Raw genomic sequence first — 197,875 nt, 5'->3', positions numbered from 1 at the left:
AGGGAACCCACTTAGTGGGCAGGCGATACGTGCGGAGGCGCGGATTGTTAAGGCTCGCGCTTACGAGCCTTAACTCGATTGAGGCTGTTGAGGTGAGATATTCACCAATCGAATACCAACCCCTTGCCCCCGCCCCGCGGCCGCTATCACAAGGTAAGCAAACAAAAATTAATTCTCTTTCGTTTCCTCTACACTCATCTTCACGTCCTCTTGCTCAGCACTCCCCATCGAAGCCTGACGCAAAGGCTGGACGCAAACCGCAATAACCGCCCCTAAACCCGCAGCAGCGACCCCATAGGACAACGCAGCTAAAGCCGGTGTCATCAAACGCGCCAGCAAACCTAATCCCAATGCGCCCAAAGACTCACCGGTAACAAACTGCACATTCCACAGACTATTAACTCGCCCCAGTAATGCGTCCGGTGTATGACTTTGAACCAAAGTATATTGCAGCAATCCGCTGATCGAACCCAGATAGCCATACAACAGCAGCCCCGGTAATGCCAGATAGAAATTATTAGTCAAACCCAGCGTTGCGATAGATAAAAATGCCGCTATAGACGCATACATCAACACCAAACCGGGACGGCGAACCTCCGCGACCCAACCGCTAGTAAAGGCTCCGATAGTCGCCCCTAACGGCACTACCGAATACATAATCCCAATCTGCGAGGCACCAACGTGATAAGTATTTTCAGCCAGCGCAGGGAACAGCACGCGAATCGCTCCGACCATGCTTACCAATGTCCCCAACAACACGACCGAGCCAACCACTTTATTGCTCAATACGAAGGAAATACCGCTGGCCAAAGCACGCAGCGGGTGTTCATGCTGCGTCACCGTCGGTTTCATCTGCGGTAAACGCAACAGCGGCAGCAGCGTCAGCATCGTACCCGCAGCCGCAATACCGTAGTTCCAACCCACTCCGCCGTAAACAATAATCAGACCGCCAATAGCCGGTGAAAGAATTGACCCCAAACGCACGGTCAGCATACTCAAACCGCCCGCCGCCGCCAGATTTTCACGTCCAACCAGCGATGGCGTAGCCGCCATTAACGCCGTCATGCCCAAAGCGCCGAAAAAACCGTCCCAAGTTGCCAGCACGTACAGCACCCACAGTGAAGGCGTGGCGGCAAAAGCGTTTATACTCAGACCAACAAAACCCAAACCGCAGGTAAAACGAGCGAATAAAATCAAACGACGTCGATCGAGACGATCGGCCAATACACCGCCCAACAGCAGACCAATAAACATGCCCAAGCCATCTAACGTGACGGCTAACCCTACCTGCAGGGTGGAGCCGGTCATCGCCTGGATTTGTACCGGCACCGCAACGGTAAGCATCCCCAAGCCTAATACCGAGATCAGGCGAGCAATAAATACCGCCCGAAAATTTGCATTGTTCTTTAACAGGCTGAAATCCAAAAGAATGGGTGACTTTGCCATGATTATCTAATCCATTAATGTCGACAGAAATGCTGCCGGACATGGCCCTATTGACCGAAAAAAGTGTATTGTCACGCGGATACTCGCAGAATTTTGCTGATGTAATCCAATAATGACTCGTGCTAACATAGCGCAAACAAATAATAATGATAATCAAAACGATAACAATAATCATTTTATTAAAGAAGAATCGTTATGTCCCTTGATAAGACACTCAACATACCCGTTGCGGCTAGCCAATCGGGCCGCTTCTCTAACGACCGTCGTCGTGTATTCGGTTTATTTCTTTGCCTCACTCTACTGCTGATTATCATGGCCTGTAGCCTGATGTTCGGTGCCAAAGCCATTCCTCTAGACGTGGTATGGCGCAGCTTGCTGGGGGAACACAGTGGGCAAGACAGTACCCTGATTTTGGAATCCCGTTTACCTCGCACGCTGATTGGCGTATTGGCCGGAGCGGCTTTGGGGCTTTCGGGCGCAATTATTCAGGCACTGACTCGCAACCCGCTGGCCGATCCTGGTATTCTCGGCGTCAATGCCGGAGCCAGTTTTGCCGTTATTATCGGCATTACCGTTTTTGGGGCTAACGCCATCAGCGGCTATATGATTTTTGCGTTTGTCGGTGCAATGCTTACCACGCTATTGGTTTATTGGGTCGGAACCTTGGGAGCCGGCGGTGTGAATCCGTTGCGCCTGACTTTATCTGGCGTCGCTATTGGCGCGGTTCTCACCGGAATTTCCTCCGGCATCTCTCTGACTCACCCCACGGTTTACGACAGCGTCCGATTCTGGCAAGCAGGCTCGCTGGATATTCGCAATATGTCAGTGGTTACCGCAGTCACGTTGCCGATCGTAGTCGGCACCTTAATCAGTCTATTGCTGGCGCGTCCGTTGAACGCCATGCATATGGGAGAAGATCTGGCGGCAGCTTTAGGTGCGCATATTGGCCGTACTCAATTCTGGTCAGTCGTTGCCGTAACTCTGCTGTGCGGCGCAGCTACCGCAGCCGTCGGCCCTATCGCCTTTGTTGGCCTGATGGTGCCGCATATCGCCCGTTGGTTGGTCGGCCCCAATCAATGCTGGATTCTGCCTTTTACGCTGGTGATGACGCCTATCTTGCTGCTGTTCTCCGATATTGTCGGCCGTTTTCTGGTTCCTGGTGAGCTGCGAGTTTCCATCGTTACCGCCTTTATCGGCGCGCCGCTGTTAATAGGATTAGTACGCCGTAACGCAAGGATGACCGCCCTGTGAAATCAATCACTCAACCTTGGATTATTGGCCACAGTGACGGCCGGATAAATCTGCGCGTGCGTCCACGCAGTTTGTTGACCTGCGCCCTGTTGCTGCTGGCCTGCCTGATATTGGGCGCGCTAGCGTTAACTTTCGGCACGCTAAAACTCTCGACCAATCAGGTGGTTAGCGCTCTGTTTGGTCAGGCCAACGGTTATATCAATACCATCGTCATTCAGTGGCGGCTACCGCGAGCGGTTATGGCGCTAATTTTCGGAGCAGCGCTAGGCATCAGCGGCGCTTTGTTCCAATCGATGATCCGCAACCCTTTGGGTAGCCCTGATATTATTGGTTTTAACTCCGGTGCTTATACTGGCGCACTGGTGGCTATTATTCTGTTCAATGGCAGCTATTTTGAGATTGCCAGCAGCGCCTTAGGCGGCGGTTTGCTTGCCGCTGCGGCAGTGTATTTACTGGCTTACCGTCAGGGAATACAAGGATTCAGGCTAATTATCGTCGGGATTGCGGTCGGTGCAATGCTGACGGCATTTAATACCTGGCTAACCATTACCGCCTCGCTGGAAGCGGCTCTCAGCGCAGCAGCCTGGGGAGCCGGTTCGCTGAACGGCATCACCTGGGCCAAAGCCGCACCTTCGAGCCTATTCATTTTATTGGCTACGATGCTGGTGGCGTTGCTTAGCCGCCGTATTCCGCTGCTAGAAATGGGTGACGATGCCGCCGGCGCCTTGGGCATTCCCGTTGAAAAAACCCGGCTCGGGCTAATGGCAATTGGGGTTATTTTGATGGCAGCGGTCACCGCCGCCGCCGGGCCAATTTCATTTATTGCCCTGGCCGCCCCACAGATTGCCCGCCGCCTGACCGGTACGCCTTCGGTCACGCTCATTCCTTCTGCTTTGATGGGAGCGTTGCTGCTGGCTGCCGCCGATTTGTGCGCCCAGCATCTGTTTTCACCTAATCAGCTACCGGTGGGCGTGGTGACCATCAGCATCGGCGGGCTGTACCTTATTTGGCTTCTAATTCGCGAGTCCCGCCGATCATGAGTAATCTGTATGCTAACCCTGTAAACACCGCCGAAAACCGCCTGCGAGCCAAAGCCGTAACCTTAGGTTACGAAGGGAAGATCATCAGTGAAAACCTGAACGTTTCTATCCCCGACGGCGAATTCACCGTCATTGTCGGTCCAAACGCCTGCGGCAAATCTACCCTACTGCGGGCGCTAAGCCGCTTACTAAAACCTCAGGCTGGCGAGGTAATTCTCGACGGGAAAAATATCGCCCGCTATGACACTAAACATGTGGCTCGCCACCTCGGGCTACTGCCGCAAACCTCACTGGCGCCGGACGGTATCACGGTCATGGATCTGGTCGCCCGAGGTCGTTATCCGCACCAAAAACTGCTCCAGCAGTGGACACAGGCGGACAAACTCGCGGTACTCGAAGCAATGCAGGCCACCGGCGTTAGCGAGCTAGCCGATCGCACGGTTGATGCACTGTCCGGCGGACAGCGTCAGCGGGTCTGGATCGCTATGGTTTTGGCGCAGCAAACACCGCTGTTGCTCTTGGATGAGCCAACCACCTATCTGGATATTGCTCATCAGATTGAATTACTGGAGTTATTCAGCGATCTGAACCGCGAACGCCAGCACACGCTGGTGGCCGTATTGCACGATCTGAACCACGCCTGCCGCTACGCCACCCATATTATTGCCATGCGCGATGGTCAGGTGGTGACAGAAGGCGCACCGCGCGAGGTCATTACCGCTGAGCTGGTGGAAAAAGTATTCGGGATGCCTTGTCTGATTATTGAAGATCCGGTTTCCCATACCCCACTGGTTATTCCCAAGGGGCGAGTGAAGAATAAAGGATAAATAGGTTCATTTGGCGCTGAAATGGCAAAGTTGGGGGCAAAATGGATTCCTATGGGAAATATATTTTTTCCCATAGGCTATTTATACAAATTTTGAGCGTATGTCGCGCATATCATTGATGGAATCCATTTAATTCATGGTAATTATCAATTAGGAAGAACCTATGCCACAGATAACATCAAGCGCCTTCAGTAGCCGACTTGCATTTTTTAACCAACTGAATAATAAACCCGAGACAGAAAGCCGCTCCAGCGGAATGGGAAAACTCTCTCAGAGTTTTACCGGCGTGCGGAATAGCGCCTCGTCTCAATTTTTTCCCCGCCCAAAAACTACCGCTGATCAAACTGACGGCTCTTTCCGTTCCAACCTAAATGTGCGCCAATCCGCTAACGGCGAAGCCCCGGCAGCCCCCATGTCCAAAAGAGTCTCTATTCTGGATGTCATGAAGCTCAAAATGGAAGCAGAAGGGCAACCATTTGACAGTTTTATCAACAAACTTAAGTCGGTAAAAGTGACAGATGCTCCGCCTCCGATTAAACGTCAGGAACTTGCACCTGCGGCTCCGATAGCGGCACCTATTGCTCCAGTGAATGTTAGCTTTCAAAACGGTGTGATTCCTCCGCCTCCGCCGCCTCCGATGTTCTCCGCGCCAGTGAAGGCCAAATATGTCCCAACAGAGATAAAGCCGGCCAGTAAGGAGGATATTGCCAATCTGGCGGCTGCGCAGTTGGCTAAAGTGGCGAAGAAATCAGAACCTAAACACCAGATGCCAGCAGATTTTATGGCAGCATTGCTCGCAAAATTGCCGAAGAAGATTGAATAACCAGTGGCTGAGAAACAACAGAAAAAAGCAGTGACTCACTGATAAATCCTCTGGTTAAAATAGTCGTTAGCTAAAGATAGAAAATATTCAGGCCAGCATATTCGCTGGCCTGATGTTTATGAGTTACGGCAGTCTGTTACGGTTAGCAGTCACGCTTATTTTCCCAAACTGCCGATGTCACTCAGCAATTGGTTTAGCAAGGGACCCAGCACTTTGAGCGTTTCCGGCGACATCATGGTGATATGGGAACAATCAAGCTCAAAAGTACGCAGATTCTTCACATACGGAGCCCAGATCTCTGCCGGTGTTTCACCTTCAGGCTGGGTTTGCGTCGCCACAAACAGCGTGGTTTCGCCGTGATAAACCGCCGTGGTAGCCGCAGATAACAGGCCAACCGAATCGTCATAGTTAGCCTGAATCTGATCGAACATTTTACGCTTTTCTTCCAGCTCATCGCCGGTAGCCGCCATAAATAGCTCACGCTCACGTTCCACTTCAGCCAATGCTTCGGCTTCAATTGGCGCATTCCAGTCCTGAGTTTCAGGCGGGTAAGTATCGAGTAAACCGAGGAATGCCACTTCCTCGCCCTGTTCCTGCAATTTTACCGCCATACCCTGAGCAATGGTGCCGCCCAATGAATAACCCATTAAATGATAAGGCCCCGTAGGCTGAATGCGGCGTAGCGTTGCCAGATGCTGTTCGCACATTTCATCCATGTTGGCGCATTCGGCGATAGCGCCGCCGGGACGCGGCGATTGCAGCCCCAGAACCGGCCATTTACCTGACAGATAACGCGGTAACTGGCTGAACTGCCAAGCAAAACCTGAAGCCGGATGCACACAGAACAATGACGCACCGGAGCCTTGTCGCAATGTCATCACTTCGCCAAAACCGATTTCATTCTGGTTTTGTGACTGTGGCTGGCTCAGCGCCGCTGCCAGACCAGCAACCGTAGAAGCAACCATTACCTGACCCACGGCTACTGGCTGTTTCAATTCACGGCGCAAATCTGCCGCTAAACGCATGGCTAACAGAGAATGGCCACCGGCAGCAAAGAAGTCGGTATCCGCGCCCACGGAATCTACCCCAAGCAGGCTGGCAAACATTTCCGCAATTCGGGTTTCCAATCCTTCAGCCGGAGCTCGCCCGCCGTTATCTGACTGGCTAGCCGGTGCTGGCAAGGCTTTGCGATCCAGCTTTCCGTTGGCGCTGAGTGGGAAGGCCTCCAGACTCACGATAACCACCGGCACCATATGAGCAGGTAAACGCTCAGTTAACGCATTACGCAGGACTTCGGTATCGACTTCCATCTGTCCGGCAGTCGGTACGATATAGCCCACCAGTTGACGGCTGTCGGCACCGGCCAGAACGCCTTCAGACCCGACCAGCGTGCGAGCTACCACCACCGCTTGCTGCACCTGCGGTAATTCCAACAGCGCAGATTCGATCTCACCCAGTTCGATGCGTTGACCGCGAATTTTCAACTGATCGTCGCTACGTCCCAGATATTCCACCTCGCCGTTAGCCAACCAACGGGCAATATCGCCAGTGCGATACATTCGCTGACCGCAATCGAAAGGATCGGCAACGAAGCGGCTGGCGGTCAGATCCGGACGCGCATAGTATCCCTGCGCCAACTGCACGCCGCACAGATAAAGATCGCCCGCCACACCCACAGGAACCGGTCGCAATAGATGATCGAGAATACGCAGCTCAGTGTTCCATACCGGTTTACCGATCGGCACACTATTGCCAGTGATCCGCGCCAGATCCGCGCCGTAAGCCGGTTGATAAGTGACGTCCACCGCGGCTTCCGTAGGCCCGTACAGATTATGTAACGGCGCAGAGAAACTTTGTTGATACAACTCTGACAGTTCGCGGGAAAGCGCTTCACCACTGCAGAATACCCGACGCAGGCTGGTGCAGGTTCGTCCCTGCCCGCTCATGGCGCTGACAAAAGCAGCCAGCATGGAAGGCACAAAATGAGCGGTTGTCACGTCGTAATCTTCCACGATCGCCCGCAGCGCTTCCGGATCGCGATGAGCCTCCGGCGGAGCCATAACCAATCTGGCTCCAGTAATCATCGGCCAGAAGAACTCCCACACCGATACGTCGAAGCTACAAGGGGTTTTCTGCAATACCACGTCATCACTGCCTAATGGATACTCATTTTGCATCCACAACAGTCGGTTAACGATGGCACCGTGAGAAACCACTACGCCTTTTGGCCGACCGGTCGATCCCGAGGTATAAATCAGATAGGCCGGATGATCGGGGGTGATAGAAGGCGCGACAAAATCCTGCGCCGCAGGCCAAGGCTGAGCTAACCGATCCAGTAATAACAACCCCCCCTGACCGGCGAAGCGCTCCGCCAGATCGCTGAGAGTTATAATTAAGCGTGGCCGGGCGTCCTGGATCATGTAAGCCAAACGATCGTCCGGATAACCGGTATCCAATGGCAAGTAAGCCGCACCGGCTTCCAGTATCGCCATCAGCGATAGACTGAGATCCACCGAGCGTGGTAAGGCGACCGCCACTCGATCGCCGGCGCGCACGCCCTGCCGCTGTAGATGAGCGGCCAACGCGGTCACTTTTTCACGAACCTGTTGATAATTTAGCTGCTGATGGATATCCAATAGCGCCAGATACAGCGGCGTTTCCTGCGCCTGCTGAACCATCAGGTCACACAGCGTCACCGCCGGTAGCGCTACGCCGGTATTATTGATTTCGGCTAGCAGGGCTTTCTCATCCGGCGTTTGCAGATCCAGCGCTGACACCGGTAATTCCGGCTGATAAACCAGATATTCCAGCAACATAACCAAACGTTGTGCCACCCGCTGTGGATCTTGTACCACATCGCGATATTCCAACTGCAACTGCAGTTTTTCCCCCGGTAGCGCCAGCAGCGCCAACGGATAGTGTGTATAGCCACGGTTATTTAGACCGGCGCAACGCAGGCCGTGGAATGCCTGTTGATGTAACTTACTGTTTTCAGGATAGTTCTCTACGACTAACAGCGTATCAAACAGCGTGTTAGCACCGGCCAGGCGCTGAATTTCCCCCAACCCGAGCCCATCATGCTCCAACAGCTGAATTTGCTGCTGTTGCAACGCGTTTAGTTGCGCGAGTAATGGCAGATTTGGCTGTAATTTAACTCTGACCGGAATGGTATTACTGAACAAACCTATATGTTGCTCAATACCTTCCACTTCCGCATAGCGGCCGGATACCGGCGAACCGAATACCACATCGTTGCGGCCACTCAGTGCGCCCAGTAAAGTCCCCCAAACCCCTTGTAACAGGGTGTTCAGCGTCAAACCTTCCCGACGCAGCAAAGCGACCAATCCCGCCGTCAGCTCGCAGCCTAACTCCACCGCCAACTCCCGAACCGGACCTGATGAGTTAGCTTCAGGGTAAAGAATCGAGGGCGTTGCGCCCAGCATCGCCTGTTGCCAGATCTGACGATCCTGCTGAAGATCTCGCTGCGTCATTTGATTGATTAGCGAACCGTAGCTAACTTTCAGTGGTGCCAACGGCAGATTGCCGTAAGCATGCAGTAGATCATGCAGCATGATCGAAGATGACCAGCCGTCACCGATCAGGTGATGAGCAACCAGGATCAATGCGTGACGATCGGCGGTATAGCGCACCAGTACCGCTTCCAATAACGGACACGGGCTGGCGGCGATCAAATCTTTCGCGAGCAAGCTACGTTCCAGATTATGGAACTCCACGGCCTGCCGATCCGCCGTCATTTCTGACAGATCCAGCACTCGCCACGGCACATTCATTTGAGTTGTATCGATCGTCGGCAGAATTTGCAGCGGCTCACTGTGCAATTCAGTGTCAAAGATCGCCGCCAACTGTGGATAGCGAACCAGCAACAGCTCCAACGCGCCGCGCAGGCGGTCAGCATCCAACGGCCCTTCCAGCTCAAAACGGCTCATTGCGTTGTAGTTATTCGCCTCACGACCTAGCTGGGCGTGGAACAGCAAACCTTGTTGCAGCGGCAATACTGGCAGCACCGCGCTGACAGCACCGTATTTCTCCGTGACCGCGGCCATTACCGTGTCTGGCAGTTTACCTTCTGCCGTCGGTTTACCCGGTGCCCTCTCGCCCATAGGCTGCAACGCCTGCGCCATTCGCGCCGGAGTGCGTTGAGAGAAAATATCTCGCGGACGCAATTGATAACCTTGCCGGCGCAGTGCCGTACCCAACGCCATAGCGGAAATACTATCGCCGCCCAGTGCGAAGAAATCATCATCCGCGCCAACCTGTTCCAACCCCAGCAGATCGGCCGTGGCCTGACAAATCAGAGTTTCTTCTGGCGTTTGCGGTGCACGGCTAATTTGCTGCACCGCGCGTTCCGGTGCAGGCAGCGCCTGACGATCGATTTTACCGTTTACCGTTAGCGGCAACTCATTTAACACCACCAACACCGCTGGCACCATATAGTCTGGCAGGGTCGCGGCAAGCTGTTCCAGTAACTGGCTGGAAAGCTGCGGATTAGCATTCAGATCCGCATCTGGTACCGAGCAATAGCCGATTAAACGGTGGGTAGCTCCAATAGCTTCGGCAATCACCACCGCCGTGCTGACCTGCGGCAATGCCACCAGCGCATTTTCCACTTCTCCTAATTCGACGCGGAAGCCACGCACTTTAATCTGGTGGTCAATACGGCCAACGAAATCAAGCTGTCCCTCCGGCGTCCAGCGCATTAAGTCGCCGCTGCGGTACATCACCTCTCCCTCACGGAAAGGATTCGCCACAAAGCGCGCCGCCGTCAGATCCGGGCGGCGCAGGTAGCCGCGCGCCAAACCGGCACCGGCGATATACAACTCACCCATCACGCCAACCGGCACTCTCTCTAACTTGTTGTTCAGCAGATACACTTCGGTATTAGCGACTGGTCGGCCAATAACTGGCTGATCGGAAACTCGCGTACTGGTTCCCAAGGTGTCAATGGTGTATTCCGATGGCCCATAATAGTTATGAACGTTTAATTCCGGATGTTGCTTAAGCAGATTCCACAGGCGCGGCGTGGCCGCTTCTCCACCGATCATAATGAAGGCCGGACGATGACGCCCGTTTTCCAGCAGACCACTGTCGATCATTTGAGAGAAGAATGACGGCGTGATATCCATTGTATCTATGGGTATCTCATCCATCATTTGCACCAATGAATAAGCGTCGCGGCGCATTTCTTCGTCGAAGATATACAGCTCACAGCCGATCATCATCCAGAACAAGGGTTCCCAGGAGGAATCGAAGGAAAACGACGCAGTGTGTCCGGCACGCATCCGGCGGCGATGCTGCCGAGCAAATTCCGCCATTGCCGGGCCGTATAAATTATCGGCATGCGCCACCAGCAGATTGAGCAGGCCGCCATGGGTGCTCATCACCCCTTTTGGTCGTCCCGTGGAGCCAGAAGTGTAAATAATATAAGCCAGATGCGCACCACTGAGCGCTTCACGCCGTTCGGCGTCAACGACAGGTTGAGTCGGTAATGCCGCACATTCGCTGCGGAAAACCTCGTCATCCAGGCTTAACGTCACAGCGAGTTGCGGCAATTGCTCACGGATGCTGTTATGAGTTAATAACAGGCAAGGACGCGCGTCATCGCACATCAATTCCAGTCGATCCAGCGGATAGTCCAGATCAAGCGGCATATAGGCCGCGCCGCTCGCCAACACCCCTAAAATAGCCACCAGAGAATCGACCGAACGTGGCAAACCTATCGCAACCACATCGTCAGCACCGACGCCGCGAGCAATCAGCGCCCGCGCCAATTGCGCTACTCTAACCGAAAGTTGCTGATAACTAAGACGATGCTCGCCGCAGGCTACCGCGCAATCCTCCGGCTGCTGGGTAACGCGAGAATGGAAAATATCCAGTACCGAAACCGCACGGGCAGGCATGGAAATCGCCGGTCCGTTGGCCCATTGAACGATAGCCGCCAGTTCCTGCGGATCGATCAATGACAGTTGCCCGATCGCCACATTTGGCTGGCGAGCGATCTGTTGGATCAAATATTGAATACGCTGAGCGTGTAAACGCAGGCTGGCCATATCGTAGCGCGCCGGATTAGCGGTTAACTCAACGCTAAGCTGACCTTCATCCAGATACAGGTTGAACTCCAAATCCTCCACCGGCCCAGAAGCCATTTGATGAGTGATCCCATCAATACCGGCAAAATTCAGCTGATATTCAAACAGTTTGAAATTAATGGTTGGGCCATACAAATCCTGCCCTGCACCAACCATTCCGAGATCGCGCCGCAGTTGATCGGCTTCGTAACGCTGGTGGCGTCGCAGCGTTTTCAGCTCTAGAGCCAGATTACGCGCGACTTCGGCCAGAGTGAGATCGTCGCGCATTTTCGCCTGTAGCGGCAGCACGTTGACCACCGGCCCCAGCGCGCCAATAGCCACAGAACCCATTCGGCGCATAAATGGAAAACCGACGGAAAGATGCTGTTGCCCGCTCATACGATACAAATAGCTCATCACCAAGGCAATCGCCATATCCGCCGCAGATAGACGCTGCGATTTTACCGCTTCAGTAATGGCCGAAAATTGGGGGATATCAGTGGAGAAGTGGTAGCGCAGCGGCAAAGGAGAGAGATTCTGTTCGCCGCTGTTTTTCCCAGAGGAAGACAGACAAACCGGCACCGGCAGCTCCGCCGCGTGCTGTAACCAGAACTCACGATCCTTAGCTTCCGCTTCCGACCCTTGATAGGCCAGATATTCGGCCACCACTTCGCTAAAAGCGGTAAACGGATTTTCACCTGCGGGCAATCCAGACACCAGCGCAGTATAGATCTCAGCTATACGTCGCGTTAATGCGGTAAAACTAAAGCCATCCACCATTAAATGATGATAACGCTGATACCACAACCAGCGCTCTTCGCCTTCAGGCCGATCTTTCGCCGGACTCACTCGGAATAACAGATGGCGATAACCCGGAACATTCGCAGATTCAGGACGATCCGCTCCCAAAAGATCCGCTTCCATCAAAACCTGAGCGGCGAGGGCGGCATCGTTTCGATCTCGCCAATCCAATATTTCCGCAGGCGCGATCTGCTTAGGATCGATGGCCTGAGGAATCCACTGTACCGGCCCGTTATCACCCGTGCCAAAGCGGGCGTGGACAATATCGGCCTCGGCCAGTCCCTGACGGAGCGCGGCTTGAAAATGTGCCACATCGAGATGACCACGGAGTTCGATATAATGCGCGACAGCGTAAGCGTTATTTTGGACCGCGATCTGATCGGCAAACCAGATACCCGGTTGAGCTGCGACCAGCGGTAATTCGCTTTCGTTCGCGGCCGAAAAAGTTAGGGTTAAAGCCTCTGACACGGCAACAATTCCTTATTTGGCAAGTATCAAGAATCCGGTTATTCCGGCGTCTGTCCATCGGTCATGCTGGGCTATCTCATTCGGCGCAGCCTGTCAGCGGTTACGCATCTACAGCGCGAAAAAACCGCCTGACAAAGCATTTTTAAGGGTTTTAGGCGCTGCTAGATGCAACATGACAAGAGATAGGTTTTTATTCCGGTTGAGCATTCATCAGGCGCTGAGGGCGCATATCCGTCCAGTTCATTTCCAGATAGCGTACGCAGGCTTCCCTTACCGCCGGACCAAATACCGGTTCCCAACCGGCGGGAATCGCAGTGATTTCAGGCCACAGGCTGTACTGGCGCTGAGCGTTGATCAGCACAAAAAAGGGAATGCTTTCATCATCAAAAGGGTTCACTTGGGCTTCATTCATCATATTAATTACTGTCATTTTTAAGATTGAGTAAATAATGCAGACCATCGATTAATCCGCCCCGCCAGCACACGGCATCATGCCCGCCAGAATAAAAGCGGCAGTTTACGCGGTGAGGGGATTGCTCTAATGCATGCTGCATTTCCTGATTAACCTGATAAATCACGTCTTCCCTGCGCCCTGCCTCCATAAAGATATCCAGTTGATGATCGGCTCCCACGCCTTGCTGAACTTGCTGAGTAAGCCAACCGGCAACTTCAGCGTTGCCGTCGGGCATCAGCGCGGAATCATCCATACACGGCCACCAAAATGAACCTGACTGACTGAGTACGCAGCCAAAGCGCTGCGGCCAATGTAGCCCAGCATACAGCGCGGCTAAGCCGCCATAACTTTGCCCTGCAACCACAGTGCGTGAGGCCAGGCCACTAAAAGGCTGATACTGCGCCACCAGCGGCAGAAGTTCGGCCTGAATCGCCAACCAGAACTCCCGATTACAAGGCAACTCTTCCCCGCGATGCTGCTGATCGATAACGTCAATCAGCACATAAACGGTGGGAGGGAGCTGGCCGCTCTCGGTTTGTCGATCCAACACGCCAAATACCGGCTGCCCCTGCGCCCAATATTGCCCATCCAGCAAAATAGCCAACGGACGATCCTGCGGTTGATCGGTTTCCCCAGTGGAATAGATCCAAATATTGCGACTATTACCGAGCAACTTACTGTTCCAGAGGATCTTATGCAGACGCGCCGGATCGACTGGCGGCGGATTGCCAGCATCGACGTCTTTCCAAGCAGGCTGCGGAAGTGAAGCGGGAAGATGTACTGCAGAGAGAGGTGTGCCACGGTTGCTGTAATGTGGTCGAATTCGATTTAGCGGGTCGCTTTCTGCCAGATCCAGTAAAGAAATCCACCAGTTACGCTGCGCCATGCGCCGCTGCTCATGGCTACCTTCCGGCAGTTGCAAACACTGGCTGGCGCTGACCGGAATCACGCTATAGCTACCGCGAAAATCAGGCTCAACCTCAGTCTGCCAATACCACACATCGGAATCACCGAGGCGCTTTAGGCATTCAGGCGTAAAACTGTGGTGGTCAGTGACACCGTTAACATCAATATAAACTCGGTTGAGGGAAGACTGCTGAGCGTTTCCCTGTGGGTCTCGCCATAAAAACGTCAGTTTTACCCGATCTGTCTCTCTAGGTTCAACCAGAGGAGTGCCCCACTGCGCGACCTGTTGCCACCATGCCTCACTGCCAGCCTGAGGATCGCTTAATAAGCTTTGGCTGTCCGGATAACTGTTCACTGCATTCACAACCTTCCCTCGCTGTTTCAACTTTCTGTATCAGTCCTGAAAACCATTAGGCAGGCTAAAGATTGATTCATATATATTTAGGGATACAAGCAAACACAAATAATATTGAGAACTATTTGTGTTTGCAATAACATAGTTGGCATTCGCTCTAATACATCAACTTAAGTTTGCTCACCCCATAGGCAAACTGGCGGCGCTTAGCACAAAAATAAAGCGGTAATACCGTCGATGTACTGATTTTGGCTGGATTGGATGGCCTTAGAGACACTGCGTTAAGGTTTGGCAGGAATGCGCGAACATACCCAGCCGAGCCTGACAATACGTAATACCGGGTGACCTTAAGCCCTGATTGCGCAAACACGCTTTTTATTTTTATTAATTGTGTTCTAGGTAAGGGATAAATCATGTTCGATCTTTCTGGCAAATTGATGCCAAGGAAACTACCGCTTCGCGTCAGCTCTACCTCTAAGACTTTACTATTTACCTCTGCACTTATTCTTATTCCGTCTCTCGGCGCTCAGGCCGAGACGAATAAAACTGCCAATGCGCCGAAAGAAGATAAATTAGTGGTGGTTGCACAGGCGGGCAGTGGGGAGGAAGATTCAGGTTTTGTAGCGACCAATAGCTCCACGGGGACGAAAACCGATACTCCACTGATTAAAACACCTCAGGCCATCTCCGTTGTTACCCGTGAGCAAATGGCGGCGCAAGATGCGACCTCAGTCGCTCAGGCATTGCGTTATACCGCTGGCGTTATCTCTGAATATCGCGGCGCTTCCAACCTGAATGACGAAGTGACTATTCGCGGTTTCGGCTCCGTTCCTCGTTTCCTCGATGGTTTGAGCTATAGCTCCATCGGCGGCGTGCGTCGCGCTGGCCAAATCGATCCCTGGATGCTGGAACGGGTTGAAGTCGTCCGTGGCCCGGCGTCGGTTTTATATGGTCAGGTTAACCCAGGCGGCCTGATTAATATGGTCAGCAAGCGCCCTACCGCTGAAAGTATCCATAAAGTACAGGCTCGCGTCGGAAATAATAAACTGGCCGAAGCGGCATTTGATTTTGGTGGCGCCCTTGATGACGAGGGGAAAGTCCTTTATCGCCTGAACGGTATCGGCCGCACTCAAGATGATGCGGTGCAATCATTTAAGCAGGAACGTTTTGCCATTGCTCCGGCAATAACTTTCTTACCAAATGAAGATACCAGCTTCACCTTATTAACCAGCTATCAAAGAGAGCCTGAAGCCGGTTCACGTAACTTCCTTCCGGCCAGAGGATTACTGACCGCGACTCAGTATGGTTATATTCCGCGTGATTTTAACGTCAGCGATCCCGCATTTGATCAATCATGGCGTGAACAAACTTCCGTCGGTTATGCTTTCGAGCATTATATTAATGACACCTTTAAATTCCGTCAGAATCTGCGTTATACCCAAATAAAGCAGCATTATAATTATCTGGTATTTTTGGATATGCAGCCTGACAACCGCACCATGAATCGCCGTGCGCAAATCGAAAGACAGCAATATGGCGAATTCTCGCTTGATAACCAATTGCAGGCAGATTTCTGGACCGGTGAATTAAACCACACGGTATTAACTGGGCTGGATTACAAACGTACCCGAATTGATAGCCAGTTCCTGATGGATCGCGGCAGCAAATACGATTTGGACTGGGTATCTCCGGTTTATGGTCTGAATATTCAGGAAAGCGCGCTGGGAGTCAGCGATGACGATCTGAATAAACTGGATCAGGTTGGCGTTTATCTGCAAGACCAAATCGAATATGGCAACTGGAATCTATTGCTGTCCGGTCGCTATGACTGGTCGCAAATGAAAGCATTAAGCCGCGTCACCAGCAAACAGACGCAGCAGGATGATAACGCCTTCACCGGTCGCGCAGCGGTGCTGTACGCCTTTGATTCCGGTATTTCACCTTACGTCAGCTATAGCACCTCCTTCGAGCCGAATACGGGTAAAGGCGCACCGGGTCACGAAGCGCTGAAACCTATTACCGCTCGTCAGGTGGAAGCCGGTATCAAATATCAACCGCCGGGTTCGCAAACCTTGCTGACTGCGGCTCTATATGATTTACGTCAGAAAAACATCAGCCAGCGCGATCAGGTGCTGAACTACGACATTCCTATCGGGGAAACTCAATCTCAAGGCTTGGAAACCGAATTAAAAAGCGCGCTAAGCGATAATATTGATGTCATCGCGTCTTATACCTACACCACGGCTAAAGTGCGCGAAACAACCCGCGTTGGCGAGCAAGGTAAAATGCCACCCACTATTCCACACCACGCTGCGGCGCTGTGGGGGATGTATACCTTTAACGAAGGCGTGCTGAGTGGTTTATCTACCGGTGCTGGCGTACGTTATATGGGCACCAGTTGGGGTGATAGAAAGAACACATTCAAAGTACCGGCGTCTACCGTGTACGACTGGATGATGCGTTACGAATTAGGTAATGCAGTTCCGACGCTGAAAGGGACCTCACTACAGGTTAACCTGAATAACATCACCGATAAGAAGTACGTGGCAACCTGTTCAACCGATTCCGCCTGCTTCTATGCTCCGGGTCGTACTGCTACCGCAACCGTCAGTTATTCCTGGTAATCGCTGCGTATACACCGCGCCTGTCTGCTGGCAGGCGCCGATTTCCTACTGCCTTCCTCTTATCTTCCATACAAACCTTAAAGAAAGGTAAATATTTCCCCACGCGTTCACTCTCCCTTCATCGCCACGACAATATAACTTTATAAAATATAATAAGTTAACCTAATAATAACTTTCCCTCTCATGTCATTTAACCTTTCTAAAATTAGGGTTTTATCTTTATACTCGCCCCATCACCCATTGAGGCAAAACTATGTCAGCGTCCGTAGGAATACCCCAGTTAATGCACCGCATACGCACCAGTACCCAGCGTATGTGCGGGCTGCTGTTGGTATTTTTCTGGCTGATACTTAATGCTCAAGTTGCGGTAGCTGGCCATCATTGCGATTTGATGCTGTCCGACAAACCGGCGGTTATTCAGCATCAGGAACATACTCGGCAGACGATGGATATGTCCCACGGTCAGGCGCAAAATGCGCTGTGTGACAAACACTGCGTGCCGGATTCGATGCAGCCAGACGGCAGCGTTATCGCGCTAGCCGCTTTACTTCCACAAACCGAACTGCGGCTCGCAGCGGTTCAAACCCATGAAGTGATACAAAAAAGCGATTGGTATTCCCCTCCCATCGCCGGACCTCCGACGGAGATCGTTTTCTGTCGTTTCAGAGAATAACTCCAGACCTTGATATCCCCTGTATGCCGTCATTCAGCGGCACCTTGCGTTTATTTATTGTCTGGAGTTAATCATGAAAATCCTTATTGCTACCCTTTTCCTCGTGTTACCTACCGCCGTTTTCTCAGCCGATCCGCATTCCCATCAGCATATGTATCAACCGGATGCATCGAGTACATCCGTAGAAACCATTTATCAGTCCCAAGGTAAAATTAAGACCTGGAGCGCCGCAGGGGTATTCATCAGTCATCAGGCCATTCCAGCTCTTAACTGGCCGCCGATGACCATGAGCTTTAGCTTACCCACAGCAGATAATCTGCAACCTTTAACGGTCGGAACAGAAGCCGATTTCAGCTTCCGCCAGACCGCGCAGGGTTACGAACTGGTTTCCATCGCTCCGCACCAATCTTAAGCAGGGTTAACATGATCAGATTCCTCTCTCATCGTTCTCCGGTGCGGCCAGCCCTTGCCTGCTCGCTCACCTTGCTGACGCTGTGCCTGCCGTTGGCGGCTCAGGCCGTCGAGATCACGCTGAATCAGGCTATCAGTTCGGCTGAACGTTATTCCGCCGAACTGTCCGCCAATCAACATCAGGTGAATGCGTTGGAAAATATGGCCAGTTCCGCCACTCAACTGCCCGATCCCAAACTCAAATTCGGAATAGAAAATCTGCCGGTCGGCGGCAATAACGGTCACCGCTTTACTCGGGAAGGCATGACCATGCAGCGTATTGGCATCATGCAAGACTATGTAAGCGGCGATAAACGCCAGCGCAAAGCCGATACCTTCAACGCGGAGGCACGCAAAACCGCGGCGGCCAGCGAAACTATTCGCGCTCGTTTGCAGAAAGATGCGGCCCAATCGTGGCTGGATTTGGCGCTCGCCGAACAAGCCGTCAGAGATGCTCAAAAACTGGTGCTGGAAAGTGAAAAACAGATTGGCGTAAAACGGGCTGGCGTTATCGGGGGAGCCAGCCCTGCCAGTAGCGTAGTGGATTCCCGGTTGACGCTGGTTGCCATGCAGGATCGCCTAACCAACGCCGAGCGAGACGTGCGTCTGGCGCAAACGCGTTTGACCCAGCTAACCGGTTTGGAAGTGACCAAAGCCAGCGGTTCACTGCCCGCTTTCACCCGCCTGCCTGCTGATGTTGCGGTTTTGCAGGCGGCGGTGCTCCAGCATCCCGAAGTATTACAGGCCAGCCGCGAAGCGGAAGTGGCAAAGGCTCGTTCGGCTCAGTCTGCCATTGCGGCAATTCCTGATATTGGCGTCGAGGTTTATTACGCCAAACGTTCTGAGGGCTATGACGATATGGCCGGGGTGATGGTTAGCGTGGATTTACCGCTGTTTCGCTCCCAAAGACAGGATAAAGACTATGCCGCCGACGTTTCCCGCACCATGGAAGCCAACGATCAGCTCACTTTACTGACGCGAGATCATCGGGCGCAGCTCGACACGCTATTGGCACAATATCAGGCCGCCCAGCAACGTTGGCAGCGTCAGAGTCAGGAAGTGCTGCCGCTGCAAAAAAAGCGGCTAGATCTGATCATTGCGCAGTATCAGGGCAATAAAAGCGATCTGTCCTCGGTGATGGATGCCCGTCGGGCGCTATTGGAAAGCGAGCTAAACACTCGCGATGCCGCTCGTGAACTGGCCGCCCTGTGGGTTGCTATTCGCTATTTAATCCCGCAGGAGACAACACGATGAAAAAGCACTTCACTTTGAGTCTGGTCGCCGTCGCTATGCTGGGCGGATTGACCGGTTACTGGTTGGGAAAACCGGCGCAACATAGCGAAATAACTTCGCCTGACACCGCAGAATCTGGCCGTAAAGTCTTATATTGGTACGATCCGATGACTCCTGGACAACGTTTTAATCAGCCAGGTAAATCTCCGTTTATGGATATGGAGCTGGTGCCCCGTTACGCCGATCAACAGGCCGATGACGGAGGCGTGATTATCAGTGCCAGACAGCAGCAAAATCTGGGCATACGCACGGAAAAGTCCCAGATGCGTAGCCTGAATTTGCGCTTAACCGCTTACGGCACGGTAGCTACCGATGAGCGCAGCGTTTCAGTTATACCGGCTCGTGCCAACGGGATCGTCGAACAGCTTTGGGTGCGAGCCAACCAGCAGCAGGTCAGCAAAAATCAGCCGTTAGCGTCTCTGTGGATACCGGAATGGAACGCCGCTCAGCAGGAATATCTGGCGATCCGCAAGTTGGGAGATAACCCGCTAACCTCCGCCGCTCGCCAGCGTTTGCAGCTGCAATTTATGCCTGATGAAATTATTCGTCAGGTAGAAAAAAGCGGTCAGCCGCAAACCCGCTATACCTTACGCGCTCCCTCCGCAGGTTACGTTAACAAGCTGGATATTCGCGCTGGGGCGCAGGTTAGCGCCACGCAATCTCTATTTGAACTGGCCAGTCTGGATCCGGTTTGGGTCGTCATTGATTACCCACAGGCTCAGGCGAGCCAGTTGCAGCTCGGTAGCGCTATTCAGGCGACCTCTGCCAGTTGGCCAGGAGAAATTTTCCATGGGAAAGTCAGTGAACTGCTGCCTAACATGGATTTAACTACTCGCACACTGAAAGCCCGTATCGTGCTGGATAACCCGCAGCAAAAATTAAAACCGGGCATGTACCTGAATCTGCAAGCAACCTCGCGGGAAGCGCTGCCACCGGTGTTGGCAATCCCGCAGGAAGCGCTGTTACTGACTGGCAGTCGCAGTCGGGTGCTGGTCAGTGAAGGAGACGGTCACTTTAAACCCGTCAACGTCACCGCCGGTCACTCTCAGGACGGGTGGGTAGAAATTAAACAGGGACTGAGTCTCGGCGAGCAAGTGGTTACCTCCGGTCAGTTCCTGATCGACTCCGAAGCCAGCTTGCAAACCGTACTTCCGCAAATGGAGGAGCCTAAATCCATCGATGGTAGCAATCCAACTAGCGCCGTCGCGCCGGATACCTATAGCGCTTCAGGCCGCGTCAATGCTATTGACGGGCAAACTATCACTTTGAGCCACGGAGCGATTCCTGCGTTGAAATGGGGGCCAATGACGATGGATTTCACTCTTCCAGAAAGCGATTTTCCTGCGAATATCCACGTCGGTGCTCAGGTGGATTTTCAATTCACGTTGGACGATAACGGCGCGCATATTCAGCACATTAACCCATCAAAATTGGCAGATAAGCAGCAAATTCATGGAGGCCACCTATGATTGCCGCCGTGATTCGTTGGTCATTACGCAACCGCTTATTGGTGCTATTGGGTGCCGTCATGATGGCCGGCTGGGGAATCTGGTCGCTACAGCAAACGCCGCTGGATGCCCTGCCGGATCTATCTGATACCCAAGTGATTATTCGCGTCAGTTATCCGGGTAAAGCGCCGCAGGTGGTGGAAGATCAGGTGACTTACCCGTTGACCACCACCATGCTATCGGTGCCGGGCGCAGAAACCGTACGTGGTTTTTCTATGTTCGGTGATTCCTACGTGTATGTGCTGTTTGCCGAAGGCACCGATCCTTACTGGGCGCGTTCTCGCGTGCTGGAATATCTCAGCCAGGTGCAATCCAGTCTGCCCGCCGAAGCCAAGGCCGCGCTGGGGCCAGATGCCACCGGCGTTGGCTGGATCTATGAATATGCGTTGATAGATAAAACCGGTAAACACAGTCTGGCGGATTTGCGAGCGTTACAGGATTGGACACTAAAATTTGAGCTGAAAACCGTTCCCAACGTCTCCGAAGTCGCCAGCGTAGGCGGTATGGTGCGCCAATATCAGGTGGTGCTCGATCCTGAACGGATGCGCGCACTGAATCTTTCCCATCAGCAAATCGCCAGCGCCATTCAGGATAGTAATCAAGAAGGCGGCGGTTCGGTATTGGAAATGGGCTCGGCGGAATACATGGTCCGCACCTCCGGCTACCTGAAAAATCTGGATGATTTTAACAACATCGTGATTACCGCCCGCGACGGCATTCCAATCCTGTTATCGGATGTCGCCAGCGTGCGAATGGGCCCTGAAATACGCCGCGGCGTGGCCGAATTAAACGGTGAAGGCGAAGTGGCTGGCGGCATTATTGTGATGCGCTACGGCAAAAATGCGTTGGAAACCATCAACGGCGTCAAAGCCAAACTGCAACAAATTCAGCAAACGCTGCCCGCAGGCGTGGAAATCGTACCGGTTTACGATCGCTCTCAGTTAATCACCCACGCCATCGATAGTCTGTCTTTCAAACTGCTGGAAGAGTTTCTGGTGGTTGCCGTGATTTGCTCGCTATTTCTCTTCCATTTCCGTTCGGCGCTGGTGGCTATTATTACCCTGCCACTGGGAATTCTCGGCGCGTTTATCGTGATGCATTATCAAGGAGTTAACGCCAACATTATGTCACTGGGAGGTATCGCTATCGCCATTGGCGCTATGGTGGATGCCGCGATCGTGATGATAGAGAACATGCACAAAGTGCTGGAACAATGGCGAAAAGATCATCCGGGGCAAAAACCCGTCGGACAGGATTACTGGCACATTTCCGAGCGGGCGGCGATTGAAGTCGGCCCGGCGCTATTTTGCAGCTTGCTCATTATCACGCTGTCATTTATTCCGGTGTTTTCATTACAGGCGCAGGAAGGCCGAATGTTCTCGCCGCTGGCCTTTACCAAAACCTACGCCATGGCGGTTTCTGCCGGTTTAGCCATCACTTTAGTACCCGTGCTGATGGGCTATTTTATTCGCGGTAACATTCCCGATGAGAATGCCAACCCAATAAATCGCTGGCTAATCGCATTATATCAGCCGGTGCTTAGCGCGGTGCTGGCTCGCCCTAAAACTACTCTGACGCTAGCCGCTGTGGCTTTGGTCGCCACGTTGTACCCGCTCAGCCGTTTAGGCAACGAATTTATGCCTGCGCTGGATGAAGGCGACCTGTTGTATATGCCATCGACTTTACCGGGTATTTCAGTGCAGGAAGCCACGCGGCTGCTACAACAAACTGACCGTCTGATCAAAACTATTCCCGAGGTCGATACGGTATTTGGCAAGGCGGGACGGGCTGAAACCGCGACCGATCCTGCGCCGTTAACCATGATCGAAACCACCATTCGTTTTAAGCCCAAAGATCAATGGCGGGCAGGTATGACGATGGACAAATTGATCGAAGAATTGGACGCCACGGTAAAAGTACCGGGGATCGCGAATCTGTGGGTGCCACCGATCCGCAATCGGCTGGATATGCTTTCCACCGGCATTAAAAGTCCCGTTGGGATCAAGGTAAACGGTAAGAATATTCAGCAAATCGAACAGGTTGCCTTACAGATCGAGCAAGTTGTGCGGCAAGTGCCTGGTGTCACTTCAGCACTTTCTGAACGTTTAGCTGGAGGCCGCTACGTAGATATCGATATCGATCGCCAGAGAGCGGCGCGCTATGGAGTTTCGGTCAAAGAGCTGCAATCTCTGGTTGCCAGCGTGATAGGCGGACAGAATATCGGTGAAACCATTGAAGGGCGGGAACGTTTCCCGATCAATCTTCGTTATCCGCGTGAGCTGCGCGATTCGCTGCAAAAACTGCGCGACCTGCCGGTATTGACCGCTGCGGGCGGGCAAATTGCTCTGTCGGAACTGGCGGATATTCGTATTAGCGAAGGCCCACCTATGCTGAAAAGTGAGAACGCCCGCCTCTCCGATTGGATCTATGTGGATCTACGTGGACGAGACCTTAAATCTGCGGTGTTGGATATGCAAAAAGCGGTGGATCAGCAGGTTAAACTACCGGAAGGACTCTCTCTCAGTTGGTCAGGTCAATTTGAATATCTGGAACGAGCCACCGCCAAGCTGCAAATTGTTCTCCCCGTCACGCTGATGATCATTTTTGTTTTGCTGTTTGTGACCTTCGGCAAAGTCAGGGATGCCGCACTGATCATGGCGACACTACCTTTCGCTCTGATCGGCGGTATTTGGCTGCTGTATGGATTGGGCTACAACTTCTCGGTTGCCGCTGCGGTGGGCTTTATTGCTCTGGCTGGCGTGGCCGCTGAATTTGGCGTCATTATGGTGCTGTATCTCAATCAGGCGGTGAAAAAGCATCAATTACCGGGGCAACCGCTGACCGCGGAACAAATGTGCGCCGCCATCCACGAAGGGGCGGTCCTGCGAGTAAGGCCAAAAGCCATGACCGTCGCCACCATTATGGCCGGATTACTGCCGATCATGTGGGGAGGCGGTGCCGGATCCGAGGTGATGCAGCGCATTGCCGCTCCGATGATCGGCGGCATGATCAGCGCGCCGTTATTATCGATGTTAGTCATTCCGGCGGTGTATTTACTGATGCATCGACGTAAAGGGTAATCTTTTTCGCGCGGGATAAAGGGGTATCCCGCGCGCGAAAGATCGCTGTTTTAACGGGTAAAGCCGACGCGGCAAAGATGGCTGTCTCCATTCAGCGTGATAGACTTAACGCCAGAAGAAATCCATAACAATCTGTATTCACTTATCTCTCCCAGAGGATTCATCATGAGCCGTGAGATTAACAAAGACACCCGTTTGTGCATGTCACTGGCCGGACGGCCGGGTAACTTCGGCACCCGATTCCATAATTTCCTGTATCAAGAACTGGACCTCAACTACATCTACAAAGCGTTTACTACCACCGATATTCAGGCGGCGGTCGGCGGTATCAGAGCCCTAGGCATTCGCGGCTGCGCAATTTCCATGCCGTTCAAAGAAGCCTGTATTCCCTTCCTGGATGAATTAGACGCTTCCGCCACTGCTATTGAGTCTGTGAATACTATCGTGAATGACGATGGCTTCCTGCGGGCGTACAACACCGACTATATCGCTATCGCCAAGCTATTGAACCAATATCAGGTGCCAACTGAAAGCACCTTCATGCTGCGAGGCAACGGCGGAATGGCCAAAGCGGTCGTTGCCGCGCTACGCGATGCCGGTTTCAAACACGGTCATATCATTGCCCGTAATGAGACCGCCGGAAAAGCGCTAGCAGAAAACTACGGCTATCAATGGCAGGCCGACGTTGGTGATTTGACCGCCGATATGGTAATCAACGTGACGCCAATTGGTATGGCCGGAGGCGCAGAAGCCGAGACGCTAGCCTTTGAACCGGCAACCATTGAACAGGCTAAGATTGTGTTTGACGTGGTGGCTCTGCCAGCAGAAACACCATTGATTCGCTACGCTCGAGAGCAGGGCAAGCAGGTGATTACCGGCGCAGAAGTGATTGCGATTCAGGCCGTTGAGCAGTTTGTTCTCTACACCGGAGTGCGTCCAACCGATGAACAGGTAGAACGTGCCGCTGCTCACGCACGCGGTTAATATGGATTTCTGACCAGAACGTTTACCTGATTTCAGACATAAAAAAGCGCAGTATCAAACCGCGCTTTTTATTTGCAACCTGTCGCTTTCGCCTACTGGGCGTTAGCCGCTTCCATTCCGACCAATCCCACTTTGAGATAACCGGCTTTCCGCAGCGAATCCATCACGTTCATCAATGTTTCGTAATCCACACTCTTATCCGCCTGGAAGAAGATTGTGGTTTCCTTATTGGACTGCGTTCGCTTATCCAGCGCCACGGCCAGCGTTTCGCGGTCAACCTGCTGCTCGCCCACGAACAGTTGGTTATCGGCTTTCACCGACAGGAACACCGGTTTCTCAGGACGCGGTTGCGGCGCGGCGGAGGACGCAGGCAGATCCACTTTGATGTCTACGGTAGCCAAAGGCGCTGCCACCATAAAGATAATCAATAGCACCAGCATGACATCAATGAAAGGCGTTACGTTGATATCGTGTAATTCGCCGCTTTCATCAGGATTTTCATTCATGTGCATTGCCATAAATCACCCCGCACGCAGTTGTTGAGCATGGCTTGATGATTTATTTTCTGCGGTGCTGCTAGCCAGATCCAGATCGCGGCTCAATAACAGCAAGGCTTGCGCGGCAACATCACCCACGTGAGCGCGGTAAGTTCCGATCAGGCGAGCAAAGATGTTATAGATAACTACCGCAGGAATCGCCGCCACCAGACCTAATGCCGTTGCCAGCAAGGCTTCGGCAATACCTGGAGCCACCACCGCCAAATTGGTGGTTTGCGAATGAGCGATGCCAATAAAGCTGTTCATGATGCCCCAAACGGTGCCGAACAAACCGACGAACGGAGAGATAGCCCCGATAGTCGCCAGGAAGCCGGTTCCTTTGCCCATCTGACGGCTCACGGCAGCCACACGACGCTCCAGGCGGAAAGAGGCGCGCTCTTTGATACCGCCATTATCAGTGGATTCTGCCGATAGCTGACGCTCGTTTTCCGCTTCGCGCAGCAACATGCCACTGATGCTTTCCGGCGCAAAATCTTCGGCCTGCGCCAAAGCGTCGCTCAGATTAGTCGCCGAGCCGAGCACAATGTGCTCATGACGCAGGCGACGACGGGCGCGGTACAATTCCATACCTTTAGAGAATAAAATAGTCCAGGTAACAACCGACGCCAGCACCAGACCAATCATCACGGCTTTCACCACTACGTCTGCATGCTGGTACATACCCCAAACGGACAAATCCATCGCCAGACCTTGTGGAGCAGCAGGCGCCGCCGGAGTCACAGATTGTAGCGCAGGAGCAGGAGCGGCATCCGGCGTTGCGACAGAGGTTAACTCCGGCTGCGGCAGCGGAGTTGAAACCGCGGCGGTGTGCTGCGTTGACGCGGGCGCCACGCCAGCGGCAACTGCACTGCTATTACCTGGGGCTGCTAATGCCGGGCCAGATAAACCTGCGATTAACAAGAGCGCCATAACGCCGCGCCCTAACTTCACTCCCCGACCCTGGTTTGCGGCGAATGATTTATGTTCCATAACTTTGCCAGCTGTTTTCACGCTGCGCCTCCACCCAATATGCATATCAATTTAAGGACGAAATCAGTGGCGGATCATATCAAACAAATGACGGATTGATAGTAATTATCATTATTATTTGAGCCAATTTTTCTATCTAAAAGATAATTAAGGCAAACTCGCCGCCCAGACCGCTGTTTTTCATCGCCAGCCTGCTTCAAACGCTGATAACACTTGGGCTAAACAAGTAACAACCATAGGGTTTTATTCACATAAAACTCACTCGCCGTCGATTTTCTTTACCAATAAACCATTACTTTCTGTGCGTTTTGCAGCATTTTTTTGTGCGTAAACCGCCTTAAACAGCGGCTCCCCCTCTTTAAACGCCATCCGGCTAAAAGCGCACTACATCAAATGTTCATCATGCTAATTTAAATAAATAACCAATCAGATAATGGCTGGCAATCAATCCAGACCGACACTAACCAAGCAAGGTGAGCGCCCGTATGTCTTCAAAAAAATTAGAAACCACGTTGATCAGCGCAGGGCGCAGTAAAAAATTCACCCTGGGATCGGTTAATCCTGTGATTCAACGCGCATCGTCGTTGGTTTTTGACAGTGTAAAAGCCAAAAAGCACGCCACGATTAACCGTGGTAAAGGCGAACTATTTTACGGTCGCCGCGGCACATTGACTCACTTCGCCTTGCAGGAAGCCATGACAGAACTGGAAGGTGGCGCGGGCTGTGTGTTATACCCTTGCGGCGCAGCGGCGATCAGCAATGCCATTCTGGCCTTCGTATCCGCGGGCGATCATGTATTGATGACCGGATCGGCCTACGAACCAGCGCAGAGTTTTTGCGATAAAATCCTGTCGCGGATGCAGGTCAGTACCAGCTATTTCGATCCACTGATCGGCAGCGCCGTGGGTAAGTTGGTTCAGCCTAATACCAAAGTGGTGTTTTTAGAGTCGCCCGGCTCTATCACTATGGAAATACAGGATATTCCCGCGATGGTGCGCGCCATTCGCGCCGTTTCACCAAAAGTGATTATCATGATGGATAACACCTGGGCGGCGGGCGTGTTATTCAAACCTCTTGATTTTGATATCGATATTTCCATTCAGTCCGGCACCAAATACCTGATCGGCCATTCTGACGCCATGCTGGGCATCGCCGTAGCCAACGCGCGCTGCTGGGAACAACTGCGGGAAGACTCATATCTCATGGGGCAAATGGTGGATGCCGACAGTGCCTATCTGGCTAGCCGCGGCCTGCGGACGTTAAGTGTGCGCCTGAAACAGCACGAAGCTAACGGTATAGACGTTGCCAACTGGCTGGCGCAGCGCCCTGAAGTGGCTCACGTTTATCATCCGGCGCTGCCAGACTGTCAAGGCCATGAATTTTATAAACGAGATTTTTCTGGCTGCAACGGGCTGTTCTCTTTTGAACTCAAGCACCGCCTGAACCAGCAACAATTTGAAAACTATCTGGACAACTTTCACCACTTCAGTATGGCATTCTCTTGGGGCGGCTTTGAGTCACTGATTCTGGCTTACCAGCCGGAAGATATTAAAGCGATACGTAAATATGAAGCTATCGCGCATCAGGGCACTTTAGTTCGTGTTCATATTGGTTTGGAGAATACTCAAGATTTAATTGAGGATCTGGCCGCCGGCTTCGCTCGTATCGCCTCAGCGCAATAAGGCCTCTACCAGTGGGAACTGCGCTAATTTGTGCGGTTTTCACCGAAGTTAGTCTCTAAACCATCAACAGAATGAATATACCCCGCTAATTTTTGGTTAATGAGGATAAGATCAATGTGGCCTGAGTCTAATACCGATACACTGTAAGGATTCACGGATTATCTTCCCCACCAATAGGCAAACAGGAAAAGAAATGGATGTGTTACGCGAAATCCTTCATGCCTTATGGCAACAGGATTTTAGTAAACTTGCCGACCCCAATGTCATTTGGGTTATCTACGGCATACTTTTTACCACTTTATTTTTAGAAAACGGCCTGCTGCCCGCTTCCTTCCTCCCCGGAGATAGCCTACTGCTGCTTGCCGGTGCCTTAATTGCCAAAGGCGTTATGGCTTTTATTCCGACGCTGATTATTCTTACCATCGCGGCCAGTTTGGGCTGCTGGCTTAGCTATGTTCAAGGTCGATGGCTCGGAGATACCAAGGTCGTCAAAAGCTGGCTACTACAATTACCAATACATTATCGCCAGCGGGCGCACCAACTGTTTGTACGCCACGGTCTGGCAGCCCTGCTCATTGGCCGTTTTCTGGCTTTCGTTCGCACCTTACTGCCTACACTAGCGGGTATTTCTGGCCTGAATAGTACCCGTTTCCAACTATTTAACTGGCTGAGCGGATTGCTCTGGGTCGGTGCAGTGGTGGGTTTGGGCTTCGCCCTGAGCCAAATCCCGTTAGTGAAACACTACGAAAATCAGGTTATGACCGCACTGATGATTCTGCCGGTAGCCTTGCTGCTGATTGGGTTGGTCGGCTCACTGATTGTGGTGTGGTGTAAGCGTAAAAGCGCCACCGAATAACGCGTTCAGACACGCTGGCTATCCGCGATTCATCGAGCCAGCGTGCCCTTGGTTTTACTAGTGACTGCGCAGTTTTGCCCGCTCGTCGCTAGGCGTATGACCAAAGTAACGTTTAAATTCTCGGCTAAACTGCGACGCACTCTCATACCCCACCCGAATAGCCGCCGTACTGGCCTTCAATCCATCGTGAATCATCAATATTCTGGCTCGGTGTAAACGATAGGTTTTCAAATATTGCAGTGGAGAAGTATTGGTTACCGCTTTGAAATTATGGTGGAAAGCCGAAATGCTCATATTCACTTCTGCCGCCAACTGCTCCACATTAAGATTTTCTGCAAATTGATTCTCAATGCGCCGTAGCGCCTTAGCTATCTGATTAAAATGACTGTGACGATTCACCAACTCCTGCAACGGAGCACCACAAGGGCCGGATAGCACATAAAACAGAATCTCGCGCACGATTTGCGGCCCTAACACTCTGGCATCCAGCGGTTTGGCCATAACGTCCAACAGGCGCTCGGTGGCACACAGCATCTCTTCCGTAAGCAATGCAGCGTTGACGCCGTTGGTATTACCTCGGGGTTTATCCAGCTCATCGTCACCAATATCCACCAGCAGATCCTGTAGCATTGGGTGATCAACCTGAATGGATAATCCGGCAAGCGGTTCTTGCGGGCTGGCAAATGTTTCACATTCAAACGGCAGCGTCACCGTCAGTAACAGATAGTTTTTCGGATCATACTGAAAGATTTTACTCCCCAGATAGCCTACTTTTTTACCTTGAAAGATGATCACAATACTGGGGGTATACATCACCGGCGTACGTGGTTGATGGGCATTGGAAAACAGCAGCTTAACCTTGGGAACCGCGGACGTCGTCAACCCGTTTCCCTGTGCCAGTTGCGCGACTTTTTGCGCCAGTTCCCGCTGAATATCGTCAATGCTCACCATACCAACCTCATATTTCATAAAAAATATATCGACACGAATTTTGCTTTATTTATCACATTTCCTACAGTGGTTTGTAGAAATAGGCAAGAAGCTGGCAGAAATGAGCATTGAGCTATATGACTAAGTTACCCACAATAGCCCTCAGAGAAATTTGCCCAATAGGTTTTTTCCGTCGCAAGGACGCAGCCTAAGGGTGGGAAGCCCACTGGCTAATTTACTGGCCATTCAAGGTTGATACTGACTATTAGCCTATTAATCAACTACAGGTTGGATTATAAAATCATGCAAAACTTTACTCTTCATACCCCGACTAAAGTCCTGTTCGGTAAAGGCCAGATTGCTGAATTGGCGAACCAAATTCCTGCCGATGCCCGCGTATTGATTACCTACGGCGGCGGTAGCGTGAAAAGCACCGGCGTGATGGATCAAGTCTATCAAGCATTGAAAAACCATCAATTCGAAGAGTTTGGTGGTATCGAGCCTAACCCAACTTATGAAACCTTGATGAAAGCCGTTGAACTGATTCGCGCCGGTGATTTCGACTTCCTGCTGGCGGTCGGCGGCGGTTCCGTTTTGGACGGCACCAAGTTCATCGCTGCGGCCGTGGCTTACCCTGAAGATCCGTGGCAGATTCTAGAAACTGCCGGTAGCAACATCACCGAAGCTATTCCTATGGGTTCTGTACTGACCCTGCCAGCTACTGGCTCTGAAGCCAATAATGGCGCGGTAGTCAGCCGCCGTAGCACCGGTGACAAACGTCATTTCTTCTCACCGCACGTTCAGCCGCTTTTTGCCATTCTGGACCCAGTGGTGACCTATACGTTGCCTAAGCGTCAGGTCGCGAATGGCGTGGTAGATGCTTTCGTACACACCATTGAGCAATATCTGACTTACCCGGTAAATGCCAAGGTACAAGACCGTTTTGCAGAAGGTTTACTGCTAACCCTGATTGAAGAAGGCCCGAAAGCGCTTGAAAATCCGAAAGATTACGACGTTCGCGCTAATATCATGTGGAGTGCCACTATGGCGCTGAACGGTCTGATCGGTGCTGGCGTACCGCAGGATTGGGCGACTCATATGCTGGGCCACGAGCTGACAGCTCTGCATGGGTTAGACCACGCACAGACTCTGGCAGTGGTGTTGCCATCTCTGCTGGAAGCGAAAAAAGAGCAGAAACGCGCCAAATTGCTGCAATACGCAGAACGCGTTTGGAATTTGCATGAAGGGACCGAAGAACAGCGTATTGATGGCGCGATTGCCGCAACCCGTCATTTCTTCGAGGCAATGGGTGTACCAACCCGTTTGTCTGAATACGGTCTGGATGGCAGCACTATTCCAAGCCTGATCAAAAAGTTGGACGAACACGGCTACCGCAGCCTGGGGGAACACGGCGATATTACGCTGGCAGATAGCCAACGTATCTACGAAGCCGCAATCTGATTTAATCATTATCGATACTATAAAGGGTAAGGAAACGTCCTTGCCCTTCTCCTTTCAAATTTACGATGGCCATAGCCTCGATTTTTTCTTCCAGCATCGATACTTACTGCTAGGCTTAAATACCATATCCGCGGTTTTCATTTAGCTGTAGTTCCTGCCCAAGGGATAGCAACAGCCCCCTTTCTGGTACTGCAACACCTTTCGCCCTATTGCATCTCGTTTATCCATGGGAGAGTCATATGTCGAACCAATCAGTTACACCCTCGACTGAATCTGATAATCACATCCAGGCTTGGGCCGCTCCTGCTGCGGGCCAGCCGTTAGAATCCTTCGTATTTGATGCCGGGCCACTGGCTGATGATGATATTGAGGTCAGCATTGATTATTGCGGGGTTTGCCACTCAGATTTATCCATGATCAACAATGACTGGGGCATCACCGCCTACCCCTTTGTCCCCGGCCATGAAGTGGTGGGAAAAATCTCTCGTATTGGCCAACATGCCAAAAACAAAGGATTAAAAATCGGTCAAGTGGTGGGCGTTGGCTGGAATCGCGGCAGTTGTATGCATTGCCATCCCTGTGTTTCCGGCGATCAGCATTTGTGCCATGAAGTTCAGCCCACGATTATTGGCCGCCACGGCGGTTTTGCCGATCGGATTCGCAGTCATTGGGCATGGGCAATTCCGCTGCCGGAAGGTGTGGATATTACCAGCGCGGGGCCGCTATTTTGCGGTGGAATCACCGTCTTCAATCCTCTGCTGCAATACGATGTTCGCCCCACACAGCGAGTGGGCGTGGTCGGTATCGGCGGGCTAGGCCATATGGCGATTCGCTTTATGAAAGCCTGGGGCTGCGAAGTGACCGCTTTTACCTCGTCTAATACCAAACATGACGAAGCGCTTTCTCTCGGCGCTCATCGCGTGGTTGCCAGCAATGACAGCAAGGCGCTGGCAAAAATTGCGAACCAGCTCGATTTTATCTTAGTGACTGCAAATGCCTCCTTGGATTGGGATGCCTATGTCAGTACGCTGGCACCTAAAGGTCGGTTGCATTTTGTCGGGGCGATCCCGGAGCCGGTTCCAGTGCATATTTTTGCTTTTATCGGGAAACAGGCTGAGCTATCGGCATCACCGACCGGCGCACCGGCTCGCTTGGCAGAAATGCTGGCGTTCTGTGCACGTCACGAAATTAAACCTCAGGTTGAGCATTTTCCCCTGAGCAAGATAAACGACGCCATTGAGCATTTACACGCGGGAAAAGCACGTTATCGCGTCGTGTTGGATATGCACGCTTAATGCATAAAATGATTAGCCTGATAATTAATAAATAATTTCGACTACGATAAATAAGAGATCGATTACTGAGTGTGCGGCTGGCTGCTTCGGCAAAACTGCCCGCAACCTTGAGGAGAAATTCATGACAAATCAACCGATTATTAAACTGCATGATGGCAGCATAATGCCCCAGCTTGGGCTAGGCGTATGGAAAGCTAGCCACGAGGACGTTCAGGCTGCGGTCACCAAAGCGCTGGAAATTGGCTATCGTTCAGTTGATACAGCGGCAATTTACAAAAATGAAGAAGGCGTAGGTTTAGCGTTGAAATCCGCCGCGATTCCTCGCGAAAAGCTGTTCATCACCACCAAACTCTGGAATGAAGATCAGGCTCATCCACAACAGGCGTTAGAAACCAGCCTGGAAAAACTCCAGTTGGATTATGTGGATCTGTATTTAATTCACTGGCCAGATCCAAAACAGAATCGCTTTGTCGCAGCTTGGCGGGAACTGATTAAGCTCAGAGAACAGGGGCTAACTCGCAGTATTGGCGTTTGTAACTTCCATATTCCACACCTGCAACGGCTGCTGGATGAAACCGGCGTCGCTCCGGTGATTAACCAGATTGAACTGCATCCTTTGCTGCAACAGCGTCAGCTTCACGCCTGGAATGCCACTCATCACATTGCCACCGAGTCCTGGAGCCCGCTGGCACAGGGCGGAGAAGGCGTATTTGAACAACCGCTGATTCATCGACTGGCGGAGAAATACAGCAAAACTCCGGCGCAAATTGTCATTCGCTGGCATCTGGATAGCGGGTTAATCGTCATTCCTAAATCCGTCACGCCGTCTCGTATCAGAGAAAACTTTGAAGTTTTTGATTTCAAACTGGAAAAAGACGAACTCAGCGAGATCGCCAAATTGGACATTGGCAATCGTCTGGGGCCAGATCCCGATAGTTTTTAAATAATGGCAGCCAAATACCGCGACAAAATTACGCGATTTTTGGTCAATCGACGAACGGTAAACTGGCATCTTGAATCGGCTTTTTAATCGGCTTTTTAATTTAGCTTTAAAAGCACGCGTGAACCTTCGAGTCAGGGATGTCACTCATCAATCCGCCAGGGATGGCGGATTGATGCATCGCATGTAAAGGTTCTGGCGCAGGTTAACGAACTTTCTGCTTAACCCGGCCCGCGTTTGTCGACTTTCCCCCAGGACGAGAGCCTGTTGAGGATGATTTGCCCTGGATATTGGCTGGCGCAGTTTTACCTGAACCTGATGACGTTTTACCTGATGATCCTTGACCCGATGGCGGGTTGCCTGATGGTTCTTTACCCGATGCTGATGGCACTTTACCCGATGTCATTTTACCTGACGTCGCTTTGCGAGACGTAACTTCGCCCGATATTGCTTTGCCTGAGTGGGCATGACCCGGCGTAACTTTAGGTGAACCACTCGGCTGACGCTGGCGTGCGATAGCGGTGTGTTTAGTCAGCGCTGGCGTATGGTGACGCAAAGATCGTCGAGCTTCCCGCTGTTCTTCTATCGTCGGCGCAGGCACCAGACACTCCCGACGCCCACCGATCAAATGTGCCATGCCCATATCTTCCAAAGCGGTACGAATCAGCGGCCAGTTGGCAGGATCGTGGTAACGCAGCAGCGCCTTATGCAAGCGACGCTGGCGATCTCCTTTTGGCACCACCACGTCTTCACTTTTGTAATCGACCTTAGACAACGGGTTTTTACCGCTGTAATACATGGTGGTCGAGTTGGCCAATGGCGACGGATAGAAGTTCTGTACCTGATCCAGACGGAATCGGTTTTTCTTCAGCCATAGCGCCAAATTAACCATATCCTCATCCCGAGTGCCGGGGTGAGCCGAGATAAAGTAAGGAATCAAATACTGCTCTTTACCCGCCTGTTTGGAATAGGTATCAAACAGTTCTTTAAAACGCTGGTAGCTGCCCATGCCCGGTTTCAGCATTTTTGACAGCGGCCCTTCTTCCGTATGCTCTGGCGCGATCTTCAGATATCCCCCCACATGATGAGAAGCCAGCTCTTTGATATAACGCGGATCTTCTACCGCCAAATCGTAACGCACTCCGGAAGCAATCAGGATCTTCTTCACCCCTTTTAGATCGCGCGCCCGACGGTACAGCGAAATAGTGGGCTGATGATTGGTATCCATATGGGTACAAATCTCAGGATAGACACAGGAAGCGCGGCGGCAAGTTTGTTCCGCACGCGGAGACTGGCAGCGCAGCATATACATATTGGCCGTTGGGCCACCAAGATCGGAGATAATACCGGTAAACCCTGGGACTTTATCGCGAATTTCTTCGATTTCGCGAATTATAGAATCTTCCGAACGACTTTGAATAATTCGGCCTTCGTGCTCGGTAATCGAGCAGAAGGAACAACCGCCGTAGCAGCCACGCATAATATTGATCGAAAAACGGATCATGTCATAAGCCGGTATTTTTGCGTCACCGTAAGACGGATGAGGAACCCGTTGATAAGGTAGAGCAAATACGCTGTCCATTTCCTCGGTGCTCAACGGAATCGCTGGCGGATTAATCCAGATATAGCGATCTCCGTGTTTTTGCATCAACGCTCGTGCGCAGCCTGGGTTGGTTTCATGGTGCAGAATCCGCGAGGTATGTGCATATAACACTTTGTCTGCTTTAACTTTTTCATAAGAAGGCAGCAAAACATAGGTTTTTTCCCACGGTTTAGGCTTGGCAGCTCGCACCGTCACCGGTTTAGCTTCCTCGGCATCTGCTTTCCCCTCCGGCGCGCAGGCTAAGTCATCACCGTAAGGATTCGGAATCGGCTCAATACGCCCCGGTTTATCCAAACGGCTAGAATCCACGCCGCTCCAGCCAGGCAAAGGCGTTTTACGAATCACTACGGTATTACGCACATCCTGAATATCAGCAATTTTCTCGCCAGCCGCCAGCCGGTGCGCCACTTCAACCAATGGCCGTTCGCCGTTGCCGTACACCAGCATGTCTGCTTTAGCATCAATAATCACCGAACGCCGCACCGTATCTGACCAGTAATCATAATGAGCGATTCGGCGCAAACTGGCCTCGATTCCGCCTAATATCACTGGCACATGCTTATAGGCTTCCTTACAGCGCTGGCTGTAAACCAAAGTGGCGCGATCCGGCCGTTTTCCACTTTCATTATTCGGCGTATAGGCATCATCGTGACGCAATTTACGATCGGCAGTATAACGGTTGATCATCGAATCCATATTGCCCGCAGTGACGCCAAAGAACAGATTTGGCTCACCCAACCGCATAAAGTCTTCTTTATTGGTCCAGTCCGGTTGAGCAATAATTCCCACGCGAAATCCCTGCGCTTCAAGCATTCTGCCCACAATCGCCATACCAAAGCTCGGATGGTCAACGTAGGCATCGCCGGTCACCACGATAATGTCGCAGCTGTCCCAGCCCAGCACGTCCATCTCCTCCCGCGACATGGGTAAAAAAGGCGCGGTGCCATAGCACTCGGCCCAATAAGGCGTGTAGGAAAATAGATCGCGTTCTGGCTGAATCAGGCTGGTACTCATGGCAATACTCTTTAATCAGGAGATGGAGAGGAGGATGCGGGTCAGGAAATCATCACAGGGCGGCGATTATACGCATTTATCCATGTAAAGAGGAAGGTTATCGGTGGTTTCTTTGATCCCCCACCGACTCGTGGAGATCGCCCAAGAAATTATCGAATAGACAAACAAATAGTTGCGGGCAATGACGTAGACCAGGCGGCGATTAACCGCCCTGTCTTGAAGAAGAAAGGATTAAATCGGAGCAGGCTGTGTCACCAATTGACCGGTAGAGCCGCGATCGGCCATTTCCAGCGTCTGGCTGTAGAACAGGAATGGGAAATGCTCGGAAGAGACCTGATTGAAATACACCAGCAGCTCTACATCGCCATCGACCCAAACCGTATCTTTCCAACCACGGTCTTCCGCCATTGCCGGAGCGCCGTTCACATTTTTCACTAGGAAAGATACGCCCTGAATATGGAAAGCCTGCGGCATATCGGCGTGCAGCGTCCAGCGTTCCCAGGTTCCCTGCTGCGCCTGTGCGTCAACCCGATTCATATCCCAAATCGCGCCGTTAATGCCCGGTAAGTTATCGCCCAAACGAAATTCACGAGAGCGTACAACGTTGCCGTCAAGAATTTGGTCGGCCAATAGTCGCATTGGCAGATTATCAGTTACCAGCGGCAGTAAACCCGTCGGCTTTAAGGTCAAAACCAGCGTGGAGATCAAGATACTGGAGGGTTCAAACAGCCCGCGCAGACGATCCATAATACCCGCAGACTCACCGGCAGTAATGGAAACCTCGCTGCCCTGCGACATATCAATCAACACTTCGCGTCGCTCACCCGGTGCCAGCGATAGCTGTTGTACAGCAACGGGCGCGGGCAGGAAACCCTGATCGCTAGCCACAACGTGGAAAGGTCGGCCATCGCTGATTTGCAGAGTATAGCGGCGGGAGTTCGAGGCGTTCAGCAAACGCAAACGCACCCATCCACGAGAAACTTCGACAAACGGACTTTGCACCCCGTTAACCAGCAAAGTATCACCGATAAAGCCGCCCTTGGCCGGCGGGTTATATTCCGGAACGCCAAAGCTGTCCAGCCGTTTGTCCTGAATAATAATCGGGAAATCATCAACGCCGTAGTGGCTAGGCAGCGGCAGTGCTTTACTCACCTCATCTTCCACCAACCACATTCCCGCCAGCCCGTTATAGACATGGGGAGCCATACGATTAGGCGTATTGGCGTGATACCAACAGGTGGCAGCGCTTTGACGGATCGGCAGCACTGGAGACCAATCTACGCCCGGTGACATCATGCGCGGCGCTCCGCCCATTAAAGTGCCGGGAACCTGTAAACCGCTGATAGTCATAGAAACCGGCTCAGACAGTCGGTTGCTGTAAATCAACTTGACATCATCGCCGCTGTACACTCTGACCGTTGGCCCCAGATAGGAGCCATTGATGCCCCACACTTCCGCCTTTTTACGGCCAGACATGAATGCCCAGTGCGCGCGCTGTAACGTTAAAAACAGCGGTTGGCCACGGCGGGATTCCAGCAATGGGGGAACCGGTAAGGGAGGTTGCTGCGTACCGCTAGCCTGTGCCCTCAATGGCAGTGAACCTGCGCATAGCGCTAAGCCCGAAGCCTGAATGAACTGGCGACGACTAAGTGACATATCTTCTCCGTGAAAAGCACTAACAAACCGTATGCAAAAGTTTTGCCCGCCGACGCCGCACGGGTATCAGCGGGCAAAACACTAACGATCAAAGTCGTTTAAAATAAAGGCATTTTTATTTTAGCGTATCCAGTAACATACTGGAGTCGCGTTATTTTTTTTCTGCTGCGTACTTAGCAACTTCAGCATCAAGCTGCTCAATTTTGGTCGCCATCAGATTACGGCAATGCTCGGCGAGTTCGCGCACTCGCTCTTTGCTGTAGCCGCTGGTATCAATAGGTGGCAGCATTTCTACTATCACCAATCCATTATTCCAACGGTTCAAATTAATATTACCATTGGTATTGGAAACACAAATCGGCACGATAGGTACGCCAGCGGCGATAGCAGCATGGAAAGCGCCAGTTTTAAACGGCAACAGACCACGACCGCGGCTACGGGTTCCTTCCGGGAACATCCAGATAGAAATATTACGTTTCTTAACTTGCTCAACCACTTGCGCAATAGTTCCGTGGGCTTTAGCGCGATTCTCGCGGTCAATCAGCAGGTTACCGGTCAGCCAATACAGTGGCCCAAACAGTGGAATCCACAGCAGGCTTTTTTTACCAACGGTTACCGTACCAGGCTGAACCACATTCGACATAGTAACCATATCGTAATTATTCTGGTGGTTAGCGATATAGATACAGTTGCCATACTCTGCAGCTTCCGCTGGAATACGTTGTTCAACGGTGATACCGAATAGTCGGGACATTCGGCCAAACAAATGTCCGAAGGTCGCAACGTGGCGGGGATTTCGTGGACTGAAAAGACAGTAAATCGAACCAAACACACACACCAATAAGCAATACAAAACCGCCAGTACTGAGCGCAAAATTAATAACATAACAACCTCTTGAAAACCTAATCGACGCTAGTATAGCGGCTGCGATAAAAAACACCGCGTAGATTCACCGCCATAATAAATTGCCATTACAGAAGGTTCAAATAATCTGGGGGAAAAGGCCAACGGCCATGGCTGCTCGATCAAAGCGGTCAACCGTTTAAATCGATGCCGATGCGGATTGCCAGCCTGAATACGACTGGCAATCCGCTCAGGGACAATAGCTACTGGTTATTTTCAGGCTGTTCAGGGCGCGCAGGCGCGTCCACTTCAACCCGGTCTATCTTCTGCAATCCACGAGGCAACGGCGAGCCTTTGCGTCCACGTTCCGCACGGAATTTCTGTAAATCTTCTGGACGCAGCGTCAGCTTGCGTTTGCCGAAGTACAGCGTCACCGAAGTCTGCGGAGGCAAGACAAACAGCCAGGCTAGCCCGTCTTCCCCTGCCGCCGCCTGCGCCGCCGGAATAGAGACGATCTTATTCCCTTTCCCTTTCGACAACTCCGGCAAATCGGCCACCGGGAACATCAGCATACGTCCAGCCATGGTGATGGAAAGCAACATATCATCCGGGCCATGAATTTCCAGCGGCGGCAACGCTTTCGCGTTTTCCGGTAGAGTAATCATGGCTTTACCCGCGCGGTTCTTAGCCACCAGATCGTTGAAAGTACAGACAAAACCGTAACCGGCGTTAGAAGCCATCAACAGTTTTTGATCGTCCGGAGCCATCAACACCTGCTCAATGGTCGCCCCCGGAGGCGGCGTTAGCTTACCGGTTAGCGGCTCACCTTGCCCACGAGCAGACGGTAGCGTCAGCGGATCCAGCGCATAGCTGCGTCCGGTGGAGTCAATAAACACCACCGGCTGATTACTCTTGCCGCGAGCAGCGGAGCGGAAGCTATCTCCCGCTTTGTAACTTAAACCGCTTGGATCGATATCATGGCCTTTGGCGCTTCGCACCCAGCCCATCTCAGACAGCACAATAGTTACCGGCTCGGAAGGCACAATATCGTGCTCGCTCATCGCCTTGGCTTCACTACGTTCGGTCAGCGGCGAACGGCGATCATCACCATAAGCGGCCGCGTCTGCCTGAATTTCTTTTTTGATCAGCGTATTCAGCTTGCGTTCAGAAGCCAGCAGCGCCTGCAATTGATCGCGCTCTTTCGCCAGTTCATCCTGCTCACCGCGAATCTTCACCTCTTCCAGCTTGGCCAGATGACGAAGTTTCAGCTCCAGAATAGCTTCGGCCTGCGTTTCGGAAATCCCGAAATGCTGCATTAGCAATGGCTTAGGCTCATCTTCGGTACGAATAATATGAATCACTTCGTCGATATTCAGGAAGGCGACTAATAAACCCTCTAAAATATGCAGACGCTTCAATACCTTATCCAGACGATAGTTCAAACGCTTACGCACGGTGTCGCGGCGGAATTCCAGCCATTCGGTCAGAATTTCCAGCAAGCCTTTCACCGACGGACGATGATCTAGACCGATCATATTCATATTGATACGGTAGCTGCGTTCCAGATCGGTTGTCGCGAAGAGGTGGTTCATTACCTGTTCGAGATCGACGCGATTGGTTCGTGGCACGATCACCAGGCGAGTCGGATTTTCATGATCCGATTCATCGCGCAAATCCTCTACCATCGGCAGCTTTTTCGCTCGCATTTGGTTGGCGATTTGTTCCAGAACCTTGGCACCGGAAACCTGATGAGGCAACGCTGTAATCACCGCGCTGCCGTCTTCTTTTTTCCATACCGCGCGCATTCGCACAGAGCCACGGCCATTCTGATAAATCTTACGGATTTCGTCTCTTGGTGTAATGATTTCCGCTTCGGTTGGGAAATCAGGGCCTTGTACGAACTCTAGCAATTCTTCCAGCGAGGTATGGGGCTTATCAATCAACGCCACTACCGCCTGAGCAATCTCCCGCACGTTATGCGGCGGAATATCCGTCGCCATACCAACGGCAATGCCGGTAGTACCGTTCAGCAGTATGTTTGGCAGGCGCGCAGGCAGCATTTTCGGCTCCTGCATGGTGCCGTCAAAGTTTGGCACCCAATCCACCGTCCCCTGCCCCAATTCACCCAGTAGCACTTCGGCATATTTGGATAAACGAGATTCGGTATAACGCATCGCTGCGAACGATTTAGGATCGTCCGGTGCCCCCCAGTTACCCTGCCCGTCCACCAGCGGATAACGGTAAGAGAACGGCTGCGCCATCAACACCATAGCTTCATAGCAGGCGCTATCGCCGTGAGGATGGTATTTACCCAGCACATCACCCACGGTACGCGCTGATTTCTTAAATTTGGCACTGTTGCTCAGACCCAGTTCGGACATGGCATACACAATGCGGCGTTGTACCGGCTTTAAACCATCGCCGATAAACGGCAACGCCCGATCCATGATGACGTACATGGAATAGTTCAAATAGGCGTTTTCAGTAAATGTGTGCAGCGGTAAGCGCTCTGCACCGTCATGAGTCAAATCACTCATTACTTAATTATCCTCAGACTCGGGCGAGAAGATCGTGGCTTACAGCCAATCATCACCGGAAGTTCATTATAGATTTCTGCTCGCGATAGTAACTCATCTGCGGGGTAACTGTCACAAATCCAAAGCAATCTACGCGGGCAAATCTGCCTATTTTCGCCGCAGGCCACGAATTTTGCTGTCTGGCGCTTTTGTCGCTAAAAGCGACAGTTAGGATGAATATCCCCGCTTTGTTGCTTCGCAGTCAAAACTGTTCTGCCTAAAAGCCTATTTTTCTATGCGAATGCAATCATTAGCATACGCTGCAATCGAGATAGGCCAGAAATAATAGTCACGCTGTATACAGCATGTTGTTTTCACTGGTTGTCTTCACGCTACCCGGAGTATGCCATGAGTAACATACTGATTATTAATGCAAAGAAAGAATTTGCCCACTCAAAAGGGGCATTGAACGATACGCTGACCAAGGTTGCGACCGAGTGTCTGCAAGAAATCGGTCATCAGGTTAAGGTCACGGTTGTTGATCAAGGCTATGATATTGAATCTGAAATTCAGAATTTCCTCTGGGCCGATACGGTTATCTATCAGATGCCGGGTTGGTGGATGGGGCCGCCTTGGATTCTGAAAAAGTATATCGACGAAATCTTTACCGAAGGTCATGGCCGTTTGTATCAAAGCGATGGTCGTAGCCGTTCGGAAAACAGCAAGAAATACGGATCTGGCGGCCTGCTTCAAGGTAAAACTTACATGCTTTCCGTGACCTGGAATGCACCGGCAGAAGCCTTTACCGATCCAAATCAGTTCTTCCACGGCGTTGGCGTGGACGGCGTTTACCTGCCCGTTCATAAAGCGAATCAATTCCTTGGCATGGAACCTCTGCCAACCTTTATGTGCAACGACGTGATTAAACAGCCGGACATCGCAGGTGATATTGCACGTTATCGCCAGCATTTATCAACGCTGTTCGCCTAAAATCCAGCCCGATTTGGAGTGGTTATGATTAGCGTTTTCGCAGAAATTCAGGTTAAACCGGGCCGCCGTCAGGCGGTACTGGATTCCTTCGCCCAACTGCTGCCGGACGTACTGGCAGAGCAAGGCTGCGGCGGGTATGTCCCCATGGTTGATGTGCCAACTCAGTTAGCCTGGCAGCGCCAAGCGCCTGATTTCATTTTTATGTGGGAACAGTGGGCCAGCGTGCAACATCTGGAACAACATCTCGCCATGCCGCATATGAAGCGGCATCAGGAACGAGTGAAAGACGATGTATTGGACGTAGTTATCAATATTATTGATCACGCCCTGCCAGCCAAAGCCTGATGTATTTATATCGATAGCTTTTATGTCAGTCGCTTGAAAGTCAATAACACCCAATAGATTACATATTGATAGATTGCATAGTGGAGCAATAAGACAAACGAACGAATCTTTAGGCACTTATTCCACTCTGTGACTGAAGTCAGTAAAAGCGATCAACATCCCAGCAGAATGAAAGCGAAAAAGTCTAATGTGTCTACCGGCTATCCGCCCTCATCGGGTAGCCGAATTTTCCAATCTACGACTATTTTTCTGCTTTGAGCCAATGGCTACCCTGCAAACGAATCTGCTCGCTCACATAATCCAGAAAACAGGTGATCCGCGCAGCCAACTGCGTATTACGATAATAAACCGCATTGATCGGTTGCCAGGCTTCCAGCGTTTGCTCCGCCAGCACCTGCACCAAGCGTCCTTCCAACTGATCTTCCCGCGTCATAAAATCGGATAACTCGACGATTCCTTGTCCATTCAGTGCCAAATGGCGCAAAGTTTCCCCACTGGATGCCGCCAAGCAAGGCGTAATCGATGAGCGACCGCCGGGCAAATAAGGTAACGCCCACTGATTCAGAAATTCCGGTTGAGTAAATCCTAATAAGCTGTGCTCAGCCAGTGCTTCTATCGTTTCTGGCGCACCGTGGCGCTGAATATATTCCGGGCTAGCCAGAATCCGCAGACGGCTGGAACCCAATAAGCGGGCATGAATCGTCGAGTCGCGCAGAGCGCCAATACGAATGGCAACATCCGTCCGCTGCTCCAGCAGATCGATATTCAGATCGTCGGTATTCAACTCCAGATCGATCTGCGGATATAACTCGCGAAAACCGCCAATCATCGGCACGATCACATGCTGCATAAAAGGCACCGCGGCGTTGACTCGCAGTCTCCCGGCTGGTTTCAGCCGTCGCAGTGCGATTTGTTCTTCGGCATCATCCACCGCGCCAATAATCTGCCGAGCGTGAGCCAAAAACAGCTCTCCTTCCTCGGTTAACTCCAGCCGACGCGTGGTACGCCGCAGCAAGGTGGTTTCCAGTTTTTGCTCCAGACGGCTCAGCGCCCGGCTAATACCCGATGTGGTTTGATTGCGTTGTTCCGCCGCCGCCGTGATCGAACCGCTGTCCACCACCGAGATAAAAGCTTGAAGTTCTTCTAAGGTGATTTTCATTATTGACATCCAGGCAAAGATTTAAGCTATTTAACCGCAAAAACTTGTAGAAATGAAGCTGCGGTTAGCGGTCATAAACGACCACGCCCGGATCTGCATGAATGCAGCCGGGCGCGGTTTAACGCAAAGATCCGCAAAAAAAGAATTACACTTCGATCTCGGCGGTATCTCCCTTCTCTTGTAGCCAATTACGGCGATCTTCGGAACGCTTCTTCGCCAGCAGCATATCCATCACCGCCATCGTCTTATCGATATCGGTATCGTCAACGGTCAGCTGCACCAAACGGCGAGTATTAGGATCGAGCGTCGTTTCACGCAGCTGTAGCGGGTTCATTTCACCCAATCCTTTAAAGCGCTGAACGTTAGGTTTACCACGTTTACGCTTCAACTGCTCCAATACGCCAGTTTTTTCTTCTTCATCAAGCGCATAGAACACTTCTTTACCCAAATCGATACGGTACAGCGGCGGCATGGCCACATAGACATGGCCACCGCGCACCAGCGAGCTGAAGTGGCGTACAAACAGCGCGCACAGCAAAGTGGCGATATGTAGACCATCAGAGTCCGCATCCGCCAGAATGCAGATCTTGCCGTAACGTAGTTGGCTCAGATCTTCGCTATCAGGATCGATACCGATCGCGACTGAAATATCATGCACTTCCTGTGAAGCCAGTACCTCATCCGAGGACACTTCCCAAGTATTCAGGATCTTACCTTTGAGCGGCATGATGGCCTGATATTCACGATCTCGCGCCTGTTTCGCCGATCCGCCTGCGGAATCACCTTCTACGAGAAACAGTTCGGTCATGCTGAGATCCTGCGAGGTACAGTCTGCCAGTTTGCCGGGTAAAGCCGGGCCGCTGGTCAGCTTTTTACGTACCACTTTTTTCGCCGCGCGCATCCGGCGCTGCGCGCTGGAAATAGCCAGCTCGGCCAGTTGCTCAGCCGCCTGAACGTTCTGGTTTAGCCACAGGCTGAAGGCATCTTTCACCACGCCAGATACATAGGCCGCGCACTGACGAGAGGACAGGCGCTCTTTGGTCTGACCGGCAAACTGCGGATCCTGCATTTTGACAGAAAGCACGTAGGCGCAGCGTTCCCAGATATCGTCGGCGGACAGCTTCACGCCGCGCGGCAAAATATTGCGGTATTCGCAGAACTCACGCATGGCGTCCAGCAAGCCTTGGCGCAGGCCATTGACGTGAGTACCGCCTTGCATGGTAGGAATCAGGTTAACGTAGCTTTCTGTCAGCAGATCGCCACCTTCCGGTAGCCATAACAGCGCCCAGTCAATAGCTTCGGTATCCCCAGCGGAAGAACCGACAAACGGCACTTCCGGCAAAGTAATCAGGCCGTTGACCGCTTCCATCAGATAATCGGTCAGGCCATCGGCATAACACCAGCGTTGTTCGGTGTTATTCACCATGTCTTTAAAGACGATTTCCACGCCCGGACACAGTACCGCTTTTGCTTTCAGCAAATGTGACAAACGGGAAACGGAGAAACGCGGGCTATCGAAAAACGATTCATCAGGCCAGAAATGCACGCTGGTGCCGGTGTTTCGCTTACCGCAAGTACCAATCACCTGCAAATCCTGCACTTTATCCCCGTTTTCAAACGCCATGCTGTAAATCTGGCCGTCCCGGCGAACCGTCACTTCCACTCGACGAGACAAGGCGTTAACCACTGAAATCCCCACGCCGTGCAAACCGCCGGAGAATTGGTAGCTCTTATTAGAGAATTTCCCCCCGGCGTGCAGACGACAGAGAATCAGCTCAATGGCCGGTACGCCTTCTTCCGGGTGAATATCCACTGGCATCCCGCGGCCATCATCAATCACTTCCAGAGACTGATCGGCGTGCAGAATCACATCAATACGGCGAGCGTGTCCGGCTAGCGCTTCATCAACACTGTTATCTATCACCTCTTGGCCGAGGTGGTTTGGGCGCGTAGTGTCGGTATACATACCTGGACGACGACGTACTGGTTCTAGACCGCTGAGTACTTCAATGGCATCAGCGTTATAGCTGGATTGAGTCATGGTTTGATTAATGTTCGGCTAAGGGTTGGAGGGCTAGCGGTGACAGCCGGGTGAGTGATTACACTCACCGCATCTGGCGGCGATAACGTCACGCTGTATCAGGCAGTCGTTAGCCCTAAAAAATTCACAATCGGTGAGAAATAGTGTTCAAAGCCTACAAAGGCATGATTTCCACCTGATTCTACCGTTTGTCGACAAGAGGTGTAATAAGCAACCGCCTGTCGATAATCGAGGATTTCGTCCCCGGTTTGTTGCAATAGCCAGAGTAAATCAGGCGATTCCAACGGATCTATTTGCATGACTTTCAGGTCATAAACGTGACGAGACTCTAACACATATTGCTGACCCGTGTAGGGGTTCTGATTTTGCCCCAGATAATCAATCAACAGCTCGAAAGGACGTACCGCCGGGTTGACTACCACCGCCGGAATGCTGAAACACTGGGAAAGCCAGGTGGCAAAATATCCACCCAGCGAGGAGCCGACAATGCCCAGATTCTGCCCGGCCTTGCTCATAATGATATCTTCCAGCATTTCCGCCGCCTCTGCCGGAAACGGCGGCAACTGCGGTACCAACATGTCAATGTGCGGATGATTTTCCTGCAGCCAGCTTTTGAACGCGGTGGCTTTCGCCGACTGCGGAGAGCTGTTGAAACCATGCAGATAAAGAAGAGTATTCATCAATAGCCGTCCGCATCCATATTGGGGTTGAACTCGTCACTGTCCAGGCGGCGTACTTCCGTTTCCAGCGTACCGCCCGGCAATAAATCGAGGTAACGCCATCCCGGCGCTACGGTATCCAGAGTAAAGTTAGTACAGTGCGGTTTGAATTGCACGCAGGTTGACGGGCTGGCCAGCAGCCGCTTGCCATACCAATCAAGATCCAATTCCTGATGAATATGTCCGCACAGCAGCGTAGTGACGCGCGGATAGCGAATCAATACATCGGCCAGCATATGAGCGTTGCGCAGACTGTGTTGATCCAACCAGGTACAACCTGACGGCATCGGATGGTGATGTAGCAAAATCAAAGTGTAGCGTTCTGGATGAGCCTGTAAGCAGCGTTCCATCCACTCTAGCTGATGTTCGCTTAATTCACCGTAAGGCACACCAAAAACCTGGCTGTCCAATAAGAGAATCTGCCAGTTATCGCCTACAAACGCCTGTTTTGATGGCGCAATATTTGCCGCGGCCAGCACATCTACCATTGCCGGCTGGAAATCATGATTTCCCGGCAACCAAAGGCATGGCGCAGACAAACGGGCAATACCCTGCGCAAAATGCTGATAAGCCGCTATAGACTGATCCTGCGCCAGATCGCCGGTCGCAACGATCAGATCGTAGGAGTACTTTTCGGCAATAATTGCATCCAATACCGCCCGATAGCTGCGTCCGGTATTGACACCCAGCAAGGTTTCATCCTCACCGGCAAAAAGGTGGGTATCTGTTATTTGTAATATTCTGACCCTGGCCCCACTCGCCATAGGCAGTTCAAACAGGCTTTCCAATTGGTATCCTTGTTTTAAGTCTGTCTAACAAACCGGAACCGCCACAGCTCCATGCGCCAAGCAATAGCGCAACCAGTCAGCAAGAAACTGGTTAATTTGATGCTTTTCGTCCCGTTGATGCAACTTTTTATTCGGATAATCATAACTTGCTTTGAACCGGGAGATCTGCTGACTGGCACACACTTCCGCTACCCTGGCATCATGGTAAAGGCGTACCGACATCGAAGGCAGCCCCCAATGGCCGACGACTGGCGCAGTCTGCACAATCTCAACCACCGTAGTGTAGCGAGTCGATTCCAAGATAGTTAATCGATAACAGATGCTATTGACCTGATAAGCCATGCTTTCATTCACTTCGTCAGTGCGCGGCGTTAAACGACGCAATTGTGCGTAATTAGTTTCGCACACCCGCATCATTTCAGGAAAATCAGGCGTATAGCGTTTAGACATTATTTTTCCCACTCTTTTCTCAGCAACTGATGGTGCAACGCCAGCCATTGTAATGCAATGACCGAAGCGGCGTTATCGATAACGCCTTCTTCCACCCAGCGGTAGGCCTGCTCGCGGCTAACCACGTGGACGCGAATATCTTCATTCTCTTCTTCCAGACCGTGAATACCGGAGGCCGTGGTGGCATCCACTTCACCGACCATAATCGATAAACGCTCGCTGGTACCACCGGGGCTGGCCAGATAACTCAATACCGGTTTACAGCGCCCAACGATGATACCTGCCTCTTCCTGCGCTTCGCGGCGGGCGACCTCTTCCACACTCTCCCCCGGCTCGATCATGCCAGCGACCATCTCCAGTAGCCAAGGAGACTCACTGGAATCAATAGCTGCGATACGCAGTTGCTCCACCAGCACCACTTCGTCCCGGACCGGATCATAAGGAAGCAAAACCGCCGCATGGCCGCGCTCAAAAATCTCCCTTTTTACCTCACCACTCATTTCACCGTTGAATAGGCGATGACGGAAGCGATACAGATTCAATGAAAAAAAACCGCTGTAAAGTGACTCACGTGCAATAATTTCCACATCATTCTTATTCAAAGTTACCGGTGACTCTTGGGGCAATGACATATACTTTTCTCCTACCTGAGTATTGTGCCGATATACTAATTTTTTATGACACTCGTTTTACTGATATAAAAAGTAAAAGTCTTCGCGAATAAAAAATGATACGCGGCGGGCTAGCTATGCTGTCTGAGTTTAAAATAGCAAGCGTGGCGGCCTTATGGGAATGGTTGGAAGAATACTGGTTTAAGTTTGTGTTAGATTTAGGTAAATAAAGGCAAGATGGCACAATCAGCCACCTTATCCCATTGGCAGACTCTGATAGAATCGGCAACAATTCGTCTATCGTCAGATACCATGGCAACATTTTGCGCACAACTGCTGCACAACAAGGAATGCAAATGAAGAAACTGCTCCCCCTTCTTATCGGACTGAGCCTTGCCGGTTTCAGTACCATGAGCCAGGCAGAGAACCTGCTGCAAGTTTATAAACAAGCGCGGGACAGCAATCCCGACTTACGTAAATCTGCCGCTGACCGTGATGCTGCATTCGAAAAAATCAATCAATCTCGCAGCCCGCTGTTACCACAGCTCGGTTTAGGCGCAGGTTATACCTATACCAACGGTTTCCGCGATAACAATGGCGTAGACAGCAATTCCACCTCAGGATCGCTGCAACTGACCCAAACCATTTTCGATATGTCAAAATGGCGCGCGCTGACCTTACAAGAAAAAGCTGCCGGTATTCAGGACGTTTCGTTCCAGACCAGCGAACAATCGTTAATCCTGACCACCGCTACCGCCTATTTCAACGTACTGAGAGCGATTGACTCTCTGTCTTACGTTCAGGCGCAGAAAGAATCGGTATACCGTCAGTTGGATCAAACCACTCAGCGTTTTAACGTCGGTCTGGATCCAATCACCGACGTACAAAACGCCCGCGCCAGCTATGACACTGTGCTGGCCGATGAAGTGACGGCGCGTAATAATCTGGATAACGCACTGGAAGTTCTGCGTCAGGTCACCGGCGTTTACTACCCGGAACTGGCCTCTCTGAACGTTGAACGTTTGAAAACCGATAAACCAGACGCAGTCAATAACCTGTTGAAAGAAGCAGAAAAACGCAACCTGGCGTTGCTGACTGCTCGCTTAAATCAGGATTTGGCTCGTGAGCAGATTAAAGCGGCCGAAACTGGCTATATGCCAACGATTGATCTGACCGCTTCTTCATCAATTACTAATACCCGTTACAGCGGTAGCGCCAGTTCGCAGCAAATCAATAATGACGCTGGTCAGAACAAAATCGGCGTGCAGCTTAGCCTGCCATTATACAGCGGCGGAGCAACCAACTCGGCGGTTAAACAGGCGCAGTTCAACTTTGTTGGCGCCAGCGAGCAGTTGGAAAGCGCACACCGTGGCGTCGTGCAGAACGTTCGTTCCTCGTTTAACAACATTTCGGCATCAATCAGCAGCATCAATGCCTACAAACAGGTTGTGATTTCAGCCCAAAGTTCATTGGATGCCATTGAAGCCGGTTATCAGGTAGGAACTCGTACCATTCTGGATGTGTTGACTGCAACCACCACGTTGTACAATGCAAAACAGCAGTTAGCCAATGCCCGTTATGACTATCTGATCAATCAGTTAAACATTAAATCTGCTCTGGGTACTCTGAATCAGAACGATTTGATGTCGCTGAACGCAGTATTGGATAAGCCGGTTCCAACTGCACCAGACGCTGTGGCGCCCGAGGGTAAACAGCAACCTGCGGGCAGCTACGCACAGACCGCGTCTCAAACTGTGCCGGTGACTCAGCCAGCGGCGGCGACAACCCGCAGTTCTGGTAATCCATTCCGCAACTGATTCTGACGTCGGCCTTTCCCCAAGGCCGACATTCTTCGGGCGTAGCATTGTATACGCCCGATTATTACTTTTCTCATGATTTCCTCCACTTTAGGGACAAGCATTTTTCATCGATGAAAAAAGAGAGCTAGCCCGCAGCATTTCGTATAGCAATGTAAAGTATGCCGCTGACCTCCCCCTGCGCTTTAATTTTATACATCTTTCCCCTATTCTTATGGCCACGCTATATGACTATAAATGGGATAAAGGGCAAAAAGCCCGGACACAGGACCAATGACGATGAAACGGACTAAAAACATCAATCAAGAGACATTCCGTAAATCCTGGCGTAACTATCGCTTAGCGCCTGTCGCGTTGGCGGTCAGTGCCGTATTTATGCTTGCCGGTTGCGAAAAAACCGATGAAACCGTCTCTCTGTACCAGAATGCAGACGACTGCTCACAGGCAAATCCATCTAAAAGCGCCGAATGCACTGCGTCTTACAATAATGCCTTGCAGGAAGCGGCTAAAACCGCGCCTAAATATGCAACGCGTGCAGACTGTGTGGCTGAATTTGGTGAGTCTCAGTGTACTCAGGCACCGGCTCAGGCCGGTATGGCTCCGACTTCAGCACCCGCAGAAGCTGGCGCAACGGCGCAGCCACAGCAGAGCGGCAGTATGTGGATGCCTCTGATGGCCGGTTACATGATGGGCCGAATGATGGGCGGCGGCGCAAGCCAACCACTGTTTACCTCTAAATCAGCAGGCAGCCCGGCTAACGGCAAATTTGTTGACGCAACCGGTAAAAACTACGGCCCTGCTACCACCGGTCGTACCATGACCGTGCCTAAAACCGCGCTGGCACCAAAACCTGCGGTAACCAACACTATCACTCGCGGTGGCTTCGGTGAATCAGTAGCCAAACAGACCTCTATGCAGCGCAGCAATGCTTCATCATCCAATTCCAGCTCGCGCAGTATGGGTGGCTAAGGTCTGATTAATGAAACGTTTACCGATTACCGAGCGTCCAGACTGGCGCGAAAAGGCGACCGAGTTTGGCTTTAAATTTCACACCATGTATGGCGAGCCGTACTGGTGTGAGGATGCCTACTACGAATTTACGCTGGCGCAGATTGAAGAGCTGGAAGATACCACGGCAGAATTGCATCAAATGTGCCTGCAGGTGGTAGAAAAGGTCATTAATAGCGATGAGCTGATGGCAAAATTCCGCATTCCTAAACATGTTTGGGATTTCGTCCGCACTTCGTGGCGCACCAACCAGCCTTCTCTCTATTCCCGCCTTGATTTAGCCTACGACGGTAAAAGTCCGGCCAAGTTACTGGAAAATAACGCAGATACGCCAACGTCACTGTATGAAGCGGCATTCTTCCAATGGCTGTGGCTGGAAGATCAGATCAACGCTGGCAATCTGAGCGGCGATGCAGATCAGTTCAACAGCCTGCAGGAAAAGCTAATCGAACGCTTTACTGAACTGCGGGAAAACCACGGTTTTAGCCTGTTGCATCTGGCCTGCTGTCAGGACACCGAAGAAGATCGCGGTACGGTGCAATATCTACAAGATTGTGCTCTTGAGGCCGGATTACCAACCGAATTCCTGTTTATGGAAGAAATCGGCCTGGGTGAAAAAGGGCAATTTACCGATCTGGATAACCAGGTTATCAGTAATTTGTTCAAGCTCTATCCATGGGAATTCATGTTCCGCGAAATGTTCTCCACCAAGCTGGAAGACGCGGGCGTTCGCTGGCTGGAACCGGCGTGGAAAAGCATTATTTCCAACAAAGCACTGCTGCCGCTGCTGTGGGAGATGTTCCCTAATCACCCAAATCTACTGCCAGCATACTTTGCCGAAGACGACCATCCGCCGCTGGATCACTATGTGACCAAGCCTTTGTTCTCACGGGAAGGTGCCAATATCCAGATCGTGGAAAATGGCAAAGAAGTGGCCCGCGTGGATGGCCCTTACGGTGAAGAAGGCATGATCGTACAGCAATTCCATCCGTTGCCACGCTTTGGCGATAGCTACACGCTGATTGGCAGCTGGTTGATCAACGATCAGCCCTGCGGTATTGGTCTGCGCGAAGATCGCGAATTGATCACGCAGGATCTGTCTCGATTCTACCCACATATTATTTTTGGCTAATCCCCAACTATGATGTGCAAAAGGGAAGGCAATCGCCTTCCCTTCTTATATTTATAAAACCACTTATATCAATCAAATCATTAGCCTAAACGAACCGACAGCATACTCAGCGATCCCATTTCGATTCCTTCGGTCGGTAGAGAAATAGCTTCTTTTCCGTCCCAGGCTCCCAAAATATACAGCAGCGGCAGGAAGTGTTCCGGAGTCGGGTTTGACAGCGCCGCGCCCTCATGATCCATAAAATGGACCAGTGGATGGTTATCCCCCTGATAATCAAGGTTATCCCTGACGTACTGTTCAAAAGATTCGGCCCACGGATAAGGGCTAGCCTCTCCCTTCCAGTTAACCATTCTCAGGTTATGAACCACGTTACCACTGGCCACAATCAGCACACCCTGCTCACGTAGCACCGCCAGCTTACGCCCTAATTCATAGTGATAAGCCGCTGGCTGGGTACCATCAACACTGAGTTGCACCACCGGAATATCGGCGTCAGGGTACATTTTAATTAACACTCCCCAAGCTCCGTGATCCAAACCCCATTCGCGGGTATCGGCCATCACTTCAGCAGGTTTCAGCAGTTGCTGAATTTGCTCTGCAAGCTCAGGCGAACCGGGAGCCGGATACTGAGTATCAAACAAAGCCTGTGGAAATCCGCCAAAATCGTGAATAGTCCGCGGTTTTCCCATTGCTGTTACCGCAGTTCCACGGGTATACCAGTGGACGGAAATAGCCAAAATCGCTTTCGGCCTAGGAATCGCCTTACCCAACGCACGCCATGCCAAGGTATGACTGTTTTCTTCCAGCACGTTCATCGGGCTACCGTGGCCGAGAAACAGTGCAGGCATACGAGAGGTGTTCATAGGAAATCCTTACAGTTAAATGAAATTATCAGGCTCTAGCTACAGGTTGGTCGCCAGACCTTGCAACTACATTACGCGCTTTCTTTTCATTGCACAGCCGGATAACCATGAAGAAGATAGTCAAGAAATTTGAATGTATAGCGAGGGAAGACAAAGCGGGAATCCACAGCGGAAACAGAAATGAAAAAACCGGGCTATTTTACCTGTTAAGGAAAATAAAACCCGGTTAACTCAGTCAGTTAAATCAGACAGCATTCAGAATGCTGCTAACCAAACTCAGCTGGCTTTCTGTGCATGAGCCAAGCGGTATTCCGCCAGGTCATCAATAGTCACTACTGGCATATCATGCTGTTTAGCAAAGGCAATCACTTCTGGCGCATGCGCCATGCTGCCATCGTCATTGGTCAATTCGCACAGTACGCCTGCGGGTTTAAAACCGGCCAGCGTTGCCAAGTCAATGGATGCTTCGGTATGACCACGACGAGTCAGTACGCCACCCGGTTGACCGCGCAGTGGGAAAACGTGGCCTGGACGGCTAAGATCCGCAGGTGCCGCGTTATCCGCAATGGCCGCACGAATGGTGGTCAAGCGGTCAGCGGCAGATACGCCCGTAGTAACGCCTTTAGCGGCTTCAATAGTCACGGTGAATGCGGTCTGGAACTGGCTGGAGTTGTTGGTCACCATCATTGGCAACTCAAGCTGCTGACGACGTTCTTCGGTGATACACAGACACACAATCCCACTGCCGTGACGAATTGTCAGAGCCATTTGTTCTACGGTCATGGTTTCTGCGGCGAAGACAAGATCGCCTTCGTTTTCGCGGTTTTCGTCGTCTAGCACCATCACACCTTTGCCATTACGCAAGGCGTCCAATGCACGCTCTACACGCTCGAAAGGCGTGCCAAAATCTGATAGAAGGGTCTGATTCATGGTAAAAAACCTCATTAAATTATGGATTACCAGAATCAGGGCGGTCTTGAGGAGTGTTCGCCAAATATACGGCAAAAATAACGCAAGCGGGCAGTATGCCCGGCAGATACCGTTACTCTCTCCCATCCGGACTATAACCGTCGGCCCCGGAATTACACCGGATCTGCTGACCTCTACGCTGAATGAAATTAACCACTCAATGTGAGCGCTCGCGGGCTTCCACAACGCGATACAAAAGTACCTAACTATGGTTTACCGCCGGTGGGGACTTTCACCCCGCCCTGAGAATAAGCGTAAAGACTATAACGCTAATGATTCGTCCGGGCAATTGGCAAAATGCAGAATTAAACCCTGGTCACAAAGGTTTATAGAATTGACGCCAGGCATTACACTATTAGGCAATCACTAAACATCAAATTAGGGAAATACCATGATTGACCCGAAAAAAATTGAACAAATCGCCCGCCAGGTGCATGAATCCATGCCGAAAGGTATCCGCGAGTTCGGGGATGACGTCGAAAAGAAAATCCGCCAGGTGCTGCAATCGCAACTGACTCGTTTGGATTTGGTTAATCGTGAAGATTTCGACGTGCAAACGCAGGTGTTACTGCGCACCCGCGAAAAACTGGCAATGTTGGAACAGCGGATGAGCGAGCTGGAAGCCAAATTTAACGCGGCGCCAGTTGCTGCGCAGGACGAAGCCGAGAAAACCGGCGAGTAATTATTTCCAGCGTTCAGCTTAAAGGGGCTAGAATGCCCCTTTTTTCGTTGATAAAAAACATCTTAATGTTAGCCGATGAGTCAGCGATCAACCGTTGATATGGTTGTTTTTGGCAAAATGAGCCAAAGTCCCGCAAACATAACCAGAGCGTATAAACTCTTCCACCCAATCATCAACAGCAATATGCAGCACAGCAGGCTGCCAATCATCGCCATCCAGCGTGAACGCCCTTTCAACAAGCGAATACCCGCCAACATACACAGCAAATAAATCAGCACGAAAATACCGTTGGCGTAGACGATCAGCATATCCAGCGGCAGAGAAAACCAATAAGTCAGCAACGTAGCAGCCAGACAGCAACCCACTACGGCGCTAAGGGCATTGACCGGCGTTTGGCCAGCGGATAAGCGAGCCAAAGGGCTTTCTGGGCGACTGACAGCCTGTGACCACACCATGCGAGCAAAACTCTGGGTATAAATATTCACACTGGCGAAGCACGCCAGATAGCCAATAATACAAGCGACCCAAAGTGCGCGCTGACCAAAAAGTTGCACCACTATGCCCGGTAGAGATGCGGCCGCGGCCTGCTCTGTGCCATAGGCATGGAAATGGAGTACGGCAACGGTACAACCCCAGTAAACCGCACCGGCCACCAACATGCCGATCAGCAAGGCGCGAGGAAAATCCCGTTTAGGATGGCGGAATTCTGTCGCCAGATGCGCAAAGGCTTCCAGACCGACAAAACACCAGAACATTACCGCTAATGCATTGAATATATTAGGAGGAGAAACATCGGTAATCGCTGGCCAGGGAATCTGAGCGGGGCTGATATCCCCCCGCCACCAAATCGCCGCAACCAGAGCGATAATCAACAGGGCAATCAGAGTTTGAATATTGGCGCTGGAACCTGCGCTACGGGTGCCCAGTAGCCAAATCACCAGTAAAGTAGCCAGTTGCACTATCAGCAAGCCGGTAGCACTCCAGCCAAAGATGGCCTGCCAGAAGCCAGCGGCAATCTGCAATGCCGCTGGTAACCCCACGGGAATCACCGATAAAAACAGCCAGCCCGCCACTTTACCCAAACGTGGGCCAAACGCCATATTGACGAAATGAGCCGCGCCACCAGCACTAGGGAAATGACGCCCCAGCGCGGCGAAGGCGATAGCAATAGGGAACACCAGGGCAATCAGCAGTGGCCACGCCCATAGGCTGTCGTCGCCCGCCAGCATGGCGGCTAACGCCGGTACAGCAAATACGCCGGTGCCCAGCAAGGACGTAGATAACAAACCAACGCCCTGCGCCAACCCCAACTCCTGCTTCAATCCACTCACCGTACCGCCTTATGCCACTGGCCATGGCGCAGCATCCTTACCCTGATTCAGCGGATTGAGTTAACCGCGCCCGTTTTTGATCGACTGAATAATATTAGTAGTGGAAACACCGTCTTCAAAGTTAAGTACCTTAACTTCACCGCCTGCGGCCCAGACTTCAGCGCTACCGGCGATATCTTCAGGCTTATAGTCTCCGCCCTTCACCAGTAAATCTGGTAGAACACCAGCAATTAAGCGCTGTGGCGTGTCTTCTTCGAAAGAAACGACCCAATCAACAGACTCCAACGCACCCAACACAATCATGCGTTGATCCAACGGGTTAACCGGACGTTTCTCTCCTTTCAGGCGTTTAGTGGACGCATCACTGTTAACCGCGACAATCAAACGATCGCCCAGTTTACGGGCGTTAGCCAGATAAGAGACATGACCTGCGTGCAGGATGTCAAAAATTCCGTTGGTCATGACGATTTTTTCACCGCGCTGACGCGCCTGAGCCACCGCAGTTTTAAGCTGTTCTTCGGTCATCACGCCAAAACCAGTACTGGCACGGCCACGGATGGCGTTTTCCAGTTCGATCGGAGAAACCGTTGAAGTACCCAGCTTGCCCACCACGACACCTGCGGCGGCGTTCGCCAGGAAGCAAGATTCTTCCAGCGTTTTACCCGCGGCCAATGCCGAAGCCAATACACCAATCACAGTGTCACCCGCGCCGGTTACATCGAACACTTCCTGCGCCTGAGTTGGTAAGTGCAGCGGCGGCTGCCCCAGTTGCAACAAGGTCATTCCCTGCTCGGAGCGCGTCACCAGCAGCGCTGACAGCTCGAAATCAGCAACCAGTTTCATACCGCGACTCACTAACTCATCTTCGGTTTTACAATGCCCTACTACCGCCTCAAATTCAGACAGATTAGGCGTCAGCAGGGTTGCACCGCGATAGCGTTCAAAATCACTGCCTTTCGGATCGATAAGCACTGGTACCTTAGCCGCACGCGCCAATTTTATCATCTGCTGAACGCTAACCAGAGCGCCTTTGGCGTAGTCAGAAAGCACCAATGCGCCAATATGAGGCAATGCCTGCTGGATACGATCAAACATAGGCTGAGGATCGACACCGTCAAATCCTTCTTCAAAATCAAGGCGGATCAACTGTTGGTTACGGGAAAGCACCCGCAGCTTGGTAATGGTAGGATGCGTTGGCAGAGACACAAAATCACAGCGCACGTTGACTTCATTCAGCTTGCTGGTCAACGCCCGCGCCGCATCATCAATGCCGGTTAAGCCAACCAACTGTGACGCGGCACCCAGGGAGGCGATATTCATAGCAACGTTAGCTGCACCACCCGGACGCTCTTCGATAGTGTCCACTTTCACCACTGGCACCGGTGCTTCCGGCGATATCCGACTGGTCGGCCCATACCAATAACGGTCCAACATCACGTCGCCAACCACCAGTACACCAGCGCGGCGAAAATCGGGCAGTGTAACTTTCATCCCATAGCTCCAAAACAGGTCATTATATTGTGGCGGATAATATCACAGGCTTTCGTTTACCAATAAAATCGGTTTTGCCTTATTACCTCAGGTAGACGAATTTCAGTACAGGCAAAGGGATTTGAATAGCGGTTTTTTCCCCTTTTGCGCAGTGCATGGCAAAAAACCGGTGTCAGAGGCAACATGCCGCAATGAAAAGGGCTATCCACTTCCCATCCACTGCCAATTTCAATTTACAGGTCAGAAAAAGGGGCGATATTCGCCCTACAGACTATTCCCAATAGATAATTAATAAAAATGATAAGAAAAGTGAAATAGTTATCCCAGCCAATGTTGCCAGCTAGCGGCCACCTGCTCTCTCTCGGCAATAAAGCAATCGGCGGCAACTTTGCTGGATAGCTCCTGTAAAGCCAGATGGTGAATCTCATCCCGCATGGTGACGTAGGCTTGGGTCAACGCCACCGCTTCCTGCTGTTCCATAATGCCGTAATTGGCCATCAGCTCGAAAATACGCACGTTATCAGACCAACGGGTTAAACGCGGCTCACCGGCGGCGTAGCGCAATACCAGATACTGGGCGATAAACTCGATATCGGTAATACCTCCCGCATCGGCTTTAATATCAAAGGTATCCCGCTGTTTACTGCCTAAGTGATTGCGCATTTTCTCACGCATTTCGCGAACTTCCTGCTGCAATGTCAGATCGTTACGCGGTTGACACAAAATACGCTGGCGAATGGCCACAAATTCCTGCTGCAGGCTTTCATCGCCATACACCATGCGTGCCCGCACCAGCGCCTGATGTTCCCAGGTCCAAGCTTCGCTTTGCTGATATTCTGCAAAGGCTTCAATGGTGCTCACCAGCATCCCTGACTCACCGGAAGGGCGTAACCGTGCATCCACTTCATATAAAATACCCGATGAAGTGCGGGTGCTAAACAGATGCATCACGCGCTGCGCCAGACGCAGATAGAACTGGCGGCCATCGATACTGCGCTCGCCGTCCGTCATCACATCTAACGGACAGTCCAGCAGGAAAACCAAGTCTAGATCAGAGCTATATCCCAGTTCCCATCCGCCCAGTTTGCCATAACCAATGACGGCAAAACCGCGCCCTTCCCGATTTTGTAAATGAGTTGGCTGGCCGTAGCGTTTGACCATTTGATTCCAGGCTTGTTGAATCACCGCGTCAATAATGGCTTCGGCAAGATAGGTTAAGTGATCGCTCACTTTCATTACCGGCAGTGCTTCAGTGATATCGCCGGCAGCAATTCGTAGCTGCTGCGCCTGTTTAAACTGACGCAACGCTTCCAGTTGTTGCTCCTCGTCATCCTCCGGCACCCGCAGTAAATACTGACGCAATTCATCACGATAAGCGCCAGGAGCAAGGGGTTGATACAGCGAATGAGGATCGAGTAATTCATCCAATAAAAGCGGGTAACGCGCAAGCTGGCTGGCCACCATCGGTGAAGCGGCGCACAGCTTAATAACGTGAGTCAGCGCTGCATGGTATTCCAGCAGCAGCTCCAGATAGGTGGTACGGGTCACAATGCTCAACAGCAGTTGAATCAGGCGGCTTAGAGCGATATCCGCATCGCGACGCGGACAAACCTCCGCCAGCAAACGCGGCATCAGTTGATCCAGCTTATCCCGACCGCGCGGCCCAATGGTGCGTTTATCCACGTCATGACGGAAAGAAGCGAGCGTGCTAAGGAAGTGTCTGCGCGCATGTTCATCTAAATGCGGAGTCAAGGGCGCCAAATCACCTTCATCCAACGCATCCTGCCACAGACTGTTATACGAAACATAGCAGGCATCTTCGCCAACATCAGGGGTATCATCGCCAATTAGATCGTCAAATACCAAACGAACGGACTGCATGTGATTGTCCAGCGTATCCGTCAGCTCCGCCCAATTCCGTTTCCCCATTCCCCACGCCAGACGCGCTTGATTCAGCCCATCACTCGGCAAAGTTTGGGTTTGTTCATCACCAATCGCCTGTAAAAGATTCTCTAAACGGCGTAAAAACAGGTAGCTGGTGCAGAGATAGTCAACCTGCCGCTGAGTGAGTAAACCCAGCTCTGATACCGCCTGTAGCGTGGGCAGCAACGCTCGTTCCTGCAAACGCGGCTCGCGGCCACCGCGAATCAATTGGAATACCTGCGTAATAAATTCGATTTCCCGAATTCCACCTGCGCCCAGTTTTATATTGTCTTTTAGGCCGCGGCGTCGTACTTCGCGGGCGATCATGCCTTTCATATTACGCAGCGATTGAATCACGCTAAAATCTATATAGCGACGGAATACGAAAGGCCGCAGAGTTCGACGCAGCTCCTGGCTATAATAATCCTCCGCACCGCCCATCAGCCGCGCCTTCACCATCGCATAACGTTCCCAATCGCGACCTTGTTCCTGATAATAGTCTTCCAGCGCGGCGAAGCTCAGCACCAGCGGGCCGCTATCGCCAAAGGGACGCAGCCGCATATCGACCCGATAGACAAAACCATCAATAGTTTGCTGATCCAACGCCTTTATCAGCCGCTGCCCTAAACGAGTAAAGAACTGCGCGTTATCCAGCTCCCGGCGGCCACCTTGGGTATGGCCATTTTCCGGATAAGAGAAAATCAGATCGATATCAGAGGAAAAGTTCAGTTCTCCGCCGCCTAGCTTTCCCATCCCTAAAATCAGCAAAGGTTGTGGAACTCCCTCGCTATTACAAGGCGTTCCCCATTCTTTGCAGCAGGTTTGATACAGCCAATCGCGGCTGGCAATAATAATGCTTTCCGCCAGCCCGCTCAGCTGTTGCAAGGTTTCTTCCGTGGTACTGGTCTGCAACGCCTGCGACCACGCAATACGCACCATCATTCGCCGCCTGAATAAGCGCAGTGCCTTCATCAGCGCGGCTTCATCCTGCACTTCGCTCAGCACCTGGCCCAGCCAATCCGGGTATCGTTGCCACTCATCCGCCTGCGGCGGCTGCTGGTGTAGCTCATCCAACCATTCGGGATGAATCAACAACATATCACTGACAAAATCACTTAGCGTCAGCACTGCAACGTCTTCTTCTGTTAACGTCCGGCTTATCGGAAGCTCATGAAAACGCTGTACAATACTTTGCGCTTGCACCTGTAATTCTGAGGAGAGTGGCAACATTTCGAATCCCTATACAAAACAGCCTGCAAAAAGCAGGCTGTTAATCAGTTAACGCGCAGCTCCGTTGAGCCAGAAAGCGGGCTGAGCCAACGCCTCTTTACGGGCGGTATCACGCCAGTGTCCCTGACGTTCAACAATAGCCTGTTGCAGACCAAACCATCCATCAATGTATGGATGCCATTCGCTCTGCGGATAGAAACCGGATAATAGCTGGAAAGAAAGAATCTGACGATTCAAGCGAGGCAACTGCGCCAGATAGCCATCGTCATCCATATGATGTGTAAAGGCTTCTTTCAAATCTGCAGCGCTGCGACTCAGCATAATATCGGCAAAACGCTTAAAGGAACCCTGTAGCTTTGACTGCCCTTTAGCATCGAGGAACGGACGCCAGCCAGCGTTAACCAGCCAAGATGTGAGCGCCAACTTACATTTAAGATAAGCGGCGCTGTAGCACAATTGTTCCGCCTCGGCATTTTTCGCCGCCAGTAAAGGTTCCAGCTCGGTCAAGAGTGCCCGCAGCTCAGTGCTGGCTTTACGTGGCACCAAACCACCAAATACCGTCATGATCTGACGAATCATCGCTAACGCTTCGATTATCATGGCTTTTGCTGATTCATCGCCACGCAGCCACAGTTCTTCATGGTATTGCCAGTGATCCAAGGCCATTTCCAGACCCGCAGACATTCCCTGCTCAACGGTAGACTTAGGCGCAGGCTGCACCACCAACAACGGACGAACTTCCCGCGCCGGATTGCCTTTTGCCAAATGGTAGCCGCGCGCAGCTTTACTCAGGCTCCCCTGACGCAGACCGCCGTTTTGCGCCAGTTCTGCCGCCAACGCCAGAAGATCCGCCTGATTCCCCTGCTTTAGCTCCAGCTCCACTTCGTGCAAAGCTTCGCTGAGATCGTTGGCTGTAACATTGCCCAGATCCAAAGCCAGTTCAATCAGGCTTTGCTGGTAAGTAACTACCCACTTTTCACGCACAAAGTCGGTCTGGAATAGTGGTTTCAGTTCAGCCTGAAGCGCGGTGACATCCCAGCCTTCCGGCCAGATTTCCACAGGAAATTGCGCCAAATCCAACTCTGGTTTATCAATAGTGACATTATATTCTGGGCGCTGATGCAAACCGCCGACCACCTTGCCACCGGTTTTTATCGTCATTTCAAATTGCCCATCACAGCCGCGAATACGTAAGCCCATATCATGCTCGCGCAGGCGACCGTCTTCGGTTTCAAAGTAGATATTGGTCAGCGTTTGTGGCGCGAAATGTTCATGTGGCCAGGACGCAATCTGGCCCGGCAAGGCAGCAATGGCTGCTGGAGTAGCGATAAATTTTAATTCTATTTCAACGGTCATAATTTCATTCACACCGATATTTGCGAGATTATGGGCATTATGCGCCATTCGCGATAATTTGCCTGTTTTACACCGCTTTTTCTGTACGAAAAGTCTCGTGCAGCAGGCGAGTCAAACCCTATTTTAACCTGATTTGCCGAGTCTGCCCTACTAGCTTGATCAGACTAATTTTAGTTTCTGAAAAACCGGCGAAAATCGCGCTAAACCCGCACTGGCATTGAGAGTAAGATAGTTCTCATTCCGGTTTATGCGTTGCGTCGGCAAACTGAACCCTCTACTATCGTTCCATAAATTCACTCATAAACGATGATCTAATGCAGAAATTACGCCTAATTTGTCTCGCAGTGCTAAGTCTAAGCATCAGTTGGGGCGCGCACGCTGAAGAAAAACGCTACATCTCCGATGAGCTAATCACCTACGTCCATAGCGGCCCCGGTAACCAATACCGCATTCTCGGCACGCTAAATGCCGGCGATGAAGTCACCCTGATCAGCGTTAACGAAGCGGCAGATTATGGCCAAATTCGCGACAGTAAAGGGCGTACCACTTGGATCCCAATGGATCAATTGAGTCAGTCGCCAAGTATGCGAGTGCGTTTACCTGATTTGGAACAACAGGTTAAAACCCTGACGGACAAACTGGCTAATATTGATAATAGCTGGAATCAGCGTACCGCTGAAATGCAGCAGAAAGTTGCGGCCAGCGACGGCGTGATTAACGCGCTGAAACAAGAAAATGCAGCGCTGAAAAACCAATTGGTTGTCGCGCAGAAGAAAGTGAACGCCGTCAACCTACAGTTGGATGACAAGCAGCGCACCATTATTCTGCAATGGTTTATGTACGGTGGCGGCGTTGCCGGTATCGGTCTGCTGCTGGGTCTGGTATTGCCGCACCTTATCCCAAGCCGTAAGAAAAATAACCGCTGGATGAATTAATCGCGGAAACTGTAGATTGAATCCTATCGGCTGCCATCAGGCGGCCGATTTTATTTGCTCGCCCCACCTCGCTATACTCTGGTCAGGCCTTAAGCCTCTTATTTCAGAATCATCGATACAATCGGTATCAGGAGAATAACAGTGAATATCTACCTGGTCGGCGGTGCCGTACGCGACAATTTATTAAATCTGCCGGTCACCGAGCGGGATTGGGTAGTGGTCGGTGCCACTCCTGAGCAGTTGCTTTCTCTAGGTTATCAGCAGGTCGGCAAGGATTTCCCGGTATTCCTTCATCCGGTCAGCCGTGAAGAATATGCTTTGGCACGTACCGAGCGAAAATCCGGTCAGGGTTACACCGGCTTTACCTGCTATGCCGCACCGGACGTCACGCTGGAAGAAGATTTACTCCGTCGGGATCTGACCATCAACGCCATTGCCCGTAGCGCGGAAGGCGAACTTTTTGATCCTTATCATGGCCAAAAGGATCTGGAAAACCGCATTTTGCGCCATGTTTCTGACGCCTTTGGCGAAGATCCACTACGCGTACTGCGAGTCGCCCGCTTTGCCGCTCGCTTTGCTCATCTGGGCTTTTCTATCGCGCCAGAGACTCAGATATTAATGCGCCAAATGGCCGACAGCGGCGAGCTTTCGGCGCTCACGCCAGAGCGCGTATGGAAAGAAACAGAAAAAGCCTTAATCAGCCAGAGTCCACAAACCTATTTTCAGGTTTTACGCGACTGCGGCGCGCTGGCTGTGCTGTTCCCGGAAATTGACGCGCTGTTTGGCGTGCCTGCTCCGGAGAAATGGCATCCAGAGATTGATACCGGTATCCATACTTTGATGACGCTGGCCATTGCCGCACAGCTTAGTCCAGACATTGATATTCGCTTCGCCGCACTGTGCCACGATTTAGGCAAGGGACTGACGCCCAAAGAATTCTGGCCGCGTCACCACGGCCATGGCCCCGCAGGTGTCAAACGGGTAGAGAAAATGTGCCAACGCCTGCGAGTACCCAATCCTATTCGGGATTTGGCAAAACTAGTGGCGGAATATCACGATTTGATTCATACCGTCGATAAATTGCGCCCGGAAACCCTACTCAAGTTGTTTGACGCCATTGACGTCTGGCGCAAACCGGAACGTTTAGAGCAAATGATTATGACCAGCGAAGCCGATGCCCGTGGACGCACCGGTTTTGAAAATAATCCTTATCCGCAGGGCGATTATCTGCGCGCGGCCTATCAGGTTGCTAATGGCGTGTCGATCAAGGAAGTGGTTGCCAGCGGCCTGCAAGGTCTGGCGATTAGGGATGAAGTCAAACGTCGCCGCCAGCAAGCGTTGGCAGACTGGAAACTGACTCTCTGCGAAACTAACCAGAACAGCGAATTTCAATAAACAGGTGTAAAAAAGCCCTGTTAAATCAGGGCTTTTTTTGGCATTTATTAACTTAAAAAGTTTACATAAATACCCAATACACTGCCGCGGCCACTACAAAACGGTAAATAGCGAAAGGCACAAACGAGATTCGCTTAATCAATGACAGGAAGGTTTTGATAGCAATCAGCGCCACCACGAATGCCGTAGCAAAACCAACGGCAAACATCGGTAAATCGCCCAAAGTCAGGAAGTGCAGGCTCTTATACAAATCCAATCCGCTGGCACCCAACATCATAGGTACGGCCAGAATAAACGAAAATTCAGATGCTGCATAACGGCTCACGCCGGTCAGCATACCGCCAGAAATGGTCGCCCCAGAGCGGGAGAAGCCCGGCCACAGAGCTAAACACTGGAAGCAGCCAATCATAAATGCCTGACGATACGTAATATCGTCCAACCCAACCGCTTTAGGGTTTTTAGGTTTCAGCCATTCCGCCGCCAGCAGCAGCAGGCCGCCGACCACCAAGGCGTACATCACACTTTGAGGCTGAAACAATGACTTTATCGCATCGTGGAATACCAGACCCAAGACGACCGCCGGAATCATGGCCAATAATATGTGCCCGAGCGTTAAATGACCGCCGGTCTGGCCATCGTTAGCCACTTTCTTACCGCCAAAGTGGATACCGATCAGGCCGAACAACCTGCGCCAGAACACCACGACCACGGCCAGAATCGAGCCTAACTGGATGATAACTTCGAAAGTTTCAGCTTTCTCACCGGTAAAGCCCAAGAGATGGCCCACGATGATCATATGTCCGGTTGATGATACTGGTAGAAACTCGGTTAAACCTTCGACCACGCCCAGAATAAATGCCACAAACAGCGAATACATATCCGTCATCTACGCTACCCATACCCAATAAGAGAAAACCACAAAAAACGGCAATGTTATAGAAAAACACTGCCGTTTAAATTCTATTAAATTGAAAACATCAACCGCCGTAATATGACCAGCTTATCAATGGATGGTTTCATTTTTATGGCACTTTGTCGCCAGAAAAATCAGCAGGTTCGCTCACCGCGTTCAATTATTACGCCGACGTTGCGAGCTTCCGCTACTGCGCCAGGTTTGCTGACCTTGATTCTCACCCAGGGAGAAGCAAAACGCTGCAATAATATTTCGGCAACTTCTTCTGCCACTCGCTCAACCAATGCAAAACGCTGGCCTTCGACGTGTTTCAAGATGGCATCGCTGATATCAGCATAGCTTAAACAATCGCTGACATCGTCACTGGCGGCCGCTTTGCGGTTATTCCATCCCATTTCGATATCGAACACTAACTTCTGTTTAATAGTCTGTTCCCAGTCATAAACACCGATGGTGGTAATCACGCTGAGTTCTTCAATAAATACGATGTCCATCACGTCATTCTCTGTTTTTGTGCCTACCGGATATCACTTCCAGCCGAATATGCGTATTATCCACTGATGTTGCGATTAAAACGACCATTATTAAACGGGGCGGCGTTATGAGTGCTATCGCGCTTGGTATGATTCTCTTCGCGTATTTGTGTGGCTCAATTTCCAGCGCGATTCTGGTGTGTCGAATCGCTAAATTACCCGATCCGCGTGAAAACGGTTCAGGGAATCCCGGAGCGACCAACGTATTACGCATCGGCGGCCGCACGGCAGCGGCGGCAGTATTAGTGTTTGATGTGATAAAAGGTATGCTGCCGGTATGGATCGCTTATCTTCTGCATGTTTCCCCTCTTTACCTTGGCATTACCGCTATCGCCGCCTGTCTGGGCCATATCTATCCGGTATTCTTTAATTTTCGCGGTGGCAAGGGCGTAGCGACGGCTTTTGGTGCTATCGCACCTATCGGCTGGGATCTCACGGGTTTAATGACAGGAACCTGGCTGCTAACAGTACTGTTGAGCGGTTACTCCTCATTAGGTGCGATTGTCAGCGCCCTGATAGCCCCGTTTTATGTCTGGTGGTTTAAACCACAGTTTACCTTCCCGGTCGCTATGCTTTCCTGCCTGATTCTGATGCGTCACCACGATAATATTCAGCGTTTATGGCGCGGTCAGGAAAGTAAAATTTGGGACAAGTTGAAGAAGAAAAGACAGAAAACCGCTGCCGAAGAAGCAGAAGAACAGGAGTTGGAAGACTGATTTAGCGCTCGTCCGCTCCCGTAACTCAGTTCTGATGACAGAGCGAGAGCGAGGCAAGCGCTGAGGATTAAAAAAGCGGAGTGAGTGGGCTAAAATCCATGAACATTTTGAATGACTGCGGCAACGCAGCCGCAGCCCTGCCTAGACTTTCGGAAGTTCAGCCAACGGCCAACGTGGCCTAACCGACACCGTCAACTCGCTATTCACACCAGTTTTCAGCCTAATCATGCCCGCATAAGCGATCATCGCGCCATTATCTGTGCAAAATTCAGGACGAGCGTAGAACACTTCGCCGCCGCGTTTTTGCATCATTTCGGCTAATTTACGACGCAATGTGGTGTTGGCGCTCACCCCACCGGCGATAACTAAACGTTTGAAGCCGGTTTGATCCAGCGCCCGTCTACATTTGATTGCTAATGTATCCACGACCGCATCTTCAAAGGCGCGAGCAATATCGGCGCGAGTCTGATCGTCATTACCGTTGGCGCGAATGGTATTGGCGGCAAAGGTTTTCAGGCCGGAAAAGCTAAAATCTAGCCCCGGACGGTCAGTCATTGGCCGAGGGAACGTGAAGCGGGAAGCATCCCCTTGTTGAGCCATACGTGACAGCATCGGCCCGCCGGGATAATCCAGACCTAACAGCTTTGCGGTTTTATCGAAAGCTTCACCAGCCGCATCATCAACGGATTCACCAAGCAGTTGGTATTCGCCAATGCCGGTCACGCTGATTAATTGCGTATGACCGCCGGAAACCAGCAAAGCGACAAACGGAAACTCTGGCGCGTTTTCTTCCAGCATAGGCGCCAACAGGTGGCCTTCCATATGATGAACCGGCACCGCAGGCACATTCCAGGCAAAAGCCAACGCGCGGCCAATGGTGGCACCAACCAGCAAAGCACCGACCAAACCCGGCCCGGCGGTATAGGCTACGCCGTCGATATCTTCCGGTTTCAGATTGGCTTCTTTTAAAGCAGCCTGAATCAGCGGTACGGTTTTTCGCACGTGATCGCGCGAGGCCAGTTCAGGAACTACGCCGCCGTAATCTGCGTGTAATTTGACCTGACTGTATAATTGGTTGGCTAACAGACCGGTTTCATCGTCATAAACTGCAATTCCGGTTTCATCGCAGGATGTTTCTATACCCAAGACTCGCATTACATTTCCCATCATTCACGTGCGGCGGACAGTTTACCACAACCGTGAGGACAGTCATGGTTTCTGCTATTGACTGTTTATTTAGTTTTTCAGAAAACATCATTTCCCTATGCAATGGCCTGATTTCTCTGCGGAAGGTCGCCAGAATGTTGTTGAGTCTCACTATAATTGAAAAAATTGTTGATTCGTTCGACCCGAACCGCTGTTTAGTATATAATCAGCGCCCGCCGCACTTCTGATAATAAAACAGTGGTCGGTCATACAGGGGCGTGCCTGTTTCAATTTGCTGTGGTGCTTTACAACGCAGCATCCATTGAAGTAAAATTCCGCACCATTTTGAGAAGGCTGGCACTTGGCCAGCAGAAACCGATTTCTATTGAGGTGAGAGGCACATGCCGGTAATTAAAGTACGTGAAAACGAGCCATTCGACGTAGCTCTTCGTCGTTTCAAACGTTCCTGCGAAAAAGCAGGTGTTTTAGCTGAAGTTCGTCGTCGTGAGTTCTATGAAAAACCGACTACCGAACGTAAACGCGCTAAAGCTTCTGCTGTAAAACGTCACGCGAAGAAATTGGCTCGCGAAAACGCACGCCGCACTCGTCTGTATTAATTCTTCGGGGGCAACCCCGCAGCGTGATTTGTTAGTTTCTAAGAACGCGCAGACCGAGTAGTTGCAACGAAGGCCGTGCTTTCCGAAAGGAATGCGCGGCTTATTCTCGTTTATGGACTAGCGAATAGGGGCTTATGGCTGGACGAATTCCGCGGGTATTTATCAATGACTTGCTGGCTAGAACCGACATCGTCGATCTTATCGATGCCCGGGTAAAGCTGAAGAAGCAAGGCAAAAATTATCACGCGTGTTGTCCGTTCCATCATGAGAAAACACCCTCATTCACCGTTAATGGCGAAAAGCAGTTTTATCACTGTTTTGGCTGTGGTGCCCACGGCAACGCGGTAGATTTTTTGATGAATTACGATCGACTGGAGTTTGTCGAAAGTATCGAAGAATTAGCTACCATGCACGGGCTGGAAGTGCCTTACGAGGCAGGAACCGGCAGCACGCAGATCGAACGTCATCAACGACAAAGTCTTTATCAATTGATGGATCAGCTTAGCGCTTTCTATCAGCAGTCACTCAATAGCCCATCAGCTAAACAGGCACGTGGTTATCTCGAACACCGCGGTTTGAGTGAAGATATTATCCACCATTTCGCCATTGGTTTTGCTCCCGCAGGTTGGGACAATGCCTTAAAACGCTTTGGTCGTGATGCCGAAAGTCGTACCGCACTGAACGATGCCGGTATGCTGGTGACTAATGATACAGGGCGAACTTACGACCGTTTCCGTGAACGCGTTATGTTCCCAATTCGCGATAAGCGCGGGCGAGTAATCGCTTTTGGTGGTCGTATTCTGGGGGACGGTGTTCCCAAATACCTCAACTCACCGGAAACAGAAATTTTTCATAAGGGTCGCCAGTTATACGGCTTGTATGAAGCACAGGTTATTCATCCCAATCCAACGCGTTTACTCGTGGTGGAGGGGTATATGGATGTGGTGGCGTTAGCGCAATTTGGCATTGATTATGCCGTTGCCTCACTTGGAACCTCAACGACGGCTGAACATATTCAGCTGCTGTTCCGCGCCACCGATCAGGTTATTTGCTGTTATGACGGCGACCGGGCTGGCCGAGATGCCGCCTGGCGGGCATTGGAAACCGCTCTGCCCTATTTGAACGATGGCCGTCAGCTACGTTTTATGTTTTTACCTGACGGAGAAGATCCCGATACGCTGGTGCGTAAAGAAGGTAAAGAGGCGTTCGAACAAAGGATGGAGCAGGCGCAGCCGCTATCAACCTTCTTGTTCGAAACTCTCATGCCGCAGGTCGATTTGAGCAGCCCCGATGGGCGAGCCAAATTAAGTACCTTGGCGCTGCCTTTAATCAGCCAGGTGCCGGGAGAAACGCTGCGGCTTTATCTGCGCCAGCAGTTAGGTAACAAATTAGGCATCCTGGATGATAGTCAGCTAGATAAGCTGATGCCTAAACAGGCTGAAAACACGAATACCTACCAACCGCCCCAGCTAAAACGCACAACCATGCGTATACTTATAGGGCTACTGGTACAAAACCCGCAACTGGCTACACTTATTCCCTCACTACAGGGAGTTGAGCAGGCGAAACTGGCTGGATTACCGCTATTTATTGAGCTGGTAAATACCTGTTTGGCTCAGCCGGGGCTGACGACAGGCCAATTGCTGGAACAGTATCGTGATAATAAATTCAGTCAACAGCTTGAAACCTTGGCAACTTGGAACCACATGATTGCTGAGGAGATGGTCGAGCCGACCTTTGTCGATACGCTGGCGAGTCTGTATGACTCAATTTTGGAACAGCGTCAGGAAACATTGATTGCCCGCGATCGAACACATGGATTAAACGCCGAAGAACGTAAAGAGCTTTGGTCTTTGAATCTTGCGTTAGCCAAGAAGAAATGAACTACCCAACGGCTTAATTGCCGATAAATGCGGGGGCGAATCCCTGCAATATGCCGCCATAGCGGGCAGCGGCGAAAAAAAAAGCCCCAAATGCTATTGTTGGCGGTTTCGCCGACCGACACCAACCCAAATACTCTGAAGTGTGGATACCGTCTTATGGAGCAAAACCCGCAGTCACAGCTGAAGCTACTTGTCACCCGTGGTAAGGAGCAAGGCTATCTGACCTATGCTGAGGTCAATGACCATCTGCCGGAAGATATCGTCGATTCCGATCAGATCGAAGACATCATCCAGATGATTAATGACATGGGTATACAGGTGCTGGAAGAAGCACCTGATGCCGATGATTTAATGCTGGCCGAAAACACCAATGATACCGACGATGATGCGGCTGAAGCTGCTGCACAGGTGTTGTCCAGTGTCGAATCCGAAATTGGTCGTACGACCGATCCGGTCCGCATGTATATGCGTGAAATGGGTACCGTTGAGCTTCTGACCCGTGAAGGCGAGATTGATATTGCCAAGCGTATCGAAGACGGTATCAATCAGGTGCAATGTTCTGTTGCAGAATATCCTGAAGCTATTACTTATCTGTTAGAGCAATACGATCGCGTTGAAGCTGGCGAAGCCCGCCTGTCCGACCTGATCACCGGCTTTGTTGACCCGAATGCCGAAGAAGATATTGCGCCAACCGCAACCCACGTAGGTTCAGAATTGTCCGCCGAAGAGATGGACGATGATGACGACGAAGATGAAGACGAAGACGACGACAGCGAAGACGATAACAGCATCGATCCGGAACTGGCGCGTCAAAAATTCAGCGACCTGCGCGAACAATACGAAAACGCACGGAAAGAAATCAAGAAAAATGGCCGTAGCCATGCCAGCGCTGCCGCTGAAATTCTGAAACTTTCTGAAGTTTTCAAACAGTTCCGCCTAGTGCCTAAGCAGTTTGACTATCTGGTCAACAACATGCGCACCATGATGGATCGCGTTCGTACTCAAGAACGTATCATCATGAAGCTGTGCGTTGAGCAGTGCAAAATGCCGAAGAAAAACTTCGTCACGCTGTTTGCCAGCAACGAAACCAGCGATACCTGGTTTGCTGCGGCTGTCGCGATGGGTAAACCATGGTCTGAAAAACTGAAAGACGTAGCGGAAGATGTCCAACGTAGCCTGCAAAAACTGCGTCAGATCGAAGAAGAAACCGGTCTGACCATCGAGCAAGTGAAAGATATCAACCGTCGTATGTCTATCGGCGAAGCGAAAGCTCGTCGTGCGAAGAAAGAAATGGTCGAGGCGAACTTGCGTCTGGTTATTTCTATCGCTAAAAAATACACCAATCGCGGCCTGCAATTCCTTGATTTAATTCAGGAAGGCAACATCGGCTTGATGAAAGCGGTAGATAAGTTTGAATACCGTCGTGGTTATAAGTTCTCGACTTATGCCACTTGGTGGATTCGTCAGGCAATTACCCGTTCCATCGCAGACCAGGCGCGCACCATCCGCATTCCGGTGCATATGATTGAGACAATTAACAAACTCAACCGTATCTCCCGTCAGATGTTGCAGGAAATGGGTCGTGAACCTACCCCGGAAGAATTAGCAGAACGTATGCTGATGCCGGAAGACAAGATCCGCAAAGTGCTGAAGATCGCGAAAGAGCCGATCTCAATGGAAACGCCAATTGGTGATGATGAAGATTCACATCTGGGCGATTTCATCGAAGATACTACGCTGGAGCTGCCGCTGGATTCTGCTACCTCAGAGAGCCTGCGTTCCGCAACTCACGACGTGTTGGCTGGCTTGACCGCTCGTGAAGCGAAAGTTCTGCGTATGCGTTTTGGTATCGATATGAACACTGATCATACTTTGGAAGAAGTTGGTAAGCAGTTCGACGTAACCCGTGAACGTATTCGTCAGATCGAAGCCAAAGCGCTGCGTAAACTGCGCCACCCAAGCCGTTCAGAAGTTCTGCGTAGCTTCCTTGACGATTAATCGTCAGCGCACTTGAGTCAAAAAACCCCGGTTAACCGGGGTTTTTATTTATCTATTATCTATTCTGCATCAACTTTCATCGGCTTTTTCGTTCAGCCGAAGATAAACCTGACGATAGGCAGCTACTAGCTCGTCCAGCGTCGCACGATTCAATCCGCTGGGATTAGGCAATACCCAAACCTCAGTATTACCGATCTTTAGCTCCTGACGCCCCCACTGCATTTTACGTACGCCAAAAGCACTGCTAAAGGCCTGCTTGCCTAAAACAGCCAGAATCCGAGGTTGGTATAGGGTTATTTTATCAATCAGTTCCTGCGCGCCCTGACGCAATTCTGCCGCAGATAACTCCGCTGCCGCTACCGTGGGCCGTTCTACCAATGCGGTAATGCCACAGTCGGTATCCAGTAGTTCTAATTCATCCTCAGGAGCCAACTGGCGTTTAGTGAACCCGGCCAAATGGATAACTTTCCAAAAGCGATTGCTCCTATTGGCAAAGTGAAAACCGCGATTGGCGCTGCTCAGCCCCGGATTAATACCGCAAAATACCACTTTCAACCGTGGCCGCAGAATATCTGTAATCATAGGCACCCCTGAATGAATGTATAAACCATCACTCATTCTATCAACAAATACAACCATCTAGATTTGCACATAAAACACGCACATAGCTCGCTAACTGTAGACCTATGGCTAAAAACTACCGTATAATCGCCGCCACATATGGCCCCTTAGCTCAGTTGGTTAGAGCACGCGACTCATAATCGCTTGGTCACTGGTTCAAGTCCAGTAGGGGCCACCAAACAAAACAAGGAGTTAGATGATAAATCGTCTGACTCCTTTTTCGTTTTATTGGAATCGGGTCAGGTAATGGGTCAGGTAAGGAATTGCCTCCCTGCCCTCTTCATCATCTCGCTGCCAGCATCCCCGGATAGTGCTTCGCCACAATATCATTCATCTTTTCTGTCAGATCGCTTCGCTTGAAAGTGATATGTGCGGTTCCCTTCTGAAAGTAACGAATGCTGAAGAACTCATCGTGGTAAACATCCTTCGAAGGGTTGTCCCGAATATGCTCCATCAATCGGGTAGTAACATCGCCACGGTTGTCAGGGATCGGTTTACCATCCAGCAGGAACAGCATTCGCTCCAGGTCGGCCAGTTGGTCCCGCCGGTAACTGTGGTTAAGCGTAAATCCCCATTGGTTGTAACTGACCAGATTGGACACAATAATTTTTTTGCCAAACCGACAAGGGTGATTCGACTTGTAATCCCATGAAAGCGACTTGAATACGTTGATCACTCCACGCTCAAAGACCTCATCTTTGCTCTGATGCAGTTGCTCAAAGGTACTGAGTATATTGGCTTCGCTAATGGTAGGGATAGTATCGCTCTCCAGGTTGCGGTACCACTGGTCACGCGCTTGAGCATCCATGATCGACAGCATTCCTGACTTTTTCATCAGGTCTTGCCATAGGTAGCGATCAAGATTGCGGGTGATCACAGGCATGGCGGTTTCTACTTTTTCCATCAGCCAGCAGCCGCAGCGGAAGTCCTGACGCATAGCCCAGTCTCTTGCTATTCCTCCACCGACGCTGTTAGTGATGACCGAGATATCTTCAAGCTGGTAAATAAGAGCTTCAATCTGCGTCAGCGCGGTGTTACGCCCGGTGACGATACGTTCAATACTGGTGGAGCAAATCACTTCGGTGTGATCGGTCAGTACATCGGGTTCAATAACCGCATTCAATGCCGTTGACATAGCTGGGTTCCTTAAAAACAAAATGCCCGCGTCATCGCAGGCAGGTATAAAGGTGGCGTGTGGTATGTGTGTTCTACGGTTTTATGTCGGGTTGGACGGTGTCGTCTGATAGACCGCTATATAGACATGGCCAAAGCTACCTAACGTATCGGCATCGCAAGTAAAACTGGCGTGCTGCACGGTGACGCAATGCTGACGACGCTGGTCGAGTTCACCGGAGCATAGGCAAGCTTCTAACTGTTTAATCAGCACAGAGAAAGCGGCATCCAGTGTTTTAAGAACATCAGGAGCAAATGTGCCGACAAAACCGGCACGGTCAGATAGAAAATGCAGGTGGTTGCCCTGTTGTACCAATCTGGCACCCAGGCGCGGTGTGATGTCTCGCTTCAAGCCCCAGATGGGAGCCGGTAGAGTAGTATCAGGTTCGAGGTTTTCCATCGTTAGTTTTCCTTAAAATGTACAATGCCAGCGGCAAAGCTGGCATGTTGGTGATTCAGCGAGAGGAGATGTCAGGCAAGGCGGCCAATGACGGGACTTCGCAGGCCCAGCGCACTACGGGCGCGTAACATATCCCCGCAGCTCAGCGTCGGGTCTTGTGCCAACAGGCTGAAACCAGGGCGATCAATGCGTACCAGGTCAAATCTCTCCACCAGTTCATTTACGGTTTCACGTACCGTGACGCCATGCTCAATCTGTTGGGCAATAGCCCGATCGTCGTGATAGGGCGTATCGTTAAGTTCCAGGCCATAACAGTGAGCCAGCAGCCAAGCGAGCAATTGCTGGTATTCAGTTCGTGCCTGATTGGCGTTACCGGTGTATTCACAGATAACCGGCACGATGGCTAAACCCAAAGTGTCAGGGTGTTGACACAGTTGCTGGTAGGCGGTGGTGATGGCTTGGCATATCCTCAGCCAGTCGTGCGATGAGACCATGTTGTGCTGGAGAAAATGGAATACACCAGGCACGGGCGATGTGCTCGTGTTCATGAGAAAGTCCTTTGAAAATAAATGAATAACGCGAGAGTGGAGCGTTGGGTGTGGGGGAGTATTACCAGTCGAACGTGGTAAAATCGGGCAACACATCACCCAGCGCATCAATATGCAGGTAAGTCAGTTGATGGCGTTTCATCAGCGTGGTGACCAGACGGCGGCAGGTTTTGGAGAGTCCCAGCCGTTTGAGTTGCAACACCGGGTGGGTCCACGCATCCAATCGCAGCAGATAGCCGGTGCCCGAAAACGAGATCCATTCCCCGTCGCTAAACTCATCCTGACAGTGGGAGATCCGGTACAGCACCGTATTGTCGTCCTCGCTGATATGGGCCGAACTGCATTGCAGACCAAAACGTAATAGAGGCATTATTGCTGTCACCGACCTCCCTCCTTTATTACACCGCGTTGCAGGTAGCGACGTTGATGATGCGCCAATACCTTTTCACGCCATTCCGAGCAGACCTCCGGGGCCATCGTCAAATAGCCTTTTGGGCAAGAATAATAGTAAGGGTGTACCGATTCATCCATCGCTTTATAGCCCCAACTCCCACCTGAACCCTGCATCAAGGTGCAGTGAATGACCGTTCTGGCGACTTTTGCCGGATCCTTCGGTGTACTCTGGACTACCGACCACAGGACATTGCCCCGCAGGGCATGTGCCAGCGTAACGTGTTGATAGTGTTCAGTGCCGTCGGTTTGGATCAGTGCTGCGATCAGTTCACGGCGAGAGCAGTGTGAAAATAGCCAGCCCATAGAGAATGTTCCTTATAAAGAGGGAGACGCACGACATCAGCGCAAGGTTGATAAATAGAATGGAAGAAAGTTGCTATCAGCCAGGTAACCAGCCGCGTTCGGCAAAGGACACGATATCCAGCCCCCCCACAACCAGGTGATCCAGTACTCTTACATCCACCAATTCCAACGCCACCTTTATCCTGTCGGTGATCTGCCGATCGGCTGGACTGGGTTCGGCCAATTGGGACGGATGATTGTGCGCCAATACGGCACTCGCCGCATTGTGCTTCATGGCAGACTTCACCAACTCACGGGGGTGAACGGTGGTACTGTTGATGGTGCCGGTAAACAACGTCTCCTGAGCCAGCAGACGGTTTTGATTGTCGAGCCACAGCACGACGAATATCTCACGTTCCAGCCCGGTCAGATGCAGGCGCAACCAGTCGCGGGTCACGCTGGTGGAGGTAAACGCCACTCCGGGTTCCCGCAACTGTTTTGCCAGCAGGTTCAGGGCGCGTCGGATGGTACGTTGTTCGCCGGGTGACATTTCAGTCACAGTTGGGGATAACGTTATCTTCATGGTGAGAGTACCTTGTTGCTCAGTCAATCAGGGAGAAAATGGCACGGCTGTCGGGGTGATGCAGTGCGTATTCCCGCAGGCGGTAGAAATGTTCGGTCATCGCCTCGCTTTCGGTACGGCAAGCGTGGTGGCTATAAGTCATTAGGCAAGCGGTAATACCGGCAGCTTCAGCACCCATTTCTGCACCATTGCCATTCATGCCGTTAAACAGTGACCACCGCTCATCGCTTTCTGGTGCCATAAAGGCTCCCCCATTGCTAAGCGTATAAAAGTGCCAGGAGCCCCCGTTGTAATCAGTACACAGGCGATCCATCCAGCCAAAGACGTGCGGCTCCAGAATGAGCCATTGCGGTATGTTGCCAAAGTGCTTTGGCCAGAAACGGAGGCGCTGGCGGTTTGGTACAACAGTGGCGGTCAGTGTGTTTGTCTGAGAGGAGGCCGTAGGCGGGGTAGAATGTGTATTCATGAAAAATATCCTTATAAATTAAATAAATAAGAAAACAAGCCCCACCGGAAAAACCGAGGGGCCTGTGCGTTGGAGAAGGGTAAGAAAAGTCAGTGAGCGCTTATGATGATGGCTCACGCGAGGTCTGGCTGGCGTAACACTACAAAGTCCTTATTCGGAGATTAAAAACGAAAGGCCATGCTTCCCGAAGGAGGCATGGCCCGTAAGATGATCGATTGGTTGCTGATAAAGAAAGTTAACCAGCGGTATTCCTGCACCCGCTAAGGTTATCCAGCTCTTTTTTCGTATTCTTAATACCGGGAGTAAAACTCCCTACTTTTTTATCATTAACATAAACATCGAACGTTGCGGCATGACCAAGGGCATCAATAAACTGGATCCAGGCGTTGTCCCCATTTCGCCAACCCAGCGAAGAGGGTAACGGAAACTGTTGGTCATCGGTCACAACCGTTATTGCAGTTTTATCATCGCGTGAATCTACGCGAGTACCGTCAGACAAGTCGATGAGTACATTATGCTGTAAGGTATTCTGCTCATCCGGGTTCATAGTGCAGTTAAGGTTAAAAACGACATTTTCCGAATTGGTGATCAGGTATTCTGTTACACCCTGACCAAAACCACTGGCCCACATATTCGGTATGGCCTGAGCGGTTGTTGCTGACACCAGAGTTGACACCATCAGCACTGCGTGAGGTAGACGCATAATTCTGTCCTTAAATCAGTAAATTGAATTTTTTGCAATCTGCATTATTTGTAATAAATCCATGTATCCCCTGATATATTCTTGTCAGACGTTAATTAACATCAGGTCAGAATGATCAGTACCAACATCACCAACCAGACCTAGAAATACGTGGGTTTCTGCCCAAGCGTTTTAGCCCGCCGCCACAGATAAAATGGGATCAGCCAGGCCAGCTTGCCAAAAGCCGCAGTATCCACCCCGGCTTAGCGAAAACATGATTTTCCTTATCTGTGCCCCCCTGAGTCGCCCAGAGAAATTATTCAGTGGGATAGCTATCAGAAGCCCGGTTCGAAGACGTTACTGGTATATTCACTCTTCTTTCGGGAAGTGGTTCAACAATTACCGGTGCGACGACACAATTCAGCGAGGCTTTGCTGTGCCACCCACTCCTGGAGCTTTCGGTCCTTTTCTGAGCGTTTAGCGGCCAGGGAGGCCTGTTGCTGTTTATTCACACAGTTATCCGGCATGACCATGACGACTTTCGCGGCTATTTGCTGTCTGACGTTTGCAATTTTAGCCTTAAGAACATCATCAGTATCGTGAACCGCTGGCCATGTGGGGTAAATAAGGTCATCAATAGCCTTATCCCGTACAGAAGACTGGCTATCTATAATGGCAAAATAGCACCCTTCACCTTTATCTTCTCCCTGATAAACCGTTTCAATATCGTTGTAGGTTTCACCGACAGGATTCAGTTTTATTTGGCGAATGGTGTGGGTTTTCTTGTCGGCTAGGAAAATGGCACCGCCGCCACGGACACGTAGCAGAAACTGTTTCGTCCACGGGTAGTTATCAATCACGCTGGCTTGATAGAGCATGTTGTGCAGCGTGTTGTCATCCATGCCATCGGCGGATTTCCAACCGTCAGCCTGCATGTATTGCCAGGCTTTGACTGTACCGACAGTGTTTCCAGCATCAGCCGGAAAAACAGCACCAAGGCAAAAACTAGCGGCCAGCACTGTAGTGGTAAGCAATTTCATCGTGATTATTCCTTCTGAGGTATAAGCCCGCCGTCAGTTGCGACAAGCAATGAATGGAAAAAGCGAAAGTGGGGTAAAGCCTGAAGAAAATCCGGGTGAGAGAGAATGTCGCGCACCGCTATATCTGGAGCGAAGCTGCCGTTGTGGAGCGTGACCGCCCGAATATCGGTCAGGGGAAAAACGGCAATCCGGGCCTGATGCTCACCCGTCAGATACCATTCTCCCTCACGCAGAACCAAGCGATAGGGAGCAAGGTCTGTGCAGCGACAACCGCTTCCCAGTAGCGTCACCTTACGGTGTTCCGATACTGCGCTCACCAGTCGTGTGAACACGCCCAAGTCTGAGGATGACACTTGGGCGACTCCCTGCCAGATAAGGCAGGGAGACTCACCAGGACCGCTCAACAGTGAAGCGACCAGATGGTTATCCATACCAGGAAACAGTGCTTCAACGCCCGACTGGCGGGCAAATGTCATCACAGCCAGCTCTCTCTGGCGGCCGCCGGACAGCAAGCGACACTGCCCCTTGCGATACTCTAGATCCAGATACATCAGCCGTTCCCGAAAGTCCCGGCGCAGGGTACGAACCGACACGCCAAATTCGGTTGCCAACGTTCGCAAATCCAGCGTTTCACCCGCCACCAGACGGCTGATAATTAACGAAAGCCTGACGGCAAGCCGGTCATGACGGCGTTCAGCCTGAGTCATGAGACAGGTTCTCCAGTGAGATAATGAGTTGAAAATAAAACAGTTATTTTAACGAGGGGCAGGGACAGGGAATGGACACAAGAAGACGTATTTTTTACTGTTGCCGAAATCAACTGTGACGGGGCTTAGAGAGAAAACATACCAAATTCGATGGCTTATAAAACGTCAGAACGGACAGGGTATGTCCCGAAGATAACGGCAGGTGCGCCAGCTCAGAAGAAAATCCAGTCCCAAACGGCACGGGCAACGGATACCACGGTCTCGCGGACTGTACGAATGACCGCTTTTAGTGGGGCGGGAATAAATGATGCCACTTCCGCAGAATCAAACACTTCGCCAACCGCATGACCAAAACCCTCACGCGCCTGCTTTTTTACCGGTTCACTGCATAACCTCCCGTGCAGTTGCGTCGCCAGAGGGCTGGTGGCACGGTCAGGCAGGCAACGCATCATGGTTTCGACCATTGACGGTAGATTCCATTCTGTCCTAGCTGAGACGACAGATACCGGATGATGCGGTGAAAATAGCTGGCGAATGGACTCCAGCCTTGCCTCAATATTCACCAACTGATGCGGTGATGGCCCATTGCCGGTGACATACCATTCATGACTGGGTTCTATTTTGTCGGCTTGGTTAACGACAAACAGTACCCGCTGCTGGTAACCCGTCATCACTCGCCGGTAGAAGCGTTCATCGACGGAGAAAGCACGATCATCAGCTTTGATGACCCACAGGATGAGATCCAGCTCAGGGAGGATACAGCGATACAGAGATTCATATTCGCTATCCCGTTGCTCACTCTCGCCTACACCGGGTAGGTCCACCAGTATAAGGTTATGGTCACCGCTGCTCAGTCGCAATCGCAGCACATCACGAGTGCAGGCGTTGACATCACTGACGGGCGTGACCTCACCCTGGAAAAGCGCATTGCAGAGCGACGATTTTCCCACGCCTGTTTTACCCATGATGCCGATGACCGGTTCGTAGTGAGTAAGATTTTGAATATGAAAAAGAATATGTTTCCCAATAGCATGTGGGAGCGACGCTAGGGGCTTTTCGATAGCCTTCAGACTTTCTGATGTGTTCATAGATATTTCTTCGCATGAAAAACAATAAATCCCGCAATCCTATAGAGGATGCGGGGGATTCATGAGGATAATATCTGCCTGAAATTTCTTATAATGTAACCAAGTTAGGGATTTAAAAATGAATGATTATTAGTAGTAATTCACAGTATTCAATGGCAATTCTGATGCATCATTTGTAGGATTTTAACACAGTGTTCGTCCGCACAGGATAAAGCTGGGCATGGAGTCATTATGGATAAACTAGATTTGACAGGAGTGCATGAGGCTAGCGCATCAGCGCTGGGTTTCTATTATCAGGCGCACTTTGCGCTGTTTTCACTAATCTCTCAGACTACAGACGATGCAGCAGTTGCTGTAGAGCGCCTTGATGATGTTGAACTCAAGGCTGGTTTTCAAATTGTTCCGAGCTGATACCTCCCAGGCCATTTCCAGCGCTTTGGTTGTCAGCCCGCTGTCCGGGTAAGTTTGATGATAATCAAATAAATTATTGGTGAGTCTAAAAAAGTGCGCATCTGCCGATGTACTGACAAGGCATGTCAGCTCTTTATGTATAATTCGCGTTAAGCATACCAAACGGTAGGACCTTATGGCTGATTCAGCACGGAGTCGCTCTGCAGAACGTTTAGTAGATATCCTGATGGAGCTACAAACTTATGGCATGGTTAGTCGCTATAGGTTAATGAAGAAATTTAATATCACTGAGCGAACGGTTTATCGCGATCTAAACATGCTCTCCTCATTTGTTGAGAGTTTAGGCTGTGGGGAATATCGATTAATTCCTTCACGCGCTCAAAATAATAACTATGATGCTCTACATAACCCGTTGGCTAAGCTGTTGGATGCCGACGCAGTTTTCCCGGACAGAGATGAGGACTTCTGGAGCAATCTGGAAAAACGTTCATTGGAGCAGCACGTTAGAGTGCAGTTTAATAGCCCCGAACATTCGGCAAAAAATGATTTGCGGAAGTATTTTAATTTATTAGAGAAAGCGATTCAGAAAAACAGCGTTTGCCATATTTTATACAAAAACAAAACGCGGATTGTTCACCCTTATAAGTTGGTTAACCAGAAAAATATCTGGTACCTGCAGGCGACAGAGAGCGGTAAGTTAAAGTCATTTTCATTAAGAAAAATTCATTGGTTGGATATAAGAAAAGAGCATTTTACTGTTGAGACTCCCACGCTTTCATTAATTGATGAGCATCGCGATCCCTGGGTTAGCGAAGAGACTTTTGAGGTCCGGGTACGTATTAACCACAGCATTGCTGACTACTTTAGCCGACGCGATTTGTTGCCTCAGCAAGAATTATTGTGTGAAGAGGATGATGGCGTGACTTTACTTTGCAAGGCGGCACATCAGAATCAAATTATTCCATTAATTTTATTCTGGTTACCTAATATAGAAATTTTGGAACCAGAATGGTTAAAAACAACGGTCATCAACATGCTGCATAACTACATCGCTGGCGATCGCGACTCAGTTCCTGTTCTGGAATGTGATGCGTAGCTGGTAACAATGACTTATTGCACAGGAGATTATTATCAATGGCATTACCTTTCATTATTCTGGGCGTCGCGGCAGCGGCAACGGCGTTTGGTGGCAAAAAAGCTTATGATGGCTACCAGAAAAAATCGGAAGCCGATGACGTATTAGATCGCGCGCAGCGTCGCTTTGATAAGCATAAAGAGAGCTTTGATAAGGCGAATGAAACAACGTCTAAAAAACTGGCTGAGTTGGGCGAGAAAGAGCTACAGATTGGTAAAAATTTCAATGAATTCAATATTATATCCATTGATCTTCTTGCTCGCATGGCAAAGGATGGGCATAAGGATCTTGAACTGACGGTGCCAAAGCACAGCATTAATAAGATCCAGAGCCTGGCGATTTCCGCCACGGAATATCTGACTACAGTCGTTGGCGCTGGGGTATCTGGCGCCGCAGCGGGTTTTGCCGTATACAGCGGCGTGATGGCGTTTGCCGCCGCTTCTACCGGGACGCCGATTGCCATGTTATCTGGCGCGGCGGCTTATAACGCCACGATGGCAGCGATTGGCGGCGGTTCCCTGGCCGCTGGCGGTTGGGGCATGGCGGGCGGTGCGATGGTGCTTGGCGGCGCGGTAGTCGCTCCGCTGATTGCTATCGCTGGCTGGGCCTACGATAGCCATGCGGAAAAAGCGCTCAATAATGCTTATCAATGCTCCCGCGAAGTGACCGCGGCGGTAGAGAAAATGGATGCGGCTGAAGCACAGTTAATGAAGGTGCAGCAGTATGTCAACAGCATTTATGAATCGATCGCCCGTATGCATACAGTCTTTGTTCAGCATTACTTTGCGCCGCTGAAAGCGATGCATGCCATCATTGTTGAACGTCATGAGAAGAATATCACCACCGAGATTTCTGAGTCGGAAGAGATCATGGCAATTATCGACAATGGATATAAATTAGCCGCCATCATGACCGACGTGATTACTACGCCGCTGTTCAAGCCGGTGACGCAGGAAAATGGCGAAGCCGTTATTGAAGATGGCGTGATCCAACTGCAGACCGACAGCAATGGCATGAACCTGCTGAACAAAGAGGCTCTGGACGAAAAACTGGCGGCATCTGCCTCTGATTTCGACGCATTTTCCTCTCGTATTTAATCGACTCGCCGGGCGAATCTGCCCGGCATTGCTATGGGCAGAGCACAATGAACACAGCCAGGTTTGACTGGGGTGAAGAGTTACATCAAACGGTGGTCAAGAGCCTGACCACCTCGTTTGGATTAGATTTTCTCTTGCTGGAGGATAAGCACGGCGGCGATGTGAACACCGTTCACAATGTGCGTCAGGGCGTGTATGCCACCGAGGCCGAGCGTCAACGCTACGAGCAGCGCGAAGAGTATGATTCGCATCACTACCATCGCCACGAAAACTACATTGCTACCAACCGGGCGGGGAAAAAGGCGCACGAAGCAAGTACGTTAACCGATACCTATACCGGAGAAACATTCTCAGCCAATGATAAAAAGAATCTCGACCATATTATTGCCGCCCATGAAATTCACAACGATCCTGGGCGTATCCTTGCCGAGTGCGATGGCGCCAATCTGGCTAATGATTCATCGAATCTTACCTTCACGAATGAGTCGCTGAATAAGGCGAAGAAAGCGAAAAAGATGGATGCCTTCGTGCAAACGCTGCAAGAACAGCATGCCGTTACTACGCAGGAAATTGCCCGCTTACGCAGTCAGCCAGTACTTTCCGAGCAAGAGCAAAAGCAGCTGAATAAACTGGAAAATAAAGCCACGGCCGATTTTGAACGTATGAAAGAGGCTGATAAAAAGGCGCGGGAAAAATACAACAGCACGATCAATCAGGAATATTACACCAGCAGCAAGTTTGCGAAGAATGTCGCCACCGCCACGTTGAACAATGCTTTTCGCATGGGAACGCGTCAGATGCTGGGGCTGGTTCTGGCTGAGACCTGGTTTGAGTTCCGGGAGCGTATTCCCGCAATGTTTGAGAAGCATCGTTATGCGTTCGATGCTGGAGACTTCCTGCAGGATGCGGTGGAGGCATTGCGCGCCGTCTGGCAGCGAGTGCAGAGCAAATTCAGCACATTCCTGACCTCCTTTAAAGACGGCGCGATCGGCGGCGTGCTGTCTAGCATCACGACGACGCTCTTCAATATATTCTTTACGACTAAGAAGATGATGGTGCGCCTGATTCGTGAGATGTGGAACAATCTGGTGCAGGCCTTCAAAGTTATGGTCTTTAACCCTGAGGGGTTAGCGCCGGGGCAGTTAGCGAAGGCGGTGAGCAAGCTGGTGACTGCTGGTGTTGCCTTGGTCGCGGGCGTGGTGGTTAACGAAGCCTTAGCGAAGATGTTCGTCTTTCCCTTTGGCCCGGAACTGGCGGCTTTCTGCGGCGCGCTGGCGACCGGTATTCTGACCCTGGTGATGAACTATTTTCTGGAACACAGCACGTTGATGAAAAAGGCCTGGGCGTTCCTGGATACGTTTAAAGATAAGTATCAGAAAGCGCTGGAGTATTATCAGCACGTTAATGCTGAACTCGATTGCTATCTACTGGAGCTTTCGGCGTTAGAGTTTGCTATTGATACGTCTGAGTTAACACACTTTACGCGTCATCTTAACGCGGTGAATAGCGAAATTGAGCGCGGTCTGCTGCTGCGCGCCGAGGTTGAGCGCCGGAATATTGATCTGCCGTTTGAGGCAGGGAATACCCGTTCCGTGTGTAGCTGGTTAAGCAAGCTATGATGCTAACGCCAGCGTTTCCTTGCCACCAGTGCGGCGCCTGTTGTCGCCACGTCGATCGCGCCAGTGAAACGCAATTTCTCGATCGCGGTGATGGTATTTGTCGGCACTATCAGATGGAGACAAAGCTGTGCGCGATTTATGAAACGCGTCCGCTGATTTGCCAAGTTGAGAAGCAGTATCAGCTTAACTACCAGCAGCTATATAGCTGGCAGGAGTTCATTACGTTGAATCGCGATGCGTGTCTGATTCTGGAGAAGCTCTAAAGCGAAAGAGGATTGGTACTCTGATGGAACATAATAATTCTTCACTAGTTGAATGGCTACCGGAGTTTTTTCAGCAATGGCCGAAAAACATTGAGTGGACCAGAGAAAAAGATAAAAAAATAAATATTGATGCAACCCAGTTAGCTGAGTTTTTCAGCGTGCTTTCTGAGCCACTGAGATTAGTGCAACATCGCTCTTTATCTTTTGATCCTTGGGAAGTAGCAGGCCTTGGGCGTAAAGAAGTTCGTAACACCGCAGTCCTTGCCTGGCTTCTTAACCCCGAAGGAACTCATGGTTTTGATAGACTACCTTTACAAGCATTCCTGCAGGCAATACGACATGACAGGAATGATATCCCAAAAGATTTCAATCACTACTGCCGGGTACGAGTCGAAACAAACCCCACAGGTGATAATACCAATCGCGTTGATATTGAGATCGATGCTGATAATTTTTTCATGCTCATCGAGGTGAAAATTGATGCCGGTGAGCAAAAAGAACAGATATCCCGTTACTGTTCGGATGCCATGCAACGAGCAGTACAGCGCCCTTGGGTCGTTGTCTTTTTAACACCTCATGGCGGTAAACCGCTAACCAGTGGATTAGAGTTCAAAGCTGAAGATGTTCCCTGCCTTTCATGGTGGCACCTCGCAGCTGCGATGGAATCTTCATTGCAATCGTCTTACAGGCAGATCGTTACTGCTAACAATGCCTCCCCCATGCGCCAAATGGCAGCTCATGCCGCGTTTTGCTTTCTTAGGCGAGCACGCAAATTTTAATCAAAGGGAATGGATATGACTCAATACAATGATGCTGAACGTCAAGCTGGCACACTCATCCTATTGGATTTAAAAATGTTTAACGAAGCCGCAGTCTTTTTTGAACAACACATCAGTCCTGCTTTCTGGAAAGGGCTCGATCAGTGCGTTGAGCGTTTTACAAAAGCGAATAATTGGGCCGGAGTCTCAAATTATGAACAACGAGAGTATCTCTGGCTTGCACACCCTGCCTGGGTTATCAAAGATGATAACTGCAAGTATTGGTTTGAAAACTACTCATCTGTGGGTAAAGGGAATGATTATGCCCTGGCCGTCATAACTGGTTCAGGAACCGAACAAGGGGAATTTGGTTTTCAATTTAAGCTGAATGCTGGCTGCTTTGGCGGAACGAAAAAACTCAATGCTTACGTCAATACCATTGTTCAGGGATACCGCGAGCAACTTGTAAATCTAGGATTTATAGATCAAGGGAAAGGCAATTTCTTCCTTCCCATCACCCTAGGTTCAAACCAGCTTGCCGAATGCTGGCGAGAATATGGCGAGTTTCCCGAAGAGCATGAAGTATTTACACCAATCAGAAATGCCCTTGAGAAGCTACTGCAATCAACAGATGTTTTTGATGCTATTTTCTTATCTGAAGCTGAACATACAGAAAATTAACTGGGCTTTAAATATCACCATCAGATGATGGCGGTAAACTGAAAAAAAATTAGGGACCTGACGATGTCTGCAAACTGGACCAAAGCTAAATTTTTCAAATGCGCCTTGCAAGTAAATCCTGCTGGGTACAGCAAGTATCGTGGGAGAGAGACTCTCAGCGAAGATGGGTACAACCAGCAGCTTCTGGACGCTTGTCTTGAGACCGGTAGCCTACTTTAACAGGCTTGTGCCAAAGTTACGGTAGCCGTGGTGGACATCTTTTGTATTTTCTTTAGCCAGATAAGCTAGACGCAAAAGGAAGTCCTCATAAACAGGGGTACGAGTTAGAGCATCGCACCTGTCGAATTTAAATGACTGATTCTTTGGGAAATTCGCTAAGGTTGCATAGTATGGATAATTAAGGCCCACAGCGCTACACCAAGCTTTCTGTATCCTCGTTGCCATATTATCTGCATTGCGATTAGTATAATTTCCCAGATATCCGTAAACGTTCCGCTTGAACAATAGCATCAAGTGATAGTGGGGATGTTCGCTTGTATTGCGCTCTCTGGCCCAGACATAAGCGGGTAACACAGGCTTTCCCGGTCTGCCCGAACGTCTGTGATCCTCTCGTAACTGGCTTTTCAGCGACTCGATGCAGCGAGTTATTGCCTGCGGATCTACCCGCTGATGACAAACAGGTGAGTCAGGATCGTCAGGTACGTGATCCTCAGCAAACCTTAGGTCTGCACGGAAAGCAAATATACGATTATGGTGTTCAAGGGTGTTACATACTACAGCAAAAGATTTACGGAGAATATAACGCTCCATAGATGATTTATATTTCTGCTCTGCTGTCTTTTCCATTAATTCAAATTCTTTCTCGGTTAATTCATAAGGTGATTTCATAATATACCATTAGCTGTATTTGCATTATTACTATCAAGTAACGGGTAGCCATTACGCTACCCATATGACAGGATGCCTACATTTAGTAGTTTTACTGAGATGTCCCCCTAACTGAACTAGGAATAATACTAGACATAATAATACATATACCGCTCTCATGAGATAGATACCGCGCCTTATTCAGGTGAGCAGAAGGTGCAATATACCTTGCTTTAGTGTTTTATTTAACCTCCTAATAATTAATAAAATTACTCTGAAGTTATTTTTATTCCAGATGACTTATACAGCAACTGGGATAACAGCAATTACAGGCTGTATTTAGGTATGAATTATTAACCGATAATTCCGCTATTCCAATTACGTTTAACTGTCGATATGCTTATATCCAGTTCTTTTGCTGTTTGTGATTGAGTCAGCCCTCTGCGTTTAGCCAGTTCGATGCTTTCACGATATTTGCTTCCCTCTCTTCTTCCTAGTGGCCTAGTGATATTTCTAGTCTTCAATGCCGAGAAATTCACCTTCCTGCATTCATTTTGTATCTTTGGAAGTAATAAAGTAAAAACATACCCATCAGAAGTCGGAGTTAGCTTCTTTTGAGGGAAGTAACAATGAATGCGTATAGCCTTTTTAGCGCATCGTATTATGTTTTCCTGGATCTCCTCTGCGTTGCTCCCTAAACTATTTAGGTCTAATACAACCAGATCGTCGCCTCTGCCCATACCTCGGTTGATAAGGATTTTCAAAGAATTCGATTTGTTGGGTGACGGTTGACTGTCAATCAGTGTCCGTTCCGAACTTATCGATAAAGTTTTGCGTACGTCTTTAATCTCCGACTTAAGATTCTGATCCTCAACTTCACCCACATTCCGGTATAGATGGTAAAAAAATCCAGACATTCTGCTTAACTCCGGTATCAGTTATTAATTATAGCTACCTTTAGGTGTCTAAAGGAGCAATTCAGTGTAATACTCTAATACATCAATTTCTTTCACCATTAATCATATCGGCAAAAGGATTAATAATGATAATGTTCCCCGTTGGTTTTGAGGAAGATGCAACGTCACCGTCTCGAATCACTGGAATCATCACCGCCTTATCGTTTATGTAAAATATCGGAATCCAACAAATATGCGGAAACAAGGTGTTTACAGAGTGCTTTTTGAGAACTCTATCTATTCCGTATTCAATTAACTCAATAGCAGGAAGTAATACAACTCTGCTAAGATCAAAAAAATTGCCTTCATACATGGTATCTTTGATCAACTGGATAGTAGCAAGCCCAGTTGCCAATCGTTTTGCATAATTCACCTTTCGATCCGTGTAAATATAAATAGCATTTTTCACCTCAGTATCTTTAATGCAGTTTCTTAACGTCTTTTTAATTTCCTCTTTTTCAAGATTACTCATTCTCTGATCTGGTAGACTGTTTTTTATATCTGTCACATCTAGAACATCTCCAGACATTAAAATATGAGACTTTCAAACATCCAGAAAAAATTCTGCATCTGTTTTTTTCGATTCTCCATCAATCAATGGAATTTGTTTTTTCAAAAACGATGGTGCAGCAGTATGCAACACTTTCGAAATAGTCGCGGAGAGTGAACACCCTGCATTTTTACTGTACTCCTTATAAGCTTCAATGGTTGATTCGTAATTAGTGGAGAAAGTGATTTTTTGTGACATAAGAGCCTCGTTGTAATATTAAGCAATGTTTCAAATTTAGTTATCCAGCCACCTTCATATTGGTCTCCATGAGTATTGGCGAAATAGCCAATAACTTGCTAAGGTTTCAGATAACATCATCGGATGCTAATCCAAAAAAGTAAGTCGCTCAGCAGCCAGCCGCAGGACTTTGCCCCAAGAGCTTTACGCAAAGGAAATTTTCCAGCTTGCTCAAGCTTCCACGCAGTGGAACGGGATACGGATGTAATGTACTGGCGCTCTTGCTCACGCACCAGACGATCTGACGTTTCGCCATAGTTCTGAAGAGTTTGCAAGCGCTGCTCTGGTGTTGGTTGAGTAAATGATGTGTTCATCTTGCCTCCTATTGTTTCGATGGAAGCATCATCTATCAGACTGTTGCGGCAGGAAAGGACCTTGGGGTGCAATAAGGTGTCATTAAGGTATCAATAACACCAATATACACCTACTTGATTGTTATTTAATGATTTTTATTTTCACTAGCCTCTTGAGTGTTTGGCTCTTGCAACCATACTGTTACTTCAATAGTATCGAATGAAACCTCTGGGCCATAGCCATAATCACGAGCTAGTTTATTGAGTTTTTCTACTATTTGAGGAGGAGTCATCTCTATATTTTTCTCCTCGCAATATATTTTAATGAGATAATATAAAGCATTTTTACGCTCTTCCCTTTCTCTCTTGATAACGTTATTTTCCAGTTCGGGTTTTTCAGACCAACGGCCAATAGTTCTTCTTGAGCTCTTTAATCCACAATGAACATTCAAATACGTACAGAGTTTACTTTTTATAATTATCTTATTACCGTTATTGTCTGAAGGCCACCATTCAGAGATCATCAAGTAAAGTGCAAAATTGATATTTGGTGGGCGATGGGATTGTGATGATTTTTTTTCACCCTCAGCAAAGGAATTTGATTGAATTATATTTTCAGTCAACTTTGGAAATTTATTTTTAACCTCACTTTCCTTAACAAAAAAAGACAACCTGTCGATATAAATAGTTTCAGAAAAAATAAGAAAATCATACTCATCGCAACCATGGACCACCACATCACCAACAGGGGACGATTTACTTCCAACTGTCTCTTTATCAGTCAGTAAATATTTTCCTCGACTTAAAGGAGCAACATTTGTTGGCTTAGCAAGCCAATAGCCTCTGGCACTCCCCCGGTACCTATATTCATAATACGCTCCCAGCTCCGGTCCAGCTCCTTCCCCAAGCTCATATCGAGCCTTAACTTTCAGATGAGCACTTAAAGGGTGTTCCGGTATAAAAATCAAGGAATTGTGGTCTGGGCTATCTTTGCTTTGGTAGGAATCACGACCATAGAGTATGTCATCTCTGGCATATTCATTTATTTGCCTCGGAATGTAACGCCTGATTGTGCATGGTGGACTATCACTACCGAAGTGAATGTAAAGGGGCAGTTTTTTGTTAAGCCACGCCCTAATGAACACATCAGCATCCACACCAAAGCGGGGGGCCATTTCCTCCAGAGTGTAAAAATCTTGCGCCATATCTTTCCCCTAAATCCATAACAGAGTAATGAGTGCGCATATTTTACACGTAACTTAATAATTCATCAGTACTTTTAGCTGGGACTGAGAATCGCGCCGCATCTGATTAATCCCCTAGGAAACCCAAGCTCCCCTTGATAACAGCCTTGCAGGCCGCCCCTATCCGAACTAGAATCAGGACTGAAACAACGAGGCTTTCCACATGACAAAAAAAACAGCACACAACCAGATCACCAAGACTCAAATCTATCGTGCCGTCGCCAGCTCAACCGCGATAGAAACCGGTGTTTCTGTACAAAAAATTGAGCAGCAACTCAAGCAAAATCAGGCACAGGCGAAAGCCGTCGGCCTCGCCCGCTAGTCTGGCAAGATATCACTCACCAGTTGCATCATGGGACTGTAGTTCCCTGATACACCTGCTTGTATTGCCTTGAAGTAAAATGCCTTGTGCTCATCCCACAGGCTGTAGTCCAGTAAGCCCTTCCCCGCCAGAACCGACAACACATCGCAAAGCAATCTCGAAAGACGCCCGTTACCTTCTCTGAATGGATGGATCAAAATAAACTCCACGTGGCATTCAGCCAGATAACTAACCAGCTCCGGGCGAGCCAGAAATTTCAGTTCACCAGATCGGGAGAGAAACTGCTTATCAAAACCAGCGATCAGCAGCGGGATCCTGTCGGCAGCAGCAAACTGGAAGCCGTCCTTCGCCAGGTTAGCGTTACGCAACCTCCCAGCCCAATCATGCACATTCCCCAGCCATTGGCGATGCCACCCACTGATGTTCTCAAAAGCCAGCGCCGCAGGCGGCTGGCCTTCGATAAATAGCTGTTCATACAACATCAGTAGCAGGCCAGACTCCAGCGCCTCCATTTCCTGCTCATCAATAATCCCTAACTTATTCGCAAGTACCGAGTCACTAGAGCCAGGCTGATAGCGCTCTTCTGCTGAATTAAGCTCATATTTTGACAAGCACTTACCTCCGCCCAAACAAGTTCACTACGTTGCTTTCTTGCTCTCTTTGATAGCTATTAACCCTATCCCCCCAGACCTCAAGCGCTCTGCGCTTTTCTGTCAGGTAATCATAACGATCATAGTGTTTCTGTAGGCATACCCACTTTAGTTCTATGCACTTTTTGAGAATTACCCTGTGATGCGATGAACACCATGTAAAACAGGAAAAAATCGACCGAGATATAATAGTGATGTCATGTACTGTTCATTCACGATTAGAATACACCGCATCACGCCGAAAAAACCGTATGGTGGGGATCGGCCCTCTGAGCAAAGGACTGATGAGCACATTGTTAAGTTTAAAGATTTTACGCAAAGCGGTTTCCAGGCTGATATTTCGCCTGCTGGCGGACAAACCTCTGCTCGCGAAGCCCCCGGGCGAAAAACTACATATTCTCCTGCTTCGCTGGGATGCAAAATTAGGCGACGCCATCGTATCTTCTTTCTTTTTTCGCGAATCGCGTAAGCTCAATGCCCGATTGACTGTACTTACGGTTAACGAGTTAGCGGAAATGCATACCAGCACCTTCGGTGTGGATGAAGTCATCATTACGCATCCGCATCCAGGGCTCGGTGAATTACACAGACTGGTGAACCTGCTAAGTAATGTCGATGTCGTTGTCCATCTAGTCGGACGACTGGAACCTGCCGAAATCATTTTTATGCGGTTACTCCGCCCGGCGAGTCTCTATTCCCTTGATGATTCGCTGCGCTGTGTGAATCGTAAAATGGGTTTCGCTGCGAACACGCTCAACATCGTGGAGCAGTACCAGTATATTCTGCAGGACCTGGGCGCGAAAGTGATCGACACTCAGTACATTGTGCCGTTGCCTGCGGAACTCCCGCCTGCGGCGCTTTCCCCTCAAATCCTATTTAATCCTTATGCCAGCCGAAAAGACAAGGGGCTATCCCCTTCCTGTGCAACAGAAGCTCTACAAGCTATCGCCGACGAGTTTCCCGGCCATTCCGTGGGCATTCTTTGCAGCCCTGCAACGCTACACAGCGCACAGCATCTGGAAAGCGCAGTTGCGCGCGATAATGTGGCGGTCTTGCGCGATGGGCTAACGCCCGAAAAGGTTGCAGGATATATTTACCGTGCCCAAGCGGTTGTGAGTGTGGATACAGCCATTGTACATATGGCTGTCGGCCTTAAGGCGAAGCTGGTGGCGATCTACCCGTTGATTGCAGGTCAACACAATCCATGGCTGCCACCTCGCTCACCTTTTACGCGGGTGATCTACAGCGTGCAACAGCCGGACACACTCCGTCGTACAGGCAAAAAAGAAATGAATGCTTTTTCGCTAACGTCATTAATGAACTCATTGCAGGATCTCTTAACTCTGCCAGCAGAAGCGAAAAACAGCATGTTGCTTAACGCCAGAATCATCCCTGGACTGGGCGTGGCGACAGGCACGCTAGCGCGACAACTGCCGTTAATCAGTGAAGAATTTCCTGAGGTTGCAGGCTGTTATGCCGGGACGATCAACCTTGAATTCAGCGTTCCTGTCGCAGTCGTGCGGCCCGATCACCGTACCGCCCCGCTGGCCTGGACACCCAGCGGACGCACCACCGAGATATTCGATCTACTGCGCATTGAACTTGAATTCAGCCATTTACCTGAATGCATCCCCGCGTGGTTATATGTTGCCCACGGCTCGCCACACCGCCGAACGCCGACCATTCACGAAGCGATCGCGCCGCGCATTAACCTCAACGGCGCCACGCACTGTCGACTCCACTTACCCGCTGAGGCTATCGTACTGGGCGAACACGGCACTCAGGCTACGGAGGTTATCAATTTGTCACTTTCATCAATCCAGTAATCCGCATCCACCTCAATATGCAAAAACAGTTTTGCCAGCAGCGAGCCGCCCGCCAAGAATTCAGCCACGGTTTCTCTCCGGGCTTCGGTACGCCGGAAATAGGTGTTGTAAAGTTTTAGAATGGCCACGTCGTTGATCAAAAATGCCCCGACGGCAATATCAGTGCGACGCATCACCTCGCAACCAGCAAAGTTGTAAAGCGGACGGTGTCCAGGATCGATGACCTCTCCGTTAATCGGGATGGCCGCATCAGCAGTCTGGGCAATGATATTTTTGATGCGCCCAGGATTACCCCAAGCGTGATTCTCGCTTACAAGCCCTATCGCTAAGGCTTGCGCAAGTATGGGGTTTCCCGGCAGGGACGCGAAAATACACTCGCTATGCCAGTGCAATTTACGGCTCAGCCCTGTCGGGAATAACTCCGCCGTCGGATCCCTGAACAGCAACGTATCCGCATCCAACCATGCCCCGCCCCAGCGATGTACAAACGCCATGCGAATGAAATCGCTTTTCGCCACAATTGCTTCAATGCCGTTTGCCAGCGTAAAGGCCAGCGGTTCAAAGGCCCAGGCTTTATTCACGATATCAGCATCGATGTGCTCGTTTACCGTTCGCGGCGTAAGCAGCAGAAAACGATCGCCTAGCGCTCTGCGCATAGAAACCAGTGCCAGAGCAACATAGGCCGGCATGGTCTGACCCGGCGCGTTTTCCCAGTAACTGACGTAATGGATAGCGTTGGAGGTCATTTCACCAGCACCTTACCTTTCGTACTCAGCAGCCCATTTTGCGTCAGATGTGCTCTGAGCATCACCAGCGATGGCGCGCATGCAGACTGAGCCAAAAACTCATTATTTAACGCTGATTTATACAGATTAAGCCAGGTCAGCACCGGCACATTTGGCAGGAAAGCCGGTAAACTATCCCGGTTGTCTTCGCCAAATAACAGACGCAACGCACGCAGAATGGGCTGATAGCCCGGCGCAGAGAGCAGTTGCGCGACGGTTTCATCCAGATGCTGCTTCACGCTCACGCTGTTCAGGCGATCCTCAACCGACGCATCAGTTAATGCCACCTGGGGATCAAGCGCCACAGGGTAAATGGCACGAAACGACCGGGCACCGTTACACAGCGATTCATACAACACTTTGTCCGCAGTTGCCCCGGTCACCAGCACGTCATCGCCAAAAATGACATGCACGCCGCTCCAGCGGTAAAAATTCTCCGCCGGGATCACATGATCCTGCACGAGATTGACCCGATCGCGCTCGGCCTGGCTGAGGCTGGCGTAATTCTCACACGGCGGCGCAATCCTGGGCAGTTTGACGTTGATAATGGTGGGCAATCCCTTATGCGCCAACGTGAGATTAATTTCCTCAACCACGATATCGTAGAGCACATTGGCCGTGGAAGGCACATTACGCCAGCCAGTGGTCATCATCACAACATTCTCCCCCTCCTCTTTGGCCTGGCAAAACAACCCTGACCATGAGGAGGTGGTGTCATCCAGTTCTGCGGCCAGGTAGTCGATAACGCACCGCGCCAGATAGCGTATCTCGCTCACTCCGCCATATTTCGCCCGGCTATAAATGCCCGCCAATGTTGTCGCGTCAGCGCCAGTGTGCATATCACAAAATGATCCAGTCGCATGCGGCGTCAGATAATGCAGCGCCGTACCGCCAAAAATCGCGACGTATTCGGACATGTCGATCAGACCGCGCGCCAGCAAATCGGTCGCGAACGCGCGAAAACCGGATTTAACATCCTGCGCATTGATCTGTGCACTGGCTTGGCGAAACATTGCCAACTGGGTTGCGAGCGGTTCGCTGTGCAACGTGTTCCACGCAAGTAAATGCGGGGTTTTTAGTCCATTCATGGTGAAGATCCTTAGCGAGACGCTGGCACAGTGTGAAATTGAAGATCATCCAGCAGAACATCAATGCGTTGACGCTGCTGATAATAGCTGATGGATTGAAGCCCTAATGGCCTGAGTGCCTCCACCAGCTCGGCGATCCCCGCTCCGGCATCGCGCGGATCGTGAGCATCGGACCCGATGGTCATTGGCACATCGTTCTCCAGTAATTTCGCCAGCAAAGCGCGGGAGGGATAAGACCATCTTCCAGTCATCTCTTTACTCGTTGTCGGATCAAGGCTGGATTTGCGCAGGCCCGAAGCATTCAACTCATAAGCGATACCGCTACGCACGAGCGGCGCAATCAGCGGTTCAAAGCGACGCAAAAACACGTCTTCCGGGATCGCGCGCAGCAGCGTGTCAGCGTGTCCAACTGCATCAAACAACTGGCTTTCCAGCAATGCTTCAAGCTGAGCAAAGTACTTATCCAGAAAGGAGGTTGCCGCTAACCGGGGCAGTTCCCAGACTTTCACCATCAACTCATCGGTAACAGCAATGTAGTGAATTGAACCGATGACAAAATCCATCGGATAGCGGGACAGTAATTGCCGGTTATAACGCTCTGTACCCGACATATAATCCAGTTCCAGACCGCGTAGCAGCGTGATCTCGCCTTTATAGGCCTGTTGCGCCTTATCAATATCGGAAAAATAGCGCTCCAGTTCCGATTCCAGTAAACGGTTTTGTGCATCCACCGGGAACGGAGCGTGATCGGTGATGGTGAGTACCGTCACACCCGCCGCAATCGAGGCACAAACAAGCTCGTCGATAGTGCCTACGGCATGTTTCGAGTAGAACGAATGGCAGTGCGAATCAATCATGCTGCCTTCCATTGTTCAAGCAGCCCGGAATGCTTCGCCATCTCTTTGACCAGCCAGTAAGGATTATTAGCGGTGGCGATGATCGTGCGAAGTTGCGGAGTGTTTTCCAGCTGCGCCAGCAGTTCGGTTAATGGCTGGGTATATAACGCGTGCGACAAGGGATTTTCCCGCACATGGGTCGCCAGATGATGCCAGTCTATCGTATCAGAATGGATATTCGCCACGCGATCGGTCTCAATACCGTACAGAAACACGTCGCCGTTGGGTTTGATCGTCACGTCGATGCCATTGAGCTGTGGCGCAAGGTTCAGGCTGCCAAAGGTAAAAGGCTTATTCACTTTGGACTCAATCGCGGCAATATATCCCTGCAAATCCAGATAACCTTCCGGCGTATCTCTTGCCGGATGTACCAGATTTTTGTAGTCGATGTTAAACGTGTCCGCACCGATCAATAATTTGTCTTCCAGCACGCTGACAGGTTTTATGCAGGCGTTAATTCCCCAAGAAGCCAGTTCATTCACAAGATATTCACGCGTGAAGTCACGATCGGTATCGATCGATCGAAATGAAAAACTGAGCGATGACGGTTTTTTGCGCTGAGCATAATCCAGGCTAAACCCATGCGTGCGCCATTTTACTTTTTCAATATGATGACTATCGGAACTGAGGCGAATATTACAAGTATCGCCATTAGCGGAGACAAGACGATTGATCTCATCAAAGATCTTTTCCATCTTCTCATGGCGAAAAAAACCGCTGGTAATAAACTCAAAGCTGTTGCCCCCGCGGGACAATGCCAGTAATTCGTAAAAGGTATTAATGTTATTGAGCGGTTCGCCTTCACCACTCACGGAAATACGTTTTACGGCCGGATCATTAATGAGCGCCGACAGGTTGTCACGTGCCTGCGTTGACAGCACCATACTCTTACCCGTTGCGTGCTTGTCCGCATACATGCAAAATGCACAGCCGATTCCACAGATCTGGGTGATATCTACATAAAGCAAATGACCATGTAATTCCATATATAATATTCCGCCATATTTTCGAAAAAAAATTCAATTTGTACCAAATTGAAATCTTTTGCAGTGTATGTTTCAAACACCAATTCTCTGCGTATATTCCCCCGGCGTCTTTGATGTTGTTAGGCAGGTTCTGGGTCCGATCCCAGCAGCACCTGCAAACGCGCATCGGCCTGCGACCTCCCGTCCTGCAACATCGCTAGCACTGCATTGTCTTCCTGCTGGTGCTGCGCGCCAAACAGATCTAACCGATCGAGCATATAGACCGTTAATACGGTACCAAGGCCGGTGACGCACCCCGTCAGCACAGCCACTAGGATAGTGATCAGCCCACCGGGCAGAATGGTAAACTGCGCGCCGAGAGTTTTGCTGAGATACTCTTCAAGCAGTACGCCACCAATGACGAATCCGCCGCTGACGGCAATCTTTAGCCCTGCATCTAGTGCTTCGGCACGGCTTGTACCCTCTGGGCGCATCAGTACGGTTTTGGCTGCGCTGAACAGCGAAAAAAACCCTTCGCGGATCATTCGCACCAGGTTGCGGGCAGTCGTGAAGAAAGTGTTTATCAGCGTTGCCATCAAGTTACTAATGATCCCGCTGATGGCCCCGTCACGAAACGCCGTTAGCACGTTGCGCCAGTTATCGAGACAGCGCTTTGCCACCCGCTCAGCACGGATTTTTAATGCCTCCCAGACATGCTCCTGGTCCACGCCATCACAAAACCCGTTATGCCAGCTACCTCGTTTGTATCCGGTGGTGACTCACCGGGACTGTGTGGACTCGTGTGGTAGCGCCCTATTATGTGAATATTTTTCATGATGGCAACAAGGGCTTGTTGTGTGGTGGATTAGGCAATTGATTGAAAAACAAACACATTATGTGATTAATAGTGATAAGGGATGAGGAAGTGGAGAAGGAATTCAATCTGAAAGAAATAGTGGTAAATCAATAATAATTAATAGGTAAAAGCATTTAAAAAGACGATGAAGAGGCTAGCCAGGGAAAAGGTCAATTTTGGGCAGGGTGAACAGTGAGTGATGAGTTTTACAGTAACTGCTAACTACTTTACTTACTGATTTAAATCTATTTTTTATTAAAGTGAACAGTAGTGAATAGTTTATATAAAAACTAAAATCTCGGTGATGGTTTTTTGGGCGATTTCACGGGGTGTTGTCCTGCCGGTGATCCAACGGGCATTGATAGCGATGTTGTGCGGTTATCAACAGAATGGCGACACATTGACGAACACCGGAGACACCATAATGAGCACCACGCTACCCAAGTACATCACCGAAAAGCTGCAAGCGCTGCGTGACGCTCGCGCCGCCCACGACAAAAACGCCCAGGAGCTAACGGAGGTCGTGACAGGTATCGCCCGATGCCATCAACAGAAGAAAGACACTGAGGTGGAAAGTCTCGAAGCGGAAAGCCAGTGGCGTACCCTGTTTCGCAAACTGCGTGGGGAAATGACCCCGGAGTTGCAAGCGCAGCACCACAGCCGGATCTCCAAGCGGGAACTGACCAAAGAGTTCGACGGCCTGATAGAAGAAATGGAGGTGGATAAAATGCATCTCCACCTCTGTTGTGGAACGACAGCCCCCAAGCTGGTTGACGCGCACCGAGAGGCTTTGAACGCCTTTGCCGAGTACGCAGCGGATGTGCTTGGGAAAGCGCTCCTGACCGCCGATGTTGTCAATGCCTGCTCCCTGGCAAAGAAAGCCTACAGTGTTTATCACGATAACCCGATGTACGTCATTGAACAGCGCATATTGGGGGGGCTGAATGCCCATGTCAGTGCAGCTATGGCGCAAAAGAATATACAGCACCCGGTGCTGAGCGAGATCGGACTGGCACAGCCCGAGGAAACAGGGGTATTGCCGGAACTGCGCACTAACTTGATCAAGCGCATGCGGATAGCGACGGAAGTGGCGGAAAAACGCAAGCGCTTCAAGGAGCGAGGGATGAAATCATGATGCGTTGTCCCTTTTGCCGCAGTGGTTCACATACCCGCACCAGCCGTTATTTAACCGAGCAGACCAAAGAAGCGTATTACCAGTGTCAGAATATCGATTGTTCCAGCACCTTTAAAACGCGGGAAAGTATTGAGCATGTTATTCAGCGGCCCTTGCCACCGGAAGCTATCCCAGCATCGCCCCCACCGGAACGCCGAACGTTAAACCGTTACGGCAACAATAATCACCTGCACTGAGTAAACCATCTCCGCATCTTTTATCAGGATGTGGTTTTTTGCTTTCCACCGCTCTCCCGAAACCAGCCTTTTTCTGGCTAGCCTGTCTCAAACTGCGCGTGCATGCATAGAGTGCATGATTTTGCATGCGTATAATGCGCGTGTTTAGCCTACCTCGCCCCAGTGCTGGCGCGGCTTCAAGCCCGCTATGCATCTGCATGAAATGCGACACATAAAGCGGACAGGCGAGGCGAGGATAGCATTGCGCGTTTATGTACCCTTGGGGTTTACCTGTTCAATTATCTCGCTAAAAGAATGATTGAAATCATTTTTGGGATGAGCTTCAGGCATGTCATCGCAAGATGGTATTTGTATTAACTCAAGATCTTCAATAATTGAAGCAAACAGTCGTTTGCCGACTATATTATATATTTGCAATCCAATGGCCATTTTCTTGGATTCATCGCAATCATCTGACGCGCTAATTTCCTTTAACTCACGAAATAGAGATTCTATTTCTGCCTCTGGGATGTTTTGCATTACCTGCATACAGAAAGGATGTATTCTTGAAGATAGAGAATCGAAACTAACATTCTTTAATATTTTAGTGATATCTTTCGAACGACGACGTGCTTGGTCCCGGTCTACTTGTCGATCTATCATATCTATCATTTTTTTTAGAATAATATTAAGACCTAAATCAACTTGTGAATGAGAATTATCGCTGCCTAACTTTAGAAATGAACTTCGCATAACAAAAAAACTTCCTAACGAAGCATAAAGTATATTTGCTACATGTATGCTAAATGCATCTATCTTAGCAACACCCATGGTTTGAGTAATAGGTTCATGAGTGCCGAATGTATTTATGAAAAAAAGACCTAAGCAGCAAATAAGCCCATTAATTACTAAATAAAACGCGCCTGGGAAACATGTCATTACCGAAATAGGCTCATCTTTATAACGTGATCCTAATTCAATAGCGCTCAACAATAACCCAATAGAAAATACATAAAGATAATCTATATTACCTTTAGGAAATTCAAATGTGAAATATTTATTAATCAATACTATTACTAAAGCAACTAGTAATATTTTACTCAATGATTTAAGAGGGGGCCACCAGCCCCACTTTTGCTTTTCATTGGGAGTTGTTGAGGATCGCATTTAGTCCATCCTTGGTTAACTTAATATTCAAATTGTCAGGGCCTACGTTATTATTTTCACCCTGAGGAGCATGTGAGTCTAAAAATAGTTTAATATAACCAGAGTTTTTTAAATTAGTAATAATAATGGCAAGGGCATTATAATTTATCCCCATGTAATTTTTTATTTCTGATATGTTGGTCGAAGACTCCAAATCGAAGGAAGTAATGCGACCAATGCATTTCAACGTTTTAGCTGAAAGATCTTGATAAAATCTTTCAGAGGACTTTGCCTCACTATCTCGCAAGGCTGTATAACTTATTGAATTTCTCTTCATGAATAACCTCTCTGTTATACAGTTACTTCTGGTGTGATGTTTATGGATATTGGCTGTAAAAGATCATACTCACTTACAATCTCATCATAGAGGTTTGTGTTCTTTCTCGTACTTAATGTTATTACTAAAGAATAGTTCAAAATTGGTAGCGAGGCCATTTCTTTACTTGTCAATGCATGCCCTTCATCGCGAGTTAAATATTTAATGTCAAGCGCGGGATCATTGATGGTAGAGGCTTGAAAAACATCATTTACCTTGTAGCATGTTTCCCATTTATGCGCATCTTTTCGTAGGTTTTGTTCATTGCCTAAAATATTTTCTTTATTGAAAAGAGTTCTAGTATTAGCTTCTAATGCCATTTTACCAGTGTCTTTATTTATTTTGAATTTTTCGCTATGCGGTCTAAAGGTTACTTCAATGCCAGCACGTGAATAGCTTACAGGATGTTTATGGTCGACCTCTGTATAAAAACACAACGTCGCCGCTAAATCTATTTTAGTTTTACTAATCTTTAATGATTCAGGGCATGGTATGGCTGCGCGGACTCCGCTGCTTTTCGTTAAGGTACCTTGATATATAACAGTGACGGTATTATCATCACAAAAAACATAATTTTCAATATTGTCTGTAATCCTTCCCCAACCGCACCCTTTTTTATCTGAAGTCGACTCGGTTGAGTGGATTAAAAGTGCTCGCAAAGTAGCAACATTCAATTTACCTAATGTCAGATTATCTAAACGGGCCGCTAGACGTGTCACCAAAGGAGCCGCAAAGCTTGTGCCAAATTTTAATTTCTCTTCATAATCGTATAAACCTATCAATCTTAATTTCTCACCTTTAGGTTCATCATCTCCTCCGAAAAATAGCGCGTCTGGTTTAACATAGCCAGGGCGACGACCCGGCCCAACGCTACTGTAATTTGCCCTTTCCCAAATATTAGCGTTTGAGTTTGCCGCTCCAATACTTAAACCATTTAACATATCAGCAGGGGGTTGAATTCGGGCAAGATCATAATCTTGAGGCGAGTCTTTCAAGATTCCTCCCGTATTTCCTGCTGCAATTACAAGAAGGATAGAGCCATCACCTGCTATTTTATCAAGAGTAGACGTCCATAGATTTGGTTCATCATCAGGAGCTGGTACTTCTGGACCAAGACTAATATTGGCAATTTTATAATTTTTATTCTCAAGTACAGAACAAATCCTATCTAAAACATCAACAAGACCTATGTCATCTTCATCTTCTTCACAATAAACTTTATAATGGTCTACATTGATGACATCATGATTATCAGAGGATAGTTCATCAATTGTCCCATACATAATTGCTGATGTGACTAATTCGCCATGTGTGAATATATCAGAGTCACTATCACTACTTCCTGTGAGATCGAAGTATCTTAAGGAAGGAGATGTGAGTTTATCATAGAATAAACCACCATCAAATACGGCAACACTAGTATTACCTAAATCTTTTAATTCGCTATTTTTATGAGTTATTTGGTTTTTTAGGTTTTCATGAGCATTTAAACTCTTATCTCCATCTTGAAAAGATGAATTGAAAAGGTTTATTTTAGGAGCAATTCTTACAACGCGAACAAAAGAGAAATTAGCTAAATCAAGTATTTTTCGGTTGTCAATTTTAACGAAGCAAAAGGCTAAGTCACCTACATATCTAATTTTATCTTTAGATATAGTACCATTTAAAATACTAATGTACTTAATGAAGTCATTTATTTTCTTTGTGTCGCTATTTTTTAAGTGTAAAACTACTTCATAGGTATGAATTCCACTTTCAGCGTGTTTTTTAACTTTTTGTTCGCTGCTGAAAAGAGTAAGGTCTTCAATCTTTCCGATATCAATACTGGATTGTTCACTAATGGTGTTCTTCTCAATATCAGATAACAAACGTTCGAAGGATGTTTTTTTACCTGCCAAATAGTATACAGAAGTCGATACTGGACGTTGTTCTTGTTCTTTATTGACTGCTGATTGTGGTTTTACAAAAACTTCTTTGCTGCCTAAACTTTTTAGTGAATAGTCTTTTAATAAAGAGGTTGGATAGTAGCTTTTAGCTAAAAAGCTCGGGTGGAGTGTTACAGCAGTGACAATCTCATCGTCTGGTGTTGCTTCTTTTGGCAATTTTTCTGCAACCTTAAGAGTCTCAGAAACTTTTTTTGAGACGCGGCGGGATGAAACCGAGTAAGGATAAGGTCTTGGCTCATCGCCAATCGGCCTGCCTCTGTAAACATTGTCAAAAGCATATTTTTCACCGTTACCTAACACTACTTTTTTCATATGATATCCTTATTTACGTTGAGGATTACTCAGCCAAGGCTTTTTTAATTGTTGGCCGTGAGATATTTAATAATTCCGATACTTTTCTTTGCGAAAGTTTTGCGTTAACTAAAAGTTTAGCAATTACTTTCTTATCTTCGAATGGCAATGCTGAGTCATTTTTTGTTGAGTTAATGATTAGTTGATAAGCGAGATCTTTACCGTCAAGAATCGCAATTTTCTTGGACTTTGTTATTTCATTTTTTATTTCACTGTATGACATTCCAGCGAATAAAAAATGAAGGTCAGCGATTCTTTGTTCTTTTGTAATCTGAAGTAAATATTTTTTCACCTGTTCAATATCTGGGTTTTTAAAATCAAGTTTTAACTCAAATCTTCTCCAGACAGCCGGATCTAATAACTCTGGATGATTTGTTGCTGCTATAAGAATTGACGTGCTAGGCCAAGAATCAATAAGTTGAAGCAAGACAGTTAAGAGCCTTTTCAATTCACCAACGTCATGCTCATCAGCTCTTTTTTTAGCAATTGCATCAAATTCATCTAACAAGAGTATACATGGTGTATTTGCAGCATCTTCAAAAACGCTTTTAATATTATGTCCAGTTTTACCTAATAAACTACTCATAATAGAAGCTAAATCAACAATTCTCAAAGGAATATTCATTTTTTTAGCGAGCCATTTTGCAGTCAAGGTCTTACCAACGCCGGGAGGTCCGTTAAATAAAATAGTCTTTATTGGACTTAAACCATGTATTTGTAATTTCTTTGAGTTTTCATGCTCTTTTATAATCTGATGAATTTTGCTTTCGTTTTCATGAGAAAGTACTAACTCATTAATCGATGTGTCAGTATCCTGATTTGCCAAAAATAAGCTATTACCATTTACTGGTTTCAATGGATGCGGGTTGACTCTTTCGGCGGCTACACGAAGTGAACCAGATACTAATTTTTTTAAGGATTTACTTGATTCTGGGTCAGAACTGAGCATCTCATTGCTGAGTAAGTTAGTGATGATTTTTACTTGCTCAAGTTTCCCAGCCAATGAGGCTTCAACTAAGCGAACTAACAGTTTACCATTCATTAAATCACCAACCATCTGTTTTGTAAGTAATTAATATCAGTGTGGTATATTATACATTTTTTATCTCTAAAAGCTTACCATTTTTTCCTACAATTTTTTTTTATAAAAGTCAATTGAAGAAGGGCGATGATTGTGCCAATAGCCTGGCCACAGGCACATAAGTCACAACTAGAAAGGGGGGTATCAGTAGATTTCATTAAAAAAGGATAACTTGCTTAGATGGGGTCAAAATGGTGGTCTATACTTTTTTTTAAAAAAAATAATTCAATTATATTAGTATTTTATGTTTTTTTTCGAGTCCGGCCTTCGAACTCGCTGATGCGCCTGCCAAGCACTGACATCGGATACGGTAACGACCTCTTTTGCTGCGGATGGAATGAGATCGCTTGTCTGCTGCTGACGCTGCTGGTTCAGGCGCAATAAAAGTGTTTTTCTGTCCATAAAAACCTCCCTTAATACGCGCCTGCACGCTGGCTAAATGCCTCACGAAGCACCACCATTAGCGCAGTAGCCTCAGTTTCCTGAATCCCTAACTCTAATGCCTGTTTGAGCGCTGTATGGATATCAGGCGGGTTGGCAATAAGACGACTAATTGTTGTTTGTAATACAAAAGAAAGATGCCCGCTCATCATCCCCAGGCAGCAGGTTTCGATATCGCTGCGCACATCAGACGGCGCGATGCCCTGCTCTTTAGCACAAGCAAAGGCAACAGCCAGCATTGCCTCACAACGTTTTTCAAAACGCTGAACTTCATCCATTTTTTTGAGGACCTGAGCGGCATACTCTTCCGTCGTCTGCTGCTGTCCGGATATCACCCCCCTGCTCAAAAGCCATATTGCGCTCACGCCTTACGCTAGCCGCAGTAGACAGCCCTACCATGCGAAACATGTTTGCCACCCAGCTATCAGCATCTTTCTCATCCTGCCAGCGATGATACTCCCACCAAACTTTATTGGCTTCCGCCGTAGCATGAATCCGTTGGCGAAGTAGTGCTACCTGAACCACGGCAGGGATCGTAACGCGAAACGCTGGTCCCGCCAGATCTAAGGCGGTCCATAGCCCAGTAATCACCCAGCCAATCGGCCCCAGGAAAGAAGCAGCCCCTCGCGCAGCCACAAACGAGGCTGCGGACATCACCACCGTCCGTCCGAGCAGTTGGCTGGCAAAGACGTTGGCAATTAGCGACGCCAAGAGCAAGCTTGAGAAGCGGTTAGACTGCAACTGAGTCATTAATTTCGCTTCTGGGAAAAACATCGTACTGCCCAGAGTGAGATCCATTCTCGCAAGCAGATTTTTGCGTTGAGCTTCATCCATATCGGACCAAGCCTTGCGAGTAATAGCCGCCAGCACTGCCAGTTCGATACGATCAACGCCCCAGTCCTTCTCATACGTCGCGTCAAGCTTACCTCCGCCCAAACAAGTTCACAACGTTGTTTTCCTGCTGTCGCTGATAGTTGTTGATCCGATCTTCCCAGATCTCAAGCGCCCTACGCTTTTCAGTCAGGTAATCATAACGATCATAGTGTTTCGAGCTGACGTCATTCAACGCGTGATTCTGGATACGGTCGCGGATCTCTTTGCTGATCCCCGCTTCTCCCATCAGCGTTTTACAGGTGCGACGTAAATCTCGCGCCGTGAAAACTTTAAGCTCAGGATTAAAGGCCCGAAAATACATAATGGAACGCGCCAGGCTATCAGTGCGTACCGGTCGTTCACCGTTGGTCGAAAGCGGGAAAATATAGGCACTGTTACTTTCCTTAGTCAGGTCTTTCACTGCGGCTAATTCCTGTAGCGCCGATTCAGTCAGCGGGATCAGATGCTCACGTTTGTTTTTCGATACATCGGCAATGACCAGGAGCGTCTTTTGCTGCCAGTCAATCGCGCTCCACTGGCTGGCGATCATTTCAAACGGGCGCTGTCCACCAACATAAGTGCAAAAACGGATTAAGTGCTGCATCAAGGGACCCACTCCTGTTGCCTCTGAGAAATGTTCCATGACAAAACGCAGCTCCTCCAGTGTTAACCAAGTATCTCCGACTTTTTCCGCCGCTGATTGCTTCGGGATAGCCGATACTGGGTTAACCTCAAGACCAAACGTAATCCCCACGCTGGTATTCATCGGATCGTTATCGGCTTTCAGGCCGTAGTTAAATGCCGCCATCAGATAAGAACGAACTCGGTTTGCATGGACAACGGCATCACGCTGGATAATGCCTGAGAGGATGGTTTTGATCTGCAGAGGTGTCACGTCCTTCGCTTTGGTATCACGAGGAATAACGGTGTAGCACTCTCGCTCCATGCGCTTCAATACATCAGCCCACGTCCGCTTGTTGTCGAGCTTCATCTTATTGACGTAACCGTGAACCAGTTCTTTAAACGATCCCTGCGAACGATGAAGCTGCATGATGTGCTGCTCGGCCAGGCGTTGTTGCTCAAGTTCTTGTTGCGGCTCTTTTCCTTCAATAAGCCAGGCACCATACTTTTTCGCCAGCTCATTGGCCGTCACCAGTTTCATCTCAGGCCAGATGCCCAACTGGATGAACTTCTCTTTCTTTCCTTTCTCAACGTAATAACGGAAATAAAAAACCTTACTGCCTGAAGGCTGAACCTTAACACCAAGCCTGCCGGTGCCACGTTGAGCGCTGTTGCTCCACACGTAGTACGCCGTGCTTTTTGTCTTCAATCCACGTATAGCAGTCTCGGTAAGATTAGCGGCCATAAATCTACCTTTATAAGGATGAGCATTACCTGACCCGATGCCAATTTCGGGTCAGGTAACGGGTCAGGTAAGGATGATACAATGAGGATATCAGGCAACCAAACAGAAACAAAATTAACATCATAACTGATTGATTATAGACAATTAAAAATACAAGTAGAGCCAAATACGAACATTTCAAAACATGCCGATTTTATGACTCATAATCGCTTGGTCACTGGTTCAAGTCCAGTAGGGGCCACCAAATTTTAGCTGTTAAATCAGTATATTAAGCCACTTCTTCGAGAGTGGCTTTTTTGTTTTAGGGGATTTTTTTGTTTTTGGGGCTAATGCCCCCAAAGTGCCGCCAGCCACCAGATCTGCGGTTCGCGACGACAGTTTGGTGCTTTACCTATTAACCGGCTTTACCTATTTACCTATTTACCTATTTTATCGGCTTAACCGGCGATCTCTGGTTTTTACAATTTAGTCTTGCAGGCCTATCTCTCGTTACGAACCTTCTGCGCGGTAGCACTTCTCATACAGTTTGCCCTGGACGTAATACCAGAGTTCGTTATCCGAAATAACTTGTATTGCCTCCGGCTGCCCGCTCCCCAACACATGGTAATAAATGCTGCCGTCTTCTTTCTTGGCATAGAAAATTTCGTGTCCCGGACGCTGTAGCGATAACAGGTTGGCGTCCCTCGTCATCTCAAGGTGCTCAACCTTGCTGTCAAACATCTGATTTTCGCATACATAATCACTGGCCGATGCCTGGAAAACACATAACGACATCGCAGCCATACCCAACTTCCACAACATTATATTTCTCCCTAACACGGATAGGCTTCCTGAGATAAAAGCTATCACAATGATAAAAAATAATAACCTAAACGAAAGCTTTAATATAAATACCTACATTTAATAATACATCTTGCTTATATCTCATCTGCCAAACACCCTTAAATCAGATTTTTTCCCATTTTTTGTCCTATATTTATACGTGATATTAACCTGTGCAATGGAGCCCTGTGTTTGGGAGATAATATGAAAAAGAAAATCTTGGTTGTTGTCACCAGCGTTGAGAAATACCCTACTCTTGAGCGCGCAACCGGCCTGTGGCTTGGTGAAGCAGTGCATTTTGTGAAAAAACTGCAGAATGCTGGCTATGAAATTGACTATGTCAGCCCCAAAGGCGGCTACACGCCAATTGACCCCCACAGCCTGAGCATGGCAGATAAAACCGATTGGGAGTGGTATCAAAACAAGGACTTTATGAATAAGCTCGGCGCAACGCTGAAGCCAGAAGAAATTAAACCGGAAGATTATGACGTTATTTATTATGCCGGCGGCCACGGCGTCGTGTGGGACTTCCCGGATAATAAGCCGCTGCAAGAGATCAGCCGTAAAATATATGAAAATGGCGGCATTGTCTCGTCAGTATGTCACGGTGCCGTTGGCCTGCTGAATATTAAACTGTCAGACGGTTCTCTGCTGATTAAAGATAAAACCGTCACCGGCTTCAGTAATGAAGAAGAAAAGCTGGCTGAGCTGGATAAATATGTCCCGTATTTGACCGAAACTGAAATGGTTAAACGCGGCGCTCAGTACCAAAAAGCAGACAAAGCATGGGACGCTTTCGCCGTAGCTGATCGTCGGGTGATTACCGGTCAGAATCCAGCCTCTGGCGGTGCGGTTGCCGACGAAGTGCTGAAAGCTCTCGGCAAATAAGTACAACTCGTGCGGTTTGATCCGCCGTGATAATAAGCCACTCTCTGCGAGTGGCTTATGAGTTTCTATCCGCTATATCATTGCCTCAATATCATCAATTCTGGCTCATCTTAATGAAATCTGAAGCCTTAAAAACCCGCTTACGCGGGCTTATGAATAATGACATCACTTTGGATAATTAACTTTTGCAGTCGTTAATCCGTACATCGTTTTTATAGATACAGTTTGAAACCAGTTTGCCTTCTTCATTCCAGACCTGCGAAGCGCCCTCCTGTTTACCAGCAACATAATTTGTCACCATCTCTTTTTTACCATCCGCATACCAGCGTTTTACGGCACCGTTCAATTCACCGTCTTTATAAGGTTTTTCTTCTTTCAACTGGCCGTTGGAATGCCACTGTTTCAGAACGCCAACCTCTTTATGATCGTTATCCCACTGCCATTGCAGGGTTTGCACGCCCTCTTCATTCCATTGACCCAGGCTACGCTGCGCGCCTTTAACGTAAAAGTCTTTGCTTTCAACCTTACCATTTGGGTAATAGCTGATAGACCAACCTTCCAGCTTGCCGTCTGCGAATACCTGTTCATTACGTAAGGTGCCATCTTCGTAATAGCTTTTCGTCGGCCCATGCGGCTGCCCTTTTACATAGGGGTTGCTGCTGCGCACTTTTCCATTCGGGTAATATTCCAGATTAGTGCCGTCAAAAACGCCGCCCCGATAACTAAATTTGGCGGATAACTTACCCTTTTCGTCATAGCTCTCATCAATACCATCAACCGGTTTATCATTATGGAAAGTGCTGGATGTCGCCTTGCGCCCGTTCTCATGATAAAGAGTGGTTAAACCCTCACGTAAGCCATTGGCGTCTAAGCTGCTGTCTACGCTGACTTTGCCATTGCTGAAGTAGGTTTTATAGGGATGAACCATTTTGCCGGAAGCAAAATCTTCCGCATCAATATAACCTTCAACGTGTAGTTTGCCGGTGTTGACGTCGTAGACTTCCATTTTCCAGGCCTTCAGCTTTTGGTCATAAGGCATTGGCATTTTTTGTACGTACTGAGCGTCAGCTTCTCTTACCGGCTCCAGTTCTTCACTCAGATAAAGCATGCCTTTAGTAACCGCTTTAGGAGCAAACTCTGGGCAAGTTTGAGCATTGCAATCGTCAGCGCCGTGTACCATGGCTACGCTGCCCTGACAGTCAGCCAGAAACATCAGCATTGGAGTTTGATCGTCCATCAACGCTTTGAGCTTGCCCGCAACTGAGCCAAACTCTTTGGCTGGCGCGCCGATAGACTCCGGCGTGATGTAGGCAATATTGTTTCCGCAGGCGTGCTTGGAAGACAGCGTTAACCGCAGCGCCGGGCCGCTGTAATCCATACTTGCCGGTAATTTTGCGTTGGCCTCCATGCCAACAATAATCGCAGGATGGTGAGTTTCCAAACGCGCAGCCGCTGGCCACATTAATGCGATGCTCAGTGCCGAACCCACGCAAAGATTCCAGTGTTTCATTGACTTTCAGTTCCCTCTAAGGTGCCGTTTACGGCTAATTTAAGTGCCAAGCTGCTGGCATATCGAACGCAATGTCCGAGTTACTCTCAGCAGCGCTATACAGGCTGCTAATTTTTATAGTGCTATTCTATTCGTTGGCGATATTCATATAACCAGTCAATTCCAGATAACCAAAGAATAGAGCGCAATAATGTGAATTATTTATGATTACGATGCAGAAACGCACGAATGACCAACGTGCCGTGCACCGTGAGCATGCTCAGCACGATTAGTGCCAGCCAGAACGCACCTATTACCTGCCAGGGATGTTCCTCGGGCTGCACCAATACCACAGGAATAGCGTCTTTTGATAAGCCGGTAGCGCCAATAAAGGACACATGATGCTCACCGGCGCTGCTTGCCTGCGAACGGAAAAAAGCCAGAGTGGGCAGCCATCCCCCCACTTTCTCAGGTGGTTGCACCAACAGGTCTTCCCGATTCAATCCCACAATTTTTACCGCATGTTCACTGGGAACAAAGGACGCGACCTGTTTACGCAGCACCGGACGTATATAAATCCCCATGGCATCCGCGCTTTGATCCAACATTTCGACTTTATGATTACTGGGGAATGCCGCAGGCTGCTCAAACGCCCCCAACTCTGACATTGCCAGTAGGTCATACCAATCGTCTGATTCCGTGCCGTAAGCGTCGTTAATGCTGATTCTCAGGCGATCTTTCATATAGTTACAATCAACGTTGGTACAAGCAGTGTTAATCATTGCCAACGCCTGAGGAATATTTGCCAAAAAACCATAATGGGTATCATCAACATAGAATTCACCGGTCGCCAGACGCGCCACGGTCTCATCCAACGGAATGATCGGTAACGGGTGCGGAGCATCCCAAATCAGGCGGCTACAGTCTGCATAGACTTCGCGATACGGCTTTTGTGAGCGAGTTTCGTCGGTGACGTTAATGGTTTCAGGTAAAATCATTTCACAGCGCGCTGTCCCTTCCACCGTAACCCGCTCTCCCGGCGGCAACTGAGCGTCCCGTAAAGCCGTAGAAGAAGTAAAATGAACCGGTTCGCTACCTGCAAGTTGATGATAACCCAGGGCAATCCGAGCTAAAGGCGCCCGCCATTCGTTCCACGCCACGCCCAGTACCAGCAACGCCACAATCATGATGGAAACATGATGGCGCCAGAACCTTGGCCTAACGTTATTCATTCCCTGATCGATAGCCCGACCATTGAAACGTAGAACGGTAAAATCTTCGGTACTGAGATGAACCTCAACCTCACCGGCAGGTGCCGTTACAGCGCCCCAGGATTCAGGGAATACCAGCAGCAGGTGGTCTCCCAGCCATAGCAAACCCTCCTGCTCATACACTTTCCCTCGCATAATGTTCACCGCGCCAGGAAGGCCGCGACGACGCAGCAGCAGGAAATACCCGAGCGGCAGAAGGCACGCAGCAGCCCCCCACCAGGCGATGATCCACTCGGTGGTCAATGTGCTGGCCAGTAATGCTCCTAAACCTAGCAGAATCAGAAACGTAGGAAAAATACGCCAGCCGGAACCTTTGCGCAGAATAAATTCACTTTCGGTTTCTTTGCGCTGCCTGATTAGCTTGATTGGCTCGCTGGAAGAATCTTCTGCAATCGTTCCCGGCGTACCCTTGGCCCAGTTCTCCCGCACGGTTTCAGCGCCGATAAGACGCTCCAGTCCCTCTTCAATCCTGAAACTGTTGTTGAGGGAAACAACCAACCCAATGTTGCCGATAAAAATCACTTCTGCCCGATTATGGGGCTGTAGAAACGCATCTGAGTCAAAGGGTAAATACACCTCGACGCCACCCAGAGTTTCATGCTTTACCTGCCCGCCGCCGCTCAAACCGTGGCTGGAATACTCACCTTCGATAATCCGCACGTCATGATTATTCAGATCAGACAGATTTGGCGGCTGGCGAAATGGATCCAATAGCAGCAGCTTATCCGTCACCGGGCCGAAAGTTATCTCTATCGCGGCGAGTTCCGCGCTGGTCAGGCTGCGCACGACAGGAAGTTGACGAGCCTGCCGCAGTTTAAAGCGATCGCGAAAACGCCTACCGCCATAGATCAGAACAGAAATAAGGGAAATAGCGCAGATAACCAACGGCAAAAACTCGTTAAAACTCATAATCCTTTACGACTCCAGCTTCCATGCTCAATAAAATGTTATCGGCTACACAGAAAAATCTAAGACCGGTATCGGCGCATTACCGAAACACTTGAACCTTTTCTATCAATGGATAGAGAGGAAATATTCTATAAGCGGCTAATTTAACCGACACATTTATTTACACGGCGCATATTATCAGTTCCTGACAATACCGAAAGTTATCCTTTTCTTTGGTTCTCATCTTTTATTCCTTATTTTTTATAAGGATAAACAAGTCTTTTCAGCCCTATCTGCGCTTTCACCACCTTTATGTTCAAAAAAACGATAACCTGCGGCGCTCCTTAAAACCGCATATTCATGACGGCTATCACATTCGCTACAGAGAAATTTCCCAAGCCAGACCACAGCGTCTAGATTGAAATAAAAATCTCATCCGACCACTTGCCCGAGAAGCTGCGAGGAGGGGAAATAATAATAACAATTTGGTGGTATCTAATATCACCAAAGCACTCGATGGAGACTGCAATGATCGCTTATCCCAACCTGCTCGCCCCGCTGGACCTCGGCTTTACTACACTAAAAAACCGCGTTCTGATGGGCTCCATGCATACCGGGCTGGAAGAACTACCCGATGGACCTGAACGTATGGCTCGGTTTTATGCCGAACGGGCAGCTGCTGGCGTTGGCCTAATCGTGACCGGCGGTATCGCGCCCAATAAAAAAGGGGTGGTTTATCAAGGCGGTTCGATGCTGAGCGATGAAGGTCAGGTGGCTCATCATCAAATTGTCACCGATGCCGTTCATCAGGCTGGAGGGAAAATAGCGCTGCAAATTCTTCACGCTGGACGCTATAGCTACCAAAAACAGCCCGTAGCTCCTTCTGCCCTGCAAGCGCCAATCAATCCTTTTTCACCTCAGGCACTTACTACGGAAGAAATTGAACAGACCATCGCGGATTTTGCTCGCTGCGCGCGGTTGGCTCAGCTGGCGGGCTATGATGGCGTCGAAATCATGGGCTCAGAAGGTTATCTGATTAATCAGTTCCTCGCCGCTCGCACCAATCAACGTACCGATGAATGGGGCGGAAGTTTTGAAAAACGGATGCGTTTTGCCGTGGAAATTGTGCAGGCAGTGCGTCAGGCAACCGGTGAGAAATTTATACTGATCTATCGGTTATCCATGCTGGATCTGGTAGATGAAGGCTCAGACTGGCATGAAATAGAACAACTGGCGCTGGCAATTGAACAAGCCGGAGCCACTCTGATTAACACCGGTATTGGCTGGCATGAAGCCCGGATTCCGACCATCGCCACCATGGTGCCACGCGCCGGATTTAGCTGGGTAACGCGCAAGTTAATGGGCAAAGTCACGATCCCATTGATCACCACCAATCGCATTAACGATCCGGCGGTCGCAGAAAAAGTGCTGGCCGACGGCTGTGCCGATATGGTTTCCATGGCACGCCCTTTCCTCGCCGATCCGGAATTTGTCCGAAAAGCGGCAGAAAACCGAGCGGACGAAATCAATACCTGTATCGGCTGCAATCAGGCCTGTCTGGATCAGATATTTGAAGGCAAGCTGACCTCTTGTCTGGTTAATCCTCGCGCCTGCCGCGAAAGCGAGATGCCGATACAAGTGACACCCGTACCCAAGCGCCTGGCCGTTATTGGCTCTGGCCCTGCCGGTCTGGCTTTTGCGACTACCGCAGCCAGCCGCGGGCATCAGGTGACCTTATATGACGCAGCCGACCGCATCGGTGGGCAATTCAATATCGCCCGACAGATTCCTGGCAAAGAAGAATTTAACGAAACTTTGCGTTATTTCCGGCGACAGCTTGAAATTCAAGGCGTGAATACGATGCTAGGGAAGCATATTCAGGCTGCGGAACTGGCAGAGTTTGACGAAGTTATTCTGGCCTGTGGCATTGTGCCACGCTTACCCGTTATTGAGGGAATCGAGCACCCGAAGGTTCTCACTTATCTCGATGTATTGCGTGATAAAAAACCGGTTGGTCAACGAGTGGCTATTATCGGCGCTGGCGGTATCGGCTTTGATACGGCGGAATACCTCAGTCAATCCGGGGAATCGACCAGCCTGAACAGTGAGGCTTTCAACGCCGAATGGGGAATTGACCAAAGCTTGAATCACCGCGGAGGTTTGGCTCCTCAAGGCCCCGAACTATCGCCTTCTCCACGCCAAATTTTCCTGTTGCAACGTAAAGCGAGCAAAGTGGGCGAAGGATTGGGAAAAACCACCGGTTGGATTCACCGCACCAGCCTGACCATGCGTGGCGTAAAAATGCTGAATGGCGTGAGCTATGACCGGATTGATGATGAAGGTTTACACATGACCCGCGGCGAGCAATCGACCTGTCTGCCGGTGGATAACGTGATTATTTGTGCCGGACAGGAGCCACGCAGAGAACTGTATCAACCGCTGCTGGATATGGGGAAAAAGGTGCATTTAATCGGTGGAGCAGACGTGGCTGCCGAGTTGGATGCACGGCGCGCCATCGATCAGGGCACGCGATTGGCTTTAGCTATCTAATATTGCGGATCAAAAAGGGGAGCCTCAGCTCCCCTCTGCACGATTAAAAATCGCTGTAAGACATATCCAGGCTGCCTGAGCCGCCGCCCTCGGAACGAGAGCTGGAGCTGGTTTTCACCGCTTTCAATACGACAAATTTCTGATTGGAATCGATGGTTTCACAGTTACCAAACAGGCGATTCAGCTTATGGTAGTAGTCCAAATGACGGTTACCAACAATCATTAGCTCACCACCGGTTTTCAGGCAACGTTTCGCATCACAAAACATCTGCCAGGCGACGTGATCACTGACGGTATGTTGTTGATGGAAAGGAGGATTACAGAAGACCATCTGCAAACTTTCACGTTCTACGCCAGCAAGACCGTGGCTCACCATAAACTCGCAGCGCGCCAGATCCTGCGGCAAATTGCGCTCAATATTCAAACGGCTGGAAGCCACCGCCATATAAGACTCATCCACGAACAGCATTTCTGCATCCGGATTCTGCTCAACGGCAATCAGCCCGACCACGCCGTTCCCACAGCCCAGATCGGCCATTTTTCCACTCAGATTGTACGGCAGGTTTTCCATAAAGAAACGCGCGCCGATATCCAGATTGTTGCGAGAGAAAACGTTAGCGTGATTATGAATTACATAATCAGTGCCGCCCAGCTTCCAATCGGTGGTTTCAGGTGTTTCTGTCAGCGGTAAATCAGCCACTTCACAGTGAATCAGTCGTGCTTTTTTCCATGCCAGGCTGGTTTTGGTTGGGCCTAAAATACGCTCAAACAGCTGCAAAGTAGAATTGTGTACGTCACGGGCTTTGGCGCCAGCAATAATAATGGTATCGGGAGCCACCACGCGACGCAGCGCCTGAAGTTGATGTTCCAGTAATGCCAACGCTTTAGGAATCTTAATCACAACCAACGCCGGAGCCTCAGGTAAGGCATCCATACTGCTCAGCAAAGTCACCGCGTTATCATCCAGACGGTTCAAATGCAGATTGTGCGCGGTACCCAACTGGCTCATATAAGAATCGCTGACGCTATACGGGTTGGACGCGTGTAATGCACAGGCCAAAGCACCAAATTGATCGTTGAACAGCAGCACCGGGCGTCCGCCAACTTTACTGATGTCGATGTTTTTTAACAGATATTCATCTGCTGCTTCCCACGCCTGTAGGTTGCTGGAATCTTCCTGCTGTGGGAAACGTTCAAGTCTTAGGCTTTGCGTTTCCAGATCGAGTTGGCTCATCGCCGCTCCTGAATGATAAATTTGGGCTGTTTATCCCCTAAAAAGGGCGATCAGTAAATTGTTTTTTCGTGAATAAGGGTTTTATTGATACTGGGCTAACCAGAGGGGAATTCTTCTTATAGTTATATTATTGATGCATAGAGATATATTTAAATAACGAATAAACCTCAAAAAATTCTACAGTTTATCCCATTTTTAGTTCTCTAAGGATATTGCAGCTATCAAATCGAAATAGGCAAATATACAATCCGCCAACTTATTACAATCGGAAAGGTTATATAGTCAATACCGATAATACATTATTAATGAAACAAATTAAAGAACTAATTAATGGGAAACTGCCTGTGCAATTTTCTATGCTTATCCAGCAATATAACCACGGAAGGTACTCACTCATGGATCTATTCAGCGCTTTGCCCTACACAATCCCGCCAAGTTCGCGTTTATACCAAACTCAACACTCTAAAGCCTTTCATCGTAATTGGTGTGCCAGAGGCATTGCCATTGCGCTGTTGGCAATGAGTAGTGCTAACGCCAGCACGACTTCTTGGGCTTCTCTGCCGACCTTCGAGCCACCTAGCGCACTGAGCATTCAGCCTCAGGCTGTTTACTTGTCAGCAGCTACTCCCCATTGGCCTACTGCAACTCCGCGCTGGCCTGCTGCTGCTCCCCGTTGGCCTGCCAGTCGAATCGATACTCCTGTCAATGATGTTGTGGAAATCATCACTTCTGGTGTTGAACATATTCATGAGTTCCTGATCAAAGAATTCAACAATGAACTTTATCTACAATTTAAGATTGCAGGTGCTCTATCCTCTATAACGCCACTTAATCATTTATCTCCTGCGTTAGGAATTAATGTTACTGATGATCTTATTACAGAAGAAAACATTTATAACCATATCAATAGCTCGGCCAGTTCCAAATCTATTGATGCATCTTCAGATGAAGATATGAATCAAAACAAAACAACCGAAGTAGCGGTTAATACCCCCCCTCAGCATGTTGATGTCGTTCCCAACGACGTAATACACCCGGTTGTGATTAATCCAAATTTGAATAACGATATCTGGACAATAGATGATGAGTCCATCATTGAAAGTTTATCTTTGAGCAATAACTCAAAAATAGTCATTTTGCCCAGCAGCGAACTGGGGAGTTATATTTTTTACATGAACCAGTACCAATCTGATAATAGCCAAAATGAAATACACTTCCACACACAAATTGGTAATAACGAATACCCAGGTGGATATCTTTGGATTAATAGTGACAGCGCAGGCACAACTTTTGTCACTATCCATAATCACCGAGTCAACGAATCAATAAATAAACACGATCAGGATATTCAACTCATAGAGGTTTCAGGCGAAATAAAAGGCAACTTTATTCAGCGTGGTCGCGTTATATCCGGCGCTTATGATTATCGATTGTTACGCGACGGGCCAGCTGGCAAAAGCTGGTATCTCACCAATAAGGTCTCCCTGGATCCTAAAGTGGCAAACTCTACCGCACGGGTGTACCGCCCAGAAGCGGCAGGTTATATAGCCAACCAGATAGCCGCTAACAAACTCTTTATCAGCGATATTCACGATCGCTTTAATCAAACCGATTATGTAGATCCTCTCAGCGGCCAGAAAATGACGCCCCCAATGTGGATGAAAACATCCGCAGGTATTCATCGTTTTAAGGATTCATCGGGCCAGTTGGCCAGTAAATCCACATATTCCTCTATTCAGTTAGGCGATATCTTGAACCAATGGTCAACCAACGATAACGATGTTGGATACTTTGGTATTACTGGCGGATATGGAAAGGCCAATGCTAATAGCGAATCGAATATTACCGGTTATCGCGCCCATTCCAACACTCACGGATATAACTTGGGGCTTTACACCACATGGTTTGCCGATCGCTCCACTAAGCTAGGTGCCTATATTGATATTCTGGGGCAATATAGCTGGTTTAAAAATAGCGTCGAAACCCAGGGAGAAGGTAATGAATCATATAAAAGTAAGGGATTTACTACCTCTATAGAAACTGGTTTTAAACACCCACTGATTGATCAGGAACAGTTTGGTTTATTTATCCAACCTAAAGCTCAGGCCGTTTGGCAGGGAATTAAAGCTAAAAATCATGTTGATGCTTATGGCACGCTGATTTCACCTAAAGACAACCACCATTGGATGACAAACGTCGGCTTACGCAGTTATATGCAGATCAACTCTGGCACGCTGTCGGAGAAACGCACACTGTCAGTCAAACCTTATCTGGAGACAAACTGGATCCATAATAGCAAAGCTGCGGGAATCATTATGGATAACGCAAAAATTGATCGTTCGGGTGGAAAGCATATCGCAGAAGTTAAGTTAGGTATTGAAGGCATCTTTAATAAAGATCTTAACATCTGGGGTAATTTAGGCCATCAAATGGGCAAACAAGGCTACTCTGACACCAATGCGGGTCTTGGCATGAAATACCAATTCTAAACGGCCTCCAGTGCCGGGCGCGCACTCAAAACGCTATCCCGGCCTTGGTGCATTTTTGTTTAATTTAGCTGAAAACGGTACTATCGGCTGATTACTTCCAACGTAAAGCCATCATCGTTAAAATCCTAACGGTGAGGCTTATCAGCCAGAGCATACTCAGATGCAGGAATTGACCTATCTGCAAGGTTATCCCGAACAGTTGCAAACCCAGGTTCGTCAGTTAATCACCGAACAACGTTTGGGGCAGGTTCTTCGCAGCCGTTATCCTCAACCGCATGATTACAATACGGATAAGTCACTTTATCAGTACACCATGGATCTGAAGAACCAGTACCTGCGTAACGCTCAACCGCTGAGCAAAGTGGCTTACGACAGCAAAATCCAAGTAATGAAACACGCATTGGGGCTACATACCGCCATTTCACGGATTCAGGGAGGGAAATTAAAAGCCAAGGCTGAAATTCGCGTAGCGACGGTATTTAAAAATGCGCCTGAGCCTTTCCTGAAAATGATTGTGGTGCATGAATTGGCGCACTTAAAAGAAAAAGAGCACAACAAAGCCTTTTATAGCCTGTGTTGTCACATGGAACCGCAATATCATCAGTTAGAGTTCGATACCCGGCTTTATCTGACCCAATTATCTCTGTTTGGCGATATTTACTAACCGCTTAATTGACCTAACGGCATCAATAAATTCTCATCGTCAGCCCTTTTTCTGGCGGCGGTTCAATGACTGACACAGTACACAGATACGGAGCTTTTATGATTCGCTTTGCTGTTATTGGCACAAACTGGATTACCGAACGGTTTATTGATGCCGCCCACGCAAGTGGCAAGATGTCGTTGGCTGCGGTCTACTCACGTCAATTGGAGCAGGCGCAAAATTTCGGCAATAAATTTGGGGTCAGCGCCTGTTTTCATTCTCTGGAACACCTAGCCCAGAGCAACGAGGTAGATGCGGTTTATATCGCCAGCCCCAACTCTCTGCACTATTCCCAAGCCTTGCTGTTACTCAGTCATAAAAAGCACGTAATTTGCGAAAAATCTCTGGCCTCTAATCTGGCCGAGGTTGAAGCCTTAATTGCCTGCGCCAAAAAATATCAGGTCATACTCTTCGAAGCGTTTAAAACTGCCTATTTGCCTAATTTTATTCAGCTGCAAAATGCGTTGCCCAAGTTAGGCCAGTTACGCAAAGCCTTTATCAATTTTTGCCAGTATTCCTCTCGCTATCAGCGTTATTTAAATGGCGAAAATCCTAATACCTTCAATCCCGCTTTTTCTAACGGCTCGATTATGGATATCGGCTATTACTGTCTGGCAAGCGCCATCGCGCTATGGGGAGAACCTCAGAGCGTACAGGCTAGCGCCACTCTGCTGCCCAGCGGAGTCGACGCTCACGGTACGGTCTGCCTGAATTACGGTGAATTCGACGTCGTATTATTCCATTCCAAAGTCAGCCAATCTCATATTCCTAGCGAAATTCAGGGCGAAGACGGCACGCTAGTTATTGAAAGAATCTCTGAGTGCCACAGCATCACCTATACTCCAAGAGGTCAGGAGATACAGGATCTGACGCTACCGCAGTATGAAAATAATATGAGGTATGAAGCTGAAGCCTTCGCCGATTTGATTGCTAAAAATCAGGTTGAGCATCCAGGTTTAGCGCTTTCAGTCAGCACCGCGCGCCTTCAAACTGAAATTCGTCGCCAGACTGGCGTAGTTTTCCCTGCGGATTCGCAGCAAGCATCATCATTAAAATGAATAGGTGTGATTGACCAACGCCCTCTTTTGAATTAATTTTGGTGCTGCAAAGGGGAGTAACTTCATTGCCGGTTTGCCGTCATTACGGTGCGAAAGCACTCGGTTACCGGGCAACCTCATCATGTAGAAGCAATTAAATCGCTTTTACATCATCAGGGTTGTAAGTGAGACCTTGCCGGAAGGCGAGGTTTGCTTGCAGCTCAGACATAGCGGCTGGCGTCTTCCGACGTTGGCCGTTTTGTTTTTTTATGAGGTTTACTCTGATGATGAACTCCGTTGGTACGCCCGTACTTTGGGTCGGTTTTGCCGTTGTAGTCGCGATTATGCTCGCCGTTGATCTTTTCCTTCAGGGCCGTCGCGGCTCTCAAACCATGACGCTACGTCAGGCCGCCGCCTGGTCGTTGGTATGGGTGAGCCTGGCTATGCTGTTTAACGCCGGTTTCTGGTGGTATCTGAGCGAAAGCGTAGGGCGCGAAATTGCGGATAAGCAGGCGCTCGCTTTCCTGACCGGCTATCTGATTGAAAAAGCCTTAGCGGTCGATAATGTCTTTGTCTGGCTGATGCTATTCAGCTATTTTGCCGTTCCTGCCAATCTACAGCGACGCATCCTGATCTACGGCGTACTTGGGGCAATCGTGCTGCGAACGGCAATGATCTTCGCCGGTAGCTGGCTGGTTTCGCAATTTAGCTGGATTCTTTATCTGTTCGGTGCCTTCCTGTTATTCACCGGCCTGAAAATGGCATTTGCCAAAGAGGATAACAGCCCCATTGGTGATAAACCCTTAGTGCGCTGGATTCGCAATCACTTACGCATGACTGACGAACTCCACGGCGAACGTTTCGTCATTCGCAAAAATGGTCTGTTGTACGCGACACCTTTGGTGCTGGTGCTGATTCTGGTTGAGCTGAGCGACGTCATTTTTGCCGTCGACAGCATTCCAGCAATCTTTGCCATCACCACCGATCCCTTTATTGTGCTGACTTCTAACCTGTTCGCGATTCTCGGCCTGCGCGCCATGTATTTCCTGCTAGCAAACGTGGCGGAGCGCTTCTCGCTATTGAAATACGGTCTGGCAGCGATTCTGGTGTTTATCGGAATCAAAATGATGATCATCGATCTGTTCCATATTCCTATCGGCATCTCTCTTGGCGTAGTTGCCGGTATTCTAGCCCTCACTTTACTAGTGAATGCCTGGGTGAATCACCGCGCCGATCAAAACACACCACACTAACTATGTGACTATCTGCCTGATAATCTATTACACGGGGTGTCTGTCACCCCGTATTTATTTGGCAGATACCACTAATCGCCAAATGTTATCTTGATCACACATATGTAAACAAAATGTTATGCAAAGTGATCAACATTATATTTCCCTAATTGTTTCTTTCCAGCCTATTCCATTCCCTTATACTAACCCTGCAAACACACTTGGTTACAGGTTTGAAGAAAAAGTACCCGGTCAGGTTCCGGCCGAGGTATGAAGCCTGTACAACGTCATTCAACACAGCGACATTCAGTTCACTGGGAAGAGGTAAATTGATATTTATGGAAAACAAAAAATCAGGGCTATTTCACTACTTAAGCCACGGAAGTCTGGTTAAACAGATATTGGTGGGTTTGGTTGCCGGTATCATTCTGGCAAGCGTTTCACAATCAGCCGCTGTCGCGGTAGGCCTGTTAGGCACCTTGTTTGTCGGCGCATTGAAGGCCGTCGCCCCGGTATTAGTATTGATGCTGGTAATGGCTTCTATCGCAAATCATAAGCAGGGTCAGAAAACCAGTATTCGCCCTATCCTGTTCCTGTACTTGTTAGGAACCTTCTCGGCGGCCCTGATTGCCGTCGCCGTGAGTTTCATGTTCCCTTCGACGCTGGTATTGGCAACCAATAATGCCGATATCTCCCCTCCGGGCGGCATTGTTGAAGTATTACGTGGGCTATTACTGAGCATCGTTGCCAACCCGATTCATGCGCTATTGAACGGCAATTACATCGGTATTCTGGCTTGGGCGGTCGGTTTAGGCTTTGCTCTGCGTCATGGCTCAGAGACTACCAAGTCTTTGATTTCTGATATGTCTCACGCCGTTACCTTCGTGGTACGAGTGGTGATTCGCTTTGCTCCTCTGGGTATTTTTGGTCTGGTAGCTTCTACTCTGGCAGAAACTGGCTTCGGCGTATTACTGGGCTATGTGCAACTGCTGGTCGTATTGATCGGCTGTATGCTTCTGGTAGCACTGGTGGTTAACCCACTGATTGTTTTCTGGAAAATTCGCCGTAATCCTTACCCACTGGTGTTTGCCTGCCTGCGTGAAAGCGGTGTAACCGCATTCTTTACCCGTAGCTCTGCGGCCAACATTCCAGTGAACATGGAACTTTGTAAAAAGCTGAATCTGAACGAAGATACCTATTCAGTTTCCATTCCACTGGGTGCCACCATCAATATGGCCGGCGCGGCAATTACCATCACCGTGTTGACGCTGGCAGCGGTACATACGTTGGGTATTGCGGTTGATTTGCCGACGGCATTATTGCTCAGCGTAGTCGCGGCTGTGTGCGCCTGTGGCGCTTCCGGTGTGGCCGGTGGTTCGTTGCTGTTGATTCCGCTAGCCTGCGGTTTATTCGGTATTCCAAATGAAATCGCCATGCAGGTAGTTGCTGTAGGCTTTATCATTGGCGTATTGCAGGATTCGGCAGAAACCGCGCTGAACTCCTCTACCGATGTGCTGTTTACCGCCGCAGCCTGTCAGGCTGACGATGCCAAACTGGCTAATCCAGACCCGCTGGCAACGCGTTAAATCTCAAGATTCTCACTTATCCAAAGGGTGGCAAAAGCCGCCCTTTTTATCCTTTCTTTTCGACCAGAAAAGGATCGATGCCCTGCAATTGCAAGCGACGGAAGCGGATGATATTAAAGCCGTTAATCAGCAGGAAACTCCCTTCAATCAGCGATCCGCCAATCGAACCCAGCCAGATATTATGAATTACCCAACAGGCGGTTGAGCACCACATAATACAGCGCGTGGTTAAGCCGTGAGTGCGGAACAGCGCCCAAGTACTGGCTACGGTGCCAATTATCGGCAAAAGCTCTACTACGTGATGCATTCGCCACAAACCTAACGTTAGTGTCAGAATGATAAACACAACCATCACTATGCTGCTACGAGTCTTGGTCGAGATCAGGGTGCGTAGAGCGTTAAGCAATGCACTGCTGCCTGCTGCACTGGCTCCCATCAGAAAGAAATGGCCACCGATGATGGCGCTATAAGCCGAAAGTTGCAGTTTGAAACGTCGTTCATCCCGGTTGAAAAACATGGTAATACCGACAAAAAATGCCAATACGCCAACAGCTTGGGCAAACCAATAGAACGTCATGGTGGGGTATTCCTGGTATAGGGGAGTCCCTATCTCTTCTGGAGTCGAACATAGCTAAAACGACGCGCTTACCGCTAATCGGGGCCCACGGTAAGCGCGCGAAAAATGAAACGTCGTTTTATTTTAATGGTTAACCATACTAGTTACAAGGTGACTCCGCTTTTAAAAATAGCTAATTCACGGAAATCATTGGCTTCATTGCGCGCCGGTTTGCCATTGGCAATGGCGACGATCAGTTCGACGAACTCTTCCAGTAAAACATCCATTGAAGTCCCTTTGATTAGTTTTCCCGCATCAAAGTCGATCCAGTGAGGTTTTTTCGCCGCCAACTCGCTGTTGGTAGCCAGTTTCACCGTAGGCACGAAACCACCATAAGGCGTACCTCGACCGGTGCTGAATAGCACCATATGACAGCCTGCCCCCGCCAGCGCACTGGTTGCCACCGCATCATTCCCCGGAGCGCTGAGCAAGTTCAGCCCCGGACGTTGCAGGCGCTCGCCGTACTTCAGCACGTCGACCACTTTGCTTTGCCCTGCTTTTTGGGTGCAGCCCAACGATTTTTCTTCCAGCGTAGTAATGCCGCCAGCCTTATTACCCGGTGACGGATTTTCGTAAATTGGCTGATGATGAGCGATGAAATACTGTTTAAAATCATTCACCATGCTAACAGTCTTTTCAAAGGTAGACTCATCGCGACAACGGCTCATCAAAATGCGTTCTGCACCAAACATTTCTGGTACTTCAGTCAAAACCGAAGTGCCACCGTTGGCAATCACATAATCGGAGAAACGCCCCAAGAGTGGGTTAGCCGTGATACCGGACAAACCGTCCGAACCACCGCATTCCAGGCCAAATTTCAGTTCGCTGAGTTGACCCGGCACACGCGGGTCGCTGCGCATTACCTGATATAGTTCTCGCAGTCGTTCCAAGCCAGCTTCCACTTCGTCGTCCTGCTGCTGGCACACCATAAAGCGAACCCGCTCATTGTCCACTTCTCCCAGCGTAGTTTGGAAAACGTCGACCTGATTGTTCTCGCAGCCTAAACCTATAACTAATACCGCACCGGCATTAGGATGGCGCACCATATTTTGCAGCATGGTTCGGGTATTTTCGTGATCCTGACCAAGCTGTGAACAGCCGAACGGATGGCTAAACAAATGCACCCCGTCAATGCCTTCCGCCTCGTTGGTTTCCTTCAGAAAACGCTGTTGGATCTGACGCGCGATACCGTTAACGCAGCCAACGGTTGGAATGATCCACAATTCGTTACGAATGCCCACGTCGCCATTTTTGCGACGATAGATCCGAACTTCTCGATCGGCCATTTGCACCGGCAGATCGCTAAATTCTGGCTGATATTGGTATTCATCCAAGTCACTTAAATTGGTTTTAGCGTTTTGAGAATGAATATGTTCACCGGTTTGAATCGGGCTAAGTGCATGACCTATCGGCAAACCATATTTCACAATCATTTGATCCGGCTGGATTAAAGTTAGCGCAAACTTATGCCCGCGGGTCACTGGCTGCGCCAGCGTGATTGCATCGCCATCAATTTTGATGACTTCTCCCTGCGCCAGATCCTGTAGAGCAACGGCTACATTATCCAGTGGGTGAATTTTTATCGTCTTTTGCATAGAAAACCTTTAGCTGTAAGCCGCAACCGCTGCTCTCATTCCACGATCCAGGATAGTTTGCAGTTGCTCTGTCACCTGTTCGGCCAACTGGGGTACTGCAGTTAAATCCTGCCCCCAATGATTCGCATCAGACAAAACGGTCTGAACCAATGCGGCGGGAGTCGTTTCGTATTGCTTCACACTGCTCCATAAACGGGAGTAGGTTTCCAGCCAGTGAGCGTCGTCTTGCAACGGATAGGATTCTCCTTGACGTTCCCCGCGATAAAAGGCGATCAACGCGGCTAATGCAAAGGTTAAACGCGGCGGCAGCTTGCCCTTTTGCTGCTGGTAAGCCAGCAGCTGAGGCAAAATGCGGGTACGGAATTTGGTCATACCGTTCAACGCAATAGACAATAACTGGTGCTGAATGAAAGGGTTACGGAAACGGCTTAATACCGCCTGCGAGAAGGAAAGCAGTTCATCCTCAGGTAAATCCAAAACCGGAACGATTTCTTCAATCATGGTTTTTTCCACGAACTGACTGATTTCAGAATCATTCATGGTTTGCCCGACGGTATCCAGACCGGCCAGATAAGCGATAGGCACCAGCGCTGTGTGAGCACCGTTCAAAATGGCGACTTTACGCTCTTTATACGGCTTGATGTCATCCACGATGCACACATTCAGATCCAGTTGATCCAGACGCAACTCTTTTGCCAACCACTGTGGCCCTTGAATAACAAAGAGATAGAAGTATTCCGCCGTATCGAGGAAGCTGTCCTGATAGCCCAATTCAGCCTGTAAAGCGGTCACTTCATCGCGGGGATAACCGGTCACAATCCGATCCACCAACGTTGAGCAAAAAGTATTATTTTCTGTTAGCCAACGGGTAAATCCAGACGGTAACTGCCAATGCTCCGCATAGCGCAGCACCAGTTCCCGCAAGGCTTCGCCGTTATAATCGATTAATTCACAGGGCAACAACACCCAGCCTTTATCTGCCGCGCCGTCAAAATGCGTATAGCGCTCAAATAATAAGCGAGTCAGCTTAGCTGGAAATGACGCCGGTGGCGCATCATCCGGTTTATCTTGCTCATTCCAGGCGATACCGGCTTCGGTCGTATTGGAAAAAACAAAGCGAATATTAGCATCGCGAGCCAGTGCCAGATACTCGTCGAATTGACGATAGATATTGATCTCCCGATTCACCGAACGGATCAGCCGAGATTCCCGCACCGCTTCCCCCTGCTCATTCAGACCGCGAATGACCGTGGTATACAGGCCATCCTGCGTACTCAAGGACGGAGGAAAATCCGTATCTATTGGCCGGATCACTACGATCCCAGCGTTAAGATCGGTATGTTCGTTCAAAAGGTCCAGTTGCCAATCGACAAAGGCGCGCAGGAAATTGCCTTCGCCAAATTGAATGACTTTGTCAGGGTAACTGCGGCCGGGAAAATCACGACGGTTCAGGGTTAGCATGTTGATCTACCTCATAACGCGTTCCGCCATAGACAGGCCACGGGCGATAAACCGGCATCATATGCACAGCCCGTCGCTTTCCGTCCCGCAGACAGCGTTGAATTAAGCAAAAGTTTGAAAGGCGGGAGGCCGATTGGCGCTCCCGCTTGGCACATTACAATTCGATAGCGAAATACTGTTTGGCGTTATCGAAACAGATGTTTTTCACCATCGCACCCAGCAGTTCAATGTCTGCCGGTGCTTCACCACCTGCCACCCAGCGGCCAATCATCTGACACAGTATTCGGCGGAAATATTCATGACGTGTATAAGAGAGGAAGCTGCGGCTATCGGTCAGCATACCGACAAAGCGGCTTAGCAAACCCAGCTGCGCCAGTTGGGTCATTTGGCGCTGCATACCGTCTTTTTGATCGTTGAACCACCAGCCGGAACCGAACTGCATTTTCCCTGCGGCACCTTCGCCCTGGAAATTGCCGACCATAGTGCCAATGACTTCGTTATCGCGTGGATTCAGGCAGTACAGGATCGTTTTCGGTAGCGCATTACGCAGACCTTGCGCATCCAGCAAACGGGAAAGCGGCTGAGCCAGCGGCTGGTCATTAATCGAGTCAAAACCGATATCTGGGCCAACCAGATTGAACATGCGACTGTTGTTATTACGCAGCGCACCGATGTGATATTGCTGAACCCATTCACGACGATGATATTCACCAGATAAAAATAGCAACACAGCGGTTTTAAACTGAGCCACTTCTTCCAGCGTTGGCTGAGTTCCCGTCAGACGACGAGCTAGAATACCGTCGAGCGTCGTTTCGTCTGCTTCACCATAGACCACCACGTCCAACGCATGGTCAGAGACTTTACAGCCGTGAGCGGCAAAGTGATCCATACGTTTGTTCAATGCGTCGCACAGGTCGGAGAATTTACTTATAGACGTATCTGCCGCAGCTTCCAGCAGCTTCAGGTAATCGCGAAAACCGGCGGCTTCAATATTGAAGGCTTTATCCGGACGCCAACTTGGCAACACTTTGATGTTAAAGCTGCCATCCGCGGCGATAGCTTTGTGGTGGCGCAGATCGTCAATAGGATCATCGGTGGTGCCGACCATTTTGACATTCATCTGTTGCATGATACCGCGCGCAGAGAAAGCCGGTTGAGCCAACAGCTCATTGCCACGTTGCCAGATTTCTTCCGATGTTTTCGGCGAAAGCAGTTTGCCGGTAATACCGAAAGGACGACGTAATTCCAGATGAGTCCAGTGATACAGAGGATTGCCAATTGTGTGAGGGACGGTTGCGGCCCAAGCTTCGAATTTTTCCCGATCGCTGGCATCGCCAGTACAGAATCGTTCGGCAACGCCGTTGGTACGCATAGCGCGCCATTTATAGTGATCGCCCTTCAGCCAGATGTCATACAGGTTCTTAAAACGATAGTCTTCTGCGATTTGTTCCGGTGGTAAATGGCAGTGATAGTCATAAATCGGCTGATCTTTTGCATAATCGTGATACAGACGACGGGCAAACTCGGTATCCAGCAAAAAATCTTCGGTTAAAAACTGCGACATATTGGCTTCCTCACATGGCTACATCGTAGAGCACTGTTTTCTGTTATCGCGAAGTTATCACACCAATTCCACTTACCGTCCAGCACTTTTTACAAGACAGTGATCGCAAAAACCTAACAAAATGAACAAATACTCAACATTTTCTATTATTTAGTCCCTTGCAGCACTAAGGCTGACGAGTTCTATTATTCCCTAATTGAAAAGTGGTTTTTGTGATGTCACTCAACTTTTAAATCTGTATGACAAGTTATTGTTGCGTCGCCCTGAGTTGTCTTATGGATACGCATCATGAGAGTTCAGGGGAAACCAAATCGAAAAAATTACAGGTCGTCGGTGAAGGAATACATCGTCAGTGTCATTTTTCTAACGGCTTAGGACCGTGGTGATACCAGGCATCGCAACCTTAGGGGCATCAGCTTGATTTAACCCCCTCGGCGTTGAGAGACACGATCAAAAAAGGAGCGTTTAGGTACCACCGGGTGCACGGGCATCGACTGGATGGACCAAATTGCGCCATGGACTGCCGCCAGACAGCACTCCATAGCAGTAATCTTAGAGACTGGGAGAGATTTAGAAATGCGTAAAATTAAAGGGTTACGCTGGTACATGATAGCCTTGGTCACCATGGGCACGATTTTGGGTTATCTGACACGTAACGCCATCGCCGTCGCCGCACCTACGCTTCAAGAACAGCTACATATCACTACGCAACAGTATTCTTATATTATCGCCGCTTATTCCGCCGCTTACACTTTGATGCAGCCGGTTGCAGGTTACGTACTGGACGTCATGGGAACCAAAATCGGCTACGCCATGTTCGCCGTTATGTGGGCGATATTCTGTATGGGTACCGCGTTAGCCAGCAGTTGGGGCGGCCTGGCCATTGCCCGTGGTGCCGTGGGTGCAGCTGAAGCAGCCATGATCCCCGCAGGCTTGAAAGCCAGTAGCGAATGGTTCCCGGCGAAAGAGCGTTCTATTGCCGTTGGTTATTTTAACGTCGGTTCATCCATTGGCGGAATGATTGCTCCACCGTTAGTGGTCTGGGCTATAGTCATGCACAGCTGGCAAATGGCTTTCATCATTACCGGTGTGCTCAGCCTGATTTGGGCTATCTGTTGGTTAATTTTCTATAAACACCCGAAAGATCAGAAACGACTGACGGATGAAGAACGGGACTATATTCTCAGCGGTCAGGAAGCTCACCACTCCACCTCCAACTCGAAAAAGATGTCTGCAATGCAGATTATCCGTAACCGCCAATTCTGGGGTATAGCCATCCCACGCTTTCTGGCAGAACCGGCTTGGGGGACGTTCAATGCCTGGATTCCACTATTCATGTTCAAAGCCTATGGCTTTAACCTGAAAGAAATTGCGATGTTTGCCTGGATGCCAATGCTGTTTGCTGACCTTGGCTGTATTCTCGGTGGCTATCTGCCTCCGTTGTTCCAAAAATACCTGAAAGTGAATCTGATTGTTTCTCGTAAATTGGTTGTGACTATGGGCGGTCTGCTAATGATTGCGCCTGGCACTATCGGCCTGTTCACTAGTCCTTATGTCGCTATTGCTCTGCTGTGTATCGGTGGTTTTGCTCACCAGTCTCTATCTGGCGCGCTGATTACCCTGTCTTCCGATGTCTTCGGTCGTAACGAAGTCGCCACTGCCAACGGGTTAACCGGCATGGCAGCCTGGACTGCCAGTACGCTGTTTGCTCTGGTGGTTGGCGCATTAGCAGATACGTTGGGCTTCAGCCCACTATTTGCCGCGCTGGCGGTGTTCGACGTACTGGCAGTCATCGTTATCTGGACGGTGCTGCAAAATCGCCCTGCCGATGACTCACAGACAGATCCGATACAACAAGCACCGGCTGAGCAAAATTAACCCGTCCGGCGACGTTCTCCAAGAGTGACGCACTGCGCACACACTAGCCCGGCAGAAGCTTGCCGGGTTTGTTTTTCTCCGCCCTACACTACCTTTGGTTAAGTATATCTGTGATAGCAATAGCTAGAACCAATCGGGAATAAGTGGTATAACAAGTCCGCGAGATATGCCGTTCGGGATAGCCTCCAAGCCCTGACAACACTGAGTCATAACATTATCTGCCTCAATTGATCCAAGAGCCTTAATCATGGAATTCACAGATACCAGACGGTTATACCAACAGTTGGCCGCAGAGTTAAAACGACGCATCGAAGCTGGTGTGTATCAGGTTGGCGATAAGTTGCCTGCTGAGCGCTATATTTCGGAAGAAATGAATGTCAGCAGAACCGTCGTCCGTGAAGCGATTATTATGCTGGAAGTCGAGGGCTACGTAGAAGTACGCAAAGGCTCTGGCATCCACGTCATGTCCAATCAGCAGAAGCATTTGGTCATGCCAAGCAATGAAATTGAGTTCGCTGCTGCCGGTCCTTTTGAGCTACTTCAGGCGCGCCAGTTAATTGAAAGCAATATCGCCGAGTTTGCAGCAACGCAAATCACTCGTCAGGATATAGTCAAACTGATTGAAATACAGGAACACGCTCGTCAGGAAGATCGTTTTCGGGATTCACAATGGGATTTGAAATTCCATGTGCAGGTCGCTCTGGCTACCCAAAATACCGCGATGGCCACTATCGTCGAGAAAATGTGGAGCCAACGGGTGCATAATCCGTATTGGATCAAACTGCATGAGCACATTGACGATAAATCCATTGAGAGCTGGTGCGAAGATCACGATCAGATCCTGAAAGCGTTAATGCGTAAAGATCCTTATGCCAGCAAACTGGCAATGTGGCAGCATCTGGAAAACACCAAGCAAATGCTGTTCCATGCCACCACTGATGATTTCGAATTTAACGTCGATCGTTATTTATTTGCAGAAAATCCAGTGGTTCATCTGGATAATCTTGCGGCCAACAATATGACGATAAACAGCAAAGCCTGAGCTGAATAGTCTCCCCGCTACTATTACCTACGTTTTTCCGCAGGAAGAATCGAAAAATAAAAGGGATACCGCCTGCAAAAATTGCGGTTTCCCTCTTATAACCTTGCATTGGCGGGATCACTCTAGTCAGTAAATGTCGAGATCTGTCAGCAAATGTAAGCAGAGAAGCTATTTCTTAAAAGCGGTACAATAAACCATCAATTAACGCCTATATTTCCCTGTTTCATATCCTGCTATTTTGCTAAAGTGACTGCTCTTTTTTTTCCCGCCACTTTGGGAGCGAAACGCGAAAGATGCGCTGGTTGTTGATCCTGCTTATTGCTGTTTCTTGCTGGACCGGTTCGGTCGCCAGCAAGCCGCTATTGGCTGGGCATTCTGATTCCACGCAGGACGTTTCTTATACCGCCCTTCAGCGCGCCGCAATTCAATACATTAATGTTGAATTCATTACTCAAAACGTCTTCCGACATAATGCGCCATTGCCCGACCAGCTGCGTCTTGGCAAGCGGATCAAAAATTTCTCAATTAAAAACCGTCTGGGCACATCTAAATTCACCGGAACAGGCAATACTTTATGGGTAAACCTGAGTTGGCATCCGTCCTGGTTCCTAACTTCACGCAATGCTCAGGCAAAAGAAATCTATAAGCAGTCCCGACAACCGTCACCATTACGCCAATCTGGCCGCTGGATGCTTCATTCAGCTGCGCAGCAAAATCGCGTGGGCGGCTGGAAAGAGAGTAATATCCTGTACAGCGGTGCACTGACTTATCACGACGCCGCAATTCTGTTTCCATTGTCATAAAAATTTATAAGCAAAAAATAGATTTACTGCATACGCATCAACGGATTGGTTCACTTTGGAAGTATCAGCACCTTTATCTGAACCGCCGCGTGAGCGCAACAAAAACAATGACGTTTTAGGAATACCAGATGGATATCATTAAAGAACTCTTACATGCCTTGTGGCAGCAGGACTACGAAACACTCGCTAACCCTTCGTTGGTGTGGGCCATTTATATCCTGCTGTTTGTCATACTATTTCTGGAAAATGGCCTGCTGCCAGCAGCATTTTTACCCGGCGATAGCCTGCTGATTCTGGTCGGCGTACTGATTGCCAAAGGGGCAATGAGTTTCCCGGTCACGCTAGTGGTTCTGACTACCGCCGCCAGTTTAGGCTGTTGGGTCAGCTACATACAGGGAAGATGGCTGGGAAATACCAAGATAGTGCAGGGTTGGTTATCCCATTTACCTGCTCACTATCACACCCGCGCGCATAATTTATTCCACCGCCACGGTTTGTCCGCCCTGCTAATTGGCCGTTTTTTAGCTTTCGTCCGGACACTGTTACCCACAATTGCTGGCCTTTCTGGCCTGAGCAACGCTCGTTTCCAGTTCTTTAACTGGGTCAGCGGCCTGCTTTGGGTACTGATTCTGACTACATTGGGGTTCGCGTTGGGTAAAACGCCGGTATTCCGCAAATACGAAGATGAAGTCATGTTCTTCCTAATGCTGCTACCGCTAGCGTTATTGTTTATCGGCCTATTTGGTTCTCTGTACGTACTGTGGCGTAAAAAGCGCAGCGTGCAGGGTGATAAAGGAAATCAGGCGTGATCCAGCTTCTGGCTCGTTTGCGCCGCCCACGCTGGCACTATGCGGTGCTAGCGTTAGGTATGCTGGTGCTTGTCGCGCTGTTTACCCCCGTGATACTGCATACTGAAAGCGCCCTGAAAATCAGCCCTAATCAACAAGGGCTGAGTCTTCCGGACGGCTTCTACCTTTATCAACATCTGGACGAACGAGGCATTCGGATTAAAAGCATTACGCCGGAGGCCGATAGTTTGGTGGTAAGTCTGGAATCACCGGAGCAGCAGAAAGAAGCCATTGAAGCATTGCAGGCTATTTTGCCGAAGGGCTACGTCATCGTGCTGAGTGAATCAACCAAACGTCATAGCTGGCTGCCAAAGTTTGGCGGTGATACGCAAAAAATAGGCTAGCTCAATCCTCTGTCGGGGGAAACTCTCCCCCGTCCCTCTGATGTCATTTCTCCCCGCGTGCTCTGATTACTCTTCGATATGTAACCGATAGGTTTCGCGCTGCCGCTAACCACGCAACAATTTGAAAAATGAAAGGGATTCCCCAATATAACCCAATAGAAAACTTGGGCGATGTTCTATTCAGCGCTATGCTTAACTTAAGTGCGGTTATCGCCATTACTGATATGTCCCATTTATTAAGCGGCATGGAACTAAGACACACCGTTGTCTTCAGGCTGCAAAAAGGAAGAAATATTATGTTGTTACGCCATTCCCTTCTGCTGGTTTTACCGGTTGTTGCATTCTGCGGCCTGGCTCAGGCTGCTACCGCTAACGGCTGCGATATCAAAGCGAAAGAAATTCAGCAGCAGATCGATTATGCCAAACAGCATGGTAATACCCAGCGCGTTGCCGGGCTGGAAACGGCTCTGAAAGAAGTGAAATCCAACTGTACTGAAGCCGGTTTACAGGCTGAGCATCAGCAAAAAGTTGCTCAGAAACAGCAGAAAGTTGCCGAGCGTCAGCAAGAGCTGAAGCAGGCGCAGGAAACCGGTGACGCAAAGAAAATCGCCAAAAAGCAGAAGAAGCTGGACGAAGCCCAAACCGAGCTAAAGCAACTTCAGGCTGAATAGATATTATTCATCGCTTTTGGTAGTCAAAAATCTGGTTAAAAAGCCATTTTATGGTGTTTTTTAGGACGAATCCGCAGGCGGATTAGCATGATTTTCCACAGGTTGGCCTTTCAACCGCTCAGAAAATCCGCTATGTTAGATATTCTTCTCAGTTATGTTAAGGAGTTATTTATATGGCACAAGATAAAAACGCTGAAAATTTGCGCGCCGAACTCAAATCACTGGCAGATACATTGGAAGAAGTTTTGCATTCCTCCTCTGATAAGCCAAAAGCTGAGTTAGATAAATTACGATCCAAAGCTGAGAGTGCCCTAAAGGACACTCGTGAGCGCCTGAGCGAAACCGGCGACAAAATTGCGGCTCAGACCAAAGAAATCGCCGACAAGGCTGATAACTACGTTCATGACAACCCTTGGACAGGTGTTGGTATCGGTGCCGCAGTTGGCGTGGTATTGGGCGTTCTGTTGTCTCGTCGCTAATTATGGCAGAGCAACCTCGCACACAGGGCCCCGGTAAAGGGGTCCTTGATACCATCCATCGCATCGCCACTATCGTGGTTGGCATGGTTGAAACCCGCGTTCGACTGGCGGTAATTGAGCTGGAAGAGGAAAAGGCAACGCTGATTCAGTTGCTGATAATGGCCGGAATCACTCTGCTATTAACCGCTTTTGGTTTAATGAGCCTGCTGGTGTTAATGATGTGGGCCGTTGATCCCGTCTACCGCTTTATGGCTTTGGCTATCACCACCGGCGTGCTGTTGGGGCTAGCGTTGATAGGTGTTATCTGGACGCTGGTTAAAGCTCGTCGTTCCACGTTTTTGGGTTCTACCCGTCAACAATTGGAAATCGATCGGGAATTATTGGAGAAAGACCAGTGAGCCGCCAGTTACGGTTAGAGAAGGAAAAGTTGCTGCGTCAGATTGAACAGCAACGCCTGGATCTGGCTAACAGCGCGGCACACTGGATTGAAGTGACCGCGCCTTATGATCGCGGCTGGCTCAAAATTCTTGAAATGCGTAAGTTTCTGGTTCTGGGTTCCAGTCTGATCGCAGTTTATGGCGTTCGCCATCCCAGCCGAATGATTCGCTGGTCCCGCAGGGCGTTAAGCGCGTGGGGTACCTTCCGACTTTTCCGTCGCACATTTTCTTCCCGCTAAACTCGCCTGTCGCCACTGTCTCAGACGGCGAGTTTTATTAACTCATTCAATTTATTATTTATTTTTTATTCTCAACCCTTCCACTTATCTTTATCGGCTAACCTTTTTCGCACTTTTTGTTAAACCCATCAATTTTTTTGATAAAAACAAACAGTATTACTTGCTAACAACTTTCCTACCTCCCTACTAACATATTATTCATCAACCCGGTATGAAGCTGGAAAGCCAACGGATTGCCACGAAATATTGCCGCTAATGTTAAGCATTAGCATCAACCCTTATTTGGAGTAAGTAGTCGATGAATAAATTACAAGATACCGGTCTGTTGGTTGCACGTATTCTGATGCCAATTCTGTTTATTGTTGCCGGTTACGGAAAAATGGGCGATGCCTATGCTGGAACTCAGCAATATATGCAGATGATGGGCGTTCCCGGCTTCTTCTTGCCATTGACTATCTTGCTGGAATTTGGCGGCGGTCTGGCGATTCTGTTTGGTTTCCTGACCCGTACTACCGCTCTGTTTACCGCGGGCTTCACGTTGTTAACCGCGCTGATTTTCCACACAAACTTTGCGGAAGGCGTAAACCAGCTGATGTTCATGAAAAACCTGACCATCGCCGGTGGCTTCCTGGTGCTGGCCGTTGCAGGTCCTGGCGCATTCAGTATTGACCGTCTGCTGGGCAAAAAGTGGTAACTTTCCCCCGCGGCTAATATCCGACGCCCTATCTGATGGTAGGGCGTTGTTATTTTGTCGCCTTACTGACGAATGGATTAATACGGCGTTGCTAATCCAAACTTATTTCGCCTTCCTCTGCTCTCTGCGCTATAAAATTCGTGATTACCTCTAAATACACAGGAGTACCCAATGGGACAACTAGTTGACGGCGTTTGGCAAGACATCTGGTACGACACTAAGTCAACCGGCGGCCATTTCAAACGTAGCACCTCACAATTCCGTCATTGGATAACCCCTGATGGCCAGCCCGGCCCTCACGGCCGCGGCGGCTTTAATGCGGAAAAAGATCGTTATCATTTATACGTTTCACTTGCCTGCCCTTGGGCGCATCGCGCTTTATTAATGCGCAGCCTTAAAGGGTTAGAATCCCTTATTCCGGTTTCAGTCGTACATCCATTAATGTTGGATAAAGGTTGGACCTTTGGCACCGACTTCCCTGATACCACCGGAGATTCCCTTTACCAATCGGATTACCTCTACCAGTTGTATTTACGTGCAGAACCCACTTATAGCGGACGAGTGACCGTCCCCATACTTTGGGATAAGCAGCAGCAAACCATCGTTAGCAACGAATCCGCCGATATCATGCGTATTTTTAATAGTGCATTTGATGGTGTAGGTGCCGCCAAGGGGGATTATTATCCCGAAGCGCTGCGTGAGGAAATCGAAGAAATTAACGGTTGGGTCTACGATGCGGTAAATAATGGTGTATACAAAGCCGGTTTTGCCACCAGCCAGAACGCCTACGATGAAGCGGTAAATACGTTGTTTGTGGCGTTGGATAAATTGGAATTAATTCTGGACCAGCAGCGTTATTTAACTGGCAATCAACTGACTGAAGCTGATTTACGTTTGTGGACCACTTTAGTTCGTTTTGATCCTGTCTATGTCACCCACTTTAAATGTGATAAACGCCGAATTAGTGATTATCCGAACTTATTCGGTTTCCTACGAGATATTTACCAGATGCCAGGCATTTCTGGCACCGTTAGCTTGCCACATATTCGCAATCATTATTATCGTAGTCATACCACGATTAATCCCTACGGTATTATTTCCGTCGGGCCAGAACAGGATTTATTGTCGGCCCACGGGCGAGATGTTCGTTTTGGTTCAGAGTAATAGTCTAACCCAATACCCTGTTATACCTTTTTTACTCGGACGGGCGACCAGCGCCCGTCTCACTATATTCCTAACCGCGCCCCAGTAATTTAGGAATTTCCCGCAGGCACCAGGACTTAGCCTCGCCCATACTGTCTCGCCGCCAGGCCATAATAATATCCACTTCTCGGCTGTACTCCGGCCCAACAACCCGTAAGCGACCCGCTTCGATATCTTTTTCGACCGTTTCATAAGGCATGGTCGCCACGCCTAATCCGGCCAGCAACGCGCGTCGTTTATCTTCAATAGTACTGACCGTTAAACGCTGCTGTTTATCCAATAACTGAACGGTAATGACCGGGCGCTCGCGAGCGGTATCTGCCACGGCAATACCTCGATATTTAACCCGAGTCACTTCCGAGAGCGGCTCCGGTTCCTGATGGATTGGATGATCTGGGCTGGCCACGTAGACGCTGGTTACTTTATATAATTTTCGTGAATTGATTTCTGAAGAAGCGCGGAAATGCATATCTGGTGCGATAACAATATCAGCACGCCCCTGCTCCAATCGCTCCCAGGCTCCGGCCAGAACCTCAGTCAAAATTGAAACCTGCGTATTGGCCTTGAGCGACAGTTTGTCGATAAGCGGGAACAGTTTCCAGGCGGGCGACAACGCCTCACTCACAATTGTGATGTGTGTTTCCCAACCCCGCGCCAGCGCTTCAGCATCGGTAGTCAGTTTATCGGCAGCTTCCAATAACACCCGGCCGCGATCCAGTAGCATCCGACCAACATTTGTGAATTTAGTGCGATGCCCGGAGCGGTCAAATAGCACCACATCCAGCTCTTCTTCAAGCTTCTGCATGGTGTAGCTGAGGGCCGAAGGCACTCGACCCAGTTCATCAGCGGCAGCGGCAAAGCTGCCTCGACGATCAATCGCATCCATTACCCGCAGCGCTTCTAGCGTTAACGCCCGATCTTTGGCCATCAGTTTTCTCAGTCAGGAAATTTGAATATACCGACCAGATTAACTGGCTAACAATCCTGCGTCCAGACGCTTACCATTTGTCTATCAATTTATAGGGGCAATCATCGTCATGATCACATGCAGAACGGCAAAACAGTGCGGGCAAGCTGACTTTGGTTGGTTACAGGCCCGCTATACCTTTTCTTTCGGTCATTATTTCGATCCCAAACTGCTGGGCTACGCTTCATTGCGAGTGCTCAATCAGGAAGTTCTCGCACCCGGCGCAGCGTTTCAGCCACGAACTTATCCTCAGGTAGATATTCTCAACCTGATCTTACAGGGTGAAGCGGAGTACAGAGACAGTTTGGGTAATCATGTACAGGGAAAAGAAGGCGATGTTATTTTATTTTCGCCGCAGTCTGAGGTGAGTTACAGCGAGCATAATTTGAGTGGCTGTAAGCCATTAACCCGGATTCAGCTGTGGCTGAATGCCTGCCCTGAGCAGGATACTGATTCGAGTCAGCGTCTAGCGCTAGGCAATGAATCATATCGTTTACTGGCTTCGCCTGATGGCGATCAGGGGAGTCTGAAGCTGCGTCAGCAGATGTGGATTCACCATTTGGATATGGCGGCGGGAGATGAACATAGCATTCAGCTTCACGGTCAACGGGCGTATTTACAGTCAATTCACGGCACCGTAGAAGTGGAAGGTTCGCAGACCAGCGATCTTCAGCGTCTGACCTGCGGCGACGGCGCCTTTGTTCAGGAAGAGCAGCAGCTCACCATTAAAGCCAAAACGCCGCTACGCGCGCTGTTAATCGACCTGCCGGTATAGGTACTGATTCAAATAACAGCTGAATCCTCAAAGATCGCATCACGCTGGATTTTAGGACGTCGCGAGCTAGCCGAGTTGGGGTGCGCCCAGCACGTAGGAACCGGAACCTACACAAAGTAGGTGAGGATTCTGAGCACTGCGTCAGCCCAAAATGGCGACGCGCAGTAGCCTGTCACCTTACAGGCTCGAGCTTAGCGCACCGAGGGGCGCTCCGGCGGCTCACGCCGCTACGACCCCAGCGGCACGCTTTCACTCGCATCCGTATTAGTGTTGCTGACTTATCACGTCAAGAACCGAAGAAATTACACTCCATTGAATTTTAGGGCGACGCGCAGTAGTCAATCACCCAATAAAAAACCCCTTGTGAGGATAACCTCACAAGGGGCTCTATAATAGAGGGAGTTGACCGGTAAGCCGGGTTCTGTCGTGGACAGTCATTCCTCTAGGCCAGCAATCGCTCACTGGCTCAAGCAGCCTACCCGGGTTCAGTACGGGCCGTACCATGTGAACCCCTATTTGGCCTTGCTCCGGGTGGAGTTTACCATGCCACGGACTGTTGCCAGCCGCGCGGTGCGCTCTTACCGCACCCTTTCACCCTTACCTGATCCCACTTGCGCGGGCCATCGGCGGTTTGCTCTCTGTTGCACTTGTCGTAGGCTTGCGCCCCCCAGGCGTTACCTGGCACCCTGCCCTATGGAGCCCGGACTTTCCTCCCCTCCACCTGTCTCCCCCGAGAGGGACGGCAGTGAAGCGGCGACTGTCTAGTCAACTCCGCGGCGGATTATAGTCACATTGAAGCGGAATGTCATCTTTCACTTGAAACAAAGATTTATAGTGATTAATTATCAAACAAAGTGATTTTATCGAACGTGGCTTAACTCTGTTTTGCATATGCGATAATAAATGAAGCCTTTACCCGCGCAATTGGGTCAATGTATGGCGCGATATGTTCTCTTCCTCCGATACCGCGTGAATGACCTATTTTCACTTTATTACAGCTCAACAAACTCATAGATAATTGTAAAGATGCTGACAAAAATTACCTTTTCGATCAAAACAATACGCAGAATTTATTAGCTAGAATTAGAACTGTCAGGCCAACATTTCACTCGAGCGTTCTAGGAGCTGTACTATGAAAAGTATCGCGCTGTTCATTGCTCCACTTGCCGCAATTTTTTTGCTCAGTAGCTGTGTGGTGGAACCCGCTCGCTATCGCGAATCTGAATTTGTGGTACCGCCGGGCATAGTTTATGTCGCTCCTGAATATCCAATGCCAGGGCCGGGCTATGTTTGGCGCTATCATGAAGGCCATTCGTGGGGCTGGTATCACCCTGGGCATGGCTGGCATCACGGTTGGAAATAATGGGTAAAGAACCTGATAAAAGCCGGACATCGCGCCCGGCTTTGCACATTACTGCGCTGCGTCTTCTTCTGTCTCTTCCGCATCGCTCTGCTGGTTGAGCGCATAGCGATATAAGGCATTTTTCTTCACGCCGTGGATTTCTGCCGCCAGCGCCGCAGCTTTCTTTAGTGGAAGCTCTTTTTGCAGTAATGCCAGAGTGCGCAGTACCTCAGCCGGCAATGCATCGTCAGCCAGCGCTTTGTGTCCTTCGACAATCAGCACCATTTCACCCCGGCGGCGCATGTCATCTTCCTGCACCCAAGCCAGCAATTCGCCCACTGGCGCACCGTGGATTGACTCCCAGGTTTTGGTCAACTCTCGCGCCAGAACCACGTAGCGTTGTGGGCCGAGCACCGTCACCATGTCCTGCAAACTTTCCAAGAGACGATGGGTCGATTCATAGAAAATAAGCGTTCGTGGTTCCTCAATCAGCGCCTGCAAGGTATCCTTACGGCCTTTGGTTTTTGCTGGCAAAAAGCCTTCGTAGCAAAAACGATCTGAAGCAATCCCCGCAGCTGACAACGCAGCTATAGCAGCGCAAGCTCCGGGCAAAGGTACGACCCGAATACCCGCTTCACGACAGCGGCGCACCAAATGGTAGCCGGGATCGTTGATTAATGGTGTTCCCGCATCGGAAACCAGAGCTATACTTTGGCCTTCCTGTAGCTTCGCCAGCAGTTGGTCAGCTTTTTGTTGTTCGTTATGGTCATGAAGCGCAAACAGGCGCGCGTTGATAGCAAAGTGTTGCAACAGCAAACCCGTGTGGCGCGTATCTTCTGCCGCAATCAAATCAACGCTTTTCAGTACCTCTAACGCCCGGTGGGTGATGTCCCCTAAGTTACCGATGGGGGTGGGTACCACGTAAAGCGTAGATGCAGAAATCACTGCTCGATCGTGTTGATTCATTGTTTCATCCGGATTACCGATTTAATATTGAGCATCTTGAAAAAAACATCACTGGATACAGTATGCTTTCCTCAACATCCGTTCGTACCAAAGCAGGAATTTTCATTCCTGCTGTTCTGGCCGCTCTTGTCTTGGCTGGCTGTTCTGGCCTGGCCCCACAGACTCCGCCGCCGTCAAATATACAGGACGAAGCAAGCGCGAACTCTGATTATTACCTGCAACAATTGCAGCAAAGTAGTGATGATAACAAGGCTGACTGGCAATTACTCGCCATTCGTGCCCTGCTACGTGAAGGGAAGCTGCCGCAAGCCAGTGAGCAACTGAATACATTGCCTGAAAAAATGAGCGACACTCAGCGTCAGGAACAACAATTGCTGGCCGCCGAGTTATTGGTTGCACAGAAAAATGCACCTGCCGCCGCTGCAATACTGGCTAAATTAGACGCCAGCACATTATCGGCAAATCAGCAGGTTCGCTATTATCAGGCGCTGATCGGCGCCAGTCAGGGTAAACCGACTCTGCCGCTGATTCGCGCCTATATCGCTCAGGAACCACTGCTTAAAGATAAGGCTCATCAGGATAACATCGATGCCACTTGGCTGGCGCTGGCGCAACTGACGCCTCAGGATTTGAATACGCTGGTGATCAATGCCGATGAAAATGTCCTGCAAGGCTGGCTGGATCTGTTGCACGTATATCAGGATAACCGACAGAACCCTGATTTATTGAAAGCGGCGATCAAAGACTGGCAAACTCGCTATCCGCAAAATCCGGCGGCGAAATCATTGCCTGCGCAGCTAACTCAGATTGTGAACTTCACTCAGGCGTCCACCGCTAAAATTGCGCTGCTGCTGCCATTAAGCGGTCAGGCAAAAGTATTTGGCGAAGCTATTCAGCAAGGTTTTATGGCGGCTCAAAGCGGCCTGCCAGCACCTGCACCAACCGCAGAACCGACCATTGACGCAAGCGCGCCAGTGGACGGTGAGGCCGCCGCAACGCCGGAAGCCCCGGCTCCAGTTGCCGCACCTGTCGCTGCCAGCAATGCACAGGTTAAAGTCTATGACACCACTTCTCAGCCAATCGCTGCGCTGCTAGCTCAGGCACAGCAAGATGGTGCCACGCTGGTTGTCGGCCCGTTGCTGAAACCAGACGTTGAGCAATTAACCGCCACGCCGACCACGCTGAATATTCTGGCGCTAAATCAGCCAGAAACCGCCAAAGACAGCCCAAATATCTGTTACTTCGCTCTGTCGCCGGAAGATGAAGCGCGCGATGCCGCCCATCATTTATGGCAACAGCAAAAGCAAATGCCGCTGTTGCTAACCCCTCGCGGTGCTTTTGGCGATCGTATCGCCAAAGCCTTTGCTGAAGAATGGCAGAAGCAAGGCGGCCAGACCGTACTACAGCAGAGCTTTGGTTCCACCGCAGAGTTGAAGCAGTCCATCAACAGCGGCGCGGGTATTCGTCTGACCGGCCAACCAATTTCTGTTACACCGACAGCGGCTCCGCAATCAGTGACTATCGCCGGTTTGACTATCCCGGCACCGCCGGTTGACGCGCCGGTGGTTTCTACTTCCGCAGGCGGGAACGTGGATGCCGTGTATATCGTGGCAACGCCGGACGAGCTGACGCTGATTAAACCTATGATCGATATGGCGACCACCACTCGCAGCAAACCATCGCTGTACGCCAGCTCGCGCAGTTATCAGGCTGGTGCAGGCCCGGATTACCGTCTGGAAATGGAAGGCGTTCAGTTCAGCGATATTCCGCTGATGGCCGGCGCCAACCCTGCGTTGATGCAGCAGGCTTCCTCCAAGTTTGCTAACGACTATTCGCTGGTTCGTTTGTATGCCATGGGGATGGATGCTTGGACATTGTCTAACCACTTTGCTGAAATGCGCCAGATTCCAGGCTTTAAGGTATCAGGCTCTACCGGTGAACTGACCGCATCATCAAACTGCGTGGTTAACCGTAAACTGCCTTGGTTGCTATACCGCCAGGGAATGGTTGTTCCGGCGCAATAACCGGCGTTTTCAACCTGACTTTAGCGCCCCCGTTTCCGGTCGGGGGCGAAAATAATGGATTAAAACATGAGCCAAAGGGATATTGGCGCAAATTATGAACGGCTGGCTCGCCGCCATCTGGAACAAGCCGGTCTGGTCTTTCATTCTGCCAATGTGAGCGTTCGCGGCGGCGAGATAGATCTTATTATGCGCGACGGTGCGACTTGGGTATTTGTCGAGGTGCGTTTTCGTCGGAATGCGACCTTTGGCGGTGCCGCTGCCAGCGTGACTCATACCAAACAGCAAAGGTTATTACGTGCTGCGGCGGTTTGGCTGGCGCAGCGCGGAGCCAGTTTTGACACATCATCTTGCCGTTTTGATGTTTTTGCGATTACCGGTAACCAGTTAGAATGGTTGCCTAATGCTTTCAATACGGATTGATCATTTTTCTCCGGCCAAAGCCGGGCAATTCATTTTACTGAGTGGGTTAAATCAACGTGCTGGATAGAATCAAAGTCTGTTTTACCGAGAGTATTCAAACCCAGATTGCTGCGGCGGAAGCCTTACCTGACGCGATATCACGAGCGGCGATGATGCTGGTTCAATCACTACTGAATGGTAACAAGATTCTTTGCTGCGGCAATGGAACCTCGGCGGCAAACGCCCAGCATTTCGCCGCCAGTATGATCAACCGATTCGAAACCGAACGGCCAAGCCTGCCAGCTATCGCACTAAATGCCGATAATGTGGTGTTGACCGCGATTGCCAATGACCGTTTGCATGAAGAGGTTTACGCCAAGCAAGTGCGTGCTTTAGGCCAGGCCGGAGACGTTCTGCTGGCAATTTCCACTCGTGGTAACAGCCGTGATATTGTGAAAGCAGTTGAAGCAGCCGTAACCCGCGATATGACGATTGTCGCGCTTACGGGTTACGACGGTGGTGAACTGGCAGGTCTGTTAGGCCAGCAGGATGTTGAAATTCGCATTCCTTCTCACCGCAGCGCTCGGGTGCAGGAAATGCACATGCTTACAGTGAATTGTTTGTGTGATCTGATTGATAACACCCTATTCCCTCATCAGGACGATTAAAGGAGCATAAATGAAGGTTAGTTTCCCATTTTTTGCCGTGCTGTTTAGCGCATTGCTATTACAAGGCTGTGTTGGTGCCGTCGTAGTTGGCAGCGCCGCCGTGGCGACCAAATCCGCAACTGACCCTCGCAGCGTCGGTACTCAAGTTGACGACGGCACACTAGAAGCCCGAGTGACCAACGCATTGAGCAAAGACCAGCAACTGAAAAAAGAAGCCCGCGTCGTCGCTACGGCTTACCAAGGCAAAGTACTGCTAACCGGGCAAGCACCGACGACCGAACTGGCAACCCGAGCCAAGCAAATAGCCGCTGGCGTTGAAGGCACCAGTGAAGTGTACAACGAGATTCGTCTGGGCAAACCGGTCGATCTGGGCACCGCTTCATCAGATACCTGGATTACCACTAAGGTTCGTTCGCAAATACTCACCAGTGATTCGGTTAAATCTTCTAACGTCAAAGTCACCACCGAAAATGGCGAAGTGTTCCTACTCGGCCTGGTTACGCAGCAAGAAGGACAATCTGCCGCGCAGATCGCCAGTAAAGTTGGCGGCGTAAAACACGTCACCACCGCCTTTACCTACGTTCAGTAATTTACTCACTTAAAAGCAAAAGGGCTTAGTTGATACTAAGCCCTTTTTGTTTCTGCCAACTCAACCTAGCGGCCGTTTTACAGCGCATTTTCCTGTAGGAAAGTTTTGCCGCCCAGCTGACGCATTTGGCGTAAGATCCACTGTTGGCGGCTAATTACATAGCCTGAGGGTGCATTTGCCTTAAAGCGATGTGGATTCGGCAACACTGCCGCCAGCATAGCCGCTTCAGAAGCGCTTAACCGGCTAGCAGGCTTATGGAAGAAACGCTGCGCCGCGGCCTCAACGCCGAAAATACCGTCGCCAAACTCCACAATATTCAGATAAACCGTCAAAGTGCGCCTTTTGGTCCACACCAGCTCAATCCCGGCCGTCAATCCAGCTTCCAACCCTTTACGCACCCAACTGCGGCCATCCCACAGAAACAGGTTTTTCGCCGTTTGCTGCGATAACGTCGATGCGCCTCGGATGCGTTTTTGATTGCGCTGATTGTGCGCCAGAGCCGATTCAATGGCCCCCATGTCAAATCCCCAATGGTCAGGGAATTTCTGATCTTCCGCCGCCATCACGGCCAAAGCCATGTAAGGGGAAATTTCGCTCATAGGCACCCAGTCGGAATGCGCCACGTAAGAAAAATCGCCGGAAAACCAAGCTCCGAGCTGCCTTTCGACCATTACCATGGAGAAGGGCACGGGCAGGAAGGCAAAAATCAAAATAGCGGCCAGCCAAAAGCCCAACAGCGCCAAAATGCCACGCTTTAGACCACGCCAGATCCATCCTATCCCGTATTTCCCCAATTTCATTCGATTAAGCCCAGCACCTTACTCACCAGTTTGTTGATACCGACGGCTGCTTCTGAGATAGAACCGGCCAGCATATAGGCGGGCGTGGTAACGACTTTATGCTCCGCATCCACCACGACATCTTCCACCGGGCAAACGATATGTTCTCCCCCCATGGCCTCAATAGCATCGGCGGTATCGATATCATTACCAATAGTCAGGCGAATTCGCTCTCCCAACAGCTTTGGTAACATCGCTGGGGCAATACACATAAATCCAATTGGTTTGCCAGACTTATGCATTGTTTGAGTAAGCTTATATAAATCTTCGTCTACAGAACACGCCGTTCCTTCGGTTGCGAAGCGACTCAGATTCTTCGCCGCACCGAATCCGCCGGGTACAATTAACGCGTCTAACTGCGCCGGATCGGCGGCAGAAAGTGGCTGAATCTTACCTCTCGCAATACGCGCAGACTCGACTAACACGTTACGATTTTCGTCGGTAATTTCACCAGATAAATGATTAATAACATGGAGTTGCGTCTTGTCCGGCGCAAAGCATACTGCCTCGGCTCCGGCGCGATCCAAAGCCAGCAATGTTAAGACGGACTCATGTATCTCTGCGCCATCGAAAACACCGCAACCACTCAACACTACACCGACTCTTTTCATCACAATCCTCCTTTTGTTTCGCTGTCAATCGCTAACCTGTTCTAGTGACAAACAACAATCTCTATCACATATTTTAATGAATCTTGTAACAAGAGCGCTTACATTTGCTATGTTGTTGCTTGTATGATGTATCAACGAATCCATAAAACCTGCGGACACACACAGAAATCAATACGCAGGTTCACGTTTTCCCTGGTGTTGGCGCAGTATTCGCGCACCCCGGCCTCGGTCGGGGTTATTTTTTTTCAGCTTCCGCAGTCCACTCACGCAGTACCTGAACATCGTTACGCCATTCCAGTTTCAGCTCATCAATCCAATCCTGAACGTTATCCCACCATGCTGGCAATGAAGGCGTTTGAATCTGCTGTGCCAGTTGCTGCAAATGCCGTAAACCTACCGAACCTGCCGCCCCTTTAATTTTATGCGCTTCTTCGGCAATACCTTTTTGGTCACGAGCGGTCATATTGGAATCCAACACCGCCAGATAACCCGGCATCATCTGCTCGAACATTTCCAAACTCTGATGAATCAGCTGTGGTCCCACCAAATCGATGTATTGCTCCAACATCACGGTATCGAGTAACGATTCATTAGTTTGCATCGGTTTATGTTCCTGTTTTTTTGTGGAGTGGGAAGGCTGATGATCCCAGAGCTGCTTGATCATTGCCGTTAAAGCCGGGACAGACAGCGGCTTGCTCAGCACGTCATCCATTCCAGCATCAAGATATTCTTTTTTATCTTTTAGAACGTTAGCCGTAAGCGCCACCAGCGGCGGCAAGTGGCAATGGCCATAATCCGCGCGAATTTTGCGAGCAATATCCAGCCCTGTCATATCCGGGAGCTGAATATCCAATAACACTAAATCAAAGTCATCCGGATTAAACATATCCAACGCATCCTGGCCATTCATCGCCACCTCAACGCTGTTACCCAATTTTTCCAACACCGAGCGCGCCACAATCACGTTGAGTTCGATATCCTCCACCAGCAGCACGTGCAGTGCTGGCAGCGGCATATCTTCATCAGACAACACGCTAGCCGCCTCATCCTGCACCGCAGGCGCCTTGATAGACAGCGTAAAGCAGGAACCGATGCCCTGAGTGCTTTTCACGGTGATATCGCCGCCCATGCTCTGCGCCAGCCGTTTGGACACCGCCAGCCCGATTCCGGTTCCGGTAGCCGGACGCCCGCCGTTGCTGTCTTTCACCTGATAATACATAGCGAAGATTTTGTCTTGTTCATCCTGCGGAATTCCCATGCCGGAATCTTCCACTTCGAAGATCAGTCGGTCAGGATTTTCTCGTCGGATACGCACAACTATCTGCCCTTCCTGAGTGAATTTCACCGCATTACCAATCAGATTCCACAAAATCTGGCGTAGGCGAGTGCCGTCGGTGATGATTTTCTCTGGTAATGAACCCTGAGGTTCCATCAGGAATTTCAGACCTTTAGGCTGAACCAGCAAACCGGACAGGTTTTCCAGATCGGTCATAAAACCGGTAAAGTCGATCGGTTGGTTGTCCAACTGCACTTTGCGCCGTTCCAACTTATCCATTTCGATAATATCGTTGAATATATTGCCCAGAGTGATGGCACTAACATGAATGGTTTTGAGGTATTTCAGCTGTTCATCGTTTAAATCGGTATCCAGCAAGATACGACTTAGGCCGACGATGCCATTAAGCGGCGTACGCAGCTCATGGCTGATTGTTGAGATGAAAGTGGTCTTATCCCTGCTGGCGTTCTCCAGCGCGTCTTGGTAGCGCTTACGCTCGGTTATATCGCGGCCAAAGCCCATCAGACCATGCCGTTTACCCACGCGATCGTAAAACGGTACTTTACGCAGTTCAAAACAGGCCTTACGCCCATCGGGGTACACCAGCCACTGTTCGTAGGTCAGAGAAACGTTGTGGCGGAAGACTTTTTCATCGGTTTCCATTACTTTTTCGGCAATATCTGGCGCGTAAACTTCCTGTGGCGTCAAGCCGACCAGCTGTTTCTCACTTTTACCGGTCAGCAACTCCATCGCGCGGTTACAGCCGGAAAATTCATTATCTTCGTTACGGTAGTAGACCAAATCGGGGGATGCATCGAGGAAGGAACGTAATAGGGCGGATTGTTGCCCTAATTCCACCTGCGCCTGCTCACGGTGCCCCATTTCCTCTTTCAGTTTATCCACAACCTGTAGATGGGCTTTCTCCGCTTTCTCGCGTTCGATAATTTCCAGATTTAGCTGCGAGATATTTTCCTGCAATTGCTGATTCAGTTCCCGATCGCGATAACGCATGATTTCCAGCTTATCTACCAGTCTGGATAGTCGCTGACGGGATTCCTCCAGCTGTTCCACCACCACTGACAGGAAGTAAACCGCCCACGGCGTGATTAACAGGCCGAAAAAGATGGAGCGAACAAAATCGATGCTTTCGACCGAGCCGCGTAATACCAAAGTGACGGCCATTTGCACCACCATCGCCAGTATTACCAGCACCGAAGCCAGCAGCAGCGAGAAGCGCACCAGCCCTAACTTCACCATTAAATCAACGTAATACTGGGCTAATACCCTGATTTGCTTCATAACCACTCCCGTCAAACTTCATGCGATAAATCATACCGCAAAACCAGAAATAGATAAGGCGGGTTGCCAAGAAGTGTGGAAAAGACTGCAAATCAACGGGAAATTGCGAAAGTTGAGAATGGCGATAGCCCGCAGACACGCCAAAAATAATGGGCGATGCGCTGTAGCCAAGTTGGGGTGTGCACAGCACGCAAGAAGCGGAGCCTGCACAAACCAGGTGCGGATTTTGATCACTGCGTCAGCCCAAAATGGCGACGCCCTAAGCCTATCTCCCAAGGCTTAGGGCGTTCGAGCGACAGTCAAACTGAGTACGCCTGCGCGCAGTGCCCCGGATTTACACCCAGTAGCACGCGAGGAGGTAGCAGTACGCGAGGAGGCCGAGCACAACCCAAGTTCAGGTGACAAACGCCTTGTAGCCGATCACCTACAAAGCGGAGGCTTGGCCTCCGTGGGCTAACATATACCGATTCAACTCCACCATACCGGTCCAGCGATTTTCGCACCACAGCGGAGCCAACAGGGTTGGGCGACGAGCACTGGCGGAAATTCGGTGATAGACAATATCGGCGGGTGTATGACGAATCATTTCTCCGGCGGTAACCACATAGTCTTCCAGAGCCAGTTCCGGCAAACGCCCTGCTCGCCAGGCTTTAGCCATAGTGCTGCCTTCCACGATATGAAGCGGATGCAGTTTTAGTCCATCCACGCCGGTATCCACAACTTGTTGCAGAGTTTGCAGGCATTGCGCTTGATTTTCGCCGGGCAAGCCAACGATCAAATGGCAACACACTTTCAGACCGCGCGCTCTGGCACGGCGAGCCGTTTGTTGGTAGCTGGCGAAATCATGGCCTCGGTTAATACGTTTGAGGGTTTTATCATTGGCAGTTTGTAGCCCCAGTTCCAGCCAGACTTCGTAACCTTGCCGATGATAACCACTCAGCAGGTCTAATACCGCATCCGGTACGCAGTCTGGCCGGGTTCCCACACAAACGCCAACGATATCCGCTTCGGCTAAAGCCTGTTGGTACATGGCTGCCAACGCATTAACTTCGGCATAAGTGCTGGTATAAGCCTGAAAATAAGCCAGATAGCGATTAGCTCGGTTAACTTTCTTCGCCTGCGCTTCCAGTTGCTCGCTAATGGTTCGTAGCTGCATTTGTTCGTCAGCAAACGAAGCCACCTGGCAAAATGTGCAACCACCACGCCCCAGAGTACCGTCCCTATTCGGGCAGCTAAAACCGCCGTGGAGCGTGAGTTTATGGATTTTTTCACCATAGCGGCGCTGTAAATCCGCACCAAACATATTGACTAATTGCTGCAACTGCATAATCTGGAGGATGCCTGTCGTAAAAGTCGCTTAGCCTAACTGGTCAGGGTGTTCCGTGCGATGACAGAGATCAACTCCCACTCCCTCGGGTGCAACTTCGCATAACCATTCACTATAAATGCAAATAAAATCATTTAGCTACCGATTAATTTTTCTAATCTCGGCAAACACCTTACCGCATCTATTACAAATTGATGAAAAATAGTTTTAAATGTCACAAAATCATTAAATCACAGAATATCACTCTGACATCCCCACCAGCACTAGCATGGTGCAGAGATTTGACGATTGCACTATAGTGAGACAGCTCACACTTCTACTGCCCATCAACGACTCTTTCACCGGGTCAAAAATGCATAAATTATTTTTAATATCATATAGATAAATCATTTTTTGTGATCTGGATATATCTTAGGCCTATATTTGACCTCGGTATTCTTTCTCGCTAAGTTGGAAGTCCGCTGGAAGCTTTCTAGACGGGCAAACGTCTAGTCATAATTATGCAGTTATTTAAGACTCCCTCTTAAAACAAGTCATATACCACTTGTGAGACCATCACGAGAGGTCATTGACGGAGGGCGGAAAAGCAGATTTGCCGCGCCAGGCGCGCCTGTCAGCCCACCCGTCACCGTGAATTGTCCCTCGCAGTCGGTTGTGAGAGTCACGCAGAGCCTGGGGAGGTTCACTGATATGTTGTACGATAAATCCCAAGAGAAGGACAATTGCGGTTTTGGTCTCATCGCCCACATAGAAGGCGAACCAAGCCACAAGGTCGTGCGTACTGCAATACACGCGCTGGCCCGTATGCAACACCGTGGTGCTATTCTCGCTGATGGTAAAACTGGCGATGGCTGCGGTTTACTCTTACAAAAACCGGATCGTTTTTTCCGCATGGTCGCCGAAGAGCGCGGCTGGCGTTTGGCAAAAAATTACGCCGTTGGCATGATATTCCTTAGCCAAAACGATGAACTGGCTAACGCAAGCCGCCGCATCGTTGAAGAAGAGCTACAAAACGAAACCCTTTCCGTGGTGGGCTGGCGCGAAGTGCCGACCAACCCTGATGTTCTTGGTGAAATCGCCCTTTCCTCTCTGCCGCGTATCGAACAGATTTTTGTTAACGCTCCGGCCGGATGGCGCCCGCGCGATATGGAGCGCCGCCTGTTTGTCGCGCGTCGCCGTATCGAAAAACGCATCTCAGATTTAGATTTCTACGTTTGTAGCTTCTCCAATCTGGTGACGATCTATAAAGGCCTGTGTATGCCTGCGGATCTGCCACGTTTTTATCTGGATCTGGCAGATTTACGCCTCGAATCGGCCATTTGCCTGTTCCATCAGCGTTTTTCCACTAATACCGTGCCGCGCTGGCCGCTGGCTCAGCCGTTCCGCTATCTGGCGCACAACGGTGAAATCAATACTATTGCCGGTAACCGTCAGTGGGCGCGCGCTCGTGCCTATAAATTTAAAACACCGCTGATTCCCGATTTGCAGGACGCAGCGCCTTTCGTCAACGAAACCGGTTCAGACTCCAGCTCGCTGGATAATATGCTGGAATTGTTCCTCAGCGGCGGGATGGATCTGATCCGCGCTATGCGTTTGCTGGTACCACCGGCTTGGCAGAATAACCCGGATATGGATACCGACCTGCGTGCCTTCTTCGACTTTAACTCCATGCATATGGAGCCGTGGGATGGCCCAGCGGGTATCGTGATGTCTGACGGGCGCTACGCCGCCTGTAACCTCGACCGTAACGGTCTACGTCCGGCGCGCTACGTGATTACCAAAGACAAGCTGATTACCTGCGCTTCCGAAGTAGGGATCTGGGATTACCAGCCCGATGAAGTGGTAGAGAAAGGCCGCGTTGGCCCCGGCGAACTGATGGTGATCGACACTCGCAGCGGCAAGATCCTGCATTCAGCCGAAACCGATAACGATCTGAAAAGCCGCCATCCGTACAAAGAATGGATGGAAAAAAACGTTAAGCGCCTGGTGCCATTTGAGGACCTGCCGGAAGATCAGGTCGGAAGCCGCGAGCTGGATGATACTCAGCTCGAAACCTATCAAAAGCAATTCGGTTATACCAACGAAGAACTGGATCAAATCATCCGCGTATTGGGTGAAAACGGTCAGGAAGCGACAGGCTCAATGGGCGATGACACCCCATTTGCCGTGCTTTCCAGCGGCCCGCGCATTATTTATGACTATTTCCGCCAGCAGTTTGCGCAGGTTACCAACCCGCCTATCGATCCGCTGCGAGAAGCTCACGTGATGTCACTGGCGACCAGTATCGGCCGTGAAATGAACGTATTCTGCGAGGCCGAAGGTCAGGCGCACCGTTTGAGCTTTAAATCCCCGATTTTGCTGTATTCGGATTTCCAGCAGCTCACTACGCTGGAAGGCGAGTATTATCGCGCCGATCGGCTGGATCTGACGTTTGATCCGAGCCAGCAAGATCTGCAACAGCGCGTTTTATCACTGTGCGACGAAGCCGAGCGTAAAGTTCGCGATGGTGCCGTAATGCTGGTGCTCTCCGACCGCTCGATTTCCCAAACCCGTCTACCGGTGCCCGCACCAATGGCCGTGGGTGCGATTCAGACTCGATTAGTAGAAAAAAACCTGCGCTGCGATGCCAACATCATTGTTGAAACCGCCAGCGCTCGCGATCCGCATCACTTCGCCGTATTACTCGGCTTTGGTGCTACCGCTATCTATCCTTATTTAGCTTATGAATCATTGGCTAAATTGGTCGACACACAGGCTATAGATAAAAAGTACCGCGATGTGATGCTCAACTATCGCAACGGTATCAACAAAGGCTTGTATAAGATCATGTCCAAAATGGGCATCTCGACGATTGCGTCTTATCGCTGCGCCAAGTTGTTTGAAGCCGTAGGCCTGCACAAAGAGCTGTCTGAACTGTGTTTCCAGGGTGTGGTTAGCCGTATCGGAGGCGCTAACTTCAGCGATTTCCAGCAAGATCTGCAAAATCTCTCCAAACGAGCCTGGCTGAAGCGTAAGCCGTTGGATCAAGGCGGTTTACTCAAATTTGTCCATAATGGCGAATACCACGCGTATAACCCGGATGTGGTCAATACGTTGCAGAAAGCCGTTCACAGCGGTGAATACAGCGATTACGAAGCTTACTCAAAACTGGTTAACGAACGTCCAGTGGCTACGCTGCGCGATCTCTTGGCAATCAAGCCGCAAGGTACGCCGATCCCAGTAGATCAAGTGGAACCAGCAGAATCTCTCTTTACCCGTTTCGATACGGCGGCAATGTCTATCGGCGCGCTCAGTCCGGAAGCCCACGAATCATTGGCTATCGCTATGAATAGTTTGGGTGGATTCTCCAACTCCGGTGAAGGTGGCGAAGATCCGGTGCGCTATGGCACCAACAAAGTCTCGCGAATCAAACAGGTAGCATCTGGTCGTTTTGGTGTCACTCCGGCCTATCTGGTTAACGCCGATGTTATTCAGATCAAAGTAGCCCAAGGGGCAAAACCGGGCGAAGGCGGCCAGTTACCGGGTGATAAAGTTACGCCCTACATCGCTAAACTGCGCTATTCCGTACCCGGTGTGACGCTCATTTCGCCACCGCCGCACCACGATATTTACTCCATCGAAGATTTAGCACAGCTGATTTTCGATTTGAAACAGGTCAATCCGAAGGCAATGATTTCGGTGAAACTGGTTTCCGAGCCGGGAGTCGGCACTATCGCCACCGGCGTGGCCAAAGCCTATGCCGATTTAATTACCATCGCCGGTTACGACGGCGGCACTGGTGCCAGCCCGCTTTCATCAGTGAAGTACGCCGGTTGCCCGTGGGAACTGGGTCTGGTGGAAACGCAACAGGCACTGGTTGCTAACGGTCTGCGTCATAAAATCCGTTTACAGGTGGACGGCGGCCTGAAGACCGGCGTTGATATTGTCAAAGCCGCGATTCTGGGTGCAGAAAGCTTCGGTTTCGGCACGGGGCCTATGGTGGCTTTAGGCTGTAAATACCTACGTATTTGTCATCTGAATAACTGCGCCACCGGTGTAGCAACTCAGGACGAAAAACTGCGTCGCGATCACTACCACGGCCTGCCGGAGCGCGTAGTCAATTACTTCCAGTTTATCGCCAGAGAAACTCGCCAGATCATGGCCGAACTGGGCGTAAGCCAACTGGTTGATTTGATTGGTCGTACCGATATGTTGATCGAGTTGGATGGCATTTCCGCCAAGCAGAACAAGCTGGACTTGTCATCCTTGCTGGCCACAGCCAAACCGCATCCAGGCAAAGCGCTGTACTGTACCGAAAACAATCCCCCGTTCGATAAAGGCTCACTGAACAAAGCGTTGCTGGAACAGGCTGAACCGCATATTGAAGCCAAACAAAGCAAAACTTTCTACTTTGATATTCGCAACACCGATCGCTCGGTTGGTGCCGCACTGTCAGGGGCGATCGCCGCGAAGCATGGAGATCAAGGGCTGGCGACCGATCCGATCAAAGCGCATTTCTCCGGTACCGCCGGGCAGAGCTTTGGCGTATGGAATGCCGGCGGCGTTGAATTAACGCTAACCGGTGATGCCAACGACTACGTCGGCAAAGGCATGGCCGGCGGTCGCATTGCGGTTCGTCCTCCGGTAGGCTCGGCTTTCCGTAGCCATGAAGCCAGCATTGTCGGTAATACCTGTCTGTATGGCGCAACCGGCGGTAAGCTCTTCGCCGCAGGTCGCGCTGGTGAACGTTTCGCCGTGCGCAACTCCGGCGCTATCACCGTAGTTGAAGGTATCGGCGATAACGGCTGTGAATATATGACCGGCGGCATCGTCTGCGTGCTCGGTCGCACCGGTATCAACTTCGGTGCCGGTATGACCGGTGGATTCGCCTATGTATTGGACGAAGACGGCGAGTTCCGTAAACGCGTTAACCCTGAGTTGGTAGAAGTATTGGATGTCGATGAACTGGCTATCCATGAGGAACATCTGCGCGGGCTAATCACTGAACACGTTCAGTTGACCGGGTCCAGCCGTGGCGAGGAAATCCTGGCTAACTGGCCGGATTGGGTTAGTAAATTCGCCTTGGTGAAACCAAAATCCAGCGATGTGAAAGCACTGCTGGGCCACCGTAGCCGTTCCGCAGCTGAGCTGCGGGTTCAAGCGCAGTAAGGGGTTAAAATGAGTCAGAATGTTTATCAATTTATCGACTTACAGCGCGTTGATCCGCCGAAAAAACCGCTGAAGATCCGTAAAATAGAATTTGTAGAGATTTACGAACCGTTCTCGGAAACCCAGGCAAAAGCACAGGCAGACCGCTGCTTATCCTGCGGTAATCCTTACTGTGAATGGAAATGTCCGGTACATAACTACATCCCAAATTGGCTGAAACTGGCCAACGAAGGACGCATTATGGAAGCCGCGGATTTGGCACATCAGACCAATAGTCTCCCGGAAGTCTGCGGGCGGGTTTGTCCGCAAGATCGTCTATGCGAAGGTTCCTGTACGCTAAACGACGAGTTCGGTGCGGTGACCATCGGTAATATCGAACGTTATATCAGCGATAAAGCCATAGAAATGGGCTGGAAGCCGGATATGTCACACGTCCATCCAACCGGTAAGCGCGTGGCTATCATCGGCGCAGGTCCTGCCGGGCTAGCCTGTGCTGATGTGTTGACCCGCAACGGCGTACAAGCGGTAGTTTTCGATCGTCATCCTGAAATCGGCGGTCTGCTGACCTTTGGTATTCCAGCCTTCAAGCTGGAAAAAGAAGTGATGATCAAACGGCGCAAGATCTTCTCCGAAATGGGCATTGAGTTTCGACTGAATACCGAAATCGGCAAAGACGTGGCGATGGAAACTCTGCTTAACGATTACGATGCGGTATTCCTCGGCGTGGGAACTTATCAGTCGATGCGCGGCGGATTAGAAAACGAAGGGGCAGCTGGCGTCTACGATGCGCTGCCGTTCCTGATTGCCAATACCAAGCAACTCATGGGTTACGCGGCAACCTCGGACGAACCTTACGTGAATATGGAAGGTAAACGCGTGGTGGTTCTGGGCGGAGGAGATACCGCAATGGACTGCGTGCGCACCTCAATCCGTCAGGGCGCAACGCACGTTACCTGCGCCTATCGCCGTGATGAAGTGAACATGCCGGGTTCCAAACGAGAAGTAAAAAATGCTCGTGAGGAAGGCGTCGAATTCAAATTCAATCTGCAACCGCTCAGTATTGAAGTAAACGATGCGGGTAAAGTTTGCGGCGTGAAAATGGTTCGCACCCAATTGGGTGCACCGGATGCGCAAGGCCGCCGTCAGGCTGAACATATTGCCGGTTCTGAGCACATTTTGGATGCCGATGCGGTGGTGACTGCCTTCGGTTTCCGTCCACATAATATGGAATGGTTAGCCGCTCACGCTGTCAATCTGGATAAACAGGGGCGTGTAGTCGCGCCAGAAAGCGCCGATAACGCCTTCCAGACCAGCAACCCAAAAATCTTTGCCGGCGGCGATATTGTCCGAGGCTCAGACTTGGTGGTCACCGCTATTGCCGAAGGCCGTAAAGCAGCCGAAGGGATTATGGGGTATCTGGAAGTCTGAATTTGTCAGTAGGTAGGCAGAAATACACTAAAAGGGCTGATATTCAGCCCTTTGTTATTTCACTCTCATATAAATGGCGAGCCATCATTTGTGGGTAACCATATATCAAATTGAAGTCTTCAATCAGCTCACCGAATCAGGTAACTAATCCTTGGGAAAAATGATTTTACCCTGATCGTCTGAAGGGCTGACTTTCTCAGAGATATGTAGAATTTCGGTCCTTTTACCCGGAATCGGTAATAAACTAAGTGAACCATTGAAAATACCTGAGAAATAGGCCTTACCACCAATCATACGCTCACCGATATTCACTCTATCTTCTGCTAATAACTCTATTTCACGATTATCTGAACCTTGAATACGCTCAAATGTCATTTCTTTTGCCTTAACAATCGCATGTTCTGCAAAATTGAGCTCACCTAATGTTATGTTTTCTTTTGCTGTCATCTTAATATTTGTAGCATTCACCGAGGCATCACTCCTGGTTTTGGTAATACTTTTTCCAGCACTCATAATGACCTTCTGTCTAGCACTTAGGCCGTTGGTAGAGATATCGCCAGACATACTAGCCAGATAAACATTGCCTCCAGAAATAGAACCTTCTGTGACTAAATTATCGACTGGTGCTAAATTTATTGTTCCGTTGGCCTCAAGAGCAGTGGCATTTAACTTACCAAAAGTCTTCATGGTAATATCTTGCTCAGCTCTAATATCTTTAACAAGCAGTGGATTTCTGGAACCACTACGATATTTAACCGAGTTGATGCCGCTGTCAGCGTTTGCTACAAAACCGCTAGATGCAGAATTTACAACACCTTTTAAGGTATCGGTTTTATTGAAATGGTTCTCTAAATAATAATCACCTCCTTTCGTCATTTCATTACCTACAGTGATAGTTTTCGCTATAATTTCTGCCCCTGCGTTACTGCTTTGTACTACGCTACCCTCGCTATTTAATACAACATCTTTTGCATTGATCATGCTTTTAATATTAGTTGAAATACCCGAATTAAGATCAATAGTCCCATTAGGGCTATTCAAACTTCCCGCCAAATGCTCAACACTCTCGCCAATCAATTTAATTCGACCATTATTACTTTCTACGACACCAGCATTAATCACATTTCTATTTACCACGGAATACCGCGCATATGGCGCTTCCGGTATTAATCTAATATTTGAGAATGCGTGCCTTTTATCTTGATTATTCCAAGATGCTGTATCAACTTTTACCGACATGCCACTATCTCCAACTGATAGTGTCATGTCATCGCCAGCAGCCAATAACACTTCATTTCCTGAATCAATAACGCCTTCATTACCAACAGCAGCTCCCATCATCACAACATTATCTTTCGCTGTGATTTTTCCCAGGTTAACAACCAAGCCACCACGAGCGTCCCCAGAAAATGCGATATTTCCACCAGGTGTAGCCATAAAATTATCATTAGTGGAATTCAAGCTAGACAGAACCAAGCTACCTACATCAATTTTGGCACCGTCGGTAATGGTAACGCCGCGCGGATTAACGACGAAAACCTGTCCGTTAGACAATAAATTACCTTGAATGTAAGTTTCAAATTGTTCGTGAACCCGATTTAAAACAGCGGAATTAGTATTAGGTTGTTCAAACTTAACGGTTTCACCTGGTGCTATACCGAAGTTAGTCCAATCAATTACCGCTCTGTCACTATTCTGCGTAATAATAGTAGTATTCTCAGGGCTTTTTTCACCAATAATTGCATTACCCACAGTGACTTCCCCAACGCCTAATGCATAAACTTGGCCACTTAATATAAAGCTAATACAAACGGCTAGAGGTTTGGCTATTCTATTACTTTTCATGATAACTCCTTTATATGCAGCAATATCTATCCCTGATTAGAGATAGCCCCGCGAAATAATCGCGTAAGATGTTTATATAAAAATAAATGTCAACTCAGATGATAATTAAAAATAAATAACACAACCAATTTATTCATAAAAATATGATTTAAGTGAAAACATGGTTATTATGAAATTATTATTAGAAATTAATCGAACCGGTTAACCACCATCGGCCACGATCGGTAGCGCCAAGTAAATTATCTACTGCGCCAGCCCGTCTGGCATAAGTAATATCAATGTTTCCTCGATCGTGCTGATAAGTCAGCCCTGCTCCATAACCTTGTAATAAAACATGATTAGATTGACCGATTCCTTTATTTGCCAGTAAAGAGCCTTGGGCGTAATCATAGAAAGCATGAGTACTGATTCCAGGATATAACGTAGTTAGATCCAGGCGTAATGCTGGGGATAGGGAAAAACCTCGGTCTACGCTAATCGTATTCACATCATAAGCTCGGACAATCGATGGACCACCTAGCGCCATTTTTTCCACGCCGTCCATATTCTGATGACTAAATTGCCCGGAGGCACGCAGACTAGCGCCAAAATAATCGTTGAGTCGCTGTAATCCCATACCCTGGGCTTCCCACTTCCAAAATTCCCCACGGTTAGGATTATCTTGCTGCGCATCCCTTAACTTTCCACGAGTTAATCCTGCACGATAGTTAAAAATATTAGGTTGTCCAAACCATCGGTGACGAAAGTCCCCATTGAGACTCAAACTTATAGAGTCTTGCTCACGGTGAGAAATGAAGGTCAATATTTTATCCCTCATCCACTTATAATCCCCCTGTACACCCAGAGATAAATTATTGCCCGCAGTACGGATAACCGGCCAAGAGCTATAAATCGAGAGCACATCAGCATTACTGTCGATAAAACCGGTAAATCTTCCCCCCGGCTGCGACTCAACCCGACTATAAGAAATACCGCCCCGTGCGCCTTGATAACCTAAGGGTAAATCATAGGCAATATTGCCCAGGATAGTTTTGGCATCATTGGAATCTTTATTTTGCAGGAACTGAGGAACATAGAGCACCATTCCCTGTAAGCGATCCGCCGATCCTGTTGGGTTATTAATGGTCATTCGAGCAAAAGTCCGGATGCGGCCGGAATAACGCCCCCCATGATTATCCATCATCAAACGTCCGCTAATCACTGGCTCTGATGCCACGCTCACGCTCAGCTGCGAGCTCCCTACCTGTTCACCCGGTGATAATATTGAAGTTAATGGCCCGATTCCTGGCTGATCCCCTAAGCGCAGCAGCGCGCTTTCCATTTGACTAATATCTTCAGGTTGCTTATTCCCTGCCTGTAGGAATTTATTTATCAAACTATCGCGCACGTTAGATTGATTGTTGTGTAGATGAATTTTCTCTAACTGCCCTTGCACCACCTGAATATAAACATGACCTTCAGTAATATCTTGTTCTGGCAAATAAGCAAAACTAAGAAGGTCGCCACTTTTGCGCATTATCCTTTCTATTTCCAATGGAATAGCCTGTAGCTGGGATAAGCTCATATTCTGATTCTGTCGCGCGGCTAATAGCGTATTTACTTGTTCCCGATAGCGCTCCGGTAAAGATTTCACACCTAGCGTTGCCACTCGCAGCATTTGCCCCGTGTCGCTTTTCGAATTGGATTTTTCGCGTTGGTCAATGACTGGTTTCTGCTGCACCCTCGTTGTTTCTTGGGACAATAGTTGTTCATTATCTTGTAAAATAGCCGCGCTACCTGTAACGACTCCTGATAAAGACGGGGTATTTGCCCAACTTTTCTGATTCAAACCTAATAACACGAAATAAAATAAAAAGTAATGAATAGAGTGAGTAATAAATCTATTATTTTCGCGCATGGGAGAATATCCAGTCATATTATAAGTTCCTTTTAAATGCGCATTATCACTCCTTGCATTCCAATTAATGACATTGATAGATATTAATCATATAAATATCCATACTAGATCATCAAAGTTAACAATGGATGCTTTGCGTTTTAATATTTAAATAAATAATATCATTTCAACGTAGCCACATCATTAACTCACTACTTAATGACAATTTCAATTAATTAACCGCAGCAAGCTTTAATTAAGAATATTCTGCACTAAAATATTTACTATATAAATATAAGCAATGAAACACAATGTAATACATATAAATAAAATTTGTATCATGAAATTAAACATGGGTTTTTGTTATGTATTTAAAAATAATTACCAGCATGATTCGGATGGGAAATAAAAATTAATAATATTATCAAATGAATAGGGTAGAAAAATAAAAAAATTGTAACAATCAAGTCAACTATATTCATCGCGATCTATACATAAATAGCTATAATGACTGACTTATCTTCGTGTAAGCGCAGATATTGGCACAGGTTAGCTATTGAACAAATAAATTATTTTAATTTGTTATAGTTACAACCCGTTATTTTGATCAAGGATATCGATGATGAAAACCCCTTTGCTATTACTCGCCGGTGGTTTACTGGTCACCAGTTTCAGTTCTCTGGCTATGTCACTGAATTATCAGGAAGTAGGCTACAACATTGAAGCACGAGGAGCCAAAGCGGTAGTAGCAGAACTGGCTAAATCCGGGCAACTGTCGGCGGTAGAAAATAATATCAAGCTGGGTGATGATAACTGGATTGCGATGGCGCCGAAGCTAGTAGAAGGTGGGAATCAGAAATTTGCGCAAGGCGTTAAATCAGCACTGTCTTCAGCCCTGATTTATAATCCAGCGGCGGTCTTGAAGGCCGTAGGCGATAGCCATTCGTTAACTTTGTCCGACGTCTGTACTGCTCCGACTGATGCAACAGATAGCACCGCCAAAATCAACTTCAAACAACGGGCTTCCAGAACTCTATCGACTATCAGAAATAGCGATATGATGACCACGCGGGATAGTTGCATCGCCGAATTGCAGAAGCTGTCTTAACGATCGGCTTTTGAGCCAGAAACAACAAGGGCGGCCTAAGCCGCCCTATAATAATACGCAGAACACTCGGATTATTATTTCACAACCCGTAATGCAGGCCGTCCACCCCGTGGAGGCTGCGGAGGCTCATCATCCGGTTTGCTGCTGTCCAGCTTTGCCTGAGTCTCATCGGTGACCAGCACCAGGCTTTCGCTCGGCGCGTTTTCTTCGTTCTGGTCATCCATCTCGGCAAAATAACCTTCTGCGTCGGCATCATAAGCCGCTTCAGGTTCAAACATCGTACCCGCGCCGTTTTCTCTGGCATAAATAGCCAGAACTGCGCCCATAGGTACAACAACCTGACGAGGTACACCGCCAAAACGGGCATTGAAACGGACATCTTCATTACCCAGTTCCAGATTACCCACCGCCCGCGGCGCGACATTCAATACAATTTGACCATCACGGGCAAATTCCATTGGAACCTCTACGTCGGGCAGCGTCACATCTACCACTAGATGCGGTGTAAGCTCGTTATCAATCAGCCAATCATAAAATGCGCGCAGCAGGTAAGGACGGCGCGGAGACATATCTGACATCTCCATAACCATTAACCTTGAATGCGCAAACGCATTTCGCGCTCAGGTTCAGTCAGCGAGGCCAGGAATGCATCACGTTCGAACACGCGAGTCATGTAGCCTTTCAATTCTTTTGAACCAGCGCCGCTCAGCTCAATACCCAGTTCAGGTAAACGCCACAGCAGCGGTGCCAGGTAACAGTCAACCAAGCTAAATTCTTCGCTCATGAAATAAGGCGTCTGACCAAAGATTGGAGCAATGGCCAACAGCTCTTCGCGCAGCTGGCGACGGGCTGATTCTGCTTCCTGACCGGTTTTTTGCTCGATTTTGTACATCAGTGAATACCAGTTTTTCTCGATACGCAGCATCATCAAACGGCTTTCACCACGGGCAACCGGATACACAGGCATTAATGGAGGATGCGGGAAGCGCTCATCAAGGTATTCCATGATGATACGGGATTCATACAGAGTCAGCTCGCGATCGACCAGCGTAGGTACCGTTTGGTACGGGTTGAGGTCAATCAGGTCCTGCGGCAGGTTATCCATCTCAACCTGCTCAATCTCAACGCTGACACCTTTCTCCGCCAGTACGATACGTACTTGATGGCTAAAAATGTCGGTCGGGCCAGAGAACAGCGTCATTACCGAACGTTTGTTGGCAGCGACAGCCATGAAAACCTCCAAGTTTATCTAGAAAACAGTGCGAATAGCCAACACAACGGTTGCTATCCTGAGTAGTTTTACCGCCAGTTCACTGTCTCGACCAATACGCCGTTAATAAGCCTTGGTCGAGATAATCATTCAGCCAGGGAGATAAACGGACGTCAGCAGCTCGGCGAACAGGCACAAAAGTGTGTGATAGTTTACCAGATTTTGCTTGTTTTGTGGGGATGGTGCAGTGATTTCATGGTGATTTGTCTGACGACTCGCAGTTTAGACCGCATAATCGCAGCCCCCAATAGGGATTACTCGAATTTTAGGCATAAAAAAACCCGGTGAGGCACCGGGTTTTTAGCATTAATATGATGCCGTAAAGGCAAAAAATTAACGTTTGGAGAACTGTGGACGACGACGTGCTTTACGCAGACCCACTTTCTTACGCTCAACTTCACGCGCATCACGCGTTACGAAGCCAGCTTTACGCAGTTCACCACGCAGAGACTCGTCATACTCCATCAGTGCACGGGTGATACCGTGACGGATAGCGCCAGCCTGACCAGAAATACCACCACCTTTAACAGTGATGTACAGGTCAAACTTACCAACCATATCTAACAGTACCAGAGGCTGCATAACGACCATGCGGCCAGTCTCGCGACCGAAGTACTGTTCGATGCTACGTTGGTTAATAACGATGTTACCGCTACCCGGCTTAATAAAGACGCGTGCGGAAGAACTTTTGCGGCGACCAGTGCCGTAGTATTGATTTTCAGCCATTGCCATAATCCCGATTAAATGTCCAGAACTTGCGGTTGCTGTGCCGCATGGGTGTGCTCAGTGCCCGCGTAAACTTTCAGTTTACGGAACATTGCACGACCCAGCGGGCCCTTCGGCAGCATGCCTTTAACCGCGATTTCAATCACACGCTCAGGACGGCGGGCAATCATCTCTTCAAAGGTCGCTTGTTTGATACCACCGATGTGACCGGTGTGATGGTAATAAATCTTGTCTGTACGCTTGTTGCCGGTTACAGCAACTTTATCTGCGTTCAGAACGATGATGTAATCACCAGTATCAACGTGCGGGGTGTATTCCGCTTTATGCTTGCCGCGCAGGCGACGAGCCAGTTCAGTAGCGAGGCGACCTAAGGTCTTACCGTTCGCGTCAACAACATACCAGTCGCGTTTTACGGTTTCTGGTTTAGCTGTGAAAGTTTTCATTAAAAGCTTACCCAATTATAAGTTACACGTTGGTGAACACCCAAACGCTCAAATCAACAGTTGAGGCTCACACGACCATCAAGTCCAGCAAACCTACCCCTTCGAATAGCCTATGCTGGCACTATAAAGTTTTTGGGAAAAAAACTTTATTGTAACGTGGGGTCGCAAGATTATAGAGAAGTCGGTTGCAAAGATCGAACTGTTTTTGGCGTGAGAAGCATAAAATTACAGGTGTTCAATCGGGCGATCAACGATCGCCCTGGCGCAGAATAGCATGTTTAACCAGCAATGTGCGAGCAACGACGTCAATATACTGCAACCTGACGTTTTACGGCAGATGGGGCAGTTTAAGGTACTCTTCGCTCTGCATCTCTTGTAGGCGCGATAAACAGCGTTGATACTCGAATTTTAAGCGTTCCCCCTGATAAATTTCAAACATCGATGCTTCTGCAGAGATAATTAACTTCACTCGACGTTCGTAAAACTCATCAACCAACGCTAAAAACCGGCGTGCAGCATTTTCTTCCTTTGCCGTCATCAGGCGCAAATTGTGAAGTAATACCGTGTGATACTCGCGGGACAGCGCTATGTAATCCAACTGACTGCGAGCTTCTTCACATAATGTATGGAAATCTACCGCCAGCACGCCATCAGCAGCGCTAATAGCTGCCAGCGGGCGATGATTAATCTCCAAAACCGGCTTTTCTTCCCCCACTTTCCCCGCCAGTTTAATAAACATCTGACGCATATTTTGTTCGGTTTGCGGGTTTAACGGCGTGAGATACAAGTGTGCCTGCGTGAGTGTCCGTAACCGATAATCAATACCGGCATCGACGTTCATCACTTCGCAATATTCTTTAATCAGGGCAATAGCGGGAATGAAGCGCGCTCGCTGTAAACCGTTTTGATAGAGATTGTCCGGCGGTATGTTAGAGGTGGCAATCAACGTGATACCGCGAGCAAACAGAGCCTGCAGCAGCGTAGCCAGCAGCATGGCGTCGGTGATATCCGAAACAAAGAATTCATCAAAGCACAACACATCGGTTTGAGCTTTAAATCCGTCGGCAATTATTTCCAGCGGATTTTCATGGCCTTGCAGTTCGGCCAATTCCTGATGAACCCGCAGCATAAAGCGATGAAAATGCAGCCGAAGCTTACGATCGCCGGGCAAACTGTGGAAAAACAGATCCATTAGCCAGGTTTTTCCGCGCCCAACGCCGCCCCACATATATAACCCCTGTACTGGGGGAGTGACCGCTAAAGCGTGGTTTCTTCCTAATAAACGACTCAGGCGACCACGCAGACCCAGCGTGGGTGTCGGCCGATTTGCCCGCTCACACAAAGCCAAATAAATCTGTTCCAGTTGCTCAACCGCTTGACGCTGAACCTCGTCGGGCTGATATTCTCCAGCGGCTAAAGCCTGCTGATAACGTGCTGTAGGTGTACTAGGTTGCATGTTTTTCAACAATCCCTGATAAAATATTTATCTGTTTTTCGCTGCGCTTTTATGCTGATTTATCTGGTAATCGACGCATTTAACGACGGTAATGCCATCGGAAAAAGTATGATAACCATAGGCAAAGTTGCATCAGGATTCCACTCTGACAAGGTTAACGGTTATAGTGGGTATTATTAGTGAAAAAGCCCTACCGAACAATGAAGTCAAAAAAGGAGTCATTATGACCTGGGAGTATGCGCTTATTGGATTAGTTGTTGGTATCGCCATCGGTGCGGTAGCCATGCGCTTTGGCAATCGTAAATTGCGTCAGCAGCAAGTGCTGCAAAACGAACTGGAAAAGAGCAAATCCGATCTGGAAGAATATCGTCAGGAGTTGGTTGGTCATTTCGCCCGCAGTGCGGAATTGCTGGACAATATGGCTCGTGACTATCGTCAGCTGTATCAGCACATGGCGAAAAGCTCGAATAACCTGCTGCCTGATTTACCAATGCAGGACAACCCGTTCCGCTACCGTTTGACCGAATCCGAAGCGGATAACGATCAGGCACCGGTAAAAATGCCGCCGCGCGATTATTCCGAAGGGGCGTCCGGTTTGCTGCGTCCTGAACATCAAACCCGCGATTAATCTGACCTATCAATATGTTGTCCAGATAGCGCACTCCCCCGCGCTATCTGGTTATCTTTAATTTACCCTTCTTTTACAGTTCTATACTTACCACTCCTTGAATCACCGACCCCCGATCCCTATATGATGGAATATCACGTGGTCGCTTCTGGCGGTAATCGCAGTAGCTTTTTGAAATAAGTGAATTTTTTACCGGTCCAACGGTCTTAGCTTTCAGTGGGCCTATGCCGCAATATCACTAATTCATTCACCGTTAGGTATTGAGAGAGTTTAATCCAATGAAAAAAAAGTCATTACTTCTTAGTGCACTAGCTATAAGCGTTGGCCTTAGCCTTGCCGCTGCACCGGCGGTTACCGCAGCCCCCTTGCCAATGGCCGTCGCCGGACAACCTTTGCCAAGCCTTGCACCAATGTTAGAAAAAGTCCTGCCAGCGGTAGTCAGTGTCCATGTGACCGGCACTCAAGCGCAGCAACAGCGTTTACCGGAAGAGTTTAAATTCTTCTTCGGCCCGAATGCGCCGATGAGCAAAGAAAGCATCCGACCGTTTGAAGGCCTGGGCTCAGGCGTGATTATTAACGCCGAGAAAGGCTATGTGCTGACTAATAATCACGTTATCAATAATGCAGATAAAATCCGCGTTCAGTTGAATGATGGCCGTGAATATGATGCCAAACTGCTGGGGCGCGATGAGCAAACCGATATTGCTCTGTTACAGATTACGGATGCCAAAAACCTGAAAGCGATTCCTATCGCAGATTCAGACAATCTGCGAGTTGGTGATTTCGCCGTTGCGGTCGGTAACCCATTCGGTTTAGGCCAGACTGCAACATCCGGTATTATTTCCGCTCTGGGCCGCAGTGGCCTGAATCTGGAAGGGCTGGAAAACTTTATTCAAACCGATGCTTCTATCAACCGGGGTAATTCCGGCGGCGCGCTGGTTAACCTGAACGGCGAACTTATCGGGATTAACACGGCCATTCTGGCTCCGGGCGGCGGTAACATCGGGATCGGCTTTGCCATTCCGAGCAATATGGCGCAAAACCTAAGCCAGCAACTGATTGAGTTTGGTGAAGTCAAACGCGGCGTTTTAGGTATTAAAGGCAGTGAAATGACCGCCGACATGGCCAAAGCCTTTAATATCGACGCGCAGCGTGGCGCATTCGTCAGCGAAGTTATGCCGAAATCTGCTGCGGCGAAAGCCGGTATTAAAGCCGGTGACGTATTGGTTTCTGTGGATGGCAAGCCAATTAACAGCTTCGCCGAGCTTCGCGCTAAAGTCGGAACGACCGGGCCGGGTAAAACCATCAAAGTTGGCTTACTGCGCGACGGCAAACCGCTGGAAGTCTCGGTAACGCTGGAAAACAGCAACCCGACCTCCACCAGCGCCGAAACCCTGTCTTCATCATTACAGGGTGCGTCTTTGAGCAACACCGAAATTAAAGGCGTAGGCAAAGGCGTTAAAGTCGATAACGTCGCTAAAGGTTCCCCAGCTGCACAGGCCGGGTTACAGAAAGATGATGTGATCATCGGTATCAACCGTCAGCAAACTAAAGATATCAGCGAGTTACGGAAAGCGCTGGCAACTAAACCTGCGGTGATGGCGTTGAATATCATCCGCGGCAACGAAACCATTTATCTATTATTACGTTAATTTGTAGAAAAATCGGACACAGCACAATGCTGTGTCCGGTTAACTCATGCTATTCTGCCATCACCTATCTTTCATGCCTTAAACCTCATGTTTATTAAGCTATTGCGATCCACCATTATTGGGCTGATTGTTGCCGGTATATTACTGGCTGCGCTGCCCGTTTTGCGTTCGCCCGGTTACCTGTTCGCCGGAAAAGCAGAGAGCACAGATAGTGAAGTTCCCGTTAGCTACAACCTTGGGGTGCGCAGAGCCGCGCCTGCGGTAGTCAATGTGTACAACCGCAGCATGGGTGCCACCGCTCAGGACGGTCTGGCCATTCGCACTCTGGGTTCTGGCGTGATCATGAGTGACAAGGGCTATATTCTTACCAACAAGCACGTGGTGAATAACGCTGAGCAGATTATTGTGGCTCTGCAAGATGGGCGCGTGTCCGAAGCCTTGCTGGTTGGCTCCGACAATATGACCGATCTGGCCGTGCTAAAAATCGATGCGGGCAATTTGCCGGTTATACCGATTAATAACCACAGAATCCCACATGTTGGCGATGTGGTTCTTGCCATAGGTAACCCTTATAACCTAGGGCAAACAATTACTCAGGGCATTATCAGCGCGACTGGACGCATAGGTTTAAGCTCATCCGGTCGACAAAACTTCCTGCAAACTGATGCATCGATCAATCAGGGAAACTCGGGGGGCGCGCTGGTCAACTCTCTCGGCGAATTGGTGGGAATTAATACGTTATCTTTCGATAAAAGTAACAATGGCGAAACGCCGGAAGGCATTGGCTTCGCAATTCCTACCGTTTTAGCCACTAAAGTAATGGAAAAACTGATTCGCGATGGGCGAGTCATTCGTGGCTTTATCGGCATTACCGGCGGCGATTATCCGCCGTTCCACGCCAATACCCGCAATGCTTCCTCTAATCTGGAGCGCATTCACGGTATTAAAGTGAATCAGGTTTCGCCTAACGGCCCAGCGGCGGCGGCAAATATGCAGGTCGGTGATATTATCCTTAGTGTGAATAACAAACCGGCAATCTCTGCAGTAGAAACCATGGATCAGGTAGCCGAAGTCCGTCCTGGCACCACTATTCCCGTGGTTATTCTGCGCAATGGCGAACAAATCACCCTGAACTTAACTATCAGTGAATATCCAGACAGCTGATGGGATGAAATAATCTGAGTTACAGGCAAAAAAAGCCGGCCAGTTGAGAAACCTGACCGGCTTTTTTATATCTGGGTTCGGTTAAATCTGGCATGACTACATACCTGCCAGATTAAATCTCAGTTAGCTAAGCCGCAGCAAAGCTTACTCCCCTTGCACTCGTTCGATGTTGGCACCCAACGCACGCAGTTTGTCTTCAATACGCTCGTATCCGCGATCGATGTGATAGATACGGTCAACGATAGTTACGCCATCAGCGATACAACCCGCCAATACCAAGCTGGCTGAAGCCCGCAGGTCTGTTGCCATAACCTGCGCGCCAGAGAGCTGTTTAACGCCATGGCAAATCACGGTGTTGCTTTCTATTTCTGCACGAGCGCCCATACGAATCAATTCCGGAACGTGCATAAAGCGGTTTTCGAAGATAGTTTCGGTAATCACGCCAGTACCTTCGGCAACCAGATTCAGCAGGCTGAACTGCGCTTGCATATCCGTCGGGAAACCTGGATGCGGCGAGGTACGCAAAGTCACGGCCTTAGGACGTTCACCGTGCATATCCAGACTAATCCAGTCCTCACCTACTTCAATATCCGCGCCGGCTTCACGCAGTTTCGCCAATACCGCATCCAGAGTATCCGGACGGGTTTTGCGACACACAACTTTACCGCCAGAAATCGCCGCAGCCACCAGGAAAGTACCGGTTTCGATACGATCCGGCAGTACGCGATAAACGCCGCCGCCCAAACGCGCCACGCCTTCGATTGTGATGCGGTCAGTGCCTGCGCCGGTAATTTTTGCACCCAACGTGTTCAGGAAGTTCGCAGTATCGACGATTTCCGGTTCGCGGGCTGCGTTTTCAATAATCGTGGTGCCTTCAGCCAGTGTCGCCGCACTCATAATGGTGACGGTCGCGCCAACGCTGACCTTATCCATAACGATGTGAGCGCCTTTCAGGCGACCGTCAACGGAGGCTTTAACGTAGCCTTCTTCCAGTTTGATTTCAGCGCCAAGCTGTTCCAAACCAGAGATATGCAGGTCAACCGGACGAGCACCGATAGCGCAGCCGCCTGGTAAAGAAACCTGACCGCGACCAAAACGCGCAACCAAAGGCCCTAACGCCCAAATGGAGGCGCGCATGGTTTTCACCAGATCGTAAGGCGCGCAGAATACATCAACCCCGCTGGCATCAACAAAAATCGAGCCATTACGCTCAATTTTAGTACCCAGTTGGCTCAGTAATTTAATAGTGGTATCGATGTCCTTCAGATGAGGAACATTCTGTAATTCCACCGGTTCTTCGGCCAACAACGCGGCAAACATAATTGGCAGGGCAGCGTTTTTAGCGCCGGAAATAGTGACTTCACCACTTAGGCGAGTCCGCCCCTGCACACGAAATTTCTCCATTTGACTACTCTCTGTTGTCAGATTCGATGTCGCTGTTCGCCGTAGCCAACAGCATTAAAAGCCGTTAAGTTTGCGATCCCGCTGCCACTCTTGAGGCGTATAAGCTTTGATCGATAAAGCATGAATGCGGTTATCAGCGATGTATTCCATCAAAGGCGCATACACAGCCTGCTGTTTCTTCACGCGGCTCATATCGGCAAATAACTCACCGACAGCAATCACCTGAAAATGACTACCGTCGCCGGTCACGTGTGCTTCCTGTAGTGCCAATGCGTTCATCAGCACATCTTTAATTTCGTTGGTATCCATAATATTCATTCTATTTTCAGAGGATCATAATCAGTCAAACATAGTAGATGAATACGGCGAGCTCTTAAACTAAAGAAAAGCCCCTGTGTCGTAAGTTACGTACAGGGGCCAGAATGCCGTTATGCTCAACTAAGGTCGTGCGACGCGCTAAGTTGCCGCCGTGACTGGAATTATTTCCTGTAAATTGTATAACGTAATCAGCGTCGCCAAACGATCGCTGACGCCTGAAATTTTCAGCTCGACGCCTCGCTGATGCAACGCTTCACGTAAATGAACCAGCAACGCCAAACCTGAAGAGTCAACACGCTGTAACTGCGCCACATTCAGGCAAGTTTTATCCGCCAGCAAAGCGTTCCGCTGCTGCCACAGTGGCAGCAAGGTTTCACGATCCAGATCCCCAATCAGCCACAGCGTGCTGCCTTGGGATTCCCAGCGAAGCTCATCTGCCATAATTATTTTTGATCCAACGTAATAGGCTGTTTGGCGGCGATTAACAATTGCTTAGTCAAACCGTCTACACCCTGAGTGCGCAAAATCGATGCCCATTCATTCTGCTTGGTGCTGATCATGCTGACGCCTTCCGCAATCATGTCAAAGGCTTGCCAGTGACCAGTTTGACTATTTTTACGCCATTGGAAATCCAAACGCACCGGAGGTCGTCCATTGGGGTCCAAAATGGTGACGCGGATAGCGATAATATTAGCATCACCCAGCGGGTGTTCTGGCGCAATTTGGTAAGTTTGACCGTGATATAAAGCCAATGCCTGGCCGTAGGCCTGTTCCAGATATTGGCCAAAAGCGTTGAAATAGGCTTCGCGCTGAGCTGGCGTGGCGCTTTTGTAATAAGTGCCTAGCACTAAGGCTCCGGCGTATTTAATCTGCACGAACGGCATCAGTTCTTCATGAACGATGGTGCGCAGATAATCTGGATTCTGCTTAATTTTAGGCTGTTCGTTTTTCAGACGAGTGAAAGTTTTTTGCGCTGCATCGTCCATCAGACGATAAGGGTTGGTTTGATCCACGGCATTTGCCAACGGTGCCACCACCAACAGTGCGACCATTAATAAACGTTTAAACATTCAAATGCCCTCTTAATGAATTTGAGCCGCGGGAGGAGTAGAACCCCCTGCCGGTGCAGTTTCAGGTGTTTCCTGATTATTACCGCCGCTTTTGTACAGGAACTGGCCGATTAAATCTTCCAGAACCAATGCAGATTTGGTGTCCTGAATGGTGCCACCCTCTTTCAAAATACTGGTGCCCATTTCCGGATCTTCAAAACCCACGTTTAACGCCAGATATTGTTCGCCCAATAAACCTGAGGTACGAATCGCTAAAGAGCTGGTATCAGGAATTCGGTTATATTGATCCTCTATATCAATCGCAACTCGCGGACTGTAATTTTTGGTATCAAGAGTAATATCGGCCACCCGTCCTACCACTACACCACCAATTTTAACCGGTGAACTGGCTTTCAGGCCGCCAATATTATCAAAAGTGGCATATATCCGGTAAGTAGGCTGATTGCCAACAGATTTAATATCCGCCACTTTCAGGCATAAAAAGATGATTGCCGCTAAGGCAATCACGATAAATAGGCCCACCCAGACTTCAGTTTTCTTCGTTTGCATCGACTCAATTCCCAAACATCAGTGCTGTCAGCACAAAATCTAATCCCAGTACCGCCAGTGATGAATGCACCACGGTACGGGTCGTTGCCCGGCTAATCCCTTCTGATGTTGGGATTGCATCATACCCATTGAACAGCGCAATCCAGGTCACGGTAATGGCAAATACCAGACTCTTGATCAGGCAATTCAGTAAATCTGTACGCCAATCAACCGCGCCCTGCATGGCTGACCAGAAGAAGCCGCTATCGATACCTTTCCAGTCCACGCCAACCACGGAGCCACCCCAGATACCGACTGCGACAAAAATTGCCGTCAGCAGAGGCATACTGATTAAACCGGCCCAAAAGCGGGGCGCAACAACCCGGCGCAATGGATCGATAGCCATCATTTCCAGACTGGAGATTTGCTCGGTGGCTTTCATCAGGCCGATTTCTGCGGTCAGCGCAGAACCGGCTCGCCCGGCGAACAATAACGCCGTCACCACCGGTCCTAGCTCACGTAGCAAGGACAGTGAGACCATCATGCCCAGACTGGCTTCTGCGCTATAGGTGGTCAGAATCAGATAGCCTTGCAAGCCCAGCACCATGCCGATAAAGAGGCCAGAAACGACAATAATCAGCAGGGATTGTACCCCCACGCTATAAAGCTGCTTTACCAGTAGCGGTAACTGCTTGCGCGGTTGCGGGCAACCAATTATGGCGTTGAACAACATCAATCCCGCTCGCCCGAACGTAGCGCAAATATTAATACCTTTGCGGCCTACGGACGCTAACGTCTGTACTAACATGAACACTCCATCAGCCTAATAGCTCGGTTTTATAATCGCCCGCCGGGAAACGGAATGGTACCGGCCCGTCAGCGATGCCATCCAGGAATTGACGCACCCGAGGATCGCTATTGGTTTGTAACTGCTTCGGCGTTCCTTCAGCAATAACATGCTGATCGGCAACGATATAGGCATAATCCGCGATGCTAAGCACTTCTGGCACATCGTGAGAAACCACGACGCAGGTTACGCCCAACGCATGATTCAGCTCATCAATCAGCTTAACCAATACCCCCATAGTGATTGGGTCCTGCCCGACAAAAGGCTCATCAAACATGATGAGTTCAGGATCCAATGCAATAGCCCGCGCCAGCGCCGCACGACGAGCCATACCGCCCGAAAGCTCGGCCGGCATAAGATTTGCCGCACCGCGCAGCCCCACGGCTTCCAGCTTCATCATCACCGTGCTGTGTAGCAGTTCTTCCGGTAGATGACCATGTTCGCGCAGCGGAAAAGCCACGTTTTCAAACACCGTCAAATCGGTAAACAAAGCTCCAGACTGGAACAACATGCTCATTTTTTTACGCACGTCATACAGGCGATGTCTGGAAAGTGATGGAATATTATCGCCATCAAACCAGATTTCACCGGCGTCCGGAGTTAGCTGCCCGCCAATCAAACGCAGCAGCGTGGTTTTTCCTATACCCGACGGCCCCATAATAGCGGTGACTTTGCCCTTAGGTACGGTCATGTTGATATCTGTAAAAATAGGGCGCTCTCCGCGGGTAAAACTCATCCTACGGATCTCAATCAGATTAGACACCGGCTGATTCATGCTTATTTATCCCTTCAGGCCGTTTATTACCTATTTAACCGCCAATGCTACAGTAAATGGAGTCAATAGGTGTAACGCGTAGCATTCTTACAACTTATTTGCGCTTTTTCGTAGCCAAAGTGGCCATAAGTTTTACTTTTCCGACGCCCACAGTCAAAATTAGTGCATTAAGAGAATGAGAGCGAAAGCTCAAACAAATGCCCTTTCGCCAACGGACCGGGGATTATACCCAATAAGGACTCTGCATGTTTCTTGCGATAGCATTATTAATCGTTGGCTTGGTTTTATTGGTGTACGGCGCGGATCGCCTGGTGTACGGCGCCGCCGTTTTGTCCCGCTCGTTAGGTGTTCCACCGTTAATTATCGGTATGACCATTGTCGGCATCGGCACCTCTCTACCTGAATTGATTGTTTCAGTTACGGCCGCACTCAATAACCAAACCGATATGGCCGTGGGTAACGTTATCGGCTCAAACATTACCAATTTGCTGCTGATTATTGGCGGAGCCGCGTTTATTCGCCCGCTGACGGTAAGATCAGAAATTCTGCAACGAGAACTCCCGTTAATGTTGGTGGTCACTGTTCTGTGCGGCTTTGTGCTATCTAACAATTATCTTAGCCAATGGGATGGGGTTATTTTACTGACTGCCGCCGCCGCTTTTATCACCCTGATGTTGAAGATTGCCCGTCTGGCGCACAATGAAGGTAACGATATTCTTACCCGCGAGCAATTATCAGAATTGCCTCAGGACAGCAGTAATACCGTGGCCTGTCTGTGGCTGGTGCTGGCGTTTATTATATTACCGCTTTCCGCCAAAATTGTGGTTGATAATGCCACGGTGATTGCCCGCTTCTTTGGGCTGAGTGAGTTAGTCATTGGTTTAACAGTGATTGCCATCGGCACCAGCCTGCCAGAATTGGCGACTTCTATAGCCGGCGCACTAAAAGGCGAGGATGATATGGCCATCGGTAATATCATCGGCTCCAATATTTTTAATATCGTGATCGTATTGGGCGTACCGGCGTTATTGTCTCCGGGTGCAATTAATCCGGAAGCTTTCCAGCGAGATTACTGGGTAATGCTGGTTGTAAGCGTCATATTTACCCTACTTTGCCTTGGGCGAAAACAACGAATCGGTCATCTGGCCGGCGCTCTGTTATTATGTGGCTTTATCGCGTACCTTGCGGTGCTATTTTTCGCCCCTTTCAGCGCAGTATTATAAAACGAGCGGGAACTGAGTATGTCGAACGTTGCTTTGCATCCGGATGTAGATTTTCAACAGGCCGGTAAACAGGTATTACAGATCGAACGTGATGGCCTGGCCGAACTTGATCAATATATTAATGAAGATTTCGCTCGCGCCTGCGAGAAAATGTTCCATTGTCAGGGCAAGATCGTCGTGATGGGCATGGGGAAATCTGGCCACATCGGTTGCAAAATTGCGGCCACCTTCGCCAGTACCGGTTCACCGGCCTTCTTTGTACATCCGGGGGAAGCTAGCCACGGCGATTTGGGAATGGTAACACCGCAGGATATCGTGCTGGCCATTTCTAATTCCGGCGAATCCAACGAGATTCTGGCATTGATTCCGGTGTTGAAACGTCAACGCATTCCATTGATCTGTATGACGAACAATCCAAACAGCACCATGGGCAAGGCCGCAGATATTCATTTATGCATCAAAGTGCCGCAGGAAGCCTGCCCACTGGGTCTGGCGCCAACCACCAGCACTACCGCGACCTTGGTGATGGGCGATGCATTAGCCGTCGCGCTGCTGAAAGCCCGTGGCTTTACTCAGGAAGACTTCGCGCTGTCCCATCCCGGCGGCGCACTGGGGCGTAAACTACTCTTGCGCATCAGCGATATCATGCACACTGGCGATGATATTCCCCACGTCAGTCCCGATGCTTCGCTGCGTGATGCATTATTAGAGATCACTCGGAAGAATCTTGGTTTAACCGTTATCTGTAACGACTTGATGAAGATCGAGGGTATCTTTACCGACGGCGACTTACGCCGCGTATTTGATATGGGTATCGACCTGAATAACGCCAAAATTGCCGATGTAATGACCCGCGGCGGCGTTCGGGTACGCCCGAATATTCTGGCGGTTGATGCGCTAAATCTGATGGAATCACGTCATATCACCGCGCTATTAGTGGCTGACGGTGACCAATTATTGGGCGTGGTTCATATGCATGACATGCTGAGAGCAGGCGTCGTATAAAGGATATGGAATGAGTAACACTGAGTATGCGGACACTTGCTACGGGCCGGTAACCGCAGATGTAATGCAAAGAGCGGCCAAAATCCGGCTGCTGATTTGCGACGTGGACGGCGTGATGTCCGACGGCCTGATTTTTATGGGCAACGATGGCGAAGAGCTGAAAAGCTTTAATGTCCGCGATGGTTATGGCATCCGCTGCCTGCTCACCTCTGGGATTGAAGTGGCCATTATCACCGGCCGTTCAGCAAAGTTACTGGAAGACCGAGCTAAAACCTTGGGGATTACTCATCTTTACCAAGGGCAACCCAATAAGCTTTTGGCCTATGGTGAACTGTTAGATACACTCTCCTGTCAGCCTGAGGAAGTCGCGTACATCGGTGACGACCTGATTGACTGGCCGGTGATGGCACAGGTTGGTTTATCCGTAGCGGTGGCAGATGCCCACCCTCTGCTGCTACCTAAAGCACATTATGTTACGCGGATAAACGGCGGGCGCGGTGCAGTGCGTGAATTATGCGATTTAATACTGCTTGCGCAGGATAAGCTGGAAGGTGCCGAAGGGTTGTCGATATGAGTAAAACAAAATTTTGGATCACGCTAATACTGGCGTTGATTACGCTGTCGCTGATTGGCTGGAACTTTTCCGGATTTAATCAGAAAGATCAGAATATTCCAGTCGACGATAATGAACCGACCTACCAAAGTCAGCATACGGTGACGGTAGTTTATAATCCGGTCGGTAAACTCAATTACAAACTGGTGGCGGAAGATGTTAAAAATTACACCACCAAAGAGGTGACCTGGTTTACCAAACCGGTCATGACCATGTTTGATGAAAATGCCGTAGCGACTTGGTCAGTCCGCGCCGATCGCGCCAAACTGACCGATGACAGAATGCTGTATTTATACGGTAATGTGGTCGTGGACAGTTTAACCACCACTTCGCAATTGCAGAAAATCAAAACCGATAATGCGCAGGTTAATTTGATCACTCAGGATGTATCCTCAGACGATGAAGTTACCCTTTATGGCATTGGGTTTACATCTAACGGCATGAAAATGCGTGGGAATTTGCGGAACAAAACCGCCGAGCTGATTGAAAAGGTTAAAACCTATTATGAAATCCAAAAATAAAATGCGTCACCTCCTGATTGCCAGCTCGCTTTTGGTCGCAAGCGTTCCGGCTCTGGCATTAACCGGCGATACCGATCAGCCAATTAATATTACGTCGGATAAACAAGCTCTGGACATGACCGGTAATACCGCCACTTTCACGGACAATGTGATCGTGAAGCAAGGTAGTATCGAAATTAAAGCCGATAAAATGGTTATTACTCGTCCCGGCGGCGATCAAAGTAAAACGGTGATCGAAGGTTTTGGTAATCCGGTGACTTTCTATCAAATGCAGGACAACGGGAAACCGGTAAAAGGCCACGGCCAGAAACTGCGTTATGAAGTGGCCAAAGAATTCGTTATTTTGACCGGTAATGCCTATCTGGAACAGCTGGATAGCAATATCAAAGGTGACAAAATCACCTACCTGGTGAAAGAGCAGCAAATGGAAGCCTTCAGTGATAAAGGCAAGCGAGTCACCACCGTGCTATTACCATCCCAGTTACAAGACAAAGGCCCAAACGCTAACGGCCAAAAGAAGAGTAAGTAAAAACTTATGGCAACATTAATCGCAGAAAAGCTGGCTAAGGCTTACAAAGGCCGTAAAGTGGTCGAAGACGTTAGCCTGAAAGTGAATTCCGGTGAGATCGTTGGCCTGCTGGGCCCAAACGGTGCCGGTAAAACCACCACTTTCTATATGGTTGTCGGTATCGTTCAACGGGACGCCGGGCGTATCGTGATTGATGAAGAAGATATCAGTCTGCTGCCGTTGCATGAACGCGCTCGTCGCGGGATTGGCTATCTGCCGCAGGAGGCCTCTATCTTCCGCCGCCTGAGCGTCTATAACAACCTGATGGCCGTGCTGGAAATTCGCAACGACTTGTCCGGCGAACAACGTAAAGAGCGTGCTGAAGAGCTGATGGAAGAATTTCATATCACCCATCTGCGCGACAGCCTAGGGCAATCTCTTTCCGGTGGTGAACGTCGCCGTGTGGAAATCGCCCGCGCGCTGGCAGCTAATCCAAAATTCATCCTGCTGGATGAGCCTTTTGCCGGCGTCGATCCTATTTCCGTGATTGATATCAAGAAGATTATCGAGCATCTGCGTGACAGTGGCCTTGGCGTACTGATTACCGACCATAACGTGCGGGAAACGCTGGACGTTTGTGAACGAGCCTATATCGTCAGCCAGGGGCACTTAATCGCCCACGGCACGCCGCAAGAAATTCTGGCGGATGAGCAGGTTAAGCGCGTCTATTTAGGCGAAGAATTCCGCCTTTGATGTTTGTTTTTTTGGTTCGTGATTCACTAAGGGAAATCGCCGTAATCCTATGAAGCAAGGTTTGCAACTCAGGTTCAGCCAACAGCTGGCCATGACCCCCCAACTCCAACAGGCTATCCGTTTGTTGCAGCTCTCTACGCTTGAGCTTCAGCAGGAGATTCAGTTGGCGCTGGAAAGCAACCCGCTGCTTGAGCAAACGGATGTCCACGAAGAAGTCGACGCCAAAGAGGTTGAGGAGCGGGACGATCTGGATACCCGCGAAGCCCTTGAACAAAAGGATATGCCGGAAGAACTGCCGTTAGACGCGACTTGGGATGAAATTTATACCGCCGGTACGCCTTCAGGTATGGGTAATGATTACAGCGACGATGAACTGCCGGTTTATCAGGGTGAAACGACCCAGTCTCTGCAAGATTACCTGATGTGGCAGGTGGAACTGACGCCGTTTTCCGATACCGATAGCGCCATCGCGACCTCCATCGTCGATGCGGTGGATAACACTGGCTATCTCACCGTGCCGCTGGAAGATATTCTGGAAAGCATGGGTGATGAAAGCCTGACGCTAGAAGAAGTGGAAGCGGTGCTAAAGCGCATCCAGCATTTTGATCCTATTGGCGTAGCGGCGCGCAATCTACGGGAATGTCTGTTGGTTCAGCTCTCTCAGTATGCAAAAGAGACGCCTTATCTGAACGAAGCCAAGTTGATCGTCAGCGATTATCTGGATTTGTTAGGTAACCATGATTTCCGCACGATGATCCGCTTAAGTCGCTTAAAAGAAGATACACTTAAAGAAGCGATCGCGCTGATTCAGTCTTTGGATCCGCGCCCCGGCCAGTCGATCAATACCGGTGAGTCCGAGTATGTGATTCCTGACGTTCTGGTACGCAAAGAACGCAGCGGTTGGACGGTAGAACTGAACGCGGACAGCATTCCGCGCCTGAAAATCAATCAGCAGTATGCCGCCATGGGTGGCAGCGCGCGTAATGACAGCGACGGTCAGTTTATTCGCAGTAATCTGCAAGAGGCAAAATGGCTGATTAAAAGCCTGGAAAGCCGCAACGAAACGCTGCTTAAAGTAGCGCGTTGTATTGTCGAACAGCAGATTGAGTTCTTTGAAAACGGTGAAGAACATATGAAACCCATGGTACTGGCGGATATCGCGCAGGCCGTGGATATGCATGAATCGACGATTTCCCGCGTGACTACGCAGAAGTTCCTGCACAGCCCACGGGGTATTTTCGAGCTAAAGTATTTTTTCTCCAGCCATGTGAATACCGAAAGCGGAGGCGAAGCCTCTTCTACGGCGATCCGGGCATTGGTGAAGAAGTTGGTGGCGGCAGAAAACCCTGCCAAACCACTGAGCGACAGCAAGCTAACCACCCTGCTTTGCGAGCAAGGCATTATGGTGGCGCGGCGAACCGTTGCGAAATACCGAGAGTCGTTATCCATCCCGCCGTCCAATCAACGTAAACAGTTGGTTTGACCCGAACAGAGAAGGAAGACACTATGCAGCTCAACATTACCGGACATCACGTCGAGATAACCGAACCTTTACGCGAATTTGTTACCACGAAATTTGCCAAACTTGAGCAATACTTCGATCGTATTAATCAGGTCTATGTGGTTTTAAGCTTGGAGAAAGTGCAACAAATAGCGGAAGCGACAGTCCATGTGAATGGAGGAGAGTTGCATGCAACCTCGGAACACCAGGATATGTATGCGGCCATTGACGGTCTGATCGATAAATTAGCCCGTCAATTAAACAAACATAAAGATAAATTAAAGCAACATTAAGAACATGATGACCGCCAGACTTATATGCCATACAGATTTCAGGATACAGGAAGGCCGCAAACCAAAGAAACTCATAAACTTACATCACTAAGTGATTGGGTGAATGATAGCAGCCAACACCAAGTAGTTTGAAAAATAACGGATATATAGTCTAAAGGGAAAGGTTCTTCACTCACTGTAGCCAGTCGCGCTACATTACCTGAGTCGGCGACATGGATTGACCAGCCGCCGACATCAGGAGTGAAACAGCGCTTAAGTGAAAGATGAGATGACCAACGATTTAGCCATGCAATTAGACTCGGTATTAAATATCGAGTGCACCAAAAGCTCCGTTCACTGCTCGAGTAAAAAACGGGCACTGGAAATCATCAGCGAGCTTGCTGCCAAGCAGCTTAACTTGCCGTCACAGGTCGTTTTCGACGCTGTGCTAACCCGCGAACGTATGGGCAGTACCGGTATTGGTAATGGCATCGCCATTCCTCACGGCAAGTTAGAGGAAGACACGCTGCGTGCCGTCGGCGTTTTCATTCGTCTGGATCAACCTATCGCTTTTGATGCTATTGATAATCAGCCGGTTGACCTGTTATTTGCCTTGCTGGTTCCAGCCGATCAATGTAAAACCCACCTACATACTTTATCTTTAGTCGCTAAACGATTAGCAGATAAAACAGTGTGTCGACGTTTACGAGCGGCACAAAGTGATGATGAGCTGTATCAAATCATTACAGAAGTTCCGGCTGAAACTCAATGATAAAGCTAGCTTTTCTGCCGTAACGCTCTTATTTTACCAGTGATGGATTCCGGCCTGTAAGCCGGAATAAAAGTTTCTAATTGTGGCGCATAACGCCATTGAGATACCTAGGGGAGTTGCCACATGGTGCTGATGATTGTCAGCGGCCGTTCCGGTTCAGGGAAGTCTGTTGCCTTACGTGCCCTTGAAGATATGGGCTTTTATTGCGTCGACAACTTGCCCGTTGTGCTATTGCCACAGCTGGCGCAAACGCTCGCTGACCTGAACATCTCCGCTGCGGTAAGTATTGATGTCCGCAATATGCCGGAATCTCCGGAGGTATTCGAACATGCCATGGCTCAGTTGCCGGACACGTTCTCACCGCAGCTGCTGTTTTTGGATGCCGATCGCAATACCTTGATTCGCCGCTACAGCGATACTCGCCGCCTGCATCCTCTCTCCAATAAGAATCTGTCGTTGGAAAGCGCTATCGATGAAGAAAGCGCCCTGCTGGAGCCACTGCGCTCGCGCGCCGATCTGATTATCGATACCTCGGAAATGTCGGTGCATGAACTGGCCGAAATGCTACGTACTCGCCTACTCGGGAAACGTGAGCGTGAATTGACGATAGTATTTGAGTCATTCGGCTTCAAACACGGCTTACCTATTGATGCAGACTATGTTTTCGACGTTCGTTTCCTGCCTAACCCGCACTGGGATCCAAAACTGCGCCCGATGACCGGTTTGGATCGCCCCGTTGCCGCCTTCCTCGATCGCCATACGGAAGTGCACAATTTTATCTATCAAACCCGCAGCTATCTCGAGCAGTGGCTGCCGATGCTGGAAACCAATAACCGCAGCTATCTAACGGTCGCTATTGGCTGCACCGGTGGTAAACACCGTTCAGTTTATGTTGCTGAACAGCTTGCCGACTATTTCCGCTCCCGTGGCAAAAACGTTCAGTCTCGTCATCGTACGCTGGAAAAACGTAAATAATGACCGTCAAACAGACCGTTGAGATCAAAAACAAGCTGGGCATGCACGCCAGACCGGCGATGAAATTGTTCGAACTGGTGCAAAGTTTTGACGCAGAGGTCATGCTACGCAATGACAGCGGGACAGAAGCCGAAGCCAGCAGCGTGATTGCGCTGCTGATGCTGGATTCTGCCAAAGGCCGCCAGATTGAGGTGGAAGCCACCGGGCCAGACGAAGTGTCTGCGTTGGCCGCAGTGATCGAACTGTTTAATTCCGGCTTCGATGAAGATTGATATCGGCTATTTATGCGCGATATCAGCCTTTGGTTAAAAGAGTATTTGGCTCTTTGCTGGCGTCATCGGCTGGAGCCTTCGGTTTCACCGCCTGATTTTACTCACTTCTGAATGTTTTTTACTCTTCGAGATATCTTCGCCCTGATTAATTTATCCTCGGCCCTGGTCACTCTCTTCCTCCCGCTTAACCGCCGTCGCAAAACCGCTGCGTAATAAAACCCGCTGGGTAATCGTTTGCTAATTGCAAAAAATGCACGGTTTACCCCTTGCAGAGAACGCAGGCACGAGTATAATTCGCCACAATTTGCCGGGAGAATCCATGAAAAACAGCGAGCGTTTTGTTGAATATCATCAGATTGAAAATCGACAAAATCGTCTGCCAATTGGCGGTCAGCTGCCGTGGTTTCTGCCGTTGCCAAACCGATCTTATCAGGCCCCTCGTTGAGGGGCTTTTTTTTGCCCGCCAAACGGACGGCGATGTCGAATGCCAGGCAAATAGATTCAGGATTTTATATTCACGCTGATTTTATATTTACTCTGATTTTACATTCACGCTAAAGACACACCAGGGGCAGCCCCATGCCACGGGCTAGCACAGAGGAGAGCGAAACATGGCCAATCCGTTGTATCAAAAACACATTATTTCAATTAACGATCTCAGCCGCGAAGAACTGGAACTGGTACTTCGCACCGCCGCCAGCCTGAAAAGCCATCCGCAGCCTGAATTGTTAAAGCATAAAGTGATCGCCAGCTGTTTCTTCGAAGCCTCCACGCGCACTCGTCTGTCCTTTGAAACCGCCATCCACCGCCTGGGTGCCTCCGTCGTGGGTTTTTCCGATAGCAGCAATACTTCGTTAGGCAAGAAAGGGGAAACGCTGGCAGATACCCTCTCCGTTATCAGCACCTACGTTGATGCCATTGTGATGCGCCATCCTCAGGAAGGTGCCGCACGTTTGGGCGCAGAATTCTCCGGCAATGTACCGGTACTGAACGCCGGTGATGGTGCTAACCAGCACCCAACCCAAACCCTGCTGGATCTGTTTACCATTCAGGAAACTCAGGGGCGTCTGGATAATATTAATATCGCGATGGTCGGCGATCTGAAATATGGCCGCACCGTGCATTCACTAACGCAGGCGCTGGCGAAATTTAACGGTAACCGCTTCTTCTTTATCGCCCCAGATGCGTTGGCGATGCCCACTTACATTTTGAAAATGCTGGAAGAAAAAGGCATTCAATACAGCCTGCATGCCAGCATCGAAGAAGTGGTTCCAGAACTGGATATTCTGTATATGACCCGGGTGCAAAAAGAGCGTCTGGACCCATCCGAATATGCCAACGTGAAGGCGCAGTTTGTGCTGCGGGCGGCCGATCTGGCCGACGCGCGCGATCATCTGAAAGTTCTCCACCCGCTGCCGCGTATTGATGAAATCACTACCGATGTAGATAAAACGCCGTATGCCTACTATTTCCAGCAGGCCGGTAACGGAATTTTTGCGCGTCAGGCGCTGTTGGCTCTGGTTTTAAACGCTGAATTGGCTCTTTAAGGGGAAAGGTATGACTCAGGATTACAAACTACAGGTAGAAGCGATCAAATGTGGCACGGTCATTGACCATATTCCAGCACAAATCGGCTTTAAGCTACTGTCTCTGTTCAAACTGACCGCGACCGATCAGCGTATTACCATTGGCCTGAACCTGCCGTCCAATCAACTCGGCCGCAAAGATCTGATCAAGATCGAGAACACTTTCCTGACCGAGCAACAGGCAAACCAACTGGCAATGTATGCGCCACACGCCACGGTTAACCGCATCGATAATTACAATGTGGTGAAGAAGCTGACCCTTAGCCTGCCAGATCGTATTGACGGCGTGCTGACCTGCCCGAACGGTAACTGCATTAGCCGTAACGAACCGGTCGATTCCAGTTTCCAGGTAAAAGCTCTGCGAGATGAAGTGTTGCTGAAGTGCAAATACTGTGAGAAAGAGTTCGACCATCAGGTGGTGATGCAGGCCGATTAATCCGGGAAGACTCGCTGTCTCCGCCGCGACTTACTCAGCGGCGGACACTGTGAACTACCGCAATCATTTTATTTCCTTAGGTTGCCGTAATTCCCCTCCGCCCTATAATAGCGGTGATTACAGAGTATCCCTTTCCGCTTTACGTAAACCAGGAGTCAACATGTCACGTATTATCAGCACTGAGCTTGCCCCCGCAGCGATTGGTCCTTATGTTCAAGGTGTCGATCTGGGCAGCATGATCATCACTTCCGGCCAAATCCCGGTTGACCCAAAAACCGGCGCAGTTGCCGAAGACGTTTCAGCTCAGGCACGTCAATCCCTCGAAAACGTGAAAGCCATTGTCGAAGCAGCAGGCCTGAAAGTTGCAGATATCGTCAAAACTACGGTATTCGTGAAAGACTTAAACGATTTCAGCACGGTCAACGCGACTTATGAAGCCTTCTTTGCTGAACATAACGCGCCATTCCCAGCACGTTCTTGCGTTGAAGTCGCTCGCTTGCCAAAAGACGTAAAAATCGAGATCGAAGCTATCGCCGTTCGTCGCTAATCCCGACGGCGTGCCGATCACGGCTGACTCACGTCAGCCGTGATAGCTTAGCGTCACATCAGACACTCCCGTCATAACATCCCTGTCTGTTCATCCTCCCTGATTTGCTAATTCCTTCATAAAGAGAGCATCCTGCCCTTAATTGCGGCCATAGTTATAATGTATATATAAATCAATACATTGCATAAATAAAACAGTTTATGAATAAAGTAGTTTATGGAAAAAGTAGCGCTATAATCCAAACCGGGGCGTTACTTTTTAATCCAGTAAATACCCTCATAAGGTCGAAGTTCCATCGCCTCTGGATGAACTGGGGCATCGTCGTAACTGCTCATCAGCAATGACCAACCGCCTAACTCCAGATTTTCTGGCTGCCATCCCATCGGCTTATTGCTAAGATTCGCTACCACCAGCAAACGTTTATCCTGCCAACTGCGTAAATAACACCACAGGCTAGGATGTTCTGGGCAAAGATCCTGATAATCACCGTAGGTGAAAATATCCTGCTGTTTGCGCAAGGCAATCAGGCGCTGATAGGCGTAAAACACTGAGTTTTCATCCGCCAGCGCTGCGCTAACGTTAACTTCTGGATAGTTGTTGCACGGCGAGATCCACGGCGTAGCCTGGCTAAAACCGGCGTTAGCACTGTTATCCCACTGCATTGGCGTGCGGCCATTATCTCGTGACTTAGTGGCTAAAATCGCCAATAACTCATCGGCCTGACGCCCGGACTCACTCAGTTCAGCAAACATATTCAGGCTTTCAACATCGCGATACTGCTCAATCGAAGTGAAGCCAGGGTTAGTCATGCCTATCTCTTCCCCTTGATAAATATAGGGAGTCCCCTGCATACCGTGCAATACCATTCCCAACATCTTGGCGGCAGGGACGCGCAGCGGTCCTTCATCACCAAACCGGGAAACAATGCGCGGCTGATCGTGGTTACACCAGAACAGCGCGTTCCACGCCTGGTTATGCATACCCTGCTGCCAAGTGGAGAAAATACTTTTTAGTTCAACCAGATCCGGCTCGGCCAGCGACCATTTTTCACCGTTCAGATAATCCACTTTCAGATGATGGAAATTGAAAGTCATCGACAGCTCGCCACCGTTTAACGCCGCATAACGCTGGCAATGCTCTAAACGAGTGGACGACATTTCACCCACGGTCATTAAACCGCGAGGCTGGAAGACATCGCGACTCATCTCTTGCAGGAACTCGTGAATGCGCGGGCCATCGGTATAGAAGCGGCGACCGTCCCCATCAAAATCGTTGGGGAAGTCCTGCTGTTTGGATACCAAATTGATCACATCTAAACGCAGACCATCGACGCCTAAATCGGCCCAGAACTCGCAGACTTTTTTCAGCTCATCCCGTACCGGCTGGTGCTCCCAGTTTAAATCCGCCTGCTCGGTGGCAAACAGATGCAAATAATATTGGCCGCTTTCCGCATGCCACTGCCAGGCATTACCGCCGAATTTTGAGCGCCAATTATTAGGTAGCTGATCCCCTTCACCGTCGCGCCAGAGATAAAATTGACGGTACGGGCTGGCCGGATCTTTTGCCGCCTGGAACCAGGCATGTTCAGTTGAAGTATGGTTGAACACCATATCCATTACGATACGAATACCGCGCTGATGAGCGGCTTCAACCAAGGTTTTAAAGTCTTCCAACGTGCCGTAAGCCGGATCGATGGCACAATAATCAGCCACGTCGTAACCGTTATCAACCTGCGGAGAGAGATAGACCGGCGTCAGCCAAATAGCATCGACGCCCAATTTTTGCAGATAGTCCAAACGGCTAGTTACACCGGCTAAGTCACCGTAACCGTTACCGGTAGTATCCTGAAAGCTTTTTGGGTAGATCTGATAGATGACACCGTTTTGCCACCAGGGAATGGGATTATTCATAGCGTGAACTCTTATTCATTTAAAAAATTGCCCCGTAATCGGTACGGGGCTCGACGCATATCAGACCGGTAATTCCCCACGGCTGTCTTTGCGTTTATAAACCAGAATAGTCAGGAACAATGGCACAATAATCGCCACCAGCATCGCCAACGAATAAATCGCCCAGAACTTCGGCTGTATGGACAAAATTCCCGGCAAACCGCCGACGCCAATACCGTTCGCCATAACGCCACTTAAACCGCAAATTAGACCAGCGATACCGGAACCCACCATGGCACACAGCATTGGGAAGCGATATTTCAGGTTAATCCCATACATAGCCGGCTCGGTAACGCCCAGATAGGCCGAAATCGCCGCTGGAACCGAAATTTCGCGTTCGTTAACTTTGCGGCTAATAATGATAATGCCCAGTACTGCGGAAGCCTGCGCGATATTGGATAAAGCGATTAATGGCCACACCGGCGTGCCGCCCATGCTTTGAACCATTTGCATATCAATCGCCAAGGTCGTTTGATGCACCCCGGTAATCACCAACGGCGCGTACAGGAAACCAAACAGAGCCGCGCCAATCGGCGCAAAGCTGCCGGTCATTACCGCTTTCACTCCCCAAGCCACGCCATCGCCAATCATACGGCCAAACGGCCCAATCAACGTATGCGCCAGGAATACGGCCAATAACAGAGAAACAACCGGAACAATAACCAGATACAGGTAAGCAGGAATGATTTTCTTCAGATTGACTTCAATCCAACCTAAGGCTAGCCCTGCCAAAATGGAGGGAATAACCTGTGCCTGATAGCCCACTTTCTCAATGGTGAACCAACCAAAGTTCCATACCTCCGGCAGTTGCTGTCCCAGCATGTAGGAGTTCATCAACTGCGGCGAAACCAGCGTAATCCCCAGTACGATACCCAATACCGGCGTACCGCCCATTTTTTTCACTGTAGACCAGCAAATCGCCACCGGCAGATAGAAGAAAATCGCCTCGCCCAACAGCCACAGGAAATCGTAGATGGTTTTCCACGCCGGATGCGCCTGCGCCAGCGTCATTCCGTCGGACATAGGAATATCGCCGATCACATTGCGGAAACCGAGGATCAACCCGCCTGAAATCAGCGCCGGTAACAACGGGAAGAAGATCTCGGCGAAATGGGAAATACCGCGTTCAAACCAGGTCATGTTCTGCCGCGCCGCCAACTTGGTTTGCTCTTTATCGGCTTCGGCATGACCAATGGTGGCAATCAGAGCCTTGTAGTAATCATCAACATCTGGCCCGATAACCACTTGAAATTGACCGGCGTTGGTAAAGCAGCCTTTGACCATCCGCAAGTTTTCAATAGCTTTTGGATCGGCCTTGGCCGGATTGTTTAAGACAAAACGCAGCCGGGTAATACAGTGGCTGACAGTGGCAATATTCTCCCTGCCTCCCACCAATACGATCAGTTGATCGATGTCTTGTTGCTTTACTTTGCTCATTTCAACGTACCTTTCATAAGGTGGGATCCCGCGCATTGACTGAAATAAACACGCGAATAATTAAATTAGTGGCTCATTAAAGATTAGCTACTGATTTGTTTTTATGAAATGGGAACGTTCCCAAGCTGTGCCGAAGATCACAATTTAACGGCTTTTTTTGCTTACTTAACCAGCAAAAAAAGCATCAATTGGATCGATCAGATCAGTTTCCCGGGGATGATGATCTGCTGAATAGCGAGGCCATTATTTAACTGTCCGAGCAGTTGCTGAGCCGCTTGAACGCCCGCACTACCATAACCTAATTCAACAGAAAATGAGTTAGGAAACAGGAAGTTAAGCAAAGGCGCGTTACCGATTCCGCACACCTGAATATGCTGTTTCCCCTGCTGTTGCAGGTACTTACTGACGCCTAAAGCGATGGTATCCGAAGCACAAACCAGCGCAGACGTGTCGGGTTTGATCACCTGAGCTGCCTGCTGAAAACCACTTTGATAGCTGAGCTCACCTAACGTCACCGTTGGGGTCAATCCATGGCGCTGGCAGTAGTTCAAATAGGATTGATGGCGACGCATACCGGTGGTGGCATCAGAGGGTTGTACGCCGATATAGCTAATGTGCTGGTGACCGGCTTTGCGCAGTTTGTCCATCAATAACGTCACCGCACCATCATCGTCATAACAAACCGAAGAAAAACCGGGATATTCACGTGCTAGCACCACCATTTTATCCTGCCACGGCGCAAGCATTTCAGCGGTCAAGCCGGTAAAACCAAATACAATCACACCGTCAACGTTACGCTGGCGCAAAATATTCAGGTGCTCCGTAACCAGCTCTGCATCAAACTGGCTTTCCATCAAGATAGGATCATAGCCCTGCTGATAAAATAGCGGCAACATGGTTCGTACCGCCTGATTCTCAGAAGCAGAATCCAGACGCGAAACAATAATCCCTACCACTTTATCGCTCTGACCGCGCATTGCCCGCGCTGATTTAGATGGCGTAAACCCTTGTTGACGGATAACCGCCTCCACCCGCTCACGGGTTTGCGGGCTAACGCTGCCTTCATTATTCAATACACGCGATACCGTGGATTTCCCCACGCCGCTCATACGGGCAATATCTTTGATCGTCAGACGGTTTTGCATGGTTTACCTAAGGTTTAGGTTAAAAAGTATAAACTGGACTAATTATTTATCTTTACCCTGATAATAGAAAGGTTATCCCGCCTATAATCAAAAGTATGACTCATGATATACCCAATAAATTTTGAGCCACACTCAGGCCCCAATAGCGGGAATCCCTGAAAGCTTAGCCCATTAAATCGATGGGTTAAGTAAAAATAGCCAACGGCGCTATGGATCAAAAAGTGAAAGGTATCATGCCGTTAGATACACAGATTTCCTACCTTTACGCGGAGTGATTCTGTAAAGGTTTTTGTCACCGGGTGGATGTCGCCTAGCGCCTACCCTATCTTTTGTCTTACCGGAGGTTAATTACCCAGTGGACCCCGTTCCCCAATCGGCCCCCTACGGGTGGCTCTGGTAAGGTGATGCTCCGTTTTCGCTGCTGCCTTACCAGAAACAATCTGGTAGGCAGTAACGTGTCATAGATTCGCTCGTTCCTGCTTAGCAATATTTTTGCCATTACCACGGCAGTTTTGTCGTGGATGTAATCAGGTTCAGCATAATGAAAGTGAAAAACCTCGCCCGGCAAATGCTTAACGCATTGAGCCGCAGTCTGCCACGCCGCCTTATCCGCCGCGAAGCGATGCTGGACGGCTTGCCGCAAAAAGGTGTGGCCAAAGAACTTCCCGCAGAACTGGCGCAGCAACGCCTGCACTGTGCCAATGAAACGCCGCAGCAGCTCTATGACCGTTTTAGCAGTCATCCGGAGGGGCTGACAGAGCCGGAAGCCAACGCCATTCGCCAACGCCTTGGCGATAATACCATTGAAAATCAGCAAGCTGTGCCTTGGTGGTTACATCTGTGGCACTGTTATCGCAATCCTTTTAATCTGCTGTTAACGCTGCTAGCGCTGATTTCCTACGCAACCGAAGATCTGACCGCCGCGTTGGTCATCGGCGCTATGGTGCTGATTTCCACTCTGATGCATTTTATTCAGGAAGCCCGCTCCAATCAGGCCGCCGACGCCTTGAAAGCCATGGTTAGCAATACCGCTACGGTGATTCGCAGCGATGCCCATACCGGGAAAAGCGAGCATCGGGAAATCCCTATTTCCCAATTGGTTACCGGCGATATCATCAAACTCTCAGCAGGAGATATGATCCCGGCGGATCTGCGTATTTTGCTCGCCAAAGATCTTTTTATCAGCCAGGCTGCGCTGACAGGCGAATCCTTGCCGGTAGAAAAAATCGCTACCAGCCGTTATCCCGATGAATCTAACCCATTAGAACGAGATACCCTGTGCTTTATGGGAACCAATGTGGTCAGCGGATCGGCGCTGGCTATCGTTATCGGCACCGGTAATCAGACTTATTTCGGTCAGTTGGCCGAACGTGTCACTCATCAGGATGAGCAGCCAAATGCCTTTCAAAGCGGCATCAGTAAAGTCAGTTGGCTGCTAATTCGTTTTATGCTGGTGATGACGCCTATTGTTTTACTGATCAATGGCTTCACCAAAGGCGATTGGTGGGAGGCGGCACTCTTTGCCCTTTCGGTAGCCGTCGGTTTAACGCCGGAAATGCTGCCGATGATCGTGACGTCCACTCTGGCTAGAGGTGCGGTGAAATTGTCGCAGCAAAAGGTCATTGTGAAACGTTTGGATGCGATTCAAAACTTTGGCGCGATGGATATTTTGTGTACCGATAAAACCGGTACGCTAACGCAGGATAAAATCGTACTGGAAAGCCATACCGACGTCTTTGGCGCCAACAGCGAACGTGTGCTGCATTATGCTTGGCTGAATAGCTATCACCAGACCGGTCTGAAAAACCTACTGGATGTCGCGGTTCTTAGCGCAATGGCGGAATCTGCCTCCACCAAAGCGCTGCTCGATTACCGTAAAGTAGACGAAATTCCCTTTGATTTTGAACGCCGCCGCATGTCGGTGGTAGTGGCCATTCAAGCCGATTATCACGAACTGATTTGCAAAGGTGCGCTGGAAGAAATGCTCACCATCTGTAGCCATGTTCGTCAGGGCAATGAAGTTATTCCTTTGACCGAAATGCTGCTGACTCGTATTCGCCGCATTACCGATGAGTTAAATCAACAGGGGCTGCGAGTTGTCGCCGTGGCCAATAAAATCTTACCGGCGAATCATCTGGACTATGGCGTAGCCGATGAGTCCGACCTGATTCTGGAGGGTTACATTGCCTTCCTCGATCCACCGAAAGAAAGCACTGAACCCGCTCTGCGGGCGCTGAAACAAAACGGCGTGACCGTCAAAATTCTTACCGGTGATAACGAGCTGGTTGCGCGAAAAGTCTGTAAAGAAGTCGGGCTTTCCGTCGTTCAAGTACTGCTTGGTAGCGATATTGAGCAAATGAGCGACGAGGAACTGACCGCCGCCGCCCACGCTACTACGGTATTTGCCAAGCTGACACCACTACACAAAGAACGTATCGTGCAAATTCTCCGTAATGCAGGTCATGTCGTTGGCTTTATGGGCGATGGTATCAATGATGCGCCAGCTTTACGGGCGGCTGACATAGGAATTTCCGTGGATTCTGCGGTAGATATCGCCAAAGAAGCGGCGGATATTATCCTGTTGGAAAAAAGTCTGATGGTATTGGAGCAAGGGGTCATTGAAGGCCGCCGCACCTTTGCCAATATGCTGAAATACATCAAAATGACTGCCAGTTCCAACTTCGGTAACGTATTCAGCGTGCTGATTGCCAGCGCCTTTTTACCTTTCCTACCGATGTTGCCGCTGCATCTGCTGGTGCAAAACCTGATGTATGATATTTCGCAAATTGCGATTCCATTTGATAACGTCGATGAAGATCAGTTGACCAAACCACAACGCTGGAACGCCGGCGATTTGGGGCGTTTTATGGTGTTCTTTGGCCCGATAAGTTCGATATTCGACGTGCTGACTTTTTCTCTGATGTGGTGGGTATTTAAGGCCAACACGCCAGAAATGCAGACTTTATTCCAGTCCGGTTGGTTTGTAGAAGGTTTGCTGTCCCAAACGCTGATTGTGCACATGATTCGCACCAAAAAGATTCCGTTTATTCAAAGTCGCGCTTCATGGCCTCTGTGTTTAATGACGCTGGCAGTGGTCGTGGTGGGTATCGGTTTAACCTTCTCTCCGCTGGCTGGTTTCCTACAGTTGCAGGCTCTGCCGCTCAGCTATTTCCCATGGCTGATTGTGATTCTGACCGGTTATATGATAACAACGCAGTTGGTAAAAGGCTGGTTTGTCCGCCGCTACGGCTGGCAATAACGGTCAGATAGCCAGTATCCCAAACAGATAGCAGGAGGTTGAATATCCTCCTGCTTTTATTCTGGCAACATGATATGGGGTATTAAAAAATGGCTACGCTCTCTTATTTTCGGGATTAGATGCGCCCTAAACAATCGATCGCAATGCCTTTAAAACTTTCAAAGTTCTGGCTACTGAGCAGACGGCTCATTGAGCGTTCACGGACAAAGGTAACAAACAGATCGTAGATAGCCATCGCTTCTTCATAATCACTTTTACTGATTGCCAGCAGGAAAATAACGTAGGCCGTTTCCCCTTCCCCCCACGCAATTCCTTGCGGAGCCAAAAGCGTTACCACCACGGTCTTTTTAGCCAACAGGCCAAGGGAGTGAGATAAAGCGATTCCTTCCCCCAGCATGGTGGAAACGATAGCTTCCCGCTCGACTACCGAAGGGTAAAAATCCGCATCGACGAAACCTTCAAGCTCTAGTTGCTGGCAAACTTTGCTGAACAACTGCGCCTGAGTCAGCGGTTCATTAACCCGCACAAAATGGTTTTCATCAAAGAACTTTTCCAACATATAAGGCCGGGTGCGATCGACTAAAACCAGTTTTCCTAATTGCTCCAGCTGATATTCCGTTGGAAAAGGCGACATCACCACTACCGGCCTATTTTTTTCCGTTAAACGCGCATTGGAGATAATAAAATCTTCGGCAATAGTCGCTATATTTTCATATTCCCGTAGAGATACCGTCCTGGTTACCACGATTTGAGGATACTTGCGGGAAATTTGCGCCTGAATCATACGAATCGTCGAATTTCCAGTATCACACACCAGCATGACCTGCGGATGACGCTCATAACCAATATTATAATGCCGCTCTAACCCTACCCCGATATGCAGTACTAAATAGCCAATTTCATTTTCACTCAGGCTGTAAGGGGAATACTTCCCCCAACTGGAAACCGCAGCCAGCGTTACATCATAGGCCATTGGGTAATGCTGTTTGATATTAGATAACAGTGGATTAGGGATAGTGATCTGATACTTAACCCGCGTAATCATCGTCTTGATATGGGTCAGCAAATCGATGCGTAATTGCTTATCATCCTGCAAATTATAGTTATAGTGAGAGTTAATATACGAAAGGATGTAATCCACCAGCGTTTCTTCATCGTCCGCGTTTATTTCGCTGGGCTGGCTGGTACTAGGCTCGCTGATTTCCATCCGCCGTGCGGCAATATTCACCCGAAGATAAGCCTCTTCTGCCGCTGAAATCTCTTTGCCAGCCAATAGCTGTAACTCATTGGCCAAACGTCCGGAAGCCAGTTTTACCGCTTCATCTACATCTTCAGCATCAAAATCAGATAGCGGATAGCCTTCAGCGATACGTTTTACCGCCACCGCACAGTAAAAAATCAGGTACTGCTCACCTTCATCAGACAATCGCACGGCGTATTGAGACAATAATTGGTGCAATAAATCGGTCAGCGCCGGCATCGCCGCATTGCTAAGAAAAACATTTTTTAACAGTGGGTTGTCGCTGTCCTGAACATGCAGCTGAAACAGTAAATCGGTCAGGCAGGAACGAATGGCTAGCTCGGTGCCAAACAGCTTCATACCATAGCGAGGCTTAGCCTCTATGGTCAGATGGTAACTTCCCAGACGCTCTCTCACCTCAGCCATATCGCTTTGCAGCGTACCACGGCTTACAAACCATTCATCAGCCAAATCCTCCAGCTTCAGTGCAAAGGCTGAGGTCAGAAAGCGAATGAGCAAATACTGAACCCGCTCGGCGGCGGTACGCGGCGTCAGGTTCGTCTTAGGCGTTTGCTGCTGCAATACCTGAAAACGTTCGGCATCATCGATCATTAATCGATAACCAAATCCCCGATTATGAATAAAACGCGCACCATAGTGCTCAAGAATATCGTTCAGCGCAGTAATATCAGCTCGTACCGTTCGGGTCGAAACGGCAAAGCGCTTTGCCAGTTCATCCTGCGGCAGAGTTTCAGATTGCAGCGCATCGAACATATAAGCCAAACGTTGATAAGGAAATCTCACTGCGCCTCTCCGCTGATGTAGGGCATTTCTGCCGAATACAGGCTGCTCCTATCGGGAGGAACAGCCTGCCAGTGCTACTCTTTTGCCAATGGCGTAAAAATCATTTGCGATGGACTACCTACCGGAATGTAACCAGGAATAAAGCTCAATTTTCCGCTGCTTTGATCCACCTTGAACCGGGTTATGTTATCGCTACGTTGATTCATTGCGTACAGGTAGTGACCACCGGGATCTAAAACCAACGTACGCGGGTAATCACCACGCGTCCATACCTCCTCAATGGCTTTGAGATCCCCCTCGCCATTTACTGCAAACTGCCCAATGCTGTTATGCAAACGGTTTGCCACGTAGAGGAAACGCCCATCTTTTGACAGTGTTAAACCCGCTGCAAAATTGGTTCCACGAAACGCTTTTGGTAGCGATGACACACTAACTACTTGTTCCAAAGTCCCTTTCTGAGTGTCCAGACGGTAACTGGTCAGCGTAGAGGCCTCTTCATTAATCAGAAATAGTACTTTTCCATTCGGATGGAAAACAAAATGACGTGGGCCAGCGCCCGCAGAAGATGCACTGATATAGGGCGGTTCATTGGGTGTTAATGCACCCGTTGTTGGATCAAAATGCCATTGATAGATCCGATCCAGACCCAGATCGGTGGAAAAAACAAACTTCCCGCTGGGATCGCAGGCGATCATATGAGCATGAGGGCCGTTATGATCGCTGGCGGCAAAACTACCTTCAACCGCAGCAGCCGGTTTAGCCGCTCCCGCTGGGCCTTCATCTTGATGAACAGAGCTGGCCGCCTCTATTTTTCCATCCGTAGCCAAAGGAAAAACCGCCACAGAACCACTGACATAGTTCGCCACAAATAAATGGCTCCCCGAAGGCGTCAGAGACAAATAAACCGGCCCCGCACCTTGCGCATCAACCTGATTTAACAGAGTTAAGCCGCCGTCTTGCGGATCGACACGGTAGGCTGCAATTGAACCGTGTTTACCGCCGTTGTAATCCGATACCTCACTGGCGACATACAGCGTCTTCCCCTGAGCGTCCGCCACTAACTGAGCCGGATTCGCCAGTTCACTAACCAGCGTTTTATTCTTTAATTCACCGGATGCAGGATCGAGCTGTAGTCGATAAACGCCTTGACCGTTCGGGTTATAGGTGCCGACATACGCAAATTGCTTCAAATTTTCCGCTCCGCTAGATTTTTCTGCCCCATAAGAAGATGGATGAAATCCTGCCAATAGAGCCAAAGAAAGGCCAACCGCAAGTAAACGCGGCGGAATGACATTAGACGCAGGGTATGTTTCAGAGAGGAATGGCCTGTTACGCATATTTTTCCCTTATCACTATGACGCGACCAGGGTATGGGTCTAGCTAACCTAACATCCAGATTTACAGGTAAAAACAGCCTACACCACACCCGATAAAGAATGAGGCATCTCAGCGATGCCCCTTCTGAAAGCTTATGCCACGATTCTTTTTACTATGTTCAGCAACGTGATAACGTCCTGCGGGCGTGTATCACCCGTTTCGCTATCGATAATTGAACTATAGATATGAGGAATAATTTTGCTGACTCCGGCATCGAGAGCGATCTGTAAAATTGTCTCAAAATTCTCCAGATCGATGCCGCCCGTCGGCTCCAGCCAAAAATCATGTTTGGCGCAGGCCTCGGCCACACAGCGGTATTCCTCAATGTGTTTTAACCCACCCATCGGGAAAAACTTAATCGAGCTGCCGCCCATATCTTTCAACATGGCAATGGCGGTTTCTACCGGAACAATCCCATCCGGCGCAGCGGCGCTCAGTGGGCCAGTGGATATCTTCACGTATCCCACTTTTCCAGTCGGTGAAATCAATCCATTCACTATGGTTTCCCACTGACCAAGCAGCGCCCGGCTTGGGCCTACGCCGGTAAATACCTGATTAACATGCTGTGGCTGCACCTGTTGAGCAATTAAACTCACCATAGCGGATTGATTTGGGTCCCCTGCGCCAAGCCCTACTGACAGCGCATTGTCTATCCGTTCAGCATATTCGCGCATATCGCTGACCGCACTTTCAACGTCCGGATAGTTTTTAGATAAAACACCAACCAAAACATGACCTTCAGCCGCCTGCCAAATAGCCTGCGCGTTGGATTTGGAACCCGCTAGCACATTGAGGCAAACTCGATTTCGGTAATAATTAGGGGTCAATTTCATCGATTAATCTCCCTGAACCAAGCGTTGAATGCAGGTAGAAATGACCTCAAGCTGTGCTGACGTGACACTGCGCACGTCCACCTCAATCTTGCCTTCATTTGCTTTGTACGCGCGGAAATAAATCGCCGGATCGCCGTCCATCAAAGCTGCGACCAACTCTGGCGTTGAACGCCCAATTTTGACTTCGTCGAAGCTGATTTCGGTTCGGGCAATATCCCGACCGGCACTATCCCATACCACTTTGGCGGAGATACCTGGCAAAGCATTCAACTGACTGATAAATGGCGTCATTTTTTCAACCATTTGCTGGCCGGTGGTCTGTTCCTGTTGAATATAGCTCTCGATAGCCTGAGTCAGGCCAATAATGCTTTCCTTACCCACTTTCATCGCCCGACCAATACCATTCGACTGTAGCTTAACCCAATCTACGTAGGTCTTTTTGCCCAAGACTAACCCGCTCGTTGGCCCTTCAATTGCCTTCGCGCCACTATAAATCACTAAATCAGCGCCCATCTGATAGTAGCAGGCCAGATCTTCTTCGGCGGCCGCGTCTACAATCAGTGGCAGTTGGTGCTTACGCGCGACCACAACTGCCTGTTCAACTGACAAAATGCTTTTTTGTACGCAATGGTGGGATTTTATATACAAAATCGCCGCAGTATTCGGCGTGATCGCCGCTTCAAGCTGATCGGCAGAGCATTCATTGGCATAGCCCGCTTCCACCACTTTACCGCCACCGAGGGTCACCATCGTATCCACCGGGGCGCCGAAATTAACGTTGTGCCCTTTTGGCAACACGATCTCATGGGGGACTTGCAACACCGCAGCTTGCAGATTAACCAATAAATTGGCGTTATCTTTCACGATAACGGCAGCAACTGACTGCGCAATTCCTGCCGAAGCGCAGGAAACGACCACCGCACTTTCCACATTCAGTCGCTCTGCAATATAAGCACCGGTTTTATTCACCAGATCTTTAACTTCGAAGAAGTGATTTAGCCCGAATGCAACGGCTTCGACCACGTCCTGCCGCGGCGTAGAAACGCCCAAAATCGTCATCCGACCGGATGCATTAATCACGCTTTTTAGCTGGTACTTTTCATAGATCGAA

General features: G+C 49.5%; 179 protein-coding genes, 1 tRNA gene, 1 other RNA gene, 1 pseudogene and 1 riboswitch (2 of these 183 only partly in view). Of the genes and pseudogenes, 86 read left to right on the top strand and 96 right to left on the bottom strand.

What is annotated here, in order from left to right:
• Positions 1 to 168: 168 nt before the first annotated feature.
• Positions 169 to 1,446 (bottom strand): enterobactin transporter EntS, encoded by a 1,278-nt coding sequence (entS, locus tag DBA33_RS05165; RefSeq protein WP_120805782.1) that lies wholly within the window; start codon positions 1,444 to 1,446, stop codon positions 169 to 171.
• 195 nt (positions 1,447 to 1,641) lie between these two features.
• Between entS and fepD the strand changes: the two genes are divergently transcribed.
• The 4 genes from fepD (at position 1,642) to DBA33_RS05145 (ending at position 5,387) form a co-directional block, all read left to right on the top strand.
• A complete protein-coding gene (gene fepD / locus DBA33_RS05160) occupies positions 1,642 to 2,697 on the top strand; it encodes a Fe(3+)-siderophore ABC transporter permease (protein WP_084414320.1) in 1,056 nt (351 codons plus the stop codon).
• On the top strand, positions 2,694 to 3,737 hold the full coding sequence (fepG, locus tag DBA33_RS05155; protein WP_064515113.1) for an iron-enterobactin ABC transporter permease: 1,044 nt from the start codon (positions 2,694 to 2,696) through the stop codon (positions 3,735 to 3,737). The genes fepD and fepG overlap by 4 nt, the downstream gene beginning before the upstream one ends.
• Entirely contained in the window at positions 3,734 to 4,564 is an 831-nt protein-coding gene (locus DBA33_RS05150) for an ATP-binding cassette domain-containing protein (protein ID WP_064515115.1), read from the top strand. The genes fepG and DBA33_RS05150 overlap by 4 nt, the downstream gene beginning before the upstream one ends.
• A gap of 163 nt (positions 4,565 to 4,727) precedes the next feature.
• On the top strand, positions 4,728 to 5,387 hold the full coding sequence (locus tag DBA33_RS05145; RefSeq protein WP_064515117.1) for a hypothetical protein: 660 nt from the start codon (positions 4,728 to 4,730) through the stop codon (positions 5,385 to 5,387).
• Positions 5,388 to 5,542: 155 nt separating this feature from the next.
• Here DBA33_RS05145 and DBA33_RS05140 read toward each other — a convergent pair whose 3' ends face one another.
• From DBA33_RS05140 to fes, 3 genes are all read right to left on the bottom strand, one after another.
• Complete coding sequence (locus tag DBA33_RS05140) at positions 5,543 to 12,742, bottom strand: non-ribosomal peptide synthetase (RefSeq protein WP_120805778.1); 7,200 nt, start codon at positions 12,740 to 12,742, stop codon at positions 5,543 to 5,545.
• 190 nt (positions 12,743 to 12,932) lie between these two features.
• Positions 12,933 to 13,154, bottom strand: coding sequence for an MbtH family NRPS accessory protein (locus DBA33_RS05135; RefSeq protein ID WP_064518374.1), 222 nt, complete (start codon positions 13,152 to 13,154; stop codon positions 12,933 to 12,935).
• A gap of 4 nt (positions 13,155 to 13,158) precedes the next feature.
• Positions 13,159 to 14,466 (bottom strand): enterochelin esterase, encoded by a 1,308-nt coding sequence (fes, locus tag DBA33_RS05130; protein WP_064515121.1) that lies wholly within the window; start codon positions 14,464 to 14,466, stop codon positions 13,159 to 13,161.
• Positions 14,467 to 14,870: 404 nt separating this feature from the next.
• Between fes and DBA33_RS05125 the strand changes: the two genes are divergently transcribed.
• The 7 genes from DBA33_RS05125 (at position 14,871) to DBA33_RS05095 (ending at position 25,069) form a co-directional block, all read left to right on the top strand.
• Positions 14,871 to 17,081 carry a TonB-dependent siderophore receptor gene (locus DBA33_RS05125; RefSeq protein WP_120805776.1) on the top strand — a complete coding sequence of 737 codons (2,211 nt, stop codon included), beginning with the start codon at positions 14,871 to 14,873 and terminating at the stop codon, positions 17,079 to 17,081.
• Positions 17,082 to 17,364: 283 nt separating this feature from the next.
• The gene (locus tag DBA33_RS05120) at positions 17,365 to 17,754 is read left to right on the top strand and encodes a hypothetical protein (RefSeq protein ID WP_179207945.1); all 390 of its coding nucleotides are present in this window, start codon (positions 17,365 to 17,367) and stop codon (positions 17,752 to 17,754) included.
• Between the two features lie 73 nt (positions 17,755 to 17,827).
• Positions 17,828 to 18,166: a copper-binding protein gene (locus DBA33_RS05115; RefSeq protein WP_064515126.1), complete on the top strand. Its 339-nt coding sequence runs from the start codon at positions 17,828 to 17,830 to the stop codon at positions 18,164 to 18,166.
• 11 nt (positions 18,167 to 18,177) lie between these two features.
• The gene (locus tag DBA33_RS05110; protein WP_120805774.1) at positions 18,178 to 19,458 is read left to right on the top strand and encodes a TolC family protein; all 1,281 of its coding nucleotides are present in this window, start codon (positions 18,178 to 18,180) and stop codon (positions 19,456 to 19,458) included.
• Positions 19,455 to 20,966, top strand: coding sequence for an efflux RND transporter periplasmic adaptor subunit (locus DBA33_RS05105; RefSeq protein WP_120805772.1), 1,512 nt, complete (start codon positions 19,455 to 19,457; stop codon positions 20,964 to 20,966). Before DBA33_RS05110 ends, DBA33_RS05105 begins: the two co-directional genes overlap by 4 nt.
• Positions 20,963 to 24,085: an efflux RND transporter permease subunit gene (locus DBA33_RS05100; RefSeq protein WP_120805770.1), complete on the top strand. Its 3,123-nt coding sequence runs from the start codon at positions 20,963 to 20,965 to the stop codon at positions 24,083 to 24,085. Before DBA33_RS05105 ends, DBA33_RS05100 begins: the two co-directional genes overlap by 4 nt.
• Before the next feature lie 165 nt (positions 24,086 to 24,250).
• A complete protein-coding gene (locus DBA33_RS05095; RefSeq protein WP_064515133.1) occupies positions 24,251 to 25,069 on the top strand; it encodes a shikimate 5-dehydrogenase in 819 nt (272 codons plus the stop codon).
• 92 nt (positions 25,070 to 25,161) lie between these two features.
• Here DBA33_RS05095 and exbD read toward each other — a convergent pair whose 3' ends face one another.
• Both exbD and exbB read right to left on the bottom strand, forming a co-directional pair.
• Entirely contained in the window at positions 25,162 to 25,587 is a 426-nt protein-coding gene (gene exbD, locus DBA33_RS05090) for a TonB system transport protein ExbD (protein ID WP_120805768.1), read from the bottom strand.
• Positions 25,588 to 25,590: 3 nt separating this feature from the next.
• The gene (exbB, locus tag DBA33_RS05085; protein WP_084414321.1) at positions 25,591 to 26,616 is read right to left on the bottom strand and encodes a tonB-system energizer ExbB; all 1,026 of its coding nucleotides are present in this window, start codon (positions 26,614 to 26,616) and stop codon (positions 25,591 to 25,593) included.
• Between the two features lie 464 nt (positions 26,617 to 27,080).
• Here exbB and metC point away from each other — a divergent pair, with 464 nt between their 5' ends.
• Both metC and DBA33_RS05075 read left to right on the top strand, forming a co-directional pair.
• Positions 27,081 to 28,277: a cystathionine beta-lyase gene (gene metC / locus DBA33_RS05080; protein ID WP_120805765.1), complete on the top strand. Its 1,197-nt coding sequence runs from the start codon at positions 27,081 to 27,083 to the stop codon at positions 28,275 to 28,277.
• 193 nt (positions 28,278 to 28,470) lie between these two features.
• Positions 28,471 to 29,133 carry a DedA family protein gene (locus DBA33_RS05075; RefSeq protein ID WP_064515139.1) on the top strand — a complete coding sequence of 221 codons (663 nt, stop codon included), beginning with the start codon at positions 28,471 to 28,473 and terminating at the stop codon, positions 29,131 to 29,133.
• A 57-nt stretch (positions 29,134 to 29,190) separates the two neighbouring features.
• Here DBA33_RS05075 and DBA33_RS05070 read toward each other — a convergent pair whose 3' ends face one another.
• A complete protein-coding gene (locus DBA33_RS05070; RefSeq protein ID WP_064515141.1) occupies positions 29,191 to 30,084 on the bottom strand; it encodes an AraC family transcriptional regulator in 894 nt (297 codons plus the stop codon).
• Between the two features lie 282 nt (positions 30,085 to 30,366).
• Here DBA33_RS05070 and yqhD point away from each other — a divergent pair, with 282 nt between their 5' ends.
• The 3 genes from yqhD to dkgA all read left to right on the top strand — a co-directional run bounded on the left by yqhD (position 30,367) and on the right by dkgA (position 33,762).
• Positions 30,367 to 31,524 carry an alcohol dehydrogenase gene (gene yqhD / locus DBA33_RS05065; RefSeq protein WP_064515143.1) on the top strand — a complete coding sequence of 386 codons (1,158 nt, stop codon included), beginning with the start codon at positions 30,367 to 30,369 and terminating at the stop codon, positions 31,522 to 31,524.
• A 239-nt stretch (positions 31,525 to 31,763) separates the two neighbouring features.
• Positions 31,764 to 32,819 (top strand): NAD(P)-dependent alcohol dehydrogenase, encoded by a 1,056-nt coding sequence (locus DBA33_RS05060; protein WP_120805763.1) that lies wholly within the window; start codon positions 31,764 to 31,766, stop codon positions 32,817 to 32,819.
• A gap of 121 nt (positions 32,820 to 32,940) precedes the next feature.
• A complete protein-coding gene (gene dkgA, locus DBA33_RS05055; protein ID WP_064515148.1) occupies positions 32,941 to 33,762 on the top strand; it encodes a 2,5-didehydrogluconate reductase DkgA in 822 nt (273 codons plus the stop codon).
• Positions 33,763 to 33,964: 202 nt separating this feature from the next.
• On the opposite strand, the gene DBA33_RS05050 is transcribed toward dkgA, so the two are convergent.
• From DBA33_RS05050 to parC, 4 genes are all read right to left on the bottom strand, one after another.
• A complete protein-coding gene (locus tag DBA33_RS05050) occupies positions 33,965 to 36,376 on the bottom strand; it encodes a YgiQ family radical SAM protein (protein WP_167349942.1) in 2,412 nt (803 codons plus the stop codon).
• 231 nt (positions 36,377 to 36,607) lie between these two features.
• Positions 36,608 to 38,032 (bottom strand): cell division protein FtsP, encoded by a 1,425-nt coding sequence (gene ftsP / locus DBA33_RS05045; RefSeq protein ID WP_064515150.1) that lies wholly within the window; start codon positions 38,030 to 38,032, stop codon positions 36,608 to 36,610.
• A gap of 151 nt (positions 38,033 to 38,183) precedes the next feature.
• Positions 38,184 to 38,918 (bottom strand): 1-acylglycerol-3-phosphate O-acyltransferase, encoded by a 735-nt coding sequence (locus DBA33_RS05040; protein WP_064515152.1) that lies wholly within the window; start codon positions 38,916 to 38,918, stop codon positions 38,184 to 38,186.
• Positions 38,919 to 39,139: 221 nt separating this feature from the next.
• Positions 39,140 to 41,413 (bottom strand): DNA topoisomerase IV subunit A, encoded by a 2,274-nt coding sequence (gene parC, locus DBA33_RS05035; RefSeq protein WP_064515154.1) that lies wholly within the window; start codon positions 41,411 to 41,413, stop codon positions 39,140 to 39,142.
• Positions 41,414 to 41,800: 387 nt separating this feature from the next.
• On the opposite strand from parC, the gene DBA33_RS05030 reads away from it, so the two are divergent.
• Positions 41,801 to 42,382, top strand: coding sequence for an NAD(P)H-dependent oxidoreductase (locus DBA33_RS05030; protein WP_064515156.1), 582 nt, complete (start codon positions 41,801 to 41,803; stop codon positions 42,380 to 42,382).
• A 24-nt stretch (positions 42,383 to 42,406) separates the two neighbouring features.
• On the top strand, positions 42,407 to 42,727 hold the full coding sequence (locus DBA33_RS05025) for a putative quinol monooxygenase (protein WP_064515158.1): 321 nt from the start codon (positions 42,407 to 42,409) through the stop codon (positions 42,725 to 42,727).
• Between the two features lie 241 nt (positions 42,728 to 42,968).
• Here the strand turns inward: DBA33_RS05025 and DBA33_RS05020 are convergent, their stop codons facing one another.
• The 6 genes from DBA33_RS05020 to nudF all read right to left on the bottom strand — a co-directional run bounded on the left by DBA33_RS05020 (position 42,969) and on the right by nudF (position 48,516).
• The gene (locus DBA33_RS05020; RefSeq protein ID WP_064515160.1) at positions 42,969 to 43,886 is read right to left on the bottom strand and encodes a LysR substrate-binding domain-containing protein; all 918 of its coding nucleotides are present in this window, start codon (positions 43,884 to 43,886) and stop codon (positions 42,969 to 42,971) included.
• 145 nt (positions 43,887 to 44,031) lie between these two features.
• Positions 44,032 to 45,927, bottom strand: a complete 1,896-nt coding sequence (gene parE / locus DBA33_RS05015; protein WP_064515162.1) for a DNA topoisomerase IV subunit B — start codon at positions 45,925 to 45,927, stop codon at positions 44,032 to 44,034.
• Between the two features lie 98 nt (positions 45,928 to 46,025).
• On the bottom strand, positions 46,026 to 46,607 hold the full coding sequence (gene yqiA / locus DBA33_RS05010; RefSeq protein WP_064515163.1) for an esterase YqiA: 582 nt from the start codon (positions 46,605 to 46,607) through the stop codon (positions 46,026 to 46,028).
• Positions 46,607 to 47,434 carry a 3',5'-cyclic-AMP phosphodiesterase gene (gene cpdA, locus DBA33_RS05005; protein ID WP_064515165.1) on the bottom strand — a complete coding sequence of 276 codons (828 nt, stop codon included), beginning with the start codon at positions 47,432 to 47,434 and terminating at the stop codon, positions 46,607 to 46,609. The genes yqiA and cpdA overlap by 1 nt, the downstream gene beginning before the upstream one ends.
• A gap of 24 nt (positions 47,435 to 47,458) precedes the next feature.
• Positions 47,459 to 47,884, bottom strand: a complete 426-nt coding sequence (locus DBA33_RS05000) for a DUF1249 family protein (protein ID WP_064515167.1) — start codon at positions 47,882 to 47,884, stop codon at positions 47,459 to 47,461.
• Positions 47,884 to 48,516: an ADP-ribose diphosphatase gene (gene nudF, locus DBA33_RS04995; protein WP_120805759.1), complete on the bottom strand. Its 633-nt coding sequence runs from the start codon at positions 48,514 to 48,516 to the stop codon at positions 47,884 to 47,886. Before nudF ends, DBA33_RS05000 begins: the two co-directional genes overlap by 1 nt.
• A 335-nt stretch (positions 48,517 to 48,851) precedes the next feature.
• Here nudF and tolC point away from each other — a divergent pair, with 335 nt between their 5' ends.
• From tolC to DBA33_RS04980, 3 genes are all read left to right on the top strand, one after another.
• On the top strand, positions 48,852 to 50,312 hold the full coding sequence (gene tolC, locus DBA33_RS04990) for an outer membrane channel protein TolC (protein ID WP_120805757.1): 1,461 nt from the start codon (positions 48,852 to 48,854) through the stop codon (positions 50,310 to 50,312).
• 279 nt (positions 50,313 to 50,591) lie between these two features.
• Positions 50,592 to 51,281, top strand: coding sequence for a DUF1190 family protein (locus DBA33_RS04985; protein ID WP_064515172.1), 690 nt, complete (start codon positions 50,592 to 50,594; stop codon positions 51,279 to 51,281).
• Positions 51,282 to 51,291: 10 nt separating this feature from the next.
• The gene (locus tag DBA33_RS04980) at positions 51,292 to 52,452 is read left to right on the top strand and encodes a glutathionylspermidine synthase family protein (RefSeq protein WP_064515174.1); all 1,161 of its coding nucleotides are present in this window, start codon (positions 51,292 to 51,294) and stop codon (positions 52,450 to 52,452) included.
• Positions 52,453 to 52,532: 80 nt separating this feature from the next.
• On the opposite strand, the gene ygiD is transcribed toward DBA33_RS04980, so the two are convergent.
• A complete protein-coding gene (ygiD, locus tag DBA33_RS04975) occupies positions 52,533 to 53,315 on the bottom strand; it encodes a 4,5-DOPA dioxygenase extradiol (protein ID WP_120805756.1) in 783 nt (260 codons plus the stop codon).
• Positions 53,316 to 53,591: 276 nt separating this feature from the next.
• Positions 53,592 to 54,245, bottom strand: a complete 654-nt coding sequence (ribB, locus tag DBA33_RS04970) for a 3,4-dihydroxy-2-butanone-4-phosphate synthase (RefSeq protein WP_064515179.1) — start codon at positions 54,243 to 54,245, stop codon at positions 53,592 to 53,594.
• A 110-nt stretch (positions 54,246 to 54,355) separates the two neighbouring features.
• A riboswitch (FMN riboswitch) is annotated at positions 54,356 to 54,538 on the bottom strand.
• Between the two features lie 137 nt (positions 54,539 to 54,675).
• On the opposite strand from ribB, the gene DBA33_RS04965 reads away from it, so the two are divergent.
• Positions 54,676 to 54,966, top strand: a complete 291-nt coding sequence (locus DBA33_RS04965; protein ID WP_064515181.1) for an accessory factor UbiK family protein — start codon at positions 54,676 to 54,678, stop codon at positions 54,964 to 54,966.
• An 80-nt stretch (positions 54,967 to 55,046) separates the two neighbouring features.
• Here the strand turns inward: DBA33_RS04965 and yjeH are convergent, their stop codons facing one another.
• From yjeH to DBA33_RS04945, 4 genes are all read right to left on the bottom strand, one after another.
• Entirely contained in the window at positions 55,047 to 56,297 is a 1,251-nt protein-coding gene (gene yjeH / locus DBA33_RS04960; protein ID WP_064515183.1) for an L-methionine/branched-chain amino acid transporter, read from the bottom strand.
• Positions 56,298 to 56,357: 60 nt separating this feature from the next.
• Positions 56,358 to 57,788 carry a bifunctional D-glycero-beta-D-manno-heptose-7-phosphate kinase/D-glycero-beta-D-manno-heptose 1-phosphate adenylyltransferase HldE gene (gene hldE, locus DBA33_RS04955; RefSeq protein WP_064515184.1) on the bottom strand — a complete coding sequence of 477 codons (1,431 nt, stop codon included), beginning with the start codon at positions 57,786 to 57,788 and terminating at the stop codon, positions 56,358 to 56,360.
• 318 nt (positions 57,789 to 58,106) lie between these two features.
• On the bottom strand, positions 58,107 to 60,941 hold the full coding sequence (gene glnE / locus DBA33_RS04950; protein ID WP_120805754.1) for a bifunctional [glutamate--ammonia ligase]-adenylyl-L-tyrosine phosphorylase/[glutamate--ammonia-ligase] adenylyltransferase: 2,835 nt from the start codon (positions 60,939 to 60,941) through the stop codon (positions 58,107 to 58,109).
• Positions 60,942 to 60,989: 48 nt separating this feature from the next.
• Positions 60,990 to 62,297: an inorganic triphosphatase gene (locus tag DBA33_RS04945; RefSeq protein WP_064518378.1), complete on the bottom strand. Its 1,308-nt coding sequence runs from the start codon at positions 62,295 to 62,297 to the stop codon at positions 60,990 to 60,992.
• A gap of 314 nt (positions 62,298 to 62,611) precedes the next feature.
• On the opposite strand from DBA33_RS04945, the gene DBA33_RS04940 reads away from it, so the two are divergent.
• Positions 62,612 to 63,232, top strand: coding sequence for a TIGR04211 family SH3 domain-containing protein (locus DBA33_RS04940; RefSeq protein WP_064515188.1), 621 nt, complete (start codon positions 62,612 to 62,614; stop codon positions 63,230 to 63,232).
• 141 nt (positions 63,233 to 63,373) lie between these two features.
• The gene (locus DBA33_RS04935; RefSeq protein WP_064515190.1) at positions 63,374 to 64,627 is read left to right on the top strand and encodes a multifunctional CCA addition/repair protein; all 1,254 of its coding nucleotides are present in this window, start codon (positions 63,374 to 63,376) and stop codon (positions 64,625 to 64,627) included.
• Between the two features lie 61 nt (positions 64,628 to 64,688).
• On the opposite strand, the gene bacA is transcribed toward DBA33_RS04935, so the two are convergent.
• Positions 64,689 to 65,513: an undecaprenyl-diphosphate phosphatase gene (gene bacA, locus DBA33_RS04930; protein ID WP_049597795.1), complete on the bottom strand. Its 825-nt coding sequence runs from the start codon at positions 65,511 to 65,513 to the stop codon at positions 64,689 to 64,691.
• A 161-nt stretch (positions 65,514 to 65,674) separates the two neighbouring features.
• Positions 65,675 to 66,034, bottom strand: a complete 360-nt coding sequence (gene folB, locus DBA33_RS04925) for a bifunctional dihydroneopterin aldolase/7,8-dihydroneopterin epimerase (RefSeq protein ID WP_064515192.1) — start codon at positions 66,032 to 66,034, stop codon at positions 65,675 to 65,677.
• A 107-nt stretch (positions 66,035 to 66,141) separates the two neighbouring features.
• Between folB and plsY the strand changes: the two genes are divergently transcribed.
• Positions 66,142 to 66,789 carry a glycerol-3-phosphate 1-O-acyltransferase PlsY gene (gene plsY, locus DBA33_RS04920; protein WP_064515195.1) on the top strand — a complete coding sequence of 216 codons (648 nt, stop codon included), beginning with the start codon at positions 66,142 to 66,144 and terminating at the stop codon, positions 66,787 to 66,789.
• A 141-nt stretch (positions 66,790 to 66,930) separates the two neighbouring features.
• On the opposite strand, the gene tsaD is transcribed toward plsY, so the two are convergent.
• Positions 66,931 to 67,944 carry a tRNA (adenosine(37)-N6)-threonylcarbamoyltransferase complex transferase subunit TsaD gene (gene tsaD, locus DBA33_RS04915; RefSeq protein ID WP_064515197.1) on the bottom strand — a complete coding sequence of 338 codons (1,014 nt, stop codon included), beginning with the start codon at positions 67,942 to 67,944 and terminating at the stop codon, positions 66,931 to 66,933.
• Between the two features lie 392 nt (positions 67,945 to 68,336).
• Here tsaD and rpsU point away from each other — a divergent pair, with 392 nt between their 5' ends.
• The 3 genes from rpsU (at position 68,337) to rpoD (ending at position 72,433) form a co-directional block, all read left to right on the top strand.
• On the top strand, positions 68,337 to 68,552 hold the full coding sequence (gene rpsU / locus DBA33_RS04910) for a 30S ribosomal protein S21 (RefSeq protein WP_001144069.1): 216 nt from the start codon (positions 68,337 to 68,339) through the stop codon (positions 68,550 to 68,552).
• A 134-nt stretch (positions 68,553 to 68,686) separates the two neighbouring features.
• Complete coding sequence (gene dnaG / locus DBA33_RS04905) at positions 68,687 to 70,435, top strand: DNA primase (RefSeq protein WP_049597799.1); 1,749 nt, start codon at positions 68,687 to 68,689, stop codon at positions 70,433 to 70,435.
• 156 nt (positions 70,436 to 70,591) lie between these two features.
• Positions 70,592 to 72,433 (top strand): RNA polymerase sigma factor RpoD, encoded by a 1,842-nt coding sequence (rpoD, locus tag DBA33_RS04900; protein ID WP_064515199.1) that lies wholly within the window; start codon positions 70,592 to 70,594, stop codon positions 72,431 to 72,433.
• A gap of 69 nt (positions 72,434 to 72,502) precedes the next feature.
• Here the strand turns inward: rpoD and mug are convergent, their stop codons facing one another.
• Positions 72,503 to 73,015 (bottom strand): G/U mismatch-specific DNA glycosylase, encoded by a 513-nt coding sequence (gene mug / locus DBA33_RS04895; RefSeq protein WP_064515201.1) that lies wholly within the window; start codon positions 73,013 to 73,015, stop codon positions 72,503 to 72,505.
• Positions 73,016 to 73,155: 140 nt separating this feature from the next.
• Here mug and DBA33_RS04890 point away from each other — a divergent pair.
• Positions 73,156 to 73,232 (top strand) — tRNA-Ile (locus DBA33_RS04890).
• A 105-nt stretch (positions 73,233 to 73,337) separates the two neighbouring features.
• Here DBA33_RS04890 and DBA33_RS04885 read toward each other — a convergent pair.
• The 12 genes and pseudogenes from DBA33_RS04885 to DBA33_RS04830 all read right to left on the bottom strand — a co-directional run bounded on the left by DBA33_RS04885 (position 73,338) and on the right by DBA33_RS04830 (position 80,476).
• The gene (locus DBA33_RS04885) at positions 73,338 to 74,189 is read right to left on the bottom strand and encodes a DUF4942 domain-containing protein (protein WP_120805752.1); all 852 of its coding nucleotides are present in this window, start codon (positions 74,187 to 74,189) and stop codon (positions 73,338 to 73,340) included.
• 81 nt (positions 74,190 to 74,270) lie between these two features.
• Entirely contained in the window at positions 74,271 to 74,627 is a 357-nt protein-coding gene (locus tag DBA33_RS04880; protein ID WP_120805750.1) for a type IV toxin-antitoxin system YeeU family antitoxin, read from the bottom strand.
• A 71-nt stretch (positions 74,628 to 74,698) separates the two neighbouring features.
• A complete protein-coding gene (locus tag DBA33_RS04875) occupies positions 74,699 to 75,028 on the bottom strand; it encodes a TA system toxin CbtA family protein (RefSeq protein WP_346341321.1) in 330 nt (109 codons plus the stop codon).
• Between the two features lie 208 nt (positions 75,029 to 75,236).
• Positions 75,237 to 75,545 (bottom strand): DUF5983 family protein, encoded by a 309-nt coding sequence (locus DBA33_RS04870; RefSeq protein ID WP_114192265.1) that lies wholly within the window; start codon positions 75,543 to 75,545, stop codon positions 75,237 to 75,239.
• Positions 75,546 to 75,553: 8 nt separating this feature from the next.
• On the bottom strand, positions 75,554 to 75,931 hold the full coding sequence (locus DBA33_RS04865) for a hypothetical protein (protein WP_120805748.1): 378 nt from the start codon (positions 75,929 to 75,931) through the stop codon (positions 75,554 to 75,556).
• A 76-nt stretch (positions 75,932 to 76,007) separates the two neighbouring features.
• Entirely contained in the window at positions 76,008 to 76,493 is a 486-nt protein-coding gene (radC, locus tag DBA33_RS04860; RefSeq protein ID WP_120805746.1) for a DNA repair protein RadC, read from the bottom strand.
• Between the two features lie 19 nt (positions 76,494 to 76,512).
• A complete protein-coding gene (locus DBA33_RS04855) occupies positions 76,513 to 76,959 on the bottom strand; it encodes an antirestriction protein (protein ID WP_120805744.1) in 447 nt (148 codons plus the stop codon).
• A 235-nt stretch (positions 76,960 to 77,194) separates the two neighbouring features.
• Positions 77,195 to 77,662, bottom strand: a complete 468-nt coding sequence (locus DBA33_RS04850; RefSeq protein ID WP_205582769.1) for a hypothetical protein — start codon at positions 77,660 to 77,662, stop codon at positions 77,195 to 77,197.
• A gap of 140 nt (positions 77,663 to 77,802) precedes the next feature.
• Positions 77,803 to 77,910, bottom strand: a pseudogene (locus DBA33_RS04845) (DUF4339 domain-containing protein); the annotation flags it as partial.
• A 123-nt stretch (positions 77,911 to 78,033) separates the two neighbouring features.
• Positions 78,034 to 78,681, bottom strand: a complete 648-nt coding sequence (locus tag DBA33_RS04840; protein WP_120805742.1) for a hypothetical protein — start codon at positions 78,679 to 78,681, stop codon at positions 78,034 to 78,036.
• Positions 78,682 to 78,686: 5 nt separating this feature from the next.
• Positions 78,687 to 79,388 (bottom strand): WYL domain-containing protein, encoded by a 702-nt coding sequence (locus DBA33_RS04835; RefSeq protein WP_120805740.1) that lies wholly within the window; start codon positions 79,386 to 79,388, stop codon positions 78,687 to 78,689.
• 212 nt (positions 79,389 to 79,600) lie between these two features.
• Positions 79,601 to 80,476, bottom strand: coding sequence for a GTPase family protein (locus tag DBA33_RS04830; protein WP_120805738.1), 876 nt, complete (start codon positions 80,474 to 80,476; stop codon positions 79,601 to 79,603).
• Positions 80,477 to 80,707: 231 nt separating this feature from the next.
• On the opposite strand from DBA33_RS04830, the gene DBA33_RS04825 reads away from it, so the two are divergent.
• The 7 genes from DBA33_RS04825 (at position 80,708) to DBA33_RS04795 (ending at position 86,440) form a co-directional block, all read left to right on the top strand.
• Positions 80,708 to 80,887 carry a hypothetical protein gene (locus DBA33_RS04825; RefSeq protein ID WP_120805736.1) on the top strand — a complete coding sequence of 60 codons (180 nt, stop codon included), beginning with the start codon at positions 80,708 to 80,710 and terminating at the stop codon, positions 80,885 to 80,887.
• Positions 80,888 to 81,062: 175 nt separating this feature from the next.
• Positions 81,063 to 81,983: a WYL domain-containing protein gene (locus DBA33_RS04820; protein ID WP_120805734.1), complete on the top strand. Its 921-nt coding sequence runs from the start codon at positions 81,063 to 81,065 to the stop codon at positions 81,981 to 81,983.
• 38 nt (positions 81,984 to 82,021) lie between these two features.
• Positions 82,022 to 83,119, top strand: a complete 1,098-nt coding sequence (locus DBA33_RS04815) for a chemotaxis protein (RefSeq protein ID WP_120805732.1) — start codon at positions 82,022 to 82,024, stop codon at positions 83,117 to 83,119.
• Between the two features lie 47 nt (positions 83,120 to 83,166).
• Complete coding sequence (locus DBA33_RS04810; RefSeq protein WP_120805730.1) at positions 83,167 to 84,738, top strand: cobalamin adenosyltransferase; 1,572 nt, start codon at positions 83,167 to 83,169, stop codon at positions 84,736 to 84,738.
• The gene (locus DBA33_RS04805) at positions 84,735 to 85,001 is read left to right on the top strand and encodes a YkgJ family cysteine cluster protein (RefSeq protein WP_120805728.1); all 267 of its coding nucleotides are present in this window, start codon (positions 84,735 to 84,737) and stop codon (positions 84,999 to 85,001) included. Before DBA33_RS04810 ends, DBA33_RS04805 begins: the two co-directional genes overlap by 4 nt.
• 23 nt (positions 85,002 to 85,024) lie before the next feature.
• Complete coding sequence (locus tag DBA33_RS04800) at positions 85,025 to 85,780, top strand: PD-(D/E)XK nuclease family protein (protein WP_205582768.1); 756 nt, start codon at positions 85,025 to 85,027, stop codon at positions 85,778 to 85,780.
• A 15-nt stretch (positions 85,781 to 85,795) separates the two neighbouring features.
• On the top strand, positions 85,796 to 86,440 hold the full coding sequence (locus DBA33_RS04795; protein ID WP_120805726.1) for a hypothetical protein: 645 nt from the start codon (positions 85,796 to 85,798) through the stop codon (positions 86,438 to 86,440).
• A gap of 210 nt (positions 86,441 to 86,650) precedes the next feature.
• Here the strand turns inward: DBA33_RS04795 and DBA33_RS04790 are convergent, their stop codons facing one another.
• The 6 genes from DBA33_RS04790 to DBA33_RS04765 all read right to left on the bottom strand — a co-directional run bounded on the left by DBA33_RS04790 (position 86,651) and on the right by DBA33_RS04765 (position 90,548).
• Positions 86,651 to 87,328: an inovirus Gp2 family protein gene (locus DBA33_RS04790; protein ID WP_120805724.1), complete on the bottom strand. Its 678-nt coding sequence runs from the start codon at positions 87,326 to 87,328 to the stop codon at positions 86,651 to 86,653.
• Between the two features lie 332 nt (positions 87,329 to 87,660).
• Positions 87,661 to 88,224, bottom strand: coding sequence for a hypothetical protein (locus tag DBA33_RS20880; RefSeq protein ID WP_240442682.1), 564 nt, complete (start codon positions 88,222 to 88,224; stop codon positions 87,661 to 87,663).
• Positions 88,225 to 88,306: 82 nt separating this feature from the next.
• Complete coding sequence (locus tag DBA33_RS04780; protein ID WP_162975161.1) at positions 88,307 to 88,735, bottom strand: hypothetical protein; 429 nt, start codon at positions 88,733 to 88,735, stop codon at positions 88,307 to 88,309.
• A 72-nt stretch (positions 88,736 to 88,807) separates the two neighbouring features.
• Entirely contained in the window at positions 88,808 to 89,011 is a 204-nt protein-coding gene (locus tag DBA33_RS04775; RefSeq protein ID WP_120805720.1) for a hypothetical protein, read from the bottom strand.
• A gap of 116 nt (positions 89,012 to 89,127) precedes the next feature.
• Positions 89,128 to 89,364: an AlpA family phage regulatory protein gene (locus DBA33_RS04770; protein WP_120805718.1), complete on the bottom strand. Its 237-nt coding sequence runs from the start codon at positions 89,362 to 89,364 to the stop codon at positions 89,128 to 89,130.
• A gap of 125 nt (positions 89,365 to 89,489) precedes the next feature.
• Positions 89,490 to 90,548, bottom strand: coding sequence for a hypothetical protein (locus DBA33_RS04765; RefSeq protein WP_162975160.1), 1,059 nt, complete (start codon positions 90,546 to 90,548; stop codon positions 89,490 to 89,492).
• A 202-nt stretch (positions 90,549 to 90,750) separates the two neighbouring features.
• Between DBA33_RS04765 and DBA33_RS04755 the strand changes: the two genes are divergently transcribed.
• Positions 90,751 to 90,909 (top strand): hypothetical protein, encoded by a 159-nt coding sequence (locus tag DBA33_RS04755; protein WP_120805714.1) that lies wholly within the window; start codon positions 90,751 to 90,753, stop codon positions 90,907 to 90,909.
• Here the strand turns inward: DBA33_RS04755 and DBA33_RS04750 are convergent.
• The gene (locus DBA33_RS04750) at positions 90,906 to 91,520 is read right to left on the bottom strand and encodes a Fic family protein (protein ID WP_120805712.1); all 615 of its coding nucleotides are present in this window, start codon (positions 91,518 to 91,520) and stop codon (positions 90,906 to 90,908) included. The genes DBA33_RS04755 and DBA33_RS04750 overlap by 4 nt on opposite strands.
• A gap of 323 nt (positions 91,521 to 91,843) precedes the next feature.
• Here DBA33_RS04750 and DBA33_RS04740 point away from each other — a divergent pair, with 323 nt between their 5' ends.
• Positions 91,844 to 93,385: a glycosyltransferase family 9 protein gene (locus tag DBA33_RS04740; protein WP_240442681.1), complete on the top strand. Its 1,542-nt coding sequence runs from the start codon at positions 91,844 to 91,846 to the stop codon at positions 93,383 to 93,385.
• On the opposite strand, the gene DBA33_RS04735 is transcribed toward DBA33_RS04740, so the two are convergent.
• The 5 genes from DBA33_RS04735 to DBA33_RS04715 form a co-directional block, all read right to left on the bottom strand.
• Positions 93,340 to 94,131, bottom strand: coding sequence for a hypothetical protein (locus DBA33_RS04735; protein ID WP_080608001.1), 792 nt, complete (start codon positions 94,129 to 94,131; stop codon positions 93,340 to 93,342). The two genes, DBA33_RS04740 and DBA33_RS04735, sit on opposite strands and share 46 nt — an antisense overlap.
• Positions 94,128 to 95,258, bottom strand: a complete 1,131-nt coding sequence (locus DBA33_RS04730; protein WP_120805710.1) for a hypothetical protein — start codon at positions 95,256 to 95,258, stop codon at positions 94,128 to 94,130. Before DBA33_RS04730 ends, DBA33_RS04735 begins: the two co-directional genes overlap by 4 nt.
• An 11-nt stretch (positions 95,259 to 95,269) precedes the next feature.
• The gene (locus DBA33_RS04725; protein ID WP_120805708.1) at positions 95,270 to 96,115 is read right to left on the bottom strand and encodes a histidinol-phosphatase; all 846 of its coding nucleotides are present in this window, start codon (positions 96,113 to 96,115) and stop codon (positions 95,270 to 95,272) included.
• Entirely contained in the window at positions 96,112 to 97,140 is a 1,029-nt protein-coding gene (locus DBA33_RS04720) for a radical SAM protein (RefSeq protein ID WP_080608004.1), read from the bottom strand. The genes DBA33_RS04725 and DBA33_RS04720 overlap by 4 nt, the downstream gene beginning before the upstream one ends.
• A 119-nt stretch (positions 97,141 to 97,259) precedes the next feature.
• Positions 97,260 to 97,664, bottom strand: a complete 405-nt coding sequence (locus tag DBA33_RS04715; RefSeq protein ID WP_240442680.1) for a hypothetical protein — start codon at positions 97,662 to 97,664, stop codon at positions 97,260 to 97,262.
• Between the two features lie 735 nt (positions 97,665 to 98,399).
• Here DBA33_RS04715 and DBA33_RS04710 point away from each other — a divergent pair.
• Both DBA33_RS04710 and DBA33_RS04705 read left to right on the top strand, forming a co-directional pair.
• Positions 98,400 to 99,110 (top strand): NAD-dependent aldehyde dehydrogenase, encoded by a 711-nt coding sequence (locus DBA33_RS04710; RefSeq protein ID WP_120805786.1) that lies wholly within the window; start codon positions 98,400 to 98,402, stop codon positions 99,108 to 99,110.
• A complete protein-coding gene (locus DBA33_RS04705) occupies positions 99,107 to 99,346 on the top strand; it encodes an ogr/Delta-like zinc finger family protein (RefSeq protein ID WP_120805706.1) in 240 nt (79 codons plus the stop codon). Before DBA33_RS04710 ends, DBA33_RS04705 begins: the two co-directional genes overlap by 4 nt.
• A 249-nt stretch (positions 99,347 to 99,595) precedes the next feature.
• Here the strand turns inward: DBA33_RS04705 and DBA33_RS04695 are convergent, their stop codons facing one another.
• The 9 genes from DBA33_RS04695 to DBA33_RS04665 form a co-directional block, all read right to left on the bottom strand.
• The gene (locus DBA33_RS04695; RefSeq protein ID WP_120805704.1) at positions 99,596 to 100,492 is read right to left on the bottom strand and encodes a hypothetical protein; all 897 of its coding nucleotides are present in this window, start codon (positions 100,490 to 100,492) and stop codon (positions 99,596 to 99,598) included.
• On the bottom strand, positions 100,467 to 100,808 hold the full coding sequence (locus tag DBA33_RS04690; protein WP_120805702.1) for a hypothetical protein: 342 nt from the start codon (positions 100,806 to 100,808) through the stop codon (positions 100,467 to 100,469). Before DBA33_RS04690 ends, DBA33_RS04695 begins: the two co-directional genes overlap by 26 nt.
• A 14-nt stretch (positions 100,809 to 100,822) precedes the next feature.
• Entirely contained in the window at positions 100,823 to 103,105 is a 2,283-nt protein-coding gene (locus DBA33_RS04685; protein ID WP_120805700.1) for a S8 family peptidase, read from the bottom strand.
• Between the two features lie 25 nt (positions 103,106 to 103,130).
• Positions 103,131 to 104,186, bottom strand: a complete 1,056-nt coding sequence (locus DBA33_RS04680) for an ATP-binding protein (protein ID WP_162975159.1) — start codon at positions 104,184 to 104,186, stop codon at positions 103,131 to 103,133.
• A 273-nt stretch (positions 104,187 to 104,459) separates the two neighbouring features.
• The gene (locus DBA33_RS20615; protein WP_162975157.1) at positions 104,460 to 104,627 is read right to left on the bottom strand and encodes a hypothetical protein; all 168 of its coding nucleotides are present in this window, start codon (positions 104,625 to 104,627) and stop codon (positions 104,460 to 104,462) included.
• 11 nt (positions 104,628 to 104,638) lie between these two features.
• Positions 104,639 to 104,944, bottom strand: coding sequence for a hypothetical protein (locus DBA33_RS20875; protein WP_240442679.1), 306 nt, complete (start codon positions 104,942 to 104,944; stop codon positions 104,639 to 104,641).
• Entirely contained in the window at positions 104,937 to 105,602 is a 666-nt protein-coding gene (locus DBA33_RS04675) for a ubiquinol-cytochrome C chaperone family protein (RefSeq protein WP_240442678.1), read from the bottom strand. Before DBA33_RS04675 ends, DBA33_RS20875 begins: the two co-directional genes overlap by 8 nt.
• The gene (locus DBA33_RS04670; protein WP_120805696.1) at positions 105,589 to 106,905 is read right to left on the bottom strand and encodes a site-specific integrase; all 1,317 of its coding nucleotides are present in this window, start codon (positions 106,903 to 106,905) and stop codon (positions 105,589 to 105,591) included. The genes DBA33_RS04675 and DBA33_RS04670 overlap by 14 nt, the downstream gene beginning before the upstream one ends.
• Positions 106,906 to 107,394: 489 nt before the next feature.
• On the bottom strand, positions 107,395 to 107,706 hold the full coding sequence (locus tag DBA33_RS04665) for a hypothetical protein (protein ID WP_064515264.1): 312 nt from the start codon (positions 107,704 to 107,706) through the stop codon (positions 107,395 to 107,397).
• A gap of 225 nt (positions 107,707 to 107,931) precedes the next feature.
• Between DBA33_RS04665 and DBA33_RS04660 the strand changes: the two genes are divergently transcribed.
• Positions 107,932 to 108,615 (top strand): type 1 glutamine amidotransferase domain-containing protein, encoded by a 684-nt coding sequence (locus tag DBA33_RS04660; protein ID WP_064515266.1) that lies wholly within the window; start codon positions 107,932 to 107,934, stop codon positions 108,613 to 108,615.
• Between the two features lie 178 nt (positions 108,616 to 108,793).
• Here DBA33_RS04660 and DBA33_RS04655 read toward each other — a convergent pair whose 3' ends face one another.
• Both DBA33_RS04655 and DBA33_RS04650 read right to left on the bottom strand, forming a co-directional pair.
• Positions 108,794 to 110,125 carry a toxin-antitoxin system YwqK family antitoxin gene (locus DBA33_RS04655; RefSeq protein ID WP_064515268.1) on the bottom strand — a complete coding sequence of 444 codons (1,332 nt, stop codon included), beginning with the start codon at positions 110,123 to 110,125 and terminating at the stop codon, positions 108,794 to 108,796.
• Between the two features lie 197 nt (positions 110,126 to 110,322).
• Positions 110,323 to 112,284, bottom strand: coding sequence for an IgaA/UmoB family intracellular growth attenuator (locus tag DBA33_RS04650; RefSeq protein ID WP_120805694.1), 1,962 nt, complete (start codon positions 112,282 to 112,284; stop codon positions 110,323 to 110,325).
• Positions 112,285 to 112,791: 507 nt separating this feature from the next.
• Between DBA33_RS04650 and DBA33_RS04645 the strand changes: the two genes are divergently transcribed.
• Positions 112,792 to 114,813 (top strand): NADPH-dependent 2,4-dienoyl-CoA reductase, encoded by a 2,022-nt coding sequence (locus DBA33_RS04645; RefSeq protein WP_064515272.1) that lies wholly within the window; start codon positions 112,792 to 112,794, stop codon positions 114,811 to 114,813.
• 43 nt (positions 114,814 to 114,856) lie between these two features.
• On the opposite strand, the gene rlmG is transcribed toward DBA33_RS04645, so the two are convergent.
• A complete protein-coding gene (gene rlmG / locus DBA33_RS04640; protein ID WP_064515274.1) occupies positions 114,857 to 116,047 on the bottom strand; it encodes a 23S rRNA (guanine(1835)-N(2))-methyltransferase RlmG in 1,191 nt (396 codons plus the stop codon).
• 395 nt (positions 116,048 to 116,442) lie between these two features.
• On the opposite strand from rlmG, the gene DBA33_RS04635 reads away from it, so the two are divergent.
• The 5 genes from DBA33_RS04635 (at position 116,443) to sstT (ending at position 123,094) form a co-directional block, all read left to right on the top strand.
• Positions 116,443 to 118,536: an autotransporter outer membrane beta-barrel domain-containing protein gene (locus tag DBA33_RS04635; protein ID WP_162975158.1), complete on the top strand. Its 2,094-nt coding sequence runs from the start codon at positions 116,443 to 116,445 to the stop codon at positions 118,534 to 118,536.
• Positions 118,537 to 118,696: 160 nt separating this feature from the next.
• Positions 118,697 to 119,200 carry a M48 family metallopeptidase gene (locus DBA33_RS04630; RefSeq protein ID WP_064515277.1) on the top strand — a complete coding sequence of 168 codons (504 nt, stop codon included), beginning with the start codon at positions 118,697 to 118,699 and terminating at the stop codon, positions 119,198 to 119,200.
• 98 nt (positions 119,201 to 119,298) lie between these two features.
• Entirely contained in the window at positions 119,299 to 120,297 is a 999-nt protein-coding gene (locus DBA33_RS04625) for a Gfo/Idh/MocA family oxidoreductase (protein ID WP_064515280.1), read from the top strand.
• 263 nt (positions 120,298 to 120,560) lie between these two features.
• Positions 120,561 to 121,529 (top strand): TerC family protein, encoded by a 969-nt coding sequence (locus DBA33_RS04620; RefSeq protein WP_120805690.1) that lies wholly within the window; start codon positions 120,561 to 120,563, stop codon positions 121,527 to 121,529.
• 317 nt (positions 121,530 to 121,846) lie between these two features.
• Positions 121,847 to 123,094, top strand: coding sequence for a serine/threonine transporter SstT (sstT, locus tag DBA33_RS04615; RefSeq protein WP_064515284.1), 1,248 nt, complete (start codon positions 121,847 to 121,849; stop codon positions 123,092 to 123,094).
• A gap of 46 nt (positions 123,095 to 123,140) precedes the next feature.
• Here the strand turns inward: sstT and DBA33_RS04610 are convergent, their stop codons facing one another.
• From DBA33_RS04610 to uxaC, 4 genes are all read right to left on the bottom strand, one after another.
• A complete protein-coding gene (locus tag DBA33_RS04610; RefSeq protein ID WP_064515286.1) occupies positions 123,141 to 123,671 on the bottom strand; it encodes a YgjV family protein in 531 nt (176 codons plus the stop codon).
• Positions 123,672 to 123,814: 143 nt separating this feature from the next.
• On the bottom strand, positions 123,815 to 125,305 hold the full coding sequence (locus DBA33_RS04605) for an altronate dehydratase family protein (protein ID WP_064515288.1): 1,491 nt from the start codon (positions 125,303 to 125,305) through the stop codon (positions 123,815 to 123,817).
• 9 nt (positions 125,306 to 125,314) lie between these two features.
• Entirely contained in the window at positions 125,315 to 126,766 is a 1,452-nt protein-coding gene (locus DBA33_RS04600) for a tagaturonate reductase (RefSeq protein ID WP_120805688.1), read from the bottom strand.
• Between the two features lie 154 nt (positions 126,767 to 126,920).
• The gene (uxaC, locus tag DBA33_RS04595) at positions 126,921 to 128,330 is read right to left on the bottom strand and encodes a glucuronate isomerase (protein ID WP_120805686.1); all 1,410 of its coding nucleotides are present in this window, start codon (positions 128,328 to 128,330) and stop codon (positions 126,921 to 126,923) included.
• 576 nt (positions 128,331 to 128,906) lie between these two features.
• Between uxaC and DBA33_RS04590 the strand changes: the two genes are divergently transcribed.
• The 11 genes from DBA33_RS04590 (at position 128,907) to DBA33_RS04540 (ending at position 136,929) form a co-directional block, all read left to right on the top strand.
• Positions 128,907 to 130,208 (top strand): MFS transporter, encoded by a 1,302-nt coding sequence (locus tag DBA33_RS04590; protein WP_064515294.1) that lies wholly within the window; start codon positions 128,907 to 128,909, stop codon positions 130,206 to 130,208.
• 247 nt (positions 130,209 to 130,455) lie between these two features.
• Positions 130,456 to 131,250, top strand: coding sequence for a transcriptional regulator ExuR (gene exuR, locus DBA33_RS04585; RefSeq protein ID WP_049597832.1), 795 nt, complete (start codon positions 130,456 to 130,458; stop codon positions 131,248 to 131,250).
• Positions 131,251 to 131,543: 293 nt separating this feature from the next.
• Positions 131,544 to 132,053, top strand: a complete 510-nt coding sequence (locus tag DBA33_RS04580; protein WP_120805684.1) for a hypothetical protein — start codon at positions 131,544 to 131,546, stop codon at positions 132,051 to 132,053.
• Between the two features lie 128 nt (positions 132,054 to 132,181).
• A complete protein-coding gene (locus DBA33_RS04575; protein ID WP_064515298.1) occupies positions 132,182 to 132,862 on the top strand; it encodes a DedA family protein in 681 nt (226 codons plus the stop codon).
• Positions 132,863 to 132,879: 17 nt separating this feature from the next.
• Positions 132,880 to 133,245 carry an EnvZ/OmpR regulon moderator MzrA gene (gene mzrA, locus DBA33_RS04570; protein ID WP_256966627.1) on the top strand — a complete coding sequence of 122 codons (366 nt, stop codon included), beginning with the start codon at positions 132,880 to 132,882 and terminating at the stop codon, positions 133,243 to 133,245.
• Positions 133,246 to 133,541: 296 nt separating this feature from the next.
• Positions 133,542 to 133,916 carry a DUF1090 domain-containing protein gene (locus tag DBA33_RS04565; RefSeq protein ID WP_064515302.1) on the top strand — a complete coding sequence of 125 codons (375 nt, stop codon included), beginning with the start codon at positions 133,542 to 133,544 and terminating at the stop codon, positions 133,914 to 133,916.
• A 173-nt stretch (positions 133,917 to 134,089) separates the two neighbouring features.
• Positions 134,090 to 134,395: a YqjD family protein gene (locus DBA33_RS04560; RefSeq protein ID WP_064515304.1), complete on the top strand. Its 306-nt coding sequence runs from the start codon at positions 134,090 to 134,092 to the stop codon at positions 134,393 to 134,395.
• 2 nt (positions 134,396 to 134,397) lie between these two features.
• Positions 134,398 to 134,793, top strand: coding sequence for a phage holin family protein (locus DBA33_RS04555; protein ID WP_064515306.1), 396 nt, complete (start codon positions 134,398 to 134,400; stop codon positions 134,791 to 134,793).
• A complete protein-coding gene (locus DBA33_RS04550; protein ID WP_064515308.1) occupies positions 134,790 to 135,071 on the top strand; it encodes a YqjK-like family protein in 282 nt (93 codons plus the stop codon). The genes DBA33_RS04555 and DBA33_RS04550 overlap by 4 nt, the downstream gene beginning before the upstream one ends.
• Before the next feature lie 298 nt (positions 135,072 to 135,369).
• The gene (locus tag DBA33_RS04545) at positions 135,370 to 135,765 is read left to right on the top strand and encodes a DoxX family protein (RefSeq protein ID WP_049597845.1); all 396 of its coding nucleotides are present in this window, start codon (positions 135,370 to 135,372) and stop codon (positions 135,763 to 135,765) included.
• 171 nt (positions 135,766 to 135,936) lie between these two features.
• A complete protein-coding gene (locus DBA33_RS04540; protein ID WP_120805682.1) occupies positions 135,937 to 136,929 on the top strand; it encodes a glutathione S-transferase family protein in 993 nt (330 codons plus the stop codon).
• 70 nt (positions 136,930 to 136,999) lie between these two features.
• Here DBA33_RS04540 and DBA33_RS04535 read toward each other — a convergent pair whose 3' ends face one another.
• On the bottom strand, positions 137,000 to 137,896 hold the full coding sequence (locus tag DBA33_RS04535; RefSeq protein ID WP_120805680.1) for a LysR family transcriptional regulator: 897 nt from the start codon (positions 137,894 to 137,896) through the stop codon (positions 137,000 to 137,002).
• 109 nt (positions 137,897 to 138,005) lie between these two features.
• On the opposite strand from DBA33_RS04535, the gene DBA33_RS04530 reads away from it, so the two are divergent.
• Positions 138,006 to 138,710: a pirin family protein gene (locus tag DBA33_RS04530; RefSeq protein ID WP_064515312.1), complete on the top strand. Its 705-nt coding sequence runs from the start codon at positions 138,006 to 138,008 to the stop codon at positions 138,708 to 138,710.
• A 394-nt stretch (positions 138,711 to 139,104) separates the two neighbouring features.
• On the opposite strand, the gene rnpB is transcribed toward DBA33_RS04530, so the two are convergent.
• Positions 139,105 to 139,483, bottom strand: an RNA gene (gene rnpB / locus DBA33_RS04520) — RNase P RNA component class A.
• A gap of 359 nt (positions 139,484 to 139,842) precedes the next feature.
• On the opposite strand from rnpB, the gene DBA33_RS04515 reads away from it, so the two are divergent.
• Entirely contained in the window at positions 139,843 to 140,073 is a 231-nt protein-coding gene (locus DBA33_RS04515) for a hypothetical protein (protein ID WP_064515314.1), read from the top strand.
• A 48-nt stretch (positions 140,074 to 140,121) separates the two neighbouring features.
• On the opposite strand, the gene rsmI is transcribed toward DBA33_RS04515, so the two are convergent.
• Positions 140,122 to 141,018 carry a 16S rRNA (cytidine(1402)-2'-O)-methyltransferase gene (gene rsmI / locus DBA33_RS04510; protein WP_064515316.1) on the bottom strand — a complete coding sequence of 299 codons (897 nt, stop codon included), beginning with the start codon at positions 141,016 to 141,018 and terminating at the stop codon, positions 140,122 to 140,124.
• Between the two features lie 62 nt (positions 141,019 to 141,080).
• Between rsmI and DBA33_RS04505 the strand changes: the two genes are divergently transcribed.
• From DBA33_RS04505 to dolP, 4 genes are all read left to right on the top strand, one after another.
• Complete coding sequence (locus tag DBA33_RS04505; RefSeq protein WP_120805676.1) at positions 141,081 to 143,042, top strand: penicillin-binding protein activator; 1,962 nt, start codon at positions 141,081 to 141,083, stop codon at positions 143,040 to 143,042.
• Between the two features lie 66 nt (positions 143,043 to 143,108).
• Positions 143,109 to 143,462 carry a YraN family protein gene (locus tag DBA33_RS04500; protein WP_064515318.1) on the top strand — a complete coding sequence of 118 codons (354 nt, stop codon included), beginning with the start codon at positions 143,109 to 143,111 and terminating at the stop codon, positions 143,460 to 143,462.
• Between the two features lie 56 nt (positions 143,463 to 143,518).
• On the top strand, positions 143,519 to 144,109 hold the full coding sequence (diaA, locus tag DBA33_RS04495; RefSeq protein WP_049597857.1) for a DnaA initiator-associating protein DiaA: 591 nt from the start codon (positions 143,519 to 143,521) through the stop codon (positions 144,107 to 144,109).
• Positions 144,110 to 144,119: 10 nt separating this feature from the next.
• Positions 144,120 to 144,698, top strand: a complete 579-nt coding sequence (gene dolP, locus DBA33_RS04490) for a division/outer membrane stress-associated lipid-binding lipoprotein (protein WP_049597858.1) — start codon at positions 144,120 to 144,122, stop codon at positions 144,696 to 144,698.
• 77 nt (positions 144,699 to 144,775) lie between these two features.
• On the opposite strand, the gene mtgA is transcribed toward dolP, so the two are convergent.
• The 4 genes from mtgA to DBA33_RS04465 form a co-directional block, all read right to left on the bottom strand.
• Entirely contained in the window at positions 144,776 to 145,498 is a 723-nt protein-coding gene (gene mtgA, locus DBA33_RS04485; RefSeq protein ID WP_064515320.1) for a monofunctional biosynthetic peptidoglycan transglycosylase, read from the bottom strand.
• Positions 145,495 to 146,148 (bottom strand): isoprenoid biosynthesis glyoxalase ElbB, encoded by a 654-nt coding sequence (gene elbB, locus DBA33_RS04480; protein WP_120805674.1) that lies wholly within the window; start codon positions 146,146 to 146,148, stop codon positions 145,495 to 145,497. The genes mtgA and elbB overlap by 4 nt, the downstream gene beginning before the upstream one ends.
• Before the next feature lie 235 nt (positions 146,149 to 146,383).
• Complete coding sequence (gene arcB, locus DBA33_RS04470; RefSeq protein WP_064515324.1) at positions 146,384 to 148,723, bottom strand: aerobic respiration two-component sensor histidine kinase ArcB; 2,340 nt, start codon at positions 148,721 to 148,723, stop codon at positions 146,384 to 146,386.
• Between the two features lie 424 nt (positions 148,724 to 149,147).
• On the bottom strand, positions 149,148 to 150,050 hold the full coding sequence (locus DBA33_RS04465; RefSeq protein ID WP_120805673.1) for a TIGR01212 family radical SAM protein: 903 nt from the start codon (positions 150,048 to 150,050) through the stop codon (positions 149,148 to 149,150).
• Between the two features lie 690 nt (positions 150,051 to 150,740).
• On the opposite strand from DBA33_RS04465, the gene gltB reads away from it, so the two are divergent.
• Both gltB and DBA33_RS04455 read left to right on the top strand, forming a co-directional pair.
• A complete protein-coding gene (gltB, locus tag DBA33_RS04460) occupies positions 150,741 to 155,198 on the top strand; it encodes a glutamate synthase large subunit (protein ID WP_064515327.1) in 4,458 nt (1,485 codons plus the stop codon).
• 9 nt (positions 155,199 to 155,207) lie between these two features.
• The gene (locus tag DBA33_RS04455; protein ID WP_064515329.1) at positions 155,208 to 156,626 is read left to right on the top strand and encodes a glutamate synthase small subunit; all 1,419 of its coding nucleotides are present in this window, start codon (positions 155,208 to 155,210) and stop codon (positions 156,624 to 156,626) included.
• A gap of 144 nt (positions 156,627 to 156,770) precedes the next feature.
• On the opposite strand, the gene DBA33_RS04450 is transcribed toward DBA33_RS04455, so the two are convergent.
• Both DBA33_RS04450 and DBA33_RS04445 read right to left on the bottom strand, forming a co-directional pair.
• Positions 156,771 to 158,471: a filamentous hemagglutinin N-terminal domain-containing protein gene (locus DBA33_RS04450; protein WP_120805671.1), complete on the bottom strand. Its 1,701-nt coding sequence runs from the start codon at positions 158,469 to 158,471 to the stop codon at positions 156,771 to 156,773.
• 181 nt (positions 158,472 to 158,652) lie between these two features.
• Positions 158,653 to 160,191 carry a ShlB/FhaC/HecB family hemolysin secretion/activation protein gene (locus DBA33_RS04445; RefSeq protein ID WP_158513761.1) on the bottom strand — a complete coding sequence of 513 codons (1,539 nt, stop codon included), beginning with the start codon at positions 160,189 to 160,191 and terminating at the stop codon, positions 158,653 to 158,655.
• 778 nt (positions 160,192 to 160,969) lie between these two features.
• Here DBA33_RS04445 and DBA33_RS04440 point away from each other — a divergent pair.
• The gene (locus tag DBA33_RS04440; RefSeq protein ID WP_064515334.1) at positions 160,970 to 161,455 is read left to right on the top strand and encodes a hypothetical protein; all 486 of its coding nucleotides are present in this window, start codon (positions 160,970 to 160,972) and stop codon (positions 161,453 to 161,455) included.
• 74 nt (positions 161,456 to 161,529) lie between these two features.
• Here DBA33_RS04440 and sspB read toward each other — a convergent pair whose 3' ends face one another.
• The 5 genes from sspB to zapE form a co-directional block, all read right to left on the bottom strand.
• The gene (sspB, locus tag DBA33_RS04435; RefSeq protein WP_064515336.1) at positions 161,530 to 162,039 is read right to left on the bottom strand and encodes a ClpXP protease specificity-enhancing factor; all 510 of its coding nucleotides are present in this window, start codon (positions 162,037 to 162,039) and stop codon (positions 161,530 to 161,532) included.
• 5 nt (positions 162,040 to 162,044) lie between these two features.
• A complete protein-coding gene (gene sspA, locus DBA33_RS04430) occupies positions 162,045 to 162,686 on the bottom strand; it encodes a stringent starvation protein SspA (RefSeq protein WP_049597875.1) in 642 nt (213 codons plus the stop codon).
• Between the two features lie 372 nt (positions 162,687 to 163,058).
• On the bottom strand, positions 163,059 to 163,451 hold the full coding sequence (gene rpsI, locus DBA33_RS04425) for a 30S ribosomal protein S9 (protein ID WP_038241165.1): 393 nt from the start codon (positions 163,449 to 163,451) through the stop codon (positions 163,059 to 163,061).
• A gap of 14 nt (positions 163,452 to 163,465) precedes the next feature.
• Positions 163,466 to 163,894: a 50S ribosomal protein L13 gene (rplM, locus tag DBA33_RS04420; RefSeq protein ID WP_049597880.1), complete on the bottom strand. Its 429-nt coding sequence runs from the start codon at positions 163,892 to 163,894 to the stop codon at positions 163,466 to 163,468.
• Between the two features lie 328 nt (positions 163,895 to 164,222).
• Positions 164,223 to 165,350, bottom strand: coding sequence for a cell division protein ZapE (gene zapE, locus DBA33_RS04415; protein WP_064515338.1), 1,128 nt, complete (start codon positions 165,348 to 165,350; stop codon positions 164,223 to 164,225).
• A 223-nt stretch (positions 165,351 to 165,573) separates the two neighbouring features.
• Here zapE and zapG point away from each other — a divergent pair, with 223 nt between their 5' ends.
• The 3 genes from zapG (at position 165,574) to degS (ending at position 168,794) form a co-directional block, all read left to right on the top strand.
• Positions 165,574 to 165,978: a Z-ring associated protein ZapG gene (gene zapG / locus DBA33_RS04405; protein WP_049597883.1), complete on the top strand. Its 405-nt coding sequence runs from the start codon at positions 165,574 to 165,576 to the stop codon at positions 165,976 to 165,978.
• Positions 165,979 to 166,256: 278 nt separating this feature from the next.
• The gene (gene degQ / locus DBA33_RS04400) at positions 166,257 to 167,630 is read left to right on the top strand and encodes a serine endoprotease DegQ (protein ID WP_120805669.1); all 1,374 of its coding nucleotides are present in this window, start codon (positions 166,257 to 166,259) and stop codon (positions 167,628 to 167,630) included.
• Positions 167,631 to 167,717: 87 nt separating this feature from the next.
• Positions 167,718 to 168,794 carry an outer membrane-stress sensor serine endopeptidase DegS gene (gene degS / locus DBA33_RS04395; protein WP_064515342.1) on the top strand — a complete coding sequence of 359 codons (1,077 nt, stop codon included), beginning with the start codon at positions 167,718 to 167,720 and terminating at the stop codon, positions 168,792 to 168,794.
• Between the two features lie 144 nt (positions 168,795 to 168,938).
• On the opposite strand, the gene murA is transcribed toward degS, so the two are convergent.
• The 7 genes from murA to mlaF all read right to left on the bottom strand — a co-directional run bounded on the left by murA (position 168,939) and on the right by mlaF (position 173,736).
• On the bottom strand, positions 168,939 to 170,198 hold the full coding sequence (gene murA / locus DBA33_RS04390) for a UDP-N-acetylglucosamine 1-carboxyvinyltransferase (protein ID WP_064515344.1): 1,260 nt from the start codon (positions 170,196 to 170,198) through the stop codon (positions 168,939 to 168,941).
• Between the two features lie 54 nt (positions 170,199 to 170,252).
• Entirely contained in the window at positions 170,253 to 170,507 is a 255-nt protein-coding gene (ibaG, locus tag DBA33_RS04385) for a BolA family iron metabolism protein IbaG (RefSeq protein ID WP_025381593.1), read from the bottom strand.
• Between the two features lie 147 nt (positions 170,508 to 170,654).
• Entirely contained in the window at positions 170,655 to 170,957 is a 303-nt protein-coding gene (gene mlaB / locus DBA33_RS04380) for a lipid asymmetry maintenance protein MlaB (protein ID WP_064515346.1), read from the bottom strand.
• A 2-nt stretch (positions 170,958 to 170,959) separates the two neighbouring features.
• Positions 170,960 to 171,586: a phospholipid-binding protein MlaC gene (gene mlaC / locus DBA33_RS04375; RefSeq protein ID WP_064515348.1), complete on the bottom strand. Its 627-nt coding sequence runs from the start codon at positions 171,584 to 171,586 to the stop codon at positions 170,960 to 170,962.
• A 12-nt stretch (positions 171,587 to 171,598) separates the two neighbouring features.
• Positions 171,599 to 172,135, bottom strand: a complete 537-nt coding sequence (mlaD, locus tag DBA33_RS04370) for an outer membrane lipid asymmetry maintenance protein MlaD (protein WP_064515350.1) — start codon at positions 172,133 to 172,135, stop codon at positions 171,599 to 171,601.
• A 4-nt stretch (positions 172,136 to 172,139) separates the two neighbouring features.
• On the bottom strand, positions 172,140 to 172,922 hold the full coding sequence (gene mlaE, locus DBA33_RS04365; RefSeq protein WP_064515352.1) for a lipid asymmetry maintenance ABC transporter permease subunit MlaE: 783 nt from the start codon (positions 172,920 to 172,922) through the stop codon (positions 172,140 to 172,142).
• Positions 172,923 to 172,932: 10 nt separating this feature from the next.
• A complete protein-coding gene (gene mlaF, locus DBA33_RS04360) occupies positions 172,933 to 173,736 on the bottom strand; it encodes a phospholipid ABC transporter ATP-binding protein MlaF (protein WP_064515354.1) in 804 nt (267 codons plus the stop codon).
• Between the two features lie 245 nt (positions 173,737 to 173,981).
• On the opposite strand from mlaF, the gene DBA33_RS04355 reads away from it, so the two are divergent.
• The 15 genes from DBA33_RS04355 (at position 173,982) to ridA (ending at position 184,720) form a co-directional block, all read left to right on the top strand.
• On the top strand, positions 173,982 to 174,959 hold the full coding sequence (locus DBA33_RS04355; RefSeq protein ID WP_064515356.1) for a calcium/sodium antiporter: 978 nt from the start codon (positions 173,982 to 173,984) through the stop codon (positions 174,957 to 174,959).
• A gap of 18 nt (positions 174,960 to 174,977) precedes the next feature.
• On the top strand, positions 174,978 to 175,964 hold the full coding sequence (kdsD, locus tag DBA33_RS04350; RefSeq protein WP_064515358.1) for an arabinose-5-phosphate isomerase KdsD: 987 nt from the start codon (positions 174,978 to 174,980) through the stop codon (positions 175,962 to 175,964).
• Between the two features lie 10 nt (positions 175,965 to 175,974).
• The gene (gene kdsC, locus DBA33_RS04345) at positions 175,975 to 176,538 is read left to right on the top strand and encodes a 3-deoxy-manno-octulosonate-8-phosphatase KdsC (protein WP_064515360.1); all 564 of its coding nucleotides are present in this window, start codon (positions 175,975 to 175,977) and stop codon (positions 176,536 to 176,538) included.
• Positions 176,535 to 177,098 (top strand): LPS export ABC transporter periplasmic protein LptC, encoded by a 564-nt coding sequence (gene lptC / locus DBA33_RS04340; protein WP_049597901.1) that lies wholly within the window; start codon positions 176,535 to 176,537, stop codon positions 177,096 to 177,098. The genes kdsC and lptC overlap by 4 nt, the downstream gene beginning before the upstream one ends.
• The gene (gene lptA / locus DBA33_RS04335) at positions 177,082 to 177,627 is read left to right on the top strand and encodes a lipopolysaccharide ABC transporter substrate-binding protein LptA (RefSeq protein ID WP_064515362.1); all 546 of its coding nucleotides are present in this window, start codon (positions 177,082 to 177,084) and stop codon (positions 177,625 to 177,627) included. The genes lptC and lptA overlap by 17 nt, the downstream gene beginning before the upstream one ends.
• A gap of 6 nt (positions 177,628 to 177,633) precedes the next feature.
• Positions 177,634 to 178,359: an LPS export ABC transporter ATP-binding protein gene (lptB, locus tag DBA33_RS04330; RefSeq protein WP_064515364.1), complete on the top strand. Its 726-nt coding sequence runs from the start codon at positions 177,634 to 177,636 to the stop codon at positions 178,357 to 178,359.
• 49 nt (positions 178,360 to 178,408) lie between these two features.
• Entirely contained in the window at positions 178,409 to 179,842 is a 1,434-nt protein-coding gene (gene rpoN / locus DBA33_RS04325) for an RNA polymerase factor sigma-54 (RefSeq protein WP_064515366.1), read from the top strand.
• A gap of 23 nt (positions 179,843 to 179,865) precedes the next feature.
• Positions 179,866 to 180,153 carry a ribosome hibernation promoting factor gene (gene hpf, locus DBA33_RS04320; protein WP_004722398.1) on the top strand — a complete coding sequence of 96 codons (288 nt, stop codon included), beginning with the start codon at positions 179,866 to 179,868 and terminating at the stop codon, positions 180,151 to 180,153.
• Positions 180,154 to 180,421: 268 nt separating this feature from the next.
• Positions 180,422 to 180,904 carry a PTS IIA-like nitrogen regulatory protein PtsN gene (gene ptsN / locus DBA33_RS04315; protein WP_049597907.1) on the top strand — a complete coding sequence of 161 codons (483 nt, stop codon included), beginning with the start codon at positions 180,422 to 180,424 and terminating at the stop codon, positions 180,902 to 180,904.
• 123 nt (positions 180,905 to 181,027) lie between these two features.
• Positions 181,028 to 181,879, top strand: coding sequence for an RNase adapter RapZ (gene rapZ, locus DBA33_RS04310; RefSeq protein ID WP_064515368.1), 852 nt, complete (start codon positions 181,028 to 181,030; stop codon positions 181,877 to 181,879).
• The gene (gene npr / locus DBA33_RS04305; RefSeq protein WP_064515370.1) at positions 181,879 to 182,151 is read left to right on the top strand and encodes a PTS phosphocarrier protein NPr; all 273 of its coding nucleotides are present in this window, start codon (positions 181,879 to 181,881) and stop codon (positions 182,149 to 182,151) included. The genes rapZ and npr overlap by 1 nt, the downstream gene beginning before the upstream one ends.
• 319 nt (positions 182,152 to 182,470) lie before the next feature.
• A complete protein-coding gene (locus DBA33_RS21150) occupies positions 182,471 to 182,596 on the top strand; it encodes a hypothetical protein (protein ID WP_268806850.1) in 126 nt (41 codons plus the stop codon).
• Positions 182,597 to 182,762: 166 nt separating this feature from the next.
• Positions 182,763 to 183,698, top strand: coding sequence for an aspartate carbamoyltransferase (gene pyrB / locus DBA33_RS04300; RefSeq protein ID WP_064515372.1), 936 nt, complete (start codon positions 182,763 to 182,765; stop codon positions 183,696 to 183,698).
• A gap of 10 nt (positions 183,699 to 183,708) precedes the next feature.
• Complete coding sequence (gene pyrI, locus DBA33_RS04295; protein ID WP_049597915.1) at positions 183,709 to 184,173, top strand: aspartate carbamoyltransferase regulatory subunit; 465 nt, start codon at positions 183,709 to 183,711, stop codon at positions 184,171 to 184,173.
• A 160-nt stretch (positions 184,174 to 184,333) separates the two neighbouring features.
• Positions 184,334 to 184,720, top strand: coding sequence for a 2-iminobutanoate/2-iminopropanoate deaminase (gene ridA, locus DBA33_RS04290; protein ID WP_064515374.1), 387 nt, complete (start codon positions 184,334 to 184,336; stop codon positions 184,718 to 184,720).
• 251 nt (positions 184,721 to 184,971) lie between these two features.
• Here ridA and treC read toward each other — a convergent pair whose 3' ends face one another.
• The 3 genes from treC to treR all read right to left on the bottom strand — a co-directional run bounded on the left by treC (position 184,972) and on the right by treR (position 189,251).
• A complete protein-coding gene (gene treC / locus DBA33_RS04285; protein ID WP_064515377.1) occupies positions 184,972 to 186,630 on the bottom strand; it encodes an alpha,alpha-phosphotrehalase in 1,659 nt (552 codons plus the stop codon).
• 60 nt (positions 186,631 to 186,690) lie between these two features.
• On the bottom strand, positions 186,691 to 188,106 hold the full coding sequence (treB, locus tag DBA33_RS04280; RefSeq protein ID WP_120805665.1) for a PTS trehalose transporter subunit IIBC: 1,416 nt from the start codon (positions 188,104 to 188,106) through the stop codon (positions 186,691 to 186,693).
• 197 nt (positions 188,107 to 188,303) lie between these two features.
• Positions 188,304 to 189,251 carry a trehalose operon repressor TreR gene (treR, locus tag DBA33_RS04275; RefSeq protein WP_064515381.1) on the bottom strand — a complete coding sequence of 316 codons (948 nt, stop codon included), beginning with the start codon at positions 189,249 to 189,251 and terminating at the stop codon, positions 188,304 to 188,306.
• A gap of 541 nt (positions 189,252 to 189,792) precedes the next feature.
• Here treR and mgtA point away from each other — a divergent pair.
• A complete protein-coding gene (gene mgtA, locus DBA33_RS04270; RefSeq protein ID WP_120805663.1) occupies positions 189,793 to 192,510 on the top strand; it encodes a magnesium-translocating P-type ATPase in 2,718 nt (905 codons plus the stop codon).
• 115 nt (positions 192,511 to 192,625) lie between these two features.
• Here the strand turns inward: mgtA and DBA33_RS04265 are convergent, their stop codons facing one another.
• Entirely contained in the window at positions 192,626 to 194,554 is a 1,929-nt protein-coding gene (locus tag DBA33_RS04265; protein ID WP_120805661.1) for a PRD domain-containing protein, read from the bottom strand.
• A gap of 74 nt (positions 194,555 to 194,628) precedes the next feature.
• Entirely contained in the window at positions 194,629 to 195,891 is a 1,263-nt protein-coding gene (locus DBA33_RS04260) for a lactonase family protein (RefSeq protein WP_120805659.1), read from the bottom strand.
• 132 nt (positions 195,892 to 196,023) lie between these two features.
• Entirely contained in the window at positions 196,024 to 196,764 is a 741-nt protein-coding gene (locus tag DBA33_RS04255; RefSeq protein ID WP_064515387.1) for a KDGP aldolase family protein, read from the bottom strand.
• Positions 196,765 to 196,767: 3 nt separating this feature from the next.
• Positions 196,768 to 197,875 carry the 3' portion of a DgaE family pyridoxal phosphate-dependent ammonia lyase gene (locus tag DBA33_RS04250; protein WP_120805657.1) on the bottom strand. 5 nt of this gene lie beyond the right edge of the window, so 1,108 of the gene's 1,113 nt are visible here — the last part of the coding sequence; the start codon falls outside the window, past its right edge — the gene reads right to left on this strand; the stop codon is at positions 196,768 to 196,770.
• Positions 197,864 to 197,875, bottom strand: partial view of an amidohydrolase/deacetylase family metallohydrolase gene (locus DBA33_RS04245; RefSeq protein WP_120805655.1) — the 3' portion only. Its footprint extends 1,140 nt past the window's final position; only the last 12 of its 1,152 coding nucleotides appear in the window; the start codon falls outside the window, past its right edge; its stop codon occupies positions 197,864 to 197,866. Before DBA33_RS04245 ends, DBA33_RS04250 begins: the two co-directional genes overlap by 17 nt.

This window comes from Yersinia sp. IP36721 (genome assembly GCF_003634395.1).
Classification (GTDB): Bacteria; Pseudomonadota; Gammaproteobacteria; order Enterobacterales; family Enterobacteriaceae; genus Yersinia; species Yersinia entomophaga.
The sequence above is the reverse complement of the archived record's forward strand: the minus strand, read 5'-3'. Positions and strand labels throughout refer to the sequence as shown.

Bases quoted from the DNA above. Each gene is read 5' to 3' on its own strand.
- entS (WP_120805782.1), bottom strand. From the start codon at position 1,446: ATGGCAAAGTCACCCATTCTTTTGGATTTCAGCCTGTTAAAGAACAAT.
- fepD (WP_084414320.1), top strand. From the start codon at position 1,642: ATGTCCCTTGATAAGACACTCAACATACCCGTTGCGGCTAGCCAATCG.
- DBA33_RS05150 (WP_064515115.1), top strand. From the start codon at position 3,734: ATGAGTAATCTGTATGCTAACCCTGTAAACACCGCCGAAAACCGCCTG.
- DBA33_RS05145 (WP_064515117.1), top strand. From the start codon at position 4,728: ATGCCACAGATAACATCAAGCGCCTTCAGTAGCCGACTTGCATTTTTT.
- DBA33_RS05135 (WP_064518374.1), bottom strand. From the start codon at position 13,154: ATGAATGAAGCCCAAGTGAACCCTTTTGATGATGAAAGCATTCCCTTT.
- DBA33_RS05125 (WP_120805776.1), top strand. From the start codon at position 14,871: ATGTTCGATCTTTCTGGCAAATTGATGCCAAGGAAACTACCGCTTCGC.
- DBA33_RS05120 (WP_179207945.1), top strand. From the start codon at position 17,365: ATGCACCGCATACGCACCAGTACCCAGCGTATGTGCGGGCTGCTGTTG.
- DBA33_RS05115 (WP_064515126.1), top strand. From the start codon at position 17,828: ATGAAAATCCTTATTGCTACCCTTTTCCTCGTGTTACCTACCGCCGTT.
- DBA33_RS05110 (WP_120805774.1), top strand. From the start codon at position 18,178: ATGATCAGATTCCTCTCTCATCGTTCTCCGGTGCGGCCAGCCCTTGCC.
- DBA33_RS05105 (WP_120805772.1), top strand. From the start codon at position 19,455: ATGAAAAAGCACTTCACTTTGAGTCTGGTCGCCGTCGCTATGCTGGGC.
- DBA33_RS05100 (WP_120805770.1), top strand. From the start codon at position 20,963: ATGATTGCCGCCGTGATTCGTTGGTCATTACGCAACCGCTTATTGGTG.
- DBA33_RS05095 (WP_064515133.1), top strand. From the start codon at position 24,251: ATGAGCCGTGAGATTAACAAAGACACCCGTTTGTGCATGTCACTGGCC.
- exbD (WP_120805768.1), bottom strand. From the start codon at position 25,587: ATGGCAATGCACATGAATGAAAATCCTGATGAAAGCGGCGAATTACAC.
- metC (WP_120805765.1), top strand. From the start codon at position 27,081: ATGTCTTCAAAAAAATTAGAAACCACGTTGATCAGCGCAGGGCGCAGT.
- DBA33_RS05075 (WP_064515139.1), top strand. From the start codon at position 28,471: ATGGATGTGTTACGCGAAATCCTTCATGCCTTATGGCAACAGGATTTT.
- DBA33_RS05070 (WP_064515141.1), bottom strand. From the start codon at position 30,084: ATGGTGAGCATTGACGATATTCAGCGGGAACTGGCGCAAAAAGTCGCG.
- yqhD (WP_064515143.1), top strand. From the start codon at position 30,367: ATGCAAAACTTTACTCTTCATACCCCGACTAAAGTCCTGTTCGGTAAA.
- DBA33_RS05060 (WP_120805763.1), top strand. From the start codon at position 31,764: ATGTCGAACCAATCAGTTACACCCTCGACTGAATCTGATAATCACATC.
- dkgA (WP_064515148.1), top strand. From the start codon at position 32,941: ATGACAAATCAACCGATTATTAAACTGCATGATGGCAGCATAATGCCC.
- DBA33_RS05050 (WP_167349942.1), bottom strand. From the start codon at position 36,376: ATGAGTACCAGCCTGATTCAGCCAGAACGCGATCTATTTTCCTACACG.
- ftsP (WP_064515150.1), bottom strand. From the start codon at position 38,032: ATGTCACTTAGTCGTCGCCAGTTCATTCAGGCTTCGGGCTTAGCGCTA.
- DBA33_RS05040 (WP_064515152.1), bottom strand. From the start codon at position 38,918: ATGTTATTAATTTTGCGCTCAGTACTGGCGGTTTTGTATTGCTTATTG.
- parC (WP_064515154.1), bottom strand. From the start codon at position 41,413: ATGAGTGATTTGACTCATGACGGTGCAGAGCGCTTACCGCTGCACACA.
- DBA33_RS05030 (WP_064515156.1), top strand. From the start codon at position 41,801: ATGAGTAACATACTGATTATTAATGCAAAGAAAGAATTTGCCCACTCA.
- DBA33_RS05025 (WP_064515158.1), top strand. From the start codon at position 42,407: ATGATTAGCGTTTTCGCAGAAATTCAGGTTAAACCGGGCCGCCGTCAG.
- DBA33_RS05020 (WP_064515160.1), bottom strand. From the start codon at position 43,886: ATGAAAATCACCTTAGAAGAACTTCAAGCTTTTATCTCGGTGGTGGAC.
- parE (WP_064515162.1), bottom strand. From the start codon at position 45,927: ATGACTCAATCCAGCTATAACGCTGATGCCATTGAAGTACTCAGCGGT.
- yqiA (WP_064515163.1), bottom strand. From the start codon at position 46,607: ATGAATACTCTTCTTTATCTGCATGGTTTCAACAGCTCTCCGCAGTCG.
- DBA33_RS05000 (WP_064515167.1), bottom strand. From the start codon at position 47,884: ATGTCTAAACGCTATACGCCTGATTTTCCTGAAATGATGCGGGTGTGC.
- nudF (WP_120805759.1), bottom strand. From the start codon at position 48,516: ATGTCATTGCCCCAAGAGTCACCGGTAACTTTGAATAAGAATGATGTG.
- tolC (WP_120805757.1), top strand. From the start codon at position 48,852: ATGAAGAAACTGCTCCCCCTTCTTATCGGACTGAGCCTTGCCGGTTTC.
- DBA33_RS04985 (WP_064515172.1), top strand. From the start codon at position 50,592: ATGAAACGGACTAAAAACATCAATCAAGAGACATTCCGTAAATCCTGG.
- DBA33_RS04980 (WP_064515174.1), top strand. From the start codon at position 51,292: ATGAAACGTTTACCGATTACCGAGCGTCCAGACTGGCGCGAAAAGGCG.
- ygiD (WP_120805756.1), bottom strand. From the start codon at position 53,315: ATGAACACCTCTCGTATGCCTGCACTGTTTCTCGGCCACGGTAGCCCG.
- ribB (WP_064515179.1), bottom strand. From the start codon at position 54,245: ATGAATCAGACCCTTCTATCAGATTTTGGCACGCCTTTCGAGCGTGTA.
- DBA33_RS04965 (WP_064515181.1), top strand. From the start codon at position 54,676: ATGATTGACCCGAAAAAAATTGAACAAATCGCCCGCCAGGTGCATGAA.
- hldE (WP_064515184.1), bottom strand. From the start codon at position 57,788: ATGAAAGTTACACTGCCCGATTTTCGCCGCGCTGGTGTACTGGTGGTT.
- glnE (WP_120805754.1), bottom strand. From the start codon at position 60,941: ATGTTGCCACTCTCCTCAGAATTACAGGTGCAAGCGCAAAGTATTGTA.
- DBA33_RS04945 (WP_064518378.1), bottom strand. From the start codon at position 62,297: ATGACCGTTGAAATAGAATTAAAATTTATCGCTACTCCAGCAGCCATT.
- DBA33_RS04940 (WP_064515188.1), top strand. From the start codon at position 62,612: ATGCAGAAATTACGCCTAATTTGTCTCGCAGTGCTAAGTCTAAGCATC.
- bacA (WP_049597795.1), bottom strand. From the start codon at position 65,513: ATGACGGATATGTATTCGCTGTTTGTGGCATTTATTCTGGGCGTGGTC.
- folB (WP_064515192.1), bottom strand. From the start codon at position 66,034: ATGGACATCGTATTTATTGAAGAACTCAGCGTGATTACCACCATCGGT.
- plsY (WP_064515195.1), top strand. From the start codon at position 66,142: ATGAGTGCTATCGCGCTTGGTATGATTCTCTTCGCGTATTTGTGTGGC.
- tsaD (WP_064515197.1), bottom strand. From the start codon at position 67,944: ATGCGAGTCTTGGGTATAGAAACATCCTGCGATGAAACCGGAATTGCA.
- rpsU (WP_001144069.1), top strand. From the start codon at position 68,337: ATGCCGGTAATTAAAGTACGTGAAAACGAGCCATTCGACGTAGCTCTT.
- dnaG (WP_049597799.1), top strand. From the start codon at position 68,687: ATGGCTGGACGAATTCCGCGGGTATTTATCAATGACTTGCTGGCTAGA.
- rpoD (WP_064515199.1), top strand. From the start codon at position 70,592: ATGGAGCAAAACCCGCAGTCACAGCTGAAGCTACTTGTCACCCGTGGT.
- mug (WP_064515201.1), bottom strand. From the start codon at position 73,015: ATGATTACAGATATTCTGCGGCCACGGTTGAAAGTGGTATTTTGCGGT.
- DBA33_RS04885 (WP_120805752.1), bottom strand. From the start codon at position 74,189: ATGTCAACGGCATTGAATGCGGTTATTGAACCCGATGTACTGACCGAT.
- DBA33_RS04880 (WP_120805750.1), bottom strand. From the start codon at position 74,627: ATGGAAAACCTCGAACCTGATACTACTCTACCGGCTCCCATCTGGGGC.
- DBA33_RS04870 (WP_114192265.1), bottom strand. From the start codon at position 75,545: ATGCCTCTATTACGTTTTGGTCTGCAATGCAGTTCGGCCCATATCAGC.
- DBA33_RS04865 (WP_120805748.1), bottom strand. From the start codon at position 75,931: ATGGGCTGGCTATTTTCACACTGCTCTCGCCGTGAACTGATCGCAGCA.
- radC (WP_120805746.1), bottom strand. From the start codon at position 76,493: ATGAAGATAACGTTATCCCCAACTGTGACTGAAATGTCACCCGGCGAA.
- DBA33_RS04855 (WP_120805744.1), bottom strand. From the start codon at position 76,959: ATGAATACACATTCTACCCCGCCTACGGCCTCCTCTCAGACAAACACA.
- DBA33_RS04850 (WP_205582769.1), bottom strand. From the start codon at position 77,662: ATGCGTCTACCTCACGCAGTGCTGATGGTGTCAACTCTGGTGTCAGCA.
- DBA33_RS04840 (WP_120805742.1), bottom strand. From the start codon at position 78,681: ATGAAATTGCTTACCACTACAGTGCTGGCCGCTAGTTTTTGCCTTGGT.
- DBA33_RS04835 (WP_120805740.1), bottom strand. From the start codon at position 79,388: ATGACTCAGGCTGAACGCCGTCATGACCGGCTTGCCGTCAGGCTTTCG.
- DBA33_RS04830 (WP_120805738.1), bottom strand. From the start codon at position 80,476: ATGAACACATCAGAAAGTCTGAAGGCTATCGAAAAGCCCCTAGCGTCG.
- DBA33_RS04825 (WP_120805736.1), top strand. From the start codon at position 80,708: ATGGATAAACTAGATTTGACAGGAGTGCATGAGGCTAGCGCATCAGCG.
- DBA33_RS04820 (WP_120805734.1), top strand. From the start codon at position 81,063: ATGGCTGATTCAGCACGGAGTCGCTCTGCAGAACGTTTAGTAGATATC.
- DBA33_RS04815 (WP_120805732.1), top strand. From the start codon at position 82,022: ATGGCATTACCTTTCATTATTCTGGGCGTCGCGGCAGCGGCAACGGCG.
- DBA33_RS04810 (WP_120805730.1), top strand. From the start codon at position 83,167: ATGAACACAGCCAGGTTTGACTGGGGTGAAGAGTTACATCAAACGGTG.
- DBA33_RS04805 (WP_120805728.1), top strand. From the start codon at position 84,735: ATGATGCTAACGCCAGCGTTTCCTTGCCACCAGTGCGGCGCCTGTTGT.
- DBA33_RS04800 (WP_205582768.1), top strand. From the start codon at position 85,025: ATGGAACATAATAATTCTTCACTAGTTGAATGGCTACCGGAGTTTTTT.
- DBA33_RS04795 (WP_120805726.1), top strand. From the start codon at position 85,796: ATGACTCAATACAATGATGCTGAACGTCAAGCTGGCACACTCATCCTA.
- DBA33_RS04790 (WP_120805724.1), bottom strand. From the start codon at position 87,328: ATGAAATCACCTTATGAATTAACCGAGAAAGAATTTGAATTAATGGAA.
- DBA33_RS20880 (WP_240442682.1), bottom strand. From the start codon at position 88,224: ATGTCTGGATTTTTTTACCATCTATACCGGAATGTGGGTGAAGTTGAG.
- DBA33_RS04780 (WP_162975161.1), bottom strand. From the start codon at position 88,735: ATGAGTAATCTTGAAAAAGAGGAAATTAAAAAGACGTTAAGAAACTGC.
- DBA33_RS04775 (WP_120805720.1), bottom strand. From the start codon at position 89,011: ATGTCACAAAAAATCACTTTCTCCACTAATTACGAATCAACCATTGAA.
- DBA33_RS04770 (WP_120805718.1), bottom strand. From the start codon at position 89,364: ATGAACACATCATTTACTCAACCAACACCAGAGCAGCGCTTGCAAACT.
- DBA33_RS04765 (WP_162975160.1), bottom strand. From the start codon at position 90,548: ATGGCGCAAGATTTTTACACTCTGGAGGAAATGGCCCCCCGCTTTGGT.
- DBA33_RS04755 (WP_120805714.1), top strand. From the start codon at position 90,751: ATGACAAAAAAAACAGCACACAACCAGATCACCAAGACTCAAATCTAT.
- DBA33_RS04740 (WP_240442681.1), top strand. From the start codon at position 91,844: ATGAGCACATTGTTAAGTTTAAAGATTTTACGCAAAGCGGTTTCCAGG.
- DBA33_RS04735 (WP_080608001.1), bottom strand. From the start codon at position 94,131: ATGACCTCCAACGCTATCCATTACGTCAGTTACTGGGAAAACGCGCCG.
- DBA33_RS04730 (WP_120805710.1), bottom strand. From the start codon at position 95,258: ATGAATGGACTAAAAACCCCGCATTTACTTGCGTGGAACACGTTGCAC.
- DBA33_RS04725 (WP_120805708.1), bottom strand. From the start codon at position 96,115: ATGATTGATTCGCACTGCCATTCGTTCTACTCGAAACATGCCGTAGGC.
- DBA33_RS04720 (WP_080608004.1), bottom strand. From the start codon at position 97,140: ATGGAATTACATGGTCATTTGCTTTATGTAGATATCACCCAGATCTGT.
- DBA33_RS04715 (WP_240442680.1), bottom strand. From the start codon at position 97,664: ATGATCCGCGAAGGGTTTTTTTCGCTGTTCAGCGCAGCCAAAACCGTA.
- DBA33_RS04710 (WP_120805786.1), top strand. From the start codon at position 98,400: ATGAGCACCACGCTACCCAAGTACATCACCGAAAAGCTGCAAGCGCTG.
- DBA33_RS04705 (WP_120805706.1), top strand. From the start codon at position 99,107: ATGATGCGTTGTCCCTTTTGCCGCAGTGGTTCACATACCCGCACCAGC.
- DBA33_RS04695 (WP_120805704.1), bottom strand. From the start codon at position 100,492: ATGCGATCCTCAACAACTCCCAATGAAAAGCAAAAGTGGGGCTGGTGG.
- DBA33_RS04690 (WP_120805702.1), bottom strand. From the start codon at position 100,808: ATGAAGAGAAATTCAATAAGTTATACAGCCTTGCGAGATAGTGAGGCA.
- DBA33_RS04685 (WP_120805700.1), bottom strand. From the start codon at position 103,105: ATGAAAAAAGTAGTGTTAGGTAACGGTGAAAAATATGCTTTTGACAAT.
- DBA33_RS04680 (WP_162975159.1), bottom strand. From the start codon at position 104,186: ATGAATGGTAAACTGTTAGTTCGCTTAGTTGAAGCCTCATTGGCTGGG.
- DBA33_RS20615 (WP_162975157.1), bottom strand. From the start codon at position 104,627: ATGGACAGAAAAACACTTTTATTGCGCCTGAACCAGCAGCGTCAGCAG.
- DBA33_RS20875 (WP_240442679.1), bottom strand. From the start codon at position 104,944: ATGGATGAAGTTCAGCGTTTTGAAAAACGTTGTGAGGCAATGCTGGCT.
- DBA33_RS04670 (WP_120805696.1), bottom strand. From the start codon at position 106,905: ATGGCCGCTAATCTTACCGAGACTGCTATACGTGGATTGAAGACAAAA.
- DBA33_RS04665 (WP_064515264.1), bottom strand. From the start codon at position 107,706: ATGTTGTGGAAGTTGGGTATGGCTGCGATGTCGTTATGTGTTTTCCAG.
- DBA33_RS04660 (WP_064515266.1), top strand. From the start codon at position 107,932: ATGAAAAAGAAAATCTTGGTTGTTGTCACCAGCGTTGAGAAATACCCT.
- DBA33_RS04655 (WP_064515268.1), bottom strand. From the start codon at position 110,125: ATGAAACACTGGAATCTTTGCGTGGGTTCGGCACTGAGCATCGCATTA.
- DBA33_RS04650 (WP_120805694.1), bottom strand. From the start codon at position 112,284: ATGAGTTTTAACGAGTTTTTGCCGTTGGTTATCTGCGCTATTTCCCTT.
- DBA33_RS04645 (WP_064515272.1), top strand. From the start codon at position 112,792: ATGATCGCTTATCCCAACCTGCTCGCCCCGCTGGACCTCGGCTTTACT.
- rlmG (WP_064515274.1), bottom strand. From the start codon at position 116,047: ATGAGCCAACTCGATCTGGAAACGCAAAGCCTAAGACTTGAACGTTTC.
- DBA33_RS04635 (WP_162975158.1), top strand. From the start codon at position 116,443: ATGGATCTATTCAGCGCTTTGCCCTACACAATCCCGCCAAGTTCGCGT.
- DBA33_RS04630 (WP_064515277.1), top strand. From the start codon at position 118,697: ATGCAGGAATTGACCTATCTGCAAGGTTATCCCGAACAGTTGCAAACC.
- DBA33_RS04625 (WP_064515280.1), top strand. From the start codon at position 119,299: ATGATTCGCTTTGCTGTTATTGGCACAAACTGGATTACCGAACGGTTT.
- DBA33_RS04620 (WP_120805690.1), top strand. From the start codon at position 120,561: ATGATGAACTCCGTTGGTACGCCCGTACTTTGGGTCGGTTTTGCCGTT.
- sstT (WP_064515284.1), top strand. From the start codon at position 121,847: ATGGAAAACAAAAAATCAGGGCTATTTCACTACTTAAGCCACGGAAGT.
- DBA33_RS04610 (WP_064515286.1), bottom strand. From the start codon at position 123,671: ATGACGTTCTATTGGTTTGCCCAAGCTGTTGGCGTATTGGCATTTTTT.
- DBA33_RS04605 (WP_064515288.1), bottom strand. From the start codon at position 125,305: ATGCAAAAGACGATAAAAATTCACCCACTGGATAATGTAGCCGTTGCT.
- DBA33_RS04600 (WP_120805688.1), bottom strand. From the start codon at position 126,766: ATGCTAACCCTGAACCGTCGTGATTTTCCCGGCCGCAGTTACCCTGAC.
- uxaC (WP_120805686.1), bottom strand. From the start codon at position 128,330: ATGTCGCAGTTTTTAACCGAAGATTTTTTGCTGGATACCGAGTTTGCC.
- DBA33_RS04590 (WP_064515294.1), top strand. From the start codon at position 128,907: ATGCGTAAAATTAAAGGGTTACGCTGGTACATGATAGCCTTGGTCACC.
- exuR (WP_049597832.1), top strand. From the start codon at position 130,456: ATGGAATTCACAGATACCAGACGGTTATACCAACAGTTGGCCGCAGAG.
- DBA33_RS04580 (WP_120805684.1), top strand. From the start codon at position 131,544: ATGCGCTGGTTGTTGATCCTGCTTATTGCTGTTTCTTGCTGGACCGGT.
- DBA33_RS04575 (WP_064515298.1), top strand. From the start codon at position 132,182: ATGGATATCATTAAAGAACTCTTACATGCCTTGTGGCAGCAGGACTAC.
- DBA33_RS04565 (WP_064515302.1), top strand. From the start codon at position 133,542: ATGTTGTTACGCCATTCCCTTCTGCTGGTTTTACCGGTTGTTGCATTC.
- DBA33_RS04560 (WP_064515304.1), top strand. From the start codon at position 134,090: ATGGCACAAGATAAAAACGCTGAAAATTTGCGCGCCGAACTCAAATCA.
- DBA33_RS04555 (WP_064515306.1), top strand. From the start codon at position 134,398: ATGGCAGAGCAACCTCGCACACAGGGCCCCGGTAAAGGGGTCCTTGAT.
- DBA33_RS04545 (WP_049597845.1), top strand. From the start codon at position 135,370: ATGAATAAATTACAAGATACCGGTCTGTTGGTTGCACGTATTCTGATG.
- DBA33_RS04540 (WP_120805682.1), top strand. From the start codon at position 135,937: ATGGGACAACTAGTTGACGGCGTTTGGCAAGACATCTGGTACGACACT.
- DBA33_RS04535 (WP_120805680.1), bottom strand. From the start codon at position 137,896: ATGGCCAAAGATCGGGCGTTAACGCTAGAAGCGCTGCGGGTAATGGAT.
- DBA33_RS04530 (WP_064515312.1), top strand. From the start codon at position 138,006: ATGATCACATGCAGAACGGCAAAACAGTGCGGGCAAGCTGACTTTGGT.
- DBA33_RS04515 (WP_064515314.1), top strand. From the start codon at position 139,843: ATGAAAAGTATCGCGCTGTTCATTGCTCCACTTGCCGCAATTTTTTTG.
- rsmI (WP_064515316.1), bottom strand. From the start codon at position 141,018: ATGAATCAACACGATCGAGCAGTGATTTCTGCATCTACGCTTTACGTG.
- DBA33_RS04505 (WP_120805676.1), top strand. From the start codon at position 141,081: ATGCTTTCCTCAACATCCGTTCGTACCAAAGCAGGAATTTTCATTCCT.
- DBA33_RS04500 (WP_064515318.1), top strand. From the start codon at position 143,109: ATGAGCCAAAGGGATATTGGCGCAAATTATGAACGGCTGGCTCGCCGC.
- dolP (WP_049597858.1), top strand. From the start codon at position 144,120: ATGAAGGTTAGTTTCCCATTTTTTGCCGTGCTGTTTAGCGCATTGCTA.
- mtgA (WP_064515320.1), bottom strand. From the start codon at position 145,498: ATGAAATTGGGGAAATACGGGATAGGATGGATCTGGCGTGGTCTAAAG.
- elbB (WP_120805674.1), bottom strand. From the start codon at position 146,148: ATGAAAAGAGTCGGTGTAGTGTTGAGTGGTTGCGGTGTTTTCGATGGC.
- arcB (WP_064515324.1), bottom strand. From the start codon at position 148,723: ATGAAGCAAATCAGGGTATTAGCCCAGTATTACGTTGATTTAATGGTG.
- DBA33_RS04465 (WP_120805673.1), bottom strand. From the start codon at position 150,050: ATGCAGTTGCAGCAATTAGTCAATATGTTTGGTGCGGATTTACAGCGC.
- gltB (WP_064515327.1), top strand. From the start codon at position 150,741: ATGTTGTACGATAAATCCCAAGAGAAGGACAATTGCGGTTTTGGTCTC.
- DBA33_RS04455 (WP_064515329.1), top strand. From the start codon at position 155,208: ATGAGTCAGAATGTTTATCAATTTATCGACTTACAGCGCGTTGATCCG.
- DBA33_RS04450 (WP_120805671.1), bottom strand. From the start codon at position 158,471: ATGAAAAGTAATAGAATAGCCAAACCTCTAGCCGTTTGTATTAGCTTT.
- DBA33_RS04440 (WP_064515334.1), top strand. From the start codon at position 160,970: ATGAAAACCCCTTTGCTATTACTCGCCGGTGGTTTACTGGTCACCAGT.
- sspB (WP_064515336.1), bottom strand. From the start codon at position 162,039: ATGGAGATGTCAGATATGTCTCCGCGCCGTCCTTACCTGCTGCGCGCA.
- sspA (WP_049597875.1), bottom strand. From the start codon at position 162,686: ATGGCTGTCGCTGCCAACAAACGTTCGGTAATGACGCTGTTCTCTGGC.
- rpsI (WP_038241165.1), bottom strand. From the start codon at position 163,451: ATGGCTGAAAATCAATACTACGGCACTGGTCGCCGCAAAAGTTCTTCC.
- rplM (WP_049597880.1), bottom strand. From the start codon at position 163,894: ATGAAAACTTTCACAGCTAAACCAGAAACCGTAAAACGCGACTGGTAT.
- zapE (WP_064515338.1), bottom strand. From the start codon at position 165,350: ATGCAACCTAGTACACCTACAGCACGTTATCAGCAGGCTTTAGCCGCT.
- zapG (WP_049597883.1), top strand. From the start codon at position 165,574: ATGACCTGGGAGTATGCGCTTATTGGATTAGTTGTTGGTATCGCCATC.
- degQ (WP_120805669.1), top strand. From the start codon at position 166,257: ATGAAAAAAAAGTCATTACTTCTTAGTGCACTAGCTATAAGCGTTGGC.
- degS (WP_064515342.1), top strand. From the start codon at position 167,718: ATGTTTATTAAGCTATTGCGATCCACCATTATTGGGCTGATTGTTGCC.
- murA (WP_064515344.1), bottom strand. From the start codon at position 170,198: ATGGAGAAATTTCGTGTGCAGGGGCGGACTCGCCTAAGTGGTGAAGTC.
- ibaG (WP_025381593.1), bottom strand. From the start codon at position 170,507: ATGGATACCAACGAAATTAAAGATGTGCTGATGAACGCATTGGCACTA.
- mlaB (WP_064515346.1), bottom strand. From the start codon at position 170,957: ATGGCAGATGAGCTTCGCTGGGAATCCCAAGGCAGCACGCTGTGGCTG.
- mlaC (WP_064515348.1), bottom strand. From the start codon at position 171,586: ATGTTTAAACGTTTATTAATGGTCGCACTGTTGGTGGTGGCACCGTTG.
- mlaD (WP_064515350.1), bottom strand. From the start codon at position 172,135: ATGCAAACGAAGAAAACTGAAGTCTGGGTGGGCCTATTTATCGTGATT.
- mlaE (WP_064515352.1), bottom strand. From the start codon at position 172,922: ATGTTAGTACAGACGTTAGCGTCCGTAGGCCGCAAAGGTATTAATATT.
- mlaF (WP_064515354.1), bottom strand. From the start codon at position 173,736: ATGAATCAGCCGGTGTCTAATCTGATTGAGATCCGTAGGATGAGTTTT.
- DBA33_RS04355 (WP_064515356.1), top strand. From the start codon at position 173,982: ATGTTTCTTGCGATAGCATTATTAATCGTTGGCTTGGTTTTATTGGTG.
- kdsD (WP_064515358.1), top strand. From the start codon at position 174,978: ATGTCGAACGTTGCTTTGCATCCGGATGTAGATTTTCAACAGGCCGGT.
- kdsC (WP_064515360.1), top strand. From the start codon at position 175,975: ATGAGTAACACTGAGTATGCGGACACTTGCTACGGGCCGGTAACCGCA.
- lptC (WP_049597901.1), top strand. From the start codon at position 176,535: ATGAGTAAAACAAAATTTTGGATCACGCTAATACTGGCGTTGATTACG.
- lptA (WP_064515362.1), top strand. From the start codon at position 177,082: ATGAAATCCAAAAATAAAATGCGTCACCTCCTGATTGCCAGCTCGCTT.
- lptB (WP_064515364.1), top strand. From the start codon at position 177,634: ATGGCAACATTAATCGCAGAAAAGCTGGCTAAGGCTTACAAAGGCCGT.
- rpoN (WP_064515366.1), top strand. From the start codon at position 178,409: ATGAAGCAAGGTTTGCAACTCAGGTTCAGCCAACAGCTGGCCATGACC.
- hpf (WP_004722398.1), top strand. From the start codon at position 179,866: ATGCAGCTCAACATTACCGGACATCACGTCGAGATAACCGAACCTTTA.
- ptsN (WP_049597907.1), top strand. From the start codon at position 180,422: ATGACCAACGATTTAGCCATGCAATTAGACTCGGTATTAAATATCGAG.
- rapZ (WP_064515368.1), top strand. From the start codon at position 181,028: ATGGTGCTGATGATTGTCAGCGGCCGTTCCGGTTCAGGGAAGTCTGTT.
- npr (WP_064515370.1), top strand. From the start codon at position 181,879: ATGACCGTCAAACAGACCGTTGAGATCAAAAACAAGCTGGGCATGCAC.
- DBA33_RS21150 (WP_268806850.1), top strand. From the start codon at position 182,471: ATGAAAAACAGCGAGCGTTTTGTTGAATATCATCAGATTGAAAATCGA.
- pyrB (WP_064515372.1), top strand. From the start codon at position 182,763: ATGGCCAATCCGTTGTATCAAAAACACATTATTTCAATTAACGATCTC.
- pyrI (WP_049597915.1), top strand. From the start codon at position 183,709: ATGACTCAGGATTACAAACTACAGGTAGAAGCGATCAAATGTGGCACG.
- ridA (WP_064515374.1), top strand. From the start codon at position 184,334: ATGTCACGTATTATCAGCACTGAGCTTGCCCCCGCAGCGATTGGTCCT.
- treC (WP_064515377.1), bottom strand. From the start codon at position 186,630: ATGAATAATCCCATTCCCTGGTGGCAAAACGGTGTCATCTATCAGATC.
- treB (WP_120805665.1), bottom strand. From the start codon at position 188,106: ATGAGCAAAGTAAAGCAACAAGACATCGATCAACTGATCGTATTGGTG.
- treR (WP_064515381.1), bottom strand. From the start codon at position 189,251: ATGCAAAACCGTCTGACGATCAAAGATATTGCCCGTATGAGCGGCGTG.
- mgtA (WP_120805663.1), top strand. From the start codon at position 189,793: ATGAAAGTGAAAAACCTCGCCCGGCAAATGCTTAACGCATTGAGCCGC.
- DBA33_RS04260 (WP_120805659.1), bottom strand. From the start codon at position 195,891: ATGCGTAACAGGCCATTCCTCTCTGAAACATACCCTGCGTCTAATGTC.
- DBA33_RS04255 (WP_064515387.1), bottom strand. From the start codon at position 196,764: ATGAAATTGACCCCTAATTATTACCGAAATCGAGTTTGCCTCAATGTG.